This is a genomic window from Curtobacterium sp. MCSS17_016 (genome assembly GCF_003234255.2).
Lineage (GTDB): Bacteria > Actinomycetota > Actinomycetes > Actinomycetales > Microbacteriaceae > Curtobacterium > Curtobacterium flaccumfaciens.
Genome location: NZ_CP126254.1, coordinates 3,583,748 through 3,804,018 on the forward strand (window position 1 = coordinate 3,583,748; position 220,271 = coordinate 3,804,018).

Annotated in this window: 238 protein-coding genes and 1 pseudogene (1 of these 239 cut by a window edge); 75 read left to right on the forward strand and 164 right to left on the reverse strand. The window is 70.8% G+C overall.

The features are described from left to right. Positions 1-91: 91 nt before the first annotated feature. The 13 genes from glmM to infA all read right to left on the reverse strand — a co-directional run bounded on the left by glmM (position 92) and on the right by infA (position 12,212). Positions 92-1,465 carry a phosphoglucosamine mutase gene (glmM, locus tag DEJ19_RS16820; protein WP_111099565.1) on the reverse strand — a complete coding sequence of 458 codons (1,374 nt, stop codon included), beginning with the start codon at positions 1,463-1,465 and terminating at the stop codon, positions 92-94. Between the two features lie 22 nt (positions 1,466-1,487). Then, complete coding sequence (gene rpsI, locus DEJ19_RS16825) at positions 1,488-1,973, reverse strand: 30S ribosomal protein S9 (RefSeq protein ID WP_017885499.1); 486 nt, start codon at positions 1,971-1,973, stop codon at positions 1,488-1,490. Between the two features lie 36 nt (positions 1,974-2,009). Next, positions 2,010-2,456, reverse strand: a complete 447-nt coding sequence (gene rplM, locus DEJ19_RS16830) for a 50S ribosomal protein L13 (protein WP_111232653.1) — start codon at positions 2,454-2,456, stop codon at positions 2,010-2,012. A 330-nt stretch (positions 2,457-2,786) separates the two neighbouring features. Then, the gene (locus tag DEJ19_RS16835) at positions 2,787-5,882 is read right to left on the reverse strand and encodes an ExeM/NucH family extracellular endonuclease (RefSeq protein WP_220035292.1); all 3,096 of its coding nucleotides are present in this window, start codon (positions 5,880-5,882) and stop codon (positions 2,787-2,789) included. Positions 5,883-6,007: 125 nt separating this feature from the next. Continuing rightward, entirely contained in the window at positions 6,008-6,751 is a 744-nt protein-coding gene (locus DEJ19_RS16840; RefSeq protein ID WP_111232652.1) for an MBL fold metallo-hydrolase, read from the reverse strand. Beyond that, on the reverse strand, positions 6,748-7,656 hold the full coding sequence (gene truA, locus DEJ19_RS16845; protein WP_111094822.1) for a tRNA pseudouridine(38-40) synthase TruA: 909 nt from the start codon (positions 7,654-7,656) through the stop codon (positions 6,748-6,750). Before truA ends, DEJ19_RS16840 begins: the two co-directional genes overlap by 4 nt. Before the next feature lie 76 nt (positions 7,657-7,732). Further along, on the reverse strand, positions 7,733-8,851 hold the full coding sequence (locus tag DEJ19_RS16850) for an FUSC family protein (RefSeq protein ID WP_111023289.1): 1,119 nt from the start codon (positions 8,849-8,851) through the stop codon (positions 7,733-7,735). A gap of 140 nt (positions 8,852-8,991) precedes the next feature. Continuing rightward, positions 8,992-9,570, reverse strand: coding sequence for a 50S ribosomal protein L17 (rplQ, locus tag DEJ19_RS16855; RefSeq protein ID WP_071245471.1), 579 nt, complete (start codon positions 9,568-9,570; stop codon positions 8,992-8,994). 63 nt (positions 9,571-9,633) lie between these two features. Next, complete coding sequence (locus tag DEJ19_RS16860; protein WP_017885506.1) at positions 9,634-10,629, reverse strand: DNA-directed RNA polymerase subunit alpha; 996 nt, start codon at positions 10,627-10,629, stop codon at positions 9,634-9,636. Positions 10,630-10,834: 205 nt separating this feature from the next. Then, complete coding sequence (rpsK, locus tag DEJ19_RS16865; protein ID WP_017885507.1) at positions 10,835-11,233, reverse strand: 30S ribosomal protein S11; 399 nt, start codon at positions 11,231-11,233, stop codon at positions 10,835-10,837. A gap of 9 nt (positions 11,234-11,242) precedes the next feature. Next, positions 11,243-11,617 (reverse strand): 30S ribosomal protein S13, encoded by a 375-nt coding sequence (gene rpsM, locus DEJ19_RS16870; RefSeq protein WP_017885508.1) that lies wholly within the window; start codon positions 11,615-11,617, stop codon positions 11,243-11,245. 186 nt (positions 11,618-11,803) lie between these two features. Continuing rightward, on the reverse strand, positions 11,804-11,920 hold the full coding sequence (gene rpmJ / locus DEJ19_RS16875; RefSeq protein ID WP_022903266.1) for a 50S ribosomal protein L36: 117 nt from the start codon (positions 11,918-11,920) through the stop codon (positions 11,804-11,806). 70 nt (positions 11,921-11,990) lie between these two features. Continuing rightward, complete coding sequence (gene infA / locus DEJ19_RS16880; protein WP_017885509.1) at positions 11,991-12,212, reverse strand: translation initiation factor IF-1; 222 nt, start codon at positions 12,210-12,212, stop codon at positions 11,991-11,993. A 294-nt stretch (positions 12,213-12,506) separates the two neighbouring features. Here infA and DEJ19_RS16885 point away from each other — a divergent pair, with 294 nt between their 5' ends. Continuing rightward, positions 12,507-13,799, forward strand: a complete 1,293-nt coding sequence (locus DEJ19_RS16885) for an LCP family protein (RefSeq protein ID WP_111094821.1) — start codon at positions 12,507-12,509, stop codon at positions 13,797-13,799. Positions 13,800-13,942: 143 nt separating this feature from the next. On the opposite strand, the gene map is transcribed toward DEJ19_RS16885, so the two are convergent. The 43 genes from map to DEJ19_RS17100 form a co-directional block, all read right to left on the reverse strand. Continuing rightward, positions 13,943-14,776 (reverse strand): type I methionyl aminopeptidase, encoded by an 834-nt coding sequence (map, locus tag DEJ19_RS16890; protein WP_502869780.1) that lies wholly within the window; start codon positions 14,774-14,776, stop codon positions 13,943-13,945. Between the two features lie 5 nt (positions 14,777-14,781). Further along, entirely contained in the window at positions 14,782-15,372 is a 591-nt protein-coding gene (locus tag DEJ19_RS16895; protein ID WP_111232651.1) for an adenylate kinase, read from the reverse strand. Further along, a complete protein-coding gene (gene secY, locus DEJ19_RS16900) occupies positions 15,369-16,691 on the reverse strand; it encodes a preprotein translocase subunit SecY (RefSeq protein WP_027466722.1) in 1,323 nt (440 codons plus the stop codon). Before secY ends, DEJ19_RS16895 begins: the two co-directional genes overlap by 4 nt. Before the next feature lie 147 nt (positions 16,692-16,838). Next, positions 16,839-17,303, reverse strand: coding sequence for a 50S ribosomal protein L15 (gene rplO / locus DEJ19_RS16905; protein ID WP_027466723.1), 465 nt, complete (start codon positions 17,301-17,303; stop codon positions 16,839-16,841). After that, on the reverse strand, positions 17,300-17,485 hold the full coding sequence (rpmD, locus tag DEJ19_RS16910; RefSeq protein WP_017885515.1) for a 50S ribosomal protein L30: 186 nt from the start codon (positions 17,483-17,485) through the stop codon (positions 17,300-17,302). Before rpmD ends, rplO begins: the two co-directional genes overlap by 4 nt. Beyond that, complete coding sequence (gene rpsE / locus DEJ19_RS16915) at positions 17,485-18,333, reverse strand: 30S ribosomal protein S5 (RefSeq protein ID WP_071406161.1); 849 nt, start codon at positions 18,331-18,333, stop codon at positions 17,485-17,487. The genes rpmD and rpsE overlap by 1 nt, the downstream gene beginning before the upstream one ends. Then, the gene (gene rplR / locus DEJ19_RS16920) at positions 18,330-18,704 is read right to left on the reverse strand and encodes a 50S ribosomal protein L18 (protein WP_027466725.1); all 375 of its coding nucleotides are present in this window, start codon (positions 18,702-18,704) and stop codon (positions 18,330-18,332) included. The genes rpsE and rplR overlap by 4 nt, the downstream gene beginning before the upstream one ends. A 2-nt stretch (positions 18,705-18,706) precedes the next feature. Then, on the reverse strand, positions 18,707-19,243 hold the full coding sequence (gene rplF / locus DEJ19_RS16925; protein WP_017885518.1) for a 50S ribosomal protein L6: 537 nt from the start codon (positions 19,241-19,243) through the stop codon (positions 18,707-18,709). A gap of 6 nt (positions 19,244-19,249) precedes the next feature. Then, positions 19,250-19,648, reverse strand: a complete 399-nt coding sequence (gene rpsH, locus DEJ19_RS16930; RefSeq protein ID WP_111232650.1) for a 30S ribosomal protein S8 — start codon at positions 19,646-19,648, stop codon at positions 19,250-19,252. 153 nt (positions 19,649-19,801) lie between these two features. Continuing rightward, the gene (gene rplE / locus DEJ19_RS16935; RefSeq protein ID WP_042537502.1) at positions 19,802-20,392 is read right to left on the reverse strand and encodes a 50S ribosomal protein L5; all 591 of its coding nucleotides are present in this window, start codon (positions 20,390-20,392) and stop codon (positions 19,802-19,804) included. Continuing rightward, positions 20,392-20,751, reverse strand: a complete 360-nt coding sequence (gene rplX / locus DEJ19_RS16940; protein WP_017885522.1) for a 50S ribosomal protein L24 — start codon at positions 20,749-20,751, stop codon at positions 20,392-20,394. The genes rplE and rplX overlap by 1 nt, the downstream gene beginning before the upstream one ends. A 3-nt stretch (positions 20,752-20,754) precedes the next feature. Continuing rightward, positions 20,755-21,123 carry a 50S ribosomal protein L14 gene (gene rplN / locus DEJ19_RS16945; RefSeq protein ID WP_017885523.1) on the reverse strand — a complete coding sequence of 123 codons (369 nt, stop codon included), beginning with the start codon at positions 21,121-21,123 and terminating at the stop codon, positions 20,755-20,757. A gap of 31 nt (positions 21,124-21,154) precedes the next feature. After that, positions 21,155-21,439 (reverse strand): 30S ribosomal protein S17, encoded by a 285-nt coding sequence (gene rpsQ, locus DEJ19_RS16950; protein ID WP_017885524.1) that lies wholly within the window; start codon positions 21,437-21,439, stop codon positions 21,155-21,157. After that, positions 21,439-21,759 carry a 50S ribosomal protein L29 gene (gene rpmC / locus DEJ19_RS16955; RefSeq protein WP_017885525.1) on the reverse strand — a complete coding sequence of 107 codons (321 nt, stop codon included), beginning with the start codon at positions 21,757-21,759 and terminating at the stop codon, positions 21,439-21,441. The genes rpsQ and rpmC overlap by 1 nt, the downstream gene beginning before the upstream one ends. Further along, on the reverse strand, positions 21,759-22,178 hold the full coding sequence (gene rplP / locus DEJ19_RS16960; RefSeq protein ID WP_017885526.1) for a 50S ribosomal protein L16: 420 nt from the start codon (positions 22,176-22,178) through the stop codon (positions 21,759-21,761). The genes rpmC and rplP overlap by 1 nt, the downstream gene beginning before the upstream one ends. Before the next feature lie 2 nt (positions 22,179-22,180). Continuing rightward, the gene (rpsC, locus tag DEJ19_RS16965) at positions 22,181-22,993 is read right to left on the reverse strand and encodes a 30S ribosomal protein S3 (RefSeq protein WP_017885527.1); all 813 of its coding nucleotides are present in this window, start codon (positions 22,991-22,993) and stop codon (positions 22,181-22,183) included. After that, on the reverse strand, positions 22,993-23,385 hold the full coding sequence (rplV, locus tag DEJ19_RS16970; RefSeq protein WP_035809257.1) for a 50S ribosomal protein L22: 393 nt from the start codon (positions 23,383-23,385) through the stop codon (positions 22,993-22,995). The genes rpsC and rplV overlap by 1 nt, the downstream gene beginning before the upstream one ends. 25 nt (positions 23,386-23,410) lie before the next feature. Further along, complete coding sequence (rpsS, locus tag DEJ19_RS16975; protein ID WP_017885529.1) at positions 23,411-23,692, reverse strand: 30S ribosomal protein S19; 282 nt, start codon at positions 23,690-23,692, stop codon at positions 23,411-23,413. 11 nt (positions 23,693-23,703) lie between these two features. Beyond that, complete coding sequence (rplB, locus tag DEJ19_RS16980; RefSeq protein WP_027466728.1) at positions 23,704-24,543, reverse strand: 50S ribosomal protein L2; 840 nt, start codon at positions 24,541-24,543, stop codon at positions 23,704-23,706. Between the two features lie 18 nt (positions 24,544-24,561). Next, a complete protein-coding gene (gene rplW / locus DEJ19_RS16985) occupies positions 24,562-24,861 on the reverse strand; it encodes a 50S ribosomal protein L23 (RefSeq protein ID WP_027466729.1) in 300 nt (99 codons plus the stop codon). Continuing rightward, a complete protein-coding gene (rplD, locus tag DEJ19_RS16990; RefSeq protein WP_027466730.1) occupies positions 24,858-25,517 on the reverse strand; it encodes a 50S ribosomal protein L4 in 660 nt (219 codons plus the stop codon). Before rplD ends, rplW begins: the two co-directional genes overlap by 4 nt. A 2-nt stretch (positions 25,518-25,519) precedes the next feature. Continuing rightward, positions 25,520-26,176, reverse strand: a complete 657-nt coding sequence (rplC, locus tag DEJ19_RS16995; RefSeq protein ID WP_027466731.1) for a 50S ribosomal protein L3 — start codon at positions 26,174-26,176, stop codon at positions 25,520-25,522. Between the two features lie 12 nt (positions 26,177-26,188). Continuing rightward, positions 26,189-26,497, reverse strand: coding sequence for a 30S ribosomal protein S10 (rpsJ, locus tag DEJ19_RS17000; protein ID WP_017885534.1), 309 nt, complete (start codon positions 26,495-26,497; stop codon positions 26,189-26,191). 521 nt (positions 26,498-27,018) lie between these two features. Next, a complete protein-coding gene (locus DEJ19_RS17005; RefSeq protein WP_084741336.1) occupies positions 27,019-27,846 on the reverse strand; it encodes a DarT ssDNA thymidine ADP-ribosyltransferase family protein in 828 nt (275 codons plus the stop codon). Between the two features lie 80 nt (positions 27,847-27,926). Further along, the gene (locus DEJ19_RS17010; RefSeq protein WP_027466733.1) at positions 27,927-28,904 is read right to left on the reverse strand and encodes a DNA topoisomerase IB; all 978 of its coding nucleotides are present in this window, start codon (positions 28,902-28,904) and stop codon (positions 27,927-27,929) included. 173 nt (positions 28,905-29,077) lie between these two features. Further along, positions 29,078-30,265: an elongation factor Tu gene (gene tuf / locus DEJ19_RS17015; protein WP_027466734.1), complete on the reverse strand. Its 1,188-nt coding sequence runs from the start codon at positions 30,263-30,265 to the stop codon at positions 29,078-29,080. A gap of 147 nt (positions 30,266-30,412) precedes the next feature. After that, the gene (gene fusA, locus DEJ19_RS17020) at positions 30,413-32,530 is read right to left on the reverse strand and encodes an elongation factor G (protein WP_027466735.1); all 2,118 of its coding nucleotides are present in this window, start codon (positions 32,528-32,530) and stop codon (positions 30,413-30,415) included. 87 nt (positions 32,531-32,617) lie between these two features. Continuing rightward, positions 32,618-33,088 carry a 30S ribosomal protein S7 gene (gene rpsG / locus DEJ19_RS17025; protein WP_017885539.1) on the reverse strand — a complete coding sequence of 157 codons (471 nt, stop codon included), beginning with the start codon at positions 33,086-33,088 and terminating at the stop codon, positions 32,618-32,620. Positions 33,089-33,093: 5 nt separating this feature from the next. Beyond that, complete coding sequence (gene rpsL, locus DEJ19_RS17030; RefSeq protein ID WP_017885540.1) at positions 33,094-33,462, reverse strand: 30S ribosomal protein S12; 369 nt, start codon at positions 33,460-33,462, stop codon at positions 33,094-33,096. 228 nt (positions 33,463-33,690) lie between these two features. Beyond that, the gene (locus DEJ19_RS17035) at positions 33,691-34,893 is read right to left on the reverse strand and encodes a hypothetical protein (protein WP_146250615.1); all 1,203 of its coding nucleotides are present in this window, start codon (positions 34,891-34,893) and stop codon (positions 33,691-33,693) included. A 37-nt stretch (positions 34,894-34,930) separates the two neighbouring features. Further along, positions 34,931-35,446: a DUF6121 family protein gene (locus tag DEJ19_RS17040; RefSeq protein WP_111102626.1), complete on the reverse strand. Its 516-nt coding sequence runs from the start codon at positions 35,444-35,446 to the stop codon at positions 34,931-34,933. A gap of 27 nt (positions 35,447-35,473) precedes the next feature. Continuing rightward, on the reverse strand, positions 35,474-36,103 hold the full coding sequence (locus DEJ19_RS17045) for a CBU_0592 family membrane protein (RefSeq protein ID WP_146250614.1): 630 nt from the start codon (positions 36,101-36,103) through the stop codon (positions 35,474-35,476). A gap of 176 nt (positions 36,104-36,279) precedes the next feature. Further along, a complete protein-coding gene (locus DEJ19_RS17050; protein WP_111232647.1) occupies positions 36,280-37,014 on the reverse strand; it encodes a hypothetical protein in 735 nt (244 codons plus the stop codon). A gap of 1 nt (position 37,015) precedes the next feature. Then, positions 37,016-37,792 (reverse strand): PilN family protein, encoded by a 777-nt coding sequence (locus tag DEJ19_RS17055; protein ID WP_111094816.1) that lies wholly within the window; start codon positions 37,790-37,792, stop codon positions 37,016-37,018. Then, entirely contained in the window at positions 37,789-38,841 is a 1,053-nt protein-coding gene (gene pilM / locus DEJ19_RS17060) for a type IV pilus assembly protein PilM (RefSeq protein WP_110893921.1), read from the reverse strand. The genes DEJ19_RS17055 and pilM overlap by 4 nt, the downstream gene beginning before the upstream one ends. A gap of 59 nt (positions 38,842-38,900) precedes the next feature. Beyond that, positions 38,901-39,764, reverse strand: a complete 864-nt coding sequence (locus DEJ19_RS17065; RefSeq protein WP_375334575.1) for a prepilin peptidase — start codon at positions 39,762-39,764, stop codon at positions 38,901-38,903. Further along, positions 39,761-41,629, reverse strand: a complete 1,869-nt coding sequence (locus DEJ19_RS17070; RefSeq protein ID WP_146250613.1) for a hypothetical protein — start codon at positions 41,627-41,629, stop codon at positions 39,761-39,763. The genes DEJ19_RS17065 and DEJ19_RS17070 overlap by 4 nt, the downstream gene beginning before the upstream one ends. Continuing rightward, a complete protein-coding gene (locus DEJ19_RS17075) occupies positions 41,626-42,279 on the reverse strand; it encodes a PilW family protein (RefSeq protein ID WP_111232645.1) in 654 nt (217 codons plus the stop codon). The genes DEJ19_RS17070 and DEJ19_RS17075 overlap by 4 nt, the downstream gene beginning before the upstream one ends. Next, positions 42,279-43,622, reverse strand: coding sequence for a carboxypeptidase-like regulatory domain-containing protein (locus DEJ19_RS17080; protein WP_111094812.1), 1,344 nt, complete (start codon positions 43,620-43,622; stop codon positions 42,279-42,281). The genes DEJ19_RS17075 and DEJ19_RS17080 overlap by 1 nt, the downstream gene beginning before the upstream one ends. 88 nt (positions 43,623-43,710) lie before the next feature. Further along, on the reverse strand, positions 43,711-44,133 hold the full coding sequence (locus DEJ19_RS17085; RefSeq protein WP_284176571.1) for a type II secretion system protein: 423 nt from the start codon (positions 44,131-44,133) through the stop codon (positions 43,711-43,713). Positions 44,134-44,318: 185 nt separating this feature from the next. Beyond that, complete coding sequence (locus tag DEJ19_RS17090) at positions 44,319-45,551, reverse strand: type II secretion system F family protein (protein WP_111023277.1); 1,233 nt, start codon at positions 45,549-45,551, stop codon at positions 44,319-44,321. Then, entirely contained in the window at positions 45,551-47,143 is a 1,593-nt protein-coding gene (locus DEJ19_RS17095; protein ID WP_284176572.1) for a type IV pilus twitching motility protein PilT, read from the reverse strand. Before DEJ19_RS17095 ends, DEJ19_RS17090 begins: the two co-directional genes overlap by 1 nt. 20 nt (positions 47,144-47,163) lie before the next feature. After that, complete coding sequence (locus DEJ19_RS17100) at positions 47,164-48,831, reverse strand: GspE/PulE family protein (protein WP_111023276.1); 1,668 nt, start codon at positions 48,829-48,831, stop codon at positions 47,164-47,166. Between the two features lie 401 nt (positions 48,832-49,232). On the opposite strand from DEJ19_RS17100, the gene DEJ19_RS17105 reads away from it, so the two are divergent. Then, on the forward strand, positions 49,233-49,628 hold the full coding sequence (locus DEJ19_RS17105; RefSeq protein ID WP_071245506.1) for a VOC family protein: 396 nt from the start codon (positions 49,233-49,235) through the stop codon (positions 49,626-49,628). 129 nt (positions 49,629-49,757) lie between these two features. Here the strand turns inward: DEJ19_RS17105 and rpoC are convergent, their stop codons facing one another. The 6 genes from rpoC to DEJ19_RS17135 form a co-directional block, all read right to left on the reverse strand. Beyond that, positions 49,758-53,639: a DNA-directed RNA polymerase subunit beta' gene (gene rpoC, locus DEJ19_RS17110; RefSeq protein ID WP_110863230.1), complete on the reverse strand. Its 3,882-nt coding sequence runs from the start codon at positions 53,637-53,639 to the stop codon at positions 49,758-49,760. Between the two features lie 44 nt (positions 53,640-53,683). Next, positions 53,684-57,172, reverse strand: coding sequence for a DNA-directed RNA polymerase subunit beta (rpoB, locus tag DEJ19_RS17115; RefSeq protein WP_071406174.1), 3,489 nt, complete (start codon positions 57,170-57,172; stop codon positions 53,684-53,686). A gap of 370 nt (positions 57,173-57,542) precedes the next feature. Beyond that, entirely contained in the window at positions 57,543-58,196 is a 654-nt protein-coding gene (locus DEJ19_RS17120) for a hypothetical protein (protein ID WP_181441469.1), read from the reverse strand. Positions 58,197-58,528: 332 nt separating this feature from the next. Beyond that, positions 58,529-59,212, reverse strand: coding sequence for a response regulator transcription factor (locus tag DEJ19_RS17125; protein ID WP_111232642.1), 684 nt, complete (start codon positions 59,210-59,212; stop codon positions 58,529-58,531). Further along, on the reverse strand, positions 59,209-60,423 hold the full coding sequence (locus DEJ19_RS17130; protein ID WP_111232641.1) for a sensor histidine kinase: 1,215 nt from the start codon (positions 60,421-60,423) through the stop codon (positions 59,209-59,211). Before DEJ19_RS17130 ends, DEJ19_RS17125 begins: the two co-directional genes overlap by 4 nt. Next, entirely contained in the window at positions 60,420-60,941 is a 522-nt protein-coding gene (locus DEJ19_RS17135; protein ID WP_111232640.1) for a hypothetical protein, read from the reverse strand. The genes DEJ19_RS17130 and DEJ19_RS17135 overlap by 4 nt, the downstream gene beginning before the upstream one ends. Positions 60,942-61,071: 130 nt before the next feature. Between DEJ19_RS17135 and DEJ19_RS17140 the strand changes: the two genes are divergently transcribed. The 6 genes from DEJ19_RS17140 (at position 61,072) to DEJ19_RS17165 (ending at position 66,673) form a co-directional block, all read left to right on the forward strand. Further along, entirely contained in the window at positions 61,072-61,914 is an 843-nt protein-coding gene (locus tag DEJ19_RS17140) for a spermidine synthase (protein WP_111232639.1), read from the forward strand. A gap of 106 nt (positions 61,915-62,020) precedes the next feature. Then, positions 62,021-62,791 carry a YhjD/YihY/BrkB family envelope integrity protein gene (locus DEJ19_RS17145; RefSeq protein ID WP_146250611.1) on the forward strand — a complete coding sequence of 257 codons (771 nt, stop codon included), beginning with the start codon at positions 62,021-62,023 and terminating at the stop codon, positions 62,789-62,791. Between the two features lie 141 nt (positions 62,792-62,932). After that, positions 62,933-63,763 (forward strand): hypothetical protein, encoded by an 831-nt coding sequence (locus DEJ19_RS17150; protein ID WP_071406181.1) that lies wholly within the window; start codon positions 62,933-62,935, stop codon positions 63,761-63,763. After that, positions 63,760-64,251, forward strand: a complete 492-nt coding sequence (locus DEJ19_RS17155) for a SprT-like domain-containing protein (RefSeq protein ID WP_111023268.1) — start codon at positions 63,760-63,762, stop codon at positions 64,249-64,251. Before DEJ19_RS17150 ends, DEJ19_RS17155 begins: the two co-directional genes overlap by 4 nt. A gap of 47 nt (positions 64,252-64,298) precedes the next feature. Further along, on the forward strand, positions 64,299-64,994 hold the full coding sequence (locus tag DEJ19_RS17160) for a CGNR zinc finger domain-containing protein (RefSeq protein WP_027466753.1): 696 nt from the start codon (positions 64,299-64,301) through the stop codon (positions 64,992-64,994). A gap of 419 nt (positions 64,995-65,413) precedes the next feature. Further along, positions 65,414-66,673, forward strand: coding sequence for an Nramp family divalent metal transporter (locus DEJ19_RS17165; protein WP_111038472.1), 1,260 nt, complete (start codon positions 65,414-65,416; stop codon positions 66,671-66,673). Between the two features lie 30 nt (positions 66,674-66,703). Here DEJ19_RS17165 and DEJ19_RS17170 read toward each other — a convergent pair. Together DEJ19_RS17170 and DEJ19_RS17175 are read right to left on the reverse strand one after the other, a co-directional pair. Beyond that, positions 66,704-67,012: pseudogene (locus tag DEJ19_RS17170) on the reverse strand (DUF427 domain-containing protein); the annotation flags it as partial. Between the two features lie 36 nt (positions 67,013-67,048). Beyond that, on the reverse strand, positions 67,049-67,654 hold the full coding sequence (locus tag DEJ19_RS17175; RefSeq protein WP_111232637.1) for a hypothetical protein: 606 nt from the start codon (positions 67,652-67,654) through the stop codon (positions 67,049-67,051). Positions 67,655-67,745: 91 nt separating this feature from the next. Here DEJ19_RS17175 and DEJ19_RS17180 point away from each other — a divergent pair, with 91 nt between their 5' ends. The 4 genes from DEJ19_RS17180 to DEJ19_RS17195 all read left to right on the forward strand — a co-directional run bounded on the left by DEJ19_RS17180 (position 67,746) and on the right by DEJ19_RS17195 (position 70,040). Further along, entirely contained in the window at positions 67,746-68,384 is a 639-nt protein-coding gene (locus tag DEJ19_RS17180; protein WP_071406184.1) for a GNAT family N-acetyltransferase, read from the forward strand. A gap of 98 nt (positions 68,385-68,482) precedes the next feature. Continuing rightward, positions 68,483-68,965 carry a hypothetical protein gene (locus DEJ19_RS17185; RefSeq protein ID WP_110859471.1) on the forward strand — a complete coding sequence of 161 codons (483 nt, stop codon included), beginning with the start codon at positions 68,483-68,485 and terminating at the stop codon, positions 68,963-68,965. Positions 68,966-69,097: 132 nt separating this feature from the next. Next, entirely contained in the window at positions 69,098-69,670 is a 573-nt protein-coding gene (locus tag DEJ19_RS17190) for a DUF1684 domain-containing protein (RefSeq protein ID WP_051597091.1), read from the forward strand. A gap of 10 nt (positions 69,671-69,680) precedes the next feature. After that, a complete protein-coding gene (locus DEJ19_RS17195; protein WP_035809483.1) occupies positions 69,681-70,040 on the forward strand; it encodes a GntR family transcriptional regulator in 360 nt (119 codons plus the stop codon). Between the two features lie 153 nt (positions 70,041-70,193). On the opposite strand, the gene DEJ19_RS17200 is transcribed toward DEJ19_RS17195, so the two are convergent. Next, positions 70,194-71,021: an endo alpha-1,4 polygalactosaminidase gene (locus DEJ19_RS17200; RefSeq protein WP_258377349.1), complete on the reverse strand. Its 828-nt coding sequence runs from the start codon at positions 71,019-71,021 to the stop codon at positions 70,194-70,196. A 294-nt stretch (positions 71,022-71,315) separates the two neighbouring features. On the opposite strand from DEJ19_RS17200, the gene DEJ19_RS17205 reads away from it, so the two are divergent. Next, positions 71,316-72,926 carry a DEAD/DEAH box helicase gene (locus DEJ19_RS17205; RefSeq protein ID WP_111092205.1) on the forward strand — a complete coding sequence of 537 codons (1,611 nt, stop codon included), beginning with the start codon at positions 71,316-71,318 and terminating at the stop codon, positions 72,924-72,926. Between the two features lie 237 nt (positions 72,927-73,163). Beyond that, complete coding sequence (locus DEJ19_RS17210; RefSeq protein WP_027466762.1) at positions 73,164-73,367, forward strand: CsbD family protein; 204 nt, start codon at positions 73,164-73,166, stop codon at positions 73,365-73,367. Positions 73,368-73,455: 88 nt separating this feature from the next. On the opposite strand, the gene DEJ19_RS17215 is transcribed toward DEJ19_RS17210, so the two are convergent. Then, entirely contained in the window at positions 73,456-73,998 is a 543-nt protein-coding gene (locus DEJ19_RS17215) for an NUDIX hydrolase family protein (protein WP_071406188.1), read from the reverse strand. A 73-nt stretch (positions 73,999-74,071) separates the two neighbouring features. Here DEJ19_RS17215 and DEJ19_RS17220 point away from each other — a divergent pair, with 73 nt between their 5' ends. Beyond that, positions 74,072-74,692, forward strand: coding sequence for an alpha/beta hydrolase (locus tag DEJ19_RS17220; RefSeq protein WP_111232635.1), 621 nt, complete (start codon positions 74,072-74,074; stop codon positions 74,690-74,692). A 139-nt stretch (positions 74,693-74,831) separates the two neighbouring features. Here DEJ19_RS17220 and DEJ19_RS17225 read toward each other — a convergent pair whose 3' ends face one another. Beyond that, positions 74,832-75,506 (reverse strand): PadR family transcriptional regulator, encoded by a 675-nt coding sequence (locus tag DEJ19_RS17225; protein ID WP_111038468.1) that lies wholly within the window; start codon positions 75,504-75,506, stop codon positions 74,832-74,834. A 160-nt stretch (positions 75,507-75,666) separates the two neighbouring features. Between DEJ19_RS17225 and DEJ19_RS17230 the strand changes: the two genes are divergently transcribed. After that, positions 75,667-80,424, forward strand: a complete 4,758-nt coding sequence (locus DEJ19_RS17230; protein ID WP_111232634.1) for an Lhr family ATP-dependent helicase — start codon at positions 75,667-75,669, stop codon at positions 80,422-80,424. A 50-nt stretch (positions 80,425-80,474) separates the two neighbouring features. Beyond that, a complete protein-coding gene (locus DEJ19_RS17235; protein WP_111232633.1) occupies positions 80,475-81,254 on the forward strand; it encodes an Fpg/Nei family DNA glycosylase in 780 nt (259 codons plus the stop codon). Here the strand turns inward: DEJ19_RS17235 and DEJ19_RS17240 are convergent. Beyond that, complete coding sequence (locus DEJ19_RS17240) at positions 81,245-82,165, reverse strand: LysR family transcriptional regulator ArgP (RefSeq protein ID WP_111232632.1); 921 nt, start codon at positions 82,163-82,165, stop codon at positions 81,245-81,247. The genes DEJ19_RS17235 and DEJ19_RS17240 overlap by 10 nt on opposite strands. Positions 82,166-82,234: 69 nt before the next feature. Here DEJ19_RS17240 and DEJ19_RS17245 point away from each other — a divergent pair, with 69 nt between their 5' ends. Next, positions 82,235-82,978, forward strand: a complete 744-nt coding sequence (locus DEJ19_RS17245; RefSeq protein WP_220035291.1) for a LysE/ArgO family amino acid transporter — start codon at positions 82,235-82,237, stop codon at positions 82,976-82,978. A 125-nt stretch (positions 82,979-83,103) separates the two neighbouring features. Here DEJ19_RS17245 and DEJ19_RS17250 read toward each other — a convergent pair whose 3' ends face one another. The 3 genes from DEJ19_RS17250 to DEJ19_RS17260 all read right to left on the reverse strand — a co-directional run bounded on the left by DEJ19_RS17250 (position 83,104) and on the right by DEJ19_RS17260 (position 86,518). Beyond that, positions 83,104-84,579 carry an APC family permease gene (locus DEJ19_RS17250; RefSeq protein WP_110863247.1) on the reverse strand — a complete coding sequence of 492 codons (1,476 nt, stop codon included), beginning with the start codon at positions 84,577-84,579 and terminating at the stop codon, positions 83,104-83,106. A gap of 226 nt (positions 84,580-84,805) precedes the next feature. Next, positions 84,806-85,678 carry a hypothetical protein gene (locus DEJ19_RS17255; protein WP_111232630.1) on the reverse strand — a complete coding sequence of 291 codons (873 nt, stop codon included), beginning with the start codon at positions 85,676-85,678 and terminating at the stop codon, positions 84,806-84,808. A gap of 18 nt (positions 85,679-85,696) precedes the next feature. Beyond that, on the reverse strand, positions 85,697-86,518 hold the full coding sequence (locus tag DEJ19_RS17260) for an alpha/beta fold hydrolase (protein WP_111232629.1): 822 nt from the start codon (positions 86,516-86,518) through the stop codon (positions 85,697-85,699). Positions 86,519-86,729: 211 nt separating this feature from the next. On the opposite strand from DEJ19_RS17260, the gene DEJ19_RS17265 reads away from it, so the two are divergent. After that, positions 86,730-87,296: a hypothetical protein gene (locus tag DEJ19_RS17265; protein ID WP_111232628.1), complete on the forward strand. Its 567-nt coding sequence runs from the start codon at positions 86,730-86,732 to the stop codon at positions 87,294-87,296. Between the two features lie 9 nt (positions 87,297-87,305). Continuing rightward, positions 87,306-87,899, forward strand: coding sequence for a TetR/AcrR family transcriptional regulator (locus DEJ19_RS17270; RefSeq protein WP_110863250.1), 594 nt, complete (start codon positions 87,306-87,308; stop codon positions 87,897-87,899). Between the two features lie 4 nt (positions 87,900-87,903). Here DEJ19_RS17270 and DEJ19_RS17275 read toward each other — a convergent pair whose 3' ends face one another. From DEJ19_RS17275 to DEJ19_RS17290, 4 genes are read right to left on the reverse strand one after another with little or no spacing between them, the layout of a single operon-like run. Continuing rightward, a complete protein-coding gene (locus DEJ19_RS17275; protein ID WP_071250103.1) occupies positions 87,904-88,164 on the reverse strand; it encodes a type II toxin-antitoxin system RelE family toxin in 261 nt (86 codons plus the stop codon). Beyond that, the gene (locus DEJ19_RS17280; RefSeq protein ID WP_071250100.1) at positions 88,161-88,421 is read right to left on the reverse strand and encodes a type II toxin-antitoxin system prevent-host-death family antitoxin; all 261 of its coding nucleotides are present in this window, start codon (positions 88,419-88,421) and stop codon (positions 88,161-88,163) included. The genes DEJ19_RS17275 and DEJ19_RS17280 overlap by 4 nt, the downstream gene beginning before the upstream one ends. Positions 88,422-88,449: 28 nt before the next feature. After that, positions 88,450-88,962: a methylated-DNA--[protein]-cysteine S-methyltransferase gene (locus tag DEJ19_RS17285; RefSeq protein WP_111232627.1), complete on the reverse strand. Its 513-nt coding sequence runs from the start codon at positions 88,960-88,962 to the stop codon at positions 88,450-88,452. Next, positions 88,959-90,551: an AlkA N-terminal domain-containing protein gene (locus tag DEJ19_RS17290; protein ID WP_111232626.1), complete on the reverse strand. Its 1,593-nt coding sequence runs from the start codon at positions 90,549-90,551 to the stop codon at positions 88,959-88,961. The genes DEJ19_RS17285 and DEJ19_RS17290 overlap by 4 nt, the downstream gene beginning before the upstream one ends. An 89-nt stretch (positions 90,552-90,640) precedes the next feature. Between DEJ19_RS17290 and DEJ19_RS17295 the strand changes: the two genes are divergently transcribed. Further along, on the forward strand, positions 90,641-91,225 hold the full coding sequence (locus DEJ19_RS17295; RefSeq protein WP_284176575.1) for a molybdenum cofactor biosysynthesis protein: 585 nt from the start codon (positions 90,641-90,643) through the stop codon (positions 91,223-91,225). A gap of 135 nt (positions 91,226-91,360) precedes the next feature. Here the strand turns inward: DEJ19_RS17295 and DEJ19_RS17300 are convergent, their stop codons facing one another. The 5 genes from DEJ19_RS17300 to folE all read right to left on the reverse strand — a co-directional run bounded on the left by DEJ19_RS17300 (position 91,361) and on the right by folE (position 95,381). Then, complete coding sequence (locus tag DEJ19_RS17300) at positions 91,361-91,903, reverse strand: type 1 glutamine amidotransferase domain-containing protein (RefSeq protein ID WP_027466778.1); 543 nt, start codon at positions 91,901-91,903, stop codon at positions 91,361-91,363. Positions 91,904-92,344: 441 nt separating this feature from the next. Beyond that, positions 92,345-92,998, reverse strand: a complete 654-nt coding sequence (locus DEJ19_RS17305; protein WP_111232624.1) for an HAD-IA family hydrolase — start codon at positions 92,996-92,998, stop codon at positions 92,345-92,347. A gap of 78 nt (positions 92,999-93,076) precedes the next feature. Further along, positions 93,077-93,826, reverse strand: coding sequence for a pyrimidine reductase family protein (locus DEJ19_RS17310; RefSeq protein ID WP_258377345.1), 750 nt, complete (start codon positions 93,824-93,826; stop codon positions 93,077-93,079). Next, positions 93,823-94,773, reverse strand: a complete 951-nt coding sequence (gene folP, locus DEJ19_RS17315) for a dihydropteroate synthase (protein WP_258370695.1) — start codon at positions 94,771-94,773, stop codon at positions 93,823-93,825. Before folP ends, DEJ19_RS17310 begins: the two co-directional genes overlap by 4 nt. Then, positions 94,770-95,381, reverse strand: coding sequence for a GTP cyclohydrolase I (gene folE / locus DEJ19_RS17320; protein ID WP_110863256.1), 612 nt, complete (start codon positions 95,379-95,381; stop codon positions 94,770-94,772). The genes folP and folE overlap by 4 nt, the downstream gene beginning before the upstream one ends. 157 nt (positions 95,382-95,538) lie before the next feature. Between folE and DEJ19_RS17325 the strand changes: the two genes are divergently transcribed. Continuing rightward, a complete protein-coding gene (locus DEJ19_RS17325) occupies positions 95,539-97,014 on the forward strand; it encodes an NCS2 family permease (protein WP_027466783.1) in 1,476 nt (491 codons plus the stop codon). Between the two features lie 143 nt (positions 97,015-97,157). Here DEJ19_RS17325 and DEJ19_RS17330 read toward each other — a convergent pair whose 3' ends face one another. The 3 genes from DEJ19_RS17330 to DEJ19_RS17340 all read right to left on the reverse strand — a co-directional run bounded on the left by DEJ19_RS17330 (position 97,158) and on the right by DEJ19_RS17340 (position 98,463). After that, complete coding sequence (locus DEJ19_RS17330; RefSeq protein ID WP_110863258.1) at positions 97,158-97,610, reverse strand: hypothetical protein; 453 nt, start codon at positions 97,608-97,610, stop codon at positions 97,158-97,160. A gap of 39 nt (positions 97,611-97,649) precedes the next feature. Further along, positions 97,650-97,898, reverse strand: a complete 249-nt coding sequence (locus tag DEJ19_RS17335) for a hypothetical protein (RefSeq protein WP_220038343.1) — start codon at positions 97,896-97,898, stop codon at positions 97,650-97,652. Between the two features lie 100 nt (positions 97,899-97,998). Beyond that, positions 97,999-98,463 carry a hypothetical protein gene (locus DEJ19_RS17340; RefSeq protein WP_027466785.1) on the reverse strand — a complete coding sequence of 155 codons (465 nt, stop codon included), beginning with the start codon at positions 98,461-98,463 and terminating at the stop codon, positions 97,999-98,001. Between the two features lie 100 nt (positions 98,464-98,563). On the opposite strand from DEJ19_RS17340, the gene DEJ19_RS17345 reads away from it, so the two are divergent. Genes DEJ19_RS17345 through DEJ19_RS17355 form a run of 3 tightly spaced genes read left to right on the forward strand, consistent with a single transcriptional unit; the run spans position 98,564 to position 99,755 of the window. Then, positions 98,564-98,830 (forward strand): hypothetical protein, encoded by a 267-nt coding sequence (locus tag DEJ19_RS17345; RefSeq protein WP_035809269.1) that lies wholly within the window; start codon positions 98,564-98,566, stop codon positions 98,828-98,830. Between the two features lie 26 nt (positions 98,831-98,856). Then, positions 98,857-99,372: a DUF1697 domain-containing protein gene (locus tag DEJ19_RS17350; protein WP_111232694.1), complete on the forward strand. Its 516-nt coding sequence runs from the start codon at positions 98,857-98,859 to the stop codon at positions 99,370-99,372. Next, entirely contained in the window at positions 99,369-99,755 is a 387-nt protein-coding gene (locus DEJ19_RS17355; protein WP_111232622.1) for a VOC family protein, read from the forward strand. The genes DEJ19_RS17350 and DEJ19_RS17355 overlap by 4 nt, the downstream gene beginning before the upstream one ends. A 23-nt stretch (positions 99,756-99,778) precedes the next feature. Here DEJ19_RS17355 and budC read toward each other — a convergent pair whose 3' ends face one another. The 3 genes from budC to DEJ19_RS17370 form a co-directional block, all read right to left on the reverse strand. After that, entirely contained in the window at positions 99,779-100,546 is a 768-nt protein-coding gene (budC, locus tag DEJ19_RS17360) for a meso-2,3-butanediol dehydrogenase (RefSeq protein WP_111099607.1), read from the reverse strand. 207 nt (positions 100,547-100,753) lie between these two features. Further along, positions 100,754-103,264, reverse strand: a complete 2,511-nt coding sequence (locus tag DEJ19_RS17365) for a glycoside hydrolase family 65 protein (protein WP_111232621.1) — start codon at positions 103,262-103,264, stop codon at positions 100,754-100,756. A 73-nt stretch (positions 103,265-103,337) separates the two neighbouring features. Continuing rightward, positions 103,338-104,105, reverse strand: coding sequence for an HAD family hydrolase (locus tag DEJ19_RS17370; protein WP_111232620.1), 768 nt, complete (start codon positions 104,103-104,105; stop codon positions 103,338-103,340). Between the two features lie 201 nt (positions 104,106-104,306). On the opposite strand from DEJ19_RS17370, the gene DEJ19_RS17375 reads away from it, so the two are divergent. Then, positions 104,307-105,662: an APC family permease gene (locus DEJ19_RS17375; protein WP_035809271.1), complete on the forward strand. Its 1,356-nt coding sequence runs from the start codon at positions 104,307-104,309 to the stop codon at positions 105,660-105,662. A gap of 71 nt (positions 105,663-105,733) precedes the next feature. On the opposite strand, the gene DEJ19_RS17380 is transcribed toward DEJ19_RS17375, so the two are convergent. The 3 genes from DEJ19_RS17380 to hxlB all read right to left on the reverse strand — a co-directional run bounded on the left by DEJ19_RS17380 (position 105,734) and on the right by hxlB (position 107,778). Next, entirely contained in the window at positions 105,734-106,456 is a 723-nt protein-coding gene (locus DEJ19_RS17380) for an alpha/beta hydrolase (protein ID WP_111232619.1), read from the reverse strand. 123 nt (positions 106,457-106,579) lie between these two features. Continuing rightward, positions 106,580-107,203: a 3-hexulose-6-phosphate synthase gene (gene hxlA / locus DEJ19_RS17385; protein ID WP_071406215.1), complete on the reverse strand. Its 624-nt coding sequence runs from the start codon at positions 107,201-107,203 to the stop codon at positions 106,580-106,582. Between the two features lie 11 nt (positions 107,204-107,214). Beyond that, the gene (gene hxlB, locus DEJ19_RS17390; RefSeq protein WP_111232618.1) at positions 107,215-107,778 is read right to left on the reverse strand and encodes a 6-phospho-3-hexuloisomerase; all 564 of its coding nucleotides are present in this window, start codon (positions 107,776-107,778) and stop codon (positions 107,215-107,217) included. 110 nt (positions 107,779-107,888) lie between these two features. Between hxlB and DEJ19_RS17395 the strand changes: the two genes are divergently transcribed. Beyond that, on the forward strand, positions 107,889-108,734 hold the full coding sequence (locus tag DEJ19_RS17395) for a helix-turn-helix transcriptional regulator (protein ID WP_111232617.1): 846 nt from the start codon (positions 107,889-107,891) through the stop codon (positions 108,732-108,734). On the opposite strand, the gene DEJ19_RS17400 is transcribed toward DEJ19_RS17395, so the two are convergent. The 3 genes from DEJ19_RS17400 to DEJ19_RS17410 form a co-directional block, all read right to left on the reverse strand. Then, a complete protein-coding gene (locus tag DEJ19_RS17400) occupies positions 108,718-109,236 on the reverse strand; it encodes a helix-turn-helix domain-containing protein (RefSeq protein ID WP_111232616.1) in 519 nt (172 codons plus the stop codon). The genes DEJ19_RS17395 and DEJ19_RS17400 overlap by 17 nt on opposite strands. A 109-nt stretch (positions 109,237-109,345) precedes the next feature. Continuing rightward, entirely contained in the window at positions 109,346-110,029 is a 684-nt protein-coding gene (locus DEJ19_RS17405; RefSeq protein WP_111232615.1) for a response regulator, read from the reverse strand. Then, on the reverse strand, positions 110,026-112,518 hold the full coding sequence (locus DEJ19_RS17410) for an ATP-binding protein (RefSeq protein ID WP_111056540.1): 2,493 nt from the start codon (positions 112,516-112,518) through the stop codon (positions 110,026-110,028). The genes DEJ19_RS17405 and DEJ19_RS17410 overlap by 4 nt, the downstream gene beginning before the upstream one ends. A 236-nt stretch (positions 112,519-112,754) precedes the next feature. On the opposite strand from DEJ19_RS17410, the gene DEJ19_RS17415 reads away from it, so the two are divergent. After that, positions 112,755-113,525: an Abi family protein gene (locus DEJ19_RS17415; protein WP_111232614.1), complete on the forward strand. Its 771-nt coding sequence runs from the start codon at positions 112,755-112,757 to the stop codon at positions 113,523-113,525. Positions 113,526-113,533: 8 nt separating this feature from the next. Here the strand turns inward: DEJ19_RS17415 and kdpC are convergent, their stop codons facing one another. Genes kdpC through DEJ19_RS17435 form a run of 4 tightly spaced genes read right to left on the reverse strand, consistent with a single transcriptional unit; the run spans position 113,534 to position 118,003 of the window. Next, a complete protein-coding gene (gene kdpC, locus DEJ19_RS17420; protein WP_111232613.1) occupies positions 113,534-114,133 on the reverse strand; it encodes a K(+)-transporting ATPase subunit C in 600 nt (199 codons plus the stop codon). A gap of 2 nt (positions 114,134-114,135) precedes the next feature. Beyond that, positions 114,136-116,235, reverse strand: coding sequence for a potassium-transporting ATPase subunit KdpB (kdpB, locus tag DEJ19_RS17425; RefSeq protein WP_111045868.1), 2,100 nt, complete (start codon positions 116,233-116,235; stop codon positions 114,136-114,138). Beyond that, complete coding sequence (gene kdpA / locus DEJ19_RS17430) at positions 116,232-117,914, reverse strand: potassium-transporting ATPase subunit KdpA (protein WP_071406221.1); 1,683 nt, start codon at positions 117,912-117,914, stop codon at positions 116,232-116,234. The genes kdpB and kdpA overlap by 4 nt, the downstream gene beginning before the upstream one ends. Next, positions 117,914-118,003, reverse strand: coding sequence for a potassium-transporting ATPase subunit F (locus tag DEJ19_RS17435; RefSeq protein ID WP_017887940.1), 90 nt, complete (start codon positions 118,001-118,003; stop codon positions 117,914-117,916). Before DEJ19_RS17435 ends, kdpA begins: the two co-directional genes overlap by 1 nt. 344 nt (positions 118,004-118,347) lie before the next feature. On the opposite strand from DEJ19_RS17435, the gene DEJ19_RS17440 reads away from it, so the two are divergent. After that, a complete protein-coding gene (locus DEJ19_RS17440) occupies positions 118,348-119,331 on the forward strand; it encodes an Abi family protein (protein ID WP_111232612.1) in 984 nt (327 codons plus the stop codon). Here DEJ19_RS17440 and DEJ19_RS17445 read toward each other — a convergent pair whose 3' ends face one another. Then, the gene (locus DEJ19_RS17445; protein WP_111232611.1) at positions 119,332-120,288 is read right to left on the reverse strand and encodes a helix-turn-helix transcriptional regulator; all 957 of its coding nucleotides are present in this window, start codon (positions 120,286-120,288) and stop codon (positions 119,332-119,334) included. A 62-nt stretch (positions 120,289-120,350) separates the two neighbouring features. Here DEJ19_RS17445 and DEJ19_RS17450 point away from each other — a divergent pair, with 62 nt between their 5' ends. Next, a complete protein-coding gene (locus DEJ19_RS17450; protein ID WP_111232610.1) occupies positions 120,351-120,770 on the forward strand; it encodes a VOC family protein in 420 nt (139 codons plus the stop codon). Between the two features lie 286 nt (positions 120,771-121,056). Here the strand turns inward: DEJ19_RS17450 and DEJ19_RS17455 are convergent, their stop codons facing one another. Then, positions 121,057-121,596, reverse strand: coding sequence for a hypothetical protein (locus DEJ19_RS17455; protein ID WP_110863276.1), 540 nt, complete (start codon positions 121,594-121,596; stop codon positions 121,057-121,059). A 110-nt stretch (positions 121,597-121,706) separates the two neighbouring features. Further along, entirely contained in the window at positions 121,707-122,519 is an 813-nt protein-coding gene (locus DEJ19_RS17460) for a putative RNA methyltransferase (RefSeq protein ID WP_111094051.1), read from the reverse strand. 34 nt (positions 122,520-122,553) lie between these two features. Here DEJ19_RS17460 and DEJ19_RS17465 point away from each other — a divergent pair, with 34 nt between their 5' ends. From DEJ19_RS17465 to DEJ19_RS17480, 4 genes are read left to right on the forward strand one after another with little or no spacing between them, the layout of a single operon-like run. Next, positions 122,554-123,309: an SDR family NAD(P)-dependent oxidoreductase gene (locus tag DEJ19_RS17465; protein ID WP_111232609.1), complete on the forward strand. Its 756-nt coding sequence runs from the start codon at positions 122,554-122,556 to the stop codon at positions 123,307-123,309. A 49-nt stretch (positions 123,310-123,358) separates the two neighbouring features. Next, positions 123,359-123,979, forward strand: coding sequence for a CG0192-related protein (locus DEJ19_RS17470; RefSeq protein WP_111232608.1), 621 nt, complete (start codon positions 123,359-123,361; stop codon positions 123,977-123,979). A gap of 51 nt (positions 123,980-124,030) precedes the next feature. After that, a complete protein-coding gene (locus DEJ19_RS17475) occupies positions 124,031-124,969 on the forward strand; it encodes an aldo/keto reductase (RefSeq protein ID WP_111023351.1) in 939 nt (312 codons plus the stop codon). 37 nt (positions 124,970-125,006) lie between these two features. Further along, positions 125,007-125,534: a GNAT family N-acetyltransferase gene (locus tag DEJ19_RS17480; RefSeq protein ID WP_111232607.1), complete on the forward strand. Its 528-nt coding sequence runs from the start codon at positions 125,007-125,009 to the stop codon at positions 125,532-125,534. Between the two features lie 110 nt (positions 125,535-125,644). On the opposite strand, the gene DEJ19_RS17485 is transcribed toward DEJ19_RS17480, so the two are convergent. The 13 genes from DEJ19_RS17485 to DEJ19_RS17545 all read right to left on the reverse strand — a co-directional run bounded on the left by DEJ19_RS17485 (position 125,645) and on the right by DEJ19_RS17545 (position 140,118). Then, positions 125,645-125,857: a hypothetical protein gene (locus DEJ19_RS17485; protein WP_139179591.1), complete on the reverse strand. Its 213-nt coding sequence runs from the start codon at positions 125,855-125,857 to the stop codon at positions 125,645-125,647. A 64-nt stretch (positions 125,858-125,921) separates the two neighbouring features. Beyond that, the gene (locus DEJ19_RS17490; RefSeq protein WP_017887929.1) at positions 125,922-126,152 is read right to left on the reverse strand and encodes a hypothetical protein; all 231 of its coding nucleotides are present in this window, start codon (positions 126,150-126,152) and stop codon (positions 125,922-125,924) included. Positions 126,153-126,186: 34 nt separating this feature from the next. Next, positions 126,187-129,339: a GH92 family glycosyl hydrolase gene (locus DEJ19_RS17495; RefSeq protein ID WP_258377344.1), complete on the reverse strand. Its 3,153-nt coding sequence runs from the start codon at positions 129,337-129,339 to the stop codon at positions 126,187-126,189. A 46-nt stretch (positions 129,340-129,385) separates the two neighbouring features. Next, positions 129,386-131,017 carry a serine/threonine-protein kinase gene (locus DEJ19_RS17500; RefSeq protein WP_111232605.1) on the reverse strand — a complete coding sequence of 544 codons (1,632 nt, stop codon included), beginning with the start codon at positions 131,015-131,017 and terminating at the stop codon, positions 129,386-129,388. 128 nt (positions 131,018-131,145) lie between these two features. Beyond that, on the reverse strand, positions 131,146-131,964 hold the full coding sequence (locus DEJ19_RS17505; protein ID WP_111232604.1) for a phosphatase PAP2 family protein: 819 nt from the start codon (positions 131,962-131,964) through the stop codon (positions 131,146-131,148). A 43-nt stretch (positions 131,965-132,007) separates the two neighbouring features. Next, positions 132,008-133,693, reverse strand: a complete 1,686-nt coding sequence (locus DEJ19_RS17510) for a bifunctional 3'-5' exonuclease/DNA polymerase (RefSeq protein WP_111232603.1) — start codon at positions 133,691-133,693, stop codon at positions 132,008-132,010. A 55-nt stretch (positions 133,694-133,748) separates the two neighbouring features. After that, positions 133,749-133,943 (reverse strand): hypothetical protein, encoded by a 195-nt coding sequence (locus tag DEJ19_RS17515; RefSeq protein ID WP_017887924.1) that lies wholly within the window; start codon positions 133,941-133,943, stop codon positions 133,749-133,751. A gap of 34 nt (positions 133,944-133,977) precedes the next feature. Then, positions 133,978-134,751 carry a hypothetical protein gene (locus DEJ19_RS17520; RefSeq protein WP_111099628.1) on the reverse strand — a complete coding sequence of 258 codons (774 nt, stop codon included), beginning with the start codon at positions 134,749-134,751 and terminating at the stop codon, positions 133,978-133,980. Beyond that, positions 134,748-135,608: a carbohydrate ABC transporter permease gene (locus tag DEJ19_RS17525; protein WP_181433258.1), complete on the reverse strand. Its 861-nt coding sequence runs from the start codon at positions 135,606-135,608 to the stop codon at positions 134,748-134,750. Before DEJ19_RS17525 ends, DEJ19_RS17520 begins: the two co-directional genes overlap by 4 nt. After that, positions 135,605-136,582 carry a carbohydrate ABC transporter permease gene (locus DEJ19_RS17530; protein WP_111232602.1) on the reverse strand — a complete coding sequence of 326 codons (978 nt, stop codon included), beginning with the start codon at positions 136,580-136,582 and terminating at the stop codon, positions 135,605-135,607. Before DEJ19_RS17530 ends, DEJ19_RS17525 begins: the two co-directional genes overlap by 4 nt. Before the next feature lie 9 nt (positions 136,583-136,591). Continuing rightward, the gene (locus tag DEJ19_RS17535; protein ID WP_111232601.1) at positions 136,592-137,917 is read right to left on the reverse strand and encodes an ABC transporter substrate-binding protein; all 1,326 of its coding nucleotides are present in this window, start codon (positions 137,915-137,917) and stop codon (positions 136,592-136,594) included. Positions 137,918-137,940: 23 nt separating this feature from the next. Then, on the reverse strand, positions 137,941-139,182 hold the full coding sequence (locus tag DEJ19_RS17540; protein ID WP_111099631.1) for a Gfo/Idh/MocA family protein: 1,242 nt from the start codon (positions 139,180-139,182) through the stop codon (positions 137,941-137,943). Positions 139,183-139,329: 147 nt separating this feature from the next. Next, complete coding sequence (locus DEJ19_RS17545) at positions 139,330-140,118, reverse strand: DeoR/GlpR family DNA-binding transcription regulator (RefSeq protein WP_027466817.1); 789 nt, start codon at positions 140,116-140,118, stop codon at positions 139,330-139,332. Positions 140,119-140,251: 133 nt separating this feature from the next. Here DEJ19_RS17545 and DEJ19_RS17550 point away from each other — a divergent pair, with 133 nt between their 5' ends. The 5 genes from DEJ19_RS17550 to DEJ19_RS17570 are packed head-to-tail and all read left to right on the forward strand — an operon-like array spanning position 140,252 to position 145,014. Continuing rightward, positions 140,252-141,130 (forward strand): SIS domain-containing protein, encoded by an 879-nt coding sequence (locus DEJ19_RS17550; RefSeq protein WP_111232600.1) that lies wholly within the window; start codon positions 140,252-140,254, stop codon positions 141,128-141,130. After that, entirely contained in the window at positions 141,130-142,041 is a 912-nt protein-coding gene (locus DEJ19_RS17555) for an ROK family protein (RefSeq protein ID WP_111232599.1), read from the forward strand. The genes DEJ19_RS17550 and DEJ19_RS17555 overlap by 1 nt, the downstream gene beginning before the upstream one ends. Then, entirely contained in the window at positions 142,038-143,156 is a 1,119-nt protein-coding gene (gene nagA, locus DEJ19_RS17560) for an N-acetylglucosamine-6-phosphate deacetylase (RefSeq protein WP_111232598.1), read from the forward strand. Before DEJ19_RS17555 ends, nagA begins: the two co-directional genes overlap by 4 nt. Then, a complete protein-coding gene (locus DEJ19_RS17565) occupies positions 143,153-144,181 on the forward strand; it encodes a 1-phosphofructokinase family hexose kinase (RefSeq protein ID WP_111232597.1) in 1,029 nt (342 codons plus the stop codon). Before nagA ends, DEJ19_RS17565 begins: the two co-directional genes overlap by 4 nt. Then, on the forward strand, positions 144,178-145,014 hold the full coding sequence (locus DEJ19_RS17570; protein ID WP_111232596.1) for a class II fructose-bisphosphate aldolase: 837 nt from the start codon (positions 144,178-144,180) through the stop codon (positions 145,012-145,014). Before DEJ19_RS17565 ends, DEJ19_RS17570 begins: the two co-directional genes overlap by 4 nt. 15 nt (positions 145,015-145,029) lie before the next feature. Here the strand turns inward: DEJ19_RS17570 and DEJ19_RS17575 are convergent, their stop codons facing one another. The 3 genes from DEJ19_RS17575 to DEJ19_RS17585 form a co-directional block, all read right to left on the reverse strand. After that, the gene (locus DEJ19_RS17575) at positions 145,030-146,436 is read right to left on the reverse strand and encodes an L-serine ammonia-lyase (RefSeq protein ID WP_111232595.1); all 1,407 of its coding nucleotides are present in this window, start codon (positions 146,434-146,436) and stop codon (positions 145,030-145,032) included. 34 nt (positions 146,437-146,470) lie between these two features. Further along, a complete protein-coding gene (locus tag DEJ19_RS17580; protein ID WP_027466823.1) occupies positions 146,471-146,665 on the reverse strand; it encodes a PspC domain-containing protein in 195 nt (64 codons plus the stop codon). A gap of 98 nt (positions 146,666-146,763) precedes the next feature. Beyond that, positions 146,764-147,690 (reverse strand): NADP-dependent oxidoreductase, encoded by a 927-nt coding sequence (locus DEJ19_RS17585; RefSeq protein WP_258377343.1) that lies wholly within the window; start codon positions 147,688-147,690, stop codon positions 146,764-146,766. A 95-nt stretch (positions 147,691-147,785) separates the two neighbouring features. On the opposite strand from DEJ19_RS17585, the gene DEJ19_RS17590 reads away from it, so the two are divergent. Next, on the forward strand, positions 147,786-148,604 hold the full coding sequence (locus DEJ19_RS17590) for a shikimate 5-dehydrogenase (protein WP_111094068.1): 819 nt from the start codon (positions 147,786-147,788) through the stop codon (positions 148,602-148,604). Between the two features lie 75 nt (positions 148,605-148,679). On the opposite strand, the gene DEJ19_RS17595 is transcribed toward DEJ19_RS17590, so the two are convergent. The 7 genes from DEJ19_RS17595 to DEJ19_RS17625 form a co-directional block, all read right to left on the reverse strand. After that, positions 148,680-149,123 carry an SRPBCC family protein gene (locus tag DEJ19_RS17595; RefSeq protein WP_111232594.1) on the reverse strand — a complete coding sequence of 148 codons (444 nt, stop codon included), beginning with the start codon at positions 149,121-149,123 and terminating at the stop codon, positions 148,680-148,682. 5 nt (positions 149,124-149,128) lie between these two features. Beyond that, positions 149,129-150,574 (reverse strand): phytoene desaturase family protein, encoded by a 1,446-nt coding sequence (locus DEJ19_RS17600; RefSeq protein ID WP_111232593.1) that lies wholly within the window; start codon positions 150,572-150,574, stop codon positions 149,129-149,131. A 39-nt stretch (positions 150,575-150,613) separates the two neighbouring features. After that, entirely contained in the window at positions 150,614-151,306 is a 693-nt protein-coding gene (locus DEJ19_RS17605) for a hypothetical protein (RefSeq protein WP_110865303.1), read from the reverse strand. 118 nt (positions 151,307-151,424) lie between these two features. After that, the gene (locus DEJ19_RS17610; RefSeq protein WP_111232592.1) at positions 151,425-152,093 is read right to left on the reverse strand and encodes a hypothetical protein; all 669 of its coding nucleotides are present in this window, start codon (positions 152,091-152,093) and stop codon (positions 151,425-151,427) included. Positions 152,094-152,147: 54 nt separating this feature from the next. After that, the gene (locus DEJ19_RS17615; protein WP_181441468.1) at positions 152,148-152,675 is read right to left on the reverse strand and encodes a GNAT family N-acetyltransferase; all 528 of its coding nucleotides are present in this window, start codon (positions 152,673-152,675) and stop codon (positions 152,148-152,150) included. A gap of 27 nt (positions 152,676-152,702) precedes the next feature. After that, positions 152,703-153,980: an ABC transporter permease gene (locus DEJ19_RS17620; RefSeq protein WP_111223364.1), complete on the reverse strand. Its 1,278-nt coding sequence runs from the start codon at positions 153,978-153,980 to the stop codon at positions 152,703-152,705. Continuing rightward, positions 153,977-154,705, reverse strand: coding sequence for an ABC transporter ATP-binding protein (locus tag DEJ19_RS17625; protein ID WP_031260145.1), 729 nt, complete (start codon positions 154,703-154,705; stop codon positions 153,977-153,979). Before DEJ19_RS17625 ends, DEJ19_RS17620 begins: the two co-directional genes overlap by 4 nt. Positions 154,706-154,785: 80 nt before the next feature. Between DEJ19_RS17625 and DEJ19_RS17630 the strand changes: the two genes are divergently transcribed. Continuing rightward, positions 154,786-155,415 (forward strand): TetR/AcrR family transcriptional regulator, encoded by a 630-nt coding sequence (locus DEJ19_RS17630; RefSeq protein WP_110865306.1) that lies wholly within the window; start codon positions 154,786-154,788, stop codon positions 155,413-155,415. 82 nt (positions 155,416-155,497) lie between these two features. Here DEJ19_RS17630 and DEJ19_RS17635 read toward each other — a convergent pair whose 3' ends face one another. From DEJ19_RS17635 to DEJ19_RS17670, 8 genes are all read right to left on the reverse strand, one after another. Then, positions 155,498-156,514: a glycine betaine ABC transporter substrate-binding protein gene (locus tag DEJ19_RS17635; RefSeq protein ID WP_110865307.1), complete on the reverse strand. Its 1,017-nt coding sequence runs from the start codon at positions 156,512-156,514 to the stop codon at positions 155,498-155,500. Continuing rightward, the gene (locus DEJ19_RS17640; RefSeq protein ID WP_110865308.1) at positions 156,511-157,275 is read right to left on the reverse strand and encodes an ABC transporter permease; all 765 of its coding nucleotides are present in this window, start codon (positions 157,273-157,275) and stop codon (positions 156,511-156,513) included. Before DEJ19_RS17640 ends, DEJ19_RS17635 begins: the two co-directional genes overlap by 4 nt. Continuing rightward, a complete protein-coding gene (locus DEJ19_RS17645) occupies positions 157,272-158,543 on the reverse strand; it encodes an ABC transporter ATP-binding protein (protein WP_111232590.1) in 1,272 nt (423 codons plus the stop codon). Before DEJ19_RS17645 ends, DEJ19_RS17640 begins: the two co-directional genes overlap by 4 nt. Next, positions 158,530-159,177: an ABC transporter permease gene (locus DEJ19_RS17650; protein ID WP_071245638.1), complete on the reverse strand. Its 648-nt coding sequence runs from the start codon at positions 159,175-159,177 to the stop codon at positions 158,530-158,532. Before DEJ19_RS17650 ends, DEJ19_RS17645 begins: the two co-directional genes overlap by 14 nt. 208 nt (positions 159,178-159,385) lie before the next feature. Then, a complete protein-coding gene (locus DEJ19_RS17655) occupies positions 159,386-160,093 on the reverse strand; it encodes a DinB family protein (protein WP_111232589.1) in 708 nt (235 codons plus the stop codon). Then, a complete protein-coding gene (locus tag DEJ19_RS17660) occupies positions 160,090-160,692 on the reverse strand; it encodes a DUF6197 family protein (protein WP_110865310.1) in 603 nt (200 codons plus the stop codon). The genes DEJ19_RS17655 and DEJ19_RS17660 overlap by 4 nt, the downstream gene beginning before the upstream one ends. Before the next feature lie 58 nt (positions 160,693-160,750). After that, the gene (locus tag DEJ19_RS17665; RefSeq protein WP_111232588.1) at positions 160,751-161,626 is read right to left on the reverse strand and encodes an aminoglycoside phosphotransferase family protein; all 876 of its coding nucleotides are present in this window, start codon (positions 161,624-161,626) and stop codon (positions 160,751-160,753) included. A gap of 117 nt (positions 161,627-161,743) precedes the next feature. Next, on the reverse strand, positions 161,744-162,394 hold the full coding sequence (locus tag DEJ19_RS17670; RefSeq protein ID WP_111032168.1) for a ScbR family autoregulator-binding transcription factor: 651 nt from the start codon (positions 162,392-162,394) through the stop codon (positions 161,744-161,746). A gap of 90 nt (positions 162,395-162,484) precedes the next feature. Between DEJ19_RS17670 and DEJ19_RS17675 the strand changes: the two genes are divergently transcribed. Beyond that, entirely contained in the window at positions 162,485-162,928 is a 444-nt protein-coding gene (locus DEJ19_RS17675; RefSeq protein WP_110865313.1) for a disulfide bond formation protein B, read from the forward strand. A gap of 54 nt (positions 162,929-162,982) precedes the next feature. Here DEJ19_RS17675 and DEJ19_RS17680 read toward each other — a convergent pair whose 3' ends face one another. Continuing rightward, entirely contained in the window at positions 162,983-164,140 is a 1,158-nt protein-coding gene (locus DEJ19_RS17680) for a GAF domain-containing protein (RefSeq protein ID WP_111232587.1), read from the reverse strand. Further along, the gene (locus tag DEJ19_RS17685; RefSeq protein ID WP_258370454.1) at positions 164,137-164,913 is read right to left on the reverse strand and encodes a ThuA domain-containing protein; all 777 of its coding nucleotides are present in this window, start codon (positions 164,911-164,913) and stop codon (positions 164,137-164,139) included. The genes DEJ19_RS17680 and DEJ19_RS17685 overlap by 4 nt, the downstream gene beginning before the upstream one ends. A 141-nt stretch (positions 164,914-165,054) precedes the next feature. Between DEJ19_RS17685 and DEJ19_RS17690 the strand changes: the two genes are divergently transcribed. Then, positions 165,055-166,497: a DUF4832 domain-containing protein gene (locus tag DEJ19_RS17690; RefSeq protein WP_111232586.1), complete on the forward strand. Its 1,443-nt coding sequence runs from the start codon at positions 165,055-165,057 to the stop codon at positions 166,495-166,497. A gap of 79 nt (positions 166,498-166,576) precedes the next feature. Next, positions 166,577-167,032 (forward strand): DUF3817 domain-containing protein, encoded by a 456-nt coding sequence (locus tag DEJ19_RS17695; RefSeq protein WP_111232692.1) that lies wholly within the window; start codon positions 166,577-166,579, stop codon positions 167,030-167,032. Between the two features lie 94 nt (positions 167,033-167,126). Here the strand turns inward: DEJ19_RS17695 and DEJ19_RS17700 are convergent, their stop codons facing one another. Next, complete coding sequence (locus tag DEJ19_RS17700) at positions 167,127-169,337, reverse strand: NADP-dependent isocitrate dehydrogenase (protein ID WP_284176576.1); 2,211 nt, start codon at positions 169,335-169,337, stop codon at positions 167,127-167,129. A gap of 193 nt (positions 169,338-169,530) precedes the next feature. On the opposite strand from DEJ19_RS17700, the gene DEJ19_RS17705 reads away from it, so the two are divergent. After that, a complete protein-coding gene (locus DEJ19_RS17705) occupies positions 169,531-169,896 on the forward strand; it encodes a hypothetical protein (RefSeq protein WP_110865318.1) in 366 nt (121 codons plus the stop codon). A gap of 3 nt (positions 169,897-169,899) precedes the next feature. Here the strand turns inward: DEJ19_RS17705 and DEJ19_RS17710 are convergent, their stop codons facing one another. Further along, entirely contained in the window at positions 169,900-170,394 is a 495-nt protein-coding gene (locus DEJ19_RS17710) for a hypothetical protein (protein ID WP_071406257.1), read from the reverse strand. Positions 170,395-170,556: 162 nt separating this feature from the next. Here DEJ19_RS17710 and DEJ19_RS17715 point away from each other — a divergent pair, with 162 nt between their 5' ends. From DEJ19_RS17715 to DEJ19_RS17725, 3 genes are all read left to right on the forward strand, one after another. After that, a complete protein-coding gene (locus DEJ19_RS17715) occupies positions 170,557-171,675 on the forward strand; it encodes a M23 family metallopeptidase (protein ID WP_110865319.1) in 1,119 nt (372 codons plus the stop codon). Positions 171,676-171,836: 161 nt separating this feature from the next. Then, positions 171,837-173,111 (forward strand): hemolysin family protein, encoded by a 1,275-nt coding sequence (locus DEJ19_RS17720; protein WP_111232585.1) that lies wholly within the window; start codon positions 171,837-171,839, stop codon positions 173,109-173,111. Between the two features lie 429 nt (positions 173,112-173,540). Next, entirely contained in the window at positions 173,541-174,452 is a 912-nt protein-coding gene (locus DEJ19_RS17725) for a helix-turn-helix transcriptional regulator (RefSeq protein WP_071406260.1), read from the forward strand. Positions 174,453-174,497: 45 nt separating this feature from the next. On the opposite strand, the gene DEJ19_RS17730 is transcribed toward DEJ19_RS17725, so the two are convergent. Further along, on the reverse strand, positions 174,498-174,701 hold the full coding sequence (locus tag DEJ19_RS17730; RefSeq protein ID WP_017887883.1) for a hypothetical protein: 204 nt from the start codon (positions 174,699-174,701) through the stop codon (positions 174,498-174,500). Positions 174,702-174,739: 38 nt separating this feature from the next. Here DEJ19_RS17730 and DEJ19_RS17735 point away from each other — a divergent pair, with 38 nt between their 5' ends. Further along, complete coding sequence (locus tag DEJ19_RS17735; protein ID WP_111232584.1) at positions 174,740-175,480, forward strand: class I SAM-dependent methyltransferase; 741 nt, start codon at positions 174,740-174,742, stop codon at positions 175,478-175,480. Positions 175,481-175,648: 168 nt separating this feature from the next. Beyond that, the gene (locus DEJ19_RS17740; RefSeq protein ID WP_110865322.1) at positions 175,649-176,131 is read left to right on the forward strand and encodes an FBP domain-containing protein; all 483 of its coding nucleotides are present in this window, start codon (positions 175,649-175,651) and stop codon (positions 176,129-176,131) included. A 164-nt stretch (positions 176,132-176,295) separates the two neighbouring features. Here DEJ19_RS17740 and DEJ19_RS17745 read toward each other — a convergent pair whose 3' ends face one another. Then, complete coding sequence (locus DEJ19_RS17745) at positions 176,296-177,282, reverse strand: aldo/keto reductase (protein ID WP_071248528.1); 987 nt, start codon at positions 177,280-177,282, stop codon at positions 176,296-176,298. 111 nt (positions 177,283-177,393) lie between these two features. Between DEJ19_RS17745 and DEJ19_RS17750 the strand changes: the two genes are divergently transcribed. The 7 genes from DEJ19_RS17750 (at position 177,394) to DEJ19_RS17780 (ending at position 184,187) form a co-directional block, all read left to right on the forward strand. Continuing rightward, complete coding sequence (locus DEJ19_RS17750; RefSeq protein WP_110865324.1) at positions 177,394-177,630, forward strand: hypothetical protein; 237 nt, start codon at positions 177,394-177,396, stop codon at positions 177,628-177,630. Between the two features lie 123 nt (positions 177,631-177,753). Further along, the gene (locus tag DEJ19_RS17755; RefSeq protein ID WP_111232583.1) at positions 177,754-178,299 is read left to right on the forward strand and encodes an acyl-CoA thioesterase; all 546 of its coding nucleotides are present in this window, start codon (positions 177,754-177,756) and stop codon (positions 178,297-178,299) included. A 32-nt stretch (positions 178,300-178,331) separates the two neighbouring features. Then, positions 178,332-178,919, forward strand: a complete 588-nt coding sequence (locus tag DEJ19_RS17760; RefSeq protein ID WP_111232582.1) for a YdeI/OmpD-associated family protein — start codon at positions 178,332-178,334, stop codon at positions 178,917-178,919. Between the two features lie 74 nt (positions 178,920-178,993). Beyond that, positions 178,994-179,875 (forward strand): aldo/keto reductase, encoded by an 882-nt coding sequence (locus tag DEJ19_RS17765; protein ID WP_027466858.1) that lies wholly within the window; start codon positions 178,994-178,996, stop codon positions 179,873-179,875. A 177-nt stretch (positions 179,876-180,052) separates the two neighbouring features. Continuing rightward, positions 180,053-180,643, forward strand: a complete 591-nt coding sequence (locus DEJ19_RS17770; protein ID WP_220035290.1) for a PadR family transcriptional regulator — start codon at positions 180,053-180,055, stop codon at positions 180,641-180,643. Next, positions 180,640-181,368: an ABC transporter ATP-binding protein gene (locus tag DEJ19_RS17775; protein ID WP_111232581.1), complete on the forward strand. Its 729-nt coding sequence runs from the start codon at positions 180,640-180,642 to the stop codon at positions 181,366-181,368. The genes DEJ19_RS17770 and DEJ19_RS17775 overlap by 4 nt, the downstream gene beginning before the upstream one ends. Next, complete coding sequence (locus DEJ19_RS17780) at positions 181,365-184,187, forward strand: ABC transporter permease (RefSeq protein WP_111232580.1); 2,823 nt, start codon at positions 181,365-181,367, stop codon at positions 184,185-184,187. Before DEJ19_RS17775 ends, DEJ19_RS17780 begins: the two co-directional genes overlap by 4 nt. A gap of 81 nt (positions 184,188-184,268) precedes the next feature. On the opposite strand, the gene DEJ19_RS17785 is transcribed toward DEJ19_RS17780, so the two are convergent. Continuing rightward, a complete protein-coding gene (locus tag DEJ19_RS17785; protein ID WP_111232579.1) occupies positions 184,269-184,601 on the reverse strand; it encodes a hypothetical protein in 333 nt (110 codons plus the stop codon). A gap of 81 nt (positions 184,602-184,682) precedes the next feature. Between DEJ19_RS17785 and DEJ19_RS17790 the strand changes: the two genes are divergently transcribed. Continuing rightward, on the forward strand, positions 184,683-185,117 hold the full coding sequence (locus DEJ19_RS17790) for a hypothetical protein (protein ID WP_111232578.1): 435 nt from the start codon (positions 184,683-184,685) through the stop codon (positions 185,115-185,117). Between the two features lie 121 nt (positions 185,118-185,238). Here DEJ19_RS17790 and DEJ19_RS17795 read toward each other — a convergent pair whose 3' ends face one another. Both DEJ19_RS17795 and DEJ19_RS17800 read right to left on the reverse strand, forming a co-directional pair. After that, on the reverse strand, positions 185,239-185,910 hold the full coding sequence (locus DEJ19_RS17795; RefSeq protein WP_111099655.1) for an SDR family NAD(P)-dependent oxidoreductase: 672 nt from the start codon (positions 185,908-185,910) through the stop codon (positions 185,239-185,241). After that, a complete protein-coding gene (locus DEJ19_RS17800) occupies positions 185,907-186,305 on the reverse strand; it encodes a (R)-mandelonitrile lyase (protein ID WP_071248546.1) in 399 nt (132 codons plus the stop codon). The genes DEJ19_RS17795 and DEJ19_RS17800 overlap by 4 nt, the downstream gene beginning before the upstream one ends. Positions 186,306-186,415: 110 nt before the next feature. Between DEJ19_RS17800 and DEJ19_RS17805 the strand changes: the two genes are divergently transcribed. The 6 genes from DEJ19_RS17805 (at position 186,416) to DEJ19_RS17830 (ending at position 191,795) form a co-directional block, all read left to right on the forward strand. Further along, positions 186,416-187,573 carry a PQQ-dependent sugar dehydrogenase gene (locus DEJ19_RS17805; protein ID WP_111232577.1) on the forward strand — a complete coding sequence of 386 codons (1,158 nt, stop codon included), beginning with the start codon at positions 186,416-186,418 and terminating at the stop codon, positions 187,571-187,573. 55 nt (positions 187,574-187,628) lie between these two features. Next, positions 187,629-188,507, forward strand: a complete 879-nt coding sequence (locus tag DEJ19_RS17810) for a helix-turn-helix transcriptional regulator (RefSeq protein WP_027466864.1) — start codon at positions 187,629-187,631, stop codon at positions 188,505-188,507. A 203-nt stretch (positions 188,508-188,710) separates the two neighbouring features. After that, positions 188,711-189,646, forward strand: coding sequence for a helix-turn-helix transcriptional regulator (locus DEJ19_RS17815; protein ID WP_181422754.1), 936 nt, complete (start codon positions 188,711-188,713; stop codon positions 189,644-189,646). After that, entirely contained in the window at positions 189,643-189,846 is a 204-nt protein-coding gene (locus DEJ19_RS17820; protein ID WP_111232576.1) for a hypothetical protein, read from the forward strand. Before DEJ19_RS17815 ends, DEJ19_RS17820 begins: the two co-directional genes overlap by 4 nt. Before the next feature lie 60 nt (positions 189,847-189,906). Beyond that, positions 189,907-190,605 carry a carboxymuconolactone decarboxylase family protein gene (locus DEJ19_RS17825; protein ID WP_111232575.1) on the forward strand — a complete coding sequence of 233 codons (699 nt, stop codon included), beginning with the start codon at positions 189,907-189,909 and terminating at the stop codon, positions 190,603-190,605. After that, positions 190,602-191,795: an MFS transporter gene (locus DEJ19_RS17830; RefSeq protein ID WP_111232574.1), complete on the forward strand. Its 1,194-nt coding sequence runs from the start codon at positions 190,602-190,604 to the stop codon at positions 191,793-191,795. Before DEJ19_RS17825 ends, DEJ19_RS17830 begins: the two co-directional genes overlap by 4 nt. Before the next feature lies 1 nt (position 191,796). Here DEJ19_RS17830 and DEJ19_RS17835 read toward each other — a convergent pair whose 3' ends face one another. The 3 genes from DEJ19_RS17835 to DEJ19_RS17845 all read right to left on the reverse strand — a co-directional run bounded on the left by DEJ19_RS17835 (position 191,797) and on the right by DEJ19_RS17845 (position 193,813). Next, positions 191,797-192,132, reverse strand: a complete 336-nt coding sequence (locus tag DEJ19_RS17835) for a helix-turn-helix domain-containing protein (RefSeq protein ID WP_111232573.1) — start codon at positions 192,130-192,132, stop codon at positions 191,797-191,799. Between the two features lie 77 nt (positions 192,133-192,209). Next, positions 192,210-193,181 (reverse strand): NAD-dependent epimerase/dehydratase family protein, encoded by a 972-nt coding sequence (locus tag DEJ19_RS17840; RefSeq protein WP_111232572.1) that lies wholly within the window; start codon positions 193,179-193,181, stop codon positions 192,210-192,212. 146 nt (positions 193,182-193,327) lie between these two features. Continuing rightward, positions 193,328-193,813: a DUF4126 family protein gene (locus tag DEJ19_RS17845; protein WP_163342984.1), complete on the reverse strand. Its 486-nt coding sequence runs from the start codon at positions 193,811-193,813 to the stop codon at positions 193,328-193,330. Between the two features lie 125 nt (positions 193,814-193,938). On the opposite strand from DEJ19_RS17845, the gene DEJ19_RS17850 reads away from it, so the two are divergent. Next, complete coding sequence (locus DEJ19_RS17850; protein WP_111232570.1) at positions 193,939-194,589, forward strand: NAD(P)H-binding protein; 651 nt, start codon at positions 193,939-193,941, stop codon at positions 194,587-194,589. A 104-nt stretch (positions 194,590-194,693) separates the two neighbouring features. Here DEJ19_RS17850 and DEJ19_RS17855 read toward each other — a convergent pair whose 3' ends face one another. Both DEJ19_RS17855 and DEJ19_RS17860 read right to left on the reverse strand, forming a co-directional pair. Continuing rightward, the gene (locus tag DEJ19_RS17855) at positions 194,694-195,680 is read right to left on the reverse strand and encodes a matrixin family metalloprotease (RefSeq protein WP_111094104.1); all 987 of its coding nucleotides are present in this window, start codon (positions 195,678-195,680) and stop codon (positions 194,694-194,696) included. Positions 195,681-195,802: 122 nt separating this feature from the next. Further along, the gene (locus DEJ19_RS17860; protein ID WP_071404103.1) at positions 195,803-196,504 is read right to left on the reverse strand and encodes an SDR family oxidoreductase; all 702 of its coding nucleotides are present in this window, start codon (positions 196,502-196,504) and stop codon (positions 195,803-195,805) included. A 94-nt stretch (positions 196,505-196,598) separates the two neighbouring features. Here DEJ19_RS17860 and DEJ19_RS17865 point away from each other — a divergent pair, with 94 nt between their 5' ends. Further along, entirely contained in the window at positions 196,599-196,994 is a 396-nt protein-coding gene (locus tag DEJ19_RS17865; RefSeq protein ID WP_111232569.1) for a MerR family transcriptional regulator, read from the forward strand. A 58-nt stretch (positions 196,995-197,052) separates the two neighbouring features. Here the strand turns inward: DEJ19_RS17865 and DEJ19_RS17870 are convergent, their stop codons facing one another. The 4 genes from DEJ19_RS17870 to DEJ19_RS17885 all read right to left on the reverse strand — a co-directional run bounded on the left by DEJ19_RS17870 (position 197,053) and on the right by DEJ19_RS17885 (position 201,029). Beyond that, a complete protein-coding gene (locus DEJ19_RS17870) occupies positions 197,053-198,048 on the reverse strand; it encodes a LacI family DNA-binding transcriptional regulator (protein ID WP_181441467.1) in 996 nt (331 codons plus the stop codon). A gap of 174 nt (positions 198,049-198,222) precedes the next feature. Further along, a complete protein-coding gene (locus DEJ19_RS17875; RefSeq protein WP_071248572.1) occupies positions 198,223-198,867 on the reverse strand; it encodes a response regulator transcription factor in 645 nt (214 codons plus the stop codon). After that, complete coding sequence (locus DEJ19_RS17880) at positions 198,864-200,207, reverse strand: sensor histidine kinase (protein WP_111232567.1); 1,344 nt, start codon at positions 200,205-200,207, stop codon at positions 198,864-198,866. The genes DEJ19_RS17875 and DEJ19_RS17880 overlap by 4 nt, the downstream gene beginning before the upstream one ends. A 129-nt stretch (positions 200,208-200,336) precedes the next feature. After that, positions 200,337-201,029, reverse strand: coding sequence for a DUF6766 family protein (locus DEJ19_RS17885; protein ID WP_258377341.1), 693 nt, complete (start codon positions 201,027-201,029; stop codon positions 200,337-200,339). 251 nt (positions 201,030-201,280) lie between these two features. Here DEJ19_RS17885 and DEJ19_RS17890 point away from each other — a divergent pair, with 251 nt between their 5' ends. The 4 genes from DEJ19_RS17890 (at position 201,281) to DEJ19_RS17905 (ending at position 203,190) form a co-directional block, all read left to right on the forward strand. Next, complete coding sequence (locus DEJ19_RS17890) at positions 201,281-201,505, forward strand: hypothetical protein (protein WP_110865347.1); 225 nt, start codon at positions 201,281-201,283, stop codon at positions 201,503-201,505. Further along, positions 201,502-201,690: a hypothetical protein gene (locus DEJ19_RS17895; RefSeq protein WP_111099667.1), complete on the forward strand. Its 189-nt coding sequence runs from the start codon at positions 201,502-201,504 to the stop codon at positions 201,688-201,690. Before DEJ19_RS17890 ends, DEJ19_RS17895 begins: the two co-directional genes overlap by 4 nt. After that, on the forward strand, positions 201,687-202,175 hold the full coding sequence (locus DEJ19_RS17900; protein WP_111099668.1) for a hypothetical protein: 489 nt from the start codon (positions 201,687-201,689) through the stop codon (positions 202,173-202,175). The genes DEJ19_RS17895 and DEJ19_RS17900 overlap by 4 nt, the downstream gene beginning before the upstream one ends. 61 nt (positions 202,176-202,236) lie before the next feature. Further along, entirely contained in the window at positions 202,237-203,190 is a 954-nt protein-coding gene (locus tag DEJ19_RS17905; protein WP_111099669.1) for an AraC family transcriptional regulator, read from the forward strand. Positions 203,191-203,206: 16 nt separating this feature from the next. On the opposite strand, the gene DEJ19_RS17910 is transcribed toward DEJ19_RS17905, so the two are convergent. Then, positions 203,207-203,929, reverse strand: a complete 723-nt coding sequence (locus DEJ19_RS17910; protein ID WP_111232566.1) for an SDR family NAD(P)-dependent oxidoreductase — start codon at positions 203,927-203,929, stop codon at positions 203,207-203,209. A 138-nt stretch (positions 203,930-204,067) separates the two neighbouring features. Between DEJ19_RS17910 and DEJ19_RS17915 the strand changes: the two genes are divergently transcribed. Further along, positions 204,068-205,477: a hypothetical protein gene (locus DEJ19_RS17915; RefSeq protein WP_111232565.1), complete on the forward strand. Its 1,410-nt coding sequence runs from the start codon at positions 204,068-204,070 to the stop codon at positions 205,475-205,477. 26 nt (positions 205,478-205,503) lie between these two features. Here DEJ19_RS17915 and DEJ19_RS17920 read toward each other — a convergent pair whose 3' ends face one another. Next, positions 205,504-206,118: a TetR/AcrR family transcriptional regulator gene (locus tag DEJ19_RS17920; protein WP_111232564.1), complete on the reverse strand. Its 615-nt coding sequence runs from the start codon at positions 206,116-206,118 to the stop codon at positions 205,504-205,506. Between the two features lie 79 nt (positions 206,119-206,197). Here DEJ19_RS17920 and DEJ19_RS17925 point away from each other — a divergent pair, with 79 nt between their 5' ends. Then, positions 206,198-207,058, forward strand: coding sequence for an alpha/beta fold hydrolase (locus tag DEJ19_RS17925; protein WP_111232563.1), 861 nt, complete (start codon positions 206,198-206,200; stop codon positions 207,056-207,058). A gap of 16 nt (positions 207,059-207,074) precedes the next feature. On the opposite strand, the gene DEJ19_RS17930 is transcribed toward DEJ19_RS17925, so the two are convergent. Further along, positions 207,075-207,674 (reverse strand): TetR/AcrR family transcriptional regulator, encoded by a 600-nt coding sequence (locus DEJ19_RS17930; protein WP_220035289.1) that lies wholly within the window; start codon positions 207,672-207,674, stop codon positions 207,075-207,077. Between the two features lie 77 nt (positions 207,675-207,751). After that, the gene (locus DEJ19_RS17935; RefSeq protein WP_111232561.1) at positions 207,752-208,108 is read right to left on the reverse strand and encodes a hypothetical protein; all 357 of its coding nucleotides are present in this window, start codon (positions 208,106-208,108) and stop codon (positions 207,752-207,754) included. An 88-nt stretch (positions 208,109-208,196) separates the two neighbouring features. Here DEJ19_RS17935 and DEJ19_RS17940 point away from each other — a divergent pair, with 88 nt between their 5' ends. Next, on the forward strand, positions 208,197-208,529 hold the full coding sequence (locus DEJ19_RS17940; RefSeq protein WP_071404111.1) for a DUF4190 domain-containing protein: 333 nt from the start codon (positions 208,197-208,199) through the stop codon (positions 208,527-208,529). Between the two features lie 82 nt (positions 208,530-208,611). Here the strand turns inward: DEJ19_RS17940 and DEJ19_RS17945 are convergent, their stop codons facing one another. The 4 genes from DEJ19_RS17945 to DEJ19_RS17960 form a co-directional block, all read right to left on the reverse strand. Next, positions 208,612-209,181 carry a manganese efflux pump MntP gene (locus tag DEJ19_RS17945; protein ID WP_111232560.1) on the reverse strand — a complete coding sequence of 190 codons (570 nt, stop codon included), beginning with the start codon at positions 209,179-209,181 and terminating at the stop codon, positions 208,612-208,614. A 230-nt stretch (positions 209,182-209,411) separates the two neighbouring features. Beyond that, positions 209,412-210,266 carry a LamG domain-containing protein gene (locus DEJ19_RS17950; RefSeq protein ID WP_111232559.1) on the reverse strand — a complete coding sequence of 285 codons (855 nt, stop codon included), beginning with the start codon at positions 210,264-210,266 and terminating at the stop codon, positions 209,412-209,414. Further along, positions 210,263-211,147, reverse strand: a complete 885-nt coding sequence (locus DEJ19_RS17955; protein ID WP_111232558.1) for a S26 family signal peptidase — start codon at positions 211,145-211,147, stop codon at positions 210,263-210,265. Before DEJ19_RS17955 ends, DEJ19_RS17950 begins: the two co-directional genes overlap by 4 nt. A 96-nt stretch (positions 211,148-211,243) precedes the next feature. Beyond that, positions 211,244-211,897 carry a COG1361 family protein gene (locus DEJ19_RS17960; RefSeq protein ID WP_027466885.1) on the reverse strand — a complete coding sequence of 218 codons (654 nt, stop codon included), beginning with the start codon at positions 211,895-211,897 and terminating at the stop codon, positions 211,244-211,246. Between the two features lie 175 nt (positions 211,898-212,072). On the opposite strand from DEJ19_RS17960, the gene DEJ19_RS17965 reads away from it, so the two are divergent. Continuing rightward, positions 212,073-212,519, forward strand: a complete 447-nt coding sequence (locus DEJ19_RS17965; protein WP_071404114.1) for a MarR family winged helix-turn-helix transcriptional regulator — start codon at positions 212,073-212,075, stop codon at positions 212,517-212,519. A 23-nt stretch (positions 212,520-212,542) separates the two neighbouring features. Here DEJ19_RS17965 and DEJ19_RS17970 read toward each other — a convergent pair whose 3' ends face one another. The 5 genes from DEJ19_RS17970 to DEJ19_RS17990 all read right to left on the reverse strand — a co-directional run bounded on the left by DEJ19_RS17970 (position 212,543) and on the right by DEJ19_RS17990 (position 215,291). After that, on the reverse strand, positions 212,543-213,511 hold the full coding sequence (locus tag DEJ19_RS17970) for an NAD-dependent epimerase/dehydratase family protein (RefSeq protein WP_111232557.1): 969 nt from the start codon (positions 213,509-213,511) through the stop codon (positions 212,543-212,545). Beyond that, complete coding sequence (locus tag DEJ19_RS17975; RefSeq protein ID WP_228516464.1) at positions 213,511-214,071, reverse strand: MOSC domain-containing protein; 561 nt, start codon at positions 214,069-214,071, stop codon at positions 213,511-213,513. The genes DEJ19_RS17970 and DEJ19_RS17975 overlap by 1 nt, the downstream gene beginning before the upstream one ends. Positions 214,072-214,142: 71 nt before the next feature. After that, positions 214,143-214,562: a DoxX family protein gene (locus DEJ19_RS17980; RefSeq protein ID WP_071404117.1), complete on the reverse strand. Its 420-nt coding sequence runs from the start codon at positions 214,560-214,562 to the stop codon at positions 214,143-214,145. 53 nt (positions 214,563-214,615) lie between these two features. Next, the gene (locus DEJ19_RS17985; protein ID WP_146250609.1) at positions 214,616-215,086 is read right to left on the reverse strand and encodes a hypothetical protein; all 471 of its coding nucleotides are present in this window, start codon (positions 215,084-215,086) and stop codon (positions 214,616-214,618) included. A 67-nt stretch (positions 215,087-215,153) separates the two neighbouring features. Continuing rightward, positions 215,154-215,291: a hypothetical protein gene (locus tag DEJ19_RS17990; RefSeq protein WP_181422605.1), complete on the reverse strand. Its 138-nt coding sequence runs from the start codon at positions 215,289-215,291 to the stop codon at positions 215,154-215,156. A gap of 108 nt (positions 215,292-215,399) precedes the next feature. On the opposite strand from DEJ19_RS17990, the gene DEJ19_RS17995 reads away from it, so the two are divergent. Continuing rightward, a complete protein-coding gene (locus DEJ19_RS17995) occupies positions 215,400-216,842 on the forward strand; it encodes an ArnT family glycosyltransferase (protein WP_181441466.1) in 1,443 nt (480 codons plus the stop codon). A gap of 942 nt (positions 216,843-217,784) precedes the next feature. Here the strand turns inward: DEJ19_RS17995 and DEJ19_RS18000 are convergent. From DEJ19_RS18000 to dnaB, 3 genes are all read right to left on the reverse strand, one after another. Next, entirely contained in the window at positions 217,785-218,717 is a 933-nt protein-coding gene (locus tag DEJ19_RS18000) for a CPBP family intramembrane glutamic endopeptidase (RefSeq protein WP_111099681.1), read from the reverse strand. Between the two features lie 218 nt (positions 218,718-218,935). After that, positions 218,936-219,433: a hypothetical protein gene (locus DEJ19_RS18005; RefSeq protein WP_146250608.1), complete on the reverse strand. Its 498-nt coding sequence runs from the start codon at positions 219,431-219,433 to the stop codon at positions 218,936-218,938. A 523-nt stretch (positions 219,434-219,956) separates the two neighbouring features. Next, positions 219,957-220,271, reverse strand: partial view of a replicative DNA helicase gene (gene dnaB, locus DEJ19_RS18010; protein WP_031260130.1) — the final stretch only. 1,050 nt of this gene lie beyond the right edge of the window; the window shows 315 of its 1,365 coding nt (coding positions 1,051-1,365); the start codon falls outside the window, past its right edge; the stop codon is at positions 219,957-219,959.

Sequence of the window (220,271 nt, forward strand, 5' to 3'; positions counted from 1 at the left end):
GCGGGCGACAGCAAAACACCGGTGTTCGCGAGCTGAACCGCGGCATGCACGTGTTCAACCGGCGAACACCGGTGTCTTGCGGAGGGAACCCCTACGCGGCGTCGAGCGCCAGGCGGTCCTGCACGACGGCGGCGAGCTCCTCGGCGATGCGCTGGGCATCGTCCTGCGAAGCGGCCTCGACCATCACGCGCACGACCGGCTCGGTGCCCGACGGACGGAGCAGCACGCGGCCGCTGTCCCCGAGCGCCTCGCTGGCGGCGGAGATGGCGTCCTGCACGCCCTGGTCGGCGAGCCCGTGGCGATCGACGCCCCGGACGTTGAGCAGCACCTGCGGGAACACCGTCATGCACGAGGCGAGCTCCTGCAGGGTCTTGCCCGTGCGCGCCATCTCGGCGACCAGGTGCAGCCCGGTCAGGATGCCGTCACCCGTGGTGGCGAACTCGTTGAAGATGATGTGGCCGGACTGCTCGCCACCGATGGAGTAGTCGCCCTCGGTCATCTTCTCGAGCACGTAGCGGTCACCCACGCCGGCCTCGATCACGGTGATGCCCGCGTCGGCCATGGCGCGCTTCAGCCCGAGGTTCGACATGACCGTCGCGACGAGGGTGTCGTCCTTCAGTCGTCCGCGCTCCTGCAGCGACAACGCCAGGATCGCCATGATCTGGTCGCCGTCGATCGCGTTGCCCGCGGCGTCGACCGCCAGGCAGCGGTCCGCGTCACCGTCGTGCGCGATGCCGACGTCGGCACCGTGCTCGAGCACCGCGCGCGCGAGGTTGTCGATGTGGGTCGAACCGACGCCGTCGTTGATGTTCCAGCCGTCGGGGTCGGCGCCGATGAGCGTCACGCGGGCACCCGCGTTGACGAAGACCTCTGGCGAGACGCCGGCGGCGGCACCGTTCGCGCAGTCGAGCACGACGTGGATGCCGTCGAGCCGGTGCGGCAGCGTGCCGAGCAGGTGCACCACGTAGCGGTCCTCGGCGTCGGCGAACCGCGAGATGCGCCCGACGTCGATGCCGGTGGGGGTGGGTGCGGAGTGGTCGTGCATGGCCGCTTCGATGCGGTCCTCGACCTCGTCCGGCAGCTTGCGGCCACCCGTGGCGAAGAACTTGATCCCGTTGTCGGGAGCGGGGTTGTGCGATGCGGAGATCATCACGCCGAAGTCGGCGTCGATGTCCGCGACGAGGAACGCCGCGGCGGGGGTGGGGATGACCCCGGCGTCGAGCACGTCGACGCCGGCCGAGGCGAGCCCGGCCGCGACGGCGGCACCGAGGAACTCGCCGGAGACGCGCGGGTCACGCGCGAGGACCGCGCGCGGGCGCGGTCGACCCGACGCCCGGCGGGCGTCGGCATGGTGTCCGTGTGTGAGGACGGCCGCGCTCGCCTGGGCAAGACCCAGTGCGAGCGCGGCCGTCAGCTCGCCGTTGGCGAGACCACGAACCCCGTCGGTACCGAACAGACGCGGCATTGCGATCTTCAGCCGGTGACGACTAGCGCTTCGAGAACTGCGAAGCCTTGCGGGCCTTCTTGAGACCGGCCTTCTTGCGCTCGATGACGCGGGCGTCACGGGTGAGGAAGCCGGCCTTCTTGAGGGCCGCGCGGTTGTTCTCGCGGTCGATCTCGTTCAGCGTGCGGGCGATGGCGAGGCGGAGCGCACCGGCCTGACCCGAGGGGCCACCACCGGTGATGCGGGCGACGACGTCGTACGAGCCGAGGAGCTCGAGCACCTTGAAGGGGTCGTTGATGAGCTGCTGGTGCAGCTTGTTCGGGAAGTAGTCCTCGAGCGTGCGGCCGTTCACGACGAACGTGCCGGAGCCCGGGACGAGCCGGACGCGCGCGATGGCCTCCTTGCGGCGCCCGACGGCACCGCCGGAGACGTTGAGGATCTGACGGGGAGCGGCCTCGGCAGCGGCGGGTGCGCTCTCCGTGGTGAAGCTCTCCGGGGTCTGGTCGAGGGAATCAGCGATCTGAGCCATGAGTTTTCTGTGTCCTTGAAGTCGTCGTGGCCGGAACTACTGTGCGACCTGGTCGAAGATGTACGGCTTGGGCTGCTGCGCGGCGTGCGGGTGCTCCGCGCCGGCGTAGACCTTCAGCTTCTTGAGCTGCTCGCGGCCGAGGGTGTTCTTCGGCAGCATGCCGCGGATCGCCTTCTCGACGGCGCGGGTGGGGTGCTTCTCGAGCATCTCCGGGTAGGAGGTCGCCGTCAGGCCGCCCGGGTACCCCGAGTGACGGTAGTAGACCTTCTTCGCGAGCTTCGAACCGGTCAGGGCGACCTTGTCGGCGTTCACGATGATGACGAAGTCACCCATGTCCATGTGCTGGGCGAAGGTGGCCTTGTGCTTGCCGCGCAGGAGCGCTGCGGCGTGGGTGGCGAGACGGCCGAGGACGACATCGGCGGCGTCGATGACGATCCAGTCGTGCTGGACGTCTGCCGGCTTCGGTGAGAACGTGCGAGTCACAGGAGTGCTGCTTTCGTGTCGAGGTGAGGAGTCCGTGAATCCCGCTCCGGTCGGGAGTTCCACGGGCAGAAGCACGCGGAACACCTCGGTTGGAGGGCTCATCTGACTGTCCGCGCGCGGGGCGCACAGACCAAGTTGAGAGCCTAGCCGACGCGGGGTACGTCGGTCAAACGCGGCCGGCTGCCGGCCTGGAGGCGCCGTGCCAGCCCGCACCGCGCCTCCCGTCCGCCGCGCGGTCGCCCTTACCGCGCATGGTGAGCAGAAACGGTCGGGTCCCCACTGCGGACCCGACCATTCCTGCTCACCAAGTGCGCCCGTGGGGCGTGGGGACTACTCCGCAGCCACAGCCCGACGTCGGCGACGCACGACCAGCACACCCGCGCCCGCCGCGAGCAGCAGGAACGCCACCAGCGCACCGGCACCCATCCCTGCGGCACCCGTGAACGCGAGCTGCCCATCCGTGGTGATCGTGATCGGGGTCCACCCGATCAGACTCCCGTCAGCAGCCGTCACCGCCAGACGATGCGCACCAGCCACCGTGTCCGCCGGGATCGTCACCCGCACCGTCCCGTCGGATGCGACCACAGCCGTGCCGATCAGCGTCGGCTCCGAGAACAACCACACGTTGACGCTCTGCCCCGCGGACTGCGTGCCCACCGTCACCGTGATCGTCTCCCCCGCACCAGCCGACGCCGGAGCCGACACCCCACCACGGCTCGCCTCCGTCAACAGCGACTCCGACGGCGCCACCGGAACAACCGGCGGGGTGATCCCGTCGACCGGCGGCACCGGAGTCGGGGTCGGCGTCGGGTTCGGCACCGGGGTCGGCGTCGGTGTCGGGGTCGGAGTCGGCACCGGCGTCGGGTCCGTGCCCGGGTCGGTGCCCGCGGCGTCCAGGTCGAAGCCGACCAGGATCGGGTCGTGGTCGCTCGCCCGGTACACGTCGTCGGTGTACAGGTTCGTCGCGTTGTAGTTGTAGCGGCTGTACTCCAGGCCCACCGACTCGACCGAGTTGATGTTCCAGATGTCCACGCCCGTGACCGTCTCGAGCGCGGCCTTCGACGCGAACACGTGGTCGAGCGAGCCACTCAGGCCGGAGAACACGTACGAGTACTCGGTGCTGTCGAGCGCCGGGCCGAGGTCGGTGTAGCCGGCCTCGTCGAGGACCACCACCGGATCCTCCTTGCTGTAGGCGTTGAAGTCGCCGAGCATGAACACCTTGTCGGTGCCGTACTGCTCCTGCATGTCGGTGGAGAAGGTCACCAGGGCCTTCGCCTGCTCGACGCGGTCGGCGTTCGACGCACCCTGCCCGTCGCCCTGGTCGGCGTTCTCGCCGGTGCCGGAGCCCTTCGACTTGAAGTGGTTCGCGATCACCAGGAAGTCGTCGTCCGCGGTGCCGCCGACCGGGCGGAACGCGTCCGCGACGGGCTGGCGGGCGTTCGTGAACGCGTCGTCGAGCAGGATCGTCGACTCGCCGACGGGCTCGACGCGGTCCTTCTTGTAGATCAGGGCGAGGCGGATGACGTCCTCACTCGCGGGCACGACGGCCGGGGACTTCGCGTAGGCCCAGGTGTCCTGGCCGGTGGCGGCGTTGAGCGCGTCGACCAGGGTGGCCACGGCGGCGTCACGGTCCTGACCGAAGCGGACGGAGTTCTCGATCTCCTCGAGCGAGACGACGTCGGCATCCAGGCCGTTGATCGCCTTGACGATCTTGCCCTGCTGGCGCAGGAAGTCCTCCTGCTCGGCGGCACCGCGGGCGTCGCAGCCCGAGTTCACCGTGACGGGGTCACCGGCACGGTCCGTGTAGTACTTGCAGCCGGTGAGCTCGTCGCCCGTGGTCGGGAAGTAGTTGAGCACGTTGAAGCCGGCGAGCTTCAGGTCGCCACCGACGTCCTGCGGCGCCGACTGGCGCACCTTCGAGAACGACGCCGGCAGGTCGGCGGCCGGGGTCGCACCCGTGATCGGCGCGGTCGGCTGGAACTTCCACCCGTTGTTGCGGTAGTCGAGGACGACCGGCTCGGTGAAGGTGGCGGCGGCACCGACGGTGACCGGGCCTTGGGTGAGCCACGACACCGGGGTGCCCTGGTTCGCCTGGGTCAGGAAGTTGGTGCTCGCACCGTCGTCGAGCGTGACCTTGCGCGCGGCGTTGTCGGCCTCGACGGCCTTCGCCGCGGCGCTGCCCGGGCGACCGACCTCGGTCGGCTGGATCAGACGCTTCGTGCCGCTGGCGAGCACGACCTCGCCGTACTGGTTCGTCGTGTAGTTGTCGGCGACGGTGTACGCCCCCTGGGGAGCGACGAGCATGCTCTCGAGCGACTCGCGCTGGGCGTCGGACGACGGGAACGCGACGGCGGCCGGCTGCGGTGCCGCGACGCTGTCGTCCAGCTGCTGCAGCGACGAGGCCCCGGACACCGTGAGCTCGGTCAGGCCGGAGTACTCGGACACGGCGCCGGTGACCCGCACGTGGTCGCCCTCGTGCACCAGCCCGGCGGTGGCGGACGAGAAGACGAACACGGCGTCGGACGCGGTGTGGGCGGCGAGGTCGATCGCGCCGCCGGTGCCCGGGGTCTGGATCGTGTAGCCGTTGAAGCCGCCGGTGCCGTAGACCGCGGTGATGACGCCGTCGGTCGTGACGTTCTTGCCGGCGTACGGCGAGGTGTCCGTGGTGCCCTGCAGCTGGGCGATGGTCACCGTCTCGGCGGGCGTGCCGGGCGCGGGGGTCCCGCCGTCACCCGGGTCGGTCGGTTCCGTGGGCTCGGTCGGTGCCGTCGTCTCGCCCGCGGCGTTCCGTGGGGTGAGCGTCGTCGTCACGGAGAAGTCCGCACCGTTGACGTCGGTGTCCGTGGTGCCCTGGCGGACCAGGCCGTTCGGGACGGAGTTGTCCCCGGTCACGGTGCGCACGGCCGACTCGAACGTGTTCGAGGCGCCGTAGCCGAGCAGGTCGACCACGCCGTCGGTGCCGGTGGCGACGGGTCCGGCGGCGAGCGCCAGGGGTGCCGTGGCGTCGGACAGCACGAGCGTGCCCGTGGTGCCCGACGGGTTGAGCGTCGCGGTGTCGTCGGCGGCGGGCAGGTCCTCGCCAGCCGCGGTGGCCCCGCCGTTGCCCGCCATCGACACCAGGAAGGTGCCCTTGGCCGGCACGGTGCCCTGGAGCGCACTGGCCGAGAACGTGCCGGTGCCCGTGGCGGAACGGTACTGGAGCGACCACCCGTCGAGCGACACGGCGGCGTCGGTCGGGTTGCCGATCTCGACGAACTTCTCGTTGTAGAACGCGCCCTTGCTCCCCGCCTTCAGGTAGGCCTCCTCGATGACGAGGTCGGTCCCCTCGGGGTTCGCGGTCGCTGCGGTGACGGTGACGAGTGGAGCCGCGAGGAGCGTCGCGGCCGCCGTGGCGCACAGCAGAGTGCGCCCGAGGGTGTTGGCCATGTCCGCACGCTACCGACCTGCGGGGACATTCAGGTTGCGTCGAGGTAAATGATTGCGTTCGGCAACATCAGCCGAACGCGCGGCACCAGCCGATCGCGTTCGGCGGCACAGCCGATCGCGCGGCATCAGCCGATCGGCAGCCACGTCCCGCCCACACGTCGGACAGCCGGTCCGTGTCCCGGCAGCACGAGCGCCGGGAACGGCAGCGCCCGTGCCGACTCGAGCGCGCGGTCCTGGTCGGCGGTGAAGAAGGGTGTGATCATCCGCGGCCGCGGGGCCCACGACCCGGGCTGGGTGTCGTGCCGGCTGACGACCGCGTCGCCCGTGACGATCGCGTCCGCCGCGGGCAGCAGGTAGGCCGTCGAGCCGTCGGTGTGGCCGACGGCCGGGAAGGGTGTGATCGCCCGGCCCGCGAAGTCCGCACCGGTGAACGCGCGAGCGGACGGCACGGTGGTCGGTCGGAGGGCGTCGGAGCGGATGGCCCGTGCCAGCCAGGCGAGCACCCGCGGGCTGGCGAGCCGGCCGCCGATCTCCGCCGGGGTGACCTGCTGCCGCTCCGGTCCGCGGACGTTGGCGAGCTCGTCGGTGTGGGCGAGCACCTCCACGCCGGGGTACCGCTCGAGGATCCCGGGGATGCCGCCGACGTGGTCGACGTGTCCGTGCGTCACGTAGACGCGACGGAGGTCGGCGGGGTCGTGTCCGGCGACGCGCACGGTGTCGAGCACGAGGTCGGTGTCGGCCGGGTAGCCGGCGTCGATCAGCGCGACGCCGTCCTCCTCGGCCAGCACCACCCAGTTGGACACCGGGCCCTCGACGAAGACGACTCCGGGGGCGACGGACACGACGGAACGGGGTTCACGCGGGCTCATCCCTCGACGGTACCGTCCACCGACCGGCGGGCCCGGGTCTGCTCCGCCCGCTGCGCGAGCTCCGCGTCTGCCGGGTAGCCCACCTCGGTCAGCGTCAGTCCCTTCGCCGGCGCCGTCTTGAAGGCACTCGTGCGCTCCTCGGCGACGCGCAGTTCCTCGAGGCGGTCCGGGCCGAAGCGGCCCTCGCCGACGGCGATGGTCGCGCCGACCATGGCCCGCACCATCGAGTGGCAGAAGGCGTCGGCCTGGAGGCGCGCCACCAGCACGCCGTCCGGCTCGCGGTCCCAGCCGAACTGCTGCAACGTCCGGATGGTCGTCGCCCCCTCGCGCGGCTTGCAGAACGTCGCGAAGTCGTGCAGCCCGAGCAACGTCAGCGCACCGCGCTCCATCGCTGCCGGATCGAGCCGCGCCGCGTGCCAGACCGTGTGCCCGCGTCGACGTGGATCGCGCGGGGCGTCGGCGTCCGCGATCCGGTACTCGTACCGGCGCCAGAGCGGGGAAAACCGGGCGTCGAACCCGTCGGGCGCCACCGAAGCTCCGGTGACGACGACGTCCCCCTCGGGTGCCGCGATGCCGTTGACCCGCTTGAGCAGCCCGTCGAGCGGTGACCGGCCCGACCCGCGCTTGGCGGTGAGCGCGGCCCACTGCTCTGCCGACAGGTCCAGGTGCGCGACCTGCCCCGTGGCGTGCACCCCGGCGTCGGTGCGTCCGGCAACGGTGAGCAACGGCGGTTCGCCCCAGCGGGTGAAGACAGTGGCGAGTGCGGTCTCGAGCGCGCCCTGCACGGTCCGGAGCCCGGGCTGCCGGGCCCACCCGGAGAACGCCGCCCCGTCGTAGGCGATGTCCAGCCGGAGCCGCACGTCGCCCGTGCTGTCGGGGTCCTGGAAGCCGACCGTCTCGTCCACGTGACCACCGTAGCGGGGGTGATCCGTGCCTCCCGGCCCGCGATCCGTCTGCCGGACGGCGGCCGCCCGTACCCGCTCAGCCGCGCGGACGGCCGAACGCCGACGGACCGGTCCGGGTGTCGAGGTCGTCGGTGGCGCGTCGCTCGGACTCGACGATCCCGCGCAGGGCGACGAGCGCGGCCGAGGTGACCGCGACGTGCGAGGGGTTCTCGCGCGATGCGTCGAGCGCGCTCTCGAGTCGTGCGATGGCCTCTTCGGCCTGGTCCTCCGGGGAGTCGCCGCGGATCGTGCTGGCGATCTTCCGCAGTGCCTCGGCGATGGGGGTGGCGAACGCGGGGTCCGGACGCCCGACGCCCTCGGACACCGGGCCGGAGCGTGCCACGAGCTCGGTGAGGTCGGTCGTGTACCAGGCGACCCGCTCCAGTGCGCGGAAGCGTCCGCCGTCCTTCTGGAGCCGCGCTCGCGACCCGCGCAGTGCACCACGGGGGTTGAGTCGGCGGCTCTCGTGCGCGATCGCCACCCGCGACCGCACGTCCGCGATCGCGCGGTCCAGGCGGTCCTGCTGGTGGTCCCACGCCTTCTCGTCGCGCTTGCCCTCCTCGAGCACGGCTGCCAGCCCGTCGAGGTGGTCCGCCAGCACGCCGTTCACCGCGTCGATGCGGTGTTCGGCGTCCCAGAAGTGCAGCGGCGGGAACACCAGGAAGTTGACCAGCAGCCCGATCACGACGCCCACGGCCATCTGCACGAGGTACCCGAGCGAGTACCCCTCGGCGTTGGCGCCGCCGACGAGCAGGACGAAGAGCGCCGCGGTGGACACCCACGAGCTGCCCTCGCCCAGCACGCGGAACCCGCCGACCAGCACCCCGACGCCGACCGCGAGCGCGATCGCGAGGAAGCCGGGATCGCCGACCCACATCGTGAACGCGGCGATGAGGATGCCGAGGGCGATCCCGACCAGGGTCTGCACACCGCTCCGGATGCCCGCGAACACCGTCGTCTGCATCGCGACGACGGCGCCGAGTGGTGCGTAGTACGGGTACTCGGCCGCGACGCCCGGGATGTGCCGCGCCACGAACCAGGCGATCACCGCGGCGGCGGCGGCCTTGCCGGCGTGCAGCAGGCGCGGCTGTGTGCCCGAGGTCCGGCTCCACCGCCAGACCCGGGTCCCCAGACCCGCAACGTGCTGGAACGCCATGACTTCCTTCCGTCGCACCCGGCCCGTGACGGTACGCCGAGCAGTCGGTGTGCACGACCAGCCTCGGACGCGAGGAAGCCCCCGCGACCTGGGTCGCGGGGGCTTCCTCGTGGTGGTGCAGCGCCCCGGAGGGCACCGGACTACTTGGTGTCGGCGTCGTCCGACTTCTCGGCGGCGTCGGCCTCGACCTCGGCAGCAGCCTCGGTCTCGGACTCGGTCTCGACCGGGGCGGACTCCTCGGTGGTCTCGGTCTCTTCGACCGGGGCCTCCTCGGTGGTCTCGTCAGCGGCGGGCTCGTCGACCGGCGCGGCAGCAGCGGCCGGAGCCGAGTTGCGCTTGACCGGAGCGGGCGTGCTCGAGACGGGCTCGAGGACGAGCTCGATCGACGCCAGCGGGGCGTTGTCGCCCTTGCGGAAGCCGAGCTTCGTGATGCGGGTGTAACCGCCCTGGCGGTCCTCGACCTGGGGAGCGATCTCGGTGAACAGCGTGTGCACGACGGACTTGTCGCGCAGGATGCTGATCACACGACGACGCGCGTGCAGGTCGCCGCGCTTCGCGAACGTGATGAGACGCTCGGCGACCGGACGGAGGCGCTTGGCCTTCGTCTCGGTGGTCGTGATGCGACCGTGCGTGAAGAGGGCGTTGGCGAGGTTGCTCAGGAGCAGGCGCTCGTGGGCGGGACCGCCACCGAGGCGGGGGCCCTTGGTGGGCTTCGGCATGTCAGTTCTCCAGTGGTGAAAGTGGTGCGCGCGGTGTCAGCGCGCTTGCGCGTGAGCGCGAGGTCAGTTGTTGGACTCGTCCTCGTCGTACCCGCTGTAGAAGTGGGCGCCGTCGAATCCGGGGACGGTGTCCTTGAGGGACAGGCCGAGCTCGGTGAGCTTGTCCTTGACCTCGTCCACCGACTTCTGACCGAAGTTGCGGATGTTCATGAGCTGCGTCTCCGACAGGGCGACGAGCTCGGACACCGTGTTGATGCCCTCCCGCTTCAGGCAGTTGTAGCTGCGGACCGACAGGTCGAGGTCCTCGATCGGGGTCTGCAGTTCGTTCGAGAGCACGGCGTCGACCGGCGCGGGGCCGATCTCGATGCCCTCTGCCGCCGTGTTGAGCTCGCGAGCGAGCCCGAACAGCTCGACCAGCGTGCGACCGGCCGACGCGATGGCGTCGCGCGGCGTGATGGCCGGCTTCGCTTCGACGTCGACGACCAGGCGGTCGAAGTCCGTGCGCTCACCGGCACGCGTCGCCTCGACGCGGTAGGTGACCTTGAGGACGGGCGAGTAGATCGAGTCGATCGGGATCTGACCGGCTTCGCTGAACTCGGAACGGTTCTGCGTCGCCGAGACGTAGCCACGGCCACGCTCGATCGTGAGCTCGAGCTCGAAGCGCGCGGTGTCGTTCAGGGTCGCGATGACGAGTTCCGGGTTGTGGATCTCGACGCCGGCCGGAGCGGAGATGTCCGCTGCGGTGACCTGACCGGCACCCTGCTTGCGCAGGTACGCCGTGATGGGCTCGTCGTGCTCGCTGGAGACGACCAGGCTCTTGATGTTGAGGATGATCTCGGTGACGTCTTCCTTGACACCGGGAACGGTGCTGAACTCGTGGAGGACGCCGTCGATGCGGATGCTGGTGACAGCCGCGCCGGGGATCGAGGAGAGGAGCGTGCGGCGCAGCGAGTTGCCGAGGGTGTAACCGAAGCCCGGCTCGAGCGGCTCGATGACGAAGCGCGAGCGGTGCTCGGAGATCGGCTCCTCGGTCAGGGTGGGGCGCTGTGCAATGAGCACTGTGGGATTCCTTTCGGCGAAGTGTCCGCTATATGACACTTGGCGGTACGACGGGGCCGCATGGGCCCCGACGGGTCTGTTGAGTTGTGATCACGCGCACACACGTGCGCGATCGAACGACCAGGAATGGCCGCGGGCCCTGCCCGCCCTCGCCGGAACGGATCCGGTCAGGGGACGAGCAGGGCGCGGCCGGTTGCTCCTCGCGTCAGACGCGACGGCGCTTGGGCGGGCGGCACCCGTTGTGCGCCTGCGGCGTGACGTCGTTGATCGAGCCGACCTCGAGGCCAGCGGCCTGGAGGGAGCGGATCGCGGTCTCGCGACCCGAACCCGGGCCCTTCACGAAGACGTCGACCTTCTTGACGCCGTGCTCCTGCGCCTGACGCGCAGCGGACTCGGCGGCGAGCTGCGCCGCGAACGGCGTCGACTTGCGCGAACCCTTGAAGCCCACGGCACCCGAGGACGCCCAGCTGAGGACGGCACCCGACGGGTCGGTGATGCTGACGATCGTGTTGTTGAACGTGCTCTTGATGTGGGCCTGGCCCACAGCGACGTTCTTCTTCTCCTTGCGGCGCGGCTTGCGCGCGGCAGTCTTGGGGGTAGCCATCGGGGTCTCCTATCGAGCCTTCTTCTTGCCTGCCACGGTGCGCTTCGGTCCCTTGCGGGTACGAGCGTTGGTCTTGGTGCGCTGACCGCGCACCGGGAGACCACGACGGTGGCGAAGACCCTCGTAGCTGCCGATCTCGACCTTGCGGCGGATGTCGGCGGCGACCTCACGGCGGAGGTCACCCTCGACCTTGAAGTTGCCCTCGATGAAGTCACGGAGGGCGACGAGCTGGTCGTCGGTCAGGTCCTTGACGCGGATGTCACCGGAGATACCGGTCTCCGTCAGTGCCTGGACGGCGCGGGTACGGCCGACGCCGTAGATGTACGTGAGTGCGATCTCCACGCGCTTCTCGCGCGGGATGTCGACGCCTGCTAGACGTGCCATGTGATGGCTGCTCCTGTTGTCGATGGAGGTGTGGCGCAGTACCGGTGCTCGGGCCTCCGCCCCGAGGTGTCCCCCGGTCGTCGTGCGACCGGGTTCTGGTACTGCGTTGTCGATCTTCAGTTGTGGGTCGTGCTCGAGCAGCCTGGTGTCCGATGGACACCGTCGGCGCCGGTCACGCGCCCGGGACTAGCCCTGGCGCTGCTTGTGACGCGGGTTGCTCTTGCAGATCACCATGACGCGGCCCTTGCGGCGAATCACACGGCAGTGTTCGCAGATGGGCTTGACGCTGGGGTTGACCTTCATGGTTCTTTCCTCGTGCTCGCTGGCTTCGTGCTCGGCAGGATTGCCGTGCCGTTCCTTTCCAGCTCGCGGATCACTTGTAGCGGTAGACGATCCGGCCGCGGGTCAGGTCGTACGGGCTCAGCTCCACGATCACGCGGTCCTCGGGGAGGATGCGGATGTAGTGCTGGCGCATCTTCCCGGAGATGTGCGCGAGGACCTTGTGTCCGTTCGTCAGCTCAACGCGGAACATCGCGTTGGGCAGAGCTTCGAGCACCGAGCCTTCGATCTCGATGACGCCGTCTTTCTTGGCCATAGCCTCACTGTCGCTTGGTTGTGGAACAGGTGTGATCCCCGAACCGGTCTGCGGGTCGGTCGCCACACCCGAGAGGGCATGACACACCAAAGATCGATCTTATGTGGTAAACCCGCAATTGCCAAGTGGGGACGCGGAACACCCCACGTCTGGGGCTTCCGGGGCCGTGCCTGAGCGTTGCACAGTGGTTTGACGGCGCGCTCCGGGCGCACACATGCGCGCGAACCGTAGTTTTGCTCCGCAGCCACGTCCGTCGCACCAGCAGATCGCGCCGGACCACCGAACGGAGAACACGTGCCCGACGCCACCCGACGCCCCTTCGCCAGCCACGGCAAGCAGGCCCGTCGCCGGGGTTGGGGCACGCTCGTCACCGTCGTCGCGTCCGCCGTAGCCGTCCTGCTCGTCAGCGGCACGAGCGTCGCCGCGATCGCCGGGGCACAGCTCGCCACCGCGCCGCAGACCGTCGCGCTGAGCACCGACGACCAGAGCACCGCGAAGACCGCCGACATCTCGGCGATCAAGGGCGGAGCGAACATCCTGCTCATCGGGAGCGACACCCGGGTCGGCCAGTTCGACTCCGACGAGGACGTCGAGGGCGCCCGCAACGACGTCACGATGCTCATCCACATCTCGGCGGACCACCAGCAGCTCACCGCGGTCAGCTTCCCCCGTGACCTGATGGTCCCCATCCCGGCCTGCACGAACCCCGCGACCGGCACGACCTACCCGGCGTCCACCTCGGCGATGTTCAACACCGCGCTCGGCAACGGCGGTGTCTCCTGCGTCGTGGACACGGTCGAGAACCTGACCGGTCTGAGCATCCCCTACGCCGGGCTCATCACGTTCGACGGCGTGATCGAGATGTCGAACGCCCTCGGCGGGGTGGACGTCTGCGTCGCCGAGCCGATCGACGACACGTTCACCGGCCTGCACCTCACGACGGGCTCGCACTCCCTCGAGGGTTCGGACGCCCTGGCCTTCCTGCGCACCCGCCACGGGGTCGGCGACGGCAGCGACCTCGCCCGCATCAGCTCGCAGCAGGTGTTCCTGTCGGCGCTCCTCCGCAAGGTCACCTCGGACGGCACGCTCTCGAACCCGATCACGCTCTACAAGCTGGCCGGCGCCGCCCTGTCCAACATGACGCTGTCCGACGGCCTGGCCCAGACCGGCACCCTCGTCAAGCTCGCGGCCGCCCTGCGCGGGATGAGCACGGCCAACATGCTCTTCGTGCAGTACCCGGTGGCCGACGACCCCGCCGACAGCGCCCGCGTGATCGTCGACCAGGAGACGGCCCACACCCTGAACGTGGCGCTGCAGAACGACGTCCGGTCCTCGCTGAGCGACTCGAGCACCGGTCGCGCCTCCGAGGAGTCGCCGTCGAGCGGCGGGACGTCGAGCGGCACCGGGTCGTCCGGCTCCTCGGGGTCGTCCGGCACCTCGAGTTCGTCCGGGACCTCGTCCGCCGGCACACCGTCGGCGACGCCGAGCGCGACCGCGACGCGGACGCCGACCGCGTCGGCGACGCCGCTGCCCTCGTCGATCACCGGGCAGAGCGCCTCCGAGGAGACCTGCTCCGTCGGCAACTGACGCGACGTCACGGCGTGGGCCCGACAGTGGTCGGGAGGGTCCACGCGACGTCGTCGACGCGGCGGACGCCAGCCGGGCCTCCTGGCCGTCGCATCGAGCGGAGACGCCCAGCGTGGGCACCGCGTGCGGACTGGAGGCCCGTCCTACGGGATCGGGACGGGCGTCACACCCAGCGGGGCCAGGCCCCGAGCGCCGCCGTCGGCGGCCGTGAGCACCCAGATGCCGGCCGCGTGCACCGCGACGCTGTGCTCCCAGTGCGCGGCGTCGGAGCCGTCGAGCGTCCGGACCGTCCACTCGTCGTCGTCCGTCGAGCTGTCGATCGCGCCGGCCGTGACCATGGGCTCGATGGCGACCACCAGCCCCGGCTTGACGGCAGGTCCGGCACCGCGCACGCGGTAGTTGAAGACCGGCGGTTCCTCGTGCATCGACCGGCCGATGCCGTGGCCGGTGTAGTCCTCGACGATGCCCCACGCGCCGGTCTCGTCGATCGCGTCCTCCACGGCCGAGCCGACCTCGTGCAGGTTCTTCGCGTGGGCGAGCGCGGCGATGCCGTGCCAGAGCGACCGCTCGGTCGTGTCGCAGAGCGTCTGACGGGCTGCGGCGACCGCTGCGTCGCCGCCGGGCACGACGGTCGTGAACGCGCTGTCGCCGTTCCAGCCGTCGACCTCGGCGCCGGCGTCCACCGACACGATGTCGCCGGGCGCGAGGACGCGCTCACCGGGGATCCCGTGCACGATCTCGTCGTTCACCGACACGCACAGCGTGTGGCGGTAGCCGGGCACGAGCTGGAAGTTCGGGACTCCACTGCCGTCACGGATGGTGCGCTCGGCGATCGCATCGAGTTCACCGGTGGTGATCCCCGGACGGATCGCTGCACGGACGGCGTCGAGCGCCTCGGCGGTCAGCTGGCCCGGCCGGACCATCGCCCGGAGCTCGTCCGGGGTCTTGTAGATCGAGGGCTTCTTGAACCGCACCACGCTGGTCAGACGGTCGCGGAGAGCCCGCGGCGCGCCAGTGCCGTCTGGATGCGGTCGCCGACCTCGTCGATGGCACCGAGGCCGTCGACGTCGACCACGAGGCCACGCTCGCCGTACGCCGCCACGATGGGCGCCGTCTGCTCGGCGTAGACCTGCTGGCGACGACGGATCGTCTCCTCGTTGTCGTCGCTGCGGCCCTGGTCCTCGGCCCGCTTGAGCAGGCGACCGACGAGCTCGTCCTGGTCGGCGACGAGCTGCACGACGGCGTCGATCCCGGTGCCCTGCTCGGCGAGCAGTGCGTCGAGGTACTCGACCTGACCGACCGTGCGCGGGTAGCCGTCCAGCAGGAAGCCGTGCTCGGCATCGGGCTCCTGCAGGCGTGACTTCACGAGCTCGTTCGTCAGGGAGTCCGGCACGTAGTCGCCGGCGTCCATGATCGCCTTCGCCTGCACACCGAGGGGCGTGCCCTCTGCCACGTTCTTGCGGAAGATGTCCCCGGTCGAGATCGCGGGGATCCCGAAGGAGTCCGCGATCCGGCCGGCCTGGGTGCCCTTCCCGGCTCCGGGAGGTCCGACGATTATGAGACGTGCGCTCAACGGAGAAGCCCTTCGTAGTGACGCTGCTGCAGCTGCGAGTCGATCTGCTTCACGGTCTCGAGACCGACACCCACGATAATGAGGATGCTCGCGCCACCGAACGGGAAGTTCTGGTTCGCGCCGAACAGCGCCAGTGCTGCCAGCGGGATGAGCGCGATGAGACCGAGGTAGAGCGAGCCGGGCAGCGTCACCCGGGTGAGGACGTAGTCGAGGTACTCGGCGGTCGGACGACCGGCACGGATGCCGGGGATGAACCCGCCGTACTTCTTCATGTTGTCGGCGACCTCTTCGGGGTTGAAGGTGATCGCCACGTAGAAGTACGTGAACCCGACGATGAGCAGGAAGTACAGGACCATGTAGAACCAGTTGTCACCCGAGGTCAGGTTGTTCTGGATCCAGGTCACCCACGCGGCCGGCTCGGAACCGTCCGAGGGCTGGTTGAACTGCGCGATCAGGGCCGGCAGGTACAGCAGCGACGAGGCGAAGATGACGGGCACGACGCCGGCCATGTTCACCTTGATCGGGATGTAGGTGTTGTTGCCGCCGTACGTCCGCCGCCCGACCATGCGCTTGGCGTACTGCACGGGGATCCGCCGCTGTGACTGCTCGACGAACACGACGGCCATCATGATCACGAGTCCGACCAGGATCACGAACAGGAAGAGCTCGAACGACTGCGACTGCTCGATCGCCCAGAGCGCCGACGGGAACTGCGCAGCGATCGACGTGAAGATCAGGAGCGACATGCCGTTGCCGATGCCGCGCTCGGTGACGAGCTCGCCCATCCACATGATGAGGCCGGTACCGGCGGTCAGCGTGACGACCATCAGCATGATGGCGTACCAGCTGTCGTTCGAGATGATCGACGTGCAGGACGCGGAGGCGTTGGTGCCGAACAGGGCGCCGGAGCGGGCGACCGTGATCAGCGTCGTGGACTGCAGGACACCGAGCGCGATCGTGAGGTAGCGCGTGTACTGCGTCAGCTTCGCCTGGCCGGACTGGCCCTCCTTGTAGAGGGTGTCGAAGTGCGGGATGACCACACGCAGGAGCTGCACGATGATCGACGACGTGATGTACGGCATGATGCCGAGCGCGAAGACCGAGAGCTTCAGCAGCGCGCCGCCGGAGAAGAGGTTGATGAGGTCGTAGAGACCGCCGGAGGACGACGCGCTGGCGAGACAGCTCTGCACGGCGGCGTAGTCGACGAACGGTGCCGGGATGTACGACCCGAGACGGAACAGCGCGATGATCGCGAGGGTGAAGCCGATCTTCTTGCGAAGATCAGGGGTGCGCATGATGCGCGCGACCGCTCTGAACACGATGACTCCGAACTTGTGGGACCGGGGCCGTCGATCGCGGCCGGACCGGTTTCGGTCGGCAGGGCCGACCCGGCTGGCGGATGCCGGCCACTGTCAAGGAAACCGTAACGGCGGCCCGTGCGCAAACGCACGGGCCGCCGACGGGGGTTACTGGGAGACGGTGCCGCCAGCAGCCACGATCTTCTCGGCGGCGGACGCCGAGACCTTGTCGACCGTGACCGTGATCTTCACGGTGATGTCACCCTGACCGAGAACCTTGACCTTCTCGTTCTTGCGGACGGCGCCCTTGGCGACCAGGCCCGCAACGGTGACGTCGCCACCATCGGGGTAGAGCTCCGAGATCTTGTCCAGGTTCACGACCTGGTACTCGACCCGGAACGGGTTCTTGAACCCGCGGAGCTTCGGGGTGCGCATGTGCAGCGGCATCTGCCCACCCTCGAAGCCGACCCGGACCTGGTAACGGGCCTTCGTGCCCTTGGTACCACGCCCAGCGGTCTTGCCCTTCGAGCCCTCACCGCGACCAACACGGGTGCGGTCCTTCTTGGCGCCCTCTGCAGGACGGAGGTGGTGCAGCTTCAGCACCTGCACGCGCTCGTTCTTCTCGTCGCTCATGCGTCGACCTCCTCGACCTTCACGAGGTGCGCCACCGTCGCGATGTACCCGCGGTTCTGGGAGTTGTCCTCACGCTCGACCGAACGGCCGATGCGCTTGAGGCCCAGGCTGCGCAGGGTGTCGCGCTGGTACTGCTTCTCGCTGATAACGGACTTGATCTGCGTGATCTTCAGCATCGCCATCACGCACCTGCCTTCTCGGTCGCGGCACGCAGGGCTGCGGCCTCGGCCTGGAGCAGACGGGCCGGGACGACCCGCTCGACGTCGAGGCCACGACGGCTCGCGACGGCGCGGGGCTCCTCGAGCTGCTTCAGGGCCTCGACGGTCGCGTGCACGATGTTGATGGTGTTCGACGAGCCGAGCGACTTGCTCAGGACGTCGTGGATGCCGGCGCACTCGAGCACGGCGCGGACCGGACCACCGGCGATGACACCGGTACCGGGGCCGGCCGGACGCAGGAGGACGACGCCAGCGGCGGCTTCACCCTGCACCGGGTGCGGGATCGTGTTGCCGACGCGGGGGACGCGGAAGAAGTTCTTCTTCGCCTCTTCGACACCCTTGGAGATCGCCGTGGGGACCTCCTTGGCCTTGCCGTAGCCGACGCCCACGAGGCCGTTGCCGTCACCGACGACGACGAGCGCCGTGAAGCTGAAGCGACGACCACCCTTGACGACCTTCGAGACGCGGTTGATGGTCACCACGCGCTCGAGGAACTGGCTGTCGCCACCGCGGTTGTTGCGGTCGCGGCCCTGCTGACGGTCACGACCGCCACCACGACGGCCACGGTTGTCAGCGGAGTCGCGGTTGTTCGACGCGGAGCCCGCGGCGGTCTCGACCGGACGCTCGGCGACGGCAGGTGCCTCCGCCTCCTTGCCGGTCTTGGCGCCCTCGGTGGTCGCCTCGGCGGTTGCGTCGGTGGCCGTGGCCTCCGTGCTCGCCTCGGTGGTCTCCGTGGTCTCGACAGCCTCGGTCTCCGTGGCCTCGACGGCCTCGGTCTTGGCGTCTTCGTTGGTGTTCGCGTTGTCGCTCACAGGTTCAGCCCTCCTTCACGGGCACCATCGGCGATCGCGGCGACGCGACCGGCGTACTTGCTGCCACCGCGGTCGAAGACCACGGCCTCGACGCCAGCCGACTTCGCGCGCTCGGCGAGGAGCTCACCGACGCGACGGGCCTTGGCGGTCTTGTCGCCGTCGAACGAGCGGAGGTCTGCCTCCATCGTCGAGGCGCTTGCGAGGGTGTGACCCTTCGAGTCGTCGATGACCTGCACGAACACGTGACGCGACGAGCGGGTGACGGCGAGACGGGGACGAGCCTCGGTGCCGGTGATCTTCTTGCGGAGACGATTGTGACGACGCGCCTTGGCGGCCGCCTTGCTCTTGCCTCGTGTCTTGAGGAGTCCCATGATCACTTACCTGACTTTCCGGCCTTGCGGCGCACGTTCTCGCCGGCGTAACGGACACCCTTGCCCTTGTAGGGCTCGGGCTTCCGGAGCTTCCGGATGTTCGCGGCGACCTCGCCGACAGCCTGCTTGTCGATACCGGCGACGGTGACCTTGTTGTTGCCCTCCACCGCGAAGCTGATGCCCGCCGGCGGCTCGACCGTGATCGAGTGGGAGTACCCGAGGGCGAACTCGAGGTTCGAGCCCTTGGCCGCGACACGGTAACCCGTACCGACGACCTCGAGGCCCTTGGTGTAGCCCTGGGTCACGCCGATGATGTTGTTGGCGATGAGGGTCCGGGTCAGTCCGTGGAGCGAACGCGACTCGCGCTCGTCGTCCGGACGGGTGACGAGGACCTGGTTCTCCTCGACCTTGGCCTGGATGGGCTCCGCGATGACGAGCGCGAGCTCGCCCTTCGGGCCCTTGACCGCCACGTTCTGACCGTCAACGGAGACGGTGACGCCGGCGGGGATGTCGATGGGGAGACGTCCGATTCGTGACATTGTCGATCACCACACGTAGGCGAGGACTTCCCCACCCACGCCCTTCTGCTCGGCTTCGCGGTCGGTCAGGAGGCCGGAGGAGGTCGAGAGGATCGCCACGCCGAGGCCACCGAGGACCTGGGGGATCTCCGTCGACTTCGCGTAGACCCGGAGGCCCGGCTTCGAGACGCGCTTGATGCCGGCGATCGAACGCTCGCGCTCGGGGCCGTACTTCAGGTCGATGGTGAGGGTCTGCCCGACCCGGGCGTCCTCCTCCTTCCACTCGCTGATGTAGCCCTCACGCTTGAGGATGTCGGCGATGTTCTTCTTGAGCTTGGAGCTCGGGAGCGCGACTGCGTCGTGGTGCGCGGAGTTCGCGTTCCGCAATCTGGTCAGCATGTCTGCGACCGGATCGGTCATCGTCATGATGTTCGTCCATTTCTCGCCTGGTTTCGACACCCGTTCCACGAATGCCGACCTGAGCGATCGAGTGATCCCGGGGCGGTTCCCCGAGATCGGTGTGTTCGTGCGTGCGGGCCGGAGGACGTGAATCCTCCGGCCCGCACCGCCCGAAGTAGTTTAGACCGTCTGCTCGTTGGAGCGGAACGGGAAGCCGAGCTGGCGGAGCAGCGCGCGTCCCTCGTCGTCCGTCTTCGCGGTGGTCACGACAGTGATGTCGAAGCCGCGGACACGGTCGATGCGGTCCTGGTCGATCTCGTGGAACACGGACTGCTCCGTGAGACCGAACGTGTAGTTGCCGTTGCCGTCGAACTGCTTGTCGCTGAGACCGCGGAAGTCGCGGATGCGGGGCAGTGCGAGCGTCACCAGGCGGTCCAGGAACTCCCACGCGCGGTCACCGCGGAGGGTGACGTGCGCGCCGATGGCCTGGCCCTCGCGCAGCTTGAACTGAGCGATGGACTTGCGGGCGATGTTGACCTGGGGCTTCTGACCCGTGATCGCCGTGAGGTCCTTGATGGCCCCCTCGATGATCTTGGAGTCACGAGCGGCCTCGCCGACACCGGTGTTCACGACGACCTTGACCAGGCCGGGGACCTGGTTGACGTTCGCGTAACCGAACTGCTCGGTGAGGGCCGTCTTGATCTCGGCCAGGTACTTCTGCTTGAGGCGCGGCTGGATCTTGCCAGCGGGCGCAGCAGTCGTGTCAGTCATCAGAGCTTCTCACCAGACTTCTTCGCGTAGCGGACACGGACGGTCTTCTTGACGCCGTCCTTCTCCACCTCTTCGGTGCGGAAGCCGACACGCGTCGGCTTCTTCGTCTTCGGGTCGACGAGTGCGACGTTCGAGACGTGGATCGAGGCTTCGTGCTGCTCGATGCCACCGGTCTTCGAACCACGCTGCGTCTGACCGACGCGGACGTGCTTCGTGACGAAGTTCACGCCCTCGACGACGACGCGGTTCTTGTCCTTGAGGACCTCGATGACCTTGCCCTGCTTGCCACGGTCGCCGCCACGCTCCTGCGTCGCGCCCGTGATGACCTGGACGAGGTCACCCTTCTTGATGTTCGCCATGGCTTACAGCACCTCCGGCGCGAGCGAGATGATCTTCATGAACTTCTTGTCACGGAGCTCGCGACCGACCGGACCGAAGATGCGCGTACCGCGCGGGTCGCCGTCGGCCTTGAGGATCACTGCCGCGTTCTCGTCGAACTTGATGTAGGAGCCGTCCTGACGACGGGTCTCCTTCTTGGTGCGAACGATGACTGCCTTGACGACGTCACCCTTCTTCACGTTGCCGCCGGGGATGGCGTCCTTCACCGTGGCGACGATGACGTCACCGAGACCGGCGTAGCGACGACCCGAGCCACCGAGCACGCGGATGGTCAAGATCTCCTTGGCACCCGTGTTGTCGGCGACCTTCAGGCGGGATTCCTGCTGAATCACTGCTGTCTCCTATTCCGAAGCAGGCCGAGGCCTACTTGGCCTTCTCGAGGATCTCGACCAGGCGCCAGCGCTTGGACGCGCTGAGGGGACGGGTCTCGCTGATCACGACGAGGTCGCCGACACCAGCGGTGCCGAGCTCGTCGTGGGCCTTCACCTTGGACGTGCGACGGATGATCTTGCCGTAGAGCGCGTGCTTCACGCGGTCCTCGACCTCGACCACGATGGTCTTGTCCATCTTGTCGCTCGTCACGTAGCCGCGACGCGTCTTGCGGTAGCCGCGAGTGAGGGCGGCGGAGTTCTTCTCTTCGTTCGCCATTACTTCTCCTCGGCGGTCTCGGCCTCGGTCGACTCGGCCGGCTTGTCAGCCTTCTTCGTCGTCTTCTTGGCCTTGGGGGCGGTCTCGACGGGCGCGGGAGTGGCACGGATGCCGAGCTCGCGCTCGCGGAGGACGGTGTAGATGCGGGCGATGTCGCGCTTGACGGCACGGAGACGACCGTGGCTCTCCAGCTGGCCGGTGGCCGACTGGAAGCGGAGGTTGAAGAGTTCCTCCTTGGCCTTCTTCAGCTCGTCAGCGAGACGCTCGTTCTCGAACGTGTCGAGCTCCGTCGGACGGAGCTCCTTGGAACCGATCGCCATTATGCGTCGCCCTCCTCGCGCTTGATGATGCGTGCCTTGAGGGGCAGCTTGTGGATTGCACGAGTCAACGCCTCACGGGCGATCTCCTCGCTGACGCCGGAGAGCTCGAAGAGCACCCGGCCCGGCTTCACGTTCGCGACCCACCACTCGGGCGAACCCTTACCGGAACCCATGCGGGTCTCGGCGGGCTTCTTGGTCAGCGGACGGTCCGGGTAGATGTTGATCCAGACCTTGCCACCACGCTTGATGTGACGCGTCATGGCGATACGAGCGGACTCGATCTGACGGTTGGTCACGTACGCCGGGGTGAGGGCCTGGATACCGTAGTCGCCGAAGCTGACCTTGGTACCACCGGTGGCCTGACCCGAACGCTTCGGGTGGTGCTGCTTGCGGTGCTTGACTCGACGGGGAATAAGCATGGTTACGCCTCAACTCCTGCGCCGGCCGGCGCGTCCTGCGGGGCCTGCTGCGGACGACGGTCACCGCGGTCGCCGCCACGACGGTCGCCGCCACGGTCGCCACGCTCACCGCGCGGGCCGCCACGACGCTCCGGGCGCGACGAACGCTGGTTCGCCTGCTCGCGAGCGAGCTCCTTGTTCGTGATGTCGCCCTTGTAGATCCAGACCTTCACGCCGATGCGGCCGAACGTGGTCCGGGCCTCGTAGAAGCCGTAGTCGATGTTCGCGCGGAGCGTGTGCAGCGGCACACGGCCCTCGCGGTAGAACTCCGAACGCGACATCTCGGCGCCGCCGAGACGACCCGACACCTGGATGCGGACACCCTTGGCGCCGGCGCGCTGTGCACCCTGCAGGCCCTTGCGCATGGCGCGACGGAACGCGACACGAGCGGAGAGCTGCTCGGCGATGCCCTGCGCGACGAGCTGGGCCTCGGTCTCGGGGTTCTTGACCTCGAGGATGTTCAGCTGGATCTGCTTCTTGGTGAGCTTCTCGAGCTCACCGCGAACGCGCTCCGCCTCGGCGCCGCGGCGGCCGATGACGATACCCGGACGAGCCGTGTGGATGTCCACGCGGACACGGTCACGGGTGCGCTCGAGCTCGATGCGTGCGACACCGGCGCGGTCGAGGGTCTTCTTCAGGTACTCGCGCACCTTGATGTCCTCGGCCACGTAGTCGGCGTAACGCTGACCGGCCTTCTTGCTGTCGGTGAACCAGTGCGAGACGTGGTCCGTCGTGATCCCGAGACGGAAGCCGTACGGGTTGACCTTCTGGCCCATTACTTGCTCGCCTTCTTGCTCGTCGCGGCAACCTCGGCCTCGTCGGGCGTCGCGAGGACGACCGTGATGTGGCTGGTGCGCTTGTTGATGCGGAAGGCGCGGCCCTGGGCGCGCGGCTGGAACCGCTTCAGGGTCGTGCCCTCGTCGACGAAGACGCGGCTCACGTAGAGGTCGCGCTCGTCGAGGAAGCTGTTCGTCGAGTCCGCCTTGACCCGTGCGTTCGCGATCGCCGAGGCGACCAGCTTGTACACGGGCTCCGAAGCGCCCTGGGGGGCGAACTTCAGGATGGCGAGGGCCTCGTGGGCCTGCTTGCCGCGGATCAGCTCGATGACGCGACGGGCCTTCTGAGGCGTGACGCGGATGTGTCGCACGCGTGCGATCGACTCCACCATTTCGTTCCTCCTCTGCGTCGCCGCCTCAGCGGCGACGGCCCTTCTTGTCGTCCTTCACGTGACCACGGAAGGTGCGGGTCGGCGCGAACTCGCCGAGCTTGTGACCGACCATCGACTCGGTGACGAACACCGGGATGTGCTTGCGGCCGTCGTGGACGGCGATCGTGTGCCCGAGCATGTTCGGGACGATCATCGACCGACGCGACCACGTACGGATCACGTTCTTGGTGTTGGCCTCGTTCTGCGTGACGACCTTGCGGAGCAGGTGCTCGTCGACGAAGGGGCCCTTCTTCAGACTGCGTGGCATCTTCTGAACTCCTACTTGCGCTTCTTGCCGGCGTTACGGCGACGGACGATGAGCTTGTCGCTCGGCTTGTTCGGCTTGCGCGTACGGCCCTCGGACTGACCCCAGGGGCTGACCGGGTGACGACCACCGGACGTCTTGCCCTCACCACCACCGTGCGGGTGGTCGACCGGGTTCATGGCGACACCACGGACGGTCGGGCGGACGCCCTTCCAGCGCATGCGGCCGGCCTTGCCCCAGTTGATGTTCGACTGCTCGGCGTTGCCGACCTCGCCGATGGTGGCGCGGCAGCGTGCGTCGACGTTGCGGACCTCGCCCGACGGCAGACGGAGCTGCGCGTAGGGGCCGTCCTTGGCGACGAGACGCACCGAGGCGCCGGCGGAGCGAGCCATCTTGGCGCCGCCACCGGGGCGGAGCTCGATGGCGTGCACGACGGTACCCACGGGGATGTTGCGCAGCGGCAGGTTGTTGCCGGGCTTGATGTCGGCGCCGGGGCCCTGCTCGATGACGTCGCCCTGCTTCAGCTTGTTCGGCGCGATGATGTACCGCTTCGTGCCGTCCACGTAGTGCAGGAGCGCGATGCGCGCAGTGCGGTTGGGGTCGTACTCGATGTGCGCGACCTTGGCGTCGACGCCGTCCTTGTCGGAGCGACGGAAGTCGATCACGCGGTACTGGCGCTTGTGGCCACCACCGATGTGACGCGTGGTGATACGGCCGGAGCTGTTGCGACCACCGGTCTTCGGCAGCGGACGAAGCAGTGACTTCTCCGGAGTCGAACGGGTGATCTCAGCGAAGTCGGCGACCGACGAGCCGCGACGACCGGGGGTCGTCGGCTTGTAGTTACGAATAGCCATGATTTATCCCTCTGGTCCTCAGCCGACAGCCGTGAAGATGTCGATCGAACCGGACTTGAGCGTCACGATGGCGCGCTTGGTGTCCTTGCGCTTGCCGAGACCGAACTTGGTGCGACGGGTCTTGCCCGGGCGGTTCAGCGTGTTGATGCTCGCGACCTTGACGTCGAAGATCTTCTCGATGGCGAGCTTGATCTCGGTCTTGTTCGAGCGGGGGTCCACGATGAACGTGTACTTGCCCTGGTCGATGAGCGCGTAGCTCTTCTCCGAGACGACCGGCGAGATGATGACGTCGCGCGGGTCCTTGTTGAAGCCGCTCATGCGGTGATCTCCTTCGCGGTCTTCGACGCGATGAAGGCGTCGAGGGCGCTCTTGCTGAAGACGACGGCGTCCGAACGCAGCACGTCGTAGGCGTTGAGCTGGCCGTACGAGAGCGCGTGGACGTTCGACAGGTTGCGGATCGACTTGAGCGTCAGCTCGTCGTCCGTCTCGAGCACGACGAGCACGTTCTTGACGGGCGCGACCTTCTCGAGGAGCGTGCGGGCGGTCTTGGTCGACGGCAGTTCAGCCGCGACGAAGCCCTCCACAGCGGAGATGCGGCCACCGCGGGCGCGGTCCGAGAGCGAGCCGAGCAGAGCAGCGGCGATCATCTTCTTCGGGGTGCGCTGCGAGTAGTCGCGCGGGGTCGGTCCGTGGACGACGCCACCGCCGGTGTGCTCCGGAGCACGGACGGAACCCTGACGGGCGCGGCCGGTGCCCTTCTGCTTGAACGGCTTGCGACCGGCACCGCGGACTTCGCCACGGTTCTTGGTCTTGTGGGTGCCCTGACGCGCGGCTGCGAGCTGCGCGGTGACGACCTGGTGGATCAGCGGGACGTTGGTCTCGACGTCGAAGAGAGCTGCGGGGAGCTCGACGGTGCCGGACTTGGCACCCGATGCGTCGAGGACGTCGATCGTGGTTGCGGTCGTGGTGGCCATGATCACTTACCCTTCACGGCGGTGCGGACGAAGACGGAGCGGCCACGAGCACCGGGGACGGCGCCCTTGACGAGCAGCAGACCCTTCTCGGCGTCGACGGCGTGCACCGTGAGGTTGAGGACGGTCACGCGGTCGCCACCCATACGACCAGCCATGCGCATGCCCTTGAAGACGCGCGACGGGGTCGAGGAAGCACCGATCGAGCCGGGCTTGCGGTGGTTGCGGTGCGCACCGTGCGAGGCGCCGACGCCGTGGAAGCCGTGGCGCTTCATGACACCGGCGAAGCCCTTGCCCTTGGAGGTACCGACGACGTCGACCTTCTGGCCCGCCGTGAACGTGCCGTCCACGGTGAGCTCCTGGCCGAGCGTGTACTCAGCGGAGTCGTTGGTACGGATCTCGGTGAGGGTGCGACGCGGGGTCACGCCAGCGGCCTCGAAGTGGCCAGCGGCCGGCTTGTTGACCTTGCGCGGGTCGATGGCACCGGCGGCGATCTGGATCGCCTCGTAGCCGTCGCGCTCAGCGTTGCGGATCTGGGTGACCACGTTCGGGCCGACCTCGATGACGGTGACGGGGATGAACTTGTTGTTCTCGTCCCACACCTGGGTCATCCCGAGCTTCTTGCCGAGGAGGCCCTTGACGGTCTTGGTTGAGTTCGCCATTGGTCAGCCCCCTTACAGCTTGATCTCGATGTTGACGTCTGCCGGCAGGTCGAGTCGCATGAGCGAGTCCACGGCCTTCGGCGTCGGGTCGACGATGTCGATGACCCGCTTGTGCGTGCGCTTCTCGAAGTGCTCGCGCGAGTCCTTGTACTTGTGAGGGGAACGGATCACTGCGATCACGTTCTTCTCGGTGGGGAGCGGCACCGGGCCGACCACGGTTGCACCGGCACGGGTCACCGTGTCGACGATCTTCCGGGCCGACGTGTCGATGACCTCGTGGTCATACGACTTGAGCCGGATGCGGATCTTCTGTCCCGCCATGTGTCTCTTGTCCTCTCTGCGCCGCGCACCCTCTGGCCGCCTGACGCCGCTCGGTTCCGCATTCCTGCGGACCGTGCTGTTTTCCTGAACCAACCGGCCGCATCCACTGGGGATGACCGCTGTTCACCTGTCAACCTCGCGGGCGACCGTGGCCGTCCAGCGTGGGCAATCGACTGCCTCGTGCTCCGGGCGCAGCAGTGGTACACCGCGTCCGTCACCCTTCGGGGAGTCGTGTTCTGCTGCCTGCGGCCCAACCCAGCCCTGCTGAACAAGGGGGTTGTGCACTGCCAGAGCAGTGATCCTGTGGGCGTACACCCACGGGGAATTCGGAACCGGACAAGTCTCGCATAGCCCCGGCCCACGTGCAACCCGGGCGTGTCGCGAATTACCGGGCGTGTCCCGCGGGCTCGCTTGCCCGGATCCACGCGGATCGGACGGCCTGGAGGCCCGGCTCGGCCCCGCAACGCGACGCACCCTCCGGACGGGGTCCGGAGGGTGCGTCGACACGGGTCAGGAGACCGTCACTCGGCGGTCACCGGGGGCACGAACCACGGCGGGAAGACGGCCACTCGCGGAGCGTGTCCACCGTGGTCGGCGAGCACGGCGCGGACGGTCTGCCGGGCCTTGTCGTTCGGCACGCCGATGACCGCGACCGACGTGAACGGCACACTCGGACCGGCGAGCAGCTCGAGGCCGTGCATCTCCGGGTCCGTGAAGTCGGTGCGACGGATCAGGTTCGTGCCGGCGTCGGGACCGACGGCGAACCGGACGTCGTCGGCGTCGGCGTCCTGGTCGGCGACGATCACCGAGGCACCGAACGCGGAGACCGGCACGACGAGGACGACGTAGTCGATCGCCCGGGTGCGGCGGGCGGCGTCCGACCAGCGCTCGCCCTCGGCGCCCGTGCGGAGCTCGTCCCAGCGGGTGGCGTCGGGCGACAGCGTGAACGGCACGTGACCGGCGATCGAGGAGCCGTCGGGCGCCTCGGCCTCGGCGCGGGCGGCGCGGGTGTCGGCGGAACTGACGTCCACGACCGGCTCGGCCTGGTCGGACGCCAGGATCGCCCCGGCACCGACGATGCCGTCGAGGTTGTCGATGTGGGTCACGTGGTGGGCGCGGAGCGCTGCGAACTCACGTGCCTCGGGCAGGTCGGCGGACGACGAACGGAGCGACGTCGGCGACCGGAGCGACGTCCCGGGGCCGGAGGCCGGCGGGTCGACGCGCAGGTTGGTGGTGATGCGGGTCCGGCGGGGGGCCGGGGTGGCTGGGATCTCCGACGCCTCGCGCTGCCGGGGTGCGCAGATGTCGCAGAGCTCGGTGGGGAATCCGTGGATGCACTCGTCGGTCACGACTGTTGTGGGTCCTTCCGTGCCGTGTGGGGGTGGTCCGGCACGTCGACCAACGCTACGTCATCCGGACGGCCCCCGGGTCATTGTCGGTAGAGCAGTGCCCGGACCTCGGCCTCGGCGGACGCCAGGCGGTTCGGATCGATGGTCTCCCCGTGGTCGTACGCGTCGAGCAACCGGGGGTCGATGTAGCTCTGTCGGCACACCGTCGGGGTGTTGCCGAGCTCGTCGCTGGCGGCCTTCACGGCGTGCGAGACGGCCTTCTTCCGCTTGGCCTGGGACGACTGCGGTCCGGTCTTCGCCAGGTCGACCGCGGCCGCGACCGTCCCGTGCAGGGTCCGGAAGTCCTTCGCGGTGAACTCGTCGCCCGCACGTTCCTTCACGTAGGCGTTGATGTCCTCGGCGGAGAGCGGCTCCCACTCCGCACCGCGACGCTCGCGGAACGAGAGCAACCGCGCGTTGGGCCCGCGACGCTTCATGCCGGCGATGACCCGCGCCAGGTCGTGGTCGTGGATCGACGACGACCACTCCTGCCCGCTCTTGCCGGGGAAGTCGAGCTCGATGTCGTCGCCCGACACGTGGGCGTGCGCGCACAGCAGCGTGGACAGCCCCCGACTGCCGTGCTCGGTGGCGTACCGCTCGGACCCGACCCGGAGGGACCCCTGGTCGAGCATGCGGAACGCTGCGGCCAGCGCACGGCGGCGGTCCGGCTCGGGGCGACGGAGGTCCTGCGTGACACCGCGGCGGGCGACCGGCAACGACTCGGCCAGTGCCAGCGCCCGGTCGTACTTGATCCGGTCCATCCGTTCGCGCCAGGACGGGTGGTACATGTACTGGCGGCGCCCCGCACCGTCCGTGCCCGTCGCCAGGATGTGGCCGTTCTCGTACGGGGAGATCCAGACGTCGTCCCACGCCGGCGGGATCACGAACTCCTCGAGTCGACGGCGCTCGTCCGGGTCCGTCACGGTGTTGCCGTCGGGGTCGCGGAACGAGAAACCGCGTCCGGAACGGACGCGGTGGTAGCCGCGACCGGAGGTCGCGGATCTGCGGAGGCGGGTCACGCGGTCGAGCCAACTCCGTGACGCCTGTGACGGGTCACGGGGCGGACAGGAGGCCCGTGGCGGGCGCCGCCCCGGGCCTCCTGTCCGGCGCTCTGTACGGCCCGCCAGAGGCCGCGTACGACGAAGCGGGGCCGGGCCCGAAGGCCCGACCCCGCTGTCGCAAGGAACCGGAGTTACTTGATGATCTTCTCGACCGTACCGGCACCGACCGTACGACCACCCTCACGGATGGCGAAACGGAGGCCCTCTTCCATGGCGATCGGCTGGATCAGCTCGACCGTCATGGCGACGGTGTCACCGGGCATGACCATCTCGGTGCCCTCGGGCAGCGTGATGACGCCGGTGACGTCCGTGGTGCGGAAGTAGAACTGCGGGCGGTAGTTCGCGTAGAACGGGTTGTGACGCCCACCCTCGTCCTTGGTCAGGATGTACGCGTTCGCCTGGAACTCGGTGTGCGGCGTGACCGAACCCGGCTTCACGACGACCTGGCCGCGCTCCACGTCCTCACGCTTGAGGCCACGGATGAGCAGACCGGTGTTGTCACCGGCGACCGCCTGGTCGAGCAGCTTGCGGAACATCTCGATGCCCGTGACGGTGGTCTTCTGCGTCGCGCGGATGCCGACGATCTCGACCTCGGCGTTCAGGTTGAGCGTGCCACGCTCGACGCGACCGGTGACGACCGTGCCACGACCGGTGATCGTGAAGACGTCCTCGATCGGCATCAGGAACGGCTGGTCGGTGGCGCGCACCGGGTCCGGCACGTGCTCGTCGACCTGGGCCATGAGGTCCTGGACCGACTTGACCCACTTCTCGTCGCCCTCGAGCGCCTTGAGCGCCGAGACCTGCACGACGGGGGCGTCCTCGTCGAACTGCTGCGAGCCGAGGAGCTCGCGGACCTCGAGCTCGACGAGCTCCAGGATCTCCTCGTCGTCCACCATGTCGGACTTGTTCAGTGCGACGACGATGTAGGGGACGCCGACCTGGCGGGCGAGCAGGACGTGCTCACGCGTCTGGGGCATCGGGCCGTCGGTGGCGGCGACCACGAGGATCGCGCCGTCCATCTGTGCCGCACCCGTGATCATGTTCTTCACGTAGTCGGCGTGACCGGGGGCGTCGACGTGCGCGTAGTGACGCTTCTCGGTCTGGTACTCGACGTGCGAGATGTTGATCGTGATGCCGCGCTGGCGCTCCTCGGGAGCGTTGTCGATCTGCGCGAAGTCGCGGGCCTCGTTGAGGTCCGGGTACTGGTCGTGCAGAACCTTGGTGATCGCCGCCGTGAGCGTGGTCTTGCCGTGGTCGACGTGACCGATGGTTCCGATGTTGACGTGCGGCTTGGTGCGCTCGAACTTGGCCTTGGCCACTGTGGGTCCTCCTCAGGACTCGGAAGCGTCACCCCCGGCCGGCCCTGGATGGGCTCGGGACCGTTGGTGCGCGGTGTGTGTCTGTACTTTACTTGGTGGCGAGGGGCCCGTCGCCGGGCGCCCCCGCCTGTGGAGAAGCGCTGAGCGCTACTCCCCCGCGTTCTTCGCGATGATCTCCTCGGCGACCTTGGCCGGGACCTGGCTGTAGGTCTCGAAGGTCATCGAGTAGACCGCACGACCAGAGGTCTTCGACCGCAGGTCGCCGACGTAGCCGAACATCTCGGACAGCGGCACGCTCGCGCGGACCACCTTGACGCCCGAGGCGTCCTCCATCGAGGCGATCTGGCCACGACGGGAGTTCAGGTCACCGATGACGTCGCCCATGTACTCCTCAGGAGTACGGACCTCGACGGCCATGATCGGCTCGAGGATCGCCGGACCGGCCTTGCGAGCCGCTTCCTTGTAGGCGATCGAGCCGGCGATCTTGAACGCCATCTCGGACGAGTCGACGTCGTGCGCCGCGCCGTCCTTGAGGATGGCCTTCACGCCGACCGTCGGGTAGCCCGCGAGGATGCCGACCTGCATGGCGTCCTGGATACCGGCGTCGACCGACGGGATGTACTCGCGCGGGACACGGCCACCGGAGGTCGCGTTGACGAACTCGTAGACCTTCTCGCTCGTGACCTCCATCGGCTCGAGCGCGATCTGCACCTTCGCGAACTGGCCGGAACCACCGGTCTGCTTCTTGTGGGTGTAGTCGTAGCGCTCGACGATCTTGGTGAGCGTCTCGCGGTAGGCCACCTGGGGCTTGCCGACGCTCGCCTCGACGTGGAACTCACGCTTCATGCGGTCGACGAGGATGTCGAGGTGGAGCTCGCCCATGCCCTTGATCGTCGTCTGACCGGTCTCGGCGTTGAGCTCGACGCGGAACGTCGGGTCCTCTTCGGCGAGCTTCTGGATGGCCGTGGAGAGCTTCTCCTGGTCGGCCTTCGTGTTCGGCTCGATGGCGACCTCGATGACCGGCTCCGGGAACGTCATCGACTCGAGGACGACCTGGTTGGTCGGGTCGCACAGGGTGTCACCGGTGGTGGTGTCCTTGAGGCCGATGACCGCGTAGATGTGGCCAGCGGTCACGTTGGCGACCGGGTTCTCCTTGTTGGAGTGCATCTGGAAGATCTTGCCGATGCGCTCCTTCTTGCCCTTGGTCGAGTTGATGACCTGGGCACCGGACTCGATCGAGCCGGAGTAGACGCGCACGTAGGTCAGACGACCGAAGAACGGGTGCACCGCGACCTTGAACGCGAGGGCCGAGAACGGCTCCGACGCGTCGGGCTTGCGGATGATCTCCTTCTCCTCGTCCTTGACGTCGTGGCCGATCATCGGCGGCACGTCGAGCGGGGACGGGAGGTAGTCGATGACGGCGTCGAGCATCGGCTGGACACCACGGTTCTTGAACGCGGAACCGCAGAGGACCGGGTAGAGCGTGCTGCTCACCGTGAGGGCACGGATGGCTGCCTTGATCTCGGCGACCGAGAAGTCGGTGTCGCCCTCGAGGTAGCGCTCCATGAGGACGTCGTCCGCCTCGGCCACGCGCTCGATGAGCTTCTCGCGGTACTCGGCGGCACGGTCCTGCAGGTCAGCCGGGATCTCTTCGATCTCGTACTTCGCGCCCATCGCGACGTCACCCTTGGCGTCGCCGCGCCAGGTGAGTGCACGCATCTGGACGAGGTCGACGACGCCTTCGAACGAGCTCTCGGAGCCGATCGGCAGCTGGAGCACGAGGGGCTCCGCGCCGAGGCGGTTCACGATGGTGTCGACGGTGTAGTAGAAGTCGGCGCCCAGCTTGTCCATCTTGTTGACGAAGCAGATACGCGGGACGTCGTACTTGTCGGCCTGACGCCAGACGGTCTCGGACTGGGGCTCGACGCCCTCCTTGCCGTCGAAGACGGCGACCGCACCGTCGAGGACGCGGAGCGAGCGCTCCACCTCGACCGTGAAGTCCACGTGACCGGGGGTGTCGATGATGTTGATCTGGTTGTTGTCCCAGAAGCAGGTCGTCGCGGCCGACGTGATCGTGATGCCGCGCTCCTGCTCCTGCGCCATCCAGTCCATCGTGGCAGCGCCGTCGTGGACCTCACCGATCTTGTGCGTGATGCCCGTGTAGAACAGGATGCGCTCGGTCGTCGTGGTCTTGCCGGCATCGATGTGCGCCATGATGCCGATGTTGCGGACCTTGTTCAGGTCGGTGAGCACGTCCTGTGCCACAGGGTTCCTCCGGAAGAGTTGTAGGAGAGGTTGGCGGCCGTCCGGGCGCCGGGGTTCTTGACCACCGGCGCCCGGACGGTGCCGGGACTACCAGCGGTAGTGGGCGAAGGCCTTGTTCGACTCGGCCATCTTGTGCGTGTCCTCGCGGCGCTTGACCGCGGCACCGAGACCGTTCGACGCGTCGAGGATCTCGTTCATGAGACGCTCGGTCATCGTCTTCTCGCGACGGGCCTTGGCGTACGAGGTGAGCCAACGGAGCGCGAGGGTGTTCGCGCGGTGCGGCTTGACCTCGACCGGGACCTGGTAGGTCGAGCCACCGACACGGCGGCTACGGACCTCGAGGGTCGGACGGACGTTGTCGAGCGCCTTCTTCAGCGTCACGACGGCATCCTGCTGGTTCTTGGCGGAAACGCCCTCGAGTGCACCGTAGACGATGCGCTCGGCGAGGCCCTTCTTGCCGTCGAGCAGGATCTTGTTGACGAGCTGGCTGACGATCGGCGCACCGTAGACCGGGTCGGCGACGACGGGACGCTTGGGGGCGGGACCCTTACGAGGCATCTAACTCAACCCTTCTTCGCGCCGTAGCGGCTACGAGCCTGCTTACGGTTCTTGACTGCCTGGGTGTCCAGGGCGCCACGGATGATCTTGTACCGCACACCCGGGAGGTCCTTCACACGACCGCCGCGGACGAGCACCATCGAGTGCTCCTGGAGGTTGTGGCCCTCACCCGGGATGTAGGCCGTGACCTCGGTGCCGTTCGAGAGCTTGACACGAGCGACCTTGCGCAGTGCCGAGTTCGGCTTCTTGGGGGTGGTGGTGTAGACGCGGGTGCACACACCACGCTGCTGGGGGTTCGCCTTCAGGGCGGGCGCCTTGGTCTTGGTGACCTTCGGCGTACGACCCTTGCGAACCAGCTGCTGAATAGTAGGCAACTGTTCTCCTGGTTCTTCGCTCGTGCTCTCTGGCCGGCGCGTTCCGCCGGCTTCCTCGTCCCACGCTGAGCACCGCCGGACGGCGGGTGTTCGAGTGGGGGACGGAGTGGCCCGGCTGGGCGATCCCGCTCGCCGGACTTTTCGGGCGCGCCCGAGGGCGCACACCCGGTAGAGACTACCCGCGTAACGGGACGAAATCAATCCGGGTCACCCCGGCATCCGACACCGTCATGAGCCGGTGTCGGACGACCCGTTGCCCACCGCCGAGCGGAACGTGGCGCCGTCGCTCGAGAAGCCGGTGACGTACCCGCTCGCGTTCACGTTGAGCGGCCCCGCGGACGCCGTTCCGGTGCCGGCAGCGCCCGAGATGTCGGCCGTGTACTTCGCCCGGCCGGGCGCCGTCGTCGTGATCAACCAGCCGTTCGTCGTCCAGCTGCCGACCCGGACCGTCGGCCGCGTCTCGAGCGTCCACTTCTGGTTCGAGTACGTGTACGCGGGGTTCTGCCCGTACGCGTAGAAGCTGCACCCGGCGGGGGCGGCGTCGGTGGAGGCGATGCAGCCGTCCACCCAGTCGTCCACCGCCCGCTTGGCGGCCTGCTGCCCGGCGGTGGTCAGGGTCGTGGTCATCTGCACCGGGGTCGAGGTCGACCGACCGAACCCGCTGACGCTCGCCGATCCCCCTCGGGCCGTGGTCCACTTGCCACCGTCGAAGGCGACGTCGTACGTGCCGGGCAGCGCGCGGAGACTCACCGTGCCGTCCTTCGCGGTCTTCACGTTCCGGCCGGCGACGGTGACCGCCGCACCGGACGGCCCCCGCACGGCGACGGCGACCGATCCGAGCTCGGGGGCCTGCAGCTCCCAGATCGGGAACACACCCCAGTCCGTCCCGGTCTTGTCCAGCGTGAAGGTCGCAGCGACGTCCTGCCCGCCCTGGCGCAGGTACGCGCGGACCGTCGCGGTGTCGCCGTCCGTCCGCGTCGCGGCGACGCGGTAGCCGGTGACCTTGTCCGATGCCTTCGCGTAGGCGGCTTCGCCGAGGAGCACGTCGGTCTTCTCGCGTTCGATGCCCGCGTCGTCGAGGGCGTCGGCCACGCGTCCGGCCGTCAGGTCGTCGAGGAACGCCCGCACCGGGCGGTCCGCCGAGTGCGAGGAGGAACCGACCGAGTAGCCGACGACACCGGCGACGAGCAGCAGGACGACCGCTGTGCCGCCCGAGATGATGCCGATGAGCTGGCCGCGACGGAGCTTCCGGCGAGGACGCTGCGGCACCGGCCCGGGCATCCCGGGGAATCCGGGGGCTCCTCCGCCGGGACCCGGACCGAACCCCTGGGCCGTTGCCCCGGACGTTCCGTCCCCACGGATCGAGGCCACCGGCGGGACGGCACCCCAGCCGCCCTGCTGGTCCGGATCCTGCGCGTGCTGGTCGCTCATCGTTCCCCCGTTGCGTGTGCGTCGTGCCCTGCGAACACTACCGTCCGGCGGGTTCCTCGCCCGCGTTCGTCCGGTCGGGCCCGGAGCGCTCGTCAGGCCCGTCCAGACGTGCCGTCCCGGCCGCGCCCGAGCCGCCATCGGTCCGTGCCTGGTGGCGAGCCATCGTGATCCCGCCGAGCACCGACAGGAGCGCCACCACGACGGACCCGACCACGAACGGCCCGAGGGCGTACCCCGCGGGGAAGACGAGGAGCTCCGTCGCGTCCGAGCGGACGAGCGCGTAGCCCACGGCTCCGACGCCGAGCATGACCAGGTAGACCGTCGCCGCGGCCACCAGCGCGGTGACCCCGGGGTTGCCGTCGCGCACGCCGGCCGCGGTCGCGAGGAAGACCACCACCGCGCCACCGACCACCATCGCGGGCCCGAGGTACGGGGTGGCGTCGGGCTGCGAGATGACCTCGACGTCGGCGAGCAGGGCTTCGAAGCCCGTGACGGCGATCACGAGCGCGATGAAGAGGACGGACGTCATCGTCGCGATCAACCACCGGGACATGCGCCGATCGTATCGCCGACCGGCTGGTCAGTGAGCGGGTTCGGCGTGGTCCGTGTCGTCCGCGTGTTCGCGACGGTCCGCCCGGTCGGACTGCTCCTGCGCTGCGGCGACCAGGGCGAGCGCGATCGTCGCCGTGATGATCGGGACGGTCTCCGTCATGGGGGCGGGCGCGGGCGCGGAATCCGGCATCGTCGCGGCCGTCTCGTCCGTCGCGGCCGTCTCGTCCGTCTCGTCCGTCTCGTCCGTCTCGTCCGTCTCGTCCGTCGGGACGTCGGACTGGAGGCCCGTGGCGGCGTCCGCCTCGGCGCTGCCCTCCGGCTCGTGGTCACGCAGCGCCGGGCCGATGACCGGCAGCACCCCCGTGGTCGCGGCCGGTTCAGCGTGCAGGACCGGCGGCTCGGTGGACACGGATCCGTCGCGCTTCGCCGCGCGGCGCGCTCGGCCCATCTTCACCAGGACGACGACGGCGACGATCGCCCAGATCCCGTTGACGATGGTCGAGGGGACGGCGTGGTGCGCGGCGACGTTGATGGCCACCGCGAGGCCGCCGACGAGGTTGAACAGCTGGTAGAGCGGGCCGTTCGGGATCTTGCCGGTGGAGAACAAGATGTAACCGGCTAGAACGGTTACTGCGCCGAACCAACCGAGGAATTCCACGATTCCGACCAACACGCGCGACTCCGGGCACGACGAGGAACGGCCGGTTCGAGCCGACCGTTCGAGAGGGGATGAGCAGCCGCGATCACGGCGTCTGGTGCATCGTAATCACAACGACGGGTGTCGCGAAAGTGGGGTCGGCGTGGCGCGGCCGACCCCAGTCCGCGGGGGTCTGGTCAGCCCTTCGCGGCCGTGTCCGAGTCGGCGGTCAGGACGTACACGTAGCCACCGAACGTCCACGTCGTCGCAGCCGCCGCGGCCGGGTCGGTCGAGTCCTGCGAGATGGAGGACGACACCGTGGTGACCAGGAAGAGTCGAGCGCCGTCCTGCATGCCCCCGACGAAGGACAGGGCCTGGTCGAACGACCCGTCGATCGACACGGAGACGGGGATGGCCGAGAAGTTCGCGGCCGAGATCGCCGGGTCGGTCACCGGCGCCGTCGCGGCGCCGGTGGATGCGGCGGTCGGCTCGGGCGTCGCCTCGTCCGGCGCCTCATCCGTCGCCTCGTCCGTCGCTGAGGCCGACGAGTCCTCGGTGCCCGCGGCAGTCGAGGCTGCGACGGGAGCGGTGTACGCCACAGCGTCCGACGTCGTGATCGCGGACACCTTCACACCCGCCCGGGCCGCGACGCTGTCGACAGCACCGTAGAAGGAGGACATGTTCGCACTCGACGGCACCGAGGTGGTGAGCTCCGCGAGTTCCGCCTTCATCGCCGGCAGGGATTTCGCGCGGTCCTTGAGCCGGGCGAGTTCCGCCGCCGTCGTCCGGTTCGTCGCGTCCACCGACACCTGGTCGGTACGGTCACTCGCGGCCTGTGCGAGATGTGGCTGCACGCCGAGGAAGAACCCGGCGAGTGCCACCACGACCATCGCCACGACGGCGAGGAGCATGTTGAGTCGGTTGCGGGTCATCTCACTCGCCCTTGTCCTGGTACTTGCCGTCGAAGGCGGCCTGGTCGACGTGGATCGTCATGTTCACCGTGTACGTGGCCGTCGTCGGGTCGAGCGTGACCGAGTTCGCGGTCGCGTCGACGAAGCCCTTGAGCCCCTTGACGGCATCGAGCCACGACGGAACGGACGGCAGCGTCGGGCTCTGCGCGTCGATGGTCAGGGTCGCGACCCTCTGCCCCTGGAGCGGGGTGTCGGCCTGCGCGTAGGTCTCCAGCGGCGTGGCCGAGTCGATCGCGACGCCGGTGATCTCGACTCCCGCCGGGAGCGACGCCTTCAGCGAAGCGAGGTACGGCTGCCAGGCGATCTCCGTGGCCCCGCCGACGGACTGCGCGGCTTCACGCAGCGCAGTACCGGCCTCCGTGTCCCGGACCTCGCGGTAGTTCGCCTGCTGCTGCAGGAGCGACAGGGTCTCGTCCTGCGCGTGGGTCAGGTCGTCGTGGGCCTGGCTGGACAGGAGGCTGGCTCCGGCGGTCGCGATCCCGACCACGATCGCCACGAGGACGACGCCCGCCCACATCCGACGGACGACACGGCTGCTGCGTCGGTCGGCGAGGACCTCGGTGGGCAGCAGATCGACGCTGGGGCGGCCCCCGACGACGATCTCGCTGGGGGTGGTCCGACGCTGACGTTTGACTCGCTCCGCGGTCTCGGCGGCGACGCGCAGTGCGGGGTCGGGCGCCGCTCCTCGGCGGCGACTCCGTCCAGAGCGCGAGGGCTTCGACTTGGTCGACTGGCTCATGCTGCCTTCCCTCCCGCGGCGAGTCCCCATGCCACGGCGATCGATGCGCCGTGCGCGTGCAGGTCCTCGACGCGGATGGACTTCGCGAGCGCGACGTTCGCGAACGGTGCCCCGAACCGGACGGGCGTCCGGGTGAACTCCGAGAGCGCTGCGGCGAAACCGGGGAGCGCAGCTGCAGCGCCGCAGAGCAGGATCTCGCCCACGGGCTCGGCAGGGTGGGTGTTGACGAAGTAGTTGACGGTGTTGCGGAGACTCGAGAGCAGTTCGCCCATCGTCTCGCGGACCGCCGCGACCGCGAGCGCATCGTCGCCGGTCCGCGCCCGCTCCGGATCCATGCCCAGGTGGCGCTTGACGGCTTCGGCCGCTCCCTCGTCGATCGTCAGCCGGCCGGCGAGGAGCCGCGTGATGTCATCGCCGCCGGTCGGCACGATACGGACGAACTTCGGGACGCCGTCGGTGACGATGACGACGGTCGTCGTGTTGCCGCCGCACTCGACGATGGCCACGGTGCCCGACCGGTTCGCCGGCGCGAGGACACGTGCCAGGGCGAACGGGATGAGGTCGACACCGACCGGCTTGAGCCCGGCGTTCTGCACCGCGCGGACGTTGGCGAGCACGGCGTCCTTCACCGCGGCGACGAGGAGACCGCTCACGGTGGGGCCGTTCTCCCCCGTCTCCTCGCTGGTCGGGTAGAAGTCGAGGATGGCGTCGCCCACGGGCACCGGGAGCATGTCCTGCACCTGGAAGGGCAACGATTCACGGATCTGCGCGATGGGGGCCTTCGGGACCGTCAGGTCGCGCGACAGCACTCGCTGGTTGCCCATGCCGAGCACGACGTCCTTCGAGCGGAAGCGCCCGAGCGACCAGAGCTGTCGGAGCGCACCCGCGACGGTGTTCGGCTCGAGCACCTCCCCCTGCTTCGTCGCGCCCGGGGGCACGGGCACCTCGGCGAACCGCAGGATCGTCGGTCTCGGCTTGTCGGCGTCCTGGACCTCGACAGCACGGATCGCGGCGGCGCCGATGTCGACGCCCACGATGCTCTTCGACATGGGTGGTCCTTCCGTGACCGTCTTCGGGTCGGTCTGGTGGGTCAGCGCGCGACGAGGCGTCAGGCGAGTCCGAGGAGGCGCAGGTAGCCGTCCCATGCGGGGGCACCGACGGCGATGCCGAGCCAGGCACCCGCGAGCATCCAGGGGCCGAACGGGATCCCGCTGCGACGGCCCGCCCGGCGCACGACCAGGAGGACGACTGCGAAGGTACCTCCGAGCAGGAACGCCGCGAAAGAACCCACTGCGAGGGGTCCCCATCCGAGGTACGCCAGCACGAGGCCGAGCACGCCGGCGAGCTTCACGTCACCGAGCCCCATCCCGCCGGGCACCGCCAGCGCGAGCACGAGGTAGACGCCGCCGAGGACGACCAGGCCGATGAGGCCCCGGAGCGCGGCGCCCCAGTCCCCGGACGCCGCCGACGCCGCCAGCAGGAGCACGGGCAGCACGACGTAGGCCGGCAGCACGATCCGGTTCGGCAACGTGTGGGTGTCGAGGTCGATGAGCGTCAACGAGATGCTGATCGCCATCAGGTACAGGAGTGCGACGAGCAGGATCGCAGCGTGGATCGTTCCGGGGACGCCGTCCGGCGCCGCCAGCGGCGACCACGGTGCGAGTACCGAGAGCAGCGTCACCGCGACGAACAGGAGGCCCGTGGCGGCTTCGACGAGCGGGTACCGGGCCGAGATGGGCGCGCCGCAGTCGCGGCACCGGGCGCGCAGGACGAGCCATGAGATCACGGGCACGTTGTCGCGACCTCGGATCGCGTGACTGCATCCGGGGCAGGAGCTGGCCGGCGCGACGACGGACATGCCCGCGGGCACCCGGTACACGACGACGTTCAGGAACGACCCGATCGCGAGACCGAGCACACCGACCAGCGCGGCGACGAGGGGCGCCACCGAGGCGAAGGAAGCCACGGTCACTTCCCCGTCGGGGTGCCGTCGGCGCGGAAGGCCGTCGCGGACTCGGTCTCGGTCGTCACACCGTAGGTGGTCGAGACCGGCTGCAGGAACTTGGGCGGGGCCGAGGACTTGAGTCTGCTGTCGTACGAGTACGCCTTCGCGTACCCCGTCAGCAGGCCGTTGCCGTACGAGGTGCGGACCGAGCCGCGGAACTGCTGGGCGATCGATCCGTAGATCGTGAGGATGCCGAGGTTCGACCCGTACTGGCTGTTCTGGACGTTGAACGTGCCGAGGTTGCTGGCGATGGCCGCGTCGATCTCGATGTTCTTGGTCGGCGCCGTGTTCGTCGAGTAGGAGCTGCTGCCCGTGTTGCAGACCGTGTTCGACCAGCCGGAGTAGCTCGAGCACGACACGGGGTTGTAGACGGAGACCGCCTTCTGCCCGACGAGCCCGAGCATGTCGTCGGAGGTCCGGCCGTTCTGGTAGACGATGTTCCCGGTCACGTAAAGGAAATTCTCTGCGGCGAGGGTCATCTGTCCGCCGAAGGATCCGGACACGAAGGCATCACCGCTGCGGCACCCGTAGTACCCGGCATCCCCGCGCGTTCCGGTGAACTCGCCGTTGAGCGGGTACCCCAGGCCGTTGCCGTAGTCCGAACTCGTCGAGGTCCCCGACTTGACCGTCTGCTGGCAGTAGACCGGCGAACCCGCGTTCACGGTCCCGTTGACCGTGCCGGACGGTGTGGCGCTGGACGCCCAGTAGTTCGGGTCACCGACCGTCGACGGCACGCTCTGCACGTAGACCAGGTTCGCGGGCAGGGTGGGGACGACGGCACCGGTTCCCCGGAGGGCAGCGACCGAGCCGCACAGGGCGTCGTTCCCCGGGCCCGGTGCGATGGCGCTGCCGTTGGCGTTGCCCTTGACCTGTGTGGAGATGGTCCACGGTGAGACCACGCGCATCTTGCCCCCCGCGAGGAAGGTGATGGACGTCGGACCGGTGTAGAGGCACCCGGGCTTCGCCACCTTCTCGGGGATGTCGGTCCGTGCCTCCTGCTTCATGTTCGCGTTGGTGCTCGGCATGGGGAGCGTCCCGACGTTCTTGATCTTCCCGCCGATGAACTTCGTGGACGAGCGGCAGGCGGAGTCGATGGTCGTCGCCTTGCTCGTGTAGAAGAAGTCGGCGGGCCCCGTGTCCTGCACGCTCGAGTTGAACGTCGCTCCGCAGGCGGTGATGACGTCGTTCGACCGGACCGGCCCGTCGAGGACGTCACCGCTGGCGAACGTGACGGCTTCACAGCTGCTGCTGGAGCTCCAGTCGTCGTCGTTGCGGTGGTTCGAGACGCAGCCGGCGTTCGTCAGGCTCGGGTCCTGGGACTCGTAGTTCGTGAAGTACAGGTAGTTGACGAAGCCGTCGCCGCGGAGGTCCACGACGATGGTCCTCGTCGTGGCACCGGCCTTCCCCGTCACGCGCAGGCGGACCTTGCCGGTCGTCGAGTAGTCGGAGTTGTCGACCTCGTACCGGTAGGACTGGTCGGTGCTCCCGACCACGTTCGCCCAGGACCCGTCCTTCGCGGTGCCGAAGGCCTTGTTCGCCGGATCTGCCGTGTAGGTGCTCGTCGACGAGAACGCGGTGCGCACGCCGTACTTGACGTAGGCGTTGTCGGCTGCGAGGCGGCCCTGGTAGTCGGAGAGCCCCGCGTACGCGGCCGCGATCGCCTTGTTGTAGTTCGTGTCGGTCGTCGCTTTCGTCGCACCGCTCGTCGCGGTGGCGACGACGAGGGACAGCACGATCATGAGCACTGCACCGATCCCGATGACGGCCGCGAGGGCGACCCCGCGTTCGTCGTCTCGGGCGCGCAGGCCTCGGAGGATCCGGATGAGCATCATGACTCCGTGGCTGCGCCGTAGTCGAGGTTGCGCAGGTTGATGGTGGCCTGGAACGTGCTGTCGTTGACGGTCACGCCGCCGGTCGACCCCACGGTCATCGCCACGCGGACGGACCGGATCGTGTCGTAGGTGGCATTCGCCGGCGCGGACACGGGGCCGTTGTCGGCGTTGACGTACGAGAAGAGCGTGCCTGCCCGGATCACGTCGGCGAGCCACAGCGTCCGGGTGGCGCCGGTGAACGTGCAGTACCCGCCGGCCGGGCAGTCGCCCCGCTGCAGCTGCATGCGCAGCCGGTTCGACACGACGTCGACCGTCACCTTGGTGAGCCCGGCCCGTGCGCTCGACAGGTCGACACCCGAGTAGAACTGCACGCTCCTGCCCGTGGCGCTCACGAACGCGGGCGCACTGACCGTCTTGCTCACCTGCCACCGCGAGGCCTCACGCAGGTACCGGCTGAGCTGCGTCATCGACGTGGTTCCCTGTCGGGTGCTGTCGTTGACCGAGGACACTGTGCGCTGCGCCTTCGAGATCGACACGAAGAAGCTCCCGACCAGGGTGAGCAGCAGCGACGTCACGAGCATGGCGACGAGGAGCTCCACGAGCGTGATCCCGCGTTGGTCGCCACGCAGACGACGGAGGAGCACGCGCATCAGCTGGCCGGCCTCGGGTCGACGAGGACGACGCCACCGGTGACGGCACCGTTGCTGACCATCGCGGTGTTGGTGGCGGTGAGCGCGAGCGGCGTCGTCGCCGCGCCCGCGGTGCCGCCCGTGAACAGCTTCCAGGTTCCCCACGGCAGGGCGATCGTCATGCTGTCCGACGTCGGCTTCGGGAAGCTCAGGGTCATCCCCTTCGCGCAGCCGGGATCGCCGTTCACGGCTGTGGTGGTCTTCGCGGTGATGAAGAGCGCCTTGTCCGGCTTGGCGAGCGTGATCGCGCCCATGCTGATCGGGATCGGCCCGGTCGCGTCCTTGAACTCCGTCGCCGTCCCCTTCTTGCCGGCCTTGTTGGCGGTCGTCCAGGCACCTGGTTCCGGGCCCAGGCAGGTCGCTGCGGCGTCGGACGACACGTCAGCGGAGTACAGCCCCGCGACCGCCTGGTACCCCGAGGGGAACGGGAACAGGGCCGCGCTCGTCGGGGCGGGGTCCAACACGGTCGTGCCCGACGTCCCGTTGGTGATCGACAAGGGCAGGTTCGTCGGCAGAATCGCGGACGACGCCGGCGAGGTCACGTACTTGAACGAGTAGGTCGTCACCTTGTCGAAGGTGAAGGCAGCGGCACCGGAGCTCCCGACCGACACCGTCACCGACTGCGACGACGGACTCGGCTGTTGGGTCGAGTCGATGTACCCGGTGCGGGCGACCGACACCTTGTAGGTCCCCGGCGGAACACCGGCCACGTAGGTGCAGCCCTCCGCGTCCGTCGCCGGGAACGTGACCCCGGCGGGGCCACCGCTCACGGTCGGCACGATCCCGGAGACGCCGATACCGTTCGCGTTCGTCACGCCGACGAGGATCGAGCCCGTGGTGTCCGAGTTGATGTTCGTGAGTGGAGCGATGGCGCTCGACATCTCGACTTGCTGGGTCCCGGACGCTGCAGCGCTGGTTCTCCAACGAACCGTGACCGTCACGGCCTTGTACGACAGGCTGCCGTCGCCCGTGCCGCAGGCGGTGGCCGCGCCGGACGACCGGGTCCACGAGACCTTCCGGGTCAGGTCGAAGACCTGGTTGCCGACCTGCTTGGTGGCGGTGCCGCTCTTCACGTTGAAGATGCTCGGGGTGTCCCGGAGGTCGTCGATGTCCTCCATCGCGATCGTCGACGCGACCTCTCGAGCACGGGTGTCCTTCGACAGCACCAGCGAGGCGGCGATGCCCGCGGCGATCCCGGCGGCGATCAGGGCGAAGATCGTCATCGCGACCATCACCTCGATGATCGTGAAGCCTTCCTCGCTCTCACGTGCGGAACGCAGTCGCTCGGCGATGCGCGAGATCATGGCGTCCCTTCTGGATGGAGTGGTCGTTCCGATGCTCGTGTGGGCGCCGGCCTCGACGAGGCGGCGCCCACAGAGTTCACAGCGAGTGTCAGCAGGTACCGGCCTTCACGCCGTCGGTCTCGTTGGCGACGAAGGTCTTGCTGGTCGAGCTCGTGCCCTGGATGCAGAAACCGTCGGTGGTCTTCTTGTACGTGATGGCGGTGGTGTTCGAGCTCTTGGTCGCCCCGGCGTTCTTGTAGTCCGTGGTGGTGAGGTCGGCAGTGTCCGGGAAGGCGCCGGTGCCGGACGTCGCGATGCTCACCACGGCGGTCTTCGCGTTGGTGACGTCCGACTTGACTGCCGAGTCCTTCGCGTTGTTCTGCACGCCGATGTACACCGGGATGGCGATCGCGGCGAGGATGCCAATGATGATGACGACGACGAGGAGCTCGATGAGCGTGAAGCCCTTCTCGCCGTCCTTCAGGAGACCCTTGCGGCGAGCGTCGAGCTGGCCCATGAGAGCGAAGTACATGGTTGTTTCCATTCTGCGGGGAATGTCGGGGAAATAGGTTCGGGGCTTGCTCGGCCGCCGCAGATCAGCGTATTGGGGGCACATCGAGCGGCCAATCCCGAGAACGGGGGCCACGCTGGGCACAAAACACCCCCAATGCGGGGGAGGGTCGATATCGACAATGCCCCCGCATGGGGGTGGAATGGCTAGGAAGCGTTCTGCACGACGTTGGTGATCTGGAAGATCGGCATGTACAGCGCGATGATCATCCCGCCCACCACCACCCCCAGGAACGCGATGAGCAGCGGCTCGATCAGCGAGGTGAGGGCATCGGTGGTCGCCTCGACTTCGGCGTCGTAGAACACCGCGATCTTCTCGAGCATGATCTCGAGGGAACCGGCGTCTTCACCGACCGCGACCATCTGCGTCACCATTGCCGGGAAAACCGATTGTGCGGCGAGCGGCACCGCGATTGATTCACCTTTCCGCACGGCCTCTGCGACATTGTCGAGCGCGCGCTTCACGACGAAGTTGTTCGACACTTCCCCGACGATCCGCAATGCCTGCAGAATGGGCACACCGGCGCCGATCATGTTCGAGAAGTTGCGAGCGAACCGAGCAATGACGATCTTCTTCTGCAGCGGACCGAAGACCGGCAGTTTCAGGGTGATCGGATCGATGAACGCTCGGACGCGTTCGGTGTTCTTGTTCGCTCGCCACCACAGCCACGCCAGCACGACGACGATCGCGAGCGGGATCGCGACGTACCGCATGGCGTGTGACAGCGTCACGAGGATCTGCGTCGGCAGCGGGAGCGTGCCGCCGAGCGACGAGAACATGTCCTGGAAGATCGGGACGATGAAGATGAGCATGATGGCGACCGCCACCAGCGACATCACGAGCACGACCACCGGGTAGGTCATCGCCGACTTGATCGTCGAGCGGAGCTTGTGCTCCTTCTCGAAGTTCGTCGCGATGGAGTCCATGGCCTGGTCGAGGAAGCCGCCGGTCTCCCCCGCACGGATCATGTTGATCATGATCGGCGGGAAGTCGACCGGGTACTTCGCGACGGCGTCGGAGAACGAGACGCCGCGCTCGACGTCGTCGCGGACCTTGCCGAGGATGTCCTTGAGCTTCTTGTTCTCGGTCTGGTCGGACAGGATCGTCAGGGTCCGCAGGAGCGAGAGCCCCGAGGTGAGCATCGTCGAGGCCTGTCGCGACATGATCGCGAGGTCCTTGAGGCCGACGCCCTTCTCGAACCCGGGGATCTTGATCTCGGTCTGGAGCCCGGTGCCGGCCTTCGCCTCGGTGATGGCGATCGGTGAGACGCCCATCCCCCGGAGGCGCTGGACGACTGCCCCCTCGGACGCGGCGTCGAGGCGGCCCTTCACGAGCTTGCCGGCGCCGTCACGCCCGCGGTAGTCGAACGCGAGTGACATCAGTAGCCTCCGGAGAACTTGTCGCCGAAGTCGATGCCGCTGGCGGCGATCGCGGCGGCCGAGGAGTCGGACGGGGACTCGACGCGCTGGACGAGCCGGTCGAAGCCCTCTTCGTCGTGCACCTTCTCCATCGCGGCCTTACGCGAGATGGTGCCGACGTTGACCAGTTCGGCGAGGTCCTGGTCCATGGTGTGCATGCCGAGGTCACGGCCGGCCTGCATGGCGGAGGTGATCTGGTAGGTCTTGCCCTCGCGGATGAGGTTGCCGATGGCCGGGGTGATCGTCATGATCTCGGTGGCGACGACCCGGCCGACGCCGTTGGCCTTCGGGACGAGGGTCTGGCAGACGACACCCTGCAGGGTGGCCGCGAGCTGGGTGCGGATCTGCCCCTGCTGGTGCGGCGGGAAGACGTCGATGACGCGGTCGATCGTGCCGGGTGCACTCTGCGTGTGCAGGGTGGCGAACACCAGGTGGCCGGTCTCGGCGGCGGTGAGCGCGACGGAGATGGTCTCGAGGTCGCGGAGCTCACCGATCAGGATGACGTCGGGGTCCTGCCGCAGCACGTGCTTGAGCGCGGAGGCGAAGGAGTGGGTGTCGGCGCCGACCTCGCGCTGGTTGATGATCGACCGCTTGTGGTCGTGCATGAACTCGATCGGGTCCTCGACCGTGACGATGTGGTCGGCACGGCTCTCGTTGACCAGGTCGATGAGCGCGGCGAGGGTGGTCGACTTGCCCGAGCCGGTCGGGCCGGTGACGAGGACCAGGCCGCGGGGCAGGCCGGCGAAGTCACCGACGTGCGCGGGGATGCCGAGCTGCTTGAGCGTCTTGATCCGGGTGGGGATGATGCGGAACGCGGCACCCCAGTTGCCGCGCTGCTGGTAGTAGTTCACGCGGAAGCGGTACTCCGGCGACAGCGAGTACGCGAAGTCGAGCTCCTGGTCGTGGTCGAACTGCCCCGCCTGTTCGACGGACAGCAGCGTCTTGAGTGCCGCGATGACCTTGCCGCGCGACCACGCGCCTCCGGGCACGGCCGGACGGAGCGAGCCGTCGACGCGGACGGTGGGCGGGGCGTCGGCCGTGACGTGCAGGTCGGAGGCCCCCTGGTAGACGACCTGCGCCAGTGCGGTGATGAGGTCGGGGTCGGCGACCTCGCGCGCGTGCCGGGCGAAGTCGATGTCACCGGCCGATGCCGCGGCGGGGGCCGGAGCGGGTGCTGCCGGTGCGGCATGGTGGGCGCCGCTGTAGGCGATGGCCGGCAGCTGCTGGGTCGCCGGTTCGGCGTACCCGTAGGTGGCGGTCGACGACGGCACCGCGGCGGGCGGCGTCGCCGGAGCGGCGGCGGCCTGCGCCACGGGCGCAGCGACCGGACCACCCACGGGCCCGGCAACGGAGCTGGCCACGGCCGTGCCGGTGGGCGCGGGCCACACCGCCGAGTCGTCCGTCAGGTCGTAGACCTGCTCGGGCGGGGTAGCGGCTGCCGCGGCCAGACGCGCGGCACGGCGGGACCCGACTTCGGCGCCCGGGGTGCCGGGGTGCCATCCGGCGACGGGCTCGTCGCCGGGCATGGTGATGTCGTACACGGAGTCGGTCATCTGCTCGTCCTGTTCCCCGGTCACGCGACGACGCGCAGGATCTCGTCGACGCTCGTCATGCCGAGCTTGACCTTCTCGAAGCCGTCCTGGCGGAGCGTGAGCATGCCCTGCTGCTGGGCGACGCGGCTGATCTCCGCGCTCGAGGCACGACCGACGGCGAGCCGCTCGATCTCCTCGGTCACGGTCATGACCTCGTGCAGGGCGATGCGGCCGCGGTAGCCGGTGTTCGAGCAGACGGCGCAGCCGACCGGGGCGAAGAACGCGGGCATCTCGTCGCCGGGGGCCAGGAACCCGAGTGCCCGGAGCTGCTCGATCTCGTACACGGCGGGCGCCTTGCACCGGTCGCACAGCCGGCGTGCGAGTCGCTGGGCGACGACGGAGTCGAGGGCGGACCCGACCAGGAACGGCTCGATGTCCATCTCGGTCAGACGGGTCACGGCCGACGGGGCGTCGTTGGTGTGCAGGGTCGAGAGCACGAGGTGCCCGGTCAGCGACGCCTCGATCGCGATCTGGGCGGTCTCGTGGTCGCGGATCTCACCGAGCAGCACGACGTCGGGGTCGGAGCGGAGGATCGAGCGGAGCGCGGAGGCGAACGTCAGGCCGGCCTTCGGGTTGACCTGCACCTGGTTGATGCCGGCCATCCGGTACTCGACCGGGTCCTCCACCGTGATGACGTTGATCTCGGGCTTCGCCACGGCGTTGAGGGTCGTGTACAGCGTCGTCGACTTGCCCGAACCGGTGGGACCGGTGACCAGGATCATGCCGTACGGCTTCGAGTAGGACCGCTGGTACGCCTGGAAGTTCTGCTCGAGGAGGTTGAGGTCCTTGAGGGTCAGCGAGGTGTTCGTGTTGTCGAGGATCCGCATGACGACCTTCTCGCCCCACACGGTGGGCAGCGTCGCGACACGGAGGTCGATCTGCCGGCCGCCGTGCCGCACGGACATGCGGCCGTCCTGCGGCTTACGACGCTCGGCGATGTCGATGTCGCTCATGATCTTCAGGCGGCTGATCACGCCGTTCTGGATGTTCTTCGGCGCCGGCGCCATCTCGTGCAGCACGCCGTCGATGCGGTACCGGATCCGGACCTCGTGCTCGCCGGGCTCGATGTGGATGTCGGACGCGTGGTCCTGGATGGCCTGCGACACGAGCAGGTTCACGAACCGGACGATCGGGACGTCGTCGAGGGCGCCGTCGGCGATGTCGATCTGCGCCTTCGAGGTCGTCGACGCTTCTTCTTCCAGCGACGACGTCAGGTCGTTCAGCTCGTCGTCGGCGCGCAGGTACCGGTCGAGGGCAGCGACGAGGTCACGCTCCTCGACCTGCAGCGGCTTGATCGCGCGACCAGACGCCGTCCGGGCGTCGTCGATGGCGAGCACGTTCGTGGGGTTCACCATCGCGAGGATGAGCAGATCGCCCTCGAACCCGACGCCGAGCACACCGTGACGACGGCACAGCGCCGCCGGCAGGATCGACACCGCGGTGCCGTCGACGGGGTAGTCGCTCAGCGGGACGGTGCGTGAGTTGTTCGACGCGGCCCGGGCGGTGATGAACTGGGCCTCGCTCACGACGCCCTGGTCGACCAGGCCACGGATGGCGCGCTCGTCGAGGTCCTCGTCACCCGTCATCGCATCGAGGTGCTCGATGGGCAGGGCGCCGTTCAGGATGAGGATCTCGGACAGGGTCGCCATGAGTCCCGTGCCTCCTTGGACTCGCGCACGGCGAGACGTCGTCGGGTGATGCGCCACCAGGGATGTGGCGCCCGACCACGCTACTTCTGGGGCCCTCGCCGACCGCAGTCCCAGAAAGAGGGGGCGGAGGGGGTCCGGCTGCACCCAGAACTGGGGTCCACGACCGGTTCGGCCCCGGTCCGGGGGACGCCTCGGCCGGTTCGCGGTGGTCGTCGGAGGGTGCATGTCCGCCAGCCTCCCGGACCCCGCACCGCTCCCGGAGCCCTGGCGAGCAGTCCGTGGAGAACGTCGGCTTCACACGTGGCTGTGGAGGAACGACGCCGCCGTCCGACGCGGGCCGGACAGCGCGGCACCGCGGAATCCCTCTCGACGCGCGCCCCCACCCGGGCACATGATGAGTCATGGACATCACGAGCGTGACCGTGGGGTTGCCCGTCAGCGACATCGAGGCGTCCTGCCTCTGGTACGGCGCGGTCTTCGAGCGCACCGAGCCGGACCTCGAGCCCGAGGACGGCGTCGCCGAGTACGAGGTCGGCGGCATCTGGATCCAGCTCTACGTCGACGAACAGGCCGAGGAGAACCCGGTCAGCGTCCGCTTCGGCGTCGACGACGTCGCCGCGCAGCACGCACGCATCGGCGCGCTCGGCATCGACATCGGCCCCGTCGAGTGCGTCGACGGGGCGGTCGACTGGTTCGACGTCCGCGACCCCGACGGCAACGTGCTGAGCCTGTTCTCGCTGGTCGACGAGACCGGACGCGGTTCCGGCCGCGACAACGGCGCGGGCCGCGCGCTCTAGCCGCGACCCCACGGCGGACGGGAGGCCCGTGGCGGCCCCGCACCGCGCCTCCAGGCCGTCACGTGGTGACGACACGACGAAGGCCCCGCCTCCTTGCGGAGACGGGGCCTTCGTGGGATCACATCAGGCTCAGTTGTACGTGCCCGGCGTGAAGTCGTCCGACGAGAAGCTGTCGAAGTCGACGAAGCTCAGGTCGGCGTCCGAGAACGACGAGTCGTCAGCGAAGATGCGGTTGGGGTACCGCTCCGCCTTCGCCTCTTCGGTCGCGTTCACGTCCACGTCACGGTACCGGCTGAGGCCCGTCCCGGCGGGGATGAGCTTACCGATGATGACGTTCTCCTTGAGGCCGACGAGGTGGTCCTGCTTGCCCTCCATGGCCGCCTGCGTGAGCACGCGGGTGGTCTCCTGGAAGGAAGCGGCGGACAGCCACGACTCGGTCGCGAGGGACGCCTTCGTGATGCCCATGACCTCCTGGCGAGCCGAGGCGGTCTTGCGACCCTCCTGCAGCGCCGCACGGTTCAGCGCGTTGTAGCGCGACCGGTCGACGAGCTCACCCGGCAGCAGGTCGGTGTCGCCGTGGTCGACGACGGTGACCTTGCGGAGCATCTGGCGGACGATGACCTCGATGTGCTTGTCGTGGATCGGCACACCCTGCGAGCCGTAGACGTCCTGCACACCGTTGACCAGGTGCTTCTGGACCTCTCGGACACCCTTGACCCGGAGGACTTCCTTCGGGTCGACGGTGCCGGCGATGAACTGCTCGCCGAGCTCGACGTGCTGGTTGTCCTCGATGAGGAGCGTCGCACGCTTGAGCACCGGGTAGATGAACGGCTCGTCGCCGTTGTCCGGCGTGAGGATGATCCGACGACCCTTGTCCGTGTCCTCGACCACGACGCGGCCGGGGGCCTCGGCGATCGGGGACGCGCCCTTGGGGGTACGCGCCTCGAAGAGCTCCGTGACACGCGGCAGACCCTGGGTGATGTCGTCGGCCGAGGCCGAACCACCCGTGTGGAAGGTACGCATCGTCAGCTGGGTACCGGGCTCACCGATGGACTGCGCGGCGATGATGCCGACTGCCTCACCGATGTCGACCAGGTTGCCGGTGGCGAGCGAACGGCCGTAGCACTTCGCGCAGACACCGACGGCCGACTCGCAGGTCAGGACCGAGCGCACCTTGATGCTCTCGACACCGGCTGCCAGCAGCTTCTCGAGGAGCACGTCACCGACGTCCTCGCGAGCCTCTGCCACGACCGTGCCCTGTGCGTCCACGGCCTCGGTGGCCAGGGTGCGGGAGTACACGGTGTTCTCGACGCGCGGGTCGCGGACGAGCTTGCCGTCGGCGTCCACGGTCGCGATCGGCAGCTCGAGGCCACGCGTCGTGCCGCAGTCGTCCTCGCGGATGATGACGTCCTGCGAGACGTCCACGAGACGACGGGTGAGGTACCCGGAGTCCGCGGTACGGAGCGCGGTGTCGGCAAGACCCTTGCGAGCACCGTGGGTGGCGATGAAGTACTCCGCCACGGTCAGGCCCTCGCGGTACGAGTTGATGATCGGGCGGGCGATGATCTCGCCCTTCGGGTTGTTCACCAGACCACGCATACCGGCGATGTTTCGGACCTGGAGCCAGTTACCACGAGCACCGGACGACACCATGCGGTTGATGGTGTTGTCGACCGGGAAGTTGTCGCGCATCTCCTGCGCGATCTCGTTCGTGGCCTCGGTCCAGATCTTGATCAGGTCGGCGCGACGCTCGGAGTCGGTGATCAGACCCTTGTCGAACTCGCCCTGCACCTTGGCGGCCTGGATCTCGTAGCCCGCGATGATCTCCTTCTTGCGAGGAGGCGTCACGACGTCCGACAGGGCGACGGTCACACCGGAGCGGGTGCCCCAGTAGAAGCCGGCGTCCTTGATCCGGTCCAGTGCAGCGGCCGTCTCGGTCTTGGAGTAGCGCTCGGCGAGGTCGTTGACGATCGCGGACAGCACACCCTTGTCGGTGACCTTCTGGACGAACGGGTAGTTCGCCGGGAGGGTCTCGTTGAAGAGCGCACGGCCCAGGGTCGTCTCGAGCAGCACGGTGTCGCCCTGCTCGTAGCCCTCGGGAGCTTCACCCTCGGCGAAGTGGACACCCGTCATGCGGATCTTCGCCATCGCGTTGAGGTGCAGCGTGTGCTGGTCGTTGGCCAGGATCGCCTCGGCGACCGAGGAGAACGCACGGCCCTCACCGACGGCGCCCTCGCGGACGGTCGTCAGGTGGTGCAGACCGATGATCATGTCCTGTGCGGGCAGGGTCACCGGACGGCCGTCGGACGGCTTCAGGATGTTGTTCGAGGCGAGCATCAGGATGCGGGCCTCGGCCTGGGCCTCGACCGACAGCGGCAGGTGCACGGCCATCTGGTCACCGTCGAAGTCCGCGTTGAACGCAGCACACACGAGCGGGTGGAGCTGGATGGCCTTGCCCTCGACGAGCTGCGGCTCGAACGCTTGGATGCCCAGACGGTGCAGCGTCGGCGCACGGTTCAGCAGCACGGGGCGCTCGCGGATGATCTCCTCGAGCACGTCCCACACCTGCGGACGCGAACGCTCGACCATGCGCTTGGCCGACTTGATGTTCTGCGCGTGCGACAGGTCGATGAGGCGCTTGATCACGAACGGCTTGAAGAGCTCGAGCGCCATCTGCTTGGGCAGACCGCACTGGTGCAGCTTCAGCTGCGGGCCGACGATGATGACCGAACGGCCCGAGTAGTCGACGCGCTTGCCGAGCAGGTTCTGGCGGAAACGACCCTGCTTGCCCTTGAGCATGTCGCTCAGGGACTTCAGGGCGCGGTTGCCGGTACCCGTGACCGGACGACCACGACGACCGTTGTCGAACAGCGCGTCAACGGCTTCCTGCAGCATGCGCTTCTCGTTGTTCACGATGATCTCGGGGGCACCGAGGTCGAGCAGGCGGCGGAGACGGTTGTTGCGGTTGATCACACGACGGTAGAGGTCGTTGAGGTCCGACGTGGCGAAACGGCCACCGTCGAGCTGCACCATCGGGCGCAGCTCCGGCGGGATGACCGGCACGACGCCGAGCACCATCGCGGCCGGCGAGTTGCCGGTGGCGAGGAAGGAGCTGACGACGCGCAGACGCTTGATCGCGCGGATCTTCTTCTGGCCCTTGCCCTCGGCGATCTGCAGACGCAGCGCCTCGGCCTCGGCGGCCAGGTCGAACGCCTCGAGCCGGAGCTTGATCGCCTCGGCGCCCATGTAGGCGTCGAAGTAGATCCCGAACCGGTCCTGGAGCTCGTGGAAGACGGCGTCCTCGGGCTTGAGGTCGCCCACCTTGAGGTTGCGGAAGTCCTCCCACACACGCTCGAGACGGGTGATGTCCTCGTCGAACGACTTGCGGACCTGGGACATCTCCTTCTCGGCGGTGTCCTTGGTGCGGCGCTTGACGTCGGCCTTCGCACCCTCTTCCTCAAGGGCTGCGAGGTCGTCCTCGAGCTTCTTGAGGCGGTCGGCGATGATCGAGTCGCGCTGGCCCTCGAGGGTCTTGATCTCGAGACGCATCTCGTTCTCGAGACCCGGCATGTCCGCGTGACGGCCCTCTTCATCGATGTCGATGATCATGTACGCCGCGAAGTAGATGACCTTCTCGAGGTCCTTCGGCGCCATGTCGAGGAGGTACCCGAGGCGCGACGGGACGCCCTTGAAGTACCAGATGTGCGTGACGGGGGCAGCGAGCTCGATGTGGCCCATGCGCTCACGACGGACCGAGGACTTGGTGACCTCGACGCCGCAGCGCTCGCAGACGATGCCCTTGAACCGGACACGCTTGTACTTGCCACAAGCGCACTCCCAGTCGCGGGAAGGACCGAAGATCTGCTCGCCGAACAGACCGTCCTTCTCGGGCTTCAGGGTGCGGTAGTTGATGGTCTCCGGCTTCTTGACCTCGCCGTACGACCACTGACGGATGTCCTCGGCGGTCGCGAGGCCGATCCGAATGGCGTCAAAGGAAGTTGCTTCGAGCAATGTTCTTCTCTCTTGCTGATTCAGGCTTCGATGTACGGGCGGGATCAGATGTCGTCGACAGAGGACGACTCGAACCGCGAGGAGATGTTGATGCCCAGCTCTTCCGCAGCGCGGAAGACCTCGTCATCGTTGTCGCGCAGGCTGACCGCCTGGCCGTCGGCCGAGAGGACCTCGACGTTCAGGCAGAGCGACTGCATCTCCTTCATGAGGACCTTGAAGGACTCGGGGATGCCGGGTTCCTGGATGTTCTCGCCCTTGACGATCGCCTCGTAGACCTTCACGCGGCCGAGGATGTCGTCGGACTTGATCGTCAGGAGCTCCTGGAGGGCGTAGGCGGCGCCGTACGCTTCGAGCGCCCACACCTCCATCTCACCGAATCGCTGTCCACCGAACTGCGCCTTACCACCCAGCGGCTGCTGCGTGATCATCGAGTACGGACCGGTCGAACGCGCGTGGATCTTGTCGTCGACCAGGTGGTGCAGCTTGAGGATGTACATGTAGCCGACCGAGACGGGCTCCGGGAACGGCTCGCCGGAGCGGCCGTCGAAGAGCTGCGCCTTGCCGGACGAGCCGATCAGGCGCTCGCCGTCGCGGTTCGGGAGGGTCGAGTCGAGGAGGCCCTCGATCTCGCGCTCGTACGCACCGTCGAACACCGGGGTGGCGACCTTGGTGCCGGGCTCGGCGCTGTGCGCTGCCTCCGGCAGGTTCTCGGCCCAGTCCTGGATGCCCTCGACGTTCCAGCCCTGCTTGGCGAGCCACCCGAGGTGGATCTCGAGCACCTGGCCGAAGTTCATGCGGCCGGGGACGCCGAGCGGGTTGAGGACGATGTCGACGGGGGTGCCGTCGGCGAGGAACGGCATGTCCTCGACCGGGAGGATGGTCGAGATGACGCCCTTGTTGCCGTGACGACCGGCGAGCTTGTCACCCGCGGTGATCTTGCGCTTCTGGGCGATGTAGACGACCACGCGCTGGTTGACACCAGAGCCGAGTTCGTCGTCACCGTCCTGCGAGTCGAACACCTTGACGCCGATGATCGTGCCCTCTTCACCGTGGGGCACCTTGAGCGAGGTGTCGCGGACTTCGCGCGACTTCTCGTTGAAGATGGCACGGAGCAGACGCTCCTCGGCGCTCAGCTCGGTCTCGCCCTTCGGCGTGACCTTGCCGACGAGGATGTCGCCGGGGCGGACCTCGGCACCGATGCGGATGATGCCGCGCTCGTCGAGGTCGGCCAGCAGGTCCGGGCTGACGTTGGGGAGGTCACGGGTGATCTCCTCCTTGCCGAGCTTGGTGTCGCGGGCGTCGACCTCGTACTCCTCGATGTGGATCGAGGAGAGCGTGTCGTCCTTGATGAGGTTCTGCGACAGGATCATCGCGTCCTCGTAGTTGTAGCCCTCCCACGGCATGAACGCGACGAGGAGGTTCTTGCCGAGCGCGAGCTCGCCGTTCTCCGTCGCGGGACCGTCGGCGATGACCTCGCCCTGCTCCACGCGCTCGCCTGCGGAGACGATGACGCGGTGGTTGTAGCTCGTGCCCTGGTTGGAGCGGTCGAACTTGCGCAGGTAGTAGGTCTGCGTGCCGCCCTCGTCGAGCTGCAGGGTGACGGCGTCGGCCGAGACCTCGGAGACGACACCGGCCTTGTCGGCGGTGACGACGTCGCCGGCGTCGATGGCCGTGTAGCCCTCCATACCGGTACCGACGAGCGGCGACTCGGAACGGAGCAGCGGGACGGCCTGACGCTGCATGTTCGCACCCATGAGGGCGCGGTTCGCGTCGTCGTGCTCGAGGAACGGGATGAGCGACGTCGCGACCGACACCATCTGGCGCGGGGAGACGTCCATGTAGTCGACCTCGTCCTTGGCGACGAGTTCGACCTCGCCACCCTTCTTGCGGACGAGCACCTTGTCGTCGGCGAAGTGGAAGTCGTTCGTCAGCGGGGCGTTGGCCTGCGCGACGACGAAGTCGTCCTCTTCCGAAGCGGTGAGGTAGTCGATGGTCTTCGTGACCTCGCCGTTGACGACGCGACGGTACGGGGTCTCGATGAAGCCGAAGGAGTTGATCCGACCGAACGACGCGAGCGAACCGATCAGGCCGATGTTCGGGCCTTCCGGGGTCTCGATCGGGCACATGCGGCCGTAGTGCGACGGGTGGACGTCACGGACCTCGACGCCGGCACGCTCACGGGACAGACCACCCGGGCCGAGGGCCGAGAGGCGACGCTTGTGCGTCAGGCCCGCGAGCGGGTTGTTCTGGTCCATGAACTGCGACAGCTGGGACGTTCCGAAGAACTCCTTGATCGCGGCGACGACCGGACGCACGTTGATGAGCGTCTGGGGCGTGATCGCCTCGATGTCCTGCGTGGTCATGCGCTCGCGGACGACGCGCTCCATGCGGGACAGACCCGTGCGGACCTGGTTCTGGATGAGCTCGCCGACGGCGCGGATGCGACGGTTGCCGAAGTGGTCGATGTCGTCCACGTCGAGGCGCAGCTGCACCGGCTCGCCGTCACGGACGCCGTCGATCGTGGTGCGCTCAGCGTGCAGCGACACCAGGTACTTGATCGTCGCGACGATGTCCTTGACGGTGAGCACCGAGTCGGACAGCGGGGCGTCCATGCCGAGCTTGCGGTTGACCTTGTAGCGGCCGACCTTCGCGAGGTCGTAACGCTTCGGGTTGAAGTAGAAGTTGTCGAGGAGCGCACGCGCGGCCTCGGCAGCGACCTGCTCGCCGGGACGGAGCTTGCGGTAGATGTCCTTGAGCGCCTCTTCCTTCGTGAGGACGGCGTCCTTCTCGAGGGTCGACTCGATCGACGCGAAGCCCTGGAACTCGTCCATGATCTCTTCGCTCGTCAGGCCGAGGGCCTTGAGGAAGACGGTCACGGACTGCTTGCGCTTGCGGTCGATGCGCACGCCCACCTGGTCGCGCTTGTCGATCTCGAACTCGAGCCAGGCACCACGCGACGGGATGATCCGCGCCGAGTAGATGTCCTTGTCGGAGGTCTTCTCCTGCTGGCGCTCGAAGTACACGCCGGGCGAACGGACGAGCTGCGACACGACGACGCGCTCGGTGCCGTTGATGATGAACGTGCCGCGTTCGGTCATGAGCGGGAAGTCGCCCATGAAGACCGTCTGCGTCTTGATCTCACCCGTCATGTGGTTCATGAACTCGGCGTTGACGTACAGCGGAGCGGCGTAGGTCTTGCCGCGCTCCTTGCAGTCGTCGATCGAGTACTTCGGGTCTTCGAGCTCCGGCGCGGTGAACGAGAGCTGCATGGTCTCGCCGAGGTCCTCGATCGGGGAGATCTCCTCGAAGATCTCCTCGAGCCCCGAGTGCAGCGCGAGGTCGGTACGACCCTGCTCCTGCCCTTCGGCGAGGCGGGCCTTCCAGACGTCGTTGCCGACGAGCCAGTCGAAGCTCTCCGTCTGGAGTGCGAGCAGATCAGGAACCGTGAGGGTGTCCGTGATCTTGGCGAACGAGAGTCGCGAGTGGTTGCGACCGTTCTTGGGGTTGGTGGATGCGTTGGGCGCAGCAGCCAAGGGTGTGACCTCCGGTAGGCCCCGTCGGGCCGACACTGACGAGCAGTGTGTAGGTGAGTGGATTGATCGCTCGGCGAACCCTGAGATGCAAGCCCTGCGACCACGCCGACGCGTGCCTTGACGCGGAACGTCGGTGCACGTGTGGGATGATCTCCGTGAGCGGTACCCGCCGCCATATACGGGTCCGGCTGCACCAGGGCGAGATGAGTTTCTGTCTCAGAACTCTGCGTCGACCGCAATATGACGACACGGATGCCAGGGAGCGCGAACTGTCATCATAGTTCGCTCCGTGGCGCGCTGTCCAGTCCCGGCTTGACCGGATTCGGCAGTGGCGTGTATAAGCCGCCACACGCCGCTTCCATTCCCCTGCTCAGCTCAGGCGCTCGCGCTCGACGCGATCCGCGCCTCCCGGCCCGCCTGGCAGTCCCGCCAGCGCACGGAACGCGTCCTCCGGGCGACGCGTGCGGACGAACGTGACCCGACCGCGATCGTCCGTGAGCTCGATCCCGAGCCCCGGCGTGAGGATGAGCGCACGCTCGCCGCGACGGATCCGCAGGCCGACACCGCCGTAGGTGGCCGCGTCCGCCTCGACCAGGCGGACGTCGGTGATCCGCCGGCGCGGGATGCGCCACGGCGGGAGCGGACGGAAGTGCAGGGTCACGTGCCGCTCGGTGACGGTGAACCCGGCACGCGCGAGCAGGAGCAGCGACCCGAGGGCGACGGCGAGCAGGGCCGGCACCAACAGCGCGACCTCCGGTGCATCCCCGGGCCAGCCGAGCACGGCGGCGGACAGCCCGGCGCCGCCGAGGAGCAGCGCCGTGCCGACGACCCGCATCCAGGTGGGTGCCGTCTCGCGGTCGGAGTGGAACGGCAGAGAGGCGTGGAACGGCAGGGCTGCGCGGGACGGATGGGCGGCACGGGACGGCCGGGAGGCCCGGATCACCCGGGTGGCTCGGGTTCCGGACCGGCGCGTGTCCGGGGTGGTGAGGCGTGCGGTGGGCACGCTCATGGTGTCGGCGGTCATGACGGAGGTCTCCTGCGGCGGATCAGCAGTGGTGCACTCGTCATCGGGTGCGGTGCGTTCGACGGCCAGCGCGCGCGGGTGGCCGGAGGGGTGGCGCGCAGCAGCACGCCGACGGCGCGCACGCTCGAGCGGTGGGGGCGCTCACGGGCACGTCGTGGTCACGGTGTCCGGGCGGACGCGTGGAGTGTTGGGCACACACGCATCGACGCTCTGGCGTCGTGACGACAGACGTCAACGGTACGCAACGAGTCTTGGCGTCCGCTGGTCGTCCATGTGTACGCATTCACGTGTCCGCAGTCCGTCGCTCGGGGACGACGGGGTGCTGCGGGTGGTCAGCGCAGGACGCGGGCGACGGCCTCGGCCCGGGTCCGGACCCCGAGCTTCGCGAACACCTGGTTCACGTACGACTTCACGGTGGGCACCGTCAGGAACAGCTCGGCGGCGATCTGCGGGTTCGTCCGGCCGTCCGCGATCCGCTCGAGGACGTCCACTTCGCGCGGGGTGAGGTCCGGGAACCGAGCACCGAGCGACGGACCGGGATCGGGTGACGCAGGCGCCGCGGGACCAGCAGCGACACCGGCACCGGCACCAGCACCGCCGGCGAGGCGCGCCACCAGCCGCGCCCCCACGGTCGCGTCGAAGGTCGACTGCCCGGCGGCCACCGCCCGCACCGCGGTCGCGATCTCCGCCCGTCCGGCGTCCTTGGTCAGGTAGCCGCGAGCTCCCGCCCGCAGCGCGGTGACGATGGAGTCGTCGTCGGCGTAGGTCGTCAGCACCAGGACCGCGACCCCGGGGTGCTCGGCGACGATCCGCGCGGTGGCGGTCGGCCCGTCGACCCCCGGCATCCGCAGGTCCATCAGGACGACGTCGGGCATGTGCCGGTCGACGGCGTCGATCGCCTCGGCACCGTCGGCCGCCTGCCCGACGACCTGCAGGTCGGGCACGAGCGACAGCACCGTCACCAGGCCGTCGCGGACGATGGCCTGGTCGTCGACCACGAGCACCCGGATGGTCACGAGCGGTCGTCCTCCGCGGCGACCGCAGCGTCCGCAGTGTCCGCGTCGCGCGTGCCGTCGACGGGCAGGTGCATGGCGACGACGAACTCGTCGTCGGAACGCTCGGCCTCCACCGTGGCCTCGCTGCCGAGTTCCGCGAACCGCTCGCGCATCCCGAGCACCCCCTGCCCGCCGCTCGGCAGCGGGTTGGCCACGACGACGTCCACGGCGTCGCCGTCCCGGATCACGGACAGGGACACGGGGCGGCCGGGAGCGTGCCTGCGGGCGTTGCTGAGGGCCTCCCGGACGACCTGGACCACGGCGGCACGGTGGGCGTCGTCGAGGACCGCGAGGGTCGCGTCACCCTGCACGACGGCCTCGCCGCCGAACGAGCGGTGCGCGTCGAGCAGGGCCGTCAGGCCCGACGCGTGGTCCGCGGACGGACTGGAGGCACGGGTCGGCTCCGGCTGGCCGGGCTGCGGTTCGTCGCGGAGCGCGTGCACCGCACGCCGTGCCTCGGCCAGGCCGTCCGCGGCCAGCGCGCGAGCGTCGCCGGCTCGGCGGGTGGCCTCGTCGACGCGGCCGGCCTCGAGCAGGGCCTCGACCGCGTCGAGCTGCAGGACCAGGCCGCCGAGCGAGTGGGCGAGGACGTCGTGGATGTCCCGGGACGCCCGGGACCGGTCGGCGAGGAGCCGTGCGCGCTGCTGCTGCCGCTCGGTCTCGCGAGCCTGCGCCGTCGTGATCCGGACCTGCCGACGACTGAAGCCGACGAGCACGCCGAGCAGCAGCCCGCCGCTCACGCCGAGGACGAACTGCACCGACGTCTGCGCGAGCGTCGCGGTGACGGCCACCACCACGACGGCGGCGAGCGCGGCGACCGCGGCCGTCCAGACCGGCAGACGCAGGTCCGCGCCGAGGATGACGAGCCCGACGATCACCGGGACCACCAGCAGCGAGTCGGTCGGCACCACTGCGAGCGATCCGGCGGCGATCATCACGCCGGCTGCGGCGACGAGGACGCGGGGCGTGCGTGCCGCTTCGCGGACGGCCCAGGCGGCGAGCGCCACGGCCCCGACGGCCCAGACCCACGCGGGGTGGTGGAGCAGGAGGCCGTTCCGGACGAACCAGAACGCGACGACGGCGATCCCGACGGCGTTGAGCCCCCAGGAGAGCACCGAGGCGGACCGGACCCCGGCGGGATCGGTCCGGTCCGGGTCGGTCGGCAGGCTCACCGCACCATCATGCCGCGGCGGGCGGCATCCGACCGTTCGCCGCCGCGGGGGATGCGCTGGTCGACGACCAGGGCACGGGCGGCACGGTTCAGGGCGAGCACGAGCAGGATCGTGCCGGTCGACGTGAGCAGGTGCGCTCCGAGGTGGCCGCCGAGGACGTCGAGCCCGATGCGGGCGGCGATCAGGACGATCCAGAGCGCGGCGCCGAGCCACCCGGTGCGGGACTGCAGCGTGCGGCCCTTGTCGTCCGGCGTCGTGACCGTGCGGAACCGGGTCATGGCCCCCATCGCGAGGCCGACGCCGACGGTGAGCAGGGCCTCGAGGCCGAGGAACACGACGTCGGTGGTGGTGACGCTCGTCGTGGTCTGTGCGAGGACGACCACGCCGACGATCGCCATCACGAGCGGTCCCCGCCAGATGCGCGCCGGGTCGAGGGACCGCCAGGTCGCCTGCCGGTACGCCAGGAAGGCGACGAGGGCGAGGCCGATGAGCACGTTCGCGAGGAGCTGGACCGACATGGTGTGCCTTTCGAGGTGGTCCGGCGGAGTGTTCCGACCGGTGACATCAGCCTCGTTCCGGGCGATCCGCGGGCACACCAACCAGGGGTGGGGACGCGGGTGGTGATCGCGGTGGTGTTCCATTGACGGCATGGCTGATGCGTTCGACGGGTTCCGGATCGGTGCGGGGTACTCGGTGGTGGAGCCGGACCGGCACCGACCGGGGTCCTTCACCCTGGTGGTGGACGGCACCCCGCAGTCACACGTGGACCTCGAGGACCCGACCCACCTGGCGTTCGAGTACATCCGGCGGATCGGGCACGCGATCGACCTGCTGCCGGACGGCCCGATCACGGCACTGCACCTGGGCGCCGGCGCCCTCACCCTGCCCCGCTACGTCGCGGTGACCCGTCCGGGTTCGCGGCAGCAGGTGATCGAGCTCGAGCGCGACCTGGTCGAGCACGTGCGCGAGGCCCTGCCGTTCCCCCGCGGTGCCTCGATCCGGGTGCGGTACGGCGACGCCCGGGAGGTCCTCGGCAAGCTGCCCGCCGGACTCCGCGGCACCGTGGACCTGGCGGTGGTGGACGTCTTCGGCGGTTCGCAGATCCCCGCCCACGTGACGAGTGTCGAGTTCTACCGTGAGGTCGCCGCGTTCCTGTCGCCGACGGGCATCGTCGCGGTGAACGTGGCCGACGGCGCCGGGTTGGCCTTCGCCCGCGGGCAGGCGTCGACGCTGCAGTCGGTGCTGCCGTCGGTCGCCGCGGTCGCGGACACCGGCATGCTCAAGGGCCGGCGGTTCGGGAACATCGTGCTGCTCGGGTCGCCGACCGACCTGCCGGTGGCGGACATGCCGAGGCGGTACTCGTCCGACCCGATGCCGGCGAAGGTCGTGCACGGTGCGGAGCTCAGGGCGTTCATCGCCGGGGCGCCGATCGTCACCGACCAGACGGCGGTCGCGTCGCCGGAGCCGAACCGGAGCGTGTTCGGGGGCTGATGCCCGCGCGGCGCCACCGGAGACGGACTTCGGGCACTCGGCGGGTCCGGCTGTCAGGATGGTCTGAACGACCGCGCAGGTGCGCGACCGAGCGATGGGAACCCTGATGACGAACGACGACCGGAACGACCAGGACCGGACGGGCGACGGCCAGGCGCCGCGCTGGGGCGACGCCCCGCAGCAGCAGCCCGACGCCGAGGCCCCGCGGTACGGCGAGCGGGTGGACCCGGCGCCGACCTCGACCCCGCAGTACGGCGAGCAGTACGGGCAGGGCCAGCAGCAGTACGGGCAGCAGTACGGGCAGGGCCAGCAGCAGTACGGCCAGCCGAACGGCGAGCAGCAGTACGGCCAGCCGTCGAGCACGCCGAGCTGGAACGACCAGCAGCGCCACGACCAGCACCACGACCAGCAGCCGTACGCCGCCGCGCCCGCGCACTCCGGTGCCCCGGCCTGGCAGAGCCACGACGAGCCGAAGCCCAAGAAGAAGACCCTCGGTGTCGTGGCGTTCTTCCTCGGACTCGCCGCGCTCGTCATCGGCGTGATCGGCGGGTACGTGATGGGGTCGGCGCTGGCCAACAGCGACGCGATCAACAACCTCGTACCGAGCAGCGGTGCGACCCCGGACCAGCAGGAGCTGCAGCGTCAGCTCATGAACGACCCGGCCGTCATCTCGCAGATCGGTGTCGGTGCGGTGATCGCCGGCGTCGCCGCGATCCTCGGGCTCTGGGCGCTCGTGCAGGGCATCATCGCCGCCGTGACCAAGCGTGGTCGCGGCTGGGGCATCTTCGCGATCATCCTGGCCGTCGTGGCCACGATCGCGACGCTGGTCACCTACGTCGGCGTGGCCGCTGCCGCCGCGGTGGCCGCCAACTCCTGATCGACCACTCGGAACGGCCCGTCGTGCTCCGGCACGGCGGGCCGTTCGCCGTCCACGGGGGCACGCGCGGACGGCCGCACCCGCGCAACCTGAGCGCGTCGCACCGACCGCTCTCGGGAGACCGCGGCTACCCTCGAACCGATGTCCCTCCCGCCCGACGACCGCCAGCAGCCCGACCTGTCCGACCGTTCCCGCGAACCGCGCCACGCGGCTCCCGTGACGGCCGGAGTCAGCCCGGGCAGCACCTTCGCGCCCATCAGCCTGCGACCCGCGGTCGACGTCGACGCCGTGCACCAGCGGCTCCGTGACCTCGGCCAGAGCCGCAGCACCGACGCCCTCGCCGAACGGGCCGAGCTCCTCCGCCTGCTCGGTCGTCTGGACGAGTCACTCGTCATCGCGGAAGAGGTGTTCCGCCTGGCGATGTTCACCGGGGAGCGCCAGGACAAGGTCGCCGCGCGGATCCGTCGTGCGCACGTCCTGCACGACCTCGGGCGGCACGACCGCGCCGCCACCGAGGCCGCCATGGCCCGCGACACCGCCGCCACCGAGGAGTGGCCCGAACTCGAGGGCGCCGCAGCCGAGATCGAGGGCTGGTCGCTGTTCGAGAACGACCGCTTCGACGAGGCCCGCGCCGCCCTGTCACGGGCGTACCAGGCCTTCCGACAGGCCGGCGCGCCGTCCGAGCGCACCGACGCGTTGCGCACCGCGGTCGAAGCCGCCATGCGGGCCTCGATCACCAACCCGGCGGAACCGTCCGACAAGCCACGGACCGCCCGCGAGGTCGCCGCCCGCCGTGCCGAGGACGAGGAACCCACCACCCGCGTCGCCGAGCCGGTGAAGCAGGTCCCGCCGATCCGCCGCCGCGTGCTCGGTGCGCCCGACGCCGCACGGACCGAGGCCGACGACATCTGGGGCCGGATCGCGGCCCGGGCAGCGAAGAAGGGCCAGGCCGACCCGCGCGCCGAGCAGTGACCGCGCTCGAGACCGTCCGGCTCCGCGCCGAAGCGCTCATCGCCGAACACCTCGGTGCCGGCACGTGGGCGTTCGGCTTCGACCACGCCAAGACCCGCGCCGGTCAGTGCGACTTCGCGCGGAAGCGGATCACGGTGAGCCGTCACCTGGCCACCCGGTTCTCCGACGACGACGTCGAACAGGTCCTGCTGCACGAGGTCGCGCACGCACTCGCCGGCGCCCGAGCGGCACACGGACCGAAGTGGAAGCGCACCGCCGCGGCGATCGGGTACACCGGCTCCCGGCTGCACGACGGGCCGATCGCAAGCGAACTCGCCCCCTGGATCGGCACCTGCCCCGCGGGGCACGAGCACTTCCGGTACCGCACGCCCACCCGTCCCCTGGCCTGCGCCCGTTGTTCCCGGCGGTTCGATGCCCGGAACGTCATCACCTGGCGGCGCCGGACCGCGGACGACGACGCGGCCACGATGGCATCGACTACCGCATGAGGGTCCCGACGCACGGAGGCGCGCCGGTAACCCGTTAGCCTGGGCGGATGCACACGGGGCAGCACATCCGCACGGACGCCGGTTCCTCCTGGTTCTTCGACGCCGGACGGATCGCGCTCGACTTCGCGCACACGGGTGGCTTCGCCGACGACCCCACCGGACGCCGACCGCGGTCGCAGCTCGGGGAGCTGCTCGCGAGCCCGGCCGACCTGGACGAGTGGCTCAGCGAGCACACCGAGCCGATCGACGTCGGTGCCAGCGCCCGCGAGCTGCAGGACGCCCGGGCCCTGCGTGCCGCGATCGCCCGGCTCGCCGTGGCCGCCGCCCCCGCGCCGGCGAGCACCGCCGCGGAACGCACCGCCGTGGCGGCGGGCCTGCGTGCCGGGGCCGGCCGCACGCGCCCCGCGCCCGACGACATCGACACCGTCAACCTGTTCGCCGCCCTGCCGGACGTGCCCCCGAGCCTCCCGGGTGGCCGACGCCGCGCCGGAGCCAACCGGGTCCGCCTGGCGCAGGCCCTGTCGAGCGTGGCGCGCGACGCCGTCGCGCTCTTCACCGAGGTCGGCTTCGACGACGTCGAGGCCGACGGCCGGCCGACGCGGCTGAGCCGCTGCTCGGCCGAGGACTGCGGCCTGGTGTTCTACGACTCGTCACGCGGTGGGACCCGTCGCTGGTGCTCGATGCAGCGGTGCGGCAACCGGGCGAAGGTCCGGGCGCACCGCGCCCGCCGCGCCGCGGAGTGACGACGAGCTGAGCACGGCGTGACCACCTCGCGTGGCCGCGCCCCCACGGGCCTTCCTTCCGCCATCCGCGAGCGGACACGACACCCCGCTCACCTCCGCCGAGCGGTCACCCACCGTCGGCTGGCAGCGCCCCAGCCGACCGATCGTGACCACCCGACGCAACGCACGCGACGAGTCGCGACCAGCCACCGGCCAGGAGGCGCGTGGCCGCGCCGCCACGGGCCTCCCGTCCGCCCTCCGCGAGCGGTCACGACACCCCGCTCACCTCCGCCGAGCGGTCACCCACCGTCGGCTGGCGGCGCCTCAGCCGACCGATCGCGACCACCCGACACACGCACGCTCGAGCGGCGACCCGGCCAGCGCAACAACACGACGAAGAAAAAGATTCGGCTCGCCGAATTCTCTGGCAGGATCGGTGCATGACCGACACTGCCAGCCCCCGGCTCGACGAGCACCCATCCGGTGCCCCGCGTCGCCGCGCAGCAGGGCTCACCCTGCTCGGACCGGCCTTCGTCGCGGCCATCGCGTACGTCGACCCGGGCAACGTCGCCGCCAACCTGACGGCCGGCGCCGAGTACGGGTACCTGCTGCTCTGGGTGCTCGTGGCCGCGAACGCCAGCGCCGTGGTGGTGCAGTACCTGTCCGCCAAGCTCGGGGTGGTGACGGGCAAGTCGCTGCCCGAGCACCTCGGCCTGCGGATGCGGCGCACCCCGCGCCTGCTGTTCTGGGGTCAGGCCGAGATCGTCGCCGCCGCGACCGACATCGCCGAGGTCATCGGCGGCGCGCTGGCGCTCTACCTGCTCTTCGGCCTGCCGCTCGTGGTCGGCGGGATCATCACCGGGCTCGTCTCGATGCTCCTGCTGACCCTGCACAGCCGCCGGGGCACGCGACTGTTCGAGACCGTGGTGACGGCGATGCTCGCGATCCTGACGGTGGGCTTCTGTGCCGGGCTGCTGTTCGCCCGGGTGTCCCCGGCCGACCTGGTCGCCGGGCTCGTGCCGCGGTTCGAGGGCTCCGGGTCGGTGCTGCTGGCGGCCTCGATGCTCGGCGCGACCGTGATGCCGCACGCGGTGTACCTGCACTCCGCGCTCGCCCGGGACCGCCACGGGGACGTCCCCGCCGGGCCGGAGCGTCGCCGGGTGCTCGTCGCGACCCGGTGGGACGTCGGGCTCGCCCTGATCGTCGCGGGTGGGGTGAACATCGCGATGCTCGTCCTCGCCGCGGCCACCCTGCCGGGAGTCGAGGGCACCGACTCCATCCCCGGGGCGCAGCGCGCCATCGCCGAGAACGTCGGCCCGGTCGTCGGGGTGCTCTTCGCCGTGGGCCTGCTCGCGTCCGGCCTGGCCTCGACCTCGGTGGGCTGCATGGCCGGCGCGGAGATCATGCAGGGCCTGCTGCACGTGCGGATCCCGCTCGTTGCCCGGCGCGCGATCACCCTGGTGCCGGCGATCGTGCTGCTCGCGCTGAACATCGACGCGACGATGCTGCTCGTCGTCAGCCAGGTGGTGCTGAGCTTCGGGATCGCCTTCGCGATCGTGCCCCTGGTGGTCTACACGTCGCGACGGAGCGTGATGGGGACCGACGTGAACGCCGCGACCACCCGCGTGGTGGCGTGGGTGATCGCGGCGGTCATCGTGGCGCTCAACGTCGCGCTGGTCGTGCTCACCCTGACCGGCTGAGTCGCAGCCGGTCAGGGTGACGGGCGGTCGTCACTCGACGACCTGGACGTCCTTCCAGAACGCGACGTAGCCCGAGTAGTCCTTGCCGACGCGGTCGAACGACGACGGGATCGGCGTCGGGTACGACCAGGCGCGGTCCTGCAGCGCCTGCCCGTCGACGTTCACCGTGAAGTACTGGGTGTCGCCCTTCCACGGGCAGTGGTACTGGGTGGGGCTCTCGGTGAAGAGCTCGGTCTTCACGCTCGACGGCGGGAAGTACCAGTTGCCCTCGATCTTGATGAGGTCCTCTTCGGGGGCCTCCGCGATCACCGTGTCGCCGACGACTGCCTTCATGGCATTGCTCCTTCGCTCGCTGGTTCCGTGACGGGGCGAACGCTACGCGCGCTCCCCCGATTCCCGCAGGACGGGCAGGTCCGGCCCCGCGGCGAGCGCCGTGTGCACGTCGTCACGGCTCAGGACGGCGGCTCCCTCGGACGCACTGACCAGGTGCCGCACGGCACGGCGCAGCCCCGTGTACGCCGCGCATGCCGCGGCGGCCTCGGGTGAGGTGTGGTCGATGCCGACCTCGGTGAGCGCGTCGACGACGGCTCCGGCGGCGAGCAGGTCCTCGACGGCGAAGTCGGGTGCGTCGGCGACGTCGACGGACTCCCCCGCCGCCTCGGCCGCGTCGTCGAGGGCTGCGGTGTGGTGCAGCCCGGCAGCCACGATCGCGACGACGCACCGGTCACCGCGTGCGGCCTGGAGGCTCGTCACCCGTTCCGCGACCGCCACCGCGTTGCCGAGGTGGCCGAGCACGACCTCCGGCCCCTGCGGCAGCTGGGCGGTCACGTTCCGCAGCGCGCGCCGCTGTGCTGCGGCGTCGGGGGTCGGCGGCAGGGCGTCGACCCAGACGAGCAGGTGGGTGCCGTGGGCGATCCGTGCCGCACCTCCGGGACCCCACGCGAACCGGACCTGGTACTTCTCCTGGGTGCGTTCTGCCACGTCCGTCACGATAGCCGCCCGGGCGATGCTGTCCCTCTCCACAGGGTCGCCGTCCGACCGGGTTCCACCAGGGTCGCCAACCCTAGGATGCATGGTCATGGAGATCGCCCCCGTACCCACCCTGACCGGCGACCGTGTGACGCTCGAGCCCCTCGGGCAGGAGCACGCGGAAGACCTGCGGGCGGCGGTCGCGGACGGCGATCTGTGGCGCACCTGGTACACCTCCGTGCCCGCCCCGGCACAGGTCGAGGCCGAGATCGACCGGCGGCTCGCCGAGCACGAGGCCGGACGCATGGTGCCCTTCGCCGTGCGGGACCGCCCGACCGGCCGGGTGGTGGGGGCGACGACCTTCATGAACATCGACCCGGGCAACCGCCACGTCGAGATCGGCAGCACGTTCCTGGCCCGGTCCGCGCAGCGCTCGGGGATCAACACCGAGTCGAAGCTGCTCATGCTGTCGCACGCGTTCGAGGCCTGGCAGTGCATCGCGGTCGAGTTCCGCACCCACTGGCACAACCTGCAGTCCCGGGCGGCCATCGCGGGCCTCGGCGCCAAGCAGGACGGCGTGCTCCGGAACCATGCGATCGGCCGTGACGGCACGCTGCGCGACACCGTGGTGTTCTCGGTGATCGCGTCGGAGTGGCCGGCCGTGCGGCTCTCGCTGGCCGAGCGGCTCCGGCGGCACGACCGCGCCGAGGGGTCCCGCCGCCGGTCGGCCCGGCACGCCTGAGGCGTCTCGCCTGCGTCGTCGTCCAGCGTCGTCGCGCCTGCGTCGTCGCCCAGCGCGCCACGGCGCACCGTCCAGCCCGCGGGCGTAGCGTCACCGCCATGCACGTCGGCCTCCGGATCGTCCTCGACGCGCCGGTCGACGCCGTGCGCGATGCCCTGCTGTCCCCCTCCGTGATGGTGGCGGTGACGAAGCCGTTCCTGGCGTACCGCTCGCGCGACCCCCGGGGGTTCCCGGAGCGCTGGGAGCCGGGACACCCGCACCCGATCACCGCGGACGCCTTCGGACTGGTGCCGAGCGGCGACACGCACGTCGACCTCGACCTGTACGAGGTCCAGGGAGTCCCCGTGCAGCGCGACAACGGCGGCGGCACGTCCGGGTTGTTCGGGCGGATGACGATGTCGCACCGGATGGCCGTCGTCCCCGCACCGGGTGGCCGGACCCTGCTGCTCGACCGCCTGACCTACCGGATGCGACCGGCCGTCCTCGGGCTCGCCCTGTGGCCCGGCATGTGGGTCATCTGGCAGTGGCGGGCGTTCCGGATGCGCGCCCTCGCGCCCACCTGGCGGACCGACGGCGAGTGACGTGACGCGGGTCGGGCCTCCCGTCCACCGCGGAGCGGGCGTAGCCTCGACCACGTGAGCCAGACGCGCCCCCAGGAGCCGACGACCGACGACCGCGTGCGCAGCACGCTGGCGACGACGGATTGGCGGCGGATGACGTTCGACCTGTACCGCCGCGTCCGCGCCACCCCGGACCCCCAGACGGCGCACGCGCTCTGGCGCGAGACCCGTGACGCGATGTTCGCGGAGCACCCGGCCTCGCCGCTGCTCGACGAGGACGCCCGCGACTTCGAGTCCCTGCCGGTGCCGGACTACGACCCGGCATGGCGGTTCCAGGTCCGCATCGAGGCCACGGAGCCCGCCGAGTTCGACTTCGAGACCGGCACCGACGGTGTCGTCCACTTCGACCGGCTCGGCCTCGTGCGGGTCCCCGGTGTCGGCACCCTCGACGTCTGGAAGCACGGCGGCTACGCGGGCGGGGTGTTCGTCCCGGTCAAGGACGCCAGCGCCGGCAAGGCCCGCGGCACCTACGGCGGCGGGCGCTACCTGCTCGACACCATCAAGGGCTCGGACCTGGGCGGCGACGACCTCGGGTCGCTCGTGCTCGACTTCAACTTCGCCTACAACCCGTCGTGCGCGTACGACCCGGCGTGGGCGTGCCCGCTCGCGCCTCCGGGCAACACGGTGCCGGTCCCGATCCCCGTCGGCGAGCAGTACGACTTCTAGGGTGGAACGCATGACAGGACTCGTCGCCCTCGACGTCGGTGGCCGCGTGCCGCCGTTCGAGCAGGTCCGATCGCAGATCGCCGCGCAGATCACCGCCGGGTACCTGGTGGACGGCGAACGGCTGCCGAGCGTCCGTGGGCTGGCGGACGAGCTCGGGCTCGCCGCCGGCACCGTCGCGAAGGCCTACCAGCTACTCGAGGAGGCCGGGCTCGTGCACACCGCACGGGGCGCCGGTACCCGGGTGGTGCGGCCGGCAGCGGTGCCGGACGCCGTGGCCGAGGCCGCTCGTGCCCTGGCCGCCGCGGCGCGCTCGGCGGGGCTGTCGGCGGACCAGGCCGCGACCGCGTTGCGCGAGGCCTGGCCGGCGTAGCGCTGGCGCGGGTGGCTGCGCTGGCGGGGGTGGCGGGGCTGGCGCTTCCGGGCGTACCTGGTCGTTCCGGGCGTACCCGGTCGGAAGTTCTGACCCGGTACGCCCGATTCGACCAGGCATCGCAGGCGTTCTGGGAAGGAACGTCCCGAACGCTCAGCAGTGCTCGTACACGTACGCGTCGTCCTTCGGGGTCACCAGGTCGCGGTCGCGCAGGATCGTCATGGCCGGACGGCTCTTCAGCCCGCACACCGAACCCCACGAGCGCTCGAGGGTGTCCGAGTACTCCACGTCGATGACCCGCTTGCCGTAGGCCTTCGTGTACGCGGCGCACTCCCGGTACTGCACGCACTCCTCGGCGACGACGAAGTCGAACCCGGTCTGCTTCCGGCCGGACGCCCCGAGCTGCGGCGTGTTCTTCTGCCCGACGGCCAGGCCGTGCCGGTGCCCCTTGGCGACGAGCGACTTCGCGAGCGCCAGGTTGCCGGCACGGGTGAGCCGCTTGCCGCTCCGGGTCCACGAGTCGAGGTTGTCGAACTCCACCGCGTCGAACCCGCGGTCACCGCAGCGGGCGACGGTCTTCGCGAGCACCTTCGTGATCAGGGCACGCTTGGCCGCGGTCCGGGTGTCGAGGAGCATCTCGTCCGGCCACCCCGGGTCGGAGACCGGCTTGCCCGCGCGGTCGCGGAGGATCGCCGAAGGGTACGACTTCTTCCACGTGCGGGCGGCCTCGGGCTGCGTCTGGAACCCGTTGACGTAGCAGATGTTGTACTTGCCCTTCGCGGGGCGGTCGGTGCTGTCGCGCTCGACGATCATCACGCCGGAGGGCGGGGTGTACCCGCCGCCGAGCTGGTAGTCCACGCGGCCCGAGGTCGGCAGGTTGCGGTAGCTCCCGGCCGCGCTGGTCGTGGCGGCCTCGGCGCAGCCGGCGGTGCCGAGGACGGCCACCAGGGCCATCGCGGTGGTCAACAGGACGGATCGCATGCGCACCCCGGAATCCTCGCACGCGCACGGCGAACGACCCCGCCCTCGCTGTTCCGGGGATGTGCACGCTATGCTGGTCGTACTCGAGGCGCCGATCGCCTCGTGCGTCGTACGGACGCCCCGAACTCCCGACCACCTGTCTCCGGACTCTGGTCGATGATCGAGCACCTCACGAAGGTGCCCAGGCTTCTCTGCTGCGGCGACTGCGCCAGCCACATCTGTTGGCGCGCATCCCGCCCGCGCGCTGCCTCAGAGCGCGCCCACAGCCGGACTGCTCCGGCTCGAAAGGTCACCATGACCACCGAAGACATCCGTTTCTCCGACCTCGGCGTCCCCGCGCCGATGGTCTCCGTCCTCGCCGACCAGGGCAAGGACATGGCGTTCCCCATCCAGGCGGACACTCTCCCGGACTCCCTGCAGGGCAAGGACGTCCTCGGCCGCGGCCGCACCGGCTCCGGCAAGACCATCGCCTTCGCGATCCCGCTCGTCGCCCGCCTCGCCGCCAGCGGCCGCAAGCGCCGCGCCGGCCGCCCCCGCGCCCTGGTGCTCGCACCGACGCGTGAGCTCGCGACGCAGATCGACGTCGCCCTCGCCCCGCTCGCCAAGGCCATGGGGCTCAACACCACGACCATCTTCGGTGGCGTCGGTCAGGGTCGTCAGGTCGACGCCCTGCGCGGCGGCGTCGACGTCGTGGTCGCCTGCCCGGGTCGCCTCGCCGACCTGATGCAGCAGGGTCACGTGAACCTGGGCGACATCGAGGTCACCGTCCTCGACGAGGCCGACCACATGGCCGACATGGGCTTCCTGCCCGGCGTCACCAAGATCATGCAGGCGACGCCGGAGAACGGGCAGCGACTGCTGTTCTCCGCCACGCTCGACAACGGCGTGGACAAGCTCGTCAAGAAGTTCCTGCACAACCCGGTGATGCACTCCGTCGACGAGGCGAACAGCCCCGTCGAGGCGATGACCCACCACCTGTTCGAGGTCGCCGACGCTGACGCGAAGAAGCACCTCGTGAGCGCCCTCGCCTCGGGCAACGGTCGCCGCATCCTCTTCATGCGCACGAAGCACCACGCCAAGCGCCTCGCCAAGCAGCTCAGCAGCCAGGGGATCCCGGCCGTCGACCTGCAGGGCAACCTGTCGCAGGGTGCCCGTGAGCGCAACCTCGCGAAGTTCTCCTCCGGTGAGGCCCTCGTGCTCGTCGCCACCGACGTCGCCGCCCGCGGTGTGCACGTCGACAACGTCGAGCTCGTCGTGCACGTCGACCCGCCCACCGAACACAAGGCGTACCTGCACCGCTCTGGCCGCACGGCGCGTGCCGGTTCGTCCGGTGACGTCGTCACGGTGACGATGCCCGCCGAGCGTCGCGACGTCGCGCAGATGATGCGTGCAGCCGCGATCAAGGTCACGCCGCAGCACGTCTCGGCGACCTCCCCGGCCGTCACCGCGCTCGTCGGCGAGGTCGCCCCGATCCGCCACGTCGCCGAGGAGCAGCCCACCCAGCAGCGTCAGCCCAAGCAGCGCTCGGCCGAGTCCGCCGGTGACGGCGGCGGTCGTCGCCGTGGTCGCGGCGGTCGCTCGGGAGGCGCGGCGCAGCCCGCGCGCTCCGGTTCGGCTGGCGAGTCCGCCGGTTCGGCCGGGGGCCGTCAGGGCCGTCCGGCCCGTGGCGCACGGACCGAGGGCGCCGGGCGCTCCGGTGCCGCGGCCGCTGGTTCGACCGGTGGTCGCCGCAGCGGCGGCAACCGTCGCTCGGGCAGCAGCGACGTCGTGCGCGGCGGCTCGTCGGCCGTCTGGTCGTCCGAGGGCGGCTACGCCGCGGGTCGGTCCGGCAACGAGTCGGGCGGCAACCGTCGTGGTGGCTCGCGCCGCGCCTCCCGTCCGGCCGGCGCTGCCGACCGCCACTGACCTGCGCGCTCTGACCCGCTCGGCCTGAGCGCGTCGATGCCCGCAAGACACCGGTGTTCACGTTTCGAACCCCCGCATCCCGGGGTGTGATCCGTGAACACCGGTGTTTTGCGTGAGTGTGCTGGCGAACCTTGGCGGGGGCTGGGGGTGGGGGACTCCACCGGGCGTACGGTCTGCTTCACCGGATGCCGCGCAAGCGGCTGACGGGGAACACGTCCGCTTCTGGAAGGAGTGCCTATGGCTGGCATCGATGACATCAAGAACGCCGCTGAGAAGGCGGCAGGCAAGGTCAAGGAAGCCGCCGGCAACGCGACCGGTAACGACCGCTTGAAGGCCGAAGGCCAGACCGACCAGGGCAAGGCCTCGGCGAAGCAGGGCGTCACCGACGTCAAGGACGCCGCGCACGGCGTCGCCGACAGCTTCAAGGACGACAAGCACTGAAGCCGGTTCGCAACCGCGCTGCGAAGCCCCCGGATCCGATCGGATCCGGGGGCTTCGTCGTGCGCCGGGCGCGGACGCCCCGGTCGGACTAGTGGAGGGCGCCGACCGATGCCAGACCAGCCCGCAGCAGTGCGCCACGGCCGCCTTCCATCTCGTCGGCGACGGCGTCGGACGCGGCTTCCATCGGGGTCATCCACGTGAGCTCGAGGGCGTCCTGCCGGGGCTCGCACGTCCCCGTGACGGGGACGACGTACGCCAGCGAGATCGCGTGCTGCCGCTCGTCGGTGTACACCGAGGCGCCGGGCAGCGGGAAGTACTCGGCCACGGTGAACGGCGTCGGGCTCGAGGGCAGCTGCGGGAACGCCATCGGCCCGAGGTCCTTCTCCAGGTGACGGAACAGCGCGGTGCGGATCGACTCGCCGAACATCACACGGCCGGACACCAGGGTGCGGGCGATCGAACCGCTCGGGGAGACCCGCAGCAGCACGCCGACCTCGGTCACGACGCCGAGGCCGTCGGTGCGGACAGGGACCGCCTCGACGTAGCAGATCGGCAGACGACGGCGGACGTTCGCGAGCTCCTCGTCGGACAGCCAGCCGGAGTCGGGATCGGGGGTGCGCAGCGAGGACATGCACCGTGTCTACCAGGGACGGCGGCGAGTTCGGCGGAAGGCGCGGGAGTTGGGGATGGTTAGCGTTGTCCACATGATCGATGCGGACCTGGTGCAGTGGACCCGGAGTACCTCCGACCGGCGGGGCACACCCCTGCTCGTGGCGATGCACGGGGTCGGGTCGAACGAGCACGACCTGCTCGGCCTCGCCCCCGCGCTGCCGCCCGCGTGGACGGTCGCGTCGCTCCGGGCACCGATGCCGTGGGGGCCCGGCTTCAGCTGGTACCCGCTCGGCACGCCCGGCTCCCCAGCGCCCGAGGCGGTGGACGCCGCGACCGCCGAGGTGCTCGACTGGATCGACTCCGTCGCCGCCGATCACCCGCGGATCGGGCTGCTCGGGTTCTCGCAGGGCGGCTCGATGGCGCTCCAGCTCCTGCGCGCCCGGCCCGCGGCGTTCGCGTTCGCGGTGTCGCTGTCGGGGTTCGTCGTGCCCGGCGTCACGGACTCCCGCGACGAGGCCGTGTCGGCCGTGCGGCCGCGGGTGTTCCTGGGGCACGGTGACCTCGACCCGGTGATCCCGCCCGAGGCCACCGCCCGGACGCAGGCGTGGGTCGCAGCGCACACCGACGTGACCGACCGTTCCTACGCGGGCCTGCCGCACGCCGTGTCGACGGCGGAGCTGGCGGACGTGGCCGCCTTCGTCGGCGCGGGGTAGCGCTGCGGAGCGCGCTTCGTGAGCACGAACGGTCGGGTCCGACGTGCGGACCCGACCACAGCTGCTCACGATGTGCGGACGGACAGGAGGCCCGGTGCCAGCTGGCACCGGGCCTCCTGTCCGTCACGGGTGACGTCCGTCAGTCGGCGAGGATCTGGAGCAGGTCCTTGCGGAGCTGGTCCACCTTGGCCGTGGCGGCCTTGGCCTGTTCCTCGGTCGCGGTGCTGCGGTACATCTGCAGGACGCCCATGGTCTTCCGGAGCGCCTCGAAGAACTCGCGCTGGGCGTCCGGGATGCCCGGGGCCCCGTCGAGTGCAGCAGCGATCTCGTCGGCCTTGGCCTCGGTCTCGGCCTTGCCGGCGTCGGTGAGCTCGAAGAGCGTCTTGCGGCCGTCGCCCGACGAGACCACGAGGTCTTCGTCGACGAGCTGCTGGAGCGTCGGGTAGACCGAGCCGGGGCTCGGCTTCCAGGCGCCGCCGGTGCGCTCGGCGATGGTCTTGATCACGGCGTACCCGTTCTGCGGGCCCTCGGCCAGCAGACCGAGGATCGCGAGGCGGACGTCACCGCGGCGACGGCGTTCGCGGCCGAAGCCGGGCCCGCCGAAACCGGGGCCGAAGCCCATGCCCGGGCCGAAGCCGGGGCCGAACCCGCGGCCACCGAAGCCGCGGCCGCCGTGGTCGTGGTCACCGCGGTCACGGCCGGGGAAGCCGGCGCCGTGGTGCTGCCGCGCGCCGCCGAAGCGGGGGCCGCGCGGGCCGAACCCGCGCTGGTCGCGGGGGGACGTGTTGCTGTTGTCGTCATACGAGGGGCGCATGAGGAGTCCTTTCGTCGTGCTGAGTCGGCTCGCGATCGGTCTGACCTGATCGTCTTCGTCGTATCGCGATGTGTTTACGATAGATCGGTAACTATCGCTCTGTCAAGGGGCACGTGCGCTCGGCCTGCTGTCGGTGGTGGCGGGCAGGATGGGACGGACCATGACGGACGTCTTCGAGCGCTTCTCCCCCGCGACCACCGAGTGGTTCCGCGGCGCCTTCGACGCACCGACGCCCGCGCAGGCCGGGGCGTGGGACGCGATCTCGACCGGGCAGCACGCACTCGTGATCGCCCCGACCGGCTCCGGCAAGACCCTGGCGTCGTTCCTGTGGTCGATCGACCGGCTCATCAGCGCGACGGACCGCCCACCGGCGAAGCAGCGCACGCGGGTGCTCTACGTCTCGCCGCTCAAGGCCCTCGGCGTCGACGTCGAGCGCAACCTCCGGAGCCCGCTCGTCGGCATCACCCAGACCGCTCGGCGCCTCGGCACCGAGCCGCCGGACGTCACGGTCGGGGTGCGCAGCGGTGACACCCCGTCGTCCGACCGCCAGAAGCTCCTGCGCCAGCCGCCGGACATCCTCATCACCACGCCCGAGTCGCTCTACCTGATGCTCACCTCGCAGGCGCGCGAGACCCTGGTGAACGTCGACACGGTCATCGTGGACGAGGTCCACGCGGTCGCCTCGACCAAGCGCGGCGCACACCTGGCCGTGTCGCTCGAGCGCCTCGACGACCTGCTCGACAAGCCGGTGCAGCGCATCGGGCTGTCCGCGACCGTCCGCCCGCCGGAAGAGGTCGCGCGGTTCCTCGGCGGCCGTGCACCGGTGACGATCATCGCGCCGCCCGCGCAGAAGACCTTCGACCTGCGGGTCGTCGTGCCCGTCGACGACATGACCGAGCTCGGGGCGCCGCCGGTGGGTGCGGACGCGTCCGAGTCGCCGACGAACGGGTCGATCTGGCCGCACGTCGAAGAGCGCGTCGTCGACCTGATCGAGGAACACCGCTCGACCATCGTGTTCGCGAACTCGCGGCGGCTGGCCGAACGGCTGACTGCTCGACTGAACGAGATCCACGAGGAACGCGTGCTCGCCGCCGCCGGTGATGGCGTGCTGGTGCCGGCCGGTGCGTCCCCGGACGACGACGGCCTGCCCGTGGCGCGGGGCCGCCCGCAGTCACCGGCCCGCACCTCGGCCCACGCCGTCGCGCCCCAGGGGGCCAAGCGACCGCCGGCGCAGCTGATCGGAGGGTCCGGGCAGACCGGCGGCGGGGGCTCGGACGCCTCCGTCCCGGTGCTCGCCCGCGCACACCACGGCTCGGTGTCGAAGGACCAGCGCGCGATCATCGAGGACGACCTGAAGTCCGGTCGGCTGCGGTGCGTCGTCGCGACGAGTTCACTCGAGCTCGGCATCGACATGGGCGAGGTCGACCTGGTCGTCCAGGTCGAGGCGCCGCCCTCGGTCGCGAGCGGCCTGCAGCGCGTCGGTCGTGCCGGACACCAGGTGGGCGAGATCTCCCGCGGCGTGCTGTTCCCGAAGCACCGGGCCGACCTGGTCAACAGCGCGGTCACGGTCGAGCGGATGGTCACGGGCCAGATCGAGTCGATCTCGGTGCCGGCGAACCCGCTCGACGTCCTGGCGCAGCACACCGTGGCGGCCGGAGCGATCGACACACTCGACGTCGAGCACTGGTTCGAGCTCGTGCGGCGGAGCGCCCCGTTCAGCGGCCTGCCCCGATCGGCGTTCGAGGCGACGCTCGACCTGGTCACGGGCCGGTACCCGAGCGACGAGTTCGCCGAACTCCGGCCACGGCTGGTCTGGGACCGCGTGCACGGCACCCTGACCGGGCGCCCCGGTGCCCAGCGCCTCGCGGTGACGAGCGGCGGGACGATCCCCGACCGCGGCATGTTCGGCGTCTTCATGGTCGGCGAGAAGGCGTCCCGTGTCGGCGAACTCGACGAGGAGATGGTCTACGAGTCGCGCGTGGGCGACGTCTTCGCCCTCGGTGCGACGAGCTGGCGGATCGAGGAGATCACCCACGACCGCGTCGTCGTGAGCCCGGCGTTCGGGCAGCCCGGACGCGTGCCGTTCTGGAAGGGCGACGGCATCGGCCGGCCCGCCGAACTCGGCCGTGCCACCGGTGCGTTCGTCCGCGAGGTCGAGGGCGCCTCGGACGACGACGCCCGCGCCCGCGTCGCCGCCGGTGGACTGGACGAGCGCGCGATCACCAACCTGCTGACCTTCCTGCGCGACCAGCGCGCGGCCACCGGTCACGTGCCGAACGACACCACGCTCGTCATCGAGCGGTTCCGCGACGAGCTCGGGGACTGGCGGCTCATCCTGCACTCGCCCTACGGCATGCAGGTGCACGCGCCGTGGGCCCTGGCCGTCGCCGCACGGCTGCGCGAACGGCACGGCATCGACGGTGACGCGATGGCGGCCGACGACGGCATCGTCGTCCGCATCCCGGAGACCGACGCCGAGCCGCCGGGTGCCGACCTGTTCGTGTTCGAGCGCGACGACCTCGAGGCCCTGGTCACCGACGAGGTCGGCGGCTCGGCGCTGTTCGCCGCGCGGTTCCGTGAGTGTGCGGCGCGCGCCCTGCTGCTGCCCCGTCGGAACCCCGGGCAGCGGTCGCCGCTCTGGCAGCAGCGGCAGCGGGCCTCGCAACTGCTCGAGGTCGCGCAGAAGTACCCGACGTTCCCGATCGTGCTCGAGACCGTGCGCGAGGTGCTGCAGGACGTCTACGACGTGCCCGCACTGCTCGGGATCGCCGACGACATCGCCGGACGCCGGATCCGCCTGGTCGAGACGGAGACCGAACAGCCGTCGCCGTTCGCCCGGTCGATCCTGTTCGGGTACGTCGCGGCCTTCATGTACGAGGGGGACACCCCGCTCGCCGAACGCCGGGCAGCGGCCCTGTCGCTCGACTCGACCCTGCTCGGCGAGCTGCTCGGCCGCGCGGAGCTGCGCGAGCTGCTCGACCCGGCGGTCATCACCTCGGTGGAGCGCGACCTGCAGCGGCTGTCGCCGGACCGCCGTGCCCGTGACGCCGAAGGACTCGTGGACGTGCTGCGGCTCGTCGGCGCGCTCGACCTCGACGAAGCGGTCGACCGGAGCTGGCTCGCCGACACCGCCGACCGTCCAGCGGCCACCGCCGAACTGCGGAGCACGCTCCAGGTGCTGGAGCGGGACCGCCGGGTGCTCTCGTTCTCGCACGCCGGCGCGACGCGCTGGGCCGTGATCGAGGACGCCGCCCGCCTGCGCGACGCCCTCGGGGTCCCGCTGCCGATCGGTGTGCCCACGGCGTTCGTCGAACCCGTGGCCGACCCCCTCGGTGACCTGATCGGCCGCTACGCCCGGTCGCACGGGCCGTTCTCCGCGCAGGAGGCCGCCGGTCGCCTCGGGCTGGGCATCGCCGTCGTGCAGGACACCCTGCGCCGACTCGTCGCCGACCGCCGGGTGGTCGAGGGTGAGTTCCGACCCGACCGCCAGGGTGCCGAGTGGTGCGACGCCGAGGTCCTGCGACGGATCCGCACGAAGTCACTCGCAGCGCTGCGGCACGAGGTCGAACCGGTCTCGCCGGACACCCTCGCCCGCTTCCTGCCCGCGTGGCAGCACGTGCAGACACCGGGGACCCGCGGCGGGCTCCGTGGCGTCGACGGCGTCCTGCAGGTGATCGACCAGCTCGCCGGGGTCGCCCTGCCCGCCAGCGCCTGGGAGACCCTGGTACTGCCGTCGCGCGTCACCGACTACTCGACGAGCATGCTCGACGAACTCACCGCCACCGGCGAGGTCCTGTGGTCCGGCGGGGGCACCCTGCCCGGCAACGACGGCTGGGTTCGCCTGCACCTGGCCGACACCGCGGCGACGACGCTCGCCGAGCCCTCCGGGGACGAGACGACCGAGCTGCAGCGGGACGTGCTCGGCGCCCTGGCCGGCGGTGGCGCGTACTTCTTCCGGCAGCTGGGCCAGGCCGTGGGCAGCAGTGACGACCAGGCGCTCACCACCGCGCTGTGGGACCTGGTCTGGGCCGGGCAGATCACGAACGACACGTTCGCCCCGCTGCGCTCGATGCTCGGTGGCAAGGCGAAGAGCTCGAGTGCTCCGCGTGCTCGGGCCTACCGCGGCCGACGGCGTCCGACCATGCCGACGCAGTCCGGGCCGCCGTCCGTCGGGGGTCGCTGGTCGCTCCTGCCGCTGGCCGAGTCCGACTCGACCGTGCGGGCCGCCGCGACCGCCGAACAGCTGCTCGAACGCTACGGCGTCGTCACCCGCGGTGCCGTGCAGGTCGAGGGTGTCCGCGGCGGCTTCGCCGGGGTGTACCGGGTGCTCTCGCGGTTCGAGGAGTCCGGCCGGGCTCGTCGCGGGTACTTCGTCGAGGGGCTCGGCGCGGCGCAGTTCGCCACCGGCCCGACCGTCGACCGGCTGCGCACCTACGCCCGCGAACTCGGCGACGACGAGCGGGACGACCCGGACCGGAAGCGCGAGGCGCTCACGCTCGCCGCGACCGACCCGGCGAACCCGTTCGGGGCCTCGTTGCCGTGGCCGACGGGCGACGCCGACCCCGGTCTCGTGACCGACGACGGCGGAGCCGCCCCGCCTGAGACCGCGGTCGGCAGCGGCGCGAAGACCGCTCGGGGCCACCGGCCCGGGCGCAAGGCGGGTGCCCTCGTCACGACCGTCGACGGCAAGCTCACCGTGTACGTGGAGCGCGGCGGCAAGTCGGTGCTGACCTTCACCGACGACGCCGCTGACCTCGCTGCCGCGGCCGCCTCGATCGCCGGCATCGTCCGGACCGGGCTGCGGAAGCTCTCGGTCGAGCGGGTCGACGGGGACTTCGTGCTGGAGACGCCGCTCGGCGGCGCGCTCCGGGCCGCGGGGTTCACGGCGACCCCGCAGGGGCTGCGGCTCCGTGTGTGAGGCGAGCCGCGCCTCCCGGCAGTGCAGCGACCACGTGCCGGAGGTGACCCGTGCCTGAAGGCGACACCGTCTACCGGGCTGCCCGCCGCCTGCACACCGCGCTGGCGGGCAAGGTCCTGACGAAGAGCGACTTCCGCGTCCCCGCGTTCGCGACGCTCGACCTGGTCGGCCGCACCGTCGACGAGGTCGTCCCCCGCGGCAAGCACCTGCTGCACCGCATCGGCGACCTGACCGTGCACTCGCACCTGAAGATGGAGGGCCGGTGGGACGTCTACGCGCCCGGTGACCGCTGGCGTCGACCTGCGCACCAGGCCCGGGTGATCCTGGACGCCAAGGGGGTCTCCACCGTCGGCTTCGCCCTCGGGGTGCTCGAGGTGGTGCCGCGCGACCAGGAGTCCGAGGTCGTCGGACACCTGGGGCCGGACCTGCTCGGCCCCGACTGGGACGCCGACCTGGCGCTCGCCAACCTGACCGAGGACCCCGAACGCCCGGTCGGGCTGGCACTGCTCGACCAGCGGGTGCTCGCCGGGCTCGGCAACGTGTACCGGAACGAACTCTGCTTCCTGCGCGGTGCGCTGCCGACGCGTCCGGTCGGGCAGGTGCCGGACCCGGCGCGGACGATCACGCTCGCCAGCCGACTGATCCTGGCCAACCGCGACCGCAGCGCCCGCGTCACCACCGGCGTCGACCGCCCCGGGCGACGGTTCTGGGTCTACGGCCGTGCCGGCAAGCCGTGTCTGCGGTGCGGGACCCCGATCCGGCACGGCGAACTCGGCGACTCGGAACTCACCCTGCGCGACACGTACTGGTGTCCGCGCTGTCAGTCTTGACGCTGTCGTGCGGGGTGCAGTCGCGACGACGCGGTCGCACGGACGGCGTCGGTGACCCGTTCGAGCAGGGGTGACGCCAGGTTCCAGCGCTGCCACCACAGCGCCACGTCGGCGTGCCGACCCGGGGCCAGCTCGACCAGGACACCGCGGTCGATCGCCTCGAGGCACTGCGCCTCGGGCAGCAGTCCCCACCCGAACCCGAGCGTGACCGCACGGGCGAAGTCGGCAGAGGTCGGGACGAAGTGGCGCGGGCCACCGGGAGCGTGGCCGAGGACCTGTCGCAGGTACCCCTGCTGCAGGTCGTCGTCGCGGTCGTAGTCGACGAGCGGGACCTCGTCGAGCCGCCGGAGCATCCGCCGCTCGGTGCCGGTGTCGCCGAGGTAGCGGGCGACGAACGCCGGGGACGCCACCGCCCGGTACCGGTCGATCCCGAGCGGCACCGACGAGCAGCCCTGCACCGGATCCGCCTCGGCCGTCACGGCGCCCATCACCGTGCCGGCGCGGAGCAGTTCGGCGGTGCGGTCCTGGTCCTCGCGGTGCAGGTCGAAGACCACCTCGGTGTCGGCCCGCACGAGGGCGAGGGCGTCGAGGAACCACGTGCCGAGCGAGTCGGCGTTCACGGCCAGCGGGATCGACGGCACCACCGACGATCCACCGCCGAGCGCTCGGGAGGTCTCCTCGTCGAGCAGCCGGACCTGCCGTGCGTGCCGGAGCACGACTGCGCCGTCCGCGGTCGGGCGCACCGGGGTGGTGCGCTGGAGCAGGACCCGGCCGACCTGCTGCTCCATGGACTTGATCCGCTGCGAGACCGCCGACGGGGTGATCGCCAGCGCACGGGCGGCCGCGTCGAGCGTGCCGTGGTCGACGGCGGCGAGCAGCGTCTCGAGGTGCTCGCGCTGAAACCGGTTCATGCAGCTGAGCTTACGGCGCTGCAGGAACGTGAGCTGTACTACACCAGAACCCGGCCCTAGCGTCGGATCGTGACCTCGCTCCTGCCCCTGCTCTCCGGCCTCGGCACCGGACTCGCGCTGATCGTTGCGATCGGTGTGCAGAACACGTACCTGCTCCGGCTCGCGGTCAGCGCAGGACTCCGGGTGGTGGCCGCGGCGGTCGTGGTGTGCGCGGTCTCGGATGCGCTGCTGATCGTCGCCGGGGTGCTCGGGGTCGGCGCCGTGGTCGAACGGTTCCCCGTGGCGCTCCTGGTGATCCGGTTCATCGGTGCCGCGTTCCTGCTCACGTACGGGGTGCTCGCGGCGCGGCGTGCGCTGCGGCCCTCGGGGGACGCGATGCGGGTCGCTGACGAGGCGGCCGACGACGGTGTGGTGGGCGCCAGCGCGGACGCGGGCGCGGGGGTGGACGCGGCGGTGGACGCGACCACCGGCACGACGGTGGCGGCGGGGCGGACGCGCACCGCGCCTCCCGGCCAGGTGGTGACCATGCGGACGGCCGTGCTGACCATGCTCGTCTTCACGTGGGCGAACCCGCACGTCTACCTGGACACGCTGGTGTTCCTCGGGTCGGTGGCGAACCAGCAGGGTGCGGACGACCGGTGGCTCTGGACGATCGGCGCCGTCGCAGCGAGCTGCCTGTGGTTCGGGGCACTCGGGTTCGGCGGCCGCCTGCTGCGACCGCTGTTCGAGAAGCCGCTGACCTGGCGGGTGTTCGACGGCCTGGTCGCCGTCGTGATGCTCGCGTTCGGCGTGCTGCTGCTCGTCGTCGCGTAGCGGCGGCGGCGGCGCGGCGGGCGGTGGATGCAAAACACCGGTGTCCACACGTCGCGTCGCGGTCTGCGGGTGTGCAACGTGCGAACACCGGTGTTTTGCGGGCCAGGCCGACCCGCGGAACCGCCCTACTGCATGCGCTGGCCGACGCGGCTGTGCCGACGGCTGTAGCCGAAGTAGATGACGAAGCCGATGGCCAGCCAGACGACGAACCGGAGCCAGGTCTCGACCTCGAGGTTCAGCATCAGCCAGAAGCACAGCACCGCCGAGATGATCGGCAGCACGGGCGACCACGGCACCCGGAAGGCCCGCGGGGCGTCGGGGCGCGAACGACGCAGCACGACGATGCCGATCGACACCAGGACGAACGCGGACAGCGTGCCGATGTTGATCATGCCCTCGAGCTTGTCGACCGCCGTGAACCCTGCCAGCAGCGCCACGACGACACCGGCGACGACCTGCACGCGCACCGGGGTCTGCGTCTTCGGGTTGGTCTTCGAGAACCAGCGGGGCAGCAGGCCGTCGCGGCTCATCGAGAAGACGATGCGGGACAGCCCGAGCAGCAGCACCATGACGACGGTGGTCAGCCCGATCAGGGAGCCGATTGCGATGATGCCGGCGGCCCACGGCAGCCCGACGATGTTGAACGCCGACGCCAGGGACGGTGTGTCCTCCTCGGCCAGGCGCTGGTACGAGACCATGCCGGTGATGACGATGCTGACGCCGACGTAGAGCAGGGTCACGATGCCGAGGCCGATGAAGATGCCGCGGGGCAGCGTCTTCTGCGGGTTCTCGGTCTCCTCGGCACTGGTGGCGACGACGTCGAACCCGATGAAGGCGAAGAACACCAGGGACGCCGCGGCGAGCAGGCCGAAGACGCCGTACTGGGCGGGCTCCGCACCGGTGAACCACGACACGAGGGACTGCGTCCAGACGCTGCCCTCGGCACCCTTGGCGGGCTCGGCCGGCGGGATGAACGGGGTGAAGTTCGCGGCCTTGACGAAGAACGCACCGGCGACGATGACGAACACGACGATCGCGACCTTGATGACCGTGATGACCGCCGACACCCGCGACGACAGGCGGGTGCCGAAGGCGAGGAGCACCGTGAAGATCCCGACGATGAGCACCGGCCCCCAGGTGAACGGGATCGGACCGAGCTGGATCGTGCTGGGCAGGTCGACGCCGAACACCTTGAACGCTTCGCTGAGGTAGATGCCCCAGTACTTCGCGATCACGGCGCTGGCCGTGAGGGTCTCGAGGATGAGGTCCCAGCCCACGATCCAGGCGAGCAGCTCACCCATCGTGGCGTAGGTGAACGTGTACGCGGAGCCGGCGACGGGGATCGTCGACGCGAACTCGGCGTAGCACATGATCGCCAGGCCGCAGGTGACGGCGGCGAGCAGGAAGGAGATGATGACGCCGGGCCCGGCGAAGTTCGCGGCGGCGTTCGCGCCGACCGAGAAGATGCCGGCGCCGACGGCGACCGCGATCCCCATCGCGGCGATGTCGAACGTCTTCAGGGAGCGTTTCAGGGACCTGCCCTGCTCCTCGGAGTCGGCCAGGGAGGCCTCGATCGACTTGATGCGGAGCTTCGTTGCCATGGGGTGGATCCCGTCATCGGCTGGCGGCGGACCTCGGAAGGGTACTGGTGTACCACTGTGTCACGCAAAGCGTCCGGCCGGACGGTGGGCCGGTCCGGTGACGGCCGGGAGGCGCGGTGGCGGTCCGGCGCGCAGCGCTCGGCCGGCCGACGGGTGCGTCCAGGGCTGCGGTTGCGTCAGCGGGGCGCGGTTGTGGCCGCGTCAGCGGGATGCGGGTGTGCTCGCGTCAGCGGCCGGCGCGCCAGTCCGCCAGGAACCGGGCTCCGGCCTCGTCGTGGATCACGCCGTCGGGCGCGGTGAGCACCGGGTACGGCGTGGCCGGCACCCCGTCGGCGGGACGGACGTCGACGTGCGCGACCTCGTGGCCGTGGGCGTGCAGCCAGTCCGCCATGGCGTAGTCGCTGCGGGAGTCCCCCACGGTGCGCCAGGTGACCGGGAGCTCGCCGTCCTGCCCGAGGAGCTCGAGCGAGCGTTCGGCACCCAGGTCCTTGCCGCTGCGGTCGGACTCGACGTCGGTCGAGATGATCGTCGGGTCGATGCGCCACTGCACGGCGCCGTCGGCATCGGGCCGGACGTCGTCGAGTCGGCGGACACCGAGCCCGCGACGCTCGAGTGCGGCCATGGCCTTCGCGTCGAACTCCGGCTGGCGGGCCAGGTAGGTGGCGTTCGGCACCTCGACGCGCTGCTCGATCGACACCATGGCGCGCTTCGTCTCGTCGAAGAACACCAGGTCGGCGTACTCGTCGCGGACCAGCTCGCGCATCTCGTCGGCGTAGTCCCGCGGCAGCGCGAGGTCCTCGGCGACCGTCAGCTCGCCCATGCCGCCGTCGTACTGCGGACCGATCGAGCACCACACGGCGCCCTTCTCGCAGACCGCGTGGACCCGCCCGCCCTCGGCGAGGCCCCCGGCGAGCAGCGGACCGACGACCTCGGAGCGGATGAAGGCGTCGCTGCGGCCGGTGTTGAAGACGATCGGGATGCCCTCGGTGGCGAGCGCGACGAGGTCCGCGACGATGCTCGGGATCGCGATGGTGCGGGAGACCGGGCTGGCGATGGGCCCGTCGACGTCGAGCAGGAGACCGAGGCGGGGTGCGTTCACCCGCCCATCCTCTCGCAGTCAGCTGCTGGGCGAGGTGATCCGGCTCCGGACGCGGTCGATCAGGGCTCCGAGGGCCGCCGGGGCGGGGACGTGTCCCTGCCCGGGCACCTCGGCGTACTCGGAACCGGGCACCGCGTCGACGACGGCGCGGGCCGCACGTCGCATCCACTCGAGTCCGTCGCCACCGGCGCCGACGAGCACCGGCACACCCACGGCGGCAGCGACCCGCTCGGGCACGGCGAGGCCGTTCAGCACGCGGACCTCGCGGCTGAGCACGTGGGCGTCGACGACCAGGGAGCGCCAGAGCGACCCCTTGAGCCGCAGGGCTGTGACCTGGCCCATCGGGACCCCGAGCACCTGGGTCAGGAACCCGCGGACGGCCTGGGCTCGGCGGCCGGCACCGACGTGCTCGTCGAGCAGGTCGGCGAACACGACGTCGTCGGCGTGCGGGTCGACCGAGGCGCGGTACGGCGGTTCCCACAGGACGGCGCCGTCGACGGGCAGTCCGGTGGCGAGCCCGTGCAGGACGACACCGGCGCCGACGCAGATGCCGACGGCGGTGGTCGGTGCGCCGATGCTCTCGACGACGGCGCGCAGGTCGTCGACCTCGCGCTCGATGGCCCACGTCGCGGAGTCACCGCTGGCACCGCGACCACGTCGGTCGTAGGTCACCACGCGGTGCGTCGAGCCGAGCTCGGCGACCACGCGGTCGAGGTACGGGGTCCCCCGGTGGTCGAAGGCACCGCCCACGACGACGACCGCCGGCCCGTCCCCTGCCTCGGAGACGGCGATGGTGGTGCCGTCGGAGGAGACGACCGTTCGGTCGACTGGAGGGAGCATGGGGTCCTTTGCGAGCTGTCGACGGCGATGCGTCGGGCCTCGGAGGGGACCGTGCGGATTACCGGTCCTCCGAGTGTCGCAGGCGTGGGAGCCCGTGTCTCCCCCCGCTTCCAGGGGCAGAACCCCGTCGCTCGACACCGTGGCGGTCGCCGTGCCATGCTGGTTGAGTACACCTGTACTCAACCGATCACCGCCACTGCAACGGGGAACCATGACACTCATCGCCATCGTCGCCTGTGAGATCGCCTTCTGGGTCGCGATCCTCGGCGGCCTGACCACCCGGTACCTGCTGCGACGGCCGCGGACGGGTGCGGCGATGCTCGTCGCGGCACCCGTGATCGACGTCGTGCTGCTCGCGGTCGTCACGGTCGACCTGCTCGGCGGTGGGACCGCGTCGTGGCACCACGGACTCGCGGCGATCTACATCGGCTTCTCGGTCGCGTACGGGCACCGGATGATCGCGTGGGCGGACGTCCGGTTCACGCACCGGTTCGCCGGCGGTCCGGCACCGGAACGGCTGAGTGGACGGCGGTACACGGCCCGGTGCTGGGGCGACGTGCTGCGGACCGGGCTCGCCGTGCTGATCGCCGGTGGGATCATCGCTGCGCTCGTCCTCGTCGTCGGCGACCCGGAGCGCACGGACGAGCTGCAGGGCACGGTCGCTCTGCTCGGGGTGGTCCTGGGCGTCGAACTGCTGTGGGCGATCAGTTACACGATCTGGCCGCGCCGAGTCACCACCGCAGCCGCGGACCCGGCCGGCGCGTCGAGCCGGCCGTAGGCTGACCCGGTGCCCCGCCGTGTCGACCTCGAGGAACGGGGATCCCTGGTGGCCGCGGCCTGCCTGCGGATCCTGGAGCGGGACGGCCTGAGCGCGCTGTCGGTGCGGAACGTCGCGGACGAGGCCGGCATCGCCCCGGCGTCACTCCGCCGCGTGTTCCCGACGCAGGACGCCCTGCGCGAGCACTGCCTGACGATCATCGAGGAACGGGTCACCGCTCGGCTCGCCGCCCTGCGTTCGACGGGTCGTGCGCTCGCACTGGACGTCCTCGCCCAGGTGCTGCCGCTCGATGCCGAGCGCACGACCGAGATCCTGGCGCAGGTGCAGCTCGGCGTGCTCGCGCGCACCGACGACCACCTGGCTGCGAGTGCCCGACGCCTGAACGACGGGGTCCGCCGGGTGTGCACCCGGGCGCTGGAGATCCTGCGCGAGGACGGCGGCTTCGGCGACGGTCGCGACCTGACCGACGAAGCCGACCGGCTGCACGCGCTGATCGACGGGCTGGCGGTCGAGCACACGTGGGATCCCGCGGCGCGGGCGCCCGAGCGGGTCCTGGCGCTCGTCGAGCTGCACGTGGACAGCCTGCGCGGCGCGATCGCCTGACGCCTCAGCGACCCCGGTAGACCTCGCGCCGGTGCCCGGCGCGCACGACGACGACCACGAGCCGCCCATCGTCGATCAGGTAGATCACGCGGTAGTCACCGACCCGGACACGCCATTCCGGGCTGTTGACGAGTCGACGAGCCGCGGGTGGACGTGGCTCGTCAGCCAGGATCGCGAGAACCCCTTCGACGAGTCGTCGGGCATGTGGCGGCAGTTTGCGGATGGCACGCCCCGCACTCGGCTCGAACTCGATGTCGTAGGTCATCCCAGACCGAGTTCGCGCCTGAGGTCCTCCCACTTGACGTTCTCGCCGCCGATGCGCTCGTTCTCGAGTCGGGCCTCTTCCACCGCCTTCAGGTCGTCCAGGTCCTCTGCCGCCTCGAGCAACCGGTCGAGGACGGCCGCGTCGACCACGGCCGCGACGCGCTTGTTGCGCCGGGTCAGGTAGACGGGTTCGTGTCGGGCGTCGTCGATGATCGACGCCAGACGGCCACGGGCTTCGGAGATCGACACTTCGCTCACCTGTACATTCTAGAGCGTTTTGTACAAGTCAGACGAGTGCCGTGGTGCCGACCGACTCCCGTTCGAGCAGGGAGCGCTTGACGTCGAGCCCCCACGCGAAGCCCCCGAGCGTGCCGTCCGAGCGCAGCACCCGGTGGCACGGGACGAAGAGCGCCGGGGCGTTCCGGGCGCACACGCTCGCCGCCGCCCGCACCGCGTCGGGCCGCCCCATCGCCGCCGCGAACCCGGTGTAGGTCAGGGTGCCGCCGGCGGGGATCCGGCGGAGCTGGCGCCACCCCTCGGTGAAGAGCTCGGTGCCGAACTGCCGGACCGGTACCTGCATGGCGTGCTCGACCTCGCCCGAGTAGAAGGCGTCCACGGCCTCGGCCGAGGCGACCACGCCGTCGAGCACGCGGTCGGGGCGGTGGCGATCGGCCAGGCGGGCGAGGATCCGCTCGACGGAGTCGCTCCACCCGGAGGCGAGGACCCTGCCCTCGGCGTCCTCGAGCACGGTGAACGGCCCGTCGGGGGTGTCCAGGGTCTGGATGGTTGCGTCGGTCATCGGTCGTCCTTCCGGGGTTCCTCGGGGGCACGGGCTGCACGGGCGCCGGCGGTCGCGGTCATCGCGCGGTCGATGATCGGTCGCCAGCAGTGCATCGTGAGGTAGCTCCGCCAGGGGGCCACCTGCTCCGACCATAGGGAGAGCTCGCGCGCCGTTCCGGGCAGCCCGAGTTCCTGTGCACCGTTCCGTACGGCGAGGTCGCTGTGGAGGAAGATGTCGGGGTGGTGCCGGACCCGCAGCGCGACGTAGTCGGCGGTCCACGGCCCGATGCCCTTCACCGCGAGGAGTCCGTCGCGCAGGTCGCCGAGGGACTGCCCACCGTCCACCACCAGGGACCCGTCGGCGAGCGCGGCGGCCACCCGCAGGATCGTGTCGACGCGGGCGGCCGGGCCACGCAGGACCTCGTGCCCGTGTTCGGCGATCACCGCCGCTGACGGGAACAGCAGCCCGCCGGCCTGGATGGCGTCCGGCACCGTCGCTCCGAGTGCGGCCACGAGCCGGGTCTGCGCGGTGCGCGCCGCGGCCACCGAGACCTGCTGCCCGATCAGGGTGCGGAACACGATCTCGTGCGCGTCCACCGCGCCGGGGAGCCGGAGACCGGGCACCCGTGCGACGGGTCCGGCGAGCTCGGGCACGGCTCCGAGGACCGCATCGACGGCGACCGGGTCGGCGTCGAGGTCGAACAGCGCACGCACCCGCGCCACGAGCGCGGGCAGGTCGGAGAGGTCGGTGACCCGCACGCGCAGGTCGATCCCGGTGCCCCGCCCGGCCACGTCGGGGACGGCTGCCGACGCGCTGAACCAGCCCGGGCCTCCAGGCAGGTCGACCAGCCGACCGTACGACGTGACCCGACCGACGGGGTCGGTGTCCACTTGCTCCGTGCCCGGCAGGGCGTGCACCGCGTGCCAGTCGAGCAGGCCCTGCGCGTCGAAGGGTGCCCGGGCCGGCAGGTGGACGTGCAGTGCGCCGTCGCCGCCGTCCGTCGCGCCGTCGCCTCGCCCGGACCGGCGTGCGCGGAGCTCCGTTGGAGTGACGGCGAAGACCTCGCGCACGGTGTCGTTGAACTGTCGGACGCTGGCGAACCCCGCGGCGAACGCGACGTCGGCGACGGTCAGGTCGGACGAGGTGAGCAGGGTCCGCGCGGTCTGCGCCCGGTGCGCCCGGCTCAGCGCCTTCGGCCCGGCGCCCAGCTCGGCCGTCATGATGCGGTTGAGCTGCCGCTCCGAGTAGCCCACGCGCGCGGCGAGCCCGGGGACGCCGTCGCGCTCGACGACACCGTCGAGGACGAGTCGCATCGCCCGGCCGGCGACGTCCTCGCGCAGGTCCCACTCGGGGCTGCCGGGGGTCGCCTCGGGCAGGCAGCGCTTGCAGGCGCGGAAGCCGGCCAGGTGCGCTGCTGCACTCGTGCGGTAGAAGGTGACGCCCGAGACCCTCGGCGTGCGGGCCGGGCAGCTGGGCCGGCAGTAGATGCCGGTGGAGTGCACGGCAGTGACGAACTGGCCGTCGAAGCGCGCGTCGCGCGAGGCGACGGCGCGGTGCCGTTCGGCGTGCAGCGCGTCCGGCTGTACGTCGGTGTCCGGGGTGGTCATGGACTCAGCCTGACATGCGCCGCCGACCTCGACTGGCGGGAATCGGACGGAGCAGCGCACGGCCGGGAGGCCCGGCTAGCGTTGACCGGGTGACTCCCGCAGACGACGTGGCCGGTCTCGACGACCTGCCGTTCCGGACCGAGGTCGAGGTCGCGCTGCTGCTCGTCTCGCCGCGGCACCGGTACGAGGGGCGCCCGGCCGACGGCGCGCTGCCGGTGGCCGCGGACGATCCGGACGAGTCACGCGACCGGATCGAGCTGCGGGCCGGGCTGGGCATCGTCGGTGACCGGTACTTCGCGGCCCGGGCGCACGTGCACGCCTCGGTCACGGTGATCGGACTGGAGGGGCTCGAAGCCGTCGGTCAGGCAATCGGCGCCACCGTCGACCCCGCTGCGACCCGGCGGAACGTGTTCCTGCGGGGCGCCGACGTCGAGGCGCTGCGGGGTGAGCCGTTCTCGCTGGAGAGCGTGACTCCCGGCGGCAGCGAAGGTCCCGTGCGCTTCCGTGGCTACCGACCGGCGAACCCCTGCGCCTGGATGGACCACGAGGTGGCCCCCGGGGCGTTCCGGGCGATGAGGGGTCGGGGCGGGGTGCGGTGCGATCCGGAATCCGACGGCGTGCTCACCCTCGGACCCGCGGTGCTCCGCACGGCCCACCCCGTGGCGCTCGGCTGATGCGGTCGCCGGCGGGGCGACCGTCCTGCGCCGGCCGAGACTCGGCTCGGCGGACACATCGTCGGCGTCCGGGGACACATCATTTCCGGCAGGCCGAGATCCGGCCGGGTGGCGCGGTGCTCGTCGGCACAGTGCTCAGGCGGTGAGGGCGCTCTCGATCGCGTCGACGAACGCCGGCAGGTCGTCCGGGGTGCGGGAGGTGATGAAGCCGCCGTCGACCTGGACCTCCTGGTCGACCCACTCGGCACCGGCGTTGCGCAGGTCCGTCTGCAGCGACGGGAACGAGGTGACGGTCTTGCCGGACAGCACGCCCGCCTCGACGAGGGTCCACGGGCCGTGGCAGATCGCCGCGACCGGCTTGCTCGCCTCGGCGAAGGCCTGCACGAGCGTCGCCGCGCGGGACTCCTGGCGCAGCGTGTCGGCGTTGATCGTGCCGCCGGGGATCACGAGGGCGTCAAAGTCCTTCGCGTCGACACCGGCGATGGTGGTGTCCGGCTCGAGCGTCTGCCCCGGGTCCTTGTCGCCGACCAGGGTCTGGATCGTGCCGGTCTCCTTCGCCGCCACGGTCACCGAGGCACCGCGCTCACGCAGCTGCTCGGTGGGGACGACGATCTCGTCCTGCTCCACGCCGTAGTTCGTCGTGATGACGAGGACCTTCTTGCCGTCGAGGGTTGCCATGATCGCTCCTTCCGCGGCCCGGTCGTTCCGGCCGCACACCCGAGGGTCGTCGGGGTCGGCTGGGCAGGCGTGCAGGGGCGGCTCGGGGGTCCGGGCGGGCGGTCGGCCCCCCGCTCACGTCCGCCGGGTGGTCGCAAAGCGTCGGCTGGCGGCGGCGCAGCCGACGGTTCCTGACCACTCGGCGCAGGCCGGGCGGGGTGTCCTGACCGGCCGCCGAGGCGCCGTGGACGCGCCCACAGTCGGCCTGGAGGCACGGTGCGAGCCCGCCACGGGCCTCCAGGCCGCCGTTCCCCCGGTCGCAACCCACCGCTCACATCCGCCGGGCGGTCACGAAGCGTCGGCTGGCGGCGGCGCAGCCGACGGTTCGCGACCACTCAGCGCGGTCCAGGCGGGGTGTCCTGACCGACGGCAGACCGCGGGCAGGCAGGACGGGCGCCGCGCTCAGCCGCGGATGTGGAAGGCCTCGCCGTCACGCTCGACGGTCAGGCCGTCGTACCCGTGCACTCGGTGCAGGCCGGCCGTCACCGGGTGCTCGAGCGGACCGACGACGACCGTGGTCGCGCCGGAGGCGATGGCGGACTCCAGCCCGGCCGGGGCGTCCTCGAACGCCACGCAGTCGGTCGGGTCGACGCCGAGCAGGGCAGCTCCGCGCAGGTAGCCGTCGGGGTGGGGCTTGCCGTGCTCGACGTCCTCCGAGGGCACGAAGGCCTCGGGCACGGCGAACCCTGCGGCGGCCATCCGGCCCGCGGCGAGGTCACGCGGGGCGCTCGTCACGAGGGCCACCGGGACGCCGAGTTCGACGAGCCGCTGCACGAAGGCGACGGCGCCGGGGATCTCGAGGATGCCCTCGGTGCTCGCGGTCTCCTCGGCGACGAGCTCGGCCGCGATCCGCTGCTGCTCGGCCAGGGGCAGATCGGGGAGGAAGCGCCGCAGGGTGTCGATCGCCTGCCGCCCGTGCGAGAACGCGAGGATCTCGTCGGGGTCGATGCCGTTCGCGTGGCCGAACCGGGTCCAGGTCGCCTCGACCACCGCGGTCGAGTCGACGAGGGTCCCGTCCATGTCGAAGAGGACCCCGGACGCCACGATGTCGATCACGCGCCCGACCCTAGCCCACGGGCCCGACCGGTCCGCGGTCCGCGGTCCCGCGGTCCCGCGGTCCGCGCGCGACCGGTGTCAGCGCGCCCGGACGTACCGGGTGAGCAGCACGCCGCCGGCGCCGAGCAGCACGTGCGCCGGTCGCATCCGCCGGAGCTCGGGTGACGAGCCGCGGGCGATGCGCGGCCCCTCCCCGCCCTCGAGGGACGGGTCGATCGTCAGGGTCAGCTCGTCGACGGCGTCCGCGGCGATGAGTGCCCCGAGGAACGACGGCCCGCCCTCGCAGTGGATCATCCCGAGGCCACGGTCGGCCAACACGCCTCGGATCCGCCCGGCGTCCAACGAGTCCGGCTCGTCGTCCGCGCTGCAGGGCACGACGTCGGCGACCTCGGCGAGCGCCTGGGCCTTCGACGACGCAGCCGCCGTCTCCGACGTCAGGACGATCGGGCGCACCGGCGCCTCGGTGAACACCCGAGACCCCGGGTCGAGCGACAGCGAGCCGGTGACGATCGCGAACACGGGGTGGTCCGGCTTGCCGTGCGCCCGACGCCAGGCGACGTCGGCGTCGTGCAGGACCATCGGCCCGTAGCCCTCGTCACGGACGGTGCCGGCGGCGACGAGCACGACGTCGGCCACCCGCCGGAGCAGGTCGAAGACGCGCAGGTCGTCGTCGCCGCCGAGCGACCCGGACACCCCGGCAGCCGAGGCCGAACCGTCGAGCGTCGCGACGAAGTTCACGCGGAGCCAGGGGGCCCCGGCGTCGGCGGTGTAGAGGTCGAGCAGGTCGTCGTCGGACAGGTCCGCGATCGACGGGGGCAGGACGTTCACGTGTTGTGCCTCGATTCCACGGGGGTGCGCCATCCGAGCGTGGCCTCGACCATGCGCATCGCGTCGACGCTCTCGGCGACGTCGTGCATCCGGACGATCCGGGCGCCGAGCATCGCGCTCACGGTCGCCACGGCGAGCGATCCGGAGAGCCGTTCCCCGCGGGGGCGTCCGAGCGACTCCCCGACGAAGTCCTTGTTCGACACCGCGGCGAGGACCGGGTAGCCGAGCGCGACGACCTCGGGCAGCCGACGGGTGAGCTCGAGCGTGTGCACGGTGTTCTTGTGCAGGTCGTGGCCCGGGTCGACGATGATCCGCGACTCGGGGATGCCCGCGGCGAGCGCCCGGTCGACGCGCTCGCGCAGGAACGCGACGACCTCGCCCGCGATGTCGCCGTACTGCGGCGGCGCGGGCAGCGGACGACGGGGTTCGGCGAGCGAGTGCGTGATGACGACGGTGGCGTCGGAGTCGGCGACCACGGCGGCCATCCGCGGGTCGGACAGGCCGGTGGTGTCGTTGACGACGGTCGCCCCGGCTGCGATCGCCGCTGCGGCGACCTCCGGGCGGAAGGTGTCGACGCTGATGACGACGTCGGACTGCTGGGCGAGCTGCTCGACGACGGGCACGACGCGGTCGATCTCGTCGGAGGCGGGCAGCTCCGGACCGGGGGCGAACTTCACGCCGCCGATGTCGACCCAGTCGGCGCCCTGTTCGGCTGCGCGGACCGAGGCGGCGACGGCCCGGTCGAGCTCGAAGGTGGCGCCGCGGTCGTGGAACGAGTCGGGGGTGCGGTTCACGATCGCCATCACGGCGATGCGGTGGTCGAAGTCGATGGTGCGGCGGCCGAACGTCCGGACCGGGTGGCGCAGGTCCGGCACGACCCAGCCGGGTCCGGCCACGCCGGGTCCGGCCACGCCGGGTCCGGCCGCGCCGTCCAGGAGGCCCGTCATGCGTCCGCCCCGGCACGCTCGTCGTGCCCGGCCTCGGTCCCACGCCCCGCGCCGATGAGCGCGATCGCCTCGGCCCGTCCTGCGGTGTCGGCCAGCGAACCGGTCGCCGCCACCGTCACGGTCGTCGAACCGGTCTGGCGCTCCCCACGCGTCGTGACGCACTGGTGCTGCGCGTCGAGGACCACCAGGACACCCTCGGCACCGAGCCCCTCGGCGATGGTCGCGGCGACCTGTTCGCCGAGCCGCTCCTGCAGCTGCGGACGGGAGGCCACCGCGTCGAGCACCCGCGCCAGCGTGCCGAGCCCGATGAGACGGTCGCCCGGCGCGTACGCCAGGTGCGCGACCCCGAGGAACGGCAGCAGGTGGTGCTCGCAGACGGAACGGAACTTCACGTCCCGCACGATGACGAGCCGACCGCGTTCGCCGTCCTCGGCGTGCACGGTGCCGTCCCGGGCGATGGCGACCGCGTCGGTGCCGATCCCGGAGAAGAACTCGGCGTACGAGTCGGCGACCCGGGCGGGGGTGCGGGTGAGTTCCGGGCGGTCGGGATCCTCGCCGATGGCGAGCAGCAGCTCGCGGACGGCGGCCTCGACACGGGCGCGGTCCATGGGTGACGTCACCCGCTCATCCAACACCAGCCATGGCCGGAGAACGCGGGCAGACGCCCAGCGCGAGGTGCGCGATCCGCGTGGAACGGGCCTCCCGGCTGTCGCAACCTGTGAGACCGGTGTGACACGCCCGAAACCCAGCGTCCTTTAAACTCTCGTGGTGAGCGCCCCGCAGACCGACACCACGCCCCGGAACCGCTTCGCGACCGGCCTCGATCGATTCTTCTCCATCACCCAACGCGGATCGTCGATCCCCCGCGAGGTCCGCGGTGGCCTCGTCTCGTTCGTGACGATGGCGTACATCGTCATCCTGAACCCCCTCATCCTCGGCGGGTTCAGCGCCGACCAGGCCGCCAAGGACGTCAGCGGCGGATGGCTCGAGAACGCTCAGGTGGCCGCGGCGACCGGTCTCGTCGCCGGCGTCATGACCATCGCGATGGGCATCATCGCGAACCTGCCGTTCGGCATCGCCGCGGGGCTCGGGATCAACTCGTTCCTCGCCGTCAGCGTCGTGCACCAGGTCACCTGGGCCGAGGCGATGGGCCTGGTCGTCATCAACGGTGTGATCATCGTGATCCTCGCGCTGACCGGCATCCGGACGATGATCTTCACCGCCGTCCCGGCACAGCTCAAGGCCGCGATCACGGTCGGCATCGGCCTGTTCATCGCGTTCATCGGGCTCGTCGACTCCGGCTTCGTGCGGTCCTCCGGGCTCGCGTCGCCGCCGCTGCAGCTCGGCGAGGACGGCTCCGTCGGCGCCCTGCCGACCATCGTGTTCCTCATCGGCCTCATCATCATCGGCACGCTCATGGCCCGCCGGGTCAAGGGTGCGCTGCTCATCGGCATCGTCGCGACCACGATCATCGCGATCATCCTGCAGGCGATCTTCCAGGTGCCGACCTCGGTCGACTCGAAGACCGGCTGGAACCTCAACGCCCCCGGCCTGCCGAGCGCACTCTTCGCCGTGCCGGACCTGTCGCTCGTCGGCCACGCCGACGTCTTCGGTGCCTTCACCCGCATCGGCCCGCTCGCCGCGTCGATGCTCGTCTTCACCCTCGTCTTCACGAACTTCTTCGACGCCATGGGAACCATGACCGGTCTGGCCAAGGCCGCCGGTGTCGCGAAGCCGGACGGCACGTTCCCCCGCCTGAAGTCGGCGCTCGTCGTCGAGGGCGTCGGCGCGATCGCCGGTGGTGGCGCGTCGGTGTCGTCGAACACGGTCTTCATCGACTCGGCCTCCGGCATCGGCGAAGGTGCCCGCACGGGCATGGCCTCGGTCGTCACCGGCCTGCTGTTCCTGGCGTCGATGTTCCTCACGCCGCTCACCCAGGTCGTCCCGCTCGAGGTCGCCGCCGCCGGGCTCGTCGTCGTCGGTGCGCTCATGGTCGCGCAGGTCGCGGACATCTCGTGGTCGGACTTCGGCTCGGCCCTGCCGGCGTTCCTGACGATCGTCGTCATGCCGCTGACCTACTCGATCGCGAACGGCATCGGTGCCGGCTTCATCAGCTGGGTGCTCATCAAGCTGCTGTCCGGCCGTGGCCGTGAGGTCTCGTGGCTGCTCTACGTCGTCGCCGCGGGCTTCCTGCTGTACTTCGCGCGGGGGCCGCTGGAGGCGCTGCTCGGCGTCGGCTGAGGCTTTGGTCGGGCGGGGCCTGTCACAAGACGCCGTCGTGGCATCGAGACGCCGCCGATTCCGGCGGCGTCTCGACGTTTCTGGGGCGTCTCCGCAAGATGCCGGCGTCTTCCGCAGGCCGGCGTCGGCCTGGAGGCCCGTGGTCAGTCCGGCAGGTCGCTCGGCGTGGCCTCGTGGTGGCGCTGGTCCTGGGTGCGACGGTCTTCCTTCATGCCCGCCTCGAACAGGTGGCGACGGCCCTGCACGAGCTCGTCCCGCGCCGTGCGCTCGAGCTCCTTGGCGAGGGCGTAGTAGCCGTCGTCGTAGTCCTCGACGATCTGGAACGTCCAGCGGCCCGCGATGACGTTGCGGCCCACGAGTTCGGTGTCGATGCGCTCGGCGAGTTCGGTGTGCCCGGCCTTCCGCAGCTGCTCGACCGCCTCACCGAGGTTCAGGTCAGCGGTGCCGGTCAGGCGGTGGAACCCGTAGAGCAGGCCGCGGGCGTGCTCGATGACCTCGACCGCGGCGGACAGGCTGCCGAGTGCCTCGACCGTGGCCTCGGACACCCCCTCGGGAACCTGGTGCTGCGCGTCGGGGCCCTGTTCGTCGTTCGTCATGGGTCCCGTCTACACGACGACTGCCGAGGCCGAGCGCAGTCACTTCGTCTGGTTGGGGTGGTGGGTGTGCACATCGGTGATGCACACCACCCGGTCATCCACGTCGACCGTGAACCAGATCCGGGCGCCGCGCTTCAGCTCGAACTGACGACGCGTCCACTCCCGGCCAGAGTGTCGAACCACACCGAGTTCCCCGCGCAGGGCGTGGCAGGACAGGTCCTCGGTCAACGGATCCGTGGTCAGCCGATCCCACGCGGCAGCGACTGCGTTCCGCTGCACCGCCACCACGTCGCGCCACCCCTGTTCCGCGCCACGTGTCCCGAAGACGATCGTGTACTCCGTCGAACGGATCGGCCGGGGGACCCCGCCGCGCCGGCCCGCCACCGCGTCAGGGCTTCTCGACGCGGATCGGCTCGGCGAGGATCTCCGGCTCTCCGGTGTCCCAGCCCGCGGCGATCGCCTCGGCACTGTTGCGCCACGCCTGCATCTCGAGCAGGAGTCTGCGCGGCTGCCGGAGCGAGAACGAGCCACGGGCGACGTCGACGATCTCCCGGGCGAAGCGCTGCTGGTCTGCGGCGCTGAGGAGCTTGATCCACGGGTACGGGATCGCCAGCCGATCGTGGAGTGGCAGTTGCTCGTTGAGTGTCACCGCGGCGATGAGCTGCGCCGCGATGTCGAGCACTGCGTCGTCGTCGTCGGATCGTTCCTTCGTGGTGAGGACGAGGGGCTTCCCGTCGCGACGGGTGACCTCGAGCGGGGCTTCCTCGGCGGCAGCGAACACCTGCTTGGCGTGGCGGGAGAGGTCAGAGGACTGCACCGACCGTCGGGATCGGGGCGGAGCGACGAGCGTCATGGATCGAGCCTATTCAGAACGTGTTCTGAATGCAACGGTCAGTTGCGACGTCGGAGGTCGACACCTACCATTCGAACACACGTTCGAACGAGGAGACCCGATGATGATCACCGACACGGCCGCCACGGTGTGGTGGGCCGAGGGCACGCCGACGCGGCTCGTCTGGGCCGGACGGCGCTGGCGGGTGAGCGACACCCCCACCCGGCTGACCGTGACGCGCGCCGAGCTGCCCACCGCGATCACCCATGCGCCCGAGCGCACCGTGGGCTGGCGGTTCCAGGCCACCAGCGACGACGACGGCGAGGCCCTGGTGGTCGACATCGTTCCGCAGGGTGCCGGCTGGGGCGTGGCCCGGACGTGGACGTGAGCGGCCCGGACCGCTACCGTCCGGACATGGACAGGTGGGTGGCGCTGCTGCGCGGCGTCAACGTGAACGGCATCACGATCCGGAGCGCTGAGCTCGCGGAGCTCTTCCGAGGGCTCGGGTTCGACGACGTCCGCACCGTGCTCGCCTCGGGCAACGTCGTGTTCTCCGCCGACGTGCCCGCCGAGCAGCTCAAGACGTCGATCGAGCAGGGACTGCGCGACCGGTTCGGGTACGACGCCTGGATCGTGCTCGTCCGGCACGACGCCCTGGCGGCCGTGGTCGACGGGTTCCCCTTCGCGCGTGCCGACGAACGGCACGACTACGTCGTGTTCGGGTCCGACGACGGTGCGCTCGACGCGTTGGTCGCGGACCTCGAACTCGACGATTCGGTCGAGCAGGTCACCCGCGGGGACGGCGTCGTCTACTGGTCGTGTCCGAAGGGGTCGAGCACCGACACCGTGTTCGCCAAGCGGGCCGGCGCCGCACGCTTCAAGCGCACGACGGCGACCCGCAACACGAACACCCTGCGGAAGCTCCTGTGACGCTCGGCACGCTGCACCACGTCGAGCTCCGCACCGCCGACCTCGACACCGCCGTCGGGTCCTGGGGCTGGCTGCTCGGCGAACTCGGCTACGAGCCGTCCCAGCGCTGGGACCACGGCCGGAGCTGGCGGCTCGGCCCGTTGTACGTCGTGCTCGAATCGGCACCGCTGGACGGCGATCACGACCGCCGCCGACCGGGGCTCAGCCACCTGGCGTTCCACGCCGGTACTGCCGAGACGGTGGAGCGACTCTGGGCCGATGCTCCCGGTCACGGCTGGGCACGCCTGTACGAGGACCGACACCCGTTCGCCGGTGGCCCGGAGCACCACGCGGCCTTCCTCGAGGACGCCGAGCGGTTCAAGGTCGAGCTCGTCGCCAGCTGACGGTGCCGCCGGGACGGGGTGGCTCAGGCCTGCGGCGGCTGCCCGTTGCTCGCCATGGTGCCGCCGTCCACCGGCAGGACCGCACCCGTGATGAACGAGGCCGCGTCGCTGGCCAGGAACAGGATCGCCTCGGCGACCTCGGCAGAGCGACCCCCGCGGCCGAGGGCGATGCGCTCGGTGAACTTCGACTGCAGGGCCTCGTCCTCCGCCTGCTCCTGGGTCAGGTCGGTCCAGATGAGTCCCGGAGCGACGGCGTTCACGCGCACGCCGAACTGCCCGTTGTCGAGGGCAGCGGCCTTGGTGAAGTTCGTCACGCCACCCTTCGCCGCGTTGTAGGGGCTCATCCGCCAGTCTGCGTCCTCACCGGAGACCGACGACGTGTTGACGATCGACCCCTTCGTCTCGCGCAGGAACGGCAGGGCCGCCCGGGTGCCGTAGAACACACCGGACAGGTCGGTCTCGATGACCCGGCGCCACTCGGCCGTGCTGATGTCGGTGATGTCGCCCGAGCTGAAGGTCCCGGCGTTGTTCACCAGGACGTCGAGCCGGTCGAAGCGGTCGATCGCCGCCGAGACGACGGTCTCCCAGTCCTCCGGGCTCGCCACGTCGGCGTGCAGGGCGACGACCCGGTGCGTCGGTAGGGAGTCACCCACCGCGCGGACCTTCTCCTCGACGCTGTCGGTCAGCACGACCGATGCGCCCTCGTCGATGAACGCCCGCACCGTCGCCTCGCCGATGCCGGACCCCGCGCCCGTGACGATCGCGACCTTGCCCTCGAACCGGTTGCCCATGATGTCTCCTCTCGTTGCACGAACCGTGCCCGGGGAGACGCCATCGACCCGAGGGGCACGGCAGACCACGGTGCCCCGGGCCGACTGGACGCGTTCGGAGGCGCCGGCAACGTCCCGGGAACACAGGTCGCCCCGGCCCCGCGAGGCGGAACCGGGGCGACGTGCGACTGCAGCGCAGGGCAGGGCAGTGCAGCGCAGGAACTGGTGTCAGCCGGTCGAGTCGTCGAGGTCGAAGTCGCGCTCCAGGGAGATCGTCGGGATCGACGCGGTGATGACCGAGCCGTCCGCACGCAGCGTGCCCTGGATGTCGCTCGTGGTCGGGGCGTGCCCGGACATCCGCGGCCCGTGGTGCGGCAGCGGCACCACGGTGGGCTCCCCCGCCTCGATGTCCCACTGCTGGTTGTGCACCCACACCGTGAAGCCCGAACCGGTCTCGACCGTCAGGGTCATGGCTTCCTGCTCGAGGTCGACCCGCACCCGCGATCCGCGCACCGTCAGACGGTAGGACAGACGGTCCCAGTGCTGCGGCAACCGCGGGTTGAAGGTCATCCGACCACCGTGGTCGCGCATGCCACCGAAGCCGTTGACGAGCGCACCCCAGATGCCACCGGTCGACGCGATGTGCACGCCGTCCGAGGTGTTGCCGTGCAGGTCCGCCAGGTCGACGTAGAGCGCGGTCTGGAAGTACTGGTCGGCGAGGTCGTGGTACCCGACCTCGGCCGCCATGATCGACTGCACGACCGCGGAGAGCGTCGAGTCACCGGTGGTGAGTGCGTCGTAGTAGTCGAAGTCGCGACGCTTCTCGGCCGCCGTGAACTCGTGCCCCTGCAGGAACAGCGCGAGGACGACATCGGCCTGCTTCAGCACCTGGAACCGGTAGATCACCAGCGGGTGGTAGTGGAGCAGCAGCGGGCGCTTGGACTCGGGGGTGTTCTCGAGGTCCCAGAGCTCCTTGTCGAGGAACTGGGCGTCCTGCGGGTGGATGCCGCGGTGCGGGTCGAAGGGGATCTCCATCGACTCGGCGGCGTGCTCCCACTCGACGAGCTCGTCCGGCTGCAGACCGGTCCGGCGCACCATGCGGTCGTACTCTTCGGCGTCGTCGGCGGCGAGCTCGCGGCAGGCGTTGACGGCGAACCACAGGTTCGCCCGCGCCATGACGTTCGTGTAGAGGTTGTCGTCGACGACCGTCGTGTACTCGTCCGGCCCGGTGACGCCGTCGATGTGGAACTTCTTGTCGCCGTTGGACCGCCAGAACCCGAGGTCGGCCCAGAGCCGGGCGGTCTCCACGAGCACGTCGATGGCGCCGCGCTTCAGGAACTCGCGGTCGCCCGAGGCCCGCACGTACTGCATGAGCGCATGCGAGATGTCGGCGTCGATGTGGTACTGCGCGGTGCCGGCGGCGTAGTACGCGCTGGACTCTTCACCGTTGATCGTCCGCCACGGGAACAGGGCGCCGCGCTGGTTCAGCTCGCGGGCCCGAGCCCGTGCCGCGTCGAGCATGTTGTAGCGGAAGCGCAGGGCGTTCCGGGCGACGATCGGCGCCGTGTACGACAGGAACGGCAGGACGTAGATCTCCATGTCCCAGAAGTAGTGGCCGCCGTAGCCGGAGCCGGTGACGCCCTTCGCGGCGATGCCGTGGCCGTCGGTGCGGGCGGTGGCCTGCGCGAGCTGGAAGAGGTTCCAGCGGACGGCCTGCTGGATCGCGGGCTGACCGGCGATCTCGACGTCGCTGCGGGCCCAGTAGTCGTCGAGCCAGTCGCGCTGCTTCGCGAAGGTCTCGTCGACGTTCTCGGCGTGCGCGCGGTCGAGCGTGCGGTCGCACCGGTCGGCGAGCTCGCGCACGGGCACCCCGCGGGAGGTGTGGTAGACCACGTGCTTCACGAGCCGGATGGGCTGCCCGGCGCGGGCCTGCACCCGGTAGACGTGCTTCGCCAGGTCGTCCTCGATCGACGACGACTCGTCCCAGCTGTTCTCGGTCTCGATGTGGTGCTCGACGCCGACGCAGATCGTCATGCCGGAGCTGGACGCCTGGTACCCGAGGACCGAACGGCCGCCGGTGCTGCGCTTGAGCTTCGGCACGAGCACCCGCTCGGTGAACGACTCGGCCTTGCGGGGGTCGAAGGCGTTCGCCGCGGCCCGCATGCCGGCGTGGTACTCGTCCTGCACGTCCTGGCGGTTGAGGATCTGGCTCGACAGCAGGATCGAGGCGTCCGCGTCGAGCACGGTGACCTCGTAGTCGATGACGGCGAGGTGCCGGTCGGTGAACGACACGAGTCGACGTGCCCGGATGAGCACCCGCTTGCCGGACGGCGTCGACCACTCGGTCTCGCGGAACAGGTACCCGCCGCGGAACTCCAGCCGGCGGGTGTGCCGGAGGATGTCGGCCTCGGCCAGCACGAGCGGCTCGTCGTCGACGTAGAGGCGGATGACCTTGGCGTCGGGCGCGTTGATGATCGTCTGCCCGGTCTTCGCGAACCCGAAGGCGTCTTCCGCGTGCCGGATCGGCCAGGTCTCGTGGAACCCGTTGATGTACGTGCCGTACTGCACGCCGCCACGGCCTTCGTCGAGGTTGCCGCGGAGGCCGAGGTACCCGTTGCCGACGGCGAAGTTCGTCTCGGCGACGCCCTGCTCGTCGGGGGTGTACTCGGTCTCGACGAGGGCCCACTCGTCGATCGGGTAGCGGACGCGGTCGAGGGGGTCCGAGGTGATGGGGTTCATGCTGCTCCGTGGGAAGGGAGGGGAATGGGTGCGTCGGTGCGGCCGGCAGGCAGGGAGTGTCCGGCCGGGTGGCCTACGTCGTGCTGGTGGCCGGTGCGGGCAGCTCGTCGATGAGTTCGGCGAGGTCGGACACCACGACGTCGGCACCGTGCTCGCGCAGGGCGTCCGCCCCGGCGCCGCGGTCGACACCGACGACGAGACCGAACGAACCGTTGCGGCCGGCTTCGACCCCGCTGGTGGCGTCCTCGACCACGACGCACTCGGCGGCGGTGAGTCCGAACCGGGTCGCCGCGTCGAGGTAGGTGTCGGGAGCGGGCTTGCCGGTCAGGCCGTCCTGGCGCGCGACGAGCCCGTCGACGACGACCGGGAACCGGTCGAGGATTCCCGCTGTCCGGAGCACCGAGGTGGCGTTCGCCGAGCTCGAGACGACCGCGACGGACATGCCGGCGGCGATCGCGGCGGTCAGGAACCGGAGCGAACCCGGGTAGGGCTCGACGCCGTGCTCGTCGAGCTCGGCGGTGAACTCCGCGTTCTTCCGGTTGCCGAGCCCGCACACCGTGTCGGTGTCGGGCGCGTCGTCGGGGGTGCCCTGCGGCAGGTCGATGCCGCGCGACTCGAGCAACGAGCGCACGCCGTCGTAGCGGGGCTTGCCGTCGATGTAGGTGAAGTAGTCCTGCTCGGTGTACGGCGCGACCCCGTGTGCTTCGAGGTACGGCGTGAACAGACGGCTCCAGGCCCGCATGTGGACGTCGGCGGTCGGGGTGAGCACGCCGTCGAGGTCGAACAGGAGCGCTCGCTGATCACTGAGTCGAGCGGGCGTGCGCTGGTCCTGCGTCGTCATCTGCGGTCCTCCGGGGACTGGTGGTGGACGTGTGGCTCCCGACGAGTCTAGGACCGCTCCAGTCCGGACGTTCCGACGCGCCGCGCCCTGTGGAGCGAGTTCACCGGCCGCTCCGCTGTGCAGGGAGGACCCCCGCCACGGCGCACCTGTGAGGCCTCTGAGACACACCCCGGCACGCTGACCCGGACGAAAGGCACCACCATGACCAGCGACACCACGGCCGCACCCCACGACGGCACGCAGTCGAAGCTCCGCCAGGCGATCACCGGCCCGCTGCTGTTCCTCTTCATCCTCGGCGACGTGCTCGGCGCCGGCATCTACGCCCTGATGGGGACGCTGGCGAAGGACGTCGGCGGTGCGCTCTGGGCACCGCTGGTGCTCGCGCTCCTGCTGGCCCTGCTCACGGCGGGCTCCTACGCCGAACTCGTGACGAAGTACCCGAAGGCCGGCGGTGCCGCGGTCTTCGCCGAACGCGCCTACAAGGCGCCCATCGTCTCGTTCCTGGTCGGGTTCAGCATGCTCGCCGCCGGCGTCACGAGCGCCGCCGGCCTGTCGCTCGCCTTCGCCGGCGACTACCTCGGCACGTTCGTCGACCTGCCGCCCGTGCCCACCGCGATCGTCTTCCTCGCCCTGATCGCCTGCCTGAACGCCCGCGGCATCTCCGACTCGCTCAAGAGCAACGTCGTGATGACGATCATCGAGGTCTCCGGTCTCGTCATCGTGATCGTCGTCGTGGCCGTGATGCTCGGCGGTGGCGGCGGTGACGTCTCCCGGATCGGCGCGTTCCCGTCCGAGGCGAACCCGGCACTGGCGACCCTGAGCGCCGCGATCGTCGCCTACTACTCGTTCGTCGGCTTCGAGACGTCCGCCAACATCGCGGAGGAGGTCCGCGACCCCCGCCGCGTCTACCCGAAGGCCCTGTTCGGCGCCCTCGCCACGGCCGGCGTCGTCTACGTCCTCGTCGCCCTCGCCAGTGCGATCGCCCTGCCCGCGTCGGAGCTGTCCGAGTCCAGCGGCCCGCTGCTCGCGGTCGTCTCCGCCACCGGCGTCCCGATCCCCGACTGGGTCTTCAGCCTCATCGCCCTGGTCGCCGTCGCGAACGGCGCGCTGCTCACGATGATCATGTCGAGCCGCGTGACCTACGGCATGGCCGAGCAGCGGCTCCTGCCCGCCCTGCTCGCGAAGGTCCTGCCGAACCGGAAGACCCCGTGGACCGCCATCGTCGCCACCACGATCGTCGCGATGCTCCTGACCCTGGTGGGCGACGTGGGCGTGCTGGCCGAGACCGTCGTGCTCCTGCTGCTCTTCGTGTTCATCAGCACGAACGTCGCCGTGCTGGTGCTCCGCCGCGACCACGTCGAGCACGACCACTTCCGGGTCTGGACGTTCGTCCCGGTGCTCGGGGTGCTGTCGTGCATCCTGCTGCTGACGCAGCAGAGCGGTCAGGTCTGGCTCTACGCCGCGATCCTGCTCGCCGTCGGCGTGGTCCTGTACTTCGTCGCCCGGTTCACCGGGCGCCGTTCCGGACGCGACCACGAGGCGGGCGTGATCCACTGACGTCACGCACCACGGGCCTCCAGGCAGACCGTCTGGAGGCCCGTGGTGCGTCCGCCGGTCCGCCCGCGTGATCAGCGCAGGTCGCGCACCCAGGCCTCGATCGCGTCCGAGATCTGCTGGCGGGCATCAGCACGGCTGATGGTCGCCGTGCGGTCGCCCGGCTGGTCGCCGTAGGCACCGAAGTCGGCGTGGTTCGACCCCTGGATCTCGGTCATGGTGGCGGTCGACGGCAGCTTGTCCCGCGCGGCGTCGACCTTGGCCGGGGTCGACAGGCCGTCACGCGAACCGGAGACGCTCAGCACGTCGATGTAGGAGCGGCTGATGTCGTTCGCGCAGTAGCTGCCGAGCAGCAGCAGGCCGTCGGCGTCCTGGGCGAGCTGGCACGCGCGGACCCCGCCGAGGGAGTGCCCGCCGACCGCCCAGCGGGTGACCGAGGGTACGTGGGCCTCGAACGTGGCGAGTGGCCGGGTGTCGAAGAACGCGAGGTTCAGCGTCGGCTTCGTGATGACCACCGTCGTGCCGTTGGCGACCACCTGCCGGAACGTGGCCATGTAGGCGTACGGATCGACCTTCGCGCCGGGGATGAAGACGATCCCGACCCCGTCGGCCTGGCCGGTCGGGGTCATCACCACCGAGTCACCGGCGTCCCGGACCGCGATCCGGTCGTCGCGCCAGACCTGCAGGGCGGCGCTGCGGGTGCCCTGCATGACGATGTGCGCCCAGACGAGGAACACCACGGCGATCAGCACGACGACGGCGACGATCCAGGTGGTCCAGCGCAGCGCTCGGTTCATGTGGCCACCGTACGGCGCATCCGGACGGCGGCGTTCGCTTCGTGAGCAGGAATGGTCGGGTGCGACCTGCACACCCGACCATTCCTGCTCACGATGTCGCCCGGGAAGGGCGACTGGGACGCGCTACTTGATGGCGGCGCGGATCTCGGCGGCTGCTGCGCCGACGTCCGAGGCGCTGTAGATCGCGCTGCCGGCGACGGCGATGCGGGCACCGGCCTCCTGCACCGAGGCGACCGAGGACGCGTTCACGCCGCCCGCGATCGAGAACGGGACGCCCGAGTCCTTGCCGGCGTCGAGCAGGGTCGAGAACGTGAAGCCCTCTTCCGCCTGCTCGTCGAGCCCGGCGTGGACCTCGACGAACTCGGCGCCGAGCGCGACGACCTCGCGGGCACGGGCGGCCTTGTCGGAGACGCCGATCAGGTCGACGACGATGCCCTTGCCGTGCTTCTTGGCGGCCTTGACGGCGCCGACGATCGTCGAGTCGCCGGCGACACCGAGGACGGTGACCAGGTCGGCACCGGCCGAGAAGGCGATGTCGGCCTCGAGCTCACCGGCGTCCATGGTCTTGAGGTCGGCGAACACGATCTTGTCGGGGTGTGCTTCCTTGATCGCGGTGACGGCGGACAGGCCGGCGCTCTTGATCAGGGGCGTGCCGAGCTCGAGGACGTCGACGTGCGGCGCGGCCGCGGCGGCGAGCTCGAGGGCGGCTTCGGTGGTCAGGGTGTCCATGGCGAACTGGAGCTGCATGGGTGTGCCTTTCATTCGAGGTTGGCGTGACGGGGCCAGAGGTCGTCGGCGGACTGCCCGCCTCGGGCCCACAGGGCGTGGAACACGGCGTCGCCCACCAGGGCGACGGCCTGTTCGAAGAGGCTTCCGGCGTACTGGGCCGAAGCCGTGCCGGAGCGGTCGGTCTTCGTCGCGGCGGGTAGCACGATGGTGACGTCCGCCAGCTCGGAGAGCGGGGAGTCGTCGGTGGTCGAGAGCGCCACGACGGATGCACCGACCTCGTGCGCGGTGCGTGCGGCCTGCACGATGCCGGTGGTCGTGCCGGAGCCGCTCGCGACGAGGAGCAGGTCGCCCGATCGGATGGCCGGGGTGGTGACCTCGCCGACGACGTGCGCATCGAGGCCGAGGTGCATGAGGCGCATCGCGGTCATGCGGAGGGCGAGTCCGGAGCGCCCGGCGCCGTGGACGAACACCCGGTCGGCGCCCTCGATCAGCTCGAGTGCGCGCTGGGCCGGGGCGTCGTCGAGGCGGGCTGCCAGGTCGCCGACCTCGCGGACGACCAGGTCGAGCGCTGCGGAGACGGTGGTTGCTGCCATGCCCTCGATCCTTCCGTCGCACGCCCCGGCACGCCGCTACCCGCCCCGGCAGGGGTCCCATCCCATCGGGTGGGCCCGTCCGCTCGGGTGGGACGGGTACGGTCGCGTCCATGGACGCATCGGTCGACACCCTGGAGGCCCGGGGCGGCTCCGCCATCCGGCTCGCGGCCGCCGAGCACGCCCGCACGGTCGCCGAGCAGGCGGACCGGCACGCGCTCACCCTGGAGTCCGTCCTCGCCGTGCTCCGGTCGTCGCGGGTGACCGACGCGGCCGCCCGGGCCGAGGCCGTCGAGATCGCCTCGGCCGCCCTCGTCGACCTGCGCACCGTCACCGATCAGCAGCGGAGCACCCTGCTCGAACCCGTCATCGGCGCGTTCTCGCGGTTGCGCGCCGACCTGCGGCCGCTCGTGCGCTTCGGGGACCTCGACGTGCAGTTCGTCGAGCCGCCGGCCACCGGCCGTGCGCTCCCGGGTGACGTCGCCCACGCGGCCCGGGCGATCGTCCGGACCGCGGTGCTCGCCCTGGTCGACGACGGCGCGGCGAAGCGGGTGCGCATCCAGTGGGACTGCGACGGCCGGAACCTGCTCATGCAGCTCCGCGACGACGGCTCCGGCACGCTCGACGTGCACGACGACGCCATGCGGCCGATCGCCGAGCGGGTCGTCACGCTCGACGGGCGGGTGCAGGTCGCGAGCACGCCCGGCTGGGGGTCCGTGCTCGACATCTCACTGCCGCTCGACCCGCGGCCGACCGAGGTGGACGCGGTCGACGACGGCGACCTGACCCCGCGGGAGCGCGACGTCCTGCGGCTCGTGGCGACCGGTGTCGGCAACCGGGAGATCGCCGAGGGACTCGGCATCAGCGTCAACACCGTGAAGTACCACGTGGCGAACCTGCTCCGGAAGCACGGCGCCCGGACCCGGGCGGAGCTCGCGGCGTTCAGCTCCCGGGCGTGAACCGACGGGACCGCGACGAGGCGTCCCGACGAGACCGCGACAACGGGTACCGACGGTCGAGCGCGGGCTCGACGACGGTCGCCATCAGGAACTGCGAGAGCAGCCGCCCACCCGCCCAGTAGATCGGGATGACGAAGATCGCGGCGCCCGGCCAGATGCGCGAGCCGATCAGTGCCAGGGTGCCGAGCGTCACGACGATGCCGACACCGGAGTACAGGTACTGCCAGCCGCGCGAAGCTGCGTCGCGCTGCGCCTGGTCCCGCTCGGCACGCTCGTCGAGCCCGCGCACCCCGGGGTCGAGCGACGCCGGCTCCTCGGTGGCGAACAGGTCGCGCACGGGGACCTCGAGGGCCGTGGCCACAGCGGACAGCGACTCGAGGCTCGCGTCGTTGCCGCTCTCCATCCGTTGCACCGTCCGCACGGCGATGCCGCTCGTCTCGGCCAGTCGTTCCTGGGTCCAGCCCCGCAGTCGTCGGAGTTCACCGATCCGCATCTCGTTCATGTCCTGAACAGTAGGGAACCGCGGAACGGCGCACCACGACAGGGACCCGCCACCGACACGACAGTTCCCCGACAGCGACCCGCCAGGGTGTCCGCGGCGGCGGTCCGCCCTACGCTCCGGGGGCGAAGCGGTACCCCATGCCGGACTCCGTCACCAGGTAGCGCGGGTGCGCGGGGTCGGGCTCGAGCTTTCGCCGCAGCTGGGCCATGTAGAGGCGCAGGTACCCGGAGTCGTTGCCGTGCGTCGGTCCCCAGACCTCGGTCAACAGCATCTCGCGGGTCATCAGGCGGTCCGGGTTCGTGACCAGGACCTCGAGCAGGCGCCACTCGGTGGGCGTCAGACGGATCGCCGGACCCGCGGCCGGGGTGACCTGCTTCGCGACGAGGTCCACGAGCAACGGTCCGATCGCGATCGTCGGGGTCTCCTCCGACGCCACCACCCGCCGCCGTCCGAGTGCCCTCAGCCGGGCGAGGAGCTCGTCCATCTGGAACGGCTTCGTCACGTAGTCGTCGGCACCGGCGTCGAGCGCGTCGACCTTGTCGGACGAGTCGGTCCGGCCGGAGAGTACGAGGACGGGTACCTGCGACCAAGCCCGGACGCCCTCGAGCACCCCGATGCCGTCGAGCCGGGGCATGCCGAGGTCGAGCAGCACCAGGTCCGGGCGCTCGGTGATGACGGCGTCGATCGCCTCGCGCCCGTCCCGTGCCGTGACGACGTCGTACCCGCGCGCCGAGAGCGTCACCGAGAGGGCGCGGACGAGCTGTGCGTCGTCGTCAGCGATCAGGACCTTCATCGGATCTCCACTCCCACGTGCCCGGCGATCGGCAGCCGCACCACGACGGTGAGCCCACCGCCCGGGGTGTCGTCGACCTCGATCGTCCCGCCCATGCCCTCGGTGAACCCGCGCGCCAGGGCCAGCCCGAGCCCGAGCCCGGTCTCGTTGTCGGTGTCACCGAGTCGCTGGAACGGCTGGAACACCTCGTCGCGGCGGTCCTCGGGGATGCCGGGGCCGTGGTCGGCCACGCGGAGTTCCACCCCGCCGGCGAAGGCGCTCGCGGCGACCCGGACGTGGGTGCCGTCCGGCGCGTACCGGGCGGCGTTGGCGAGCAGGTTCACGACGACGCGCTGCAGCAGGACCGGGTCGGCGAGCACCGGCGGCAGGTCCGCGGGCAGGTCGAGGTCGACGTCGTCGGGGCCGAGCTCCAGCTCGTCGAGTGCGGGGGCGACCACCGTCTCGAGCGCGATCGCCGCCGGGGTGACCGCGAGGACTCCGGCCTGCACGCGGCTGACGTCCAACAGGTCTGCCAACAGCACCGCCAGCTGACCGAGGCTCTCGTCGGCGGTCGCGAGCAGCGCCTCCCGGTCGGCCCGTGACAGGTCGATGTCGGGCGCACGCAGCGTCTGCACGGCGGCGGAGGCCGCGGCGATGGGTCGGCGAACGTCGTGCCCGACGGCCGCGAGCAGCGCGCTCCGGACCCGGTCGGCGGCGGCGATGCGCTCGGCGCCGACGGCGGTGCGTGTCAGCTCGCGGTGCTCGACGGCGGCGTCGAGCTGCTGCTCGACGACCCGCAGCAGCCGGCGCTGGGTCGGGTCGTCGGGCGCACCGGCGAACTCGAGCACGGCACCGGACGCCAGCGTCGTCGACGCGTCCGGCGTCGCACCGAACTCGCCGGAGGTCGCCGGCACCTCGTCACCCTGGCGGATCCGGACGCCGGCGAAGCCGAACGCCTCTCGTGTGCGGTCGAGCAGTGCCTGCAGGGCGTCGTCGCCGCGCAGGACACTGCCGGCGATGCCCATCAGGAGCCCGGACTCGGCCGAGGCCCGACGGGCAGCGCGCGACCGCCGGGCGGACCGGTCGACCACGAAGCTGACCAGCACCGCACTGATCACGTACATGACCAGGGCGAACAGGTGCCACGGCTGCTGGACGGTGACCATGTAGAGGGGTTGCACGAAGAAGTAGTCGAGACTCAGCCCGGACAGCACGGCCGTGAACACCGCCGGCCACATCCCACCCACGAGCGCCACGACCAGGACGAGCAGCTGGTACGCCAGCACGTCCACCGTGATGGCGTCCGGATCGCTGCCGATCGACAGCACCCACGTGAGCAGCGGCCCGACCAGGACCGACAGCACGAACGCGGCGACCACCCGGCCGCGGGACAGGCTGCCGCCGAGCTTCGGCAGGGTGATCCCGCCGCCGGCGCGCTCGTGCGTGACGACGTGCACGTCGATGTCGCCGGACTCGCGGATCACCGTGTTGCCGATCCCCGGACCGGTCATGGCGGCCGCGAGCCGGCTGCGGCGGCTGACCCCGATCACGATCTGGGTGGCGTCGATCGACCGCGCGAACCGCACGAGCGTGCTCGGCACGTCGTCGCCGACGACCTGGTGGTACGTGCCACCGAGCTGCTCGAGCAGGGTCCGCTGCTTGCCGAGCGCGCCGGGGTGCCGGACGCGCAGGCCGTCGTTCGTCGTGACGTGCACGGCGGCGAGTTCCCCACCGGCACTGCGGGCGGCGATCCGGGCGCCGCGGCGCAGCAGGGTCTCGCCCTCGGGGCCACCGGTCAGGGCGACGAGCACGCGCTCCCGGGTCTCCCACCGGTGCTCGATGCCGTGCTCGGCGCGGTAGGCCTTGAGCGCGTCGTCGACCTCGTCGGCGAGCCAGAGCAGAGCGATCTCGCGCAGTGCGGTGAGGTTGCCGAGGCGGAAGTAGTTCGACAGCGCGGCGTCGATCCGGGCCGCCGGGTAGACGAGCCCGTCGGAGAGCCGTTCGCGCAACGCTGCCGGGGCCAGGTCGACGACCTCGATCTGGTCGGCCGCACGCACCACGGCGTCGGGGACGGTCTCGCGCTGCACGGTGCCGGTGATCTCGCGGACCACGTCGCCGAGAGACTGCATGTGCTGCACGTTGACGGTCGAGATGACGTCGATGCCGGCGTCCCGCAGCGCTTCGACGTCCTGCCAGCGCTTCTCGTTCGGGCTCCCCGGGGCGTTCGTGTGCGCGAGTTCGTCGACCAGCGCGACCTCGGGTGCCCGGGCGATGACGGCGTCGAGGTCGAGGTCGTCGAGGTCGACACCCCGGTGCGAGACGGTGCGCCGGGGCACGACCTCGAGTCCGTTCACCAGTGCTGCGGTGGCGGCGCGCTCGTGCGTCTCGACGACGGCGACGACCACGTCGCGACCCTCGTCGAGCAGCCGACGCCCCTCTTCGAGCATCGTGTAGGTCTTGCCGACACCGGGCGCCGCACCGAGCAGGACCCGCAGCTTCCCGCGCTTCACGTGCTCATCCTCTCGCGTCCGTCGTTGCAGACCAGCCGATCGACTGATATTCTCGTCACAACCGTTCCCACCAAGGCTCGAGCTCCGGCTTCCTCAAATCGGGTGGGACTGCACCGCCCCGTGTCGCTTGTCGGCGCGGGGCACTCTTTTCTTTCGCTCACGTTCGTTTCCCACGCTGTAGTTGCTGCCGGCTTGCCCGAGATCCCTCGTTCTTCGCTCGATCTCGGAGTCGCACCATGGCGCATGCCCGCATCCCCATGTCGCAGTACCGTGCCGAACAGTTTCGCCACGCACTGCGCGTGCGTGCGCTCGACACATCCGACGCATCTGTCCTGCGGACGCACGATTTCGACAGCGAGCTCCGATCGATCGCGCTTGCACTGACCGAACGGATCGAGATCGCCTTGCGCGGGCGGGTCGACCGCGCGGCACGGCACCGTTTCGGCAAGCTCTGGCACCTTGACCCGAAGGCGTTCCGAGACACGTTCGACCACGACTCGTTGCTGCGGCGCACAGCAGGAGTACTCAACCGAGCAAACGACCCGGTGACGCAGAAGGTCTGGCGAGAGCGAGCGCTCGATCAGGTTCCCTTCGGGATGCTGGCCGAGGAGCTCAGCTTCGGTGAACTCTCGCGGCTGACGGGCGCCCTGGAACCCCGATTGCACGATGCGGTGGCCCTCGCGTTCCGCCTGCCGGCGGGGACGCTCCGTCCGTGCCTGCACCACATCACGCACGTCCGGAACTGCTGCGCCCACCACACGCGGCTCTGGGGCCGCAGCTTCCGGATCCCGCCGCCGACCTTCCGCTCCCCCGCGGACCTGGTCGCTCGACTCGAGGGACTGCCGAAGCGCACGCCGGTGCACTCCCTCGAACTGCTCGCACACCTCGCCGAGACCGTCGGCCCGTGCGACCGTCACGCCGATGCCGATGCCGTTCGACGGTTGATCGACGAGCACGACGATCTGACCGACGGCATCGGAGGACGGCCGAGCTGGGCGGCGAGGTGACCGCACGGTCAGGAGGACTTCGTCAGCGCCAGGTTCAGCGCGAGCACGTTCACCACGGGCTCACCGAGGAACCCGAGCTGCCGCGACTCGGTGTGCGACGCCACGAGCTGCCGCACGGTTGCGACGGGCAACCCCCGCGCCGAGGCCACTCGAGCCACCTGCTGGGACGCATAGGCGGGGCTGATGTCCGGGTCGAGCCCCGAACCGGACGCGGTCACGGCGTCGGCAGGCACCTGCGCAGCGGAGACCCCGTCGGCCTTCGCCAGCGCCGCACGACGCTCCTCGACGGCCTTGAGCAGGTCGGCGTTGTTCGGCCCGAGGTTCGAGCCGGAGGACGCCCCCGCGTCGTAGCCGTCCCCGGCGGCGGACGGCCGCGACTGGAACCAGCGGTCGGCCTGCTTGCCCGTGAACGACTGCCCGATCAACGAGGAACCGACGACCTTGCCGGACGAGTCCGTGACCATCGAACCGTTGGCCTGGTCGTGGAACGCCGCCTGGCCGACGCCCCAGACGGCGAGCGGGTAGCCGACGCCCAGGACGACGGTGGCGACGAGGGTGAGGCGGATGGCCACACCGGCGGAACGGAAGGTGGAACGTGCAGATGCCATGACTAGAACCCCGGGATGAGACCGACCACGAGGTCGATCAGTTTGATGCCGATGAAGGGGACGACCACGCCGCCCAGCCCGTAGACGAGCAGGTTGCGGCCGAGGATCGACGACGCTGCGGCCGCGCGGTACTTGACGCCACGCAGGGACAGCGGGATGAGCGCCACGATGACGAGCGCGTTGAAGATGACCGCCGACAGGATCGCCGACGACGGGCTGTGCAGCCCCATGATGTTGAGCGCCGCGAGCCCGGGGAACGCCGCCTGGAACATCGCCGGGATGATCGCGAAGTACTTCGCGACGTCGTTGGCGATGGAGAAGGTGGTCAGGGCACCGCGGGTGATGAGCAGCTGCTTGCCGATGCGGACGACGTCGATGAGCTTGGTCGGGTCGGAGTCGAGGTCGACCATGTTGCCCGCCTCCTTCGCCGCCGTCGTGCCGGTGTTCATCGCGACGCCGACGTCCGCCTGGGCCAGGGCCGGGGCGTCGTTGGTGCCGTCACCGGTCATGGCGACGAGGTTGCCGCCCTCCTGCTCGCGCTTGATGTAGGCGAGCTTGTCCTCCGGGGTGGCCTCGGCGAGGAAGTCGTCGACGCCGGCCTCGTGGGCGATGGCGGCCGCGGTGCGGGGGTTGTCGCCGGTGATCATCACCGTGCGGATGCCCATCGACCGGAGCTCGGCGAACCGCGACGCCATTCCGTCCTTGACGACGTCCTTCAGGTGCACGACGCCGAGCAGGGCGACCGCGCCGTCGGAGGAGCGGCGGCCGACGACGAGCGGGGTGCCGCCCTGGTCGGAGATCTCCGCGACGGTCGCGTCGATGGCCGACACCACACCGGCTTCGGTGGTGTCCGCCCAGGCGAGCACTGCCGCAGCAGCGCCCTTCCGGATCTGCGACCCGTCGGGCAGGTCGAGACCGGACATGCGCGTCTGCGCCGTGAACGGCACCTCGACAGCGCCGTCCGGCAGTGCCGGCGCCACCCCTGCGTCAGCAGCGAGCGACACGATCGAGCGGCCTTCCGGTGTCCCGTCGGCGGCGCTCGACAGCGCGGCTGCCGCCATGAGCGAAGCCTCGCTCACGCCCGGCACCGGCACCACGCGGGATGCCCGACGGTTGCCGTAGGTGATCGTGCCGGTCTTGTCGAGCAGCAGCGTCGTGATGTCGCCGGCGGCCTCGACCGCGCGGCCCGACATCGCCAGCACGTTGTGCTGCACGAGCCGGTCCATGCCGGCGATGCCGATCGCGGAGAGCAGGGCTCCGATGGTGGTCGGGATGAGGCAGACGAGCAGGGCAATGAGCACCGGCACGCTGACCGTCGCGCCGACGAGTCCCGCGATGGGCTGCATCGTCAGGCAGACGATCACGAAGACGATCGACAACGAGGCGAGCAGGATGTTCAGCGCGATCTCGTTCGGCGTCTTCTGCCGTGCCGCACCCTCGACCAGGCGGATCATCCGGTCGATGAAGGTCTCGCCCGGCGTCGAGGTGATGCGCACCACGATCCGGTCCGACAGCACCCGGGTGCCGCCGGTGACGGCGCTGCGGTCACCGCCGGACTCGCGGATGACCGGTGCGGACTCGCCGGTGACGGCCGACTCGTCGACCGACGCGATGCCGTCGATGACGTCGCCGTCGCCGGGGATGACCTCGCCGGCGACGACCACGACCACGTCGCCCTTGGCCAGGTCGACGGACGCGACCTCCTCGGTCTCGTTGCCGGTCGCGGCCGCGTCGGTCGTCGCGTACCCGAGCACGCGGCGGGCGCTCGTGGTCGAGCGGGTCTTCCGCAGGGTGTCGGCCTGCGCCTTGCCACGGCCCTCCGCCACCGACTCCGCCAGGTTGGCGAAGACGACGGTGAGCCAGAGCCACACGGCGATCGCGATGGTGAACGCGGACGGCTCGACGACGGCGGCCACCGTCGTCAGCGCCGCGCCGACCTCGACGATGAACATGACGGGGTTCCGCCACATGAGTCGCGGATCGAGTTTCCGCAGGGCGCCCGGGAGGCCCGCCACCAGTTGGCGGGGTCCGAATGCGGACGAGCGGGTGGCCGGTTCCACGGCGGTGCGCGGTTCCGACTCCGTGGTCACGGGGGTGGTCATGACAGTCCTTCTGCGAGCGGACCCAGTGCGAGCACCGGGAAGTAGGTGAGTGCGGTGACGATGACGGCGACGCCGCCGAGCAGCCCGATGAACAGCGGGCGGTGGGTGGGCAGCGTGCCGGCGGTCTCCGGCACCCGGTCCTGCGCGGCGAGGGACCCGGCGAGCGCCAGGACGAACACCATCGGCACGAAGCGGCCGAGCAGCATCACGACGCCGAGCGAGGAGTTCATCCAGGTGGTGTTCGCGGTGAGCCCGCCGAAGGCCGAGCCGTTGTTGTTCGCACCCGAGGTGAAGGCGTAGAGCAGCTCGGTCAGCCCGTGGTTGCCGGGGTTGAAGATCGACGTCCCGAGCACCTGTTCCCGGACCCCGGGGATCACGAGCGAGAGCCCGGTGGCCAGGAGCACGAGCGTCGGCGTGACGAGGATGTACAGCGCCGCGAAGGTCATCTCCTTGGCGCGGATCTTCTTGCCGAGGTACTCCGGGGTGCGACCGACGAGCAGGCCACCGATGAACACCGTGATGACGGCGAGCACGAGCATGCCGTACAGGCCGGATCCGACGCCGCCGGGGGTGACCTCGCCGAGCATCATGTTGACGAGCGCCATCATCCCGCCGATCGGGGTGTAGCTGTCGTGCATCGCGTTGACCGCACCGGTGGACGTCGAGGTGGTCGCGGTCGAGAAGAGCGTCGAACCGAGGATGCCGAAGCGGCTCTCCTTGCCCTCCATCGCGGCCCCGGCGGCGTGTGTGGCGACACCGCCGCCGCCGAGCTCGGCGATCGACATGACCGACAGCGACACGAGGAAGATCGCGCCCATCACGGCGAGGATCGCGTACCCCTGGCGGTCGTCGCCGACCAGCCGCCCGAACGTGCGCGGGAGCGAGAACGGGATCACGAGCATCAGGAAGATCTCGACGAGGTTCGTCCACGCCTGCGGGTTCTCGAACGGGTGCGCCGAGTTGGCATTGAAGTAGCCGCCACCGTTCGTGCCGAGCTCCTTGATCGCCTCCTGCGACGCGACGAACCCGTCCGGGATGTGCTGCGTGCCACCGATGAGCGTGGTGACGTCGGTGCCGCTCCCCCACGACTGGACGACCCCGCCGGCGACGAGGACGATCGCGAAGACGAACGCGCCGGGCAGCAGCAGACGGCCGAGGCCGCGCACGATGTCCACCCACACGTTGCCGAGCGTGCCGGACTTGCGACGGGCGAACCCACGCACCAGGGCCACGGCGACCGAGAGGCCGACGGCCGCGGACAGGAAGTTCTGCACCGCCAGGCCGGCCATCTGCACCGTGTAGCCGAGGGTGACCTCGGGCGAGTACGACTGCCAGTTCGTGTTCGACACGAACGACGCCGCGGTGTTGAACGCGAGCGACGGTCCGACGCCGGGCAGCCCGAGGTCACCGGGCAGGACGACCTGGATGCGCTGCAGCAGGTAGACGAGCAGGAGCCCGGCGACGCTGAAGAGCAGCACGCCGCGCAGGTACACGGGCCAGGACTGCTCGGCGTCCGGGTCGACCCCGATCAGCCGGTAGACCCCGCGCTCGACCCGGTTGTGGCGGACGGGCGTGAAGACCTTCGCCATCCAGTCACCGAGCGGGCGGTACGCGACGACGAGCAGCAGGACGAGGGTGGCGACCTGGGCGATGCCCGCCCAGACGTCCGCGGCGCCCACTAGAAGCGCTCCGGACGCACGAGCGCCCAGACGAGGTACACGACTGCGGCGATGCCGAGGACGGCGGCCGCGATGGTGATGCCGATCACAGCCGTTCCACCCCCTTGGCGATCAGTGCCACCACGCCGAACACGGCGAGGACACCGGCGACGACGAACACGTCGAACACGAGGGACTCCAGAAGATCTGCGGTGTCCGCGCCGGGTGACGCGGACCGGCACCACGAGTGGTGCCGAACCGATGCTGGATCCTGCGCCGCGCCTCCAGGCCGCTCCTAACGGATCCCTGACGCCGCCCTGGCGGACGCATGCACGCTCCTAACGCCTGTGGAGAGCGCTCGATCCCGTGACGTGGATCCTGGTAGAGTTTCGGCATCACGATCGGCCCGCTCGCCTCACGGCTCGGGCCGATTTTCTTGTCTCGGGGGGGGCGCATGGAGTACGTGAAGCCGTGGCTCTCGATCGGTGAGCAGATCGAGAAGCTGGCTTCCAAGGGAGTCCGCATCGGTGATCGGGGCGTCGCGGGTTCGGTGCTGCGCGAAGTCGGCTACTACCGCCTCACCGGGTACCTCTACCCCTTCCGTGAATCCTCGTTCGAGCTCGACAGCGGCGGCCGTCGGCACATCGAGGTCCAGGACCGGTACCGAGCAGGGACGGAACTCGCCGCAGCCGAAGCACTCATCGCCTTCGACCGGAGTTTCCGGCTCCTGGTGATCGAAGGTGTCGAGCGGATCGAGGTGGCCGTTCGGACCCAGGTCGGCCACGTCCTCGGAGAGCACGCCCCCTTCGCTCACGAAGACGGATCACTCTTCACCGAGGCGTTCACCGCACACCAGGCCGATGCGTCCGATGGCTCCAGCCCGCACACTGCTTGGCTGCAGCGCGTGCGCGAACGGCAGGATTCCTCGGATGCATCGTTCGTTGCCCACTTCCGCACCAAGTACGACGACCGGATGCCCATCTGGGCACTCACCGAAATCCTCGAGCTGGGACACCTCGCTCGGCTGTACGGCGGTCTCCGGAACGACGTCGCCACCCGGATCGCCGGAGAGTTCGGCGTCCCGACCAAGAAGACGATGCTGAGCTGGCTCGCCTCGGTCAACTACGTCCGGAACGTGGCAGCACACCATGCGCGTCTGTTCAACCGGAAGTTGGTCGTGGTCCCGAAACGGCCGAGGTCCGGTGCGGTACCGCTCCTCGCACATCTCTCGGGAACCGATGCGCCGAAGCAGTTCGGTGTCTACAACACCTTGGCGGTGATGGCCTACCTGCTCAGGTCGATCCCGTCCGACCACGACTGGGCCGAGCGCGTGGCCGCTCTCCTCGGGGCCTTCCCGAGCAACGAACACCTCGATCTCTCGTCGATGGGTGTCGGCGCCGGTTGGCTGGACCACGCGATCTGGAGAGGTCGCCACTGATCACGCTGGGCCACGCGTGCCGGCCGCGCGCAACCGGTCAGCGAGGTCTGCCACGGCCTCGACGAGCTCGTCCGGACCCGCGACGACGAAGTCGACCGCAAGTCCTGACACCACGCCCGCGAGCCCGTCCCACGACCACGATCCGAGGGTGACGCGGGCCCGGTCGTCGTCGAGCTGCTCGACCACGGCGTCCTCGGGCAGGTACGGCCCGATCCGCCGCGCATCGCCCGCCGTCGTGGTCACCGACCCGGTGCACGGCCACACGTCGTCGACCGCAGACCCCTTGAACCGCGCGGACACGAACGCGGCCGCATCGCCACCGGGGATCGGACGTAGCGTGAAGGGGACGCGGGTGCGCATCCGGGGCGTGATCCGGTCGATGCGGTGCGTGCGCCAGTCGTCGCGATCGGCATCCCAGTCGAGCAGGTACCAGCGGCCGTTCCGGGCGACGACGGCGTGCGGTTCCACCCGGTGCGGAGTCTCGTCCTCGCCGTACCCGAAGCGGAAGACCTCCTGCAGGTGGACGGCCTCGCTCACCGCCACCAGGACCTCCGGGTCGGTGGTGGTCCGGCTCGTCGCGGTCACGGCCTGCACCGCGTCGACCCGGGACCGCAGCCGCGCGGGCATCACCTGCCGGACGGTCGCCAGGGCGCGGGCCGCCGATTCGGCGACGTCCGCCCCCGATGCCGGCGCCACGGCGAGCGCCAGGGCGATCGCCACAGCCTGGTCGTCGTCGAACAGCAGCGGGGGCAGGTCGGAGCCTGCCTCGAGCCGGTAGCCGCCGGCCGGTCCGCGGAGCGCCTCCACCCGGTAGCCGAGCCCGCGGAGCCGATCGACGTCGCGGCGGACGGTGCGCGGACTGACGTCGAGCCGCCTGGCGAGCTCGTCCCCCGGCCAGTCGCGGTGCACCTGGAGCAGGGAGAGCAGCGCGAGCATCCGCGCGGAGGGTCCGGCCATGGCGTCCATCTTCGTCCGAGAAGCGGACATGATCTGACCGCATCGCCCGAGATCCTCGTACCATGAGCATCGACACGACAACCCACCTCAACTTCGACGGCGACGCCCGCGCGGCGCTCGACTTCTACGCATCGGTCTTCGGCGGCGAGGTCACCGCCGCCACCTACGGCCAGATGGGTGCCCTGGACGACCCGGCCTGGGCGGACCGCATCGTCTTCGGGCAGGTCTCCACGGCCGCCGGCTTCCGCGTCATGGCCTTCGACGTCTGGCCCGGGCAGCCCTACGACCAGGGATCGAACGCCTTCTACGTGTTCGTGCACGGCGACGACGCCCCCGAGATCGAGCGGTACTGGGCGGCACTGTCCGAGGGCGCCGAGGTCCGGCAGCCCCTGGAACCCTCGGCCTGGGCACCGTTGGCCGGGCAGCTGCGCGACCGCTTCGGCGTGGTCTGGCAGCTCGACGTCGCCCCCGCTGGCGACTGACCACCTTGCGAAACGGCGAATGCCCCGTTCTTCAGTGAGAACGGGACATTCGCCGTCCACCGCCGTCAGTCCCGCCGACCGTGGCGCCGGGAGCGGCGGTACCGCATCGCTGATGCCGTGCACGCGCCCCCGGAGACTGCAGCGGCACCGACGGCAATCCCGCCCCAGGACTGCGCGGTTGTTCCGTTGACTCCGGCGTAGACGGCGGCCCCGATGAGCACGAGCCCGATGGCGGCGCAGATCCGAGGGGGAGATTGTTCAGGATCTTCGACATGAGGGACTCCTCCTAGACGCAGCGACTCGTCTTCTTCGTGACGGGGTAGACGCGGACGGACTTCGGGCTGGGGCACTTGCTGTGCGAGGTGATGTACTGACTTGCCAGGATGATCGCGGCGCTCCCGACGATGCACGCAGCCGGACCGAGCGCACAGATCCCGGCGGCGAGCAGTGATCCGGCACCGCTGATGATCACGCCCTGGTCGAACGAGTTGAAGGCGATGTAAGCGCCGCGGTTGTCCGAGCCGTAGGCCAGACGGGCGTTCGGATTGGTGTCGTTCAACGCCAGCTCGAATCCGTTGCCACCATCGACGATGACGGTCCGGCTGCCGTCGGACTGCGTCTCTTCCCGCTTGACCGCGCCCGCACTGCGAGCTTCGTCGATCGCCTGTGCGATCAGCGCTCGGGTGACGAACGGCGCTTCGGACTGCGCCTCGACGACCTTGATACCGGCCTGTTCGGCGCTGGCAGCAGGGGCGGTCAGGCCTCCGCCCGCGATCAGCGCGGCGCTCAGGAGGATTCCAGCGCAGGTGTTGGTTCGCTTCGACATGTGCAGCCTCTCCGTGTCGGAGCCGCCCTCGTTGGGGACCCCTGGCAGCACACTAGAACATCAGATTCTTCATGCCAAGACCGTGATACAAACCTGCTTGCGTGGCCGCGTCAGCGCGTCGGCGTCCACGTCGACACGGTGACCGCGGCCGTCACCGTCGCCGGCTCGAACACCGTGTCCGCCGCGACGTGGTGGTGGCTCGGCCCCATGTGCACGACGTCGTGGACGTCCTCCGTCGACAGCTCCATGGTCCACGTCAGGTCCTCGGAGGACCGCAGCGCGAACGACGGCGTCAGGGAGTCGTGCAGCCGGCGCTCCTTCTCCGGGTCCACGCTGATCGTCGCCTCGGCGAGTTCCGCCAGGTGGCCGGCCCGCGGGGTCACCACCGCGAGCACGCCGTCGGCGTGCAGGACGCGGGCGTACTCGGTCTGGTTGCGGGGCGCGAAGACGTCGAGCAGGACGGCGGCAGCGCCGTCGACGACCGGGAGGCGCTCGGTCACGTCCCCGACGACGGCCCCCGCACGCTCGTGGGCGCGTGCCGCGCGCCGGATCGCGACGGCCGACAAGTCCAACGCGACCCCGAGCCTCCCGTCCGCCGCGCGCAGCGCATGCGCCAGGTAGGTCCCTGGGCCCGAACCGACGTCGAGCACGATGCCGGGCGCGGTGGCGTCCGCGACGATCGCGGCGAGCGCCCGCTCGACCGGCGCGTAGTGGCCGCGCCCCAGGAACCGCAGCCGCGCGTCCACCATCTCCGGGGTGTCCGCGGTGAGTGCGCGCCGCTTCGCGGGCAGGAGCGTCAGGTGGCCCTGCTTCGCCTCGTCGAACCGGTGACCGTTCGGGCAGCCGACCTGGCCGTCGTCGACGCGGCCGAGGGGCTCGGCGCACACGGGGCAGGCGAGCATCGGCAGCAGGTCGTCACGCACCGGCCCAGCGTACGGGCCTCGGTAGCCTGACCGGATGTCGCTGCAGCAGCTCTTCGGCCTCGACGGCCGCACCGCACTCGTGACGGGAGGCAGCTCCGGCATCGGCCGAGCGATCGCCACCGCACTCGCCGACGCGGGTGCCCACGTCCTCGTCGCCGCCCGGACGTCCGCGACCATCGACGCCTCCGTCGCCGGAATCCGCCAGGCGGGCCGCTCGGCTGACGGCATCGTCGCGGACCTGTCCTCACGCGCTGGCGCACACGCACTCGCAGACACCGCCGGAGACGTCGACGTCCTGGTGAACTCCGCCGGGATCAACCTGCGCCCGCCGATGCCGGAACTCGACGAGGCGACCTGGGACGCCACCATGGCCGTCAACCTCGACGCGCCGTTCGTGCTCGGGCAGCGGCTCGCACCCGGCATGGCGGCCCGTGGGTACGGGCGGATCGTGTCGATCAGTTCGCAGCAGGCCCACCGCCCCTTCGCCGCCAGCGGCGCGTACGGGGTCTCCAAGGCCGGTCTGGAGGCACTGGCCCGGTCCCAGGCAGAGGCCTGGTCCGCGCAGGGGGTCACCTCCAACGTCCTCGTCCCCGGTTTCGTGCGCACCCCGCTCAACGAGCGGCTCGGGTCCGACCCGGCGACGGTGGCGGCCCTCGCCGCACGGACGCTGGTCGGCCGCAACGGGCTGGCGTCGGACTTCGCCGCGGCGGCGGTGTTCCTCGCCGGGCCCGGGTCGGCCTACGTCACCGGGCAGTCCATCGCGGTGGACGGCGGGTTCTCCGTCCACTGACCTCGAAGGACGCCGACGGCACGGTGCTGCACGGCAGTACGGTCAGGACATGGCAGTCATCGAGCAGGCAACGCTCCGCCCCTCCAAGGCCGAGGCGCTCGCCGCCTGGCTCCCCGACCAGGCGTGGAGCGGCGTCGTCGCGGGAGCGCCGCTCGAGGTCGTCGGGCAGTTCCGGTTCGACGACCCCGCTGGCGAGGTCGGCGTCGAGGTGCTCCTCGTCCGCACCGACGACGGCCGGGTCCTGCAGGCGCCACTGACCTACCGGGACGCACCACTGCCGGGTGCCGACGCGTTCCTGGTCACCGAGATGGACCACTCCGTGCTCGGGCGACGGTGGGTGTACGACGCCGTGGGTGATCCGGTCCATGCCGAGGTCCTGCGCCGGGCGATCGCCACCGGCGGGCACGAAGCGGAGCTCGAGTTGGCCAACGGTGCCGGACAGCGGCCGAAGGACGCCTGGGCCAGCGGGAGCGGCTCCGCACCCGACTCCCCCAGTGTCGCCTCGGTGCGAGCGACCACTGCGGACGCCCTGACGTCGATCGAGACCGACCACGGCACGATCGTCGTCGCTCGGGTCGTCGGTACGGCCCTGCCCGAGGGCGAGACGCTGACCGGGACGTGGACGGACGGCTCCGAGGTGCTCGCCGTCCTGCTGCCCGAACGCGCCTGAGGTACTGGCAGGGCCTGCCTGTGCCGGGGACCGGCTGGCAGGATCGACGGCGTGAAGACACTGGAGTTGCCACAGACAGACCTCACCGCCTCTGACGTCGTCGTCGGACTGATGCGGATCAACGACATGAGCGACGAGGACATCCGTTCGCTCTACAGCGCCTCGCGCGATGCGGGCGTGAACATGTTCGACCACGCCGCGGTCTACGGCGAGTGGCACGGCTGCGAGGAGCGGTTCGGCGCCGCCGTCACGCTGACGCCCGCGGAACGCGCCGAGATCGTGCTGCAGACCAAGGTCGGCATCCGGCCGACGCCGAAGGGCGCGTACTTCGACTTCTCGTACGAGCACATCCTCGAGTCCGTGCACGAGTCGCTCGAGGCACTGCAGACCGAGTACGTCGACGTCCTGCTGCTGCACCGCCCCGACGCCCTGGTCGAGCCGGAAGAGGTCGCGAAGGCCTTCGACGAGCTGCACGCCGCCGGCAAGGTGCACCACTTCGGCGTCTCGAACCACACCCCCGGCCAGGTCGACCTGCTCAAGAAGCACGTCCGCCAGCCGCTCGCGTTCAACCAGGTGCAGCTGAGCATCACCCACGCCAACGTGATCTCGCAGGGCCTGACCGCGAACATGGGCGGCCTGGAGCAGTCGGTGGACCGCGACAACGACATCCTCAACTACTCGCGTATCAACGACATCACGCTGCAGGCCTGGTCGCCGTTCCAGAAGGGCTTCTTCGACGGCGTCTTCCTGGGCGACCGTGAGCAGTACGCCGAGCTGAACGACGTGCTCGAGGAGGTCGCCGCCGCACACGGTGTCACCCCGACCGGCATCGCGGTCGCGTGGATCACCCGCCACCCCGCGCACTTCCAGGTCGTCCTCGGCACCACCAACCCGCAGCGCGTGCGGGACTCGGCAGCCGGCTCGGACGTCGAGCTGTCGCGCGAGGAGTGGTACCGGATCTTCACCGCGGCCGGACACACCGTTCCCTGAACCGGGACCGCCCCGCCGGGTCGGGCAGGGTGGGGTCGTGCTCCACGACCTCGCCCTGCCCGTCCGCCTGACCACACGCTCCGGCGAACTGACGCTGCGGGACGCTACGGAAGCGGACCTCGACGCACTCATGGCGCTGTTGTCCGACGACCCGATCAGCGCCGCGCGCGGTGACGTCGCCGCATCGGAGGACCGCCCCCAGTACGCCGAGGCACTCCGGTCGATCGCGGACGACCCGGCGAACGCGCTGCTCGTCGCCGAGGACGCCGACGGACGGCTCGTCGGGACGCTGCAACTCACCCGGATCCCCGGGATGGCTCGTCGTGGTGCCACCCGACTGCTCGTCGAGGCGGTGCGGGTCAGCCGTGCTCGGCGCTCCGGCGGCATCGGGACCGCGCTGATGCGCTGGGTGACCGACGTGGCGGCACCGGCCCTCGGGACCCCGCTCGTGCAGCTCACGTCCGACGCTGCACGGACCGATGCGCACCGGTTCTACGAGCGCCTCGGCTTCACCGGCTCGCACGTCGGGTTCAAGTACCGGGTCTCCGACCCTTCCGCGCGCTGAGGTTCCTTCCCAGAACGCCTGCGATGCAAGGTGCTTTCGGGCGTACCTGGTGAAAAGATCCGACCAGGTATGCCCGATTCGACCAGGTACGCCCGATTCGACCAGGCGCGCTAGTCGTCGGAGGCGGAACCAGCAGACCTCGGCGTCGGCACGTTCACGTCGACCGGGGACACCCCGGCGGGGTCGGCGGAGGCGCCGCCCACGACGTCGAACGAGATCCCCAGCATCGCCGGGTCCTCGTCGAGTTCGAGCCCGTCCTGACGGACCTGGTCCTCCGGGATTGCACGGCCACCGGACGGGTCCCACGAGTTCGCGATCGACATGCGCACGAGCATGCCCGAGCCGCTTGGCAATCGCCCAAGAAACCCCGGAGGACCCCCGGAACGGTCAGAGGTCGTCCGGGTGGAGCCGCTCACCGGCGTGCGGACGTCGGAACACCGGGCCGCCGCCGGCCTCGTCCTCGTCGTGGTGACTGACGGGCGAGACGCTCGGGTCGGCGGAGTCGTCGCCGACGTCGGCGCCGCGGTCCTCCTCCATCTCGAGCTCGGACTCGTCACTGCCGTCCACGGGGATGGACCGGCCCTGCTGTTCGGGATCGAACGGTGCGCTCATCGACATGGGGCGAGCATGCTCCCGCTCGGTGAACGCCGGGTCAACGCTGTCCGTCGGCCGCGATGAGCTCGAGCTGCGTCAGCGTCAGGTCGGTGCCGGCGGTGAACGTGAACGACGAACCGCCGCCGAGGATCCGGAACACCCGGGTCTGGCCGGCCCACGAGAACTCGGCGCCGTCGACCGCCGTGACGGCGTCGTCGAGGCCGACCTGCCACGAGTAGGACCCCGGCGATGCCACCGTCACGGTGTACAACGAGGCGGCGGGGCACGACACGTCGAAGGACACGGACTCCCCCGCGGCGAGCGCCGTGACGGTGCGGCCGGTGTCGTCGGTGAGCGCCGACGCGCCGACGGGCAGGACGTCCACCGGAGCGTCCCGGTAGCCGTGCACGTCGGAGGCCGAGACGGGGCGGGTGTCCGACGCCCATCCCTGCGGTTCGTCGGACAGCGTGAACTCGATCCGCGACGCGGCCACGACCACGCTGTGCGGGATGGTGACCGAGGTCCAGGGCGAGCCGTCGACCGTCACCGACGCCACGTACGAACCTGCGGAGCCCGCGGCGATCTCGATGACCGTGGCCGCGCCTCCAGGCTGTCGCAGCACCGTCCTGCGGACCGACGGCGGCACGAGTACGTAGGTGCCGCTCGACGGCGCCAGCGGGTACAGGCCGATGGTCGCGAAGACGTACCAGGCGCTCATCTCACCGTTGTCCTCGTCACCCGGGTAGCCCTGGCCGAGGTCGGACCCGACGAACAGCCGCTCGAGCGATTCGCGGACGATGCGGTGCGCGTCGTCGTGCCGCCCGGTGAACATCGGGAAGAAGGGGATGTGGTGCGCCGGCTGGTTCGACAGCCCGAGCATGCCCATCCGGACGTCGCGGGCCTCGGTCATCTCGTGGATCGGGAACCCGTACGAGCCGGACCGCGCCAGCGCGCCGGTCTCGGGGGTCGCGAAGAACGCGTCGAGAGCGGCGTCGAAGCGCTCCGGCCCGCCGTGCAGGTCGACGACGCCGGCGCCGTCGTGCGGCGCCGTGAACGCGGTGCCCCACGCGTTCGTCTCCGTGTAGTCGTCGCCCCAGTCGCGCGGGTCGAACTCGGTGCCGACCCGCCACGAGCCGTCCGGGTCGCGGCCGATGAAGAACCCGCGCTCGGAGTCGAAGACGTGCCGGTACTGCAGGGACCGGCGGGCGAACCACTCGGCCTCGGCCTCGTAACGGGACAGGTCGGCGGGCGTCCGCGCCCGTGACGCGAGCAGGCCCGCCATGACGGCCAGACCCCAGTCGTTGATGGCCGCGTCCAGGGTCCACGACATCCCCTCGTGGGTCGCCGTGTCGACGTGGCCGCGGAAGGCGCCCGGGAGGCTCCCCTTGCGTCCGACGCGCTCGTCACGCGGCGGGACGGTCGCGTTCCGCACCGCGCTCCGGTACGCCTCGGCCAGGTCGAAGCCGCGCACGCCCTTCACCGCGAGGTCGGCGAAGACGGTGTCGCTCGTGGTGCCGGTCATGCAGTCCTCGGCGCCGGGGGCACTCCAGCGGGGCGTCCACCCGCCGTCGTGGTGGTGCTCGACGAAGCCCTGCGCGAGCTCGCCCGCGGTCTCGGGGGTCAGGAGTCCGAGGAGCGGCCAGGCCGTGCGGTAGGTGTCCCAGAAGCCGTTCGTGGTGGTGAACGGGCCTTCGACGATCTCCGGCCCGGGCTCGTCGCGGATCGGCTCCGCCAGCACGTCGCCGTACGGGGAGCGGTGCCTCGGGGTGCCGGTCAGGGCGGTCTCCCCGGCGCGGTTCGGGTAGAGGAACAGCCGGTACAGGCCGGAGTACAGGCTCGTCAGCTGGTCGGGGGTCGCACCGTCGAAGGACAGCGTCGCGAGCTTCTCGGTCCACAGCGCCTCGGCACGGGACCGCATGGCGTCGAACGAGCCGGCGTCGTCGAGATTCGCGCGGGCGTCCTCGATCGAGACGGTCGAGATGCCGAGCAGGACGTCGACCGGGCCGGCCGTGTGGCTAGCCTCCCCCACGGACAGCCAGCCGCGCAGCTCGTGCTCGCCGACCGTCGTGTGGTCGGCTGTGACCCCAGCGACCCGCAGGTGCACGTGGTGCGGCGGGGTGCCGGGGCGGTCGTCCAGGAGCGCCTCGACCACGGCGGTGCCGTCGGTGATCGTCACGGAGACGTCGGACACCCGGCCGTGGTGGTCGAGCACGACGCTGCGGGTGCCGGTGAACCGGAACCCGAGGGCGAACTCCCCCGCGGTCAGCTCGGCCGTCACACCGTGCTCGAGGGCGACCCGGTAGCGGTGCGGGCCGTCCTGCTCGTCCTCGTGGTCGAACCCGAGCGCGCGAGCGGACCGGTCGACGTCGGGGGTGTCGAGTGGCGACGGCATCACCTGGAACACCCCGCGGTCGCCCATCCACGGCGACGGGATGTGACTCGTCGCGAAGGCCTGGATCGCCGGGCGGAGCCGCCCCTGGTCGTCGAGCCGGTCGTGCTCCTGGTACGCGTACGGCCAGCGGTTGCTCGAGGCGTCCGTCATCGGCAGGCCGAACACCCCGCCGTGCGGGACGCCGACGAGCGGGGCGTTGTTGCCGCGGGAGAACCGGGAGGACGCCTGGGTGCCACGGGTCGTCCGGACGTGGCCGAGCGGGGTCGTCGGGGTCGGACGCGCGGGACCGATCCGGACGGCGTCGAGCCAGCCGCGCAGTGCGGGACGTTCGCCGTCGGCGGCCGCAGCCGGTGCGTCGGAGCCGAGCCGGGCCTCCAGGCGGTCGACGACCAGCCCCGTGAACGGCGTGAGGTCGACCGCGCGGCGGTTCCACTGGTCCACCCACTGCTTGCGGGCCGCGTCCTGTGCATCCGGGGTGATCGCATCGCCGTACTGGTCGCGGACCGCGGCATCGTTGCGTAGTCGCGAGCCGTCGGTGAAGACGACGTCGACGGCGAAGGCCGTGGCGTCCCAGAAGTGCGGCAGGTCTGCTTCCGTCGGTTCCGACGCCCCCTCGGGCAGTGTCCGTTCGGGGAACCAGACCCAGGAGAGCTCGTCGCCGATGGCGATGGTGCGTCCGGTGAAACCGGGGACGATCGCCTCGGCCACGGACGCTCCCGCTGGTCGTTCGACGAGCCAGGCCTCTGCAGAAACGAAGCCGACACCGTTCCGAGCGGCCACGGCCGTCGTCGGGCCACCGCTCCGTTGCAGTTCTCGCACGGAACGAGCCTATTTGCTCCAGGGACTGGACGAAAACCCCGGCGTGTCAGTCCTTGTTGTGTCCCGGTGCGCTGCCGGACTTGCCGGGGGCGGTGTCCGACGTGGTGTCGACCGCGCCGGTGTCGACCGCGCCGGTGTCGACCGCGCCGGTGTCGGCCGCGCCCGCGCCGTCCTGCGGCTCCTGCACCGGGTTCGAGGCCGGGGTGCTCGGCTCCGGACCGACGGGCGGGTCCTGCGTGGGCTGCTCCGGCTCGATCGGTTCGCTCGGCTGCTCGCTCGGTTCCTCGGCGGGCTGCGACGGCTGCTGCTGCTCCTGCGAGGGCTGCTGCTCGGCGGGTTCGCTCGGCTGCTGTTCCTCGCCCGGGTCCTCGGACGGCTGCTGCTCGGTCGGCGCGGTCGACGTGGTGTCCGTCGGGGCCGGGGTGCCGTCGTCGTCGCCGTTGAGGGCGAACACCGCGACCCCGATGCCGATGAGCACCAGGACGATCACGATGATCGCGGCGATGAGCGGTCCGCGCTTCTTCTTCTCCGGCTGGTCCTCCGGCTGGTCGCCCCGGACCGGGCGGGGCGTGACCGGCGGCGGGGTCGGCCCGCTCGGGCCCGATGTGCCACGGCCGTTCGCCTGGGCGCCGAGCACGGTCGTCGAGACGTCGTCGGCGGGGTTCGGACGCTGGGTGTCGAGGACGCGGGTGGCGTCGTCCCCCGGACCCGCGCCGCCGTTCGGCAGTTCGCTCGCCGGCATCGCCTGCGTCCGGTCGTCGGCGTTCGCCGCCGCTGCGGCGGCGCCGGCGCCGACCGCGGCACCAGCCGCACCGGCGGCCGCGGACGTCACCGCACCGGGCGTGCCGGGCAGCAGCTGCGTGGCGTTCGTCGGCTCGTCGCGGCCCAGCGCACGCAGGCGCTCGGCCGCCTCGGCAGCCGTCGGTCGCTCCGCCGGGTCCTGCGCGGTCATCACGTGCAGCAGGGTGCGCCAGGCCGTGGGCAGCTGCCGGTCGATCTCGGGCGAACGGGTGAGCCGGGCGGTGGCCGACTCGACCGCGCTGCCCGGGAACGGCTGGCGGCCGGTCATGCACTCGAGCAGCACGAGCCCGAGTGAGTAGACGTCGGCCTTGCCGGTGATCTCCTTCGCCAGGACCTGCTCCGGGGCAAGGTACGCGGCCGTCCCCATCACGGTCCCCGTCCCCGTCACGCGTGAGGCGTCACGGAGCAGGGCGATCCCGAAGTCGGCGAGCTTGACGTGCCGGCCGTCGCTCTCGAGCAGGACGTTCGCGGGCTTCACGTCACGGTGGACGATCCCCTGCGCGTGCACGGCGGCCAGGCCGTCGGCGACCTGGGCACCCAGGCGGGCAGCGGTCGCGGGGTCGAGCGGACCCTCGCGCAGACGGGTCGCCAGGTCACTGCCCGGCACGAGTTCCATGACGAGGTACGAGTCGCCGTCGACGTCGTCGAGTGCGGCGTCGTAGAGCGTGACGAGCTCGGGGGCGCGCAGCGTCGCGAGGGTCTGGATCTCCGCCTCGGCGCGGGCGCGCTCACCGCGGTCGACGGGGCCGATGCGGAACACCTTGACCGCGACCTCGCGACCGAGTTGCTCGTCGACCGCCCGGTACACGGACGCCATGCCACCGTGTCCGAGCGTGCCCGTGACGCGGTACCTGCCGCCGAAGACCCGTTCTTCCATGCCCGGCAACCTACCGGTCGCGGCTGACGGCGCTCTGCCGTTCGGGGGGCGGGCCCGGGCGGCGGGGGGCTTTGCGACTTCGTGAGCAGAAGATGTCGGGTGCGGGCGAGCAACCCGACGTCTTCTGCTCACGAAGTGATGCGGTCGACGTCCGGCGCGGGCTCGGCACCGTGGTGGAGCGCCGTCAGGTACAACCGGTGCGCCGTGATCACGAGGGCGAGCCAGGCGAGTCCGAGCGCCCACGCCGCCAGCACGTCGGTCAGCCAGTGGTGCCCGAGGAACACCCGCGACGCCCCCACCGACAGCACGAACAGGGTGCCCACGACGATCGTCCACACCCGGGTGACGACGCGCGACTGCCGCAGGAGCAGGAGGTACACGATGGTGCCCACGATCACCGTGGAGTTGAGCGTGTGCCCCGACGGGAACGACGGCGACGTTTCGTACGGCGGCACCGCGTCGGACAGCGGTGGACGGGCACGGCCGATGAGGTCCTTGCCCGCGATCGTCATGAGCAACGAACCACCGCTCGCTGCGACCAGGAGCACCAGTGGCGTCCACGCACGGCGCTGGATCGTGAAGCCGACCAGGAACCCGAGCGCGACGATCGGCATCCCGATCGTGCCCGCGATGTCGGTCCACCAGGTGACGAGCGTGTCCGCCGTGGGTGATCGGAGTGTGAGCGCCCAGTCGAGGACGGGTCGGTCGAGCACCGCGACGTCGTCGGCTTCCCGGACGGCGTCGTAGACCTCGGAGGCGATCCACGTCGCGAGGACGGCGACGCCCAGGCCCACGGCGAGGGTCAGCAGCAGGACGGGCATGGCGCCGAAGCGCTTGCCGAGCGCGGTCCACGCACCGGCGACGCTGCGGCCGGCACGGGAGCGCCAACGGGTCAGGTCGACTTCGCCGACGGTGCGGTCGGCGGCGTCCCCGTGTTCGGTGTGCATCCGTCCACACTGCCCGAAGCCGCCGGGAGCCGTCCCGGCCGCCTCAGTCCTTCGCCTCCGAGTACGCCCCCACCACCCCGACCGACAGCGGGAACGTCACCGGGAAGTCCTGGAACAACAGCCGTCCGGCATCGACGGCGGCCTCCCGGATCTGCTGCGCCACCCACTCCGCGTGCTCCGCCGGGGCGTGCACCACGATCTCGTCGTGCACGAAGAACACCAGGTGCGGCCCCTCCGTCACGGCGCCGGGGAACCGCGCGAGCAACCGCGACCGCAGGGAACCCATCCACGCGAGTGCCCACTCGGCCGCGGTCCCCTGCACCACGAAGTTCCGGGTGAACCGCCCCCAGCTCCGGGCGCGGGACTCGACCGCACGCTGCATCGCCGGGGTCCCCTCGACCGTGTAGGCCTGGTTCCGGGCCTCGAACCACGAGTCCTCGGGCACCGGTGACGTCCGCCCGAGCAGCGTCGTCACGGGTTCGCCGCGCTCCCCCGCACGGGCCGCCCGTTCCACCATGTCGAGCGCCTGCGGGAACGCCCGGACCAGGCGCGGCACGAGCCGACCGCCCTCGCCCTGGGTCGCCCCGTACATCGCACCGAGCATCGCCACCTTCGCCTGCTGCCGGGTCTCGACCGCACCCGAGGCCACCACGCCGTCGTACAGGTCGCGCCCGTCGCCGGCCGCGGCCATCGCCCGGTCGCCGGACATCGCGGCGAGCACCCGGGGCTCCAGCTGCGCGGCGTCCGCGACGACGAGCTTCCACCCGGGGTCGGCGATGACGGCCCCGCGGATGCCCTTCGGCAACTGCATCGCTCCCCCGCCGTCGGCCGCCCAACGGCCGGTGACGACACCGCCGACGACGTACTTCGGGTGGAACCGTCCGTCGCGGATCCAGTCGTCGAGCCAGGTCCAGCCGTTGGCGGTGAGCAGTCGCGCCAGGCGCTTGTACTCGAGCAGCGGCTCGATGACGGGGTGCTCGATCTCCTGCAGCTCCCACTTCCGCGTGCTCGTGACCATCAGGCCGGCCCGGCGCAGCGACTTCAGGACGTCGGCGGGTGAGTCCGGGTTGAGACCGGGGTCGTCGAGGCGCTCGCGCACGACGGCGGCGATCTCCTCGAGGCGTCGCGGCCGCACCCCGTAGGGCACGCGCGGCCCGAGGGCGTCCTCGAGCAGCCGTTCGTGCACGTCGGCACGCCACGGCAGCCCGGCGTGCAGCATCTCGGCCGCCACGAGCGCACCGGCCGACTCCGCGGTGAGCAGCAGGCGGAGCGCACCGGGAGCGCTCGACCCCGCCACCGCAGAGAGCTGCGCCCGGAACTCCGCCACCGGGTCGACCTCGTCGTCGGGCGCGGCGGCGGTGAACAGGGCGTCGTCGAAGAGCTGGGCCTGCGTCGGCCGGACCACGCGGGCTTCCGCGACCGGGGCGTCCAGGGCGTCGGCCGGCGCGGCCGCGAGCGCGGATCCCCGCGCCGCCAGCGCGGCCCGCAGGACACGACGGCCGAGGCGCAGGTCGACGCAGCGACCGACCCGACCGCCTGCAGCGAGCACGGCCGGGTACCAGCGGGCGGTGTCGTCCCACACCCAGCGCACGCCCGGTGCGTCGTGGGCCGCGACGAAGGCCGGGAGGCCCGGCTCGTCCAGGCGGATCGGCTCGCCCCCGGCGGCCCCCGCGTCGGTCAGGGGCGTCGCGAGGACGCCGCCGTCGACGCGGCGGAGGACGAGGTGCACGACACGATCATGCCGTGCCCCACCGACCCCGGCGGACCAGGGCCCGGAACGGGTGTCACTCGCCGGGTCGGACCGCCGCGGTGTCGGCGACGTCGATGCGGACGTCGCCGTCCTCGGCACGGGAGACCTCGACCCGCGGGTCGGCGTCGTGCTCGTCAGATCCGGACATGCGACGGAACGTGTCCTGTCGGCGTTCCTCGAACGTCATGTCGACGCCGTCGTCGAGGTGGTCGTGGTCGGGCTTCGTCATGCCGTGCACGGTACGCGGCCGCGGCTGCGGGCGGTCACGCGACCGGCGCCGTGCCGGTCCGCTCGGTCCAGTACCCACCGCTCGCCCACCGGTCGAGCACGGCCGCGCGCAACCGACCGGACGGCGCCGCGGACCGTGCGGTCGCCAGCGGCACCCCGAAGACGAACTTCGCGACGCTGGCGTCCCCCTCGGTCGCGTCGTGCGCCCCCGGGGGGACGAGACGGAAGCGCCGGGCGAAGCGCACGAGGTTGGCATCGGGACCGAGCGCGGCGGGCAGTCCCGGGTCGAGCATCCAGGAGCGGCACTGCCACCGGTCGGCAGCGAGCTGCGGTGCGAGGCCGCGCAGGACCTCGGGTGCGCGGGCGAACGAGCGGTCGCAGGCCACCGGGTCGAGCGGCCCGGTCTCCGGCACGTGCACGCCCCAGGCCAGCGTGCCGTCCGCCAGGTGGTCGCCGAGTTCGAACTGGAGGCGCCCCACGGCCACCACGCGCCCGGTCACCACGGCGACGAGCCACTCCACCCCGGTGCCGTGCAGTCCGTAGCGTGCGAGCTTGCGGTCGACGTCGGCGACGGAGGCCTCGGCGAGCGCGCGCGGGAGGCCCCGCTCCGCGAGCGCGTCGGCGCTGTCCGGCACCGCGGCGCGGAGCGCCGCCACCAACAGCGCGTCCCGCTCCGCGGGCCCGGCGTCGGCGACGGTGGCGGCCAGTGCGGCCGCCACCGTCGCGGAGTCGTCCGGTGACCCCACGGCGGCGGCGAGGACCGCGACGGACGCGGGGCGGGCCTCCAGGCCGGGGGTCGCGGTGGTCACTTCAGACCGGACGACGCGAGCCCGTCCATCACCCGACGCTGCAGCACGACGAACATGATGAGCACCGGTGCCATCGCCATCAGGCTGGCGGCCATCAGCACCGGGTAGTCGATCGTGCGGTCACTCGACAGCGTCGCGAGGCCGGCGGCGAGCGGCATGTCCTCGGCGCGGGTGGAGACCACGAGCGGCCAGAGCAGCTCGTTCCACGACCACAGCACGGTCGTGATCGCGAGCACGCTGATCGAGGGACGGGCCAGGGGCAGCATGATCCGCCAGAACGTCTGGAACGGGTTCGCGCCGTCCATCCGCGCTGCCTCTTCCAGCTCGGGCGGCATGTTCAGGAACGCGGTCCGCATCAGGAACGTGCCGAAGGCGCTGAACAGCCCGGGTGCGACGATCCCCATCAGGGTGTCGAGCCAGCCGAGCCCCTGCACGATCTGGTACTGCGAGATCAGGTAGACCTGCGAGGGCACGAGCAGGATCGACAGCACGATCGCGAGCAGTGCCGCCCGGCCGCGGAACCGCATCCGGGCGAAGGCGTACCCGGCGAGCGTGCACAGGACGATCTGCGCGATCGTGCGGATGATCGTGACGTACACCGACGTGCCGAGCTGGCTGAGGAACGGCAGGCGTTCGAACACCTGCGCGTAGTTCTGCCACTGCAGCTCCCCCGGCCAGAAGACCGGCGTGACGGACTGCACCTGCGCGTTCGTCGACAGCGACATGATGATCTGCCACAGGAACGGGAAGGCCATCGCAAACCCGCCGATGCCGAGCACGACGTGAATCCACCAGTGGCTGCCGCCGCGACGGCCGGGCCGACGCGCGGTCCGAGGCGGTGTGACGGTGGCGGTCATCCCTGCACCCACTTCCGTTGGACGCGGAACTGCACGAGCGTGACGATGCCGATGAGCAGGAAGATCACCATCGCGATCGCGGCCGCGAAGCCCTTGTCGTTGTCGATGAACCCGGCGCTGTAGAAGTAGAAGACGAGCGACATCGTCTTCGGGATCACCGGGTTGGTGCTGCCGAGGATCGCGTACAGCAGGTCGAACAGCTGGAAGCTCGAGATCGTCGTGACGATCACCACGAAGAAGATGCTCGGGCTGAGCAACGGCACGGTCACCGAGCGGAACTGCCGCCACCGGCTCGCGCCGTCGAGCTCCGCGGCCTCGTAGAGCTCCGGCGGGATGTCCTTGAGCCCGGCGCCGAGGATGATCATCGAGAACCCGAGGGAGGACCAGAGGCCGACCAGGCTCACCGCGATCAGCGCGAAGCCGGGGGTCGAGATCCAGTACGGGCCGTCGATGCCGAAGTTCCCGAGGAACCAGTTCACGATGCCGTAGTCGCCGTTGTACATGATGCGCCAGACCAGGGCGATCGCCGCGGGCATGGCGACGTACGGCAGGAAGAAGAGCACCCGGTAGAACTGGGCGAGCCGCAGCCCCGGGGTGTTCAGCAGACTGGCGAGCCACACCGCGATCGGGATCCCGGCGAGGACGATCACGGTGTAGATCACCGTGTTGAGCAGCGACTGGTAGAGCTGCGGGTCACCGACGAGCCGGACGTAGTTGGCGACGCCGGTGAACGTGGCGCCCCCGAAGACGCCCCAGCTGGTGAACGAGTACCAGAACGTCTGGATGATCGGCCAGATGTAGAAGGTGCCGACGCCGACGAGCAACGGGAGCACGAAGAGCCACGGCCACCAGCCGTCGGTCCGTCGTGGCGCTCGGCCGCCGTCGGCTCGCGGAGCGGGGGCACCCCGCCCGGACGAACGTGTCGTCCGGGCGGGGGTGGCTGCGGCCGGGGGCCGCTCGGTGTTGATCGTCACGCGCGGGTCCTACTTTTCCTTGGCGAGGGCGGCGTCCATCTTCTGTGCGAGGTCCTCTGCCACCTGGTCGACGGGCTTCGATCCGTCGAAGGCACTCGGCAGCAGGGTGGTCTCGAGGGTGTTCCAGGCCGCGGTGTTCTTCGACACCGGCAGCGGCTTCGCGTAGTCCACCGCGTCGAGGAACACCTGCAGGTCGGCGTCGGGCATCGTCTTCGTGAAGGCGCTCTGCGTGCCCTCGTACGCCGGGATGACCGCGCCCATGTCGCCCTGCTGCTGCTGGGCCGTCTTACCCGCGAGGTAGACCTGCAGCGCCTGAGCGGCGGCCTTGTCCTTGCTCGCCTCGGACACGACGTTCGAGACGCCGTGGATGACGGTCGCCTGCTCCTTGCCCTTCGGCAGCGGGTAGGCGACGACGTCCTTCTCCATCTCGGTGCCGGTCAGCGCGGAGCGGAACCAGCTGCCGCCCTGGTACATCGCGAGCTTGCCCGAGGTGAACCACTGGTCGGCCGTGGTGTCGGTGAGCTGCTTGATCGAGGGCGATGCCCCCGAGTCGATCAGGTCGGTCCAGAACTGCAGGCCGTCCTCGGAGGCCTTCGTGGCGTACTCGGACTCGGTGCCGTCCGCGTTCACGACCGATCCCCCGGCCTGCAGGATGGTGTTGTAGTACGTCGTCTGGCCGTCCATGCCGCCGGCTGCCCCGTAGGCGCCCTTCGCCTTCAGCTTCTCGGACAGCTCGGCGCCGGTCTGCTGGAAGTCGTCCCACGTCCAGTCCTTGGACGGCAGGTCCATGCCGGCCTGCTCGAACAGCGACTTGTTGACCCAGACGCCGATGGTGTCGAAGTCCTTCGGCACGCCGTACTGGGTGTCGTCGTACGTGTACAGGTCGTTGAGTGCGCTCGAGTACTTCGACGCGTCGATGTCACCCGACTCGACCTCGCCGGTGATCGGCGCGAGCTTGCCGTTGGCCGCGTACAGCTGGAAGTTCGGGCCGTTCATCCAGAACAGGTCGGGCAGGGTGTTGCTCGAACCCTGGGTCTGCAGCTTCGTCCAGTAGTTGGCGTACGGCGTGACGTCGACGCTGACCTTGATGTCCGGGTACTCCTCGTTGAAGCCCTTCAGGTTGGCCTTGATGGCCTTGACCTGGTTCTCGTCCCAGACGGCGTAGGTCAGGGACGCCTTGGTGTCCTTCGGCGCGGCCTCGTAGTCGCCGCCGGAGCCGGACGCGCCGGACGACGAGGAGCAGCCGGCCAGGAGTGCTGCCGCGCCGAGTGCGGCGACGGCGCCGAGGAGGACGCGGCGCACGCCGGTTCCTCGGGTGGGGATGTGTGCGGTCATCGGGGTGTCCTTTCGCACGGCCGTCAGGAGCCGACGGTCTGGGCGGGATGCGGGGTGGAGGGGGTGGAGTGCGGGGCGTTCGACGTGAAGTGCGCGATGGTCTCGGCCGGCAGGGGCGGGACGTCGATGGGGACGGACCCGTTGCGGAGCGAGCGCGTGGCCAGCGCGCCCGCGGCGACCGCGGCACGGGCCGCGATCGGGGACAGCTCCGACGGTTCGCCGAACGCGACGGACCGCAGGAACTCGGTCATGGTGAGCAGGTCGGCGTCGGCATGCCCGTCCTCGACGCCGTCGATCGGGTACTCGCGGTCCCCCGCGGTGTCCCAGCCCCGGCGGTGCGTCCAGACCTTCACGACGCCACCACCGGTGTCGCCGATGTTCTCGAGGCGTCCCTCGGTGCCGATGACGGTGTAGTTCCGCCAGTAGTCCGGGGTGAAGTGGCACTGCTCGTAGCTGGCCTGCACCCCGTTGTCGAGCGTCATCATCACCATCGAGACGTCCTCGACGTCGACGACGGGGTTCAGCCCGGTCTGGGCGAGCGGCGGCCAGTTGTCGTGGGAGAACCAGTCCCCCATGAGCTCGCCGCTGCGGTCGCGCCGGTCGGTGACGTCGCCGTAGACCGACAGCGAGCCCATCCCGACGACCCGGGCGGTGTCGCCCCCGCCGAGCGCGTGGATGACGTCGAGGTCGTGGCTCGCCTTCTGCAGGAGCAGGGAGTTCACCTTGCTGCGGTCGGCGTGCCAGTCCTTGAAGTAGTAGTCACCGCCGTTGCCGACGAAGTGCCGGCACCAGACGGCCTTGACCTGACCGATCTCGCCGCGGTCGACGATCTCGCGCATCAGGCGGACGACGGCGGCGTGCCGGAAGTTGTGCCCGACGTACAGCGGCGTCCCGGTCTCCGCCGCGGTGTTCAGGACGGCGTCGGCGTCCTCGACCGTGATGGCCAGCGGCTTCTCGAGGTAGACGGCGATGCCCGCGCGGAGCAGGTCGATCGCGATCTCGGCGTGGGTCCAGTCCGGCGTGGTGACGATGGCCGCGTCGACGTGACCGGTGAGGTCACGGTGGTGTTCCACCACCAGGGCGTCCGGGTACTCGTCGTGCCCGCGGTCCCGGCCGGCCGCGGTCACGTCCGCGACGGCCACGACCCGGGCCTGCAGCGACGGTTCGTCCGCGGTTGCCTCGGCCACGTGGCGGGCGATGGCGGACCGCTGGCCCATCCCGATCACCGCGACGCGGAGTCCTGCGTTGTCAGCGCCCATGCTCATCGCTCCCTTGCGTGAATGTGACGCCCATGATGCCGAATCGATCATGAATGCACAATAGGCGCTCACGGATCGCTCACGCATCCGTGCCGGAGAGGGTTTTACACGATCGAAACGTCCGGACCGCTCCGGGGTGGCCGCAGGGGGTGCTCAGTCGGCGACGACGAGCTCCACGCCGGCGCTGGCCAGGTCAGCAGCGAACGAGGCCGGCACCGGCTGGTCGGTGACCAGGACGTCGATGCGGTCGAGCGGGCAGATCCGGGCGAAGGTCGACCGTTCGATCTTGGTCGAGTCGGCGACCACGACGACGCGTCGTCCGACCGAGGCGAAGTGGCGGCTGACCTCGGCCTCGCCCTCGTGCATGGTGGTCGCGCCGTACTGGCCGGTGAGACCGTCGACGCCGAGCACCACGAGGTCGAGGGCGAACTCGTCGAGCGTGTCCCGGACGAGCGGCCCGACGAGCTCGTAGGACTGCCGCCGCGCCACACCACCGGTGACCACGATCTTCACGTTGGCGCGGACGGACAGCTCGTACCCGACGTTCAGGGCGTTCGTCACGATCGTGATGCCGAACTCGCCGTCGGCGCGGATGAACCGCTCGCTCTTGCCGAGTTCACGCGCGACCTCGGTCGTGGTCGTCCCGCCGTTGAGCCCGACGGTCTCCCCCGGCTGCACCAACCGGGCGGCCGCGCGGGCGATCGCCGTCTTCGCCTCGGCCTGCCGGGCGATCTTGTACTGCAGCGGGAGCTCGTACCCGGCCCCGAGTGCTGCCGCTCCCCCGTGCGTGCGCGTGACGAGCCGCTGGTCGGCGAGGGTCGCGAGGTCGCGGCGAGCCGTCGCGGCGGAGATCCCGAGCAGCTCCCCGATCTCGGCGATCGACACGTTGCCGCGTTCGCTCACCAGTTCGAGCAGGGCGTTCAGCCGCTGTTGGGGGGTCATGACGGTCATCCTACGGCGTCACCACCGACGTCCGATGATCGGAAATGACGTTTTCCCCTTCCCTTGCGCACGATCGCTCGCTACGCTTCCTGATCATCGATCACCCGGATCGATCCGGACCCGGAAGGCTCCCATGACCGACACCTTCGTGAGCGCTGAACTGGCCTCGCAGCCGGAGACCTGGCGTGCAGCCGCCGCGCTCCTGCCGACCTTCGCCGACGCGCTGCCCCAGCCGGGCGAACGCGTGGCCGTGATCGGCTGCGGCACGAGCTGGTTCATCGCCATGAGCTACGCCGTCGCCCGTGAGCAGGCGGGCCTCGGCGTGACCGATGCCTTCGCCGGGTCGGAGTACCCCGCGTCCCGCGAGTACGACCGCGTGCTCATGATCAGCCGCTCGGGCACGACGACCGAGATCGTCGACCTGCTGCAGGCCCTGCCGTCGCAGCGGACCGTCCTGATCACGGCCGTCGCCGACAGCCCTGCCGCGGCCGTCGCCGACCAGGTGGTCGCCCTGCCCTTCGCCGACGAGCGCTCGGTCGTCCAGACCCGCTTCGCCACCACGACGCTCGCACTGCTGCGGGCGTCCATCGGTGACGACGTCGACGCGCTCGCAGCCCAGGCCGAGACCGCGCTGACGGTGCCGATCGACGACCTGCTCGACGCCGAGCAGGTCTCGTTCGTCGGTCGTGGGGCCGCAGTCGGCCTGACGTTCGAAGCCGCGCTCAAGACGCGTGAGGCCGCGCAGTTCTGGGCTGAGTCCTACCCGGCGATGGACTACCGGCACGGTCCCATCGCGATCGCCCAGCCCGGCCGGCTCGTCTGGTCGCTCGGCACGGCACCCGAGGGCCTGGCCGACGAGGTCGCCACCACCGGCGCCCGCTTCGTCCAGCACGACCTCGACCCGATCGCCGGACTCGTCGTGGTGCACCGGTTCGCCGTCGCCCTGGCCGAGGGACGCGGGCTCGACCCGGACAACCCCCGGTCGCTCACCCGGTCGGTCATCCTCACCTGATGGGTGGCGCAGGCGCGGTGCTCGGGGTCGACGTCGGCGGCACGGGCATCAAGACCCGGCTGACGACGGCCGACGGACTCGTCCTCGACGAGACTCGGGTACCGACGCCGCGCGACGACCCGGGCGCCGAGCGCCTCGCCGCCGTCGTCGCCGAACTGGCCGCACAGGCCACCCGACGGGCGCCGCTCGGAGCCATCGGGGTGGTGACCCCCGGCGTCGTCGACGAGACCCGCGGCACCGTGGACGTGTCCGTCAACCTCGGGTGGCGCGACGTCCCGGTGCGTGACCTCGTCCGTGCCGAGCTCCTGCGTCACGGGATCGACGTGCCGCTCGCCTTCGGCCACGACGTCCGCGCCGGCGCCCTGGCCGAGGTCCGGGCCGGTGACCCGGCGCTCTCGCGGGGGTCGGTCTCGTTCGTGCCGGTCGGCACCGGGCTCGCGAGCGCCCTGGTGGTCGACGGCGTCGTCGTGTCCGGCGGTGGCTGGGCGGGGGAGATCGGGCAGGTCCGCATCCAGACCGGTCCGCACGCGGGCCACCGCGTCGAGGAGATCGCGTCCGCCGGGGGAGTCGCACGTCGTTCCGGCGCGCCGTCCGCTCACGCCGCCATGCTCCTGGTCCGCCAGGGCGACCCCGCAGCCCGTGCGGTCTGGGACGACTGCGTCGCGGTCCTGGCCGACGCGCTCGCCTGGACGACCGCGGTCGCCGGGGTCCACACCATCATCGTCGGCGGGGGACTCGCCGAGTCGGGGCCGCTGCTGCTCGACCCGCTGCGCGACGCCGTCACGGAGCGCCTGCAGGGCGTCCGTGTCCCCGTCGTCGTCCCCGCCCGGCACGGCGACGCAGCCGGCGCCATCGGAGCGGGGATCCTCGCACGCGCGCTGCTCGAGACCGAGACCGGGGTCCTGCTGTGACCACCCTCGTCCGGGCCCATCGCATCGTCACGGCCCAGGCAGACCTGCACGACGGCTGGCTCGTCATCGGTGACGACGACACCGTTCTGGCGACCGGCACCGGGTCCCCGATGCGCACGGACACCGCCGTCACCGTCGACGGTGCGGTCGTGCCCGGGTTCTTCGACCTGCACGCCCACGGGGCGCTCGGGCACGACTTCGCCAGCTGCTCCGCCGAGGACGCCCGTGCCGCCGCCGGGCACCACCGGTCGCGGGGCACGACCACCCTGGTCGGGTCCATCGCCACGGGAGAGCGCACGGACACCGTGGCGGCCCTCAGCCGGCTCCAGCCGCTCGTCGCGGACGGCACGCTCGCCGGGCTGCACCTGGAGGGGCCGTGGCTCGCGCCCGCTCGTCGCGGGGCGCACCGCGTCGACCTGCTGCACGCCCCGGACCCCGCCGAGGTCGACGCCTACTGCGACGCCGCGGGTGGCGCCCTGCGGATCGTCACGCTCGCGCCGGAGCTTCCGGGTGCACTCGACGCCGTCGCCCGCTTCGTCGAAGCCGGGGTCGTCGTCGCCATCGGCCACACCGCCGCCACCGCCGAGCAGACCCGCCGCGCGGTCGACGCCGGTGCCTCGCTCGTCACCCACCTGTTCAACGGGATGCCACCGCTGCACCACCGCGCGCCCGGGCCGGTCGGGGTCGCGCTCACCGACGACCGCGTGCTGCTCGAGTGCATCGTCGACGGCCACCACCTCGACCCCGTGACGGTCACGCTCGTGCAGCGCAGTGCTCCGGGCCGGATGGTCCTGGTCTCCGACGCCATGGCGGCGACGGGCTGCCCCGACGGGGCGTACACGGTGGCCGGATCGGCGGTGACCGTCCGCGACGGGCTCGCCGTGCTCGCCGACGGTTCGTCGCTGGCGGGCAGCACGATCACGGTCGCCGACGCCGTCCGCCGCCTGCTCGACGCGGGGACCGACCTGCCCGAGGTCGTCGCGGCGTCCGCGGCGCGCGCGGCACGGCTGCTCGGGGCACCGGCACCGCTCAGCGTGGGCGCCCCCGCCGACCTGGTCGTGCTCGACCCGGAGCGCGGCAGCGTCCGAGCCCTGCCGACGGCGGTCGCCGCATGATCCTCGTCGTCACCCCGAACCCGGCCGTCGACGTGACCTACCGCGTCGCCGAACAGCGCATCGGCGAGACCCAGCGCGTGCTCGAGGTCCAGCGGCGCCCCGGCGGCAAGGGCTTGAACGTCGGACGGGTCCTCGCAGCCACCGGTGTCCCGACCCACGCCGTGCTGCCCCTCGGCGGCGACGGCGGGCACTGGATCGCCCATGCCCTCGACGACCTCGGGCTCGTCCACACCGACGTCGCTGTCCGTGGCGAGACCCGCACGACCGTGACGGTGGTGGACGACCTCGCGCACCCGACGATGTTCGGCGAGCCCGGGCCCGTGCTCAGCCCCGACGAGTGGGACACCGTCACCAGCGCGGTCGAGCAACTGCTCGACGACGGCGTCGCCGGCGGCACCCGCGGTGCCGCCGGCGCCCCGGCCGCCGCGGCCCTGGTCGTGTCGGGCTCACTGCCCCGCGACACCGACCCCACGGTCGTCGCCCGCTGGGTCACCACCGCCCGCCGCCGCGGTGCGCTCTCCGTGGTCGACTGCTCGGGCACCGCGCTGCTGGCTGCCGCGTCGGCCGGGGCGACGGTCTGCAAGCCAAACCGCGAGGAACTGCTCGAGGCCACGGGCACGGACGACGAGCGCTCGGGGGCACTCCGGCTCCTCGGACTCGGCGCGACGGTCGTCGTGGTCTCTCGCGGCTCCGACGGCATCGCCGCCCACACCACCGAGCACGTGCTCGAGGTGCCGGCGGTCCCCGGGGTCTCGGGTAACCCCACCGGCGCCGGCGACGCAGCCACCGCCGGACTCGTCGGTGTCCTGGTCGATGTCCTCGTCGGTGCTGGCCTCTCCGCGCCCGACGGCAGCGTCCCGGCCCCCGACGACGCCACCCTGTTCCGAGCCCTCCGCTCCGCCGCTGCACACGGGGCCGCCGCCGTCCTCCAGCCGGTGGCCGGCGTGGTCGACCCGGCAGACGTCGACCGCTTCCTGTCCACCCCGCCCGCTCCCGCCCACGACCGAACGAGGACCCCCGCATGATCACCGACCTCGCCCTCACCGGCCTGCTCGACACCGCCCGCACGGCACGCCGCGGGGTCGGTGCGTTCAACGTGGTGCTGCTCGAGCACGCCGAGGCGATCGTCTCCGGCGCCGAGCTGGCCGGTCTGCCGGTGATCCTGCAGATCAGCGAGAACTGCGTCCGGTACCACGGCGGCCTCGCACCGATCACGACCGCGACCCAGGCGGTCGCTCGTGCCGCCGACGTCGAGGTCCTCGTGCACCTCGATCACATCGAGGACCCGGAGCTGGTGGCGGCCGGCGTCGACCTGGGCGTCGACTCGGTCATGTACGACGGCTCACACCTGGACTTCGCCGCCAACGTGGCAGTGACCCGCGAACTCGCTGCCCGGTGTCACGCCGCGGGCGTCGCGATCGAGGCCGAGCTCGGCGAGGTCGGCGGCAAGGACGGTGTGCACGCGCCCGGCGTCCGCACCGATCCGACCGACGCCGCCGCGTTCGTGGCCGACACCGGGGTCGATGCCCTGGCGGTCGCGGTGGGGACCTCGCACGCGATGCAGACCCGCGAGGCGTCGGTGGACCGTGACCTGGTCGAGCGCCTCCGTGCCGCGGTGCCGGTGCCTCTCGTGCTGCACGGGTCCTCGGGCCTGTCCGACGACGAACTCCGCGGCGCCGTGCACGCGGGGATGACGAAGATCAACATCTCGACGCACCTGAACGGCCTGTTCACCCGTGCGCTCCGTACCGTGCTCGATGAGCGGCCGGACGTCGTCGACCCGCGCAAGTACGTGTCGGCGGGCCGGGACGCCATCGCCACCGAGACGGCACGGCTGCTGACGCTCCTGCACGCCTGACGCGCGAGCGGGCGCTCAGCAGAGCGGGACGTTCACCGCCAGCCCGCCCATCGCGGTCTCCTTGTACTTCGACGACATGTCCGCCCCGGTCTGCCGCATCGTCTCGACGACCTGGTCGAGCGACACGTGGTGCACCCCGTCCCCGCGCAGGGCCATCCGGGCGGCGTTGATCGCCTTGTTCGCCGCGATCGCGTTCCGCTCGATGCACGGGATCTGCACCAGGCCGCCGATCGGGTCGCAGGTCAGCCCGAGGTTGTGCTCCATCGCGATCTCGGCGGCGTTCTCGACCTGCTCCGGCGTGCCCCCGAGGACCTCGGCGAGTCCCGCAGCCGCCATCGACGCCGCCGAACCGACCTCGCCCTGGCAGCCGACCTCGGCGCCGGAGATCGACGCCCGTTCCTTGTAGATCGACCCGATCGCGCCGGCGGTGAGCAGGAACCGCACGACGGCGTCGTCCCGTTCGGCGGCGCGGGCCTCGGCGACCGTGGGCACGTAGGTGAGCGCGTAGTACAGGACCGCGGGGATGATGCCGGCTGCGCCGTTCGTCGGGGCGGTGACGACGCGGCCTCCGGTGGCGTTCTCCTCGTTGACCGCCATGGCGACGAGGTTCACCCACTCCATCGCGAACAGCGGGTCGTGGTCGGGGTCCTCGCGGGTGAGCTGCTCGTGCCAGGTGGCGGCGCGGCGGCGGACGTCGAGTCCCCCGGGCAGGCACCCGCCCCGGCGGACGGATCGGTCGACGCACGACTCCATCACGCCGTGGATGCCCAGCAGTCCGGACCGGATCTCGGCGTCCGTCCGGGTGACGGCCTCGTTCGCCAGGGCGACGCCGCTGATCGGCAGGCCGGAACCGGCACACGCGGCGAGCAGCTCGGCGCCGCTCGAGAACGGGTACGGCACGGCGTCGTCGACCGGGATCGCGGCACCGGCGACGGCAGCGGATGCGTCGGCCGCGGGCTCCGCCGCCTCGTCCCGTGCGATGAACCCGCCACCGATCGAGTAGTAGGTCTCGTCGGCCAGGTCGGTCCCGTCGGCGTCACGGGCACGCAGCCGCATGGCGTTCGGGTGCCGGGGCAGCATCGTCAGGGGGTGCAGGACGATGTCGGCGAGGCGGAACGGCACGCTCGCACCGCCATCGAGGCGCAGGACACCGTCGCGTTCCACGGCGTCGAGCGCGAGGACCATGGCATCGGGGTCGACGGTCTCCGGGTGTGACCCCATGAGCCCGGCGACGACGGCACCGAGCGTGCCGTGGCCCTGCCCGGTCGACGCGAGGGACCCGTACAGGTCGACCACCACGGACGCGACGGGCAGGCCACGGACGAGGGTGGCGAACTCGGCACCGGCCCGCATCGGGCCGACGGTGTGCGAGCTCGAGGGGCCGACACCGACGCTGAACAGATCGAAGACGGAGACCGGCACGCCGCCACACTAACCCGTCCGGACGGACCGGTGCTCAGCGCCGCCGACCACCCTCGGGCGGCATCACGAACCACAGCACGACGTACGCGATCCACAGCGGCCCGGGGAAGAAGCTCAGGATGACCCAGACCACCCGGACCAGGGTGCGGGACAGGTTGAAGCGGTCGGCGAGACCGGCGCAGACGCCGGCCAGCAGACGACCGTTGCGGGGACGGGAGAGTGTGCTCATACCGACGACGCTACGCAACGCCGCCGGTCGAGCGCATCCGGGACGCACCCCGAGCGTGGTGGGGGAAACCCCCGGACCGGCCCTGAGCGGCCCTGGGATCAGGGGATGAGGACGATCTTGCCGCGGGTGTGGCCCTGCTCGAGCTCCTCGAAGGCGTCCTGCACACGGTCGAGCGGGTAGGTCGCGGCGATCGGCACCTCGATGGCACCGTTCGCGACCTCCAGTGCGAGCGCCCCGAGGATCTCCGGGTCGGCGGTGTCCGCGCTGCCCGAGGCCTTCGCGCCGACCTCGGCGGCCTCCTCGAACGCGATGATCGTCTCGATGCGGTCGACCGGCACCCCGAGGGCGATACCGAGCCGGACGTACTCGGCGCCGTGCGTGTCGATCACGGCGTCGATGCCGTTGGTCGCGAGTTCGGTGATGCGCTCCTGCAGCCCGTCGCCGTACGCGACCGGCCGTGCACGCTTGGAGCGGAGCCACTCGTGGTTCGCCTCGGAGGCGACGGCGATGACGTCGATGCCCTCGTTCGCGAGGAGCTGGGTGACGAAGCCGCCGACCCCGCCGGCGGCGCCGGACACCACGACGGTCTCGCCCGGACGCGGGTCGACCGCACGGACGGCTGCGGCTGCGGTGGTCGCGATGACGTCGAGGCCACCCGCCACGGCCCAGTCGAGCAGGCGTGGCTTCTGGACGACCTGGACGGCCGGCACGGAGACGTACTCGGCCTGGCTGGCGCGGTCCCACGACCAGCCGATGACCTCTTCGCCCTCGTCGACGCCGTCCACCTCGGCCCCGACGGCCACCACGATGCCGGCGAAGTCGGTGCCCTGCCCGGACGGCAGATCGCCGCCGAACGCACCCTGGCGGATGGCGGACTCACCGGGGTTGATGCCCGCGGCGCGGACGCGGACGAGCACCCGCCCGGGCGTCACCTCGGGAACGGGCACCTCGGCGACGTGCAGGACCGATCGGTCACCCCACTCGTCGAAGCGGACAGCGCGCATGGTCTCCGGGATCTCAGTCATCGGAACCGACGCTACCCCGGCGCGCGACACCCGGTCTGCGTGGACCGCTCCATCCCTGCGAGGACGCGAAAGGGAGAGGGTGCGAGACTGGGGGCATGCCCATCCTGAACAAGGACATGCAGGTCTGCATGTCGCTGGCCGCGCGCCCGAGCAACATCGGCACCCGGTTCCACAACTTCCTGTACGACGAGCTCGGCCTCAACTTCCTGTACAAGGCGTTCACCACGACCGATCTGCCCGGCGCCGTCGCCGGCATCCGCGCGCTCGGGATCCGCGGCTGCTCGGTGTCGATGCCATTCAAGGAGGCGATCATCCCGCTGGTCGACCACATCGAGGACTCCGCCGCCGCGATCCAGTCGGTCAACACGGTCGTGAACGACGACGGCGTGCTCACCGCGTCGAACACCGACTACGAGGCGATCGCCGCCCTGCTCGGGTCGCACCAGGTCGACCCGGCTTCGCGGGTGCTGCTCCGCGGCTCGGGCGGCATGGCCAAGGCCGTCACGGCGGCGTTCCGCGGTGCCGGCTTCGACCGGTTGACGGTCGTCGCCCGCAACGAGCAGACCGGCCCGGCCCTGGCGTCGCAGTACGGCTACGAGTGGGTCGCCGACGAGCGCGAGGCGGGGGAGACCGACCTGGTCGTCAACGTCACCCCGCTCGGCATGCGCGGCGACCAGCAGGACGCACTCGCCTTCGCGCCGGAACGGATCGAGGCGGCGCACACCGTCTTCGACGTGGTCGCGTTCCCGTCGGAGACCCCGCTCGTGCGGGCGGGTCGCGACGCCGGCAAGCACGTCATCACCGGCGCCGAGGTCATCGCCCTGCAGGCGGCCCGTCAGTTCGAGCGGTACACGGGCGTCGCCCTGACCGACGACCAGGTGGCGCGGGCCAGCGAGTTCTCGCGCGCCGAGTAGTCGACGCACCCAGAGGGCGGACGGGAGGCCCGGGGCGACGCCGCCACGGGCCTCCCGTCCGTCTCGTGGGCCGTCTCAGGCGTTCGCCGCGCGCCCGACGGCCACCCACTCGAGCCGGCGGAGCGTCTCGCGGTTGCGGATCCAGATGAGCGGCTGCATGAGGAAGTCGGGCACGTAGGAGCCCGGTCCGGCCACGGCGTTCTCGGTGATCGTGACCTTGCTGCCGTGCCGGTGCGATTCGACCGTCAGTTCGACGCGGGCCTCGCCGATGGGCCAGCCCTTCGGCTGGATGACCATGCGGTGCGGCGGCTCCCACACCAGCGACGTCGTGACGTCGTTGATGACGATCGGCCACGCACCGAACGAGTGGTGCAGGTGGGTGCCGACCTGCGGCCAGCCGGACTCCTCCTTGCGCATGCGCGAGGCCCCGACCACCCAGGTCGTGTAGAGCCACCCGTCGCCGAGCACGTCGAAGACGGCTTCGGGACGGCAGTGCAGGATGCGGACGTTCTTCGCCATGGTGATCAGCCTTCCGGGGTGAGGTCGACGTCCTCCGGCAGGCCGAAGGTGTGTCGGAGCGCGCTCTTCGCGGCGTGCCATCCGGCCATGCCGTGCACGCCGGGGCCGGGCGCGGAGGACTCGGAGCACAGGTACATGCCGCCGCCCATCCGCCACGGGTCGCTGGACAGGACGGGGCGCTTGACGAGCTGCCAGAAGCTCGCGGCACCGGCGGCGATGTCGCCACCGACGTAGTTCGGGTTGTACTCGCCCATCTGCACGGCGGTGCGGGAGCTCGACGACAGGATCGTGTCGCGGAACCCCGGCGCGAACCGCTCGATCTGGCGGGTGACGGCCTCGGTCGGGTCGACGTCCGACCCCGCGGGGACGTGCGCGTAGGCCCAGAAGACGTGCTTGCCCTTCGGGGCGCGGGTCGGGTCCACCACGGTCGGCTCCGCGCCGAGCACGTACGGGCGCTCGGCGTGCTGCCCGTGCGCCACCGCCCGTTCGGCCTCCGCGATCTCCTGGCGGGTCCCGCCGATGTGCACGGTCCCGGCCTTCCGCAGCGACTCGTTGGTCCACGGCACCGGGTCGGACAGCGCGAAGTCGACCTTCGCCGCCGCGTTGCCGAACCGGAAGCGCCGCAGTGCACCGTGCTTCCGGGTCGGGATCTGCTTGCCCGCGATCCGGAGCATGCCCGGCACGCTGGTGTCGAACAGCACCGCCTTCGCCGGGGTGAGGTCACCGAGCGATCGGACCTCCTGCCCGGTGACGATGCGGCCGCCGTGCGCGACGAGGTCCGCGGCGAGCGCGTCCACGATCGCCCGGCTGCCACCGATCGGCACCGGCCAGCCGCGGGCGTGCGCGTACGAGCCGAGCGACAGGGCAGCCGCCGCGGTGGACAGGGACGGCAGGTGCTGGATCGAGTGCGCGGCGACGCCGGACACCATCGCCGGGGCGGCCTCGCCGCGGAAGCGCAGGTTCCACGCGGGGGTGCCCTGCTCGAGCGCCCGCAGACCGAAGCGCAGGACCGTCAGGGGGTGCCGCGGCACGTGCAGCAGCGCGTCGGTCGCGAAGTCGGCGACCTGGTCGGCGTTCTCCGCCAGCGGGGCCATCAGCTGCTTGAAGGCCGGCCCGTCCACGCCGAGCTCGGCGGCGGTGCGGTCGAGGTCCTGGTAGGCGATGCCGGCGCGCCCGCCGTCGAGCGGGTGGCCGTACTGCACCTCGGGCAGGCGGAGCTCGATGCGCTCCTCCATCCGGAACAGCCGGAAGAACTCGGACTGCAGGGCCATCGGGTGCACGGCGGAGCAGACGTCGTGCAGGAAGCCGGGCAGGGTGAGCTCGGCCGTGCGGGCGCCGCCGCCGATCGTGTCGTTCCGTTCGACGACCTCGACCGACAGTCCGGCGCGTGCGAGCGTCACCGCTGCCGCGAGCCCGTTCGGTCCCGCTCCGACGACCACCGCATCAACCATGCACCGAGCCTAGGGACTCGTGACTGCGTGTGGTGTCGGTCAGATCACCGAGGCGCCTGTCGACACCGCCACTCGCTTCCGATCCAGGACGTCGTCGATACGGTGCGCACCGGTGATGAACGCTGCTGCGTCGGGGTCGATCGCTCGGGCGATCGCGACGATGTCGTCGCGGATGGCCGGCAACGGCGCATTGTGGATCGGTTCGTGGTGGGCGAGCCGGTTCCGGAATCTCCGCACGGCATCGAGTCGCCGGTGCAGCTGCTTGCGTCGGACCGCCCCCAGGCCGGGGAACGCGTGCACGAGCCGGGGCTGCCAGAGCGTCGTCTCGTAGCTCCAGATCGGGTCTCGGGGGATCCCCGCATCGGTGAGGCCGACCCAGAAACCGAAGCTCGTCGCGGCGACCACCTGATCCGGTTCGGGATCGGTGAAGCCCCGTCGCCGCAGGGTTCGAGTTGCGTCGTCGACCGCTCGGCGTTCGCGGTCCAGCAGGTGGACAGCGGAGTCGTTCCACCAGTCGTCACGACGGCCCCGGCGGAGTTCGTCGTGGAGAGCATTCCGGACGAACACTTCGAGGCAACCGACGGGACCCCAGAACGCCGACGCGATTTCTGAGTTCCAGGCGTAGAGCCGGGCGGCGAGGTCGGTACGGCCGTCGTAGCGAGCCGTGTACCGGTCGAAGCGCGCTGCGCTGAGCAGCCTCGGGAGCGCCTGCAGCGTGGCTGGATCGATCATCGCGCCCCTCGTCGCACCCCTCTGAGACAGCAATCGCCCCAGGAGTCCGGCGAGCCGAATGGTCCTGGGGCGTTACTCGATGAGCCTATCGAAGACGGGCCGGTATATCAAGTACCGGTCAGGTGCGCGAGGTGTCGGGGTCGGCCGGGTCCGACTCGTCCTGGTCACCATCGGCGTCGTCGGGCTCGTCGGCGTCGACCGGGGTCGATCCGACGGGGTGCTCGGCGAGCAACTCGGCGAAGTCCTCGTCGAGCATCTGCTGCAGCCGGTCGTCACGGCCGATCTCGTAGTCGTCCGCCGGGCGCTGCGCCCAACCGAGGCGTCCGACGACGGTGGTGCCGATGTCGTCCCAGGCGCGGGCCCGCGCGGCGAGCACGATGCCGTCGACGAAGTGCTGGTCGTCGCGCCGCTTGTCGAGCATGGTGGCGAGCTGCTCGTACGTGGCCTCGCGCATCCGGAGCTTCAGGTCGTCGCCCCGCCGGTAGTCGTGCTGGTGGCGGGAACGGCCCTTCTGCTTGCTCGAGGTGGAGCGGATCTCCCGCATGCGTGCGGCGTCGCCCCGCTCTTCCTCGGCCATGCGGTGGAGTTCCTCGCGCGTGGCCTCGGCGATGAGCGCGTGGTCGAAGTACCCCTGGTCACGCAGGGCGTTCGTGATGATGCGGTTGGCCACCGCGATGGTGACGGCGGCCTTCGCGATGAGGAAGCCCTCGTCGACCGCCCGCTTCAGTTCGACCTGGCTGATGGGTCGATCGCGCACGTCGGGGTTGCGTCGTCCGAACAAGGCCATGCTCCGACGATACCGGCGACCGGTGTCGGTCGGCCTGCACGACGGCGACGGGCGTCAGAGCAGCAGGCCGTACACCGCGACGTCGACACGCTCGGGCCCGAGGGGCAGCGCGCCGCGCAGCGTGCCCTCGTGCGCGAAGCCGAGCCGCTCGGCGAGCCCCCGGCTCCGCGCGTTGTCGACCGCCGTCCGGATCTCCATCCGTGCGGACCCGCGCGCCCGGGCGACCCCGATCAGCACCGTGGCGGCCCGCCGGACGACACCACGGCCCTCCTGTCCGGCGTCCACCCAGTAACCGAGCGATGCCTGGCCCAGGTACGGATCGAACGTCAGCGAGGCCACCCCGACGATGCGGTCGTCCGCGCGGATGACGCAGGGCAGCGCGCGGTCCATCGCGAACTGGCCGAGCAGCCGCTCGGTGTGCAGGGCGATGGCCGCGCGGGTCTGGGGATCCCAGGCCCAGGGCTCGGCGGCCCGCAGACGATCGGTGTTGGCGTGCACGAGTGCGAGCACCGGGTCGACCGTCGTCAGGTCGCGCAGCGTCAGCGTGTAGCCGTCACCGAGGTCGCGTCCGAACGTCGTCACCGTCCAGACACTAGGCACCCCTGCCTGTCACTCGTACCGGAGCGCCTCGATCGGGTTCTGCCGTGCCGCTCGTCGTGCCGGCAGGGTGCCCGCCAGGAACGCGATGAACATCACGACGAGGATGATCGTGGCGACCGACCCCGGCGCGAACTGCATGATCTGCAGCCCCGGCAGGTCCTTGAGGAGCGTGCCGGCCAGGACGTTCGAGATCCCGGTGCCGAGCAGGATCGCGACCCCGGCGCCGATGGCACTGCCGAGGAACCCGATGAACACCGCCTCGAGCGAGAACAGCGTGTAGACCTTGCCGCCACCCATGCCCATCGCCTTCATCAGGCCGATCTCGCGGGTGCGCTCCTGCACGCTCATGAGCAGGGTGTTGATGATGCCGAAGCCGGCGGCGACGAGGGCGATCACGGCGAAGGCGTTCAGGACCCCGACGATGCCGCTGATCACGGTCTGGAACTGACCGAGCTGGTCCTGGATGGTCTGGCCGAGGAACCCGTCGTCGGCCAGGGACTTCTTGACCGTGGTGACGGAGGCGTCGGCGTCGAGCGTCGCGGTGGCGCTGGCGTAGGACGTCGCGATCGAGTCGGGCTTGCCGATCTCCTGCGCGGCCTGCATGGCGTCGGTCAGTGCGGCGTTCGCCCCGGCACCGCTGCCGAACAGCGACTCGTTCTGCACCCCGACGACGGTGGCGGTGAGCGTGTGCGCCTTGCCCTGGTAGTCGTCGACGGCGAACGTGAGCTCCTTGCCGACGGCGGCCGAGGCGCTGCCGAGACCCATGTTCTTCAGGTAATCGGTGGGCAGCATCACCTGGTTGGCGTCGGTCTCGTCGTCGAGCTGCTTGCCGCTCGCCAGGTCGGCGTCGAGCTCGCCGGCGTTGGCCGTGAGCGACACGACGTACTTGCCCTGGTCCCCGTACTCGGCGTACTTCGGCGCGAGGGCGACCGCGGGGCGGAGGCTCTTGATGCCGTCGGTCTTCTCGATGGCGTCGACGTCGGACTGCGAGAGGTACGAGAACGACGCCGGGCCGCGGTCGACGCTCTGACCGGACGCCTCGGGGTCGTACTTCGCCGGGCCGCTGTCGGTCGAGGTGGAGTCCACGGCCTTCGTGACGACCAGGGTGCCGTCGTCTCCGATCGAGGAGACCTGGCTGTCGATGTAGTTGCTGACGCCCGTGCCGATGGCCGAGGTGAGGGTGATCGTGAAGGCGCCGATGAAGATCGCGATGACGGTCAGGGTCGTGCGCAGCTTCGAGCGGAAGGTGTTCGAGACCGCGGTGCGCAGGAGGTCGAGGAAGTTCATGCGGAGTGCCTTCCGTGCGTGGCAGACGCGTCGACCGCGTCGTCGGGTCCGCCGACGATCAGGCCGTCGCGGACGTTGACGCTGCGGTCGCAGCGCGCGGCGAGCTCTTCGTCGTGCGTGACCACGACGAGCGTGATCCCCCGCTCGCGCTGCAGCCCGAACAGCATGTCCTCGACCACCTGCCCGGTGTTCGTGTCGAGGTTGCCGGTCGGCTCGTCGGCGAAGATCACGCTCGGCTCGCCGACCAGCGCCCGGGCGATGACCACGCGCTGCTTCTGGCCACCGGACAGGTCGTTGGCGTCGTTCTTGGCCTTGTCGGCCAGCCCGAGGGCGTCGAGCGCCGCCATGCCCCGGCGCTTCCGCTCGGCCCCGGAGACGCCGGCGATCTTGAGCGGGAGCACGACGTTGTCGAGCACCGAGGTCTTCGGCGTCAGGAAGAACTGCTGGAAGACGAACCCGAAGGTGCTGTTCCGGGTGCGGTTGACCTGGCGGGCACCGAGCGTCGCCGCGTCGGTGCCGTCGAGCAGCACCTGTCCGGCCGACGGCTTGTCGAGCAGTGCGAGCAGGTGCATCAGCGTCGACTTGCCGGAGCCGGACTTGCCGACGATCGCCAGGCTCTCGCCCTGGTGCACCGCCAGCGACACCCCCTTGAGCGCGTCGAACCGCGTCGCGCCGCGGCCGTAGGTCCTGGCGAGGTCACGGGCCTCGAGCACGGGAGTGGTCATGGGTTCACCGTAGTGTCCGATGCACGACTGCAAGTTTGCGTTTGCTGTAGATCATGTGACGTTCCGGTTACAGTCGGGCCATGCCCGACTCCGCGACGCCGTCAGAACTCGGTCTCCGTGACCGCAAGCGCATCGAGACCCGCAACCGCATCGCCGAGGCGGCTCGGTCCCTGGCCCTCGAGCAGGGCGTCGACGGCACCACGATCGAGCAGGTCGCCGCACGGGCCGACGTCTCCCCGCGGACGTTCTTCAACTACTTCGAGAGCAAGGAGGACGCGGTCCTCGGGCACACCGAGCTCGACCTCGAACCCGCCACCCTCGAGGCGCACCTGGCGGCCGTCGCGGGGGAGCCGGCGGCGCAGGCCGTCGTGGACCTGGCGTTCCTGGTGTTCGGGTCGTCGTTCGGCGACGAGCACGAGCGCCTCGAGCGCAAGGCCGTCATCGTGCGGTTCCCGCAGCTGATGCGTCGGCAGGTCACGCGGATGACCACGGTCGCCGAGGCGATGACCGGCGCGGTGCGCACGATCCTCGAGCGCGACCCGGCCTGGGGGCCGGAGGCGGCGACCCCGCAGGCGGCGGAGATGCTGCTCGGCATGTGCATGACGGGGCTCCGCAGTGCCGCTCGGCACGAGGGCTCCGACCCGGAGCAGGTGCGTGCGGCGGTGGTCGCGTCGATCCGCGACACGGCTGCGCGCATCGCCGCGGCCTGAGACGTACCCACGAACGGACGGGAGGTGGGCCCCACCAGCTGGCACCGCGCCTCCCGTCCGTTCGTGGGGACGTCGAGAACGGTCAGGGCTTCGTGATGAAGCCCTCCTTCACCATCCAGTCGAAGGCGACGTCGGCCGGCTCACGCCCCTCGACGTCGACCTGGCGGTTGAGCTCCTGCAGCACGGCGTCCGTGAGCTTCGGCGAGATCTGGTCGTAGATCCCCTCGAGCTGCGGGTACTCCTTCAGCGTCTCCGAGTCGATGACGGGCGCGACGTTGTACGCCGGGAAGAAGCCCTTGTCGTCTTCGAGCACCGTCAGCCCGAGCGACTTGATGCGGCCGTCGGTGGTGAAGACCTCGCCGAAGTTGCACTTGCCACGGTCGGTGGCCGTGTAGACCGTGCCGGTGTCGAGGATGCTGACGTTGCTGCTCGGCACCCCGTTCGACCCCGAACCGCCGAGCTCCAGACCGTACTTCTTGAGCATCGGCTTGAAGCCGTCGGCACGGGAGTTGAACTCCGACTCCACGCAGAACGTTCGCTGGTCGACCGGCAGCTTGGTGATGTCGGAGAGCGTCTTGACGTCCCCGAGCTCCTTGACGGCCTCGTTGCGGACGGCGAACGCGTAGGTGTTGTTCATCGGCGCCGGTTCGAGCCAGGTCAGCCCGTTGCCGGCGTCCTCCTTCTTCACGGCCGTCCACTGCTCGGTCTTGTCCGGGATCCCCTTCGTGTGACCCATGAAGGTCAGCCAGGCGGTGCCGGTGTACTCGTACGTGAAGTCGGCCGCGTGCGAGGTCATCAGCTCACGGACCGCGACGCTGCCGGGCACGTTCGTCTCGTCGGTGACGTCGAACCCGGCGGCCTTGGCGGCGAGCACGGCGATCTTGCCGAGCACGAGCTGCTCGGTGAAGTTCTTCGACGTCACGGTGATGTGGGCACCGGCCGGCAGGTCGTCGATGCGCTGGATGGAGCCGGCGCCGGCCTCGGGCACGAACGAGGTGGCGGGCTGCAGGCCGCACCCGGTCAGGACGAGGGCGGTGGCACCGGCGACGAACGCGGCGGCTCCGACCCGGGTGCGGGTGCGGCGGGTGCGGCGGGTCATCGGAGTCCCTTCGGTCGTGCGACCGTCTCGACCACGCGGCCGAGCCAGTCGATGGAGAGGGCGAGCAGGGCGACGAGCAGGGCCCCGGCGACGAGCACCTTCGGCAGGAACAGCGTCACGCCCGTGGTGATGAGCAGACCGAGTCCGCCCGCACCGACGAAGGTCGCCAGGCTCGCCGTGCCGACGAGCAGCACGAGGGCGGTCCGGATGCCCGAGAGCATCACGGGCACCGCGAGCGGCAGTTCGACGCGCATCAGCACGCTGAAGGCGCTCATCCCCATGCCGCGACCGGCCTCGACCAGGCGGTCGTCGACGCTCTGCACGCCGATCATGGTGTTCCGGAGCACCGGCAGGATCGCGTAGAGCACGAGCGCGATGACGGCGGACGAGCTGTTCAGGCCGAGCCAGGCGGCGAGCAACACGATGAGGCCGACGGCCGGGGCCGCCTGCCCGAAGTTCGCGACGGCGAGCACGTACGGGCTCGCCCGGCGCAGCGGCCCGCGGGTGAGCACGACGCCCAGCGGGATGCCGATCACGAGCACCAGGACCGTCGACTGCAGGGTCAGCACGAGGTGCTGGCCGGTCAGGGCCAGGATGTCCGCCGGGTTGAGCGTCGTGCGCTCCGTCGGGGTCAGGTCCGCCGTCGCGAGCCACACCGCGAAGCCGGCCAGGACGACCAGGATCGCGATCGGCTGGAACAGCAGGCCCTTCCACGAGGTGCTCGCACCGGTGGCGGGGCCGGCAGTGGCGACTGCGCTCACAGGTCTTCTCCGGTGGGCATGGCCGACACCGGTGACGACGGCATGGTCTCGATCGGGTTCGTGTTCGTGCCGACCGGCGTGTAGGCCTGGTCGCCTGCGGCGGTCGCGCGGGAGCGGGTGATCGCCTCCATCACGGTCTCGACGGTGATGACCCCGCGGAACGCGTCACGACGACCGGTGACGAGCGCGGCGCCGGCGCTCGATACGAGCATGGTGTCGAGCGCGTCGTTGAGGGTCGCGGCCTCGCCCACGACGGGCAGGCCGGGCTCGACGCCGTCGGGGATGCGGTCGAGACGCTCGAGCTGGCGGTGCGACGGCCACCCGATCGGGCGCTGGCGGTGGTCCACCACGACGGCGTGCTGGTGCCCGCCGGCCTCGTTCATCCGCTGCAGCACGGCCTTGACCTCTTCGCCGGGCGAGCACGTCACGGCCGACTCGACCTCGACGTCGCGCACGCGGTTCAGCGTGAGCTGCTTCAGGCCCGCACCGGAGCCGATGAAGTTCTCGACGAACTCGTTCGCCGGCTCGGCCAGGATCCGCTCCGGGGTGTCGTACTGCACGATGTGCGCACCCTCGGTGAAGATGACGATCCAGTCGCCGAGCTTCACGGCCTCGTCGAAGTCGTGCGTGACGATGACGATCGTCTTGTGCAGTTCCTCCTGGATGCGCAGGAGCTCGTCCTGCAGGCGCTGGCGGGTGATCGGGTCGACCGCACCGAACGGCTCGTCCATGAGCAGGACGGGCGGGTCCGCCGCGAGCGCACGGGCCACGCCGACGCGCTGCTGCTGGCCACCGGAGAGTTCGCGGGGGAACCGGTCGCGGTAGGTGTCGGGATCGAGCGAGACCAGGTCGAGCAGCTCGTCGACCCGCGCCGCGATCTTCTCCTTCGACCAGCCGAGCATCTTCGGCACGATCGCGATGTTCGCCGCGACCGTCATGTGCGGGAAGAGCCCGCCGGCCTGGATCACGTAACCCATGCGGCGGCGGAGCTCGTCGCCGTCGATGCCCGTGACGTCGTCGTCGCCGACGACGATCCGCCCCTGGGTGGGCTCGATCAGACGGTTGATCATCTTGAGGGTCGTCGTCTTGCCGCAGCCGGACGGGCCGACGAGCATGACGATCTTGCCGGCCGGGATCTCGAGCGTGATGCCGTCGACGGCGGGCTTCGACTGCCCGGGGTACCGCTTGGTGACCTCGTCGAGCAGGATGCTGCGCCCGGTGACGTCCCCGTCGGGCGCGGTGGTGGTGGCGGAGTCAGTGCTGGACACGGATACCTCTCGAGATGGTCAGGCGGCCGAGGCCGATGAGGAGCAGGTCGAGGACCAGGGCGAGCAGGACGACGCCGACCACCCCGACCACGACGGAGAACAGGGCGTTGGCGCCGCCGAGGCGGGACAGCCCGGAGAAGATGAAGCCGCCGAGCCCGGGGCCGAGCGCGTACGCGGCGATGGCGGCGATGCCCATCACCATCTGCGCGGCAACGCGGACACCGCTCAGGATGATCGGCCACGCCATCGGCAGCTCGACCTGCAGCAGGGTGCGGAACCGGCTCATGCCGATGCCACGCGCCGACTCGACGACGGCAGGCGGGATCTCGGCGAGACCGACGACCGCGTTGCGCAGGATCGGCAGCGCGGCGAAGAAGACGACCGTCACGACCGACGGCAGGACGCCGAAGCCGAGCGGGACGATGAGCAGGCCGATGACGGCGAACGACGGCAGGGTGAGGCCGATGGCCGACACCCCGTTCGCGAACGCGGTCAGGCGCGGGCTGCGGTAGACGAGTGTGGCGAGCACCACGGCGATGACCGTGGCGAGGACGACGCACTGGACGACCAGTGAGAAGTGCTGCCACGATGCGAACCAGATCTGGTTCCATCGCTCCACGACGTACTGGAACACGGGTGGGCGCTCCCCTTCCGGTCGGCTGAACTGCCCACAGATCGGGGCACGAGCTCGGCCAAAGCTACGCAGCAGCTGGACCGGTTGTACAACGCAACCCGACCGATACGACGGTTTCCCTTGCAGTTGCGAGGATGACAACCCCTGATCAGCAGGGGTTCACCAGGGCGAGCCTGGGAGAACGGTAACGATCGGTCTGCGTGCTCGGCTATGCGCCCAGGCCGCGCAACCCCGCTCGCTCAGCGATGTCGACGAGCTGCTCGCGCCACCGGACCCATTCCTCCGGGGACTTGTCGGCCAGGTTGCCGTCACCGTCCCCGGCCAGGCCGTCGAGCATCTCGCGCACGATGTCGGCGTGACCCGCGTGCCGAGCGGTCTCGTACGCCATGTGCACCAGGATCCGGTGCAGGGTGACGTCCCGGTGCCCCTCCGGCCACCACGGCACGGTCCCGGTGGCGGTGAGGTCGAGCGCCTCGATCGTGGCATCGGCGTGGGCGGCACTCCGGTGGTGGAAGGCCACGATGTCGGCCATGGTCTCGTCGAGCGAGGCGTACATGTCCTCGCCGTCCTCCGACTCGAGCCAGGCGGGCGGGTCCGGCAGCGGCCGCCCGAACACCTCGCCGAAGTAGCCGGCCTGCACCCCGGCGACGTGCTTCACGAGCCCGAGGACGTTCGTGCCCGTCGGTGTCACCGGCCAGCGGGCCTGCCGTTCCGCCAACCCGTCCAGCTTGGCCAGCAGGGCGGCACGGTGCTTCTGCAGGTACCGGTGCAGCGTCCGCTTCACCGCGGCGTCGGCGACCGTCGCGCCGTCGGGGTTCCGCGCTGCCCCTTCGTCCGACAGCAGGGCGTTGCCGCTCGCCGCCGGGGTGCTGGTGCTCGCGGGGTGCACCTCGGGGACCGCTTCGACGTCGCTCATGCCCCCGATCGTGCCACCCGGAGCTCCTCCAGGCGCGCCGACTCCTGCACGGCGACCCGTTCGGCCGTCAGCAGCAGCCCGGCGACCTCGGCACCGGTGCGTGCCGGGGCGTCGTTCCAGCTCGTCAGGTCACGCACCCGCCCCATCCGGATGTCCGGCGCGGGGCACCACAGCACGGGCTCGCCCTCGTCGCGGGCGAGGGCGTGCCACACGACGTCGAGCGCGTGCTGCACCCGGGGCGCGTGGACCGCGTGCGGCCCGCCGGCGGCAGACACGACCGCGCCGACCAGGCAGGCACCGACGAGCGGCCGGCCCTGCACGTCCATCGCGGCGGCGCTGGAGGCCTTGCGCTCGCGGCCGTGCTCGTCGAGGTAGGCGAACCAGGCGTGCTGGACCCACCCGCGTTCGACGACCGCGCGGGCATCGGAGAGCAGGTGGACGAGTTCGCCGAGTTCGCGCACCCGGTCGTCGACCCGTCGCGCGCGGGCGGCGGCGCGGCGGTCCGACAGACGGTCGAGCAGGCCGCGGAGACCGGGTCGGACGGGAGCGGGGGAGGCGTCGGTGGCGACGTCGTGCTGGACGCGGAGCTCGAGGGTCATGGTGGCCCCTCCGATCGGCTGTGCACGGATGGTGCGGTCACGATAGCCCCGCGGGGACTCAGTCGTCCAGCACCGCGTCGATGCTCCGTCGCGCGACGCTCCGGAAGGCGCGTTCGTCTGCGGTCGCCAGCGCGGACGCGAGCGCGACCACCCACCCACGTGCGCGCAGCCAGGTGGCATCCGGCGCCGCGACGCGCGCCCGGAACGCCCGACGCCCCGGCCAGTCCAGCGTCAGCCAGGCGGTGGCGAGGTCGACGGCCGGGTCGCCCGCGGTGACGTCCCCGAAGTCGATCACGGCCGACAGGCGGTCGGCTCCGTCCGACGAGTCGACGAGCAGGTTGAAGGGGTGCAGGTCGCCGTGCACCCAGACGGGAGGCCCGGTGTGCGCGGGCGCGGCCGCTGCGGTCCGCCACAGCGTGGCCAGCTCTCCGGCCCGGTGCACGCCGTGCTCGTCGAGTCGCGCCAGCACGGCGTCGCTCCGCGACGCGAGCGGCACCGCACGGAACGGGTTCGCCGGGGCATCGTGCGGGGCCGGGACGTGCAGGAGCCCGACGAACGCGGCGAGCGCCTCGGCGACGGGGACCCCGGCCGCCCGTTCGCCGATCGCCGTGCCGGGTAGCCACGGCACGATGCTCCACGACCACGGGTACCCGAGGGCGGGGCGTCCGGTGCGCACCGGGGCCGGCACCGGGACGACCGATCCGACCCGGGCGGCGATGTCCGGCAACCAGCGCTGTTCGTGTTCGACGAGCCGTGCGGCCAGCTCCCGACGGGGGACCCGGACGGCCAGGTCGTCGCCCAGACGCAGCACGACGTTGTCCCAGCCGTTCGCGACGACCTCGAGCGGGAGCCCGGCCAGGTCGGGGTGCTGGTCGCGCAGCAGGGACCGGACGAGCGGGACGTCGACGTCGACCTCGGCAGCGGGTGTGGGCACCGCGTCAGGCTAGTGGGCCGCCGGACACATGCCCGCGAACTGGGGCCGGTGGCGCGACCCCCTTCTCGCTAGTCTCAGAGGCGAGGTGACGTGGGTGTTTCCCTGGGGGGACCCGCGTCACTCCGGAGCGATGAGCGCGACGAGCCGCGGGATCTCCGGACGCAGCCGTTCGGTGACGAACGCGTCCAGCAGGACCGTCCAGAGTTCCCGCAGGCCTGCGAACAGGTCGGCCCGACGGGTCATCACGTCCGAGACGGTCTGCACGCCGGTGTAGGCACGGACGACGACCCGGCCGACCAGGTCTGGGTCCCACCGCGGGTCGATCTCGCCCACCTCGACGGCCTGCCGCGCGAACCCGGCGACCACCGTGGTCCAGTCGGTGTACGGGTCCTGCCGGGCGACGTCGCTCGCGGCCACGTCGGTCGACAGGCGCACCCCGGCGCTCACGACGACCTCGGACGTCATCTGGACCGCGAGCCCCTGGCACAGCCACATGATCGACTCGAGCGGGGTGGTGCCCCGCGCCACCGCGGCCTCGCCGTAGCGGCGCGAGATCGCGTGCTGCTCGGCGACGACGGCCCCGGCCATGTCGGCCTTCGACGTGAAGTGGAAGTACAGCGCACCCTTGGTCATCCCGATGCGTTCGGCGATGCCGTCCATCGAGGCACCGACGTACCCGCGTTCGTCGAACTCCGCGGCCGCGCCCTCGATGATCGCCGTGCGGGTCGCGAGCGACCGCTGCTGCCGGGTCGGTCGGTCCTGCGCCATGGGGTCCGATCGTAGTCAGCGCACGCTGCCGCCGGGGTCCACTGGCCGCATTCGGCAGGCGTTCGGCCGGGTGCCCTACGGTCGGTCGCCATGGACGGATGGCGGAACCCTGCGCGCTGGGCACGGACGGGTCGGTGGCTGCTGCTGCCGATCGCGGTGCTCGACTGGGTCGCGCTCGCGCCGCAGACCATCGTGGTGCTCGCGTTCCTGATCGCCGTCGTCGGGCTCGCCGGCATGGGTGCGGCCCTCGTGGTGCACATGCTCCGCCGGTCCCGTGGGGCGATGGCCGGCCTCGGGGTCGTCCTGCTGCTCGGTGGCCTCGTCGTGTTCGGCCTCGACCCGTTCCCCGGCTCCTTCCCGCTCATCCAGTCGTGGTGGCCGGAATCGATCACGCAGCCGCAGCACGTCGGCAGCGCGTACTGGCAGCTCGCCGGCCTGGGCATCGAGCTCGCCGGGTTCGCCCTGCTCGCCACGCTGCTCGTGGTCTCGCTGACCGGCACTCCGCGCCCGCGGCCGGACCGCTTCCGCTCCTGACGCGCGCGGCACGATCAGCTGGCGCGGCACGACCGGATGGCGCAGCACGCACGCTCAGTGCCGCGTGAGCACCACCAGCGTGACGTCGACCACGGCATCCGTGGGGACGGCCGTGCGCACCCGTTCGACCACGGTGGCCCCGTCCGGAGCCGAGCGCACCAGCGCAGCGAGGTCGTCCAGGTGCCGGAGCCCGTCCAGCGACAGGACGCCCTGGGTGCAGATCGCCAGCCGGTCCCCGGGGTCCAGGTCGAGCGCGCCGGGCGACCGTGGGATCGACTCCGGTTGCAGCCCGAGCGGCAGGTCGAGCGGGTGCAGGACGCGAGCCGGACCGTCGGCGGGGACGAGCACGGCGAGGCCGTGGCCGGCGTCGCCGAAGTCGACGTGACCCGACGTCGGGTCGAGCCGCAGGTGGAACAGCGAGCCGACGGCGTCCGCAGCCGACAGGTCGGCGGTGACCTGCGCCTCCAGGCCGACGATCGCGTCCGACATGTCGGTGCCGGTCCGTGCCGCCACGGCACCGCGGACCGCCGCGGCGAGCAGGCCGGACGCCGGGCCGGCCGCGCTCACCCGGCCGACGGTGACGTGCAGGGCAGAGTCCGGTGCGACGCGCCAGTCGGCGACGTCACCCCCGCCGTCGTCGTGCTGGGCCACCAGGACGTCGAGGTCGTACCCCGGCACCGCGACCGGGTCCGGTACCAGGCCGTCGAGCACCCGACGGACCCGCCCGCGGTCGATGGCGACGCCGAGCTCGCGCTCCGCCCGCCGGGCCAGGTCACCCAGCAGGGCGACGTCGTCCGGCGAGAACGTGCGCGGAACAGCGTCCATCAGGCACAGCGTGCCCACCCGGGTGCCGTCGACCATGGTCAACGGTGCGCCCGCGTAGAACCGGATGCCGTGCTCCGCAACCGCTGCCGTGTGCGCGAACCGGGCGTCGAGGGACGCGTCCGGGATCACCATCGGTTCGCGGGTGAGCACCGTCGACGCGCAGAACTGCTCGCTGGCGGGGACACTCGACCCCTGGTGCCAGCCGAAGGTCGACTGCGTGGTGACGAGGTCGTGGTGGACGAGGTTGAGGAAGGTCAACGGGACGTCGAACGCCTCGTGGGCCATGCGGGTGATGCGGTCGAAGCGCTCCTCGGGTCCTGATCCCAAGATTGCGAGCGCCTCGATCACCGCGGTGCGCCTGTGCGCACCGTCGAGATGGTTGGTCACCCGGCCTGTCTACCCCCATCGTCCGTCAGGAACCAGTCCCGTGGGTGGGGGTCAGCCGTCAGCTCGCGGCGCTCGGACACCGGGGCGGCCCAGGCGGCGGCGTTCGACAGCACGCGCTGGATGTCCGGGTGGTGGTAGACGGGGTACTCCTGGTCGCCGGGCGAGAAGTAGAAGACCTTGCCGAGCCCCCGGCGGTACGCGACGCCGGAGCGGAAGACCTCGCCTCCCGCGAAGGTCGACAGGAACACCTCTTCGTCGGGGCGCGGGATGTCGAAGTACTCGCCGTACATCTCCTGCCGGTCGATGACGATCGGGTGCGGGACCCCGGCGGCGATCGGGTGCTCGGGCGCGACGGTCCAGACGAGTTCGCGCTCGCCGTCGTTCCGCCACTTCAGCGAGCAGGTCGTGCCCATCAGGCGCTTGAACGGCTTGGAGTAGTGGCCGGAGTGCAGCACCACCAGGCCCATGCCGGCGTGCACGGCATCGACGACCAGGTCGACGACGGCGTCGCTCACCTCGTCGTGGGCGGCGTGGCCCCACCAGAACAGCACGTCCGTGGTGGCCAGTCGTTCGGCGGTGATGCCGTGGTCGGGTTCCTGCAGGGTGGCGGTGGAGACGTCGGCCCCCGGCTGCAGCTGCCGGAGCGCCTCGGCGATCACGGTGTGCATGCCGTCGGGGTAGTGCCCGATGACCGTCGCGTCACCGCGGGTCTCGTGCACGTTCTCGTTCCAGACGACGATGTTCAGGGGACGGTTCTCGGTCGACGGCGACATGCAGGCAACGCTACCCGTGCTCGGTTAGCGCATCCACTGGCGTTTTCTGATCGTTTGGCCTACCTTCAGATCACATTCGCGCAGGACGGCAGCGCCAGGGGGCGCCGATCACCGTCCGCGCCGAGGACAGGGGCTCGTCCGATGCAGCACCGCACCATCACCACCGTCGCACTCGCGGCGGCACTCGTACTCGCCGTACCGACCACCGCGTGGGCGTCGTCGCCCACCGGCCACCACCCGTCACGGACCGCGACCACCTCGACCGTGACCTACACGGCGAGCGACGCGGTCATCCCGAACCCCTCGCGCGGGTTCGACCACACCACCGAGACGCACTACCGCGCCGACGGCACCGGGTACACACCACTCGACGCCGCGACGCTCCGCGGCTACCGGGCCGAGGGCGTCACGCAGGTCGTCCGGGTGTTCTACATGGAGGCGTTCGTCCAGCAGCGGCAGCTCAGCCCGGCATGGCTCGCGCTCGTGCAGCACGACTACGACACCGCGCGTGCCGCCGGTGTGGGCGTGATCACACGGTTCGCGTACGTGCAGGGTGGCTCGTACCCGTACTCCGCGCCCTACGGTGACGCCGACCTGCCGACCGTGCTCGCGCACATCGAGCAGCTCACCCCGACGCTCCGCCGGAACGCCGACGTCATCCCGACCCTGCAGGGGGGATTCATCGGGCTCTGGGGCGAGGGCTACTACACCGACCACTTCGCCAGTGACCCGGCGAACCCGGGTGTGCTGACCGAGGCCGACAAGGACGCCCGACGACAGGTCCTGCAGGCCGAACTCGCCGCTCTGCCGTCCAGCCGCTCGGTCCAGGTCCGCACGATGCAGATGAAGCAGGACGCACTCCGCACGCCGTCCGGCACGGCCGGGGCGCTCACCCCGGCGCAGGCGCACGACGGGTCGGCAGCGTCGCGCATCGGGCACCACAACGACTGCTTCCTCGCCTCGCCGGACGACTTCGGCACGTTCCTGAGCAACCCGCTGTCGCTCGACCAGGACTACCTGGCGGCGGAGTCGCGGTACGTCCCCGTCGGTGGTGAGACCTGCGCCGTGAACGCGCCGCGGTCCGAGTACCCGTCCGCCTCGGCCGAGATGGCGAAGTACCACTACAGCTACCTCAACCTCGACTACAACAAGGACGTCCTGGCGACCTGGGGTGCAGACGGCATGACCGACGCCGCGAAGAAGCTCGGCTACCGCTTCACGATGACGTCGAGCACCGCCACCTCTGGCGCGAAGCCGTCGGTGGCGGTGTCGATCCGGAACGACGGCTGGGCGGCGCCGTACAACAGCCGCCCGGTGCAGCTCGTCCTGACCGACGGCGATCGCCAGGTGACCGTGCCCGTGACCGCCGACGCGTCGTCCTGGCAGCCGGGACGGACCGTGACCGTCCGGGCGTCGCTGGCCGACGTGCCGAACGGGCGCTGGGACGTCGCCCTCGCCCTGCCGGCACCCGAACGCTCGGTGGCAGCGAACCCGGCCTTCGCGATCCAGACGGCGAACACCGGCACGTGGGACGAGAGCACGGGTGTGAACCGCCTCGGCCAGACGGTGGTCGTGCGGCACTGAGCGGACCCGCAGCGCGCCCCGGGTCGGACGATCCGGGGCGCCCTGCTGTCTGTCAACCGGGTCCGCCACGATGGTGGCCATGACCCCACGCTCCCTGTTCCGCGCCGCCGCGGTGGCCGAAGTCGTGACCTGGACCCTGCTGATCATCGGGATGATCCTGAAGTACGGCCTGGACGCCGGTGACTGGGGTGTCCGCATCGGCGGTGGCGTGCACGGCTTCGTGTTCCTGGCGTACCTGGTGGTCACGACGGTCGTCGCGGTGAACCAGCGGTGGTCGTTCGGGGCGCTCGTGCTCGGCTGGGCCAGTGCCGTCGTGCCGTACGCCACGGTGCCGTTCGAGGTCACGGTCGCCCGCCGCGGCATGCTCGAGGGCTCCTGGCGCCGCTCGCCGGACGCCCACTCGGGTTTCTGGGACCGCCTGCTGTTCTTCGTGGTGCGTCGGCCCGCCGTGGCCGCGGGCATCGGGGTCGTGGCCGTCGCCCTGGTCTTCACCGGGCTGCTCGCCGCCGGCCCGCCCGTGCCGTCCCGCGGCTGACGCCCCGCGCCTGATCAACGAGATCGCGACCACGGACGGACGGGAGGCCCGGTGCCAGCTGGCACCGGGCCTCCCGTCCGTCGGCTGGTCGCTGCTAGAGCGCTGCCAGCGCCGCGTTCAACGTGGCGGACGGACGCATGACCGCGCTCGTCTTGGCGTCGTCGGGACGGTAGTAGCCGCCGATGTCGGCCGGGTGACCCTGCACCGAGACGAGCTCGTCGACGATGGTGTGCTCCTGCTCACCGAGCTTCGCCGCGAGGTCCGCGAACGACGCCGCGAGCTCGGTGTCCTGGGTCTGCGCCGCGAGTTCCTCGGCCCAGTACTTCGCCAGGTAGAAGTGGCTGCCGCGGTTGTCGATCGAGCCGAGCTTCCGACCCGGGGACTTGTCCTGCTCCAGGAACGTCCCGGTGGCACGGTCGAGGGTCTCGCCCAGGATCTTCGCCCGCTCGTTGCCCGTCACACCGGCGAGGTGCTCGAGGCTGACCGCCAGTGCGAGGAACTCGCCCAGGCTGTCCCAGCGCAGGTAGTTCTGCTGCACGAGCTGCTGCACGTGCTTCGGGGCGGAACCACCGGCACCGGTCTCGAACAGGCCGCCACCGCCCAGCAGCGGGACGACGGAGAGCATCTTCGCCGAGGTGCCGAGCTCCATGATCGGGAACAGGTCGGTCAGGTAGTCGCGCAGGACGTTGCCGGTGACCGAGATGGTGTCCTCGCCGCGGCGGATGCGCTCGAGCGAGAAGCGCATGGCGTCCTCGGGCGCGAGGATCTCGATCTGCAGGCCCTCGGTGTCGTGCTCGCCGAGGTACTGGCGAACGAGCCCGATGAGGTTCGCGTCGTGCGCGCGGGTCTCGTCGAGCCAGAACACGGCCGGCGTCGCGGAGGCACGGGCGCGGGTGACGGCGAGCTTCACCCAGTCGCGGATGGCGACCTCCTTGGTCTGGCAGGCGCGCCAGATGTCGCCGGGCTCGACGTCGTGCTCGATGACGACGTCGCCCGAGGCGGTCGTGACGCGGACCACACCGGCGCCGGGGAGCTCGAACGTCTTGTCGTGCGAGCCGTACTCCTCGGCCTTCTGCGCCATCAGGCCGACGTTGGGCACGGAGCCCATCGTCGACGGGTCGAAGGCGCCGTGGGCGCGGCAATCGTCGAGCACGGCCTGGTAGATGCCGGCGTAGCTCGAGTCGGGGATGACGGCGAGGGTGTCGTGCTCGTCGCCGTCCGGGCCCCACATGTGGCCCGAGGTGCGGATCATCGCCGGCATCGAGGCGTCGACGATGACGTCGCTCGGCACGTGCAGGTTCGTGATGCCCTTGTCCGAGTCGACCATGGCGAGCTCGGGGCCGTCGGCGATGCCCTGCTTGAAGGCACGCTCGATCTCGGCGCCGTTCGGCAGCGCACCGAGGCCGGCGAGGATCGAGCCGAGGCCGTCGTTCGGGGTCAGGCCCGCGGCGGCGAGGTCGGCGCCGTAGCGCTCGAACACCGACGGGAAGAACGCCTTGATGACGTGCCCGAAGATGATCGGGTCCGAGATCTTCATCATCGTGGCCTTGAGGTGCACGGAGAACAGGACGTCCTCGGCCGCGGCGCGCTCGATCTGCTTCCGCAGGAACGACTCGAGTGCGGCCACGTGCAGCACGGTGCCGTCCACGACCTCGCCCTGCAGGACGGGGATCGACTGCTTGAGGACCTGCTCGCTGCCGTCCTCGGCCACGAAGGTGATCGTCAGGACGTCGTCGGCGGGGGCGATCCAGGACTTCTCGTTCGAGCGGAAGTCGTCGACGCCCATGGTGGTGACGTTCGTCTTCGAGTCACGCGACCAGGCGCCCATGCGGTGCGGGTGCTTGCGGGCGTAGTTCTTGACCGACAGGGGTGCGCGGCGGTCGGAGTTGCCCTCGCGCAGCACCGGGTTGACGGCACTGCCCTGGACACGGCCGTAGCGGGCACGGACGTCGCGCTGCTCGTCGGTCGTGGCCTCGTCCGGGTAGTCGGGAAGGTCGTAGCCCTGCGCCTGCAGTTCCTTGATCGCGACCTTGAGCTGGGGGATCGACGCCGAGATGTTCGGCAGCTTGATGATGTTCGCCTCGGGGGTCTTCGCCAGGTCGCCGAGCTCGGCGAGGGCGTCGTCCAGGCGCTGCTCGTCGGTGAGCCGCTCCGGGAACTGGGCGATGATCCGGCCGGCGAGCGAGATGTCGCGGGTCTCGACGTCGACACCCGCGGTGCCGGCGAAGGCCTGGATGACCGGGAGGAAGGAGTGGGTGGCGAGGAACGGCGCCTCGTCCGTGAGGGTGTAGATGATCTTGGCCATGCTGGCGGGTACTCCCTTGTTCGACCGTCGGTACGTCCACGGTACTCGTGGCGCAGGATGTCTCGACATCAAGATACATGGCCCCCGCTTCCGCGCGGCAGATGCTCGGCCGACACCCTGGAGGCGCACTGTCGACACATAGGAACGGTGCGTGGACTGGTCTTCCGCAGCACCAGAGCGAGGGAGAGCGCGCATGACCACCACACGGCAGACCCCGGACGACTTCGGCTGGACCGCGGAGGACCTGCGGTCCGCCTACGCCTCGGACGGCAGCGGGCCCTACCGGTACGCGCCGGACGGCTCCGGCCCGTTCTCGTACGACCCCGACGGCTCCGGTCCCTGGCTCGTCGGCCCCGAACCCCGACGGAGCACGAAGCGGTTCGCACCGCGTCAGCGTGGCAGCCGGTCGCGGTTGCGGCGGATCGGGACGGCCTGCACCGCCGGGGCGCTGGCGCTCGTGCTCGCCGTCGGCAGTGTCTCCGTCGTCGCGCACGCCGCTCCTCCACACCCGTCGGTGCAGGCGAGCGCCGTGCAGGGCTCCGGACCCGACGGAGCCTGAGCCTCAGTCGCCGATCGAGACGCGGAACACCCGGACGCCGGCGGCACGGAGCCCGGCGAGCCCGAGCCGCATGCGCAGCGGCCGGAAGGGCCGGCGGAACCCGGACGAAGCCGACGCGGCATCGATCTGGTGCAGGACCTCGGACGTCAGGGTGCGCTCGAGCTTCGGCGCGAGCCGGGTCACCCCGGACACCGTGACGACGATGCGGACAGCGTGCGGCGCGAGCATCGGAGCGATGAGCTCGGCAGCCGCCTGCGCCCGGTGGAACGCGGGGTCGTCACCGGGGCGACGGATCGCGATGACGGCCAACGCCGCGTCCCACGTCTCCTCGGGGTCCGGCAGGTCGTCGACCCCGATGACCCGCATCCGCGCGGCGTCGATCCCGGCGCGCACGGCCGCGGCCCGGAGCACGGGCAGGAGTTCCTGGGTACCGGCCAGCACGACGTCGGCCGACGCCAGGTCGACCGTGCCGTACCGCTCACGCGGCGATCGGGCCATGGTGCGGGTCCTTCCGTCGCTTTCCCCTGACCGTACCGATGCGGAGGCCCCGGGGGACGCTTCCGCCCGCGGTGATCAGGGGCCTCCCAGCGCACTCGGTAACGAAAAGATCACGAAAGGGCCTGTACAAAGCGACAGAGTCGTGCAGAATGGTGGGCGGCCATGACGACTGCACCCGAACTCGACCAGCACCCGGAGACCCCGGTGGTGCACCTGTCCCGTCGCGCCGCCCTCGAGGCCGAGCGCGCAGCAGCCCGCGGACCGCAGCGTCGCAGCAAGACGGCGCCGGTCGCGAAGGCCGCCAAGCCCGAGAAGCCGGCCAAGGCAGCGAAGGTCGCCAAGCCGGCGAAGGCCGCGAAGCCGGCCAAGGCGCCGAAGGCCGCGAAGGTCGCCAAGCCCGTGCAGGCCGTCGTCCTCGCGACCGCGTCCTCGGCCACCGAGCCGGCCGGCCGCCGCTCCGCAGCCGCACGCGCCACCACCGAGCACGTCGACGACCGCATCCAGCGCGTCGTCCGTCGCCCCGCACCCAAGGTGACCCGCGTCGCCAGCGCACCCCGGGCCTCCCGGTCGGCCCGCGCCGGACGCATCACGCTCACCAGCGCCGCGGCCGCCATCGCGATGTTCGCCGCCTCGGCGATGCCCGCCCACGCGAGCGCCGGCACCTCGATGGCCACCTCGACCATCGCACCGATCGTGCGCACGCAGGACTACGCCGTGACCCAGGCGGTCACGGCCGCCGGGTTCGACCGTGACGGCTTCACCGTCGGCGGCGGCTCGACCGTCACCACGAAGACTGCTGGTTCCGCCGACTCCGCGGCGACCGCCGGAGGCGCCGTGTCGTTCGGCGGCGCGGTCCGCTCGCCGTTCCCCGGCCCGGTGCAGATGAGCTCCGGCTTCGGGTACCGCTCGGCACCGTGCGGAGCGTGCTCGTCGCTGCACCAGGGCCTCGACTTCACCCCGGGCATGGGCACGCCGATCGGCGCCGTCGCCGCGGGCAAGGTCCGGGTCTCGGGCACCTACTTCTCGTACGGCAACGCGGTCATCATCGACCACGTGGTCGACGGCCGTCAGGTCTCCACGCTCTACGGCCACATGATCCCCGGCTCCTCGCCGCTCAAGGTCGGCGACACCGTCGCGGCCGGGCAGTTCATCGGGCTCGTCGGGTCGTCCGGCGTCTCGACCGGTGCCCACCTGCACCTCGAGGTCCTGATGGACGGCGTCACGCCGATCGACCCGAAGGCGTGGCTCGAAGCCCGCATCGGTCGCTCGCTCACGCTGTAGCGACCGCGCCCCCCACCGACCGCTCCCCGTCGCGAGGCCGGATCCACAGCCGCTGTCGAGCGGCAGCACGGTGATGTCCCAGTCGGCCTGTGCAGACTCACAGGCATGGACGATCCCCACAGACCGCCCGCCCGTCGTCGATCCGAGGCGGCTGCCCGCTGATGGGCGCCGACACCTGGATCGCCTTCGGGCTCGTCATCCTCTTCGTGCTCGTCGGCGGGGTCTTCGCGGCCGCCGAGATCGCACTCGTCTCCCTCCGCGAATCCCAGCTGCAGCAGCTCGAACGCCGCGGACCACGCGGGATGCGGGTCGCCGAGCTCGGCCGTGACCCGAACCGGTTCCTGTCCGCCGTGCAGATCGGCGTGACCGTCGCCGGGTTCTTCTCCGCCGCGTACGGTGCGTCCTCGATCGCACCCGACGTCGCGCCGCTGTTCCAGGGGCTCGGCCTCGAGCAGGGCACGGCCGAAGCCGTCGCGCTCGTGCTGATGACCCTCGTCATCGCGTACCTGTCGCTCGTGTTCGGCGAGCTCGTGCCGAAGCGCCTCGCCCTGCAGCGCGCCGAGGGCTTCTCGATGGCCGCCGCGCCGACCCTGGAGCGCTTCGCGGTGCTCATGCGGCCGGTGATCTGGCTGCTCTCGAAGTCCACCGACACCGTCGTGCGACTGCTCGGTGGCGACCCGGACGCCCGCAGCGAGTCGATGAGCACCGAGGAGCTCCGCGGTCTGGTCGACGAGCACACCGGCGTCGACGAGCAGGGACGCCGGATCGCCCGCAGCGCCCTGGACGCCGGTGACCGCACCCTGCGCGAGTCGATGCGCCCCTGGTACGACGTGTCGACACTGGACGCCGGCCTCTCCGTCGCCGAGGCCACCGACCAGGCCATCGCAGCCGGGCACACCCGGTACCTCGTGACCTCTGGCGGGCGCGACGAGGTCCAGGGCTTCGTGCACCTCCGTGACCTGCTGCGTCCGGTCGACCCCGCGGCCCCGGTCGCCATGCTCGTCCGGCCGGTGCTCGCCCTGCCCGAGACGAAGTCGCTGTCGAGTGCGATCGCGGACATGCGCACCGACGGCCACCAGATCGCCCTGGTGGTCGACGAGTACGGCGGCAGCGCCGGCATGGTCACGCTCGAGGCGCTGCTCGAGGACCTCGTCGGCCGTATCCGCGACGAGTGGGACTCCAGCGAGTACGACGAGTCCGTGCTGGCGCACGACGGCGTCGACGGCGCCACGGTGCTCGAGGACCTGGCTGCGGACGGCGGTCCCGTCCTGCCGGACGGCGACTACGAGACCGTGGGTGGGCTCGTGCAGGTGCAGCTGGACCGCGTGCCCGAGGTCGGTGACGTCGTCCTGGCCGGCGGACACCGCCTCGAGGTGACCGCCATGGACGGTCACCGCGTCGCGCGCGTGCGCATCGGAACCGACGCCGCGCCCTGACCGCGGCCCCACAGCGGTCGGGAGGCCCGTGGCGCAGGCGGTCGCAACACCCCGCGGGACGCCGGCGAGCGGTCACAGGCCGTCGTCTACGGCGCCACCAGCCGACCGGTCGCGACCACCCGGCGGGCGGCACGCGACGTGTCGCGACCGGTCGGGCACGGCCGGTCACGCAACGGAACCCGACCAGACGGCGGACGGGAGGCGCGTGGCGGGGCCGCCCCGCGCCTCCCGTCCGCTCCGGGCGGTCGCAACACCCCGCCAGACGCCGACGAGCGGTCACAGGCCGTCGCCTGCGGCGCCACCAGCCGACAGGTTGCGACGGGACGGCGCACGGCACGCGACGTGTCGTGACCAGTCAGCGACGGCCGGCGGCCCCGCCGCGGCCCTCCCGCCTGCCGGACGCACGGCCCGGGCACGTACGCTCTCCCCATGGGTATCGACGTGCGCAACGAGATCCGCGACTTCCTGTCCTCCAGACGGGCGCGGCTCACCCCCGAGCAGGTCGGCATGCCGTCGTTCGGCGGTGGGGTCCGACGCGTGCCCGGGCTGCGTCGGCACGAGGTCGCCATGCTCGCCGGCGTGAGCGTCGACTACTACACGCGGCTCGAGCGCGGCTCGCTCAAGGGCGTCTCGGACAGCGTGCTCGAGGGCCTGGCGAGCGCCCTGCAGCTCGACGAGGACGAGCGTGCGCACTTGTGGGACCTCACGCGCCTGGCGAACTCCGGCGCGAAGGTCATGCACCGGAACGTGCCGACCCGCGTGCGCCCCGGCGTGCAGCGGCTGCTCGACGCCATCACCGGCGCACCGGCCTGGGTGCGGAACGAGCGCGGGGACGTCGTCGCGACGAACGAACTCGGCCGTGCGCTCTACGCTCCGCTCTTCGCGGGCCCCGGACGCCCGGTGAACACCGCTCGCTTCACCTTCCTCGACCCGGCCGCCCGCGACTTCTTCCCCGACTGGGCGCAGACCGCGAAGGACGCCGTGGCCGTGCTCCGGACCGCCGCGGTGTCGAACCCCTGCGAGCCGGGGCTCATCACGCTCGTCGGTGAGCTCTCCACCCGGAGCGAGGAGTTCCGCGGCTGGTGGGCCGCCCACGACGTCCGGATGCAGCGCACCGGCAAGAAGCGCATCGACCACCCGATCGTGGGGGAGCTGCGGCTGTCCTACGAGGCGCTCGACCTGGTCGCCGACCCCGGCCTGACGCTGTTCTCGTACTCGGCCGAACCGGGCAGCGAGTCCGAGCGGTCGCTCGCGCTGCTCGGCAGCTGGGCCGCGACGGAGCGGGCAGAGCAGTACGCGGCCCTGCGCGAGTCGGAGTCCGAGTCCGAGTCGGTCGACTGACCCGGCCCGCCGACGGGCAGGTGCGTCAGCGCCGTGGTCGGAACGTCAGGCCTGGGGCGGCACGTCGCCGTCGAACAGCTCCGGCGAGCGCATCCGCTCGATGCGCAGCTGCCGCTCCGTCGCCGACAACCGCAGCACACGGATCGCGGCGAACACGAGCACGATGAGGGCGACGGCCAGCACGGCGAGCGCCAGCACGAACAGGGCGTAGAGGACGACGACGAATCCGAGACCACTGTCTGCGAGCATCCGTCGAACATAGCAGCGCGGGTTCGTAGGGTGGGGACGTGACGAGGACCAAGGACGGCTCAGCCGGGGACGCGGACCACCGGCAGCACCGCCGGCCCGAACCCGCGTTCGCCCGCGCGGTCGCGAAGGCACTCGGCGACGCCCGGACCGTCCTCGACATCGGTGCCGGTTCCCCTTCGTACGCGCCGACCGACCGCGATGTGACCGCCGTGGAGCCCGCCGGAGACCTGCCCTTCGCCGACGACATCTTCGACGCCGCGATGACGACCTTCTCGCTGCACGAGTGGGACGACCTCGAACGCGGGCTCGCCGAGGTGCGTCGCGTGACCCGGGGCCCGATCGTGGTGCTGACGTTCGACCCCGACCGCATCGAGCGCTCCTGGCTCGCCGAGTACGCGCCCGAGGTGCTGGCGGCCGACGCCCGTCGCCACCCCGCACTGCCGCGGATCGCCGACGCACTGGGCGACGACACCGTGACGAGCACCCCGTTGCCGATCCCGTTCACGTGCGTCGACGGGTTCGCCGAGGCGTACTACGCCCGCCCCGAGCGACTGCTCGACCCCGGCGTGCGCCAGGCGGACCCGACGTGGGGCCTGGTCGACGAGTTCACCGTCCGGCGGTCGGTGGCAGCGCTCCGGACCGCGCTGGAGTCGGGGGAGTGGGACCGGCGGCACGGGTCGTTGCGGATCCGCCCGACGCACGAGGGCTCGGTCGTCCTGGTCACGGCGACCCCGAACCGACCGCGGGCGGACCGGGCCGGGGTTGACACCCGGTCGTAGGCTGGTCGGGTGAGCTTCCAGGAGGTGGTCGGCGCCCGTATCGCCGGCATCAGGGCGTGAGGCCCTCGGTCGTGCCCTCGGGTGCGGCCGCCCTCGTCGAACCCTGACCTCCTCCGCCCGGTGCGGTGTGCGTCTGCACGCCCCGGGCCCGCACGAAAGCGATCACCCATGCTCCCCATCGTGGAGAAGACCCTCCGCACGTCCTTCGTCAACGCCTCGCGGAAAGAGGTGTCCGACCTCACGCTGCCCGCCGGCTTCGAGACGCTCGACTGGGACGCGCTCGACTACCTCGGCTGGCGCGACCCGAAGATCGGGCGGCGTGCGTACGCCGTCGTGCCGACCCTGGACGGCGACCTGATCGGCATCCTGTTCCGGCAGGCCGAGGCATCGCCCCGCTCCCGTGCCCAGTGCTCGTGGTGCCAGGACGTCAAACTGCCGAACGACGTCGCGTTCTACAGCGCGAAACGGTCCGGGCCGGCCGGTCGGAACGGCAACACCGTCGGCACCCTGGTGTGCCAGGACTTCCAGTGCTCGCGGAACGTCCGGAAGCTGCCGCCGCCCGCCTACGAGGGGTACGACGTCGAGGCAGCGCGCCTCCGGCGCATCGAGGACCTGCAGGTCCGGGCCGCGTCCTTCGCCGCCGAGGTCTGAGACGCCGGCGTCCTCGAAGGACGCCGCCGAGTCAGCGAGACGCCGCCGGATTCGGAGGCGTCTCGCGCTGACGCCGGCGTCTCGCGTCCGCAAACGCGACTGACGACGGACGGGAGGCCCGGTGCCAGCTGGCGCCGGGCCTCCAGGCCGTCATCCGGTCGCGTCTACCGACCGATGGTCGACATGTCGGGGTAGCGGTCACCGGTCGGGACCGGCAGCGCCGACAGGCGTGACAGCTGGTCCGCGGTGAGGGTCAGGTCGGCTGCGCCGACGTTCTCCTCGAGGCGGGAGACCCGCTTCGTGCCGGGGATCGGGACGATGTCGTCGCCCTGGGCGAGCAGCCAGGCGAGCGACACCTGCGCCGGGGTGGCGCCGGCCTCGGTGGCGATCTCCTTGACCGCGTCGACGATGCGCATGTTCTGCTCGAACGCCTCCTGCTGGAAGCGCGGGTTCGCCAGGCGGAAGTCGTCGGAGTCCAGGTCGGACGGCTTCGTGATGGCACCCGTCAGGAACCCGCGGCCGAGCGGCGAGTACGGCACCAGGCCGATGCCGAGCTCGCGCAGGGTGTCGAGCACGTCGCCCTCGGGGTCCCGCGTCCACAGCGAGTACTCGCTCTGCAGCGCGGTGATCGGGTGGACGGCGTGGGCCTTGCGGATGGTCTCGGCACCGGCCTCGGACAGTCCGATGTGCCGGATCTTGCCCTCCTGCACGAAGCCGGCGAGCTGGCCGATGACGTCCTCGATCGGGACGGCCGGGTCGACGCGGTGCTGGTAGTAGAGGTCGATGTGGTCCGTGCCGAGGCGCCGGAGTGAGCCCTCGAGCGCCTCGCGCACGGACTCTGGCTTGCTGGAGATCCCGCGCTGCTGCGTCGGCGTCTCTTCACCGGCCTCGTGGTGGTACAGGCCGAACTTGGTCGCGATGACGACGTCGTCGCGGCGGCCCTCGAGCGCGCGGCGCAGGAGTTCCTCGTTCGTGTAGGGGCCGTACGCCTCGGCGGTGTCGAACAGGGTGACGCCGAGGTCGATCGCGCGGTGGATGGTGCGGATCGACTCGTCATCGTCGGTGCCGGCGCCCGTGTAGAAGGCGCTCATGCCCATGGTTCCGAGGCCGATCGGTCCGACCTCGAGGTCTGCGAGCTTGCGTGTCTGCATGCTGCAGGTCTACTCCCGGTCCCCCTGACGGCGGGAGGCACTGGCTGTACCCGCCTCCGCACCGCTACGCTGCGAGGGACGGGGCAGACGCCCCGGGCTCGGGGGAGTGTCATGGTCATCATCTGGATCGTCATCGCCGTGGTCGTCGTGCTCGGCGCCCTGCTCGTCGTGCTCGAGGTGCAGAACCGCCGTCGGCGGCGGGCGCTCGCGGACCTCGAGGACTTCTCCGACCCCACCGCCGGGTCACGTGCCATGGTCGAGGCCGACGCCGCTCGATCGACGGCCGAAGGGGTGTCGAGGACCGCGCACCCGGGTGGCAGCGCCTCCAGCGGGATGTTCTCCGGCTGACCCACCCGGCCGCTCGGGCGGTTGTCGGAAGCAGCGGGTCCGCGGTGACCAGGGCTACCGGCGCTTCGTGAGGTTCCTCCAAGGTGCTCGCACGATTGCTCCGCGCACTGGTGTGATCAATCCGTGAACCTGTACTTCCGACTGTTCCTGCTGCAGCTGCGCACCCGCCTGCGCGCTCGGGTCGGTGGACGCCGCCGGGCGTCGCTCTGGGACGAGGTCCGGACGCCGTTCCGGGTCGCTCCCACCGACCTCGACCCGCTGCGCCACGTCAACAACGGCAAGTACCTGTCGATGCTCGACCTTGGTCGGCTCGACCTGATGCTCCGCTCCGGGTACTGGGGCGCGCTGGCCGAGCACGGCTGGTACCCCGTCGTCTCGGCGCAGACGATCACGTACAAGCGGTCGTTGACGCTCGGGCAGCGGTTCGAGCTCCGCACCCACGTGCTCGGGGTCGACGACCGTGCCGTGTACCTGGAGCAGACGTTCGTGCGACAGGGCGCCGTGATGGCCCGCGCCGTGGTGCAGGCCCGGTTCCTGCGGCGTTCCGGCGGGACGGTGCCGACCGCGGACCTGCTCGAGGCGGCGGGTGGCGCGGACCGCGACCTGACCGTGCCCGACTGGGTGCACGACTGGGCGAGTGCGACCCGGATCAGCAGCAGCGCGGCCTGACCCGAGCGGCCGGCCGGTCCTACGATGACCGCATGGACATCGTCGACCTGGTGCTGCCGGACGTCGCCGCGTGGCGCGCCTGGCTCGACGACCACGAGCACGAACCCGACGGCGTGTGGCTCGTCCTCGCCAAGAAGGGCGTCACCGAGCCGACGACGCTGACCTACGACACCGCCCTCGACGAGGCGCTCTGCTCCGGGTGGATCGACGGGCAGCGGCGCGGGCGCGACCACTCCACCTACCGCCAGCGGTTCACCCCGCGCCGGAAGGCCTCGCTGTGGTCGCAGCGGAACCTCGGCCTGGTCGCGGCACTCATCGCCGAGGGGCGGATGCGGGAGCGCGGGCACGCCGAGATCGAGCGCGCCAAGGGCGACGGCCGGTGGGACCGCGCCTACGCCGGCTCGGCAACGGCCACGGTGCCCGAGGACCTGCAGGCCGCGCTCGACGCCGCCCCCGCAGCCGCCGCGCTGTTCGCCGAGCTCGACGCCACCAACCGGTACGCCGTGCTGCACCGCATCACCACCGCCCCGAACGCCACGGTGCGGACGAACCGGCTCACCAAGCTCGTCGGCGGGCTCGAACGCGGCGAGACCCCGTACCCGCGGCCCACCCGTCCGTAGACCCTGCGAACCCGGAAAGCGGTCGGGGGACACCGACTCAGGGACCGGCAACGCACCGGGCGTAGACCGGGGACATGACCACAGGCACTGACACCACGAACCGTCCGGCCGCGTCCTCCGGCACCTTCCGCATCGGCGGCGACCTCGAGGTCAACCGGCTCGGCTACGGCACCATGCAGCTCACCGGCCCCGGCGTCTGGGGACCGCCGAAGGACCACGACGAGGCGATCCGCGTCCTCAAGCGCGCAGTCGAGCTCGGCGTGAACTTCTTCGACACCGCCGACTCGTACGGCCCCTACGTCGCCGAGGAGCTCCTCAAGGAGGCCCTGCACCCCTACGGCGACGACGTCGTCATCGCCACGAAGGCCGGCCTCACCCGCACCGGCCCGAACGTCTGGCCGCCCGTCGGCCGCCCGGAGTACCTCCGGCAAGAGGCGGAGATGAGCCTCCGCCGCCTGGGCCTCGAGCGCATCGACCTGTTCCAGCTGCACCGCATCGACCCGAAGGTCCCGCTCGAGGACCAGGTCGGCGAGCTGAAGAAGCTGCAGGACGAGGGCAAGATCCGCCACATCGGCCTGTCCGAGGTCTCCGTCGACGAGGTCAAGGCCGCGCAGGAGATCGCCACGATCGTCTCCGTGCAGAACCTCTACAACCTGCAGAAGCGTGACGCCGAGGAGCTGCTCGACTGGTCCGAGGAGCAGGGCATCGGCTTCATCCCGTGGTTCCCCCTGGCCACGGGTGGCCTGACCGGCGAGGACTCGCCGCTCACCGAGATCGCCGAGCGCAAGGGTGCCACCCCGGCGCAGCTCGCGCTCGCCTGGCTGCTCAAGCGCTCCCCGGTGATGCTGCCGATCCCCGGCACGTCGAGCGTCGCGCACCTGGAGGACAACCTCGCGGGTGCCACGGTCGAGCTGACCGACGACGAGTTCGAGGAGCTGGCGAAGCTGGGTCACTGACCCTCAGGACGCGACCACGGGTCGCGAACGCGATGACCGGTCGGACGGGAGGCGCGGTGCCAGCTGGCACCGCGCCTCCCGTCCGTTTTCCGCCTTGTACAGATCCGTGCTTGCGCACGCATACCGGGTATGTGCATACTCAGTATGGCCACGGTGGCCCGAGACAGGGGAAGTGTCATGAGCGTTCGGATGGGCGTACTCGCGCTGCTGGTGGGGGGACCCGGCTACGGGTACCAGCTCCGGGGGGAGTTCGAGCACCGCACCGGCGGGAGCTGGCCGCTGAACATCGGCCAGGTCTACACGACCCTGGACCGCCTGGAACGCGACGGCCTCGTGGCCCGCGGCGACGCCGACGACGACGGACACGTCGTCTACACGGCGACCGACGCGGGTCGGGCCGAGGTGGCGCGCTGGTTCAGCGAGCCCGTGCCGGCCAAGCGCGGCCGCGACGAGCTGGCGATCAAGTTCGCCCTCGCCGTGACCGTGCCCGGGGTCGACGTCGCCCGGCTGGTGCAGGTGCAGCGCGGTGCGGCGATCCGGAACCTGCAGGACCTGACCCGGCTGAAGCGGACGACCGACCCGTCGACGGACCTGGCGTGGTCGCTCGTGCTCGAGTCGATGGTGTTCCAGGCCGAGGCCGAGGTGCGGTGGCTGGACCACGTGGAGTCGAGTGTCGCGCGGTACCGGCCGGACGAGCACCCGGCGGCGCCTGCCAGTGCCGACGCTGCCGCTGCCGCTGCCGCTGCGGCTGCCCGGAGCGCACGGTGACCGCCGCACCGCTCCTGCAGCTCGACGCCGTGAGCGTGCACTACGGCTCCGGCGCGAAGGCCGTCACCGCCCTGGCCGGCATCGACCTGCGGGTCGAGCGCGGCGAGATGGTGGCCGTGATGGGCACCTCGGGATCGGGCAAGTCGACGCTGCTCGCCTGCGCCGGCACCCTGCTGCCGCCGACGAGCGGTGAGGTGCTGATCGACGGCGCCTTCGTGTCCGACCGTCCCGCCAGGGAACTCGCAGCGCTGCGCCGCCGACTCATCGGGTTCGTGTTCCAGGACTTCAACCTGATCCCCTCGCTGACCGCGGTCGAGAACGTGGCACTGCCGCTCGAGCTCGACGGGTGGAAGGCCTCGCAGGCCCGCCGCGCCGCGGAACTCGCGCTGGACAACGTCGAGCTGTCGCACCGCGCCGACGCCTACCCGGACGACCTGTCCGGCGGCCAGCAGCAGCGCGTCGCGATCGCCCGCGGCGTGGTGGGCGAGCGCCGGCTCGTGCTCGCCGACGAGCCGACCGGAGCCCTCGACTCACAGACCGGCGAGGTCGTGCTCCGCATGCTCCGTCGGCACGTCGACGCCGGAGCCGGCGCCCTCCTGGTGACCCACGACGCCCGGCACGCGGCCTGGGCGGACCGCATCGTGTTCCTGCGCGACGGTCGGGTGGTCGACGAGACCGTGTACTCGGGCGTCGAGGCGGCACTGACGGACCGGACCGCCTCGTGAGCCGGGGTCGGCGTGCCGGGACCGGCCGGACACCGTTCGCCCTCCGACCGGCGCTCCGTCTGGGGCGTCGGCTGGCGTTCGCGAAAGCGGGCCGTGCCGCACTGATCATCGCGCTCATCGGGATCCCCACCGCCGGGTTCGCCGCCGTCGCCGTCGTGGTGCAGTCCACGCAGGCCACCGCGACCGAGCGGCTCGACTACGACCTCGGCCAGGCATCGGCGCAGATGCGGGTGTCCGGCCCGGACCTGCCCGGCATGGTGCAGGACCCGGTGCAGTGGGAGTTCACCGACTCGAAGCGGAACAGCCCCGTCACGAAGTCGGACGACGACTCCCCCTTCGCGAACGTCCTGGCGCACGTGCCCGACGGCGCGCTGTCGATCCCGGTCGGCGGCACACCCGTCGTGGTCCAGGGGCCGAAGGGTCCCGTCGGACTGACCGCGGTCGAGGGCAGCGTCTGGGACCCGTCGCTCGAGGGCCACTGGCACGTGCTCGACGGTTCCAGGCCGACCACGCGCAGTGAGCTCATGGTCACGCCGGCGACGCTCGAACGCCTCGGGGCGCACATCGGCGACACGGTGGACCTGACCGACCCGGTCACCAAGCGCTTCACGATCACCGGCACCATGACCGACCTGGGGACGGACCCGGGTTCGCAGGGCGTGTTCCTGCCCTGGGGCACGACGCTCTCGACGACCGACACCACCGACGACGTCGGGCTCACCGACGTCACCGTGTACCTGCCGTCGGACGCCCCGACGTGGTCGGAGATCCGGCAGCTCAACGCGCACGGCATCATCGTGCAGTCGCGTCCGGTCGTGCTCGACCCGCCCGACGCCCGGCTCTCCGGTGGGCAGCTGAGCTCGACACTCGGCTGGTACCTCGGGGCGATGGGACTGCTCGGCGTCTTCGCGATGTTCGAGGTCGCCCTGCTCGCCGGGGCCGCGTTCCTGGTCGGTACCCGGGCGGACACCCGCTCGTACGCCATCGTCACGAGCGTCGGCGGCGACAAACGGTTCGTCCGCACGATCGTCGCCGGGTCGGGCCTGGTGCTCGGGCTCGTCGGCGCGGTCCTCGGGGTCGCCGCGGGCACCGGGATCGGTGTGCTCGCCTACCGACTGATCGACAACGGCAACGTGGCGTCGTTCCCCGGGTTGCACGTGCCGCCGCTCCTGCTGCTGTCCATCGCGGCCGCCGGGGTGCTCGCCGGACTCGTCTCCGCGCTCGTCGCCGCACGGTCGGCGACCCGGATCAACGTGCTCGCGGCGCTGCGGGGCTCGCTCCGTCCGGTGCCCGTCAGCCGTCCGGCCCGCCGTCGTCGGCGCATCTGGGGCCCACTGCTCATGGTCCTCGGAGCCGTGATGACGATGGCGTGCGGCGTCGGCGTCCTCATGCTCAACGACCGCCCGGTGCAGCACGACCGGTGGGCCTACGTCGTCGGTGCCGGCGTCGCGATCGGGCCGTGCCTGATGCAGCTCGGCATCGCCATCTGCTCACCGTGGCTGCTCGCCCTGATCACCCGGCTCACCTCGCGGGCCGGTCTGTCCGCCCGGCTCGCCGCCCGCGACGCCCGCCGCAACCCGGTCCGCACGGTACCCGTGCTGGCGAGCGTGATGAGCGTCGTGTTCGTGGCCTCCGTCGTGATCACGTGGAGTGCGTCGAGCCACGCCCAGTACGTCCGTGGGTACGAGTACACGACGGCGGTCGGGGTCGCGACGGCCGAGGTGCAGACCGAGACGAAGGACGGCGGCAGTACCGGTCGCCACGACGCAGAACTGACGGCCCACGCCGCGAAGGTGGTGTCCGGGGTCTTCGACCAGGACCGCATCCGGGTGCTCGGTGTCGCGCAGGAGCAGCCGGGCGACACCCCCTCGACCGTCACGATCCCGCACCGCTGGAGCGCGTACGACTGCCCGGTGAACGACACCAGGAGCTGCTCGTACTACCTGGACACGGCGAGCGTGTCGAGCCCGCACATCTGGACCGGGACCGTGGACGACTACGCCGTGCTCACCGGGCACCGGCCGTCCGCCGCCGTGCGGGACGCGCTCGAGGGCGGCGAGGCCGTGTCGCTCTGGCCCGAGTACGCCCACGACGGTGCGGTCCGCGTCGACACCTTCCACGACCGGACGTGGGAGAGCGACCCCATCACCGAGCGCAGCCGACCGGCGGCCAGCGTCTCGATCCCCGCCGTGCTCGACGTGCAGACCCCGCGGATCCAGGTCGGCGTCTTCATGACGAAGGCGACCGCCGAACGGTACGGCGTGCCCGTGGTCGACGGCATGCTCGTCACGACGCTGCCGCACGACCTCGACCCGGCGCAGGCGGACGAGCTGAGCTCGGCGTGGCAGAGCTTCGGCGGCGATGACCGTGCACGGTGGAGCGGCCCGTCGTTCATGTACGAAGCCGGCCCCACCGACAACGAGGCGATCATCCGGGCGATCGTGCTCGCACTCGCGGCGGCCGTCACCATCGGTGCGACGGCGGTGGCGATCGGACTCGCACGGTCCGACGGCCGGCGGGACGACGAAGTGCTCGACGCCATCGGTGCCGCACCACGCCTGCGCCGAGGGGTGTCGACCTGGCAGGCGGCGATCCTGGCCACGGTCGGCTCGGTGATCGGGACGCTCCTCGGACTCCTGCCGATCCGCGCCCTGACCCTGCGGTTCACCGAGAGTCCGGTCGGGGTGAACCACATGCCGTTCGTGCCGGACTGGCCGGTGCTGGCGCTGCTCGCGATCGGCCTGCCCCTCGTGGTGACGGCCGGGGCGTGGCTGACCTCGCGGGGTCGGCGGCGGGTGGCGGTGCGACGGGCGCACTGACGCGCGCGCTGCCTCGTGCGCTCCGCTTCGCTTGGTGAGCAGAAGATGTCGAGTCGGCTGCTCGGACTCGACGTCTTCTGCTCACGAAGTGACCGGAAGACCGCTCCCGGCGAACAGCGGGCCGACGGCCAGCGTCCCCACGAGCCAGGCGACCACGATCGCGTCGACAGGCCACACGGGCCCGAGGGAGCGGTCGGCTCCCGGCACCCCGAGGATCCGGCGGCGGTACAGGACCACCGGCACCGCCAGGCCGACCCAACCCACCACCACGATCGGCAGTTCGATCAGGAGTGGCACGATCCCGAGACCGATGCCCCACCACATCGCTGGCAGTGCGGACGCCACCGCCATCACCAGGTAGGACATGAGCAAGGCTGTCGCGAACGGCAGGGCGTCGAAGACTCGGAAGCACATTGACTACGTTTGGCGTCACAACAACCGAACGATCACAGTGCGGACGTCCTTGAGTGGCCACATCAGCAACGGATGGGTGAGATGAGCGATATTGCACGGCTCGTCGATGCCGGAGCGATCGAAGCCGCGGTCGCCGAAGCTCAGGGGCTGACTCCCGACCGGGTCGCCGACCTGCTCTTCGCCTCGGGCGGCTTCGCTGTGGACATGGCTCCGTACGACGCGTTCGTCCGGCGCTGGTACGAGCGCCTCGACAGCCCCTATCTGCGCGCGGCGGCGGCGGAACGATTCGGGGATGCCTACCTCACCGAACTCGCGGGGGGGCCCGGGGGCGAGGCGTTCGCGGCCGAGCTGACCGAGGCCGCACTCCGAGACGTGATCGCGCACACCGGTCGACTGATGCGCGGGCCGGCGATCACCGAATGGGCAGAACCGCACGTCGCGGTGATGAGCACCGCCCGCGCGCGCTCCTGGCGAGACGCGTCGATGGATCTCGCGAAGGTGCACTTGCCGGACTGACGGACGGGAGGCCCGTGGCGGCGTCGCCACGGGCCTCCAGTCCGTCACATGGTGAGCAGGAATGGTCGGGTCGCTGCGCCGGACCCGACCACTCCTGCTCACGAAGCGGCGAGCGCCGCGCTCACGCGAGCTCGGGCAGCGCCTCCGCGTAGGTGCGGAAGTCGCCGCGCTCCGTGTGGATCGCCCACAGGCGGTCGGCGATGGACTCCCCGGAGTGCTCGGGCTGCCCGTCGTCGATGCCGAACGGGATGATGAGCTGGCCGACGTGGACGTCCTCGTCGCGGACGGCGTCGTGCAGGAGCTGCGCGTAGGCGCTCTCGGCCGCGAAGGCGACGGACGTGCCGGTGACACGGGCTCCCGGTCGGACCGCACTGCCGCCGTTGACGAACAGGATCGTGCCGTGGCCGATGGCGCGCATGCCGGGCAGCACCTGGCGCACGGCGTTGACCGAGCCGTAGACCGAGAACTCGATCGGGCCGACCAGGTCGTCCGCCGTGGTCTCGAGCACGGGGCGCATGTACTCCTTGGCGGGGAGTGGGCTGTACTGCAGCACCTCGATGGGGCCGAGCTGCTCCGTGGCGCGCTCGAGTGCGGTGCGCAGGGAGTCCCCGTCACGGACGTTCGCGGCGAACCCGGCGGCGGTGTGGCCGTGCTCGCGCAGTTCAGCGGCGAGGCCGTCCAGGCGGTCCTGGTTGCGGGAGATCAGGGCGACGGCGAAGCCCTCACGGGCGAAGCGCTCGGCGACGGCGAGGCCGAGGCCCTTGCCGGCCCCGACGATGGCGATGGTGGTCATGCGGTGTACTCCTCGTCGCTCACGTGCTCGAGCCAGGTGGTGGTCGTCGCCGGATCGTCGGCGGCCTCGAGCATCGCGAGGTGTTCCATGTAGTCGGTGGGGGTCGCGCCGTGCCAGTGTTCCTCGCCGGCCGGCGTGTAGACGGTCTGTCCAGCCTGCACCTCGATGACGCGGCCGTCCCGGGTGCCCATCCGCGCGACGCCCTCGGTGACGTGCAGGGTCTGGCCCTTGGCGTGCGAGTGCCAGGCGGTGCGGGCGCCGGGCAGGAACCGGACCTTGGCGACGGTCATCGTCTGACCGGGCTCCTTCGGCGAGGCGATGGCGTCGAGGTACACGTCGCCGGTGAACTGCTCGGGCGGGTTCTTGACGGTCGGCTGCTTCGGTTCGATCTGCATGCCGACGACGGTAGGCCGCCGTCGGCACCGTCGGGAGGTGCCGACAGACCCCCTCAGGGGTTTCCCGAACGCAGCGTGTGTGATCGACCCACGACCCCGGGAGGATCATCGTGGACACACCCGCCGGAACGCCCCGCAGCCGCCGCCTCTGGTCGGTGGCCGGCCTCGCCGCCGTCGCAGCGCTCGCCCTCACCGCCTGCACGAGCGGCGACGGAGCAGAGCGGGACGGATCCGACCGAGGCGGCTCGCCGTCGGCGCGCGCGACCGCGCCCACCGACCTGTCGGCCGGTCAGGTGGCGCTCGACGGTGACACCACCGACGTAGTCACCGGCCTGGAGGCCCCCTGGTCGGTGGTCCTGACGGGTGACGACGGCGACGCGCTGGTCAGCGAGCGTGACTCGGCCCGGGTGCTCGAGCTGCGGTCCGACGGCACCACCCGTCAGGTCGGCACGGTCGACGGGGTCAGCCACGGCGGCGAGGGCGGACTGCTCGGGCTCGCGCTGCACGACGACGACCTGTTCGTGTACTCCACGGCCGACGGCGGCAACCGGATCCAGCGGTACGAGTTGACGGGGAGCACCGGGTCGTGGGGTCTCGGCGAGGCGACGACGATCATCGACGGGCTGCCGAAGAACACGTTCCACGACGGCGGGCGGATCGCGTTCGGGCCCGACGACATGCTCTACGCGAGCGTCGGGGACGCCGGCGCGAGCACGGACGCGCAGGACGAGGAGTCGCTCGCGGGCAAGATCCTGCGGCTCACCCCGGACGGCGACGTCCCCGCCGACAACCCCATCGACGGGTCACTGGTGTGGAGCCTCGGGCACCGCAACGTGCAGGGCATGGGGTGGTCGTCGGACGGCACGATGTTCGCGTCGGAGTTCGGCGAGAACACGAACGACGAGCTCAACGTGATCGAGCCCGGGTCGAACTACGGCTGGCCCGAGGTCGAGGGCACCGGCGGCGAGGACCAGGGCTTCGTCGACCCCGTGCAGCAGTGGTCCACCGACGAGGCGTCCCCGAGTGGCCTCGCCGTCGTCGACGACACGGTGTTCGTCGCGAACCTGCGGGGCGAGGTGCTCCGGGCGGTCCCGGCCGACGACCCCGGCACGGCGACCGAGTACTTCGCGGGTGACTTCGGCCGCATCCGGACGGTGCTCGAGGGCCCGTCGGACACGCTCTGGTTCGTCACGAACAACACCGACGGCCGCGGGACACCGTCGAGCGGGGACGACCGGATCGTCTCCGTCCCGTTCACGCGCACGTGAAAGGGGTTCCCGCAGCCCCTCGCTCGCGCCGGACGGGGCGAAGTACCGTGACGGCATGAACCACCGCGACGAAGCGCGCGACTTCCTCTCCAGCCGTCGCGCCCGCATCACCCCCGAGCAGGCCGGCGTCGAGACCTTCGGCACACGGCGCCGCGTCACCGGGCTGCGTCGCGAAGAGGTCGCACGCCTGGCCGGCGTCAGCATCGACTACTACACGCGACTCGAGCGCGGGAACCTGCAGGGGGTCTCGGACAGCGTGCTCGACGCCATCGGCCGGGCCCTGCAGCTCGACCCCGCCGAGCAGGAGCACCTGCGCGACCTGTCGCAGCACCAGAACGAGACCCCGCGTCGCGCCGGTCGTGTCGTGCCCGTCGCTGCCGTCCGGCCCGAGCTGCAGTACCTGCTCGACGTCGTCACGGACGCCCCGGCGATGATCATCAACAACCGGCAGGACATCGTCGCCGCGAACGCGCTCGGCTTCGCGATGCACTCGGACCTGGTCGCGGCACCGGCGCGGCCGATGAACTTCTCGCGCTTCATCTTCCTCGACCCCCAAGCGCGGAACTTCTACCAGGACTGGCAGCGGGCCGCGCACACGAACGTCGCGATCCTGCGCCGCGAAGCGGGCCGGACGCCGAACGACAAGGACCTCGCCGCGCTGATCGGCGAGCTGTCGATGCGGAGCGACGACTTCCGCGGCCTCTGGGCAGCGCACGACGTCCGACGCCACTACGCCGGCGTGAAGTCGTTCCGGCACAGCGTCGTGGGGCCGCTCGAGCTCCACTTCCAGACGCTCGAACTCGCCGAGGACCCGGGGCTCGCGCTCACCATCTACCCGGCGACGCCGGGCAGCCCGACGGCCGACGCCCTGCGGGTGCTGGCTTCGTGGGCGGCGACCGAGGGCATCGCGGAGCGGGCGCGCCAGCTCGCCTGACGCGGTGGTCGCGACCACCGCATCTGCCGGGAGGGACGGGGCGGGCCCGCACCGCGCCTCCAGGCCGCTCGTGGTCGCGTCAGACCTCCGGGATCACCCGGTCGAACCGGCTCGTGTCCGTCCCGTCCGGGTCCGGGCCGATCCCTGCTGACGGGTACCAGCAACCCCTGCTTCCGGCACCCGGCCGGCCGTACCGTGGACGCATGGACACCAGAAGCGAAGTGCGCGACTTCCTCCGCACACGCCGCGAGCGCGTCACGCCGCAGCAGGTCGGTCTGCCCGACTTCGGTGGGGTCCGCCGCGTCAAGGGGCTGCGGCGCGAAGAGCTCGCGCTGGTCGCGGGGATGAGCGTCGACTACTACGTCCGCCTCGAGCGCGGGAACCTGACCGGGGTCTCCGAGAGCGTCCTCGAGTCGTTGTCCCGTGCGCTGCGTCTCGACGATGCCGAGCACGCGCACCTGTTCGACCTGGCCCGTCTGCAGAACGCTTCGGGTGCCTCGCGCCGGACGATCCCGACGTCGAAGGTCCGGCCGAACGTGCAGCGGGTGCTCGACTCGATCAGCGCCCCGGCCTGGGTCCGCAACGGCCGGTTCGACTTCCTCGCCGGCAACACACTCGCCCGCGCGGTGTACTCGCCGCTGTTCCTGTCGCCCTCCGGCACCCCGAACACCGCGCGTTTCGCGTTCCTCGACCCGCGCGGTCAGCAGTTCTGGCGAGACTGGGACTCGGTCGCCGGCGACGTGGTCGCCGCCCTGCGCGCCGAGGCGGCCCGCTCGCCGTACGACAAGGGACTGACCGACCTGATCGGGGAGCTCTCCACCCGCAGTGACGAGTTCCGGCGGCGATGGGCCGCACACGACGTGATGCGGCACCGGAGCGGTGTGAAGCGCGTGCACCACCCGGACGTGGGCGACATCGACATGAGCTACGAGACGATGGAGCTCGTCACGGACTCGGGGCTGACCATGGTCGTGTACGGCACCGAGCCCGGGTCGGCGTCCGAGGAACGGCTGCAGCTGCTGGCGAACCTCGCGGCGACGAGCGCGACCGGTGCGACGAGTGCGGCGGCTGCGTCGACCGCTTCCGTCGCCGGTGCTGCTTCCGTCGCTGGTGCTGCTGCCGCCGGGGAGGACGCGTGAACGAGACCGAGTCCGTCGAGACCGTCGTCCCGGCTCCGCCGACCGGGTTCTTCGGCCGACTGCGGTTCCGGTGGCGTGCCGAGCAGGAGATCCACGAGCTCACCCGCGACCGTGAACTCGAGGAGCGGGTCCGAGCCGAGGCAGCGGTGCGGCTCGCGCCCGGGCCGTGGCACCTGGGGGAGCTGTTCCGGCGACGGTGACGGCTGAGGGGGGAGGACAGCACCTGTCACGGCTCCGCGGTCGGCCCTAGCGTCGAGGACATGACCTTCGCCGACACCGACCCCGAGTTCGCCCGGTACCACGCCGACTTCGTGGACGAGACCCTGCGGAACGCATCACTCAGCGAGCACGACCGCGTGGTCGTCCAGCTCGGTGCGACGATCGCGGCCGGGGCGCCGACGGCGTTCCGCGATCTGCTGGACGAGGCCCTCGACGGCCCGCTCTCGCCCACCGAGGCGAAGGAGATCGTCTACCAGGCCGTGGCCTACGTCGGTTCCGCACGCGTCGGCGACTTCCTGACGATCAGCAACACCGTGCTGGTCGCCCGCGGGGTCACCCTGCCGTTGGCCGGACAGTCGACGACGACCCCGGCGGACCGACTCGAGCGCGGCCGAGCGGTGCAGGGCTCCGTCGTCGGTGCGGACCGCGTCGACGCGATGTACGAGAACGCCCCCGCGGACGCCGTGCACTTCCAGCGGTTCCTGTCCGGCAACTGCTTCGGGGACACCGTCGGCCGGGACGGGCTGTCGCTGCCCACCCGTGAACTCCTGACCTTCTCGCTGCTCGCGGCGCTCGGCGGGGCCGACGCCCAGGTGCAGGGGCACGTGGCCGGCAACCTGAACGTCGGGAACACCCGCCAGCAGATGCTGGACGTCCTGACCGTGCTCGTCCCGCTCATCGGCTACCCGCGCACGTTGAACGCCCTGGCCGCCGTGAACGAGGGAGCACCCGCAGCATGACCACCGACCACTCGATGTCGACCGGCCGGACCCTGCTGTTCGCCGTCGCCGGGGGAGCGGCGGTGGGCAACCTGTACTGGTCGCAGCCGCTGCTCGACGACATCGCATCGTCGCTCGGCACCTCGGCGTCACTCGCCGGGCTGCTCGTCACGCTGACCCAGGTCGGCTACGCCCTCGGCATCCTGCTCGTCGTGCCACTCGGGGACGTCCTCGACCGCCGGCGCCTCATCCCCTGGGTGCTCGTCGCCTCCGCCGTCGCGCTGCTGCTCGCCGCGATCGCTCCGACCTTCGCGGCGCTCCTGGTCGCCCTGGCACTGGTCGGGCTGACCACGGTCGCCGGGCAGCTCCTCATCCCGCTTGCCGGGGACCTCGCGGACCCCGCGCAGCGCGGACGTGTCGTCGGCACGATCGCCTCCGGGGTGCTCACCGGCATCCTGGTGTCGCGGACGATCAGCGGCCTGGTCGCGGACGCGTTCGGGTGGCGTGCGATCTACGTGCTCGCCGCCGTCGTCGCGGTCGTCCTCGCCCTGCTGCTGCGGCGGGCCATCCCGGAGCTCGGAACCCGCGCCAAGGTGGCGTACCCGCAGCTCATCCTGTCGGTGTTCCGTGCCGTCCGGACCCACCGGACCGTGCAGGTCACGCTCGTGATGAGCTCGTCGGTGTTCGCCGTGTTCACGATGTTCTGGACCGCCCTGACGTTCCTGCTGAGCAGCGACCCTTACGACTTCTCCACCAGCAGCATCGGGCTGGTCGGCCTGGTGGGGCTCGCGGGTGCCGTGGCGGCGCAGCGGGTCGGGCGACTGCACGACCGGGGGCTGTCGGTACCCGTCACCGGGGGAGCGATCGTGCTCCTGCTCGTCTCCCTGGTCGTCGCCGGGATCGGTGCGCACTCGATCGTCGTGGTGCTGCTCGCCGTGCTGCTGCTCGACGTCGCCGTGCAGGCCGCGAACGTGCTCAACCAGACCCGGCTCTTCTCGGTGGACCCGGCCGCGCGGAGCCGGCTCAACACGGCCTTCGTCACCTCGAACTTCATCGGCGGGGCGATCGGTTCCGCGCTGGCGTCGGTGCTGTGGAACGCCGGGGGCTGGACGGCTGTCACGATCGGCGCCGCGGTGCTGGCGGGGTTCGCCGCGACGGTCTGGGTCGTGCACCGGAACCGCGGGCTCGTGGTCGAGCCGGAGCGGGCCTGAGTCAGATCGCCAACTCGACGTCACGGCCGTTGACCGTGACGATGATGCGTGGGTTCTCGGCACCGGTCGCGGTGATGTAGCTCCGGAGGGTGGAGAGCAACATGTCCTCGCGCCGTTCCATCTGCGACACCGCCCCCTGACTGATGCCGAGCTCGTGCGCGATCTCGGCCTGGGTGCGCTTCCCCGCTTCACGCACCATCGCCAGGCTCATCGCGTGGACTCGGTCGAGGTCGTCGGCCTCGGTCTCGAGCACGGCAACGGCGTCCGCGATGTCCGGCTGTCTCAGGAGACGCTCGACGCGGTCGTTCCCGCGGACGAAGTCCTTCTTGCCCATCATCGTTCCTTCGCTCCGCGTCGTTCCTTCAGCAATATTAGCTGAAGCTGATGCGCAGCCCAGGGCGGGGACCACGGGGCTCAGCGGACCAGGGGGTTCGCGACCTCGAGCTCACCGTGGTCGACGAGCCAGCGCACGGCGTCCAGCACGGTCTCCTCGGCGGTGAACGCCGGCGCGTAGCCGAGCAGACGACTCGCCTTCTCGGTGCTGAAGACCTGGCTGCGGGACAGGTGCTCCCAGCTGGCGTCAGCGTGCTCTGGAGCCGTGGTCTCGCGGAACCGGTCCCACGTGACGGGGTCGAGCCGGGCCTCCTGGCCGAACCACGACGCTGCCAGGTGGGCATACCCGCGCGCGGTGAGCGCCGTCGGAGCCGTGACGAAGAAGTCCTCGCCCGCCGCCGCATCGCGGTGCTCGACCGCGAGCTGGAACGCCTGCGCGACGTCGTCGGCGTGCACGTGTGCCATCGTCTCGGCGCCGAGCCCGGGGACCTCGAGCGGTTCGCCGGCGGACAGCTTCGTCAGCACCGACGTGTCGAGGTTGCCGAGCGGACCGATCGGCGTCCAGCCCGGACCGCTGATGTGCCCGGGGTGCAGCGACGTCGTGACCAAACCGCCTGATGCGGTTTCTTCCTTGAGCATCCGGGCGATTGCGTCCTTCTGGACGCCGTAGTCACCGAACGGCGGGGTCGCGTTCTGCTCGGTGATCGGCAGCACGTGCGAGACGCCGGCGCGCCAGATCGAGCCGCAGTGCACCAGGTGCGTACCGGTACCGCGGAGCGCGTCGACCAGCGCTGCGGCCGAGGACTCGGTGAAGCAGACGAGGTCGACGACGGCGTCGGCACCGAGGGCGGCGATGCGGCTGCCGAAGGTGCCGTCGCGGTCCTCCTGCTCGCGGTCGGCGGTGATCCGCTCGACCTGCTGCCACTCCGGAGCGTCGGCGTACGGGGTGCTCGTGCCGCGGGTGACGGCGACGACCCGGTGACCCGAGCGGACGAGACGGGGGACGAGGAACGAGCCGATGTGGCCGGTGGCTCCGATGACGACGATGTGCATGGGGGCCACCGTAGGCCGAGGCGTGCGGATCGTGAGCAGGAATGGTCGGGTGCGGCGGTGCGACCCGACCGTCCTTGCTCACGAAACGCGCCCGCGGCGAGCGCGGTGCCCACGAGCGCGGCCCGCCCGGCGGACGAGCGCCACGCTCAGTCGGCGGTGATGACCTTCACGGAACCGGCGATGGTCGCGGCGTCCTCGGCGAGCGCGACGACGGGGTCGGGCAGGCCCGCACCCCCGAGGGCCTTGCGAGCACCCCAGCCGACGAAGCTGCCGACGAGGGCACCGACGCCACCGAGGATCGCGCCCTCGATGCGCAGGTCGCGCTTGCCGGTGGTGCCGAGGGCGGCACCGGCGAGGGCACCGGACGCGACCCGTCCGAGCAGCGCCGAGGGGGCGATGCGGTTCGGGGTCTTCGGCAGCTTGTCGCCGATGAGCTCACCGATGGCGGAGGCCACGAGCAGCCCGCGGCCGACCGGGGTGCTGAAGACCTTCCACTGCTGCCACGAACCCTTCAGCGAAGACCGGTCGTGGTTCAGTGCGAGGACGGCGAGCGGGGTGGCGCTCCGGCCGCCGCTCATGATGCCGAGGACCAGGGTGCGGACCAGGGTGTGCTGCTCGTGCTGCTTGCTCATCGTGACTCCTGTCGTGTTGCCCCTGACGGTACGCACGGTGACCTCGGGTGTTCCGAGCATCGCGGGCGACGGACGGACATCGGGCGCTCCCCGGGCACGGAGCCGCCCCGAGTAGCGTCCGGCCCATGAGCAACGTCATCGTCTTCGGCGGCCACGGCAAGGTCGCACTCCTCGCCACCCGCATCCTGTCCGAGCGCGGACACACGGTCACCTCCGTCATCCGGAACGCCGACCAGTCCGACGAGATCCGAGCGCACGGCGGCGAACCGCTCGTCGCGGACATCCAGCAGCAGTCCCTGAACGACTTCGCCGAACTCGTCCGCGGGCACGACGCCGTGGTGTGGTCGGCCGGTGCCGGTGGCGGGTCCGTCGACCGGACCTGGGCGATCGACCGCGACGCTGCGGTGCTGTCGATCCAGGGGGCGAAGCAGGCCGGCGTCGACCGGTACGTGATGGTGTCGTTCTCAGGCTCGCAGCTCGACCACGGCGTCCCGCAGGACCAGGACTTCTTCGCGTACGCGCAGTCGAAGATGATCGCCGACGCCGTGCTCCGCGACTCGGGGCTGCAGTGGACGATCGTCGCCCCGAGCACCCTGACCGACGACGAGCCGACCGGCTCCGTCGACTGGGACGGCTCGTCGACCCAGGTGCCGCGCGGTGACGTGGCGCACGTGGTCGCCGACGTGGTCGAGAACTCCGGCACGGCAGGCAACACGTTCCGGTTCAACACGGGGTCGACTCCGGTGGCGGAGTTCCTGCGCGCCGACGCGGTCTGACCGAGACCGACTGCGCCGCCGCGGTCTGACCGAGACCCACAGACGGACGGAGTCGCGGCGGTTCTCCGCCACGACCCCGTCCGTCTCTCTGCAGAACGTCGAGCTCAGTAGAGCGTCGAGATACCCGTCATGTCGCCACGGCCGAGCGTGCGGCCGTCGAGCTCGCAGTAGCCGCCGGACGGCTCCATGACCTGGCCGGTGCCGGTGGCGACGTGGTCGAGTCCGTACAGGTGGCCCCACTCGTGCGTGGCGACGACCTGGGTGTCGAAGCGCGCACCCGAGCAGGTGGCCGTCGAGCTCCACTTGAAGCCGGTGGCGTAGCGCTGGTCGGCCTCGCGGGCGTTGCCGTTGCCGTCGAACCAGACGCACGTGACACCGAGGGTCCCGGTCGGGAGCTTGCCCCAGCCCATCACGTTGTAGCCGTTGTTCCGCGAGCAGCCGCCCTGGTCGGTGAGGTTGGGCTTCTGGGTCGCGAGACGCAGGTAGTCGTTCTTCGCCGTCGACGTGACGGTCCGGTCACACGCCGAGATCGTGCCGTTCCAGGCGTTCGCCCCCTTGCGCAGGGCGTCCTTGGCGTACGTCGACTTCTGCCCGGTCTGGTTGTAGTACCACTTGACCGTGCTCGGCCAGGTGTAGCCGGACGCCTTGTACGCCGTGCTCGTGCACTTCGTGGTCGCAGCGGTCGTCGCGGCGGGAGCGGCCTGTGCCGTCGCGGCCTGGCTCTGCGCACGCTCCTGCTGGACGGCGGGGGCCGAACCGGTCCAGGCCTCGTCGACGCGGACGGCGACACCGGCGGAGCCGTTGTTCGCGATGAGGACGTCGGCGAGCTCGGGCGCCCCGGGGGCGGCCGAGCTGCTCGCCATGACGCTCTCACCCGGCGCGGGGAGCGCGAAGGTGCGTCCGTCCGGCGTCACGACCGTGCCGGACGTCGCCGTGCAGCCGCTCTCGAGCGTCTGCACCGACAGGGTCCCGGGGGCGCAGCTCGCGCCGGCCCCCGGGGTCGCCGCCTGGGCGGGTGCTGCGGTGATGGTGAGGCCGGCGAGGATCGCGACGATCGCCCCGGTGCTCAGCGCGTTCCTGACAGGACGCATGGTTCCCTTCCAGCGGCAGGCGACGTGCCCCCCGCTCCTGATCGGGGTCCATGCTCGCCGATGACCACGCAGCGGGTCCAGGACTGCGCTGCGGGGACACGCCCCCAGTCAGGGGCGGCGGCTCAGGCCATCTGCGCGTAGAAGGGCTCCGGTGCATCGGCGAGCGACGCCTTCACCATCCGGCTCCAGTCGTCGACGAGCACCTCGGCCACGCCACGCTCCACACCGTCGAGTGCCGCACGGGCCACGTCCGTCGGGTCCGTCTTCGGGCCGTCGTAGTCGCCCATCATGTCGGTGTCGGCCGCACCGAGGTGGAGTCCCTGCACGCTGATGCCCCGGTCGGCGAGCTCCAGGCGGACGGCGTTCGTCATGTTCCACTCGGCCGCCTTCGCCGCGGCGTAGCCACCCGCGCCGGGCGCCGCGAACCACGACAGGGCCGACAGCACGTTGACGATCGCGCCGCCGCCGTTCCGCTCGATCACCGGTGCGAAGGCGCGGATCATCGACAGGCTGCCCCAGAAGTGCGTGTCCATGGCCTTCCGGACGATGGTCAGGTCGTCGGTCACCAGGGAGCCCTGCGTCGAGATGCCGGCGTTGTTCACGAGCAGCGTCACGTCCCCCGCGGCTGCGGCCACCGCGTCGACGGAGGCCTGGTCGGTGATGTCGAGGGGCAGCGCGACGACGCCCTCGACGTCGACGAGTTCGGGTCGGCGTGCGGTCGCGTAGACCTTCGACGCTCCGCGCTCCAGCAGCTCCAGGGCGAAGCGGCGTCCGATGCCGCGGTTCGAGCCGGTGACGAGTGCGACCGATCCAGCGATGTCCATGGTGTCTCCTCCTGCCGCGCGGGTGTCTCCCGCAGCGGCTCGGCTACGCTAAGACCTCACATCCATGTCAGGGGCAAGCCCGGATCGGAGCAACATGCGCATCGGTGACCTCGCGGCCGAGACCGGCGTCAGCGTCCGCTCGCTGCGGTACTACGAGGAGCAGGGGCTGCTCACCGCGTCGCGCACCGCGAGTGGGCAGCGGGTCTACACGGTCGCCGCCGTCGAGCGGGTCCAGCTCGTGCAGCAGCTGTTCGCCGCCGGGCTCGCGAGCCGTACGATCGTGCAGCTGCTGCCCTGCGTCGACCGCGGGGAGTCGACGCCGGAGTCGTTCGCGCTGCTCCTCGCGGAGCGGGACCGGATCACCGCGCAGCTGGCCGAGCTCGAGGCGGTCCGGGGGCGCCTCGACCAGGTCATCGCGATCACCGAACACCCCACCGCCGAGCACTGCCCGGCACTGCGTGACCGGCCTGCCGAGCCGGTCGCGGCCTGAGACGCGGCACCGGGACGGACGGGAGGCCCGTGGCGGGTCCGCCACGGGCCTCCCGTCCCTAGCGGGTCGCTGACGACGCCCGCACCACCAGCGCGTGGCGGGAGCGCAACACCCCGGGCGTCGCCGGGGCGCCCTCCTCGAGCTGGGCGACGAGCACCCCGACCGCCGTCGCCGCGACCCGGTCCAGGTCGGCCGACACCGTGGTCAGCGCCGGGGTCGAGTACGCCGACTCCTCGATGTCGTCGAACCCGACGACCGCGACGTCGTCCGGCACGGTCCGGCCCGCGAGCTGCAGGGCACTCATCGCCCCGAGCGCCAGCGCGTCGTTGCAGCAGACGATCCCGTCGACCGGCACGCCGGCGTCGAGGAGTTGGCGCGCAGCCGCCGCACCCTCGGCACGGTGCCACAGCGCGGTCGGCACGACCCGCTCGGGCGCGAACGGCACACCGTGGTCGTCGAGCGCCTCGCGGTAGCCCCGCAGTCGCTCCTGCGCCGTGCGCACGGGTCCCGACGGGTCGGAGCCGATGAACGCGATCGACCGGCGGCCGGCGTCGAGCAGGTGGGCGGTCGCGTCCCGCAGCGCGTCCGCGTTCGACATGGCGATGAACGGCACGGGGGCGTCCGGGATCGGCTCACTGAGCACGACGAGGGGGAACTTCACCTCGAGCGCGGCGGCGTCGCTCGGCCGGACGGTCAGCGGGCTGTAGATGATGCCGTCGATCGAGTGCTCGCGCATCCGGGTGATCGCGTCCGCCTCGCGCACACCGCTCGCGGTCTGCTCGATGAGCACCGTGTAGCCCACGGCTCCGGCAGCGCGGATGACGGCGTCGGCGAGTTCGGCGAAGTACGCCTGCCGCAGTTCCGGCACCGCGAGCCCGAGCACTTTGGAGCGTCCGGCACGGAAGTTCCGGGCCGAGACGTTGAGTTCGTAGCCGAGCTCGTCGACGGCGGCCATCACACGGTCGCGCGTGCGGACGGAGACGTGTTCGTAGCCGGACAGCACGTTCGAGACGGTCTTCTTCGAGACACCTGCCACGGCGGCGACGTCGCTCATCGTGGGCGGAGAGCGGTGCCCCTGCGCCATCGGGCGCCCCCTCTCACGTGCGGACTGCGTTCGGCAGGAACCTACCGCACCAGCGTGGTGCGGACCGGACGGGAGGCCCGCGGCGGGCCCGTGGCGGGTCCGCCACGGGCCTCCCGTCCGGTCTCGGCCCGTCCAGGGCCCCGCTCAGTCCGCCAGGAACCGCAGGACCGCGAGCACCCGCCGGTTCTCGTTCGGCGTCGCCTCGAGCCCGAGCTTGGTGAAGACCGCGGTGACGTGCTTCTCGACGGTCCCGCCGGACAGGAACAGCGTGTCCGCGATCGCGGCGTTGGACCGGCCCTCGGCCATCAGGCGCAGCACGTCGGTCTCGCGGGCGGTCAGCGAGTCGAGCGGACCGCTCGTGGCACGCGGCGCCTGGACCAGTGCGGCCGCCACCTCGGGGTCGAGCACGACGTTGCCCGCGGCGACCTGGTGCAGCGAGTCGATGAAGGTGCCGACCTCGGCGACCTGGTCCTTCAGCAGGTACCCGACGCCGACGGTGGCGACGTCGAGCAGCGCCCGCGCCCACTGCGCCTCGGCGTACTGCGAGAACAGGAGCACCCCGACGTCGGGCCGGACGTCCTTCACCCGCATGGCCGCACGGACGCCCTCGTCGGTGTGGGTCGGCGGCATCCGGATGTCCATCACCACGACGTCGACCGCGCCGTGCGCGACGGCAGCCACCGCGGCGTCGCCGTCCGACACCGGCACGACCTCGTGCCCGCGACCGCGCAGCAGGGACGTCAGCCCCTCGCGCACGATCGTGTTGTCGTCGGCGACGACGATCCTCACCGTTCGGCTCCGCTCGGCATGCGCATCCGGATGCGGGTCGGGCCGCCGGCGGGGCTGTCGACCTGCAGGTCCCCGTCGACGGCGCGCAGCCGTTCGAGCACCCCGGCCAGGCCGGTGCCGTGACCCTCGGGGGTGCCGAGCGCGACGTGGGCCCCGCCGTGGCCGTCGTCCTCGACCTCGACGAGCAGGTCGGTGCCGAGCATGCCGACCCGGACGGCGGTGGCCGAGGCTCCGGCGTGCTTCGACACGTTCGTCAGCAGCTCGAGCACCCCGAAGTACGCGATCCCCTCGACGACGCGGGACGGCCGGACGGGCACGTCCACCGACAGCGCGACGGGGAACGGGGTCCGGGAGCACGCCGAGGTCAGCGCGGCCTCGAGCCCCTCGTCGAGGACGGGCGGGTGGATGCCGCGGGCCAGGGCGCGGAGCTCGACCAGGGCCTCCTTGGTCGACGCGTGCGCCCGGTCGACCAGTGCGGTGACCGCGTCCGGGTCAGCGCCGGTCTGCAGGCGGTCGCGGGCGTCGCCGAGGGTCATCGCCAGGCCGACGAGCCGGGCCTGGGTGCCGTCGTGCAGCTCCCGCTCGATGCGGCGCAGGGTGGTGTCGGCGTCGAGCACGGCGGCGTCGCGCGAGGCCGTGACCTGGCGGAGCCGCAGGTCGCGGGCGGTGGCACCGAGCAGGGCGCGGATGACCACACGCTGTAGTGCCGCGAGCCCGTGGTTCACCGCGGGCCAGAGGAACAGCACGATGAGCAGGCCGAGCACCGCGAACGCGACCTGCAGCGGCGGGGTGTCGACGTACACGCCGAGGAACTGCGCACCGCTGTGGAGCTCACCGTCCGCACCCCGCTGCGCCGGCAGGAAGTGCCCCCACGCCGCGTGGGTCATCGCGCCCAGACCGCTCACGAGCACAGCGGTCGAGACGGCGAACGTGGTGGTGGTCAGCACGAACCCCGCGAGCAGGTACGCGAACGCCCGCCAGGTGGGGCCGTCCGACAGCCGGGCGAACGCGGTGCCGAGCGGCGTCGAACCTGCACGGGGCGGTGCCGGGGCGACGACGACCTGCCCGAGCAGCGCGGCGGACATCCGGCGGGTGACCGCGGCGAACCAGTGCGACCCACCGAGCAGGAACGCGGCGACGACCAGGCCGACCCAGGTCAGCGACACCGGGATGCCGACGGCCAGCACCACGACGAACCACGCCAGCGCGGCGATCGCGATCGGCAGGTGCGCGGCGTGGAACGCGAAGGCCCGCCAGGTGCTGCCGTCGGCGACGGCTCGGAACGGTCGGAACCGGGGGACGTTGGTGGGTGCGCCCGGGGTGGCGACGGCGGTGTACATGCGGACCTCTTCGTGTCGGTGACGAGCTTATTGCCCGACACCAGCCTCGCCGCGGGGGTCCGCCCGCACACCGGTGCTGCCCCCCGTGGTCGGTGGGGAAACCCCGCGATCATCGTCAGCCGGGTCGGCTCAGGCCCCGGTCTGCTCCGTCGGTGCGGCCACGGGCTTCGACTGGCTCGACCCTCGTTGCCGGAGTGACACGGTGGCGATCACCATCACCGAGATGACCAGGAACTCCGACTGCCAGTTCTGCATCGACTCGAACCAGAACTGGCTCGTGCCGAGGTAGCCCCACCCCGAGACCACGCTGTCGCCGTGCTCGAGCTGCTCCTCGTTGTAGGCCGCAGCGCCACCGATCACGTGCCCCACGACACTGCCGAGGAACAGCACCGCGAACAGGATCAGCAGGGAGTTCTCGTACAGCACGAGCACGATCCCGCCCCGGCGCACCGGCCACGGGGCCTTCGGGTCGTCGGCGTGCTCCCGGGGGTCCTCGTCCTGCGGGCTCTGTTCGTCCAGTGGCTCGGACTCGCTCGACCCCTTCTGGAACAGGAACACCGTGAACACGATGTACGCGCCCATCTGCAGGAACTCGCTCTCCCAGTTCTCGAACGTGGCCTCGGCGAAGTCCCCGCTCGTCAGGAAGCCCCAGAGCGACACGGCTGCCTCACCGTGCTGGAGGGCGTCCGCCGCGGACACCCGCCACCCGGCGAACACCATGCCGACGAAGCACACGACGAAGACGGCGACGTTCGCGAGGAGCAGGCCGTGCCGTCGCACGCGCTGCCACCCACTCGATCCGTTGTGCAGGCCGAGGGTCACCGGGTCCTCCGTTCGTCGTGTCGAGCCCATCCTGGTCCGGACGCCACGAACGCCTTCGCAGGACCGTCCTGGCCGGATCGCGCTGGTGCGCGAGCCGGTTCCGGACACCTTCCGCACACCGGCTGTCCGACTTTCGCCGTCCGACCCCGGTTCGTCCACGACCGCCGGGGAGCCCGACCTACCGTCGATGCCAGCCCGATCGCCAGGACCGCCGACGCCGGCGAGGACGCAGAGAGGAATGGGCCCGAGCCATGACCACCACGACCACCTTCACCACCGACACCGCACTCGCCCCGAAGCACGCCCACACCGCAGTGGCCCGCCGTGCACGCTGCGTCTCCGAGCGCAGCCCCTTCACCGAGATGCGCGAACAGGCTCGGCTCCGGACGCTCATGGTCGCCGCGACCGCGACCGGGATCGTCTCGGTCACCGCCACGGCATCCGCGGCCGTCGTCGTGATCGGTCTCGGCGCATGAGCCCCGTGGCCCAGCCGTTCGACGACGACGCGATGGACGAACTCCGTGCCCAGCCCCTCGAGTGGCGCCGCCGCGGCCTGACACCCCCCACCGAACTCGAGGCGCTCATCACCCGACGGCTGTCCGGCGTGGTGCGGGGCGTCCCGGCTGACCCGACGTACGCGGACTTCTTCGTGGCAGCGTGAGCAGCACCACCCTCGTGGCCGAACCGACCGCCTCGTCCGGAGCGCCGGTCGGGCTCGGAGCGCTCGATGCGCTCGACACCGTCCGCCACCGGCACGACGAGTGGATGCGCGGGCTGCTGGAGCACGAGGCCGCGTTCGACGACCCCCGGGACCGCTTGCTCGCCGTGTTCACCCACCTGGAGCACCGACTCGTGGCCGACGGGCACCGGGCGTGGTCCGACACGGCCCATGCCGGAGCAGGAGCAGCCGCCGACGGGACCGACCTCGTCGACCTGCTGCACGACCAGCTGCGGCAGGTCGAGGCGCACGTCGCCGAACGCTGCGCGGCCGCCGCGTTGCCGGCGTACCTCGGCCAGGCGCTCACCCTGCTGCTCCACGGAGCCCACGTCGAGGCGACGGTCCACCGCTCGGTGCAACCGGTCCGCACGGCTCGGACCGCTGCGGCGATGTTGCTCGCGGTGCACGAGGGCGACGCCCTGTTCTGACCGCATCTGGACAATCGCACGATGGCCCCGAACCGGGGTGTGAAACTACTGCTCGAGCGACATGAACGACGACACCGAGCAGCCCGCGCGTATCCGGGTCGACGAGCAGGGCACGGACCTCGCAGCCGCGAAGCAGACCCTCGCGACCGCGTACGACGGCATCGAGTGGCACGCCGACACCACGGGTGACGGGTTCGACTACCGGTACACGGCAGCCGGCGACGGCACGATGACGCTCCGCGCCGTGCACTTCGGTGGACGCCTGACGGGCGAGATGCCCGCCGGTGACGATTTCGTCGTGCAGTGGATCACCCGCGGGCTCGGCGTCCTGGGTGACGGCGGCACCGCCATCCACCTGGTGCCGGGACGCCCGCAGATGTGGCCGAACGAGGCGTTCCCGTTCCGCTTCGAGGACTACGACCAGCGGCTCGTCCAGGTGAACCGCGCCGCCGTCGAGGGGGTCGCCGCCGAGCGTGGCCTGTCGCTCCGCCGCTTCGACCACACCGCCCGGATCGACGACGCGGCGATCCGGCAGTGGCGACAGACGGTCCAGCTCATCTCCGCGACGACCCTGGACCGACAGGCGTCCCCGCTGCTGCAGGCCGAGATGGGCCGGCTGGCCGCGGTGTCCCTGCTCGAGCTGTACCCCCGCGCCACCGCCGACCTGCCGCCCGAACTCCTGCTGCCGCAGCACCGTCGGATCCGCCAGGTCGTCGAGTACGTCCACGAGCACGCGCACCTGCCGATCACCAGCACCGACCTGGCCCGGATGGCGCACCTCAGCCTCCGCGCCCTGCAGGCCGCCTTCCAGCGGCTGCTCGGCATGTCGCCGAACGCCTACATCCGCTCGGTGCGGCTCGACCGCATCCGGACCGAGCTGCTGGCGTCCGACCCGGCCACCACGAACGTCGCCGACGTCGCCCGCTACTGGGGCTTCGCCCACGCGGGCCGGTTCTCCGCCGCGTACGCCGACCGGCACGGCGAGTACCCGAGCGAGACGCTCCGCCGCTCCTGACGGCGGTGCGCGCGACTCAGAGTGTGACGCCGGTGGCCGTCGCGAGCGCGTCGAGCAGTTCGGTGCGGAACCGCTGGTCGGCGACCGCCGGGTGCGGCTCCTGCCGATCCCCGTGGAACCAGTAACCACCTGTCACGGTTTGGTCTGGGTTGGTCGCGAGCGTCTCCTGCGTGCGGTGTCCCAGCTCGAAGTCGTCGGGAGCGCCAGCCCCGCCCATCTTGGTCGCCACCCAGCCCGGGTCGACGGCGTTGCTCAGCACGCCCGGGCGTCGGAGCGGCACCTCGGCGGCGAGCGCCGTCACGAACAGCTTCGTGTCGGAGTACGAGTTCGTCTCGGAAGCGCCGGTCCAGTCGACGGTGTCCAGGCGCGGACGGCCGCCCCGGTGCATCCCGCTGCTCAGGTACACGTGCCGCCCCGGCGAGCGCAGCAACGCCGTGAACAGGTAGGGCGCCACGACGTTGACGGGCACCAGGGAACGGCCCGAGATCACGCCGGCGTTGTGCACGACGGCGTCGAGCGGGGTGCCGGCGTCGAGTTCCCGGGCGGTGGCGATCACGGCGTCGCGGTCCGCCAGGTCGGCGACGACGAGTTCGGCGCCGCGCTCCACCAGGTCGGCGACCGCCTCGGCGCGGGCCCGGTTGCGCGCGTGGACGACGACGTCGTGCCCGCTGCGGAGCAGCGAGTCGGCGGTTCCCCGCCCGAGGCCGTCGGTGGATCCGGTGACGAGGATGCGTGCCATCCGCCCATCATGCGCCCGACCGCTGCGGCGGGTCCGGCAGGTGTACCGGCAACGGGCGGACGGGAGGCGCGGTGCGGGCCCGCCACGGGCCTCCCGGCCGTTCACGGACCGGCCACAGGGCCGCGGTACGGTCGCTGCATGAGCAGCTTCCTCGAGCCGATCGACGCCGTCGGCGTCGGTGACGTGACGATCGTGCCGGACGCCACGCGACCGGTCGCGGCGGTCGTCACGGGCGACGACGTGCGGTGGGTGACGTGGCCGGACGCCCCGTTGCCGGACGGTGCGGTCGACGAGGTCGGGGTCCTCGCGACCGACGGGGGCGCCTGGGTCGTCTACGGATCGCTCGAGGAAGTGGGCGACGACCTCGACGAGATGTCCCGGACCGCCGTGCACGTCACGCCGACCGGGGTGACGTGCACGGTCGACCTCGGTGATCGACGCGTGCTCGGGGCGGACGTCGAGGGGCTGTGGATCGGCGACCCGCGTGACGCGTCGATGTGGATGGGTGAGGACGAGGACTCCGAGGACGACGGCCTCGAGGATCCGGAGGACGACGACGGGGACTCGGACGACCCGCTCGACGGCGTCGACCCGGAGACCCTGCCGTGGGCGCCGTCGGAGCCGTTCTGGCCGCCGCCGGAGGAGTGGGCGGCGACGCTGGCGGCCGGCGAGGAGCCGGAGGACGAAGACCCCGAGCTGCTGGACGACGACGACGCGGACGATGACGGCCCCCGCTACTTCTGGAGTGCCGGATCCGACGCCGACGACGAGGACGACTTCCCTCGTCGGTCGGGAGCACCGGCCGTTCCCGCGCCACCCCTGCCGACCCCGCCGACCGAGCTCGTGCTCGTCGGGACCGACGGCAGCCGGACGACGATCGCCGTCGACCACCTGGTCGAGGACGTCCGCCGTACCGGCTCGGTCCTCACCATCCGGTACATGCCCACCGGACCCCGGCGCACGCCCGATCTGATGGGCGGGTTGACCTACCACTACGACGCTCGGGAGGTCGACCTCGACGTCGCTGTCGGCCTGCCCAGCGTCGTCACCACCGATGACCTGCCGTCCCGCCCCGCGAGCGACGAGGACGAGACGTCGTGGGAGGACGAACAGGAGCGTCTGGAAGCAGCCCGCGCTCCGTGGACGGAGCGGTTCGACCTGACCGACGTCGAGGGCGCGCACTGGCCGCTGCACGACCTGGACGCTGCCGCACGGGAGCGCGCGGTCGCGGACCTTGTGGGCGTGTTCGAGGCGCTCGACCAGCCCGGCATCCTGTGGACCCGCGACCACCCCGAACCCCGGCGGTCGGCGAGCGACTACCGAGCCGTCGAGGTCACCGTCGAGGGCGAGTGGCCGGCGACCGAGGTCGTGGTGTCGTTCGAGCACCGCACCGTGCCGTACCTGCGGCTCCGTCGGCGCTACCGGGTGTTCGACGACGCCGGGCACGTGCAGGACCGGCCGTACGTCGGCGTGCACCTGGACGAGGACATCGACAGCGGGCACATCGCCGACCGGTCTGACGCGGTGGACGGGGTGCTCGACATCTGAGGGGTGCCGGGGCGCCGGGCCGCTCGTCAGGACGTCGTGGGGCCGAGGATCGCAGCGAGTTGCGACCGGATGTCCTGCAGCAGCTCCTCGGTCGTCAGTGCCTGGTGGACGGTGGCGGTCAGACCGATGTGCAGCACGGCGGTGACCACCCGGGCGAGCACCGGGGCGTCGACGGTCGTGACCCGGGCGTGCCGCTCGAGCACCGCGGCCACCCCGTCCTCGAGACGCTGGGCCAGGGCGAGTCCGCGGTGCCGGTTGGGTTCTGCCGGGTCGCCGAACACCAGCTCGTGCAGGTAGGTCCGGCCGTTCTCGGGGTGCTCCCGGACACAGCGCACCACCGGTCCGAGCAGCGCGAGCACCACCGGTACGGCACCGGCACCGGCCTCGGCGGCGACCGCGACCACCGCGCGACCGTCGTCGATCGCCGTTGCGAACCGCTCGTTCTCCACCATGATCAACAGCTCGGCCTTGGTCGCCGCGTACCGGAACAGGGTGCCGACGGCGACGTCCGCCCGGTCGGCGATCTGCTGTGTGGTGACCCCGCCGACGCCCCGCTCCAGGAACAGGGTCCGGGCGGCGTCGAGGATCCGCCGGCTCTTGTCCTGGCGTCCGCGTTCCCGCCGACCGAGGGTGGCTTCCATCGCGCTCCTTGACAACTTTACTGAGTCTACTCATTATTGAGCATACTCGGATAGTCCGGGCGCACCAGACGAACGGACCATGATCATGCACGACGAAGCAGCACCCATCACCTCCTACGCACTGGCACCGGCGAAGACCGTGCAGGCCGACGGGATCACCTTCGCCTACCGCGAGCTCGGCCCGGTCGAGGACGTCCCCGTCGTGTTCTTCGTGCACCTCGCCGCGACCCTGGACAACTGGGACCCGCGCATCGTGGACGCGATCGCCGCGCACCGGCACGTGATCACCTTCGACCAGCAGGGGGTCGGCGCCTCGTCGGGCACGGTGCCGCGGACGATCGAAGCAGCAGCCGACGACGCGCACGCCTTCATCACCGCCCTGGGGTACGACCAGGTCGACGTGTTCGCGTTCTCGATGGGCGGGATGATCGCGCAGGACCTCGTCCTCGCGCACCCGGGCCTGGTCCGCAAGCTCGTGCTCACCGGCACCGGCCCGCGCGGCGGGAAGGACATGGACAAGATCGTCACGACGACCGTCCTGGACGTCCTCCGTGCGACGCTCACCCGGTCGGACCCGAAGGAGTTCCTGTTCTTCAACCGCGACGCCGTCGGCAAGCGTGCCGCCAAGGCGTTCCTCGCGCGGTTGCAGGAACGCACCGTCGACCGTGACGCACCCATCGGCCTGCCGGCGTTCTGGACCCAGCTGCAGGCCATCAAGCGCTTCGGCCGCTCGGCGCCGTCGGACCTGTCCGTGATCACGCAGCCCACACTCATCGCCAACGGCGACCACGACCGGATGGTGCCGTCGGTCCTGTCCGAGGACCTGCACCGCCGCATCGCCGGCTCGGAGCTGGTCATCTACCCGGACTCCGGTCACGGCGGGGTGTTCCAGTACTGGAAGCAGTTCGCCCCGGTCGCGGCGGAGTTCCTGCGCCGCTGACCGATCCCCAGGGCGTTCAGCTCGGCAGGATCGCCTCGACCTGCGCACGGATCGTCGCCACCACGTCGGCGACGCTCGTGTCGGGGTCCGCGCTCGACACCATCGTCACGAACAACACCGCGGAGACGACGTGCGCGAGGGTCGCCGCCCCGTCGTCATCGACGCCGCCGTGCTCCGCGATGAGTTCCGCGATCGTGCGCTCCGTCTCGCCCGTGATCGTCAGGGCGTCGGCGTGGTTCGGTTCGGTGGGATCCCCGAACACCATCTCCCGAAGGTAGGTGCGTCCGTTCTCGACCTGCACCCGGTTGCACGCGACCACCGGTTCGACGACTGCGACCACGGCGTCGACGAGCGTTCGCGCGTCGGCGGACGCGCGGCGCCCGCGCTCGAGCGCCGCTCGGTAGTGCTCGTTCTGCACGAGCAGGAGCAGTTCGCCCTTGTTCTTGACGTACAGGAAGAGCGTGCCGGCACCGATGTCGGCACGCTCGGCGATCTGCTGCGTCGTGACGTCGTCGACGCCCTGCTCGGCGAACAGCTCCTTCGCCGCAGCGACGATCCGCTCGAGCTTGACTTGCTTGTTCCGTTCGCGTCGTCCGGACGGCTGGGTCACCTGCACGACTGCTCCTCCGGGTCCGGGAACGCCCGTCGGGGGACGGGGCACCGACAATCATCTCAGGCCGCAGGACCCGCTGATCAGACCTCGGCGACGGCCCGCAGCTCGAGTGCGACGGCGTTCAGGTCCTGGATCAGCCCGTCCGCCTGGTCGGCGTACTCCGGAGCAGGTGCCCCCGCATCACGCCCCCTGCCGCTCGGCCACGGTGCCCGCACCGGCGCGGCGACCGCCAGTAGGTCGTCACGGTCCCATCCGTGTTCGAGCAGCCCACGCGCATGGTCCACACGCTCCTGCACCCGCACGACCTGGGGATCGTCGTGCTCGGTGAGGAACGCGACCAGCCGGTCGCCGCGGACCACGTACCGCCGGAGCTGGTCACGTCGGTCCCGCTCGTCGTACCGGCCGCCGTGCAGCAGGTGTCGGCGCAGCCATCCCATGCCCCGATGATCCCACCGCACATCGCGGCCCCCTGGTCCTGTACGTTTCCTGTGTAGACATCCCCCTGACCAGAGAGGACGCGGCGCCATGAGTGACGGCACGCCCCAGTACAACCAGCAGAACCCGAACCCCTACGCCGCCGGCGGGCAGCCCTACGGCGCTCCGATGCAGCCGTCGTCCGACCGCTTCAACGTCATGGCGATCGTGGGGTTCGTCCTGGCCTTCGTGGTGAACATCGCCGGCCTCGTGGTGTCGATCATCGCGCTCTCGCAGATCAAGAAGACCGGGGAGCGCGGCCGCGGCCTGGCCCTCGCCGGCATCATCATCAGCGCCCTGTCGCTCGTGTTCGGCATCATCTGGATCATCTTCGTGATCGCTGTCGTCGCGAACGCTCCGGCGGGCAGCCTGGGTAGCTACTGACGTCCACCAGCACCAGACCGGAGGCTCGTGGCAGCTCGCCGCGGGCCTCCCGTCTGTCCGGTTTCGGTTCCGACCCGTGGCCTCAGCCGATGACGCCGGTGTGCTCCAGCACGATGTTCAGACCGATCAGGATCAGGACGACACCACCCGCGATCTCCGCCGGCTTGCCGAAACGGGCACCGACACGGCGACCGACCAGGACCCCGACGAACGACAGCACCGCGGTGGTGATCCCGATGAGCAGCACCGCGCCGCCGATCGAGACGGGCAGGAACGCCAGGGTGACGCCCACCGCCAGGGCGTCGATGCTGGTCGCGACCGCCAGCACGAGGAGCTCGCGGACCGGCAGCCGATCGGTGTCCTGCTCGGTGTCCTCGTGCTCCGAGATCGCCTCCCACAGCATCTTCCCGCCGATCAGCGCGAGCAGCCCGAACGCGACCCAGTGGTCGAAGGCCGCGATGTACTGCGCGAACGCCGACCCGAGCAGCCAGCCGAGCAACGGCATCACCGCCTGGAACACCCCGAACGTCAGCGCGATCACGATCGCGTGCCGCACGTCGAAGCGCTTCATGTGCAGGCCCTTGCCGAGGGCGACGGCGAAGGCGTCCGCGGAGACGCCGAGCGCGATGAGGAACAGGGCCCAGAACGACATGGGGGCGGCGCCTTTCGAGACGGTCGGATGGAGACTCCGACGTCTCAGGACCTGACGATCCTGGCACGGTCCGGGGCACGAAAAGGCCTGATCAGCGGGATTCGTCGGCCCGAATCCGCGGGTTGGTGGGCCCGGTCCGCGAACCCGGCCCACGTTCTCGACGTGACCAGGGGACGGACTGGAGGCCCGTGGCGGCGCCGCGGTGCGCCTCCAGGCCGTCAGCCAGTCCGTCAGGAACCGGCGGCCGCGTGTGCGGCGACCTGGCTGGCCGTCAGTTCGGTGCCGTAGACGGCGGCGTACCGCATCGACCCGGTGAAGTACGGGTTGTTCGTGGCACCCGGCCACCCGCTCACGACGTCGTAGCCGACGCGGAAGTACCCGGTGAAGTTCTCGGGGCTCTTGAAGGCCGCGTTCGACGTGACGAGCGTGCCGTCGACGTACAGGCGCATCCCGTTGGTGGGCGACATCGTGGCGACGGTGTGGTGCCAGGCGCCGTCGGTGTAGGCCTTCGGCGAGGTGAGGACCTGCGTGGCGCCGTTGTACGTGCCGAACGCGAGCTGGCCGGTCGTGGTCAGGTAGAGCTTCCGGTCGTGCTGGCTCGACGCGCCGGTCTGGCTGCTGCCGAAGCCGATGAGCATGCCGCCGGCGGCCGTGGTGCGGAACCAGACCTCCTCGCTGAAGGTCGTCGGGTTGGCGTACGAGCGCGGGGTGGAGACGTAGCTCGTGGAGCCGTTGAGCGCGTAGGCGCTGCCGCTGTCACGCGGGCAGGCGTTCGGGCTCGGCGTGGTCGCGGTCATGGTGCCCTGGTAGGTGCCGTTCGCAGCACGACCGGACCAGTCGGTGGCCGTCCGCGAACCCGAGGCCTCGGTGAGGCGGTAGGCGAACAGGGCATTCGCGGTGTCGGCGCCGACGGCACCCGTGCACGTGAAGTACGGCGCGGTCGCCGCGGTGTTCGCGCTGTTGGTCACGCGGGCGGTGTACGCCGAGCGGGTCGGGGCGAACTGGTTCAGCAGGACGACGACGGCCAGGGCGACCACGAGGAGGACGGCGACGACGCGACCGTCGCGCAGGCGGCGGAGGATCACGAGGGACGCACCGCCTCGACGCGGCCGACCGCCAGGCACGCCACGAGCGGCACGAGGCACACGGCGATCAGGGCGACCCAACCCAGGGGGTCGAGGTCGATGTTCGACATGAGCTGGTAGTGCCCGTTCTTCGTCAGCTCGTGGATGACGACCCGGCCCATCTCGCCGTCGACCAGGTGGACGCTGTTGCCGCCGTGGGCGTCGACGCGGACCGGGAAGATCCCCGACGAGATCACGGTGGCCTCGACGCCGGTCGGGCTCGAGGTGTTCGTGATCGTCGTCACGTTGACGAACGGCTTGAACACGAACGCCGCGTACGAGACGGTGAGGGCGCTGCCCGCGATCCGCAGGCAAGTGCGGGTCACCCGGTCGGTGAACGCGCTGGTCAGGGTCAGGATGATCAGCGTGCCGATGAGCAGGATCGGGGCGGCGCGGAGCAGCCAGCCGATGCGCGGGACCAGGAGCGCGGGGGTGCCGATCACGTCGGCCTGGGTGAGCGTCCACGGGTCGGTGGCGCCGTTGACGTCACCGCGGGTGTGGAGCCCGCCGTCCGCGTCGATCGAAACGATGCGGTGCGTGTAGACGACGTCCGGGTTGGCGGAGGTCTCGAACGAGACGATCTCGCCGACGCTGAGCGTGGCGACGTCGACCGGCAGGTCGAGCACGAGGGTGCCGACCGGGGCGGCTTCGCCCATCGAGGGGGTCTCGACGACGAACCAGCGGCCGCCGGCGGAGAGGAACAGGACGGCGGCGGTGAGCAGCAGTGCGGCGATCGCGGCGACCGACCAGGCGAGGACCGTCTCGGAGCGGGTGACCTGACGGCCGCGGAGGACCGGGCGGTCGAGCATGCCGCTGAGCGGGATCGCTGCGGTCTGGCTCATGGGCGCTGCTCCGGGGATTCAGGGGAATGGCGACGCTCGACCGGAGGGGGGTCGGCCGAGCGTCGCCGGTCTGGGGGAAGGGTGATGGGGGTCGGATCAGGCCGTGAAGGTCCAGGTCATCGGGACCGAGGCGGCGAGGCCCTGGTAGGTGTTGCCCGCCGAGGAGTCCAGGGTCACCGCGAAGTTGAACGGAACGCTCGCGCCGGCGGCCGGGGCCTGCGGCATCGTGAAGGCCGACGCCGCCGCACCCTTGAAGCTGGCGAGGGTGCCGCTGAAGACGGTGGTCGAGCCGGAGGTGACGACGAGGTTCATCTTGGCGCAGAGGTCGGTCGCGGTGCCGTTGGCCGAGCCGTTCGCCGACTGGGTGCACGTGGCGCCCGGGTTCAGCGTGAAGGTGCTGGCGTTCGCGGTGCCGGTGTTCTTGATCGAGATCGCGGTGTTGACCGTGTTGCCCGGGGTCATCGTCGTGCTGCCGCCGAACTTGTTGATCGTCGAGCAGGTCGCCGAGTTCGTCGAGACCGAGCCGCCGTCGGTGCTGAGGCAGGTGACGGTCGCGCCGGCGTTCTGCTCCTGCATGATCAGCGTGCCGCTGCCGGCGGTGTTGCTGCTGTTGGTGATGCTCGCGGCGAACCCGGAGAGGGTGCCGGTGAGCGAGAGGGAGAGCAGGACGGCGGCGAAGATACCCGCGAGGAGCGCCACGGGGGCGAAGCGGATCCGCTTCAGTGCGGAGGTGCGGAGCTTGGTGGACACGGGGTACCTCTTCGTTCGGTGGTGGTTGCAGGAAGTCGGGGGGAGCAAGACCTTCGGGCTGTTTTGCTTCAATGGTTAAGATAGTCACTGATTCACCAAGTTGACCACTCGTATACTTACCCCAGTGCGGGGGACGCCCCTTGTCCCCCGGTCCCCGACACGGAAGAAGGCCCTCGTGGCAGCAGCACCGAACGACGACGACGCGGCCGATCTCATGGCCGCGTTCACCGCCGTCGTGCGTGCGAACGCGAGCCTGGTGAGTCAGCTGAGCGCTCGTGCGGGCGTGCACGAGAACGCCCTCCGCGCCCTGGTCCTCATCAGTGACACCGGGTACTCCACGCCGACCGAGGTCGCCGGGTACCTGGGGCTGACCTCGGGCGCGGTGACGAACATGATCGACCGGATGAGCACCGCCGGCCTGCTCGAACGCGCACCGAACCCGGCCGATCGTCGCGGCTCACTGCTGCGGTTGCTGCCTCCGGGCGATGTCGTCGTGTCGGACTACCAGGAGCGGTACGCAGCGATGCTCCGGGCGGTCGACGGGGCGCACAAGGGCGAACTGCACGAGGTGCTCAACGACCTCGCGACGAGTCTGTACGAACAGGCTGCCGCCGCGTCCTGATCTCGCTCGTGGGGACCGCGCGTCTACCTGGTGGGGATCGCCCGTTCCTCGGTCGAGGTGAGGCCGGCACGGCGTTCCCGATCCGTCCCGCGGGCGCGCTCGTCCTCGAGCACGAGCACGACGGTGTCCCGGAGGGGTCGGGTCACTCCGCCGGCGTCCCTGAACGCCACGGTGGAGCGCTGTGCGAACCCGCCCTCCGACACCGGGATCCACAGGGGGAGTGATCGGGGGCCTGCCCAGTAGGCCACGTCGTGCGCGAGCAGGACGTCGTCGTCGACCGCGACCAGCTCGTCGTCGAACCCGGTGACCTCCGCCACGCACCGGAAGAAGTCCTGCATCGGCACCGGAGTGCCCACGGCGTTGACCGTCCCGACGAACCCGTCGCGCGCGGCCCGGACGAGCCAGACGGCGAGGTCCGCGACGTCGATCACCTGGACGAACCGCTCCGCCGTCGTCGGCACCAGCACCGGCCCACCGCGGTCGAAGCGTGCCGGCCAGTACCCGAACCGGTCACTCGGGTCGCCGGGGCCGACGATCAGCCCCGGGCGGGCGATGAGCAGCCGTGACCCGAGCCGGAGCCGCGTCATGCGCTCGGCGAGGACCTTCGCGTCGGCGTACTCGGACGGGTCCTTCGGCTCCACCAGCCGGGCGGACTCGTCAGCGCCCGGTTCGTCGTTGTCCGCGTACACCGAGACCGTGGACACCAGGGTCCAGTGCGCGGCTCGGTCGGCGAGGGCGTCGAGCGCCGGGGCGACGAGTTCGGGGGCGCTGGCGAGCTCGATGACCTCGTCCCAGTTCCCGCTGGCCTGTTCGTACGCGCCGGCCAGGGCTCGGTCCGCCTGGACGAAGCGCGCTCCCTCCGGAACGTTTCCGGTCGTGCCCCGGGCGAGGCAGGTGACGTCGGCGCCCTCGGACAGCAGCTCGTCGACGATCGTCCGCCCGAGCCAACCGGTTCCGCCGAGTACCAGGACGCGTCGCACGCGCTGCGTCATCAGACGGGTTGGAGGGGTCGTCGTTCGCCGTCGGGGAGCTCGACCCGGATGCGATCGCCCGGCCGCACCGTGCCACCGGTGAGCACGACGCTCATCACCCCGCCCTTGCGCTCGACCGTGCCGTCCTCGGCGCGCCCCAACACGGCACGGAGGAGTCCCGGCTCGAAGCCGTTGATCTGCTGGCACGGGTTCCGCAGGCCCGTGACCTGCACGGAGGCGTCGTCGCCGAGGTGCAGCACTGCTCCCTCGGGCAGCCCGAGCAGGTCGATGCCACTGGTCGTGACGTTCTCGCCCATCTGTCCCGGTTCGACGCTGAACCCGGCTTCGGCGACCTCGTCGAACAGCTCGGCGTGCAGCAGGTGGACCTGGCGCAGGTTGGGCTGGGAGGGGTCACGAGCGACCCGGGAGCGGTGCTGCACGGTCGTGCCGGCATGGGCATCCCCCTCGATGCCCCACCCCGCCACGAGCGTCACCGCGTCGACCAACGGCTTGCTGAACCGGTGCTCGCCGTCCTTGCTCACCGCGACCACGCGCGGCTGGTCCATGTCGTCCCCGCTCATGGGGCCGATTCTGCCCCATGGTCACGGCCGCGCGAGTGCAGCGTCGGTCAGTGGCGCTCGCGCGGGCCGGTTCAGCGGCGCTTGCGCAGCGCGTTCGTCGCCCACAGCGAGACCGCGATGAGCACGGGCTGGAACAACAGGCGGACGAAGCGCTTGGTGTCGGTGTCCAGGCCGAACCCGTCGCGGTGGTGCATCCACTGCGCGATGTTGCCGGGGAAGACCGCCAGGAAGAACACCGCGACGACCCACCCGACCGTCACCTGGCGCCGAGCCAGGAGCATCAGCGCAGCCCCGAGCGAGATCTCCACCACACCGGAGGCGATCACCGTGACGTCCGTCGGCAGCGGCACGAACTTCGGCACCTGCGCCTGGAACTCCTCGCGGGCCACGGTCAGGTGGCTGATGCCGGCCCAGGTGAGCAGCGCGCCGAACAGGATGCGGACGATGGTCCGGGGGCGGGTGGAACGGACTGCGGGGGTGCGGGTTGCCATCGGGGTGGTGCCTTTCACGGTCGTGGTGGGGTTCGGTGGAGTGGGGGCCGAGGTCAGCGGCTGCGGCTGCGGAGGACGCCGCGTCGGCGTGCGGCCTCGAACGTGATCGCGGCAGCGGCGGAACCGAGCGTGAGGGCCCGGGCGACCGGACGGCCGCGGGTCGAGGTGAGCACCCGCAGCACGCCGGCGAGTGTGAGTGCGGCAGCACCGCCGGTCGTGCTCGTCACCGAGCCGTCTTCGCGGTCGATCACGAGCCGGGTCCCACCGAGGGCTGTCGCCGCGACGGCGGAGCCGGTGCCGACCAGGTCGCTCCCGGGTGCACGGCGGACCGCTGCGGTGGCGAGTCCGAGCCCGGACAGGACTTCCAGGGCTGGGATGCCGAGTGCGTGTGGGACGCCCGGCTCGAATCCACGTCGCTGCATCTGCTGGGCTCGAGCGCGCAGCGGGGTGCGGCCAACCGTGGCGATGCCGTGCCCGGCGAGCAGGCCACCGGTGACGAGGTCGATCCAGCTGGTGAGTTTCACGTTGCGCTCCATTAGGTTGTGCACAACCTAACACGTCGGGGTATCCGCCGGTCAAGATCCAGGGCTCCTACTGGCGCCGCCGCCCGCGGAGGACGATCACGACGAAGACCACGAGCACCGTGACGACCACGGCCGCTGCGATCACCACGGCAGGCAGCACGTCGACGGACGCGGCCATCGTGTCGTCGCAGTCCGGCGCGGACACTGCACAGGATGCTGACGCTGCTGCTTGGACGAGACCCATGAGCGCAGTGAACCCGAGAAGCCGGACGAGGACAAGCGAAGACGCTCGAAGGGCCAGTAGGTTCGTCTGGTGCCATCACGAGTGTCCGGGTTCGCCGGCGACCTCCGCCTCCGCCTGACGATCGCCTCCCTCGTCGTGATCGCCGCGCTCTACCAGTGCTTCTGGAACCTGGCCGGCTCGAACATCACCGGCGACGAGAACATCTACCTGCAGAGCGGGTGGCAGTACGTCCACGGAGACTTCGCCGCGAACCGCGAACACCCGCCGACGGCCAAGTACCTGTTCGGGCTCGTGCAGCTCCTCACCGGGCAGGGTCCGATCGGGCCGCGGATCCTCGTCGGCGTGCTCACCTTCGCGGTCGGCGTGGTCCTGTACCTGTGGCTGCGTCGCGAGATCGGGTACTGGGGTGCCCTGCTGGCGGCGTCGCTGTGGTGGCTGACTCCGCGTGGTGGTGCGGGTGCCCGGGTCGACCGGCTCGCCCTGCTCGACCCGGTGATGACGGCCTTCGCCGTGTTCGCGATCGTCGCCGCGTGGTGGTGGATCCGCAGTGAGCGGGCGTGGTGGCTCGCTCCCGTGTCCGGCGTGCTCATGGCTGCCTCGGTCACGTCCAAGCTGTCGACCATCGTGCTGCTCCCGGCGTTCCTGCTGCTCCCGGTCCTGTTCAAGGTCTGGCGGAAGGGCCTCGTCGGCGGCGTGCTGTGGGTCGCCGCCTTCACGGTCACGTTCGTCGCCCTGTACGTCCCGATGGGCATCCGTTCGGCGATCCAGTACATGGTCGCGTTCCAGGAGGGGCAGAACACCAACGGGCACCCGATCACGATCGACGGGCAGATCTACACGTTCGCACCGTGGTGGGCGAGCTTCCGGTTCTTGCTCGACGGCACCGGCAAGGGGATGCTCGTCGTCCTCGCGATCGGGGTGCTCGCTGCCCTGGTCGTGCGGGCGGACCGCCTGGTCGCGTACGTCGGCGCATCCCTGGTGCTGCTCGTCGGGTTCTACGTCGTCGTCGCCAAGATCGCGCTGCCGACCTACTACACCGCGTGGATGCCGTTCCTGCTGGTCCTCGCCGCCATCGGCTTCGCACGCCTCGCCACCGTCCCCCCGAGGGCCCTGACCGTCCCGGTCGTGCTGGTCCTCGTCGCGACGCTCGTCGTCCCCTCGTTCCGGGTGAGCCAGGCCGTCGCGCGGGCGCACCCGACCGGGATCGCGCTGTTGCCCGGGTACCTCGAGGAACACGACGTGCCCGACGGTCAGATCCTGTTCGTGTCGGCGACTCCCACGCTCTTCCAGCCGTACGTCGGCGACCACGGCACCAACCGACTCGACCGTGGCCCCTACGTCGCCATCGTCGTCGGACGCGACCAGCGGCTCCCCGCACCGGAGGCCGTGACCACGCTGCTGCAGGACGACGCCTCGTCCTTCACCACGGGCAGGCTCGACGGCCTGCGCGTGTGGGTCCCGAAGGACGGCCGCATCCGCGAGGACAACGGGGTCCTCACGATCGCCCGCTAGTCGATGCGACGTTGGCGAGGCGTCGCGCGCCCATGTCGACGGACTCACTACTTGTCGCCAACTCGGCTCACGAGTCTCGGCATCGCCACGCGTGTCTCTCGATCTGCCCGAACATCTTGTCGCCGTTTCGACGGCTCTACGGCGGTCGCGGTAGCCGATCCCCTACTGGGTCGTGGTTGGCGCCGGTGGTCCTGCTTCGGGCCCGAGGAGTGTCTCGGTCCCGACGAAACCGACCGGATCGTCCTCGTCAATGAAGCGCACCGGGAACCTGTCGGACACGGGCAGCGACCCGACGGCCCCGGTGTCGGTCCGGAACCACACAGTCGGAACCGGCCGCTCGCCCACCCGCGCCGCTCGCGTCGCTTCTGAAGCGAGGGACGCCCATTCCGCCTCGTGCACCGCAGACACCTCGAAGCTCTGTGGGCCGATCCTCATCACTCGCACCGACTCATCCTCCTCGTATCCCGCATTGTCCCGCTGAACGATCGGCTGATGAGACTCCGCGCGGTGGGTTGCTGTGCTCAGGATCAGACGTGGGGCGAGGTGGTCGCGCCACTCCGGGGGGCACGTCCTGGTAGCGTCCGCAGGCTTGCCGAGGACGTCATCGACCAGGGTGTTGACCTCGCCAACACGGCCTCATCGGCAGCGTCTTGCATCCCATTTCCCGCCCCGCGCAGCGGCGCCGTGCCTGCGGCCGTTCTTCGGCCCTTTGTTGAGCCGGGAGCTTGCTGTCTATACCCAGCTACGCAGGCCCGGTCGAGGGTTGTACCGCTCAACGGCCGTCAGCGGGCATACGCCGATCCCATTCGTCCGCGCGGCTGCGATCACTCACGATTGCCCCCATTCTGACGTCGACACAGATGTTGCAACGGTTCACAATGTGCGCGGGCGTCACCGCGGTCCCATCACGCGGCGGAGTGCTGTCGGGCCGCACGCCGGACGCTAGGCGGCGGTCGGTGTGCCGTGCGTCGAGCGTTCGTTCTCGATGCCGGTGCCCGCGTGACGGCGAGGACCCTCGTGTGCGTCCGCGCGTCCCTCTGCGTCACCGCGGGTGGAGATGAACGCGACGAGTGCGAACGCGAGGTATCCGAACGTTCCGATCGTCGCGATCAGAAGCGGCAGGTTCGAGGTCCCCGCGACCGAGTTATCGATTCCCCCGCTTGCGAGGATCGTCGTCGGGTCGGTGAACGCGTGCAGCAGGATTGGCCAGATGATGTGGCCAGTGACACGCAGGGTGATGTACATGCAGACTCCGAACGGGATCGCGTACAGCACCTCGATCACGACGGAACCTACAGCCTGACCTCCCAGCGCGTTGGCGGAGTGCAGGAGGCCGAAGATGATCGACGACAGCGCCATCACCGCCCATTCTTTGTACCCGTGCCGTCGCAGGAGCACGACCACGAATCCGCGGCAGAGGACCTCCTCAGCGAAGCCGATGAAGAGGCCTGTGAAGAGGATGGTAAAGGCCACGCTGGGGGTGTAGCGGGAGTAGTCGGTGCCGATGAGGTGGAACACGATCGGGATGAGGACAAGGATCGGGGCGAGCCACATCCACCAGCGTCCACGGACGGGCTGAGCGCCGAACAGCGGTCGCGGAATCCATCGGAGACTGAGGCCGAACAGGACCAGGACGACGCTGCCGAAGATAAGTGCAGCAGTCAGGCCCAGGAAGACACTCCTCGGATTCGCGAGGGGGTCACTGGGATCGACCGAGTCAGCGAAGAGCGGTGCGAGCACGAAGCTGGAGAAGCCTTCGTACAAGCCGATATATACGATGGCTGCGAGGACGGCTTTCCAGAACCCCCCTCGGTCCCAGAATCCCCGCCAGCCGGCCGTCGGCGGCACTTCGTTCGACAGCTGCTGCTTGTTCATGACTGCTTTCCGTTCCCTACGCGGATGGTGCAGATGGGCAGGCTTGCGTCGAACTAGTGCTGCGCGGTCGACCCATGAAGAGCACGCAGCGGTTGCGAGCGGGGCCTGAGCGGGAGTGCCTGATCGCATTCCCCCGAGAACTTCCTGTACTGATCGAAAGGTACAGCGAACGCGGCTCGTTGCCTAGTGCTCGACGAGCAAAACTCTTGCCCGTGCGCTCAGGCCTGTGGCGGCCGACCTTGATCGATCGTGCCGAGGAGGCCCCTGAGCCCGAGACTGCCGATGGTCTTCGATTCGAACTCGAGTGTCACACCGGTGGCGTTGTCGGTGAGTTCGATGACCGACACGGTGCCGCGGTGGTGCCTGCGCACGGTGAGCTGAGACCGATCGATGTGCGCAACGGGATGAAGGTCCTTCCATCCCCCAAGAAGCGCGGTTGAGCTCCGGCCGAGGACGTAGAGCCGGGTCGCCGAGAGCGCGAGCACGATGGACGGGTAGCTGCCGCGCCGAGCGCTGTTTGCTCGCTGGGCGAGGAGTCCACCGGTCACACCCCAGGCGGTGGCGTTGGTGGCGGATCCGCCGAGCTCGGACCCTGCCACCGCGCCCAAAACGCTGGCGAACGTCGACCCTCGTGGCATCACGACCGCAACGTCCAAAACCTCATCGTCCGGGATGGCAGCTTGAGCGCCCGCGCGGGCGCTGTCCTCCTGTGACATGTGCTGCTCCGTCTCCTGGTCGATCACCCCGCGCGACAGCCGCGCTGATGGTGAACCGCACGCTATCTGAAGCACTGGTCCAGCAGTTGACTCTTCGTCGTGTTCGCCGGGAAGAGTTCACACGAGGCACCGTTCGAGTTCGTGCCCCGTGTCGTCGAGAACCCGGGGTCCCGCTCCTGCGTCGCCTGTTCGACGCCCCCGTTGGACCCAAACCTACTGAACCATCGAGCGGTTGCGGGCTATCTGACCTGTCTCGATAGCCGGTCCTCCAGTCGGCTGACGAGTACCGCAGACGACGCCGACTCCTACCGCCCTGCGTCGAGGCCAACGCTGTCTCACATGGGTGGTCCGCGAACTTTCGCAAATCACCTCCGCCTTACGGACGCCTCGGGACGAACGAAGGCTCAGTCGCCTTGCGGTCGGATCAACCCGTTCGCGCTGCCAAACAACGTGTCCATCTCCGTATTTCAGACACGTTGAGTGGCAGTCGGACAAGTTAGCTGGCGGACGACAGCCCACGCGCCTACTGCGGCATGTCGACGAACCGCGAGAACATCCCGTGGAACGCCACAGTGATGGTGTCCGTCGGTCCGTTACGGTGCTTCGCCACGATCAGGTCCGCCTCACCCTGACGCGGGTTGTCCTTCTCGTACGCCGACTCGCGGTGCAGCAGGATGACCATGTCGGCGTCCTGCTCGATGGAGCCGGACTCACGAAGGTCGGAGATCGCCGGCTTCTTGTCGGCACGCTGCTCCGGACCACGGTTCAGCTGCGACAGGGCGATGACCGGAACCTGGAGCTCCTTGGCCATCAGCTTCAGGGCACGCGAGAACTCGGA

What these genes read in the sequence shown, in the direction of transcription:
- rplF (WP_017885518.1), bottom strand. Translation starts at nt 19,243, where the DNA reads ATGTCACGAATCGGACGTCTCCCCATCGACATCCCCGCCGGCGTCACC.
- DEJ19_RS17855 (WP_111094104.1), bottom strand. Translation starts at nt 195,680, where the DNA reads ATGCGTCCTGTCAGGAACGCGCTGAGCACCGGGGCGATCGTCGCGATC.
- DEJ19_RS17365 (WP_111232621.1), bottom strand. Translation starts at nt 103,264, where the DNA reads ATGAACCCCATCACCTCGGACCCCCTCGACCGCGTCCGCTACCCGATC.
- kdpB (WP_111045868.1), bottom strand. Translation starts at nt 116,235, where the DNA reads ATGACCACCCCCGTGACCACGGAGTCGGAACCGCGCACCGCCGTGGAA.
- rplB (WP_027466728.1), bottom strand. Translation starts at nt 24,543, where the DNA reads ATGGCTATTCGTAACTACAAGCCGACGACCCCCGGTCGTCGCGGCTCG.
- DEJ19_RS17395 (WP_111232617.1), top strand. Translation starts at nt 107,889, where the DNA reads ATGGACGCATCGGTCGACACCCTGGAGGCCCGGGGCGGCTCCGCCATC.
- rplD (WP_027466730.1), bottom strand. Translation starts at nt 25,517, where the DNA reads ATGGCCACCACGACCGCAACCACGATCGACGTCCTCGACGCATCGGGT.
- rpsJ (WP_017885534.1), bottom strand. Translation starts at nt 26,497, where the DNA reads ATGGCGGGACAGAAGATCCGCATCCGGCTCAAGTCGTATGACCACGAG.
- DEJ19_RS17225 (WP_111038468.1), bottom strand. Translation starts at nt 75,506, where the DNA reads ATGCGCCCCTCGTATGACGACAACAGCAACACGTCCCCCCGCGACCAG.
- DEJ19_RS17790 (WP_111232578.1), top strand. Translation starts at nt 184,683, where the DNA reads ATGAGCGATATTGCACGGCTCGTCGATGCCGGAGCGATCGAAGCCGCG.
- DEJ19_RS17330 (WP_110863258.1), bottom strand. Translation starts at nt 97,610, where the DNA reads ATGACGAACGACGAACAGGGCCCCGACGCGCAGCACCAGGTTCCCGAG.
- DEJ19_RS17540 (WP_111099631.1), bottom strand. Translation starts at nt 139,182, where the DNA reads ATGAGCATGGGCGCTGACAACGCAGGACTCCGCGTCGCGGTGATCGGG.
- DEJ19_RS17095 (WP_284176572.1), bottom strand. Translation starts at nt 47,143, where the DNA reads ATGACCGACTCCGTGTACGACATCACCATGCCCGGCGACGAGCCCGTC.
- DEJ19_RS17345 (WP_035809269.1), top strand. Translation starts at nt 98,564, where the DNA reads ATGATGATCACCGACACGGCCGCCACGGTGTGGTGGGCCGAGGGCACG.
- DEJ19_RS17220 (WP_111232635.1), top strand. Translation starts at nt 74,072, where the DNA reads ATGATCGATGCGGACCTGGTGCAGTGGACCCGGAGTACCTCCGACCGG.
- DEJ19_RS17555 (WP_111232599.1), top strand. Translation starts at nt 141,130, where the DNA reads ATGGGTGGCGCAGGCGCGGTGCTCGGGGTCGACGTCGGCGGCACGGGC.
- DEJ19_RS17675 (WP_110865313.1), top strand. Translation starts at nt 162,485, where the DNA reads ATGGACGGATGGCGGAACCCTGCGCGCTGGGCACGGACGGGTCGGTGG.
- DEJ19_RS17660 (WP_110865310.1), bottom strand. Translation starts at nt 160,692, where the DNA reads ATGACCCTCGAGCTCCGCGTCCAGCACGACGTCGCCACCGACGCCTCC.
- DEJ19_RS17810 (WP_027466864.1), top strand. Translation starts at nt 187,629, where the DNA reads ATGAACCACCGCGACGAAGCGCGCGACTTCCTCTCCAGCCGTCGCGCC.
- DEJ19_RS17290 (WP_111232626.1), bottom strand. Translation starts at nt 90,551, where the DNA reads ATGACCACCCCGGACACCGACGTACAGCCGGACGCGCTGCACGCCGAA.
- DEJ19_RS17525 (WP_181433258.1), bottom strand. Translation starts at nt 135,608, where the DNA reads ATGACCGCCACCGTCACACCGCCTCGGACCGCGCGTCGGCCCGGCCGT.
- DEJ19_RS17405 (WP_111232615.1), bottom strand. Translation starts at nt 110,029, where the DNA reads ATGAAGGTCCTGATCGCTGACGACGACGCACAGCTCGTCCGCGCCCTC.
- DEJ19_RS17970 (WP_111232557.1), bottom strand. Translation starts at nt 213,511, where the DNA reads ATGACGCAGCGCGTGCGACGCGTCCTGGTACTCGGCGGAACCGGTTGG.
- DEJ19_RS17300 (WP_027466778.1), bottom strand. Translation starts at nt 91,903, where the DNA reads ATGGCAACCCTCGACGGCAAGAAGGTCCTCGTCATCACGACGAACTAC.
- DEJ19_RS17215 (WP_071406188.1), bottom strand. Translation starts at nt 73,998, where the DNA reads ATGTCCTCGCTGCGCACCCCCGATCCCGACTCCGGCTGGCTGTCCGAC.
- rplE (WP_042537502.1), bottom strand. Translation starts at nt 20,392, where the DNA reads ATGACTGACACGACTGCTGCGCCCGCTGGCAAGATCCAGCCGCGCCTC.
- rplO (WP_027466723.1), bottom strand. Translation starts at nt 17,303, where the DNA reads ATGAGCGACGAGAAGAACGAGCGCGTGCAGGTGCTGAAGCTGCACCAC.
- DEJ19_RS17705 (WP_110865318.1), top strand. Translation starts at nt 169,531, where the DNA reads ATGACCACCACACGGCAGACCCCGGACGACTTCGGCTGGACCGCGGAG.
- DEJ19_RS17720 (WP_111232585.1), top strand. Translation starts at nt 171,837, where the DNA reads ATGGGCGCCGACACCTGGATCGCCTTCGGGCTCGTCATCCTCTTCGTG.
- DEJ19_RS17200 (WP_258377349.1), bottom strand. Translation starts at nt 71,021, where the DNA reads ATGCGATCCGTCCTGTTGACCACCGCGATGGCCCTGGTGGCCGTCCTC.
- folP (WP_258370695.1), bottom strand. Translation starts at nt 94,773, where the DNA reads ATGACGGGCCTCCTGGACGGCGCGGCCGGACCCGGCGTGGCCGGACCC.
- rpsK (WP_017885507.1), bottom strand. Translation starts at nt 11,233, where the DNA reads ATGGCTACCCCCAAGACTGCCGCGCGCAAGCCGCGCCGCAAGGAGAAG.
- DEJ19_RS17760 (WP_111232582.1), top strand. Translation starts at nt 178,332, where the DNA reads ATGGACATCGTCGACCTGGTGCTGCCGGACGTCGCCGCGTGGCGCGCC.
- hxlA (WP_071406215.1), bottom strand. Translation starts at nt 107,203, where the DNA reads ATGCAGCTCCAGTTCGCCATGGACACCCTGACCACCGAAGCCGCCCTC.
- DEJ19_RS17880 (WP_111232567.1), bottom strand. Translation starts at nt 200,207, where the DNA reads ATGTACACCGCCGTCGCCACCCCGGGCGCACCCACCAACGTCCCCCGG.
- DEJ19_RS17915 (WP_111232565.1), top strand. Translation starts at nt 204,068, where the DNA reads ATGAGCAGCTTCCTCGAGCCGATCGACGCCGTCGGCGTCGGTGACGTG.
- DEJ19_RS17920 (WP_111232564.1), bottom strand. Translation starts at nt 206,118, where the DNA reads ATGGAAGCCACCCTCGGTCGGCGGGAACGCGGACGCCAGGACAAGAGC.
- rpmC (WP_017885525.1), bottom strand. Translation starts at nt 21,759, where the DNA reads ATGGCGATCGGTTCCAAGGAGCTCCGTCCGACGGAGCTCGACACGTTC.
- DEJ19_RS17090 (WP_111023277.1), bottom strand. Translation starts at nt 45,551, where the DNA reads ATGTCACTCGCGTTCGACTACCGCGGGCGTGACGGCGCCGGCAAGCTC.
- DEJ19_RS17535 (WP_111232601.1), bottom strand. Translation starts at nt 137,917, where the DNA reads ATGACCGCACACATCCCCACCCGAGGAACCGGCGTGCGCCGCGTCCTC.
- DEJ19_RS17600 (WP_111232593.1), bottom strand. Translation starts at nt 150,574, where the DNA reads ATGGTTGATGCGGTGGTCGTCGGAGCGGGACCGAACGGGCTCGCGGCA.
- DEJ19_RS17185 (WP_110859471.1), top strand. Translation starts at nt 68,483, where the DNA reads ATGCACGTCGGCCTCCGGATCGTCCTCGACGCGCCGGTCGACGCCGTG.
- folE (WP_110863256.1), bottom strand. Translation starts at nt 95,381, where the DNA reads ATGGACCGCGCCCGTGTCGAGGCCGCCGTCCGCGAGCTGCTGCTCGCC.
- DEJ19_RS17800 (WP_071248546.1), bottom strand. Translation starts at nt 186,305, where the DNA reads ATGCAGATCGAACCGAAGCAGCCGACCGTCAAGAACCCGCCCGAGCAG.
- rpsH (WP_111232650.1), bottom strand. Translation starts at nt 19,648, where the DNA reads ATGACGATGACCGATCCGGTCGCAGACATGCTGACCAGATTGCGGAAC.
- DEJ19_RS17610 (WP_111232592.1), bottom strand. Translation starts at nt 152,093, where the DNA reads ATGGCCTTGTTCGGACGACGCAACCCCGACGTGCGCGATCGACCCATC.
- DEJ19_RS18000 (WP_111099681.1), bottom strand. Translation starts at nt 218,717, where the DNA reads ATGAACAAGCAGCAGCTGTCGAACGAAGTGCCGCCGACGGCCGGCTGG.
- DEJ19_RS17375 (WP_035809271.1), top strand. Translation starts at nt 104,307, where the DNA reads ATGACCAGCGACACCACGGCCGCACCCCACGACGGCACGCAGTCGAAG.
- DEJ19_RS16840 (WP_111232652.1), bottom strand. Translation starts at nt 6,751, where the DNA reads ATGAGCCCGCGTGAACCCCGTTCCGTCGTGTCCGTCGCCCCCGGAGTC.
- DEJ19_RS17945 (WP_111232560.1), bottom strand. Translation starts at nt 209,181, where the DNA reads ATGTCGTTCTGGGCCCTGTTCCTCATCGCGCTCGGCGTCTCCGCGGAC.
- DEJ19_RS17685 (WP_258370454.1), bottom strand. Translation starts at nt 164,913, where the DNA reads ATGTCGCCGTCGACCGAGAACCGTCCCCTGAACATCGTCGTCTGGAAC.
- DEJ19_RS17515 (WP_017887924.1), bottom strand. Translation starts at nt 133,943, where the DNA reads ATGACGAAGCCCGACCACGACCACCTCGACGACGGCGTCGACATGACG.
- DEJ19_RS17210 (WP_027466762.1), top strand. Translation starts at nt 73,164, where the DNA reads ATGGCTGGCATCGATGACATCAAGAACGCCGCTGAGAAGGCGGCAGGC.
- DEJ19_RS17975 (WP_228516464.1), bottom strand. Translation starts at nt 214,071, where the DNA reads ATGAGCGGGGACGACATGGACCAGCCGCGCGTGGTCGCGGTGAGCAAG.
- DEJ19_RS17845 (WP_163342984.1), bottom strand. Translation starts at nt 193,813, where the DNA reads ATGAGCAAGCAGCACGAGCAGCACACCCTGGTCCGCACCCTGGTCCTC.
- DEJ19_RS17715 (WP_110865319.1), top strand. Translation starts at nt 170,557, where the DNA reads ATGACGACTGCACCCGAACTCGACCAGCACCCGGAGACCCCGGTGGTG.
- DEJ19_RS17545 (WP_027466817.1), bottom strand. Translation starts at nt 140,118, where the DNA reads ATGACCCCCCAACAGCGGCTGAACGCCCTGCTCGAACTGGTGAGCGAA.
- DEJ19_RS17815 (WP_181422754.1), top strand. Translation starts at nt 188,711, where the DNA reads ATGGACACCAGAAGCGAAGTGCGCGACTTCCTCCGCACACGCCGCGAG.
- DEJ19_RS17465 (WP_111232609.1), top strand. Translation starts at nt 122,554, where the DNA reads ATGTCGCTGCAGCAGCTCTTCGGCCTCGACGGCCGCACCGCACTCGTG.
- DEJ19_RS17160 (WP_027466753.1), top strand. Translation starts at nt 64,299, where the DNA reads ATGCACACGGGGCAGCACATCCGCACGGACGCCGGTTCCTCCTGGTTC.
- DEJ19_RS17825 (WP_111232575.1), top strand. Translation starts at nt 189,907, where the DNA reads ATGACCTTCGCCGACACCGACCCCGAGTTCGCCCGGTACCACGCCGAC.
- DEJ19_RS17795 (WP_111099655.1), bottom strand. Translation starts at nt 185,910, where the DNA reads ATGACCACCATCGCCATCGTCGGGGCCGGCAAGGGCCTCGGCCTCGCC.
- DEJ19_RS17910 (WP_111232566.1), bottom strand. Translation starts at nt 203,929, where the DNA reads ATGGCACGCATCCTCGTCACCGGATCCACCGACGGCCTCGGGCGGGGA.
- glmM (WP_111099565.1), bottom strand. Translation starts at nt 1,465, where the DNA reads ATGCCGCGTCTGTTCGGTACCGACGGGGTTCGTGGTCTCGCCAACGGC.
- DEJ19_RS17190 (WP_051597091.1), top strand. Translation starts at nt 69,098, where the DNA reads ATGACGTTCGACCTGTACCGCCGCGTCCGCGCCACCCCGGACCCCCAG.
- DEJ19_RS17980 (WP_071404117.1), bottom strand. Translation starts at nt 214,562, where the DNA reads ATGGCAACCCGCACCCCCGCAGTCCGTTCCACCCGCCCCCGGACCATC.
- DEJ19_RS17850 (WP_111232570.1), top strand. Translation starts at nt 193,939, where the DNA reads ATGAGCAACGTCATCGTCTTCGGCGGCCACGGCAAGGTCGCACTCCTC.
- DEJ19_RS17205 (WP_111092205.1), top strand. Translation starts at nt 71,316, where the DNA reads ATGACCACCGAAGACATCCGTTTCTCCGACCTCGGCGTCCCCGCGCCG.
- DEJ19_RS17265 (WP_111232628.1), top strand. Translation starts at nt 86,730, where the DNA reads ATGACACTCATCGCCATCGTCGCCTGTGAGATCGCCTTCTGGGTCGCG.
- rpsC (WP_017885527.1), bottom strand. Translation starts at nt 22,993, where the DNA reads ATGGGCCAGAAGGTCAACCCGTACGGCTTCCGTCTCGGGATCACGACG.
- DEJ19_RS16835 (WP_220035292.1), bottom strand. Translation starts at nt 5,882, where the DNA reads ATGGCCAACACCCTCGGGCGCACTCTGCTGTGCGCCACGGCGGCCGCG.
- DEJ19_RS17785 (WP_111232579.1), bottom strand. Translation starts at nt 184,601, where the DNA reads ATGTGCTTCCGAGTCTTCGACGCCCTGCCGTTCGCGACAGCCTTGCTC.
- DEJ19_RS17865 (WP_111232569.1), top strand. Translation starts at nt 196,599, where the DNA reads ATGCGCATCGGTGACCTCGCGGCCGAGACCGGCGTCAGCGTCCGCTCG.
- DEJ19_RS17740 (WP_110865322.1), top strand. Translation starts at nt 175,649, where the DNA reads ATGCTCCCCATCGTGGAGAAGACCCTCCGCACGTCCTTCGTCAACGCC.
- DEJ19_RS17140 (WP_111232639.1), top strand. Translation starts at nt 61,072, where the DNA reads ATGGCTGATGCGTTCGACGGGTTCCGGATCGGTGCGGGGTACTCGGTG.
- DEJ19_RS17580 (WP_027466823.1), bottom strand. Translation starts at nt 146,665, where the DNA reads ATGAGCACACTCTCCCGTCCCCGCAACGGTCGTCTGCTGGCCGGCGTC.
- rpsQ (WP_017885524.1), bottom strand. Translation starts at nt 21,439, where the DNA reads ATGGCGAACGAAGAGAAGAACTCCGCCGCCCTCACTCGCGGCTACCGC.
- DEJ19_RS17380 (WP_111232619.1), bottom strand. Translation starts at nt 106,456, where the DNA reads ATGAACCGAGCGCTGCGCTGGACCACCTGGATCGTCGCCGTCGTCGTG.
- DEJ19_RS17075 (WP_111232645.1), bottom strand. Translation starts at nt 42,279, where the DNA reads ATGCGCGTGCTCCTCCGTCGTCTGCGTGGCGACCAACGCGGGATCACG.
- DEJ19_RS17240 (WP_111232632.1), bottom strand. Translation starts at nt 82,165, where the DNA reads ATGAACCGGTTTCAGCGCGAGCACCTCGAGACGCTGCTCGCCGCCGTC.
- rpsG (WP_017885539.1), bottom strand. Translation starts at nt 33,088, where the DNA reads ATGCCTCGTAAGGGTCCCGCCCCCAAGCGTCCCGTCGTCGCCGACCCG.
- DEJ19_RS17500 (WP_111232605.1), bottom strand. Translation starts at nt 131,017, where the DNA reads ATGGAAGAACGGGTCTTCGGCGGCAGGTACCGCGTCACGGGCACGCTC.
- DEJ19_RS17180 (WP_071406184.1), top strand. Translation starts at nt 67,746, where the DNA reads ATGGTCATGGAGATCGCCCCCGTACCCACCCTGACCGGCGACCGTGTG.
- rplR (WP_027466725.1), bottom strand. Translation starts at nt 18,704, where the DNA reads ATGGGACTCCTCAAGACACGAGGCAAGAGCAAGGCGGCCGCCAAGGCG.
- DEJ19_RS17080 (WP_111094812.1), bottom strand. Translation starts at nt 43,622, where the DNA reads ATGATCTCGCGCATCGCCGAGCGACTGCGTTCCGCACGTGAGAGCGAG.
- hxlB (WP_111232618.1), bottom strand. Translation starts at nt 107,778, where the DNA reads ATGGCAGCAACCACCGTCTCCGCAGCGCTCGACCTGGTCGTCCGCGAG.
- DEJ19_RS17710 (WP_071406257.1), bottom strand. Translation starts at nt 170,394, where the DNA reads ATGGCCCGATCGCCGCGTGAGCGGTACGGCACGGTCGACCTGGCGTCG.
- DEJ19_RS17630 (WP_110865306.1), top strand. Translation starts at nt 154,786, where the DNA reads ATGCCCGACTCCGCGACGCCGTCAGAACTCGGTCTCCGTGACCGCAAG.
- infA (WP_017885509.1), bottom strand. Translation starts at nt 12,212, where the DNA reads ATGGCCAAGAAAGACGGCGTCATCGAGATCGAAGGCTCGGTGCTCGAA.
- DEJ19_RS17590 (WP_111094068.1), top strand. Translation starts at nt 147,786, where the DNA reads ATGCCCATCCTGAACAAGGACATGCAGGTCTGCATGTCGCTGGCCGCG.
- kdpC (WP_111232613.1), bottom strand. Translation starts at nt 114,133, where the DNA reads ATGGCATCTGCACGTTCCACCTTCCGTTCCGCCGGTGTGGCCATCCGC.
- DEJ19_RS17275 (WP_071250103.1), bottom strand. Translation starts at nt 88,164, where the DNA reads ATGACCTACGACATCGAGTTCGAGCCGAGTGCGGGGCGTGCCATCCGC.
- rplW (WP_027466729.1), bottom strand. Translation starts at nt 24,861, where the DNA reads ATGAGCGGCTTCAACAAGGACCCGCGCGACGTCATCATCTCGCCGGTC.
- DEJ19_RS17400 (WP_111232616.1), bottom strand. Translation starts at nt 109,236, where the DNA reads ATGAACGAGATGCGGATCGGTGAACTCCGACGACTGCGGGGCTGGACC.
- DEJ19_RS17605 (WP_110865303.1), bottom strand. Translation starts at nt 151,306, where the DNA reads ATGATCGATCCAGCCACGCTGCAGGCGCTCCCGAGGCTGCTCAGCGCA.
- DEJ19_RS17040 (WP_111102626.1), bottom strand. Translation starts at nt 35,446, where the DNA reads ATGTCCCGGTGGTTGATCGCGACGATGACGTCCGTCCTCTTCATCGCG.
- DEJ19_RS17745 (WP_071248528.1), bottom strand. Translation starts at nt 177,282, where the DNA reads ATGCAGACACGCAAGCTCGCAGACCTCGAGGTCGGACCGATCGGCCTC.
- DEJ19_RS17635 (WP_110865307.1), bottom strand. Translation starts at nt 156,514, where the DNA reads ATGACCCGCCGCACCCGCCGCACCCGCACCCGGGTCGGAGCCGCCGCG.
- DEJ19_RS17260 (WP_111232629.1), bottom strand. Translation starts at nt 86,518, where the DNA reads ATGCTCCCTCCAGTCGACCGAACGGTCGTCTCCTCCGACGGCACCACC.
- rpmJ (WP_022903266.1), bottom strand. Translation starts at nt 11,920, where the DNA reads ATGAAGGTCAACCCCAGCGTCAAGCCCATCTGCGAACACTGCCGTGTG.
- DEJ19_RS17350 (WP_111232694.1), top strand. Translation starts at nt 98,857, where the DNA reads ATGGACAGGTGGGTGGCGCTGCTGCGCGGCGTCAACGTGAACGGCATC.
- DEJ19_RS17925 (WP_111232563.1), top strand. Translation starts at nt 206,198, where the DNA reads ATGATCATGCACGACGAAGCAGCACCCATCACCTCCTACGCACTGGCA.
- DEJ19_RS17150 (WP_071406181.1), top strand. Translation starts at nt 62,933, where the DNA reads ATGTCCCTCCCGCCCGACGACCGCCAGCAGCCCGACCTGTCCGACCGT.
- DEJ19_RS16850 (WP_111023289.1), bottom strand. Translation starts at nt 8,851, where the DNA reads ATGGCGTTCCAGCACGTTGCGGGTCTGGGGACCCGGGTCTGGCGGTGG.
- DEJ19_RS17250 (WP_110863247.1), bottom strand. Translation starts at nt 84,579, where the DNA reads ATGGCAACGAAGCTCCGCATCAAGTCGATCGAGGCCTCCCTGGCCGAC.
- DEJ19_RS17450 (WP_111232610.1), top strand. Translation starts at nt 120,351, where the DNA reads ATGAGCATCGACACGACAACCCACCTCAACTTCGACGGCGACGCCCGC.
- DEJ19_RS17485 (WP_139179591.1), bottom strand. Translation starts at nt 125,857, where the DNA reads ATGTCGATCGCGAACTCGTGGGACCCGTCCGGTGGCCGTGCAATCCCG.
- DEJ19_RS17770 (WP_220035290.1), top strand. Translation starts at nt 180,053, where the DNA reads ATGAGCGTTCGGATGGGCGTACTCGCGCTGCTGGTGGGGGGACCCGGC.
- DEJ19_RS17625 (WP_031260145.1), bottom strand. Translation starts at nt 154,705, where the DNA reads ATGACCACTCCCGTGCTCGAGGCCCGTGACCTCGCCAGGACCTACGGC.
- DEJ19_RS17340 (WP_027466785.1), bottom strand. Translation starts at nt 98,463, where the DNA reads ATGACGCTCGTCGCTCCGCCCCGATCCCGACGGTCGGTGCAGTCCTCT.
- DEJ19_RS17165 (WP_111038472.1), top strand. Translation starts at nt 65,414, where the DNA reads ATGACCGACACTGCCAGCCCCCGGCTCGACGAGCACCCATCCGGTGCC.
- DEJ19_RS17940 (WP_071404111.1), top strand. Translation starts at nt 208,197, where the DNA reads ATGAGTGACGGCACGCCCCAGTACAACCAGCAGAACCCGAACCCCTAC.
- DEJ19_RS17955 (WP_111232558.1), bottom strand. Translation starts at nt 211,147, where the DNA reads ATGAGCCAGACCGCAGCGATCCCGCTCAGCGGCATGCTCGACCGCCCG.
- DEJ19_RS17730 (WP_017887883.1), bottom strand. Translation starts at nt 174,701, where the DNA reads ATGCTCGCAGACAGTGGTCTCGGATTCGTCGTCGTCCTCTACGCCCTG.
- DEJ19_RS17895 (WP_111099667.1), top strand. Translation starts at nt 201,502, where the DNA reads ATGAGCCCCGTGGCCCAGCCGTTCGACGACGACGCGATGGACGAACTC.
- DEJ19_RS17695 (WP_111232692.1), top strand. Translation starts at nt 166,577, where the DNA reads ATGACCCCACGCTCCCTGTTCCGCGCCGCCGCGGTGGCCGAAGTCGTG.
- DEJ19_RS17440 (WP_111232612.1), top strand. Translation starts at nt 118,348, where the DNA reads ATGGAGTACGTGAAGCCGTGGCTCTCGATCGGTGAGCAGATCGAGAAG.
- DEJ19_RS17700 (WP_284176576.1), bottom strand. Translation starts at nt 169,337, where the DNA reads ATGGCCAAGATCATCTACACCCTCACGGACGAGGCGCCGTTCCTCGCC.
- DEJ19_RS17550 (WP_111232600.1), top strand. Translation starts at nt 140,252, where the DNA reads ATGACCGACACCTTCGTGAGCGCTGAACTGGCCTCGCAGCCGGAGACC.
- rplX (WP_017885522.1), bottom strand. Translation starts at nt 20,751, where the DNA reads ATGGCGAACATCAAGAAGGGTGACCTCGTCCAGGTCATCACGGGCGCG.
- DEJ19_RS17050 (WP_111232647.1), bottom strand. Translation starts at nt 37,014, where the DNA reads ATGACCCGCAACCGACTCAACATGCTCCTCGCCGTCGTGGCGATGGTC.
- DEJ19_RS17690 (WP_111232586.1), top strand. Translation starts at nt 165,055, where the DNA reads ATGCAGCACCGCACCATCACCACCGTCGCACTCGCGGCGGCACTCGTA.
- rplC (WP_027466731.1), bottom strand. Translation starts at nt 26,176, where the DNA reads ATGGCGAACTCAACCAAGACCGTCAAGGGCCTCCTCGGCAAGAAGCTC.
- DEJ19_RS17860 (WP_071404103.1), bottom strand. Translation starts at nt 196,504, where the DNA reads ATGGACATCGCTGGATCGGTCGCACTCGTCACCGGCTCGAACCGCGGC.
- DEJ19_RS17100 (WP_111023276.1), bottom strand. Translation starts at nt 48,831, where the DNA reads ATGGCGACCCTGTCCGAGATCCTCATCCTGAACGGCGCCCTGCCCATC.
- DEJ19_RS17285 (WP_111232627.1), bottom strand. Translation starts at nt 88,962, where the DNA reads ATGACCGACGCAACCATCCAGACCCTGGACACCCCCGACGGGCCGTTC.
- DEJ19_RS17195 (WP_035809483.1), top strand. Translation starts at nt 69,681, where the DNA reads ATGACAGGACTCGTCGCCCTCGACGTCGGTGGCCGCGTGCCGCCGTTC.
- DEJ19_RS17490 (WP_017887929.1), bottom strand. Translation starts at nt 126,152, where the DNA reads ATGTCGATGAGCGCACCGTTCGATCCCGAACAGCAGGGCCGGTCCATC.
- DEJ19_RS17890 (WP_110865347.1), top strand. Translation starts at nt 201,281, where the DNA reads ATGACCACCACGACCACCTTCACCACCGACACCGCACTCGCCCCGAAG.
- DEJ19_RS17370 (WP_111232620.1), bottom strand. Translation starts at nt 104,105, where the DNA reads ATGACGACGCAGGACCAGCGCACGCCCGCTCGACTCAGTGATCAGCGA.
- DEJ19_RS17905 (WP_111099669.1), top strand. Translation starts at nt 202,237, where the DNA reads ATGAACGACGACACCGAGCAGCCCGCGCGTATCCGGGTCGACGAGCAG.
- rplQ (WP_071245471.1), bottom strand. Translation starts at nt 9,570, where the DNA reads ATGCCGAAGCCCACCAAGGGCCCCCGCCTCGGTGGCGGTCCCGCCCAC.
- DEJ19_RS17230 (WP_111232634.1), top strand. Translation starts at nt 75,667, where the DNA reads ATGACGGACGTCTTCGAGCGCTTCTCCCCCGCGACCACCGAGTGGTTC.
- DEJ19_RS17565 (WP_111232597.1), top strand. Translation starts at nt 143,153, where the DNA reads ATGATCCTCGTCGTCACCCCGAACCCGGCCGTCGACGTGACCTACCGC.
- DEJ19_RS17750 (WP_110865324.1), top strand. Translation starts at nt 177,394, where the DNA reads ATGGTCATCATCTGGATCGTCATCGCCGTGGTCGTCGTGCTCGGCGCC.
- DEJ19_RS17105 (WP_071245506.1), top strand. Translation starts at nt 49,233, where the DNA reads ATGGACATCACGAGCGTGACCGTGGGGTTGCCCGTCAGCGACATCGAG.
- DEJ19_RS17145 (WP_146250611.1), top strand. Translation starts at nt 62,021, where the DNA reads ATGACGAACGACGACCGGAACGACCAGGACCGGACGGGCGACGGCCAG.
- rpsS (WP_017885529.1), bottom strand. Translation starts at nt 23,692, where the DNA reads ATGCCACGCAGTCTGAAGAAGGGCCCCTTCGTCGACGAGCACCTGCTC.
- DEJ19_RS17055 (WP_111094816.1), bottom strand. Translation starts at nt 37,792, where the DNA reads ATGAGCCAGTCGACCAAGTCGAAGCCCTCGCGCTCTGGACGGAGTCGC.
- budC (WP_111099607.1), bottom strand. Translation starts at nt 100,546, where the DNA reads ATGGGCAACCGGTTCGAGGGCAAGGTCGCGATCGTCACGGGCGCGGGG.
- DEJ19_RS17445 (WP_111232611.1), bottom strand. Translation starts at nt 120,288, where the DNA reads ATGGCCGGACCCTCCGCGCGGATGCTCGCGCTGCTCTCCCTGCTCCAG.
- DEJ19_RS17835 (WP_111232573.1), bottom strand. Translation starts at nt 192,132, where the DNA reads ATGATGGGCAAGAAGGACTTCGTCCGCGGGAACGACCGCGTCGAGCGT.
- DEJ19_RS17070 (WP_146250613.1), bottom strand. Translation starts at nt 41,629, where the DNA reads ATGATGCTCATCCGGATCCTCCGAGGCCTGCGCGCCCGAGACGACGAA.
- DEJ19_RS17035 (WP_146250615.1), bottom strand. Translation starts at nt 34,893, where the DNA reads ATGAGCGACCAGCACGCGCAGGATCCGGACCAGCAGGGCGGCTGGGGT.
- DEJ19_RS17830 (WP_111232574.1), top strand. Translation starts at nt 190,602, where the DNA reads ATGACCACCGACCACTCGATGTCGACCGGCCGGACCCTGCTGTTCGCC.
- DEJ19_RS17620 (WP_111223364.1), bottom strand. Translation starts at nt 153,980, where the DNA reads ATGAACTTCCTCGACCTCCTGCGCACCGCGGTCTCGAACACCTTCCGC.
- pilM (WP_110893921.1), bottom strand. Translation starts at nt 38,841, where the DNA reads ATGTCGAAGAGCATCGTGGGCGTCGACATCGGCGCCGCCGCGATCCGT.
- DEJ19_RS17455 (WP_110863276.1), bottom strand. Translation starts at nt 121,596, where the DNA reads ATGTCGAAGCGAACCAACACCTGCGCTGGAATCCTCCTGAGCGCCGCG.
- DEJ19_RS17595 (WP_111232594.1), bottom strand. Translation starts at nt 149,123, where the DNA reads ATGGCGAAGAACGTCCGCATCCTGCACTGCCGTCCCGAAGCCGTCTTC.
- DEJ19_RS17585 (WP_258377343.1), bottom strand. Translation starts at nt 147,690, where the DNA reads ATGACTGAGATCCCGGAGACCATGCGCGCTGTCCGCTTCGACGAGTGG.
- DEJ19_RS17655 (WP_111232589.1), bottom strand. Translation starts at nt 160,093, where the DNA reads ATGAGCGACGTCGAAGCGGTCCCCGAGGTGCACCCCGCGAGCACCAGC.
- DEJ19_RS17415 (WP_111232614.1), top strand. Translation starts at nt 112,755, where the DNA reads ATGGCGCATGCCCGCATCCCCATGTCGCAGTACCGTGCCGAACAGTTT.
- DEJ19_RS17670 (WP_111032168.1), bottom strand. Translation starts at nt 162,394, where the DNA reads ATGGCGCAGGACCGACCGACCCGGCAGCAGCGGTCGCTCGCGACCCGC.
- rpsI (WP_017885499.1), bottom strand. Translation starts at nt 1,973, where the DNA reads ATGGCTCAGATCGCTGATTCCCTCGACCAGACCCCGGAGAGCTTCACC.
- DEJ19_RS17120 (WP_181441469.1), bottom strand. Translation starts at nt 58,196, where the DNA reads ATGACCGCCGACACCATGAGCGTGCCCACCGCACGCCTCACCACCCCG.
- rpmD (WP_017885515.1), bottom strand. Translation starts at nt 17,485, where the DNA reads ATGGCGATGCTGAAGATCACGCAGATCAAGTCCGTTATCAGCGAGAAG.
- rpsM (WP_017885508.1), bottom strand. Translation starts at nt 11,617, where the DNA reads ATGGCACGTCTAGCAGGCGTCGACATCCCGCGCGAGAAGCGCGTGGAG.
- DEJ19_RS17470 (WP_111232608.1), top strand. Translation starts at nt 123,359, where the DNA reads ATGGCAGTCATCGAGCAGGCAACGCTCCGCCCCTCCAAGGCCGAGGCG.
- DEJ19_RS17725 (WP_071406260.1), top strand. Translation starts at nt 173,541, where the DNA reads ATGGGTATCGACGTGCGCAACGAGATCCGCGACTTCCTGTCCTCCAGA.
- DEJ19_RS17935 (WP_111232561.1), bottom strand. Translation starts at nt 208,108, where the DNA reads ATGGGATGGCTGCGCCGACACCTGCTGCACGGCGGCCGGTACGACGAG.
- DEJ19_RS18005 (WP_146250608.1), bottom strand. Translation starts at nt 219,433, where the DNA reads ATGTCACAGGAGGACAGCGCCCGCGCGGGCGCTCAAGCTGCCATCCCG.
- DEJ19_RS17570 (WP_111232596.1), top strand. Translation starts at nt 144,178, where the DNA reads ATGATCACCGACCTCGCCCTCACCGGCCTGCTCGACACCGCCCGCACG.
- rplP (WP_017885526.1), bottom strand. Translation starts at nt 22,178, where the DNA reads ATGCTTATTCCCCGTCGAGTCAAGCACCGCAAGCAGCACCACCCGAAG.
- DEJ19_RS17870 (WP_181441467.1), bottom strand. Translation starts at nt 198,048, where the DNA reads ATGAGCGACGTCGCCGCCGTGGCAGGTGTCTCGAAGAAGACCGTCTCG.
- DEJ19_RS17085 (WP_284176571.1), bottom strand. Translation starts at nt 44,133, where the DNA reads ATGTACTTCGCTCTCATGGGCCAGCTCGACGCTCGCCGCAAGGGTCTC.
- DEJ19_RS17505 (WP_111232604.1), bottom strand. Translation starts at nt 131,964, where the DNA reads ATGCACACCGAACACGGGGACGCCGCCGACCGCACCGTCGGCGAAGTC.
- DEJ19_RS17840 (WP_111232572.1), bottom strand. Translation starts at nt 193,181, where the DNA reads ATGCACATCGTCGTCATCGGAGCCACCGGCCACATCGGCTCGTTCCTC.
- DEJ19_RS17135 (WP_111232640.1), bottom strand. Translation starts at nt 60,941, where the DNA reads ATGTCGGTCCAGCTCCTCGCGAACGTGCTCATCGGCCTCGCCCTCGTC.
- rplV (WP_035809257.1), bottom strand. Translation starts at nt 23,385, where the DNA reads ATGGTGGAGTCGATCGCACGCGTGCGACACATCCGCGTCACGCCTCAG.
- DEJ19_RS17765 (WP_027466858.1), top strand. Translation starts at nt 178,994, where the DNA reads ATGACCACAGGCACTGACACCACGAACCGTCCGGCCGCGTCCTCCGGC.